The sequence below is a fragment of the Kribbella sp. NPDC104218 genome, assembly GCF_055584105.1.
The window spans coordinates 1,289,285-1,517,442 of the sequence record NZ_JBVJMQ010000002.1 but is presented as its reverse complement, the minus strand read 5'-3'; the positions used below and the strand labels follow the sequence as shown (position 1 = coordinate 1,517,442).

Genomic DNA, 228,158 nt, shown 5'->3' with positions numbered 1-228,158 from the left:
GAAACCGGCGTCAGCGCAGACCTGCTCGGCCTCTCTGGCCAGCTGTTCCGCCTCGTCCCATTCGCCGGTGAGGAAGTCGTCGAGACAGAGGTGCATGAGCGCCCCGAGCTGACGACGTGGTGCGCCGCCGGCGCGCCCTTGCCGGACGAGTCGCCAGGCCGACTCCCTGACCTCTCCGAGCCGATCGGCGTAGATCGCGGCGGTTCCGATGCGCATGGCCCGGGTGAGGTCGTCCTCGTCGGACAGCGTGGAGATCAGCGCGTCCAGGTCGGACTTCGCGTCCGCGCCGGTGCGGACCGGGTCGATGAAGGTCTTCCCCACCACCGCGAGGAGGTCCGACGGACCGGGAACCAGCCGTTCCATCGCGCGCTGGAACACCGCCCAGTACTCAGGAGTGCTTGCGTACCACGAGAGCAGCATCAGGGTGTGCATCGCCTCGTCGAGCGCGGGGTCGTCGCTGCGCCAGCCGTGCTGACCGGTCTCAATGGCGCCGGCGAGCAGCCGGTGGGCGGTGTGGACGTCACCGTCGCCGTTGAGGATCAGCAAGGCGGCGGCGTTGGCCGCGTTGAGCGCCGCGGACGGCTCGAGGTCGGCCGTGTGCGCATCGGCGAGCAAGGTGGGTAGATCAGCGCCGCCGCCGCCGGCCTCCGCGCCCAAGTAGGCCGCCTGCGCGAGCCGGCGCGCGCGGTTCTCCTCGGAGGCGCTCAGCTTCGCGGCGCGAACCAGCGTCGAAACAGCCCCGAGGACGTCGCCGCGCTGCATGACCCGCCGAGCGGTTTCGTCGAGCATGGCCGCGACCGTCTCGTCGGGATCGATCGCCGTGGCGGCCAGGTGCCATGCGCGGCGCTCCCAGTTGGCGGGGAGGGCGGCGGCGAGGTCGAGGTGGGCGTCTCGGCGCTCCTTGTGAGTGGACATCGCGACGATCGCCGACTGGATCAGCGGATGCCGAAAGGTGATCCGGCCGGTCGGCCCGTCGATGTGGACGAGTTGGGCCCGTTCGGCCGGCGCCAGATCGTCCAGGCCGGTGATCCCTCGCAGGGTGCGGATCTCGCCACTGCCCTCGAAGGTTGCGAGCAGCAACAACCGTCGGGTGGCGTCCGGCAGGCCGGCGACCCGCGCGGCGAAGACGGACTGCAATCGGCTGTTGAGCGGAACGATGTCGGAGGCAGGCGTGCCCGCGTCGGACAGGACGGCGGGGACGTCGGCCTCTGCCAAGGTGGCGGGCAACTCGACGAGTGCGAGCGGGTTGCCCTGGGCAAGGTTGAGCAGCCGTTGCCGAACCGGTCGCGGCAGCTCCGGGTGACGCGCGGCGACGAACCGGGCGGCGGCGTCCTCGCTGAGCGGCTGGACGACGACCTCGGTGAGGCCGCGGCGGTCGAGGAAGCCCTCGGCCCCGATGCGCGAGGACACGACCACCCCGATCGAGGTCCCCTGGACGCGGCGCGCGAGAAAGCCGAGGACGACGGCGCTCGGTCGATCGACCCACTGCACGTCGTCGACGATCACCAGCACGGCCGCCTGCCGCGCGGCCGTCGACAACAGTGACAGCGTGGCGTTGCAGACCAGCAAGGCGGGCGGCGGCGCCCCCGGCCCGAAACCCAAGGCGACGGTCAGTGCCTCGCGCACCCAGGGAGGCTGCTGCTCGATCTCGCTGTGGACAGGTAGCAGCAGCTGGTTCAGGACCGAGTAGCTGATATCGGCCTCGAACTCCGAGCCCGAGGCGCGCAACACCCGCATCCCGGCCGCGGCCGCGAGTTCCGCGGTGGCGGCGAAGAGCGTGGACTTCCCGATCCCCGGTTCGCCGCGAACGATCCGGACGTCGCCGCTGCGGCGCGCCGACTCGAGAAAGCGCGCGATCCCGGCGAGCTCCGCTTCGCGCCCGAACAGCTCCAAGCTCGCAACCTCCGGCTCACCCAACGCAACATGCAATATATTGCAAGCGTAGCCGACGATTGTCAACTGTGGCGATCAGACACCGGAGCCACAGCTGAACCGATTCCGGATGCCCGGCGCGAACGGCGCGCCGTGGCCCGGCACGATCAGGATCGGCTGCAGCGCCAGCACGCGCTCCCGGGATTCTCGGAGGACGTCGCGGTCGGCGGCGAACGGGTCGTCGACCGGGCCGAACTCCGACCACCAGAGGTGGGTACACGCCACGAGACCCTCCGCGGTATCGATCAGGGTCGTGACGTCCTGCGCGGTGTGGCCCGGCATCCGCAGCAGGCGCACCGCGCCGGACAGCTTGCTCACCCCCGGTCCGTCGCTGAACGTGCGAGGCACCCAGCGGTCGTGCTGGTACGTCGCCTGGAAGTCGTGGAAACGCGCATCCGGAAACAGGGCCGCGTTGAGCGTGTGATCCGGGTGGTGGTGGCTGAACACGACGTCCGTCACCGCATCGGGGGTGACGCCGGCCGCGGCGAGCGGGTCGAGGATCAGCGACCGGTCGGCGACCATGCCGGGATCGATCACGGCGATGAAATCGCCGTCGCGGACCAGGGAGACGGTTCCCGCGATCCGCTCGCCCAGGTAGCCGACCGACAGGACCTTCACTTCGGCGCTCACAGTGACCTCTTTCTGCCCACCAGTAATGCGCCTACTCTCGGCCGCGCCCAGCCCCCGGCGAATCAGTCATCCGTCTCTCCGGTCACTTTTCGCCGGCCGTTCTGAACCGGCGGGCCCTTCGTGCGTCTGGACCTACGAGTGACTCTCAGCCGAGAGCCCGATCAGCGGAGGCAGCATGACTCACACGACGCGGATCGTCGTCCGCAGCGACGACATCGACGCCAACGGCCACGTCCGCGGCGGCCAGTACCTCAACTACGCCGTCCACGCCCGCTGGACGGCGCTCGCCGAGGCCGGCCTCTCGCTCCGGGAGATCACCTCGGCCGGTTTCGGGCCGGTGGATCTCGACGTCTCGATCAAGTACCTGCGGGAGCTCACGCTGGGCGACGAGATCGACGTCGACACCCGGGTCGAGTTCCCCGCGCCGCGCTACGTGAAGGTGATCCAGTCGGCCACCCGCCGCTCCGACGGCGTCGTGGCGGCCGAGGTGGTCAGCACGACCGGGATCCTGGACCTGGCCGAGCGCAAACTCGTCGACGACGCCGCCCAGGTCTGGAGCCGCTTCCTGCGCGATCCCGGCCTGCTCGGCCTGCCCGACGCGGTCGGCTAGCCGCCCGGCGCCTGCTTGGTCAGGGCGTCCCGGAGCCCGGCACGCGACGTGATGCCGAGTTTCGGATAGATCCGATAGAGGTGGGCCCCGACTGTGCGGTGCGACAGGTAAAGGCGTTCGGCGATCTGTTTGTTGCTCAGCCCGCCGGCCGCCAGCTCCGCGATCTCGCGCTCCTGCGCGGTCAGCGGGGTCTGCTCGAGTTGGTCGGAGCCGTGCCGGTGTCCGGCGGCGCGGAGCTCCTGCAAGGTCCGGGCGAGCCACGGCTCGGCTCCCATGGCGGCGAAGCCGATCCGCGCGTTGAGGAGGTGGGGCCGGGCGGCCGCGGGGCCTCTGCGGCGCCGCAAACTTTTCGCGAAGGCGAGCCGGATGCGCGACGCCTCGAAGAGCCACCGCTCGGCGATGGGGTCCGCGAGCGCCTCCTCGAGCTGTCGGCCGGCGTCCTCGTCCTCGAGAACCAGCGCGTCGACCGCGCGCTGCAGGAGCGCCATCCGGGGCGAAAGCGCCGACACGTCAGCAGCCCGCATGGCGTCGGCATGCGCGCGGGCCTCCGCGGTCCGGCCGGTGCCGAGGGCCGCTTCCACCAGATCGAACATGACGAGCGTGGCCACCGGAACGTACGGCGCCAGCACACCGGCCGGGCTGATCGCGCTGGCGTTGCGGTACGCCGCCTCGTGGTCACCCTGGGCCGCGGCGGCCAGCACCCGCGGGTGATAAGCGGTGGTGACGACGAGACCAACCCCGCGTGGCACTGCCCACTGGGTCAGCTCGTCCGCCAGCGCGAGCGCCTCGTCGACGCGCCCGCGCCCGGCGGCCAGGAGCGCCCGGCTGTACTGGAAGTTGAACATCAGGAACTGCAGGCCTTTGGTTGCGCAGAGCAACTGTCCTTCCGCGGCCAGCTTCTCGGCCTCGTTCCAGCGGCCCGCGAGGTAGTCGTCCCGGCACAAGAAGATCAGCGCGCCGACCTGCAGGCGGGGTACGCCGCCCTCGTGGCCGTAGCGCACCGCACGCCACGCCGAGTCGCGGAGGTCGCCGAGCCGGTCGAGGTAGATCGCGGTCATCCCGATCCGCATGATCCGGGCGAAGTCCCGCTCGTCGGCGAGGGTGGCGAGCAGGGCATCGAGCGCGGGCCGCGCGGCCGCACCGGTGCGGACCGGATCGGGAACCGCGCCGACCGCTACCGCGAGCACATCTGTCGGGCTTGTCTCGAGCCGGTCCAGCAGCCGCTGGTAGCGCGCCCAGTTCTCGGGGACGCTTGTGTACCAGGCGAGCACCAGCAAGGTGTGCAAGGCCTCGTCGAGCACCGGATCGTCCCCGCGCCAGGCGTGCTCGCCGAGCTCGATCGCGCCGGCGAGCAACCGGAACGCAGTCTGGACGTCGCCGTCGCTCTCCAGCATCAGCAGCGCCGCCGCGGTTGCCGCCCGCAGCGACGAGCCAAGACTCGGGCGGACCGCCAGAGCATCGGCCAGCAGCTCGCTGGGATTGCTCCCGGCGCCACCGGCCGCGGCCCCGAGGTAGGCCGCCTCGACCAACCGGCGGGCCCGGTCGTCCTCGGTCGTGCTCAGCTCGGCTGCCCGTGCCAGCGCGGCGACCGCTCCGAGCACATCTCCGCGGCGCAAGATCCCTTGGGCCGCCTGCTCGAGCAACGCTGCCGTTGTCTCGTCCGGCCCGTCGGTCGCCGCGGCCAGGTGCCAGGTGCGCAGCTCCTCGTCATCGGCGACCGCGGCAGCGATGGCGAGGTGGGCCAGCCGGCGTTCCTCGTGTGTCGCCGACGCGACCACCGCCGACTTCATCAGCGGATGGCGGAACGTGACCTGCGCGGTCGAGTCGTCGACCGTCAGGATCTGGGCGCGCTCGGCGGCAGCGAGATCAGCGACGTCGGCGATGCCGCGCAGGAACCGCAGATCTCCGTGACCCTCGAACGTGGCGATCAGGAGCAGCCGGCGGGTGGCCGGCGGCAGCTCCGCAATGCGCGCGGAGTAGAGCTGCTCGAGCCGTTCGCTGAGCGGCGCAACCGCCGTCGGCTCCCAGCCGCGGGCGGACGCCGATCGCGTCAGCGTGCCCGGAAGCTCGACCAGGGCGAGCGGGTTGCCTTGGGCCAGCTCGAGCACGCGCTGCCGGACGTCCCTCGGCAGCTCCGGAAAGCGGGTGTCGACCAACCGCCTGGATGCCGCCATCGTGAGCGGCCGCGCCTCCACCTCGGCCAGGCCGCGCCAATCGAGATGACTGCCGGCGCCGCTGCGCGAGGACACCACAACGCCGACCGGCGCGCGCTCGATCCGCCGCGCGATGAATCCGAGGGCGACGGCACTCGGCCGGTCGGCCCACTGCATGTCGTCGACCAGTAGCAGAATCGGCGTCCGCTCGGCGGCGGCCGTCAGCAACGACAGAGCGGCATTGCAGACCAGCAGAACGGACGGCGGGGCGCCGGTATTGAGGCCTAGGGCAACCATTAGCGCCGCCCGCAGACCGGGTGGCAGCCCCTGGATCTCGGTCTGCAGCGGCGCCAGCAACTGATGGAGGACCGAGTAGCTGATGGCTGCCTCGAATTCCGAACCGGTGGCTCGCAGCACCCGCATACCCTGGCCGGCCGCGAGCTCCGCCGTGGCGGCCAGCAATGCGGACTTCCCCACGCCGGCGTCCCCACGCACCATGCGAATGTCGCCGCGGGAGCGCACCGACGCCAGAAACTGCTCGATTTGTGCGAGCTCGGCGTCCCGGCCGAACAGATCCCGCATGACACTGCCCCGATCGGTGACTTCCTGCGCTGCTGCACCTCGACGTACGAGCCTATTGCACGATCGGCACCGGAAGAGTGTCAAACCCGTACACCGCATCCCGCAGCGACCGCATCGCGTAGTGGGCGCGCGACTTGACCGTGCCGGCCGGGACGCCGAGCCGCCGGGCGGCCTCGTCCACCGAGTGTCCCTTCACATGCAGTTCGACGAGGACGGATCGATGTGGTGAGCTGAGCCGCGTGATGGCCTGATGCAGCGTCAGATGGGCGATCATCGCGTCGGGGGACTCGTCTCCGGAACCGGCTGGATCGACGCCGATCAGGCTGAGCTCCGGCGGCCGCGTCTGCCGTCTGCGGTACGCGTCGACGGCCAGTCGCCGGGCCACGGTGAACAGCCAGCGGCGCTGCGACTCCGGCTCGGTCGGTACGGCGTCCAGGCTCCGCCAGGCCCGCAACATGGTCTCCTGGAGCAGATCCTCCGCGGTGTGGCCTGCGCCCTGCGGCACCAGACTCCGGAGAAAACTGAGTAGTGCTCGTCTGTTGTGCAGGTGAATCTCCTGGAAGCGTCGCTCGGACGCCGGCAGGTGGTCGATCGTGATCGTCATCCTCAGCCCGTTGTCGATTCGGCACGTCGGGGCGCGAGCCTAGGCGCGGCCAGTGGAGCGCTACTGACCTTTCAGTGACCTCGTTGTGCGTCCGCCGGGCCAACATCTCAATCCGTGCTCGAACCTCCGGCTGAGGTTGTCAACAGCAACTACTGACAGGAGGATCGCCTGAGATGGCGGCGTCGCCCACGCCTGCCACGGGGAACGGGGTGAGCCATGGAGCTGGAGGCCGCGCAGCGACAGGTACTCGAGGCGGCCGCGGTGATCGGTTCCCTGGACTGGGACGTGCTGCTGCCCACTGCCGACGTCTCGGAAGGCGAAGCGCTCAGGGCGCTGACGGCGGCCGCCGACCTCGGCCTGCTGCCCGCGGACGGTAGCGCGGAGTGGCCGCTCGACGCCCGCGCGAAGCTGCTGAGCTCGATGGCGGCCTGGCGGCGGTCGGCGCTGACCAGGCGGGCCGCCGCGGTCATGCTGGAGCGCGCGGAGCAGGCGGCGGAGCCGCTCGCGATGGCCGCCTGGTGGGCCCGGACCGCGGAGTTGTACGAGTCCGGGGGCGAGCTGCCCTTGGCCGGTGAGCAGTACCTCCGGCTGGCCCATCTGATGGCCGATCAGGGCGATCGCCCGGCGGGGGAGGCCTATCTCGAAGCGGCTGGTCGCTGCGGGATGTCCCCGCTGCAGGTCATGGTCGGGCACGTCCGGCTGGCCGCCATGAGCGGAGATCACGACGCGGCGCTGACCCGGGGCGAGAAGTTGCTCGAGAACGCCGTCGGCAATCAGCATCACGAGCTGGCGTACGTCCTGGCGTGGTCGGCCCTCGGCGCCGCGGACGCCGAGCGCTGCCGGCTGCTCCTGCGGAACTTCGCGGCCGACGATCCGCTCGCGACCGCGATCCGATCGGGACTGGCCATGCTGATCGGTGACCAGGAGACGGCAGATCGGTACGCGCGGACCTTGGCCGCGTTCGCTGTGGAGTCGGCGCCGCCGAAGGTTCGCTTTCTCGCCGAGCTCACGACCGGTGTCTCCGACCTCGGTCGGGACCCGGTCCGGTCCGCCGAGGCGTTCGTCCGGGCGCGGCGCCTCGCGGCCGAGCACGGCCTGGTCACGTTGCGGATCCCTGCCCTGATCCAGCTCGGCGGCGCGGAGATGATGCTCGGCCCGGAGGCGCCGTCCTTGATCGCGGCGCGCGAGCTCGCGGCTGAGCGCGACCTGCCGGGCTATGTGCTCAGGGCTGACCTTTTGCTTGCCCAGCTAGAACTGCTCACGATCGGGCCTGCTGCGGCCGAGGAGCGCGCCGTCCAGGCTCGGGAGCTGGCCGAGGCCAGTGGGTATCGGCAGTTGGCAGCGCACGCCGAACTGGTGCGGAGTTGCGCTCTTGCCGTAGCGGGCGACCGGCAGCGGCTCGAGCGATCGCTCGCGACGGTGGCGCAGGATGGTTCGATTCCGCCGCAGCTGGCGCCGATGCCGGATCTGTTGCGCGCGGTCGGCCGAGTCGCCACCGGCTCTTTGGACGGGACCGTGGCCGCGCTCGAGTCCGGGCTGGCGAATCTGCGGATGCCGAGCGTGCTGGCCGGGCCATTGATCGGTCTGACGCACGTCGTGGCTGCGGTCACCAAGGAGTACGACGCCGTCGCCAGGCTGTTGTCCGCACGGCGCGGGCAGAAGTACCTGCACCCGCTGGCGGTGGCCGGGTCGGACTACGCCGAAGGCGTGCTCGCGGCGCGGGAGGGACGCGAGGACGACGCGTTGGCGCTGCTGCAGTGGGCGAATTCCGCCACCGAGTCGTACCCGGGGATCAGCGGGCTGCTCCGCCTACCCATGCTGATGTCGGCCAGCTCTGAGGGCTGGGGTAATCCGGCGCTGCGACTGCGGTTGGATCTCGCCAAGTACCAGGCGTCCGGCAGCGTCGGCCCGATCGAAGTGTGCCGGGTCCTGCTGCGCCAGGCCGGCGTACCGGTGCCACAGCCGGGCCGCGCGGACATGCCTGCCGAGCTCGTTCGGCTGGGGATCACCAACCGTGAGCTGGAGGTGCTGGCGCTGATCGGCGAGGCGGTCAGCAACGCCGAGATCGCCGACCGCCTGTGCCTGTCGGTCCGAACCGTCGAGACCCACGTGTCGAGCCTGCTGCGCAAGACCGGCAGCCGAAGCCGCCGCGAGCTCCGCACCGTCTGGCTGCGGCACACCCTCTGACCTGATCCGCGACCACCGAGCCGGCGCCCCCACAGGGCGCCGGCTCTTTCGCGTGCGCGCTTCTGCTGTTCACCTTCCGCCTCCGTGGTGACCACGGAGGCGAGCCCGCCCGGCGGCGGTGTGGCACGGAGCCGGACGCCGTCCGGACCGGCCGAATCACGTAGCCGGTACGGACGTGCTCGCCGCGGGCCCGGCGGCACGATGACAGGGCAGCGAAACCGAAAGGAAAAGTCCATGATGACCAGGAAGAAGGCCGCCGCCCAGGTAGCCGCGTTTCTCTCTGTGGCCGGCACCCTGGCCTTCGCCGGTACGCAATCCGCCCACGCCATCGACGCCTGCGACCTCAGCAAGAAGGTCGATGAACTCCGGCAGTGGGACGGCGAGAACAAGTACAACATCGTTGTCTGGAAGGAAGGCGCGATGCGCGACTCCCAGTTCAACGGCGTCATCCATCGCGGTGAGGAGAAGGAATTCGCCTGCGGTCAGTTCAGTGAGACCACCTTTCACTGGCGGGTCTTCCGGGACGGCCATTTCACCCGGCAGGGCGATGGCGGCTACCGGAACTGGGCCTTCTACGGCGTCTGGGAACGCAATGACACCCACGTCAAGTTCTTCCGCCGGTAACGCTTTTCCCGCTGTACATCCGCCCCGCTGAGTCCCCCCTTCCCGAAACCCTTGGAGTCCCACCATGCGCTCTTTCCGGGCCCGCCCACTCGCCGCGCTCGTCGGCGCCACCGCCCTGCTGGCGGTCGGTCTCCCCGCCGCCGCCCAGGCCGCCGCCGCCCCCGCCGCGCCGCCCGCGGCCGTCAGCAAGCAGCAGGCCATCTCGATCGACGTGACCGTCAACTTCATCGACATCACCGCGAAGCTGTACTCGATCATCAACGACGCGGTCGAGACGAACCAGAACCGCGGCGGCTACGTGAAGTCGCTGATGGAAGGCGCCTTCTACGACGCCGGCCAGCGCTACAACGTGATGGTGATCAAGGCCGACCACAGGTACGACAACCGGACCCGGGGCGTGATGTACGACGCCACCGCCAACGGCTACCACGGCGGCTTCCGGATCCTGGTCTTCCGCGACGGGGAGTTCACGAACCACGGCGACGGCGGCTTCATCAACTGGGCCTTCCGGGGCTGGTTCACCCGCGACGGCAACCGAGTCGTCTTCCGGCAGCCCTGATCCCACCACGAGAGGCAACTTCCATGTTTCGCAGAATCGTCCTGGCCGCCGCGGCCGTGTCCACCCTGCTGCTGACCGGCGCGGGCGCCACGACCGCCCAGGCCGCCGATCACCGGCCGGCCGCCGACAGCACGGCCAAGGTGCAGTCCGACCAGGTCCAGGTCCGGATCCACACCGACAAGATCGGCCGCGGCTTCGCGCTCGGCGAGGCCCTCGAAGGGCTGCCGCGGATGAACCGCGAGCCGTTCGTCCGGCGGGCCGTCGACGTCGCCTTCGAGCAGGCCGGCAGCCGCTACAACGTGATGCTGATGAACCTCAACAACAACTACACCGCGCGACCCGCCGGTGTTCAGATCTACGCGAGCGTGGCCTACGAACGGATCCACTACGGCTTGTGGATCTTCGATTCCGGCGAGTTCACCAACCACGGTGACGGCGGCTGGATCAACTGGGGCTTCAAGGGCTGGTTCGACCGTAACGGTCCGACCGTCAACTTCCGGCGGCCCTGACGTCCGCGTTCCTCGGGCCCGGTGAGCAGGGCCCGAGGATCCCGGATTGAACCGGCCGGGCGCTCGCGCGTCGACAACAGTATGGAGTCCGACATCAAGCAATCATCCGCCCAGGAAACCTTCCTGGGCTTCTTCCGTGGTGACGTCCATGGCGAGCTGGCCGAGTATCGCGAGCAGCGGCGGGTCGCGCCGCTCCGGCTGCCGGACGGACGGACCGGCTGGCTCGTGACCCGGTTCGACGACGTCCGCCAGGCGTTGACCGATCCCCGTCTCGTCAAGGACGGCCTGCTGTCTCCGCTCGGTTTCCGGCCGCAGCTGCCGCCGGACATCTACGCGGCGACGGCGCGGAACATGCTCAGCGTCGATCCGCCGGACCACACCCGCCTGCGGCGGCTGATTCAAGGAGCGTTCTCTGCGCGCCGGATGGCACGTCTGGAGCCCGCGATCACCGCTATCGCCGACGGCCTGATCGACGGCCTCGGGACGGCGGGCTCGCACGATCTCGTGACGGAGCTCGCGTTCCCGCTCCCGATCACCGTGATCTCCGAGCTGCTCGGCGTCCCCGCGGACGAGCGCGGCAACTTCGTGGAGTGGGCGAACATCATCGCCTCGGGCGCGAACCGCAGCGACGAGGTGCCCGGCGCCATGACCGCGATGGTCGGCTACATTCGCGAGCTGGTCGCCGCCAAACGCGCCGCGCCGGGCGACGACCTGATCTCCGAGCTGATCTCCGCGCGGGACAGCGACGATCAGCTCAGCGAGGACGAGCTCGTCTCGACCGTCTACCTGTTGCTGCTGGCCGGGTACGACACCACGGCGAACCTGATCGGGAACGGCGCCTGGCTACTACTCGAGGACCGCACGCGCTGGGATGACCTGTGCGCGCATCCCGAGCGACTGCCGCAGTTCGTCGAGGAGACCTTGCGCTACGAGAGCCCGGTGCAGCTGGCGACCCATCGCCTGGCCACCGAGGACCTCACGTACGGCGACGACGTCATCCCGGCCGGATCGACCGTGCTGCTCTCGATGCTGTCGGCCCATCGCGACGATCGCCAGTACGCCGAACCCGAGCGATTCGATCCGGTCCGGACGCCCGGTCCGCATCTCGCGTTCGGCCACGGTATTCATCACTGCCTCGGCGCGCCGCTGGCCCGGTTGGAGGCGCGTATCGCGTTCACCAGCTTGGTCACGCGCTTGCCTGAGCTGCGATTGGCCGACGGCTTCGTCCCACGCTGGCGGGCCAGCGCGCTGATGCACGGGCTCGACGAGCTGCGCGTCACGGCGGACTGAGCCCCGACGCCGACGTCCGGCCGACCTGTTGTCAGGGCAGCCGGTCGGGCGTCGTGGGAGCCGCGAGACCGACGACGGTCGGATCGCGTAACAGACCCGCCCAGAACTGGGCGGCGTCCTCGACCAGGCGGCGCGAGGCGAGATCCAGCAAGCCGGTCACACTCGTCACCACACCGGCCACCACCCCGTCGGATCGCCGTACCATCGACTGCACCAGCCGCACGATCTTCGGCGACGGATACTCGAAGCGGGTCATGACCTCGATCTCGTCGCCGAGGACCAGCTCCTGCAGGTACTCGATCGACACGTCCAGCTCTACCGGCCCGACGCCGGCCGCCGCCAGCTCCCGGATCGACAGACCGGCATCGGCGAGCGCGGCCCAGCGCGCCTGGATCGAGTAGTCGAGGTACTTCGAGCTCCGGACCTGGCCGTTGGTGCCGATGTCGTCGCTGCTGATGGTGAGCGTCATGGTGTGCGTGACGCCGTCGGCCTGCGGCCGAGAGTTCTCCGCCGGCTCGGGCGTCCGGCGTGGGGTGCTCGGACCGTGGAAGATTCGCCGATAGGCGGCATGGACCTCGGCGCCAGGGTCGACCCCGAGCTCCTCCGCGAGCCGGCGCCGCAACGACTGATGGACGGCGAGGGCTTCAGCTCGCTGGCCGGCCGCGGACAGAGCCAGCATCAGCCTGGCCTGCAGCGCTTCGTCGAACGGATGGTTCGCCGCCACGTGTCGCAGGAACGTGAGCGCCGAGCGACCGCCGTCCAGGCTCAGCGACAGGTCGGCCGCCTCGCAGGCCCGTCTGGCCAGCTCGTGATCGACCGCGGTGAACGCATCGGACTGCTCCGCTACCAGCTGGGGAGCGCCCGCACACGACCCCCGCCAGAGCTCGAGCGCCGCCACGTACGCCGTCATCGCCGCATCCGGCCGGGCGCGATCGAGCGCGGCGCGTGCGTCCAGGACGAGCCTTCGGAAGCGCAAGAGATCCAAGCTCTCGGCGGCGACCAGGATGCGATAGCCGACGGCGTTGGAAGCGATCCAGCGCCCGCGCATCCGCGGAACCAGATCCGGTTCGAGCACGCGGCGCAGGTTGCCGACGTACCGGTGCACGATGTTGACGGCACTCGGCGGCGGCTGACTGCCCCACAACATCGAGACGATCTCGGTGGTGCCCACGACGTCGCCGGCGCGGGCCAGCAGCAGGCCGAGGACCAGTCGTTGTTGCCGGGGACCCTGATCGAGTTCCTGCCCGTCGCGCCAGACCCGGACCGGGCCGAGCACCTCGAACCTCAACTGCGGAGATCCGGTAGCCGCTCGAGCCAGGGGTAGCTCTTCCACCGTCACCATGGGGGTCTCAGGTCCTTCCGTCGTACAGATCCGAGCCCACCTTGCCGACTCGGCCGGTAGGTGCACATCAGTCATGTCGCCACGCATCCGGTGACGCGGCGCACGCGCGGATGACAGGCCGCCGGATCGGCGTCCAGCGGCGACCACACCGTCGAGGAGCGCGCGGCTAAGTCATTTGACGCTAGACACCAGAACCTCGAGCGCTGTGGTCGCGCGATCGTGTCAACCGATTGCGGTCGGTGATCGTCTAGGGAGAGATCGGATGAATTTGGCAACGATGTGAGCGGAGTGGATCTTTGAGTCAGATCAGTCGCAGGACCTTGCTGAGCGTCGCGGGGGCGGTCGGAGCTACCGCTGTCACGGGGACCGTCGCGGTGACTTGGGGCAGCCGGCCTGCGGCCGCGGCGGGGGAGTCGTTCGACGAGATGTATCGGGGACGGCGGATCCAGGGGTCGGTGGCGCACAATCAGGCCGTCGGGCATCTGCCGATGTCGGCGGCTCAGATCGACGGACGCCCGTTGCACGTGATGCGGCGTCCGGACGGGTGTTACGCCAGCTCCGTCGTCCATTACGAGCCGGCGACCAGTCTTCACGATGTCGTTCGGCAGGCGGTCGATCGACTGCACGGCGCCCAGCTCACCGTCGTCCATCACCACCACGGCGGGTGAGGGGGGATGCCGACGTACGTCCGCAAGAACCATCGCGACTGCACGCCCGCCGAGCGGAACCGCTTCCTCGACGCGCTGCTGGAACTCAAGAAGAAGCCGTCCCCGAAACCGCATCCCGCCAACAGCCACGGCACCGTCTACGGCGACTTCGTCGCACTGCACTACGACGCGTTCTTCAGCGGGGTCGCGCACGGCTCGCCGAACTTTCTGCCGTGGCACCGCCAGTTCCTGATCGAGCTGGAGATCGCGCTCAACCGGACGACCGTTGCCCGCGGCAAGCCGTTCATCTCGGTGCCCTACTGGAACTGGATCGAGGACCAGGACCCGGCGTCCGGCCCCTGGGTGCCCGAGTGGCTCGGCGGCAACGGCACGGGTCTGCTCGGCCAGGTCCAGACCGGACGTTTCGGCGTCCCCGACTCCCGGCTGGCCGAACTGTTGTCCGAGGCATCGATGACCAAGCTGCGCGCGGCCGGCCGGATCCGGGACCTCCCGTACGAAGAGGGCGACGCCATCTGGGCCGAGCTCAAGACCAACCTCCGCGACCTGCCGCCGGCCCTCAAGGAGCTCTGGCTCGTCCACCAGGTGGTCGACGAGCGACCGTTCCTGATGCGCGAGTTCGACCTGCCCTTCAGCGCCAGCCTGCCCTTCCGTCATCGCGAGACCGAAGCCGAGAAGAACGCCCGCCGCGCCAAGGAAGGCGAATGGTTCCGCGACCGCGGCCTCGGCCTCCTCGACGTCCTCGACACCACCACCTACGACGTCTTCGCGTCCCGCTTCGAATCCGACCAGCACGGCATGCCCCACGTCGCCCTCGGCGGCCACATGGGCAGCGCCGGCTCCCCCAACGACCCGACCTTCTGGCTCCACCACGCCTACGTCGACAAAATCTGGGCCGACTGGCAACGCAAACAACGCCGCACCCACCCCACCGAACCCCCCTACCTCCCCCTCACCACCACCAACACCACCCCCGGCTACACCGACACCTTCGCCCCCTGGTCCACCCACTCCGCCAAATCCCTCATCAACACCACCAACATCCACCACCCCAAAGCCGGCCACCTCAGCTACACCTACCGCTGACCCGCCCGTGAGCTGGGCAGCGGTCAGTCGGGGAGGTTGGCGATGCGGGTGGCGATTTGTTCGAGGGTGGCGAGTTCTTGGGGGGTCAGGTGGTCGATGAAGCGGTCGCGGGCGGACTGGAGGTGGCCTGGTGCGACGGTGGCGAGGAGGTCGAATCCTTCGTCGGTGAGGTGGTAGATCGAGCCGCGTGCGTCGTCCGGGTCGGGTTCGCGCTCGATGAGGCCGCGTTGTTCCATTCGGGCCGCGTGGTGGGACAGGCGGCTGCGTGACCACTGCATTTTGCTGGCGAAGTCCTTCAGGCCCCAGCGCCGGTCCGGCTGTTCGGACAGCGTGCTGAGCACTTCGTAGTCGGCCGAGGACAGGCCGAGCCGGCCGAGGTCGCGGCCGAGGCGGCTCGGCAGGACGGTCAGCAACCGGCGGAACGCCCGCCAGGCGCGTTCCTCGTCGGGGCTCAGCCATTTGGTCCGGGTCACGGGGTGATCGTACGTCTTTGACATGTCAAAGAGAAGTCGGGCATGATCTGTGACATGTCAAAGAAAATTCTTGTTGTCGTCGCCAGTACTCGGCCCGGGCGGCTCGGACCGGCGGTGGCCGATTGGTTCCTCGAGGCCACCGCCCGGACCGCGGCCGAGTTGGGGGTGCAGGTCGAGATCGGCGACCTGGCGGTGCTGAACCTGCCGTTCTACGACGAGCCGGAACATCCGTCGAGCGAGGTGTACGTCCACGAACACACCCGGGACTGGAGTCGCCGGGTGGATGAGGCAGACGCCTTCGTCTTCGTGACGAACGAGTACAACCACGCGATGCCGGCCACCCTGAAGAACGCATTCGACTTCCTGTACCGCGAATGGGCGTTCAAACCGTGCTGGTTCATCGGCTACGGCAACACCTCGGCAGGCACGCGCGGCGTCCAGATGGCGCGCAGCGTGACGGCGTCCCTGCGGATGCTCGCCGTGGGCGGCGACATCTTCCTGCGCATCTCCGAGCAGATGGCCAACGGCTCCGTCGTCCAGGACGACGTACTGGCACAGCGCGCGCAGGCGGCGCTGCGACAACTCACCCGATCAGCCGACTTCCTGCGCCCGCTGCGATCCCCGCGCCAACAGCCCGACATCGTGCCCGCAACCGACGCGGACGTCGCCGAACTACTCGTTCTCCAGCGGTGCTGCTGGGTCGACGAGGCGATCGCCAACGACACCCTCGCCCTCCCCGCGCTCCACGAATCCGAAAGCGACGTCCGGTCTAGCCTCTCGACCTGGCAAACCTGGATCCTCCGCCGCGACGGCCGCCTGATCGCCGCCGTCCGCGCCAAAGCGGACGACGACCACTGGCACATCAGCCGCCTGATGGTCGCCCCCGACCAACGCGGCGCCGGCCTCGGTCGCACCCTCCTAGCCCACGCCGAACACCAAGCACCCCCCACCCTGACCACCGCACTACTCTTCACCGGCACCCAAAGCAAACAAAACCAACACCTCTACACCCACGCCGGCTACCACCAAACCCCCGGCCAAACCCCACCCACCGCCATCCGCCTAACCAAACCCCTCCCCACCCCCAACGCAGCCTGACCCCCAACCGCGACCGGCGCCGCCCTGTCGGAAGCCATCACCGAACGCCCTCGCCTTCCGTCGCCACCTCACCCTCGCCGTGCGCCGTTTACGTGTTTGGACATCGCTGCTCGGCTGTACCTGAACAGTGCACCGGCAGTAGCAAGACAGTGACCCTCGCGGGGCTAGATCGACGAAATGCATCGGGTTGCTATGGGCAATGATGCGACACGCCGGCGATGTTTTCATCTTCGTGCAATCCGCGTAACGCGATCGGGTCGCGTCGCGATGTTGCCGGTGCTGGCCACCACCGAGAGCCCGCCTGCTGTCGGTGGCTGTCCCTTCATGGCCGGCGTGAGGCTGGTGTATCGCCATGTTCGTCTTGGATCGTTCGCAGTCGACACGTGTGCAGTGGGCTCCTCGGGTTACGGCCGCGGTGGTGGCGTTCTCGCTACTGGTGACAGGCCTCGAGGGCCAGCAGTTGGCGCAGGCTGCGCCTGTGGCTGACCCGGCGCCGCCGGCTGTGAAGGTCGCGTCCCGACCGGATCTGGTGTCGGCGATGGTGACGGCGCGGTCGCAGGGATCGCGGGTCGAGGTGGAGGCGATGCGGTCGGAGACCGCGACTACGTGGGCGAACCCGGATGGCACGTTGACGACCGAGGCGCACATGGCGCCGGTGCGGTTCAAGAACGCTGCCGGGCAATGGCGTTCGGTCAACCTCGAACTCGCCAAGGCGGCGGATGGGACAGTCGCGCCGAAGGGTCACAAGCTCGGTTTGAAACTGGGCAAGCGCTCTGCGGCTGCGGGTGGAGTGTTTGCGTCGGCCGCCGCTGGGGCTGGCAAGTCGGTGGAGTGGCTGGCGCCGTGGAAGTTGCCTGAGCCGAGTCTCGATGGGACGACGGTGACGTACGGCGATGTGCAGGCCGGCGTTGACCTGACGATTGATGCGCGTCGCTCCGGGTTCGAATCCGACATGGTGGTGAAGACGCGACCGGCGGACGGCGTGGCGCCGGTGTGGCGCTTCCCATTACGTACCAAGGGCCTGACCGCGCGTGTGGGCAAGGGCGGGGTGATCGAGTTCGTCGATGCGAAGAGCGTGGTCCAGGGCCGGATCCCGGCGGCGTACATGTGGGATGCGGTGAAGGATCCGGCGACCGGTGATGTCGTGAACAAGGCGCTGGTGGATGTGTCGGTCGAGCAGATCTCGCCGGGCGAGGCGACGCTGGTGGTGGCTCCGGACAAAGACTGGTTCCTGGACCCGCAGCGAGTGTTCCCGGTAACGGTGGACCCGACGTACGTGGCCGCGACCGCCTCACCGTCGTTCGACACCTTCGTGCAGACCAGCGTCGGCACAGACCTCTCGTCGATGACGGAGCTGCGGGTCGGCAAGAACGGTACACATCAGGAACGCACGTTCTTCAACTTCGGGTCGGCATCGTTCCAGGGCAAGGACATCGTCTCGGCCTCCCTGTCGCTCTATCAGGACGGCTCCACGACCTGCACCGCCACCGCGGTCAACCTGTATGGCTCGTCGCCGGCGTCCACGTCGACGACCTGGGCGAATCAGCCGACGATCTCCAGCACGCTGTCCGGAACCGCGACGACAGCGAAGGGCTTCTCGAGCTCGTGCGCGGCGGGCCGGATCAGCATCCCGATGACCAGCCTCGCCCAGTACTGGTCGTCCACCCCGGCCGGCACTGTCGGCGTCGCACTCAAGGCATCCAGCGAATCGGACGCCGCATACTGGAAGCGGTTCAGGTCCAGCGAGTCCGCGACCGATCCGTTCGTGTCGTTCACCTGGAACCGGCCGCCGAACGCGCCGGCGACCGTCGAGCCCAGCGAAGCTGTCGCCTACGCCGCTCCTGGTGAGACCAGTTCGTCGTTGTACTCGGCGTCGTTGCGGCCGTGGGTTCGGACGAAGGCTACGGACCCGGATGGCAACACGGTCAAGTACGTCTTCGAGTTCTACACCGGCTCTGGCTCGACGCTGAGCGTGAAGGGCACCTGTACGTCGTCGGTGTATGCCTCCGGGACGACTGCGGGTTGTCGGCCCGCTACCGATCTGCCGGATAACACGCTGCTCTACATCCGCGCGAAAGCGAACGACGGCCGCCTCGACGGCCCGTGGGTCAGCTACAACCAGCGACTCCGCACCGGCGCAGCAACACCGGCACCGCCGACCGTGTCGTGCCCCGCTCCTTACGCGAACAACACCTGGCAAGACACCGCACCGACCGCCAACGTCACCTGCACGATCTCCGCGACTGGCACCGGCTACAACGCACCCGGATACCTGCGGGTGATCATCGACGGTAAGCGCCCGCCCGCAAGCCCGGCCGGTGGTGCTGAAGGGCAGATCAAGATCACTCCGTCGAGCGACCCTGCGGTCGCCAAGTGGACGGTGACGTTCCCGAAGGACAAGGCCGGTCTGCGCACGATCGTCACGCAAGCGGAGACTCCGGCGGGCAAGTTCTCCACCGGCGTCACCTACAAGTTCGGCTGGGGTGGAACCTCGCTCACATCACCGACCGCCAATCCGCTCACAACCACCGCAGACGCGGTCCGGATCACCGCCGCCGGCCCGCCCAAGGGCACTGCCTCGAGCGTCGAAGCTCGCGTGAAGTGGCGCGTCTCGGGGTACGGCGGCGCGGACGATCTGGTCGGCTGGAACGAGGACTCGACGCTGCTCCCGGTGACCGACAACGGTGCCGGCGGCGTCACGGTGAACACGCTGTGGGACAGCAACAACGCCAAGATCGACCAGCACCTGGATTCCGACCCGGCGACGGCTGGGATCCAGGCGACGACCTTGAACGAACGTGTCCCGGTCAAGCTCGATCTTCAGGTGTGCTTCAAGTACGGCGGCACCGAGCAATGCACCTGGTCCCAGACCTCCGACACCACGATCCAGCGACTGCCTCACGCCTTCGGCAACAACTACCCGACCTCGGACGCCGGCCCCGGCCAGGTGGCCCTGTGGACGGGTGAATTCAACATGTCGGCCAGCGACATTTCGGTCCCGGGCTATACCGGTGACCTGTCGATCTCGCGCTCCCACATGACGTACGAGTCGCCGGGTAACAGCATCACTGGTGTCTTCGGTGAAGGCTGGTCGGCACAGTTCGATGGCGCAGAAGCTGGTGCTGCGGGCCTGCAGGTCATCGACTCCACGCGCCTGGACGGCACGCTGGTCCTGACCGGCGACGACGGCTCGACGCTGGTCTACGAGGCGCCGAACGGGCAACGACGTACCGGTGCCGACCTTGCCCAGGGCACCTGGGTGCCAGTCGACGAGGAGACCGAGACCGAAGGGTCGAAGCTCACCGTCACCGGGACCGGCGCGAACGCCGTCCTGTCCTTCATCGAGGACGACGGAACGGTCACGACCTGGACCAGCCCGACCACCCCGTCGGCAGCCACGGACAAACTGTTCCGAGCTGTGGGGATCTCTGAGGTGGGTGTCGCTGGCAAGACGACTTTCTCGTACGACAGTGGTGGTCGCCCGACTCGCATTCTGGCTCCTCCGCCCCCTGGCGTCACCTGTGGCGCCTTCAATGTCAGTGACCCGCTGGCGGGGCTGAACCACGGATGCCGAGCGCTCCACTTCGACTACACCGTGATCGGCACGAAGTGGCGCCTGTCCGCGGCGTGGCTGGACATCTACAACCCCGACAAGTCCGGCGTCAACAAGATGGACTCGATCAAGGTCGCGGCCTACACCTACGACAGCAACGCGCGACTGATCAAGGTTACCGATCCGCGCTCGAATCTCGCGACGGACTACACCTACAACTCTGCGGGTGACATCGCGACCGTCAAGCCGCCGGGGCAGGTGCCGTTCCAGCTGAACTACGTCACCGTCGGCGACCGTCCCAAGCTCGACACGGTCACTCGCGAGCGACCGTCCGGCGGCACGGCGACACTCGGCAAGTACGTCTACGACGTGCCGCTGTCCGGTGACGGCCTGCCCGACCTGACCGCGGCGTCCGTCGGGCGATGGAACCAGAAGTCGGCACCCAGCCGCGGCGTCGCGGTCTTCGGCCCCGACCACCCTGTCACGGGCACCCCCGGTGCGGGGGACTGGCAGTACGCCGATCTGCAGTACGTCGACGCCGCCGGCTACACCGTCAACGACGCCCAGTACGGCGCCGGGGAGTGGCAGTACACGTCCGTCGACTACGACGACCAGGGCAACGAAGTGCGCGAGCTAGACGAGCGTGCGCTGCGCCGAGTCATCGACGACCCGACAGTCCGCGGTGCAGCAGTCGACCAGCTCGCCTCACTGACGGTCTACAACGCAGACATCAAGAACGCCGAGGGCACGGTAGTAACGCCGGCCGGCACTCTGGTCACCGACACCTTCGGCCCTGCTCGGTTCGCCGCGCTCAAGGACGGAACGGTCGCCTGGGTCCGTGCCCACGGGCACACCGACTTCGACCAGAACGCGCCGAACGCCGGCATCAACCCCGACACGACCCTGCCGTACCGGCTCACTACCGCTGAAACGACCTCAGTGTTCGATCCCGGCACGGGCACTGACCTCGAGGTCATGTCGCGAACGCTCAGCAACTACGGCCCGCCGGTATCAGGCGACGCGGATGGTTGGGCGAAGAGCCAGATCGGCAAGACCGTCGTTGACGTCAACCTCAACGGCGCGATCGACCCCGCAACCGACATCATTACGCTGGCGCGCTACGACGCCGAAGGGCGCGTGATCGAGACACGACAGCCGGAGTCGAACGGCGCCGACGCCGGAACTGCGAAGACGGTCTACTACACCGCCGGGTCGACGACCCCGGCCCACTGCGGCGGCAAGCCCGAATGGGCCGGCCAGGTCTGTTGGAGCGGCCCGGCGGCCGTCCCCAGCTCCAGCAGCGGGACGACACCGGGCTTGCCGTCTGCGACGAGCTCGGCCTACAGCTATCTGCTCGTCGCCAAGGCCTCGGTTGAGAGCTCCGGCACGGCGAGCAGGACCACCACGTACAGCTATCTGGCCGACGGTCGGCTCCAGACGTCTGAGGTCACCACCACAGGTCTCGCCGGTTCCACCCCGAACGGCTCGACCGGAATCACCTACGACGCCGCCACCGGCCTGCCCACGATTCAGACCGTCACCCAGCCCGGCGGAACCACGGCGAATGTGACCACCGGATACGACTCGTGGGGCCGGCCGGTCACCTACCAACCCTCGGGAGAGCAGCCGACCACCACGACCTACAACGCGGCCGGCGCCGTGGCCTCAGTCGTTGATGCGAACGGGGCAACGACGTACACCTACGACGGCGCCGACGCCGACGGCAAGACCGAGAGACGCGGCTTGGCCACCAAGGTCGACGTAACCACTGCCGGGTCCACGTGGACCTCGACCGGCGCCTACGACGCGGCCGAAGCAATGACTGTCCAGAAACTGCCGGGCGGCATCACCGAGATCAACCAGATCGACAACGCCGGCGAACTCATCGGCCTGCGCTACACCGGCCAAATCACCACCCAGAACGAAGACGGCAGCACCACGGTCGACCCCAACGGCAACTGGCTGTCCTGGTCCATCGACAACGACGCCAACGGCAACGTCGCCCGCGAATGGACACCCGACGGCGCCGCATTCACCGGACCGGCCGGCGCCGGCCCCGGAGACGCCATCCCCTACGACCGCGCCTACAGCTACGACATCGCCGGACGCCTGACCGAGGTCCGCGACCGCACCGCCGCTACCACCGGCATCGACGTCACCGACCCCGCACAGGCACCGGACTGCATCACCCGCCGCTACGGCTACGACCGCAACGACAACCGCCTCACCAAAACCACCACACCCGCCGACGCCAACGGCGCCTGCACCACCACCGGCGGCACGACCGCCACCCGAGCATTCGACACCGCCGACCGGCCAACCACCGGAGCCAACGGAGCCGGCAGCTACGCCTACGACCTCTTCGGCCGAACCACCACGCTCCCAGCAGCCGACACACCCAACCCGGCCGCCGGAAACGCGACCCTGGCCTACTACGACAACGACCTACCCCAATCCATCAGCCAAGGCCCCACAGCGACCTCGTTCACACTCGACGCGCTCCAGCGACGCGCCACCGAAACACGCACCGACGCCAGCGGATCAACACAGACCGTCCGGCACTACACCGACACCTCCGACAACCCCACCTGGACCACCACCGGCACCACCTCGCAGCGCTACACCGAACTCGTCGGATCCAGCCTGTCCCTCACCGTCGACCAAGACGGCAACGCCGACCTCACCCTGGCCAACAACCACAGCGACGTCGTCACCACCGTCAACCTGCCCTCACCCACAACACCCGCCACCTCCATCGCGGGCTGGAACAACTACGACGAATACGGCAACGCCAGCACCTCCAACAGCGCCACGACCGGCGACATCAAGTACGGCTGGCTCGGAGCAGAACAACGCGCCACCACCGACAATGGCCTCCTTCTGATGGGCGTCCGCCTCTACAACCCAGCCACCGGCCTCTTCACCTCACAAGACCCAGTCCCCGGCGGCAACACCAACGCCTACACCTACCCCACCGACCCGGTCAACGACCTCGACCTCGACGGCCGCATGAACGTGCGGAACTGGGCCGGACGAAGCACCGGCGGCAGTTACGGCTTCAGCAGCGGCATGAAACCCGTCATCACCTACGGGCCAAGTATCAGGATCGGCCAGAGTCGCCGGCCGGCCCAGACGTCAACCAAGTCCTCGAAGGCTGCCAAAAAGCCGAAGAAGAAGATCCACAAGAACAACAGGGACTACCCAGGGCCGGTCTGGGGCTACACCATCTACTACCACGCGAAGAACGGCCGTTTGCGTATCTGGAAGTATGGGATCACAGCTGTGGCCCCATGGCAGGCGCGCCCGAGATCACAGCTGGGTAAGTGTCGACGTCAGATGGTATCCGAGTGCATCGTTAGCAGTAGGGTGTATAGGTTCCGTGGCAGGAGGAAAGCTCTCGCCTGGGAGAAGAGAAGTTTTGCCGCCTACCGTGCCATCTGGGGCAAATGCCCACCGGGAGCTCGATCATGCAGATGAAAAAACCTTGGCTGGACGTGGGCACCATCGTGTCGTTGAACGACCAGATCCAGCATGTCTTCAGCCGCCAGGCCGGGAGCAGAGCCTATCGAGCTGCCGAAGCGCTCGCAGCGCGGCTTGAACCGAAGTTCGACGGAAGGGCGTGGCTCGGCCAAGGCGGGTTCAGCAAGATAAGTATCGGCATCGAGCTACGCCAGGTGACCAAGGAGCGGAAACTTCGATCGGTCGTCATCGAGGGATCGGTGCTCGGCGTGGATGTCTCGATGATCTACCCCGATCTGGAGACCGCGAGCCCGGAAGAGATCGAGGTCGCGCTCGAGCCGGTCGTGATGGAGGCATTTGCGGTGGCCGGCGACCGCAAGAAGCTCGGCCCGATCCCATCGGTCGGCGAGGGGACCAGCTTGCAGCAGGCTCCCGAACGTCCGCCGGGTGAGGAGTTGCTGTTCTATTACGAGGAGCCGGGGGACTGTTACATCATCGCCCGGCAGCTCCCGCAGGCTGGTCCGGCTGAAGTCGATGCGGCGATCGATCGGTATGAAGATGACCTTCGCTGGCTGTTGTCCGAAGAAGCCCTGAAGCGTGTCGACGTGGAAACGACAGAAACCCAGATCCGATGGATCGTCCCGCTGCCAGCCACGCTCGACGACAAGGACTCCTCGTAGCTTCCAGCGCGACAACAACAGCTACCACCGGCCCTGTCGGCGCGGGCTCACCGGCAACCAGTGAAAGGACCGGGCTGGCTCCGTGGCCCGGTCCTTGCATCTGTCGCGCTTCAGACCTCGGGGACACTGCCCCGTAGGGCGGGCGCGAGCTGACGCGACGACACCTCGCAACTTGGTTGTTCTCTACCTCGGAAGCCGATACGATCCTTTCGGCCAGTAGCGGACGGACTCCGGCACCCGCAGACGGCGCCGCGTGAGCCGCGCTGGCCGACAAGTGCAACGAGGTCGCGAGAGGCCGCGCCTGGGCGCCGTGAGCGGGCCCGACTGACCTTCGGGCGTCAGTCGTCGGTGTTGACCAACCGTTTTACTGCTTCGACGACTGCACAACGGCCGGCGGCTGTCGTCGGCAGTGCCTTCCGACCGGGCGGTGGCCATCGACACGATCAGGGTGATCAGTAGGCCTGGGGGCTGGGTCGCCTTCACTGTGCCTGCGGTCTGTGCCGCCGACAATGACTTGACCTTGGCGGCATTGGCGGCCGCGATTGCGGCGAGGTCGGAATTGGACACGCCGTACTGAGCGAACTCGTCGGTGGCGGCCTTGAATGGGGCGGCCTGCGTCAGCTTGATTCGCGGCTCGTGTCTCGATCCTAAAAGGTTGGTCCGGCAACGATCTTCGGACGGCGGATGCTTGGCCGGCGTGGGAAGCTCGTACGACTCTTTTATCTATCCAGTTAGTCTATTACCATCGTTGTATGGTTCGGGATGCTCAGGCGACCAGGCGGCGTTTGCTCGACGCGGCTGTCGACGAGTTCTCTGCTTATGGGATTGCTGGGGCGCGGGTCGATCGGATCGCCGCGGCGGCCTCGAGTAACAAGGCGCAGATCTATCACTACTTTGGCAGCAAAGAGAGCCTCTTCAGTGCCGTGATGGAGTTGATCGTCAGCCGTACGGCGAGTGACGTGCCCATCGACGTCCAGGATCTGCCGGGGTATGCCGGTCGGCTGTTCGACGTGTACGAGGACAGGCCGGCGGTGGCGCGGCTGGCTGTCTGGTATCGATTGGAGATGCCGGCGCAGGCCGCAGGGGTCGCGGTGCTGTCCGAGACGCTGCGGGATGAGTTGCAACAGATTCGCAGGGCGCAGCGGGAGGGGGTTCTGACTTCTCGTTATCGGCCGGCCGACCTGTTGAACTTGGTTCTTCATCTGACGTTTCTGTGGGCGTTCGTGTTTCCGGAACTGCAAAGCGAGTTCGCCGTCAGTTCTCGTCGGCACCGCCGGCGGGTGCTGGTCGAGTCGGTCCGTGCTGTGTTGGCGGATGGCGACGGCCGCCGACCGTCTCGCTGAAAGGCGAAGCCGAGCGCGAACTGAGCCCTGCCGAAAACGCGAAGTACCTCCGTGGTCGCCTGGCAGGCAATCGCGGAGGTACTTGGCTTGCAGTCGCCGATCGAGGGTGATGGTCAGGGGCGAAGGATCTTCGCGACCGCGTCGGCCGCTGCGGCGCCGTCACGAAGGCCGAGTTCGGCCGCTTGAGGTCGGACTTGGGATCGAGCGCCTGTTTGATGACGATGTCGGAGCCGGCTCCTCCGGTGATCCGGACGACCTTTAGGCCATTGGTCTCGAGCTTGGTGAGTTCGTCTTCCTCGATGGTGTTCGACAGGTTGGGTGTCGGCATCCCGATGTAGACGATGGCGTCCAGCTTCTTCTCCGCGACGAGTCCGGCGGAGAACGAGACGCGCGGGGCGTCGGTGTAGTGCTGGCCGTTGATCTGCACGGTGGGCAGGAAGCCGGGGACGGCGACCGACGATGCGACCGCGGCGGCGAGGGGGACGCCGTCGGTTTGCTTCCAGAGCACGGTCTTGCCGGTCTGGGCGTTGACTGATGTGGCGCGGAAGTCCAGGGCCGGCCATTGTGCGCTGGGGAGCATCGTGCCGACGTACTTGACGAAGTCCGCGCTGGAGATCGGGAGCTTGGTCTTCATGGCCAGTTGTCCGACGGTGCGGCCCCGTTCTTCCACGGTTCCCTGGGTCGAGGTCAGCGCCGCGATGATCTCCTTGGGGATGGCGCTCATCCCTTTCCCTGCGGGCAGAGGCGCGGTCGCGACGTCACCGGAGCGCTCCTTTTCGACGAGCTTGTCGAGGTCGAGTCGCGCGCTGAAGTAGCTGCCGGCCAGCGCTCCGGCCGATGTCCCGACCACGACGTCAACCGCGTCTGGGGTCAGCTTCGCTTCCTTCGCGAGAGCGGCCAGTACGCCGGTCTGCCACGCGACCCCGGTCTCTCCGCCACCGCCAAGGATGATGCCGACGCGCGGACGCTCAACGGCGGCCGGCTGCGGATCCGCCTTCGCCGACGAACAAGCGGCGACCATCGAGGCGGTCACGACCAGTGCGCCGGCAATGCCGATCAGGCGCCACCCGCGACGGCGTTTCGACATCACGTTACCCATCGAATTCCCTCACTTCTTACAGCGTGCTGACCACCGACCAAGATCGACAGAGCAGCACATATCTGACTAGTTAGTTAAATGATGTGAGCTGTACGCCGCCGTGTCAACCGTTTGGTTAGGACGCTGTCGGCTTTGCGGGACAGCTCGACGTACAGCTGGCTTGTCGGGGAGTCGGCAACGGTCGGATGCGGACGGGTGGTTCTCGGCACGAAGAACCTCTTCTGTAGCGAGATGGATTCGCCGGCGGACGGCTGTGCCGGCGCCCGTGAGTGCGGGTCAGGCGAGGAAGCCGCCGTCGACGGCCAGGTGTGCGCCGGTGATGTAGGAGGCTTCGTCGGAGAGTAGGAATGCGATCGCGTGGGCTACTTCTCGGGGGGTGCCGATTCGGCGGAGCGGGATTCCTTGCTCGACGACGGCCTGGGTGCCCTCGGGGTTGGCTTGGGTCATGCCGGTGTCGATGACGCCTGGCTGGAGCTCGTTGATGCGGATTCCTTGCGGGGCGTACTCGATCGCGAGTGATCGGGTGAGGCCGCGCAGGGCGTGCTTGGCGGTGGGGTAGTCGGCGGTGGGGCCGCCGCGGTCGGCGTAGACGCTGGAGATGTTGACGATGGAGCCTCCGTCGGAGGCCAGGATCGCCGGCAGCTCGTACTTGGTGCTGTAGAAGACTCCGTCGAGGTTGACGGCCATCACTTCGCGCCATTGCTGTTCGGTGAGGGTGTGACTGGGCTGGAATCGGCCGGTGATGCCGGCGTTGTTCACTCCGTAGTGCAGGGCGCCGTAGGTGTCGAGGCCGCGCTGGACGGCTTCCTCGATCTGGGGCGCCTGGCTCACGTCGGCTGCGATCGGTAAGGCGCGGCCGCCCTGCCGTGCGATGTCGGTGGCGACGCGAGCGAGCTGGTCGCCGTCGCGGTCGACCAGGACGACGCTTGCCCGCTGGCTGGCGAGCAGTGTCGCGGTCGCGGCTCCGATACCGCTGGCGGCGCCGGTGATAAAGGCGGTCTTGCCGCTGAAGTCGTGCATCGATCGTCTTTCCGGTCGCGCCTGGCAGGATGCGCGGCCGCACATCCTGCCAGGCTGTCTTTGGGGTCAGCAATCCAGGTAAGTGGGCCGCGGTTCAGCGGGTTGGTAAGTCGGTGTTGGCCAGGCGGACACGGCCACGCGCGACCAGGCGCCGGGATTCGTCGCCGATCTCGACCTCCCACAGCTGCAGCGTCCGGCCGATGTCGGCCGGCCAGGCGGTCACGGCGAGCCGGCCGGAGCGGACCGGGCGTAGGAAGTCGGTGACGTTGTTGATGCCCACGGCGAACTGGTTGCGGTCCTTGACCACCATCGAGGCGCCCAGGCTCGCGGCCGACTCGACCGCGGTGGCCCACAATCCACCGTGGACGACGCCCCAGGGCGTGTGATGCCGCTCGTCGACCTCCAAGGTTCCGCTGATCACGCTGTGGATGCCGTCGATGATCATCTCGACGCGGGTGACGCCGACGGCCTCGAGAAAGCTGCCGGGCGGGACCGGATAGGGGACGGCGCGGTCGGAAGGCAGCGTGGGCATGGGGGAGCTCCTGTTCACGAGCGAACCAGCCGACTGATCGCGGCCGCCACCGTCTGCGGGACTTCGTGGGCCAATCCGTGGCTGCCGTCGAGCAGGAGCAACTCGCTGCCGGTGACCGTGTCGGCGATGACCTGCGAGTGAGCTGGGTCGACGAAATTGTCTTGTGCGCCTGCGATGACCAGCGTCGGTACGTCGATGGCGGCCAGGTCGTCGCGGATGTCGAGCGACAGCGCGAGCGCCAGCTGCTCCCGCACTCCTGGCTGTGGGTCACTGCCGATCGTGGTGATCATGGCCTCGAGCGTCGCCTCCGGGAGTGATGCGGCCGTCGCGTCGGGCATGCCCAGGATCAATAGCAGCCTTCCGATCACCTCCGGGCCGGAGCCGATCAGCTGCTGCCAAAGCTGCAGACGCAGGCGCAGGCTCGGCCGCGCCGCCGCGTATCCGCACAGCGTGATGATGTGCGTGACATGTTCGGGATGCGCTGCTGCTGCCTTGAGTGCCAGCGGTCCGCCCAGTGAGGCTCCTGCGATCGCGAAGCGGTCGAACCCGGCGTCGAGCGCACATTCGACGAGCTGGTCGGCGACGTCCGCTGCGGTCAGATCTGAATGCGGTAACAAGCTCGAACCTGTACCGGGCAGACTCGGCAGCACCAGAGTGTGGCTCTCGGCAAGCATCTGCACGCTCGCACCCCACGTCTGTTCCGCCGTACTGTTGGTCCCCGCCACCAGCACGAGAGGTGGCCCTGAGCCGACCACCTCACAGCTGAGCTTGTGCATCGATGCCTCCGATCGGTTATTGACAGACCAGTTAGTTATAAGAATCCGGCTCCTCGCTGTCAATCGAATCGACCGGCGGGTGGCCGGAACTTGGCGTCACGGCAACGGAAATTCGCCGCCCGTCCGATCGCAGGATCAGCGTCGAGTGAGAAGGTCCAGCGCGCCGCGCAGGCCGAGGCCTCTGAGCATCGCGACGACGTCCTCCACGAACCAGCCATGGGCGATCTTGCCGTCGCGCACGGTGTAGACGCCGACCCCGTTCCAGGTCGCGTGCCGGCTGGTGAAAGGCAAGATGCGAAGCAGTCTGCCGGTGCGACGTCCGCTGTTCGTGAACTGAACCACGACGACGTCGTCCCGTTCGAAGACCTGCAGGACCGTCAGGTGAAGTCCGATCCAGCCGCCGTCCGCGCCTCCGAGGACCTTCCTGAACGCTGGCAGGCCGTGATGCTCGCCCAGACTGCCACCGGTCCAGACCAGGTCTTCGTGCCACAACTCGCCGAGCAGGTCGATCCGCCCGCCGTTCACCACTTCTTGCAGGAAACGCATGACCACTGCCACGGCGGGGCTGTCTGCCGACCGAGTGGGATCTTGTTCGGACTCGTTCATGCTGCACCTCTAAAGTTGATTAACTAGTTAGTTACAAGCTAGTTTAGTTGCCGCGGGCGTTCAACCGGCCGCCCCGCGAGGTGTGTCCTGGCGTTCGCGGCCAGTTCCCAGAGCGACGAGGTAAGTCGATGAGTCCAGAGCCGATGCGTAGATCCGATGTTCGCCGCGCCCGCCGGTTCCAACGGATCTTCCCCGTGATGATGCGGCTCTTGTGGTCCAGCCGGCAGCTCGAATTCGCCACTCAGCGGATTGCCCGGCCTACTCGGTTGACGATCTCAACCCGGCACGGCGATGTCCGTGCGCTCGTCTACGCGCCGACGGCGTCCCACTTGGCGGCCCTGGAACGGGCCGGACGCCGACCGCCCGTCCATCTGCTGATCCACGGCGGGGCCTTCATCATCCGCGCTCCGTGGCAGGACGGCAGCATCGCTAGGTACCTGGCCTCGGAGGTCGGCACGGTGGTCGTCGTCCCGGACTACGATACGGCTCCCGACGTACGCTGGCCGGTCGCCGAAGAACAGAACTACGACGTCTACCGGTGGATGCTCGACAACGGTCGCGCCTACGGCTGGGACCTGTCGCGGTTCACGATCGGCGGCGCCAGTGCCGGCAGCAAGTTCGCGATGAACGTTGTCGCCCAGGCCATTGAGGACGGCGTACCGGTACCGCTCGCGCTGACTTCGGAGTTCGGCTGCGCCGACCTGTCCCGCCCCGACCACACCCGAACCACAGCGATCAGCAACCCGATCGTGTCACAGCAGATGATCGGACTAGCCCGTCGTACCTACTTCCTGGGCGCGGACCCCCTGGATCCGAGCGTCTCGGTCGCCCTGCATCCGCGGCTCGCCGAGTTCCCGCCGACGCTCATCATGACCGGCGAGCACGACACCCTCCGGCACGAGATGGACGAGCTCGCCGGCAAGCTCACTCAGCTCGGCGTCCAGGTCACTCATCGGCAGTTCCCCGGCGTCGACCACGGCTTCACCCACAACAAACCGGTCGCCATCGCCCGGGAAGCGATCTTCTCGATCGGCGATCACCTCCGCGCCGCACACGCCCGAGTCACCAACTCCCGTAAGGAAACCTCATGAGCCGTACCACCAGCCAGACCAGCTGGAGCCCCCACACGATCGGCGATCTGAGCGGACGCACGGCATTCATCACCGGCGGAAACAGCGGCATCGGCTGGGAAACCGCACTCGTCCTGGTCGGACACGGCGCCCGCGTCATCCTGGCCGGCCGCAGTCGGCCCAAGCTCGACGAAGCCGCCCACGGCCTCCGCGCCGCCGTCCTCAACGCCCAGGTCGACACTTCGGTCGTCGATCTCGGATCCTTGACCTCGATCCGCGAGACCGCCGAACAGGTCGCCGCTACGGAGAGCCTGGACTGGCTGTTCAACAACGCCGGCGTCATGAACGTACCGGACCGGCGAACCACAGCTGACGGATTCGAGCTCACGTTCGGGACCAACCATCTCGGGCACTTCGCCCTCACCGCCGGACTCCTGCCCGCGCTGCGGCGTACCGGACCGGCCAGGGTGATCACCGTCAGCGCGATCGCGGGCACCTGGCGCACCGGCCGGCTGGTCGACCTGCAAAGCATCCAGCGGTACGGCGCGATGTCGGCCTACGCCAAGTCGAAGCGAGCCAACATTGTCTTCGCCCGCGAGCTTGCCCGCCGGGCTGAAGGTACCGGTCTCACGTCTGTCGTCGTCCACCCCGGATCCGCCCTGACCAACCTGCAGCGCCATAGCACCGGCGCCCTGTCGCGAGCGGTCATCGCCCTCACCCGGCGCTCGGTGATGGGATCGCCCGAAGGCGCCGCCTGGCCCTCGCTGTACGCCGCCACGAGTCCGGACGTCGTCAACGGCGGCTTCTACGGACCGGCCGGCAACGACCAGACCTCAGGCACACCGAAAGCCCTCGCGGTACCGAAAGACGCCGACTCACACGATGCCGGACGGCTGTGGGAAGACAGCGAACGCCTCACCGGCACCCGATTCGAGCTCTGACCTCGATGAGCAGTATCGACGCAGCCGCTGGCCGGTGGACCTACTACTGCCAGCTGCGGTGGGGCGACATGGACGCCTTCGGGCATGTCAACAATTCCCGCTACCTCAGCTACCTGCAGGAGGCCCGGCTCGACTTCTTCGCTCATGCACAGCCAGGCGCAAGCGCCGTCCAGGAGCTGGCGGTGGGAGGACACGAGATCACGTATCTTGCGCCGCTGGTCTTCCGGCCTGATCCCGTTCGAGTCGAGATCTGGATCGGTCAGCTCGGAAAGGAGTCAGTCACCATCGAGTACGAGCTGACCGATCAGCGCGGACGACGTACCTATGCTCGAGCACGCAGTCGCCTGATCAACCGAGACCCCCACGCGCCCCTGACCCCTCAGCAGTACGATCAGCTCTCCGCGCTGGTGGCCTCATGACAACCTTCAGATATCCGGTGACGGTACGCCGTACCGACCTCGACGACACCGGAAACGTCAGCGAAGACGCCTACTTCGACTACCTGCAGGAAGCCAGGATCGCCCTCATGGCGCAGGCATTCGGCATCGGCGCGAACGACTTCTTCCAACGCTCGCCCGTGGTCCTGGCCAGCCAGAAGATCGAATTCCTCGAGCCGATCGCCCGCAGCGACGAGCCCGCGGTAGACGTCTGGATCGACACGCTCGGGACGTCGTCGTGCGTCTTCGGATCATGCATCGCCACCTCCCACCCCAGCGGTGAGTCGATCCACGCCACCGCCTCGACAGTCCTCGTCGCCGTCAACCTCCAGACCCACAGCAAACGCGACCTGGACGCCGCCGAGCGCCGCATCCTCACCAACTACCTCATGCCGGGTCGAGACGCCTCGTGGCCCACCTGATCCGCGAATCGGTAGAGCGAGACCACATTCGCGATCTGCAGTATCGAAGGGTTCGCCGGCGTTCGTCAGCCCCGAATGGTCAGCACAATCAGTACGACGTTCAGCGCGGTGACGGCGGTTGCCACCAGACATGCGGCGAGAGTGGTCGCTCTGCGGTTGACCAGGTTGCCCATGATGCGCCGAGAGGCCGTCAATCGGACCAGCGGCCACAGGGCGCACGGGATACCGAAGCTCAAGACGACCTGTGACACGACCAGTGCCCGGGTGGGGTCGATGCCGATCGCCAGGATGGCCAGGGCCGGGATCAGAGTGATCAGCCGCCGTGCCCAGAGTGGGACTTTGCGCTGCCAGAAGCCGTCCAGGATGACAGAGCCGGCGTAGGTGCCGACCGAGGAGGAGGCGAAGCCGCTGGCCAGTAGGGCGAGTGCGAAGAGGAGCGCGGAGAAGTGGCCGAGCCGGTCGCCGATGGCGACGTGGGCCGCGTCGAGGGAGTCGGCGCCGCTCCCGTTCAGCGCTGCTGCCGCCAGGACAACCATGGCGAGGTTGACCGCGCCGGCCAGTGCCATGGCGATGGCTACGTCGGTGCGGGTGGCGCGCAGGACCCGGCTCTTGCCGGCGCTCGATCGGATGGTCTTGCCGTGCCGGTCGGTGACCAGTGCGCCGTGCAGCCAGATCGCGTGCGGCATGACGGTCGCTCCGAGCATTCCGGCGGCCAGAACCAGCGATTGGGTGCCGTCGAGGCGCGGTACGAGGCCGCCGATCACGCCGGAGGCGGAGGGCTGTGACTGGATCGTCGAAACCACGAAGCCGACCAGGACGACGGCCAGAAGTCCGATGATCGCTGCCTCGAATGGGCGCTGCCCGCGCTTGGACTGGTAGATCAGCAGTCCGAACGAGACGGCGCCGGTGATCACGCCGCCCAGGAGCAGCGGGATGCCGAACAGCAGGTTCAGTGCGATCGCGCCGCCGACGACCTCGGCCAGGTCGGTGGCGATGGCCACCAGCTCGGCCTGGGCCCACAGGCCGGTGGAGGTGGGCCGCTTGAAGTGGTCACGGCACAGCTGTGGCAGTGTGCGCCCGGTCGCGATACTCGCCTTTGCTGCCAGGTACTGCACCAGAACGGCCATCAGGTTCGCCCCGACGACCACCCAGCACAGCAGATACCCGTAGGTCGCTCCGGCCGCGATATTGGTCGCGAAGTTGCCCGGGTCGACGTACGCGACCGCCGCGACGAAGGCCGGACCGAGCAGCAACAGCCCGGACCGGTTCAACTGCCGCCGCAACGGCGCCGGTGCATACATGCCCAAGCTTCGGTGCCCGCGCCGGAGTGGATGGGTTCAGAGGTGACTGATCCGGAACGCCTACGGCTCCGAAGACCAGGTAACCACTCAAGACGGGATGGACTGTCGATGCTGACGCTGTTGAATATGCCGCAGGGCGGGGAATTGCTCGTGATCCTGGGGATCGTCGTACTGCTGTTCGGATCGGCCAAGCTGCCGCAGCTGGTTCGTCAGCTGGGCAAGTCGAAGAAGGTCTGGGAGGAGGAGGTCGGCCCGCGCAAGAAGGACGGCGAGCTGACCGACGAGACCACCGCGACGTCGAACCGCACCAGCGATTGAGTCACCGCACACCTGACGGTCGGGGAGTGGTCACGTGGCGTCAGGATCGAACGGCGGCCGCTGACCGGCAGGCAGGCGCGGTGAGTTGTCAGTCAGGACGGCGTCCGCGGCCGAGGGATCCTCGCCGGCCTCGAACAGGTGCTTGCGGACGAAGTTGCGCGGGTTCAGGTCCTGCAGCTCCAGGTCGGCGAACTCCGGTCCGAGCTCGTCGCGCAAGTCGTTCTGGGCCTTACCGACCAGCTGCCGCACCTGCCCCAGCAGCTGTCCCGCGGTCCGGACGAACTCCGGCAGCCGATCCGGGCCGAACACCACGATGGCAACGATCGCGATCACGACGAACTCGAGTGGCCCGATGCCGAACATGCCGGTACCTGCTTTCTGACGTCGAGGAGGTTGGTGGCCGGCCGAGTGAGGACGGCCGGCCACCGGGGTTACATCAGTTGGCGCGGCTGGTGTTGATCGCGCCGTTCACACCGGCCGGGAAGAAGCCGCCCTTGGTGGCCTTCTTCGGGGTCAGATAGACGACGTTCAGCACCTGGTCGGCGCCGCGGCTGAACGCGATGCCGTTCTCGTCGGTCGGCACGATGTTCGTCCGGCCCCGGTACGTCGTCCCCTGGTCGAGGTCGGTCTTGCCGTCCAGGCTGTCCCGGGCGTTCGAGATCGCCACCGACGGCGCCTCCAGGCCCTTCGCGACCAGCGAGGTGCGGATGTTGGCCGCGTGGTACGCCTCCACCGCGAGGATCCCGGCAGCAGCCTCGAGGTAGGTCTTGTTGCTGATCAACGGAGCAGCACCCTTGTACGCCGTCACGCCGACGTCCTCGAAGACGTAGGCGGCGAGCAGGAAGTTGTTCTCGTTGGCGTAGGCGTCGAACTTCTGGCCCGGCTTGATCAGCCCGGCGGCCGTCGCCGCCGCGGTGAACGCCGCGTCGATGTCGATCGCCGGCCGCGCGACCGCCGCCGTACCGAGCGCCTTGCGCAGGAACTTCACGTGCGCCAGCTCGTCGGCCGCGATCTCGTCGGCGTACGCCTTCACGGCCTTGGTCTGGAACTTCACCTTGCGGCCACCGCGCACGCCGCCCGGCTTGCCCTTGCCGTAGACCTCCGCGGCGGACAGGCCGTAGCCACGGACCGCGCGCAGGTAGAACTCCGCTTCCAGGTACTCCAGGTTCAGCGCGAAGTTCAGCACCGCGCCGTCGCTCGGCTGACCCGCCTTGTGCTCCTCGCCCAGGTTCAGGTCGAGATCGAGTCCCAACCCGTTGGTGTCGGCCGACGCGGCGTTGAAGGCGCCACCGGCGAGCAGACCGCCGCCGGCCAGGCCCGCACCAGCACCGACGACACCGGCCGCACGCAGGAACTTGCGCCGATCGACGCCGTTCTCGGCGCTGCGGTCGATCGCATTGCGAATGAACAGTTTGTCGAACATCTCATCTCCGAGATTCGAGTTCCGCCCGGCCAGACAGCCGCGGCGGTACGCCGACGCACGCCTACATCAGACGAACCGCCGACTCTCCGTCTTCGGCACCCGACACCGCCCAGATCGGTCAACTCACGATATTTACGCAATCGTCGAAATCGGCGCGTACTGTTCGCCCAGCAGATCGAGGACGTCGTACCGCTCACCCGGGGTCAGTTCGACGTCCCGGCCGTCAGGGTTGCGGCGCGGCTACGCGCAGTACGTCGCGACCTGGCGGCGACGGGCCTGTCGGTGTCGGCTGAGCTGCGTACTCACGAGGCGCTGCGGGGCGCGTACATGATGACGGCGACGCCGATCAGGCAGATCGCCGCGCCGGCGACGTCCCACCGGTCGGGACGGAAGCCGTCGACGAGCATGCCCCAGGCCAGGGAGCCGGCGACGAAGATGCCGCCGTACGCGGCCAGGATGCGGCCGAAATTCGGATCGGGCTGGAAGGTGGCGACGAAGCCGTAGGCGCCGAGCGCGAGGACGCCGGCTGCTATCCACCAGAGGCCCTTGTGTTCGCGCCAGCCCTGCCAGACCAGCCAGGCACCGCCGATCTCGGCGATCGCGGCGAGCACGAACAACGCGATGGACTTGACGACCGTCATGGACCGACGGTATCGCCTGGCTCAGTGTCGGTCCGGCGGGCATCTCCGGGCGGGACCGGAAGCCCGAGGTCGACCGGCCCGGCCGAAGTGACGCAGCTGGTACGCCGACGATGCCACATCGCCGCAGCGGCGACCACGGCCAATGCGGGCACCCAGGAGGCGCTGGCCAGCGATGCCACGGACAGGCCGCCGAATACAGCCAGCAATGGCCCGGCGCAGCACAGAGCGCACGCCCCGACCACGGCCGCACCCACGGCCGCGACGCGCCGCCATGACCGTCGTACTCCGGTCCTCGGTGGGATGCGGTCAGCAGCCATCGCGGTTTCCCGTTCGATCGGCCAGCGGGAGTACAGGGGGTGGGCCAGCTGCGAGATCAGCGAACGGCAGCGGGCAATGCGGCTGGTGGGCGCAGTCGATCAGGTCATCGCAACCGGCGGCCAAAGCAGTGCGCAGCGCCGCGGCGATGACGGTCAGGTCCGCGATCTTGGCCTCGACCTCAGCCAGCTTTACCTCGGCCCGGCCCTGCAACCCCGCATCCGGACGCCCACCGTGGCGATGCCGGCCCGCCTCCAGCAGGTCGGAAACCTCGTCCAAGGTGAACCCGAGGCGCTGCGCGGCCTTGATCACCCGCAGCACGGTGACCGCCTCCGGCGGATATAGCCGATGCCCGCCCGGGCTGCGCTCCGGAGCGGCCAGCAGTCCGCGCCGCTCGTAGTAGCGGACGGTCTGCAAATTGACCCCGGCCGCCTCAGCGACCTGGCCGCTGCGCAATCCGCCGGTCACGCTGCCAACCCCGCCGCTGCTGCGGCCCGGACCGCCAACGCGTCGAGCACCCCGACCTGGCCCTGTGGCACCGCGACCTCAAGAACCAACGTTCCCGGCGTTGCCGAGTAGGTGAACGTGAAGAAGGAGCAGCAGCTGGTCTCCCGGCCGGTCAGATCCCGTGCGATCGCCTCAGTCTCGGAGTCCAGAAGCAGCCGCAGCTCCGTCGGCGCGTCCCGCTCAAGACCGAGCAGCCCAGTGCGGAACAAGTCGTCGAACTCGGCGGTCCGCAATGGCTGCTCCGCAGTCGGCAACGTGCAGGCCTGCGGCACCCAGCCGGCCGGCTCAGTCAGATCGATCGGTTCGGTACTCATACCTCGACGGTAAACCCGTACCTAGGTATCAGATGCAAGTCTCATCGCAGACCCGATCGACGGACGACGAGAACTGCATATCAGCTCTCGTCGCTCTTGTTCGAGCGCCGGCGAGGGCCGCCCGCCGACCGGATCCCGAGGGCGATGCACGGACCGACGAGGACGCTGAAGATCACCGAGCCCCAGATCGACGACGGAAAGTACGACGGCAGAACCGCCCTGCCGATCAAACTCAGCACGAAGGACACTCCACTACCCCACAGCACGAGCAGCCACCAAGGAGACTCGGAGCTCAAGTAGTTGCGCATTGGGAGGTTATAGCCGACGTACAGGTCACCCCCGCCGACTCTTGCGGTAGTTCAGCAGGCAGCTGACAGAGGTCCCCAGCAGAGCAACCGTTCTCAGCCAGCCTTGCCACCCCGAGTCGAGAATCGCGACGACGAGCGAGACGAGAGCCAGTACGGCGGTGCTGACGCCGACGATCAACAGCAGCCGTAACCGGCGTCCCTCGTGGTTGTCCGTGCTTTCGGTGCGCATCCACCGAAAGCTACCGACGCTCGGGGTCTCACGCGCTCAGTACACTCGCGTCGTCGAACTGGCGCATGCGCACACCGAGGGGCGATCGTGGCGGATGATACGGAGCGGACGGGCGCAGCGCGGACGCGTGAAGTCGGAGACCGGAGGTCGCTGTTCGATCGGTTCGTCCAGGCCGCCTATCTAAGGGTCAGCCAAGCACCGTTCTTCTTCGTCTGCGTGGGCATCGTGGTCGCCTGGCTGGCCAGCCTCCCTTTGTGGGTGGATCTCAAGTCATGGCAGGTGGCGATCCACACCGTGGCAAGCGTAGTGACATTGCTCTTGTTGGTGCTCCTGGAGAACGCCTCGCGGCGCTCCGAGGAAGCTGCTCAGGAAAAGCTCAACGTCATTGCCGAGGCCCTCGGGGCGTTGATGACCTCACAGGCCCGCAACGATCCAGCGCTGCGAGACGCGACCCAGAAGCTCCACGACGCGATCGGCCTCGAGCAACGCCACTGAGAGAACGCTCGCTGGTCAAGAGTTTGCGAGCAGACGTAGGTGCTCGATCATGGTGTCGACCGCGGTCCGAAGAGGCTCGGGATCGCGGCGTACCCGGCTGAGGAGCAAGCCGCCTTGAAAGTCGAAGGGCTGACTGCGGCGGCACGGTCGACGTTCTACCTGGTAGCGGAGATCGCTCCGTTGATAGGTTCGCGTGGCTGCGGTGCGATCGTGAACCTGCTGTGCAGCTGTTGACCAAGGCGTGGGCCGCGGAGTTCGGTCCGGCAGGTCAGGCCTCGTAGGTGGGGTCGAGGTGGCGGGGGAGTAGGCAGCGGCGGCAGCGGGCGCCGTCGGTGAAGTCGTGGTCCCAGCCTTGCCATTGGACGTAGCCGCAGCGAATGCAGAGCTCGATCTCGGTGCAGGTGTGACGCTTGATCGCAGTTCTCGGTGTCGGTGCGGCCGGCAGTTGGTCGCCGGCGTATCTGTGGAAGTCGTGCTGGGTCGAACGTTCTTGTTCGCCGCAGGTTGTGCAGGTCTTGGTGCTGGCGCACGAGGCTGGGTCGGGGCGTTGCTCGGTCCAGTCGTGAATCAGCGCTGAGCGGAGCTCGTGACGGCAGCGCCGGCAACGCCGGACCCGGAGGCACGGGATCGCCTCGTCGGCGACGATCCAGCCGGGCTCCGGGCTGTGCAGGGTGAGGCGGCAGAGCAGCGGCGGGCGGTCGGCGGGCATTCCTGGAGTATCCCTGCGGGAATGCGGTGGGTCCAGTTCCGGTCGGCATCGCGGGGCCGAAAATTCGGGGCGCTGAAGAATTGTCCATGGACGTGACGGGAAATGCCATGCCGTCGGGCAGGTGCGGTCCGGGACGATGATTGTCGCAAAACTCCCCGATGAGGCATCGTGAAATGGAGCGTGATTTTGGGCCCCGAAGCGGACTATGCACGTCTGGCCGGTCGGATCGCGGACGACATTCGTGCTCGCGGCCTGCGGACGGGGGACGAGATCGAGTCTGTTCGGGCGCTGGCCGAGCGCTACGGGGTGAGCAAGCCGCTGGCGCGCGACGCGATCCGCTACCTGGTCGCGCGGGAGATTCTGGCCTCGACCCAGGGGCAGCGGGCGAAGGTCGCGACGCCGTCGGTCGCGGCCTTCCAGCAGATGCTGACGGCGGTCGCGAGCCGGCACGGGTGGTCGCCCGAGCAGGTCCGGCAAGTCCGGAAGATGCTCGAGCTGACGCTTGTCGACGCCGCGGCCACGCGGGTCGCCACCCGAGAGGCGACCGCCGACGAGCTGTCCTGGTCGGTGACCGAGCTTTCCGCCGGCGCCGTCAGCCGCTCGGACGTAGCGACCTACTTCCATCGCTGTATCGCGAACTTGGCTCGCGAACCGGTCGTCGCGCTGCTGCTGGCGATGCTGAGGCCGCTGGTGGCGACGCACCCACCGGTCGAGCTCGATACGCATTATCGGGTTGTACGGGCTGTGCTGGCGGGCGACCGCAGCGCGGCCGGCGTGGCGATGGCCGAGCAGCTTGCGGCGGAGCGGCCGATCGAATCGTCCATACCTGTTGTCGCCGCGGCTATACCTGCCGGTCGCGCCGCAAGAGACGATTGAAACGCCTGGCCGCTCGGCGGCCGAAGCCTGGTGCTCCCTGGCGGACCCGTCGCAGATCCCCCACCGCGACCGGTCCGCCAGGGTCTGTCTGCAGGCAGCTACGGAAATTCCGAAAGCAGCAAGAACAAGCAGTCCGGTAGCAGGCGCTGACTTTGCGAAAAGAATGTCTGCTGTGCGCAAAGTGACAGCCCAGAAGGCTTTCCCTTGTCGGCGCAGAATGACTCAGCGTCCTCTTGTGGTAGCCCTGGGTGGCGCTCAACGATTCTCGTCATGCGGCTTGTGAGGCAGGCCGCCCGAGCGGAATGAGATGTGACTGATGCGATTTCCGACCCGAATCCGCAAGTCTTTCCTCGGTGCGACGCTGGCCGGCGGTCTGGCGGCCGCCGCGCTGGTCCCGATGCCGGCGGCAACCAGTGCTCCGATCCCGGCGCCTGTCGACGGCGTGTACGACGTCCTCGGCAAGAGCTGGGGAGTCTCACCGGCCGAGGCCAAGGTCCGGCTCGACGGAGAGCATGCCAAGGCTGCCGCGTTCGAGACCGTGAAGGCCGGCCTGGATGGCGCCTTCTTCGACAAGGCCGGGCAGCTGGTGGTCAACGTGCACTCGGCCGAGGCCGCGCAGACAGCCCGTGAGCACGGCTTGACGCCGCGCGGCGTCGTGCGCGGCGAGAAGGCCCTGGCCAAGCTGCAGCGACAAGTGCAGGCGCTGGCCGACAAGTCCGGCTCGCTGCAGGTGCAGTCGATCGGCGCCGACCTGCCGACGGACCGCCTGCAGGTCGTGCTCCAGCCGGGTAAGCAGTCCGCGAAGACCGTTGCCCTGGTCAAGCAGCTGAGGGCGATCCCGGGCGTCGACGTCAGCACGAACAGCACCACGCTGTCGATGACCGCGGACGTGATCGGCGGCCAGATCATGGATCTGGTGCCCGGTACCTGGTGCTCGCTCGGATTCCCCGGCACGCGCAACGGCGGCGACAACGTGCTCCTCACCGCCGGTCACTGCGTCGAGGGCAACCCGATCGTGCAGAATCGCTCGGGCGTCCGTCTGGGCGTCGGTGTGGCGACCCGGTTCCGGACCGGTTCGCCGAGTGTCGACATGGGTCTGATGGACATCGACAGCAACAACGTCGGCCGCGGCTACATCGACAATCGCAACGGCCGGACCACCCGCATCACCGGCTCGAGCAAAGCTCCAGTCGGGTCCACGGTCTGCAAGGCCGGTAACACCACTGGCTGGACCTGCGGCTCGATCACGCAGTACAACCTCACCGTCAACTACAGCGGTACGGGCGGCAGTATCACCCGCACCAGCGGTCTGGCCCGCTCGACCGTCTGCACCGAAGGCGGCGACTCCGGCGGCGCCTACATCTCCGGCACCACCGCCCAGGGCATGACGTCGGGCGGTCCGAACGACGGCCACGACTGTGGCTTCAACCGGGGCGCCGCGGCTACCGGCTCCTACTCGTTCTACCAGCCGGTCGTCGACGCGGCTGCGTTCTACGGAGTCACGTTGACCCGAGGCTGACTCTGCAAGCAGCACGGCCCTCCGGCGTCCGGGCCGGAGGGCCGTGGCATTGTCCGAAACTAAGGAGAATCATCAGCGATGAGGCTGGATCACGACCCGCTGGCCCCTTCGGTCCGGCAGGTCTGCTACGCCGGCGCCGGCCGGCTTCTCGACCGGATCGCCACGATGCCACTGCTCGGCCCGGCGGAGGTCCGGGTGCGGGTGGCCTACGTCGGGCTCTGCGGCTTCGACCTCCGGATCCTGGACGGCGCCCTGGACGGCCGGATCTCGACGCCCTTGCCGCTCGGCCACGAGGCCTCCGGGGTGATCGCGGAGATCGGCGCGGAGGTCACCGGCTGGAGTGTGGGCGACCGGGTGACGGTCCTGCCGGTGAAGGCGTGCGGCGGGTGCGTGCCATGCCGGGTCGGTGGCGGGCGTCCTTGTCATCGGCCGATCGTGCTGGGAGCCGACGAGCCAGGCGCGATGCAGGACTCGTGGGTGGTGCCGGCTGATTGCCTGATTCGGCTGCCGGACGATCTCTCGCTGGACCACGGCGCATTGGTCGAGCCGGTGGCCGTCGCCGTCCACGACGTCCGCCGGGCCGCGGTCGGAGCGGGGGAGCGGGTCCTGGTGATCGGCGCCGGACCGGTGGGCTTGTCGATCGCCCTGGTCGCGCATGCGGCGGGCGCGGAGGTCCGGATCGTCGAGCCGGACGCATCTCGTCGTGGACTGGTCGAACTGCTGGGCTTCGGCGCCATCCCGGCCGACAGCCGGGCGCTGGCCGCGGCCGTCGACCGGTGGACGGGCGGCGCGGGGGCGGATGTGATCTTCGAGGCGAGCGGCGACCGCGCGGGGCTCGAGGCGGCGGTCGCGGCGCTCGCTCTGTACGGCCGGTTGTGCCTGGTGGCGGTCCATGCGAGTCCGCGATCGGTCGACCTGATCCGGATCCTCCGCCGCGAACTCGAGATCGTGGAGCCACGGGTGTACGGCCGCGACGATTTCCAGACCGCGATGCGGCTGGCCACCTCCGGCCTGGTGCCGGTCGGCGCGCTGATCAGCGGCATCCGCCCGCTCTCCGAGGCCTCCGCGGCGTTCGACAGGCTTCGGTCGGGCGGCGTCATGAAGTTGCTGCTCGACGCGTCACGCTGACTCCACCCGAGGGCGGCCCGATGGCCGCCTCTTTTTTAAGGCTTAATCCTATAGTATCTATGCTGCTGGATATCTGATCATCAGCGCGGGGAGGCGTCGTGCGGAGCGATCCGATCGTTCGTCCCGAGAAAGTTGTCAAGAGCAACCAGCGGGTGCGGTGCGGCCGGCTTGCGCGCGACCACCGGTACCGGATGACCAGGGCGGGCGGGACGGCTGACTGGCTGCTGCTCGTCACCGTCGACGGCGCGGGCCTGCTCCGCGATCAGGACCGCGAGGTGTTGACCGGGCCGCGGCTGGTCACTGTCGTCGAGCCGTCGGCACCCCACGACTACGGAACCGATCCGGCAGCGGGCCACTGGTCGTTGTGGTGGGCCCATATCGATCCGCGGCCGGAGTGGTTGCCGTTGCTGGACTGGCCGCTGGTCCTGCCCGGCGTCCGGCAGTTGCCGCTGGCCCCGATGGCGCGCACCCGCGCGGTGACTGCCCTAGAGCGCGCGATCTCCGTACAGGACAGCGGTTGCCGGCACAGCGCGCCGCTCGCGGCGAACGCTGTCGAGGAGGCCTTGCTGTGGTGCGACCAGCGGGACGCGAGCAACGCGCGACTGGACCCTCGGCTGCTGACTGTCGTCGAACACATCGAGAACGATCTGAGTCTTCCGCACAGCGTCGCTTCGCTCGCGCGGGTAGGCGGTCTGTCGGCCTCCAGGCTGGGCCAGTTGGCTCGTCTCCAGCTCGGGTGTGGGTTGATGGCGCATATCGAACGGCGGCGGATTACGGTCGCCGGCCAGTTGCTGGCCCACTCGGATCTGTCCGTGGCGCAGGTCGCCCGGCAAACTGGCTTCACCGATCCGCTCTACTTCTCCCGGCGGTTCCGGATGGCGACGTCGCGCTCGCCGAGCGAGTTTCGTCTCCAGGAGGTTGCCGTCGGCGACCGATGACGGAATCGTCCATGCCGACAGCGGTCGATTCCATGGCGACGGCGTCAGCCGTCGTCCACAGTGGAGCCGGCACTGCCGGCGAGACGGTCCGCGCGGCGCGGATCGTGTCGTCACCGGGGCCATGGGAGGCTGCTGGCGTGATCAGCCTGGTACAGCTCGAAGTGCTGCTGAAGGTCGTCGAGTCGCAAGGGTTCTCCGGTGCGGCGAAGACGCTGTACATGAGCCAGCCCGCGGTGTCGAACCACGTCCGGAACCTCGAGAGCGCACTCGGTGTGCAGTTGGTGCACCGGACCCGGCAGGGGGCTCGACCGACGCCGGCCGGCGAGCAGGTCGCGGAGTACGGACGACGGATGTTCGAGTTGCTCGACTCCCTCGAGCAGGCGGTAGCGGAGTACCGGGGGCTGGAAGCCGGGCAACTCGTGGTCGCTGGGACGACCACGCTGGGGACCTACCTGCTGCCCCGCCTGGTGAGCGACTTCTCGCACCGGGCCCCGCGGGTGGCGTGTCAGATCCGGGTCGGCAACGAGGAGACGGTCGAGGGCTGGCTGCTGCGCGGCGAGGTGGCCGTCGGGCTGTGCGTCGACAACCCCCGCGACGAACACCTGCTGGCCGAGCCGATGTTCGAGGAGGCGATGGTCCTGGTCGCCGCAGCGGCGTCGGAGCTGGTCGGGCGCGGGCTCAGCTCCGAAGATCTGGCCGGCGAACGGTTCCTGATGCGCGAGCGAGGTTCTGCGACGCGGCGGCTGCAGGAACGCGCACTGCGGGCCTGGGGACTCGAGACGGCCGAGCAGTGGGACCTCTGGGGCGCCGAAACAGTGAAAGAAGCTGTCTACAACGGTCTAGGGATAGCGGTCTTGTCCGAGCATGCCGCTCGGCGCGAGCTCGAGACCGGGGTACTGGCGCAGCTGACGGTCGAGCCGGCACCGCCGAGCCGCGAGGTGTCCTTGGTCCGGCGTGCCGATCGGGTGCTGACGCCGCCTGAGCAGGCTTTCGTCGCGATGGTCCAGAGCGTTGCGGCCTGGCCGCTCTGAAGCCGGCCAGGCCTGCTGGTCAGTACTTGATGCAGGCGGAGCGCAGATCGGTGTAGAAGTCCCACATCTCCGGTGAGCATTCCGGCGCGCCGAGCTGTGAGGCCTTGGTTCCCATGTGCGGCAGATGCGCATAGGCGCCGACGCCGGGCCGGTTCACGTGCAGCATGCCGGCCTCGAAGTCCTCCAGAGCCTGGAACATGGACGCCGGGCTCTGGGTGAAGATCGTGCCGGACATGCCGTAGCGGACGGAGTTCGAGATCCGCATGGCGTCGTCGTACCCGTCGCAGTCGATGACCGACAGGACCGGCCCGAAGACCTCCTCCTGGGCGATCTCGCTGTTCCACTCCACGTCGACGAGCACGGTCGGGGCGACGAAGTACCCCGGGGTGTCGAGGGTGACCTCGCCACCGCCGCAGGCGATCGTGGCGCCGGCCTCGACTGCGCTCCGGACGGCGTCAAGGCAGGCGCGCTGCCGTTCCAGGTTCACCACCGGCCCGATATCGGCCCACTCCTGGTCGCCGCGGCCGACGCGCATCTCCTGGACCCGGGGGATCAGGCGCTCCAGCAGAGCCGGGCGGATCGAACGGTCGACGACGATCCGGCTGGTCGCGCTGCACCGCTGTCCGCTCTGCCCGAACGCACCGTGCACGATGGCGTCGACGGCCGCGTCGAGGTCGGCGTCCGCGAGCACGATCAGGGCGTTCTTGCCACCGAGCTCGAGCTGGGTTCGCAGCAGTCGCCCGGCGCCCGCCAGATTGATCGCTCGCCCGACCGGGAGCGAGCCGGTGAAGGAGACCCCGGCCACCCGGGCGTCGCCGACGAGCGCTTCGCCTGCCTCGCGATCGCCCTGGATCAGGTTCAGGACGCCGTTCGGCACGCCGGCGTCGGCGAACGCCTGGACCAGCAGGGCCGACGTCCAGGGGGTGAAGGGCGACGGTTTGAGGACTGCCGCGCAGCCGGCCAGCAGCGCCGGCGCAACCTTCCACATCGGGATCGCGAGCGGAAAGTTCCACGGTGTGATGAGTCCGACCACCCCCAGCGGCCGCCGGAAGGTCATCGCCACCGTGCGCGGTTCCTCGGCCGGAGTGGTCACGCCATTCAGCCGCCGGGCCTCTCCGGCGGTGAACTCGAGGATCGCCAGGGCCCGCGAGACCTCGCCGTGCGCCTCGCGCGACCGCTTGCCCTGTTCGCGGGTGATCGCGAACGCGAACTCGTCGTGCCGCTCGGCGATCAGCCGCCCGGCCGCGGTCAGGTACTCGGCCCGCTTGATCGGGCCGAGCGCCGCCCAGTCGGCCTGCGACGCCGTCGCCGCGTCGACGGCCGACCACGCGTCCTTGCCGACGGACTCCGTGAATTCCCCGATCGTGTCGTCGGTATCGGCCGGGTTGAGGTTCGTCCGGACCTGCCCCGAGACCGATGGCAGCCAGGCGCCGTTGACGAAGTTCAGGAGGTGTTCGGATCTGGGCTGTAGCACGGACAGTCCTCCAGTCAGCTCGGTCGCACGGAAACGCGCGGGGCGATGCCGCTCCGCGCCGCGGCGACGGCATTGTCGATGTCGGTGAGGGCGAACGGCTCCGAGACCAGGCCGCGCAGGTGCTCGCGATACGGCGTCCGGACCAGGAACCCGATGGCTTCGGCGAGGTCGTCGACGCGGTAGTTGTGGCTGCCGACCACCGTGGTGAGGTTGCGGACGAACGAGTTCGGCTCGAAACTCACCTCTGGACCGGGCGAGACCGACCCGACCAGCGCCACTCGTCCGTTCATCCCGGCGATGCCGAGCGCGGTCTGGACGGCGCGAGCGGCGCCCGACAGCTCGAACACGACGTCGGCGCCGTGCCGGCCGGCCGCGTCGGTGAGGCTCTCCGGCGGGCACGCGAGGTCGGCGCCGAAGGCGAGTGCCAGCTCGCGGCGGTGCTCATCCACGTCGCACGCGATGATGTGCTCGGCGCCGCGGTCGCGGGCGTAGGCGACCGCGGTGAGTCCGAGCATCCCGCAGCCGATGACGACAACGGCGTCGCCCGGCTGCAGGTCGGCGCGCCGCGCGGCGCAGACCACGGTGGCGGTCGCGCAGTTCGCCGGCGCGGCGAGCTCGGCCGGCACCTCCTCCGGGACGCCGACCAATCCGGTGCCGCCGACCAGGTGACAGTGGGTCGCCAGACCGCCGTTGAGCTGCCAGTTACCGGTCATCGCCTCGTGACCGTACTTGCGGACCGAGGTGCATTTCTGCGGCAATCCGCGGATACAGCGGCGGCAGGTGCCGCACGAGGTGCCGATCGTCCAGGTGATCCGCTGGCCGATGCTCAGCGGCCGGCCGTCGAAGGTCGTGAGCTTCCCGGAGTATGCCGAGACGCGGCCGACCGCCTCGTGGCCGAGTACGGTCGGCACCGGCGTCGGGCGGTCCCCGGCCATAGTGTGCAGGTCGCTGCCGCAGATGGTCGCGAGCTCGATCTGCACCAGCGCCTCACCGTCGTCGAGGAAGGGATCGGGCTGGGCACGCAGCGAGAACCCGGTCCCGGGCCCGTTCCACACTGCCGCGGTCAAGGACATCGAGGGCTCCTAACGCCGGATCGTCAGCGCGGCGAGCGAGCTGCAGACGCACGCTCCGGCGACGAGCAGGAAGATGAGGCTGGTCTGGCCGGTGCGGTCCATCAGGTGACCGATGATCGGCTCCGACGCGCCGGCGAACAGGTAGGAGAAGAAGTTGACCGTGCCGGTCGCGGTGCCTGCCATCGCCTTGCCGGCCAGGTCCGGACACAGTGCCCAGAACGACGACTGCGGGCCGTAGACGAAGAAGCCGGTCAGGAACAGCAACGCGATCCCGGTCCCGATGCCGAGCGGTACGAGATACATGGCCAGCGCGAACAACGCGCCGAGCACCATGAACAGCACGATCGGCCGGTCCCGGCGGGATCCGAACAGCCGGTCGGAGATCTGCCCGTTGGTCAGCGCGCCGACCGCCATCCCGACCGGCAGCGCGACGGAGATCCAGATCGGGTTGATCGGGCTGTCGCCGGACTTCCAGTTGTCGCCGAGGAAGTACACCGGAACCCAGATCAGCAGGCCGTAACGCGCGGTGTTCTGGAATCCGATCGCGATCCCCGTCGACCAGATTCGCGGGTTGCTCAGCACCGCCTTGTACCGCTGGAACGAGCTGCCGACGGACTCCCTGCTCTCGGTGTCGTCGGTGTGCGACTTCGGCGGGACGATGCCGGCCTTGGCCGGGGTGTCCCGGGCGAGCACGTAGAACACGATGCCGCCGACCAGCATCAGCAGCACCGGGACGCGGAAGATCCACTGCCAGTCCAGGTGCAGGACGCCGACGACGATCGTCGAAGTGACGAAGGCGAGCACGGAGGCCATGCCGGCGGCGAACGTGTAGAACCCGAAGCTCTTGCCCCGCTCGTGCGGCGTCCACCAGTTCGAGATGACCCGGCCGCCGGCCGACCAGCCGAGTGACTGGGCGTAGCCGTTGGCGCCCCAGAAGAAGCCGAGGGACTTCGCGCCGACGCTGAAACTCGTGCACCAGTTGAGCACCGTGGACAAGACCGCGCCGGCCGCCATCAGCCGGCGACCGCCGAACTTGTCGGCGAGGTTGCCGTTGATCAGCTGGCCGGCCGCGTAGGACCAGAGCAGGATGCCGCTGATCGCGCCCAGGGTCGTCTTGCTGAGCCCGAGGTCGGCCTGCAGACCGGGGATCGCGAAGCCGAAGGTCTGGCGGCCGGTGTAGAAGAAGAGGTAGCAGAGCATGGCCGACAGGAGCATCCGCCACTTGAGGCGCTGGAAGGCCTCCTCCGTGACAGGATCACCGACGGCGGGTTTCGGTGTGGTCGACATGGCGGGCCTACCTGTCCTCGGGTCCGGAAACGAGTGTCGTGGCCACCCAGAACGCGTCGTAGTTGTGCACGCAGGCCTGCGGATCGAGCGGCGAGTCGAGCGGCTCGGGCCGGGGGAGTGGGCGGTTGACGATGAACGGGATCGCCAGCTCGCCCAGGGCGCCGTGTGAGCGCAGCGGCGCGTCGAGCGCGCTGAGGTCGTGCCACGCGGCGAAGCGGCCGAGCGCCGTCCCCGCCTCGGCCAGGACGACGAGGTCGCCGATCCGGTCGGACGGCAGCGAGAAGCGCACCGCGGCCTCGGCACGCGGACGGACCTCCTGGATGCCGGGGAGCTGCCGCAGCGCCTTCGCGACCTGCTCGTGGTCGGCGTCCTCGGACAGGTAGACGCTCGCGAACGAGCCCAGGGCGCCGTGGTGGACGGTGTAGGGATCGGTGATCGGGAGGACCACCCGCAGCTCGGCGGCCGCGCCGACGATCGCGCGGACCTCGTCCTCGACGTAGACGACTTTCGGGTGGCCCCCGGCGTCGGTTTTGGCGCTCATGCCGTGGTCGGCGGTGATCACGACGATCGCCCCCAGCGCATCGAGCGCGGCGGCGTACCGATCGATCATCGCGTAGAACGCGTTCGCGACTTCGGTCCCGGGCGCGTGTTTGTGTTGGATGTAGTCAGTGAGCGAGAGGTACATCAGGTCGATCGGCCGGCTCTCCAGCAGCCGCACCCCGGCCGCGAGCACGAACTCGCTCAAGTCGGCGCTGTAGACCTCAGGCGCCGCTCGGCCGACCAGGCTCAGGACGTCGGTGATCCCGTTGTCGGTTTCGGTCGCCTCGGCCGCCTTCTCTGCCGAGAAGCAGATACCGGCGCCCTGAGCGGGCTGAACGCCCTCGGCGCCGTCGAGGCGGGGGCCGGGCGCGACCAGACCGGCGCCGAGCAGCCGCCGGAGCTTGTCCTTCGCGGTGACGACCGCGACCCGCCACCCGGCGGCGGCCGCCCCGGCGAAGATCGTCGGAGCCCGCAGGAAGCGCGGATCGTTCATCAGGACCTCGTCGCCGGTCTCCGGGTCGTAGAGGTAGTTGCCGCTGATGCCGTGCACGGCCGGCGGCCGGCCGGTCGCGATCGAGAGATTGTTCGGGTTGGTCAGGGCCGGCATGGCGCAATGCGCCGGCCAGGAGGAGTTTCCGGCCGCGAGCGTCCTGGCCAGCCACGGCATGTGGCCCCCGGCCACCGCCAGCTCGTGGTACTCGGGCTCGCTGCCGTCGATGCAGATGACGACCACGGGGGCGGCCGGTACCGCGTAAAGCCTGCCGTTCACACTGAAACTCGTCGCCACGTTCGCGCCTCCGTCATTGCTGGAACACCTGGCGCATCGAGCATGCTGTGCCGCGGAACGGCGCGGGAATCCCCGTTTCGGTTATAACCGCCATAACCAGACGGACGGTTCCGGGCTGTTGCCCGCGGCCAGTACTCCTAGCTCTGCTCGCGGTACTGGGTCGGCGAGACGGACGTCGCCGCCCGGAAGCGCCGGGAAAAGTACAGCGGATCGGAGAACCCAGCTTGCCGGGCGACCTGGGCCACGGACAGGTCGGACAGCGTCAGCAGGTGCCGGGCGAGATCGATCCGCCGCTGCTCGATATGACTCATCAGCGTGCTGCCGAGCTGCGACTTGGCCAGCTGCGTGAGCCGGGAACTGGACAGGCCGCCGATCCGGGCGAGCGAGGCGATGCTGTGCGGGCGGTCGAGGTTCTGCTCGATATGCGCGACGACCGCATGCAGGCGCGGATCGAGGACGACGTCACGCGAGCCCGGCTGGTCGCACCACAGCAGCGCCTCCTCGACCGCGTTCGCGGTCAGCAGGCCCCCGTGCCGCAGGCCGTCCTGCTGCGCGGCGATCGCGCGATCCAGCGCGTCGACCACCCGCGTGCGCACCGCGCAAGTGACGGGCAGCTGCCGGACGCCGGGCCGGACCGACGGCCAGTCGAGCAGCGGCAGCCACTCGGGTCGCGGGTCGATGTGCGCCCACCAGAGTGACCAGCGGCCGGTCGTCGGATCGGTCCCGTAATCGTGCGGGGTTCGCGGCTCGACCAGGGTGATCTGGTCACGGTGCGTGGCGAGGTCGTGCTCGCCGTCCCAGCGGAAGTGCCCGGCGCCGTCGACGGTGACGAACAGCACCCAGTCCGTGGTGCCGCCGGGCCGGATGGTTCGCCACGGCGCGTGGCGGACGAACCGGCCGCAGAACACCCGATGATTGCGTTTGACAACCGTTTCGGCGGTGTCCGGGCGGATTGGGGTCATGACCGGATTATCCATACATGTAACGGATCATGCCATTGCGCACGCCGAATCGGCGCAGCCACCATGGACGTGGCTTCGCTCGTCCGGCGAGGCTCGCACCGTGCTGTTCGGAAGGGGTCCGGGAGTGTCGTTCAGAAGCCGACGGCCGCCGGAGGCGTGCCAAGGCAGACCCCGGTCGTGGCCGCGACGGCCTCGCGCAGCTCGCCGAGCGTCAGGCGGCGCAGCTTTGACCGCCAGGCAGGCAGCGGATTGTTGCCGTTGGCGGCCGCGACCGCCCGGACCGCCTGCCAGCAAGGCGCGCTGGAGTCGGTGTCGAAGACCTCGTCCGCCGTCGTCGCCGACACGCTGACCGAGCCGAACCCACGGCGGACAAGGGCTTTCCGGAGCTCCGCGGCCGGCCCCGGCGCGCCGACGTTCCGGGTCGAGTTGATGACGACGGGCAGCTCGCGCAACCGAGGCAGCGATCGGGCGGCGGCCTGCCCGAGGACGCCGTGAACGCGCTCCGTCGTGACGGCGATGGGATCGAGTTGTGAGTAGAGCAAGGGCAGCCGGCCGGTCCTGGTCTCCGCCACCGGATGTGACAGCAGGTGCGGATTCAGGCAGATCCCGGTGACGCGGACCTGGTTGACGCGGTAAAGCGCCGCTTGGAGGTGCGAGGCGAGATCGCACAGCGTCCGATGGGTCGGCGCGGTCAGTAGCGCGACGTCGACGGCGAGCGCCTGGAGGCCTCCGACGAGTCCTTCGACCTGCTCGTCGGACAACCCGAATTCCCAGTCGGCCAAGTAGCGCCGGTGGGGCTCGAGGTCCGTCGCTGCCAGGTCGCGGATCGTGTGATGCAACCAGACTCGGTCCCGCGAGCTCCCGCCGTCCGGCCAGGTGACGAACAGCTCGCCGGCATCGATCCGCGCGCCGGGCCGGCGATCACGCAGGACGCGCCGTCCGTACTGCGCTCCGAGCGCGCGGGCGCCGATCAGGATCACGGTGCGGACGGCGTGCCGGCGCAGGAAGTCCTGGTACTGCGGCGGCGGGGCGAGGAGTTTGACCCAGGCGACCGCGTGGCCGGGCATCGACTCCTCGTATCCGAGGGTGGCGTAGGCCCGCAGCCCGTCGTTGCCGGCCGCGCCCAGCACCTGGGCGGCAGCCCGGACCGAGTGCGTGCTCACCAGGAAATGTGCAGGCAGGAAAGGCGCGCCGAGCGCGTGCGCGACGTACGGTGCGGCCGCGACGCCGGTGCCCAGGACCACTGTGTCGAGCGCCGCGGCCGGCCCGAGCAGCCGGTCGTAGGCGGCGACGGTGGCCTCGAGCGAGTCGGTGAGGAACGACGGGCTGCCGAGCACCGGATTGGGGCCCAGTCCGGGGGCTTGCACCCGCCAGGTGTGCCCGACGCCGCCGGCCAGGCCGGCGAGCGCCTCCTGGACGGCGTACTCGGCGCTCAGTCCGCCGTCGAGGGCGAAGGTCGGGACGCCGAGCCTGGTCCTGGTGGTGATCTCGAAGACGTTCAGCAGCCTGTTCACCACGAAACCTCCGCCGTCGGCCGGCAATAAATCCAGTCCCAAAATAAAAGCGAATCATCAACAGGACAAGGGCTACGCGGCCTCAGCTGCCCGGTACACTTTGCGCAAAGTGGCTGGGTGAGAGGGCGGATCCATGACAGCGGAGAGCGGAGTGCCGCCGTCGTCACGACGAACGAACGCGGCGCTGGTGCTGCAGTGCCTGCGCGTGTCCGGCCGATCCCGGATCAGGGACGTCGCTGCCGCTACCGGGCTGTCCCGCGCGGCGACCGACGCGATCGCGGACGACCTGGCGCGGCTCGGCCTGATCGCCTTCCTGCACGACGGGCGCGGCGTCCGGCGTGGTCGTCCGGCGCGCCTGATCGAGTTACGCGCCGACGCGGGGCACGTGCTGGGCGTCGACATCGGCGTGGTCGAGGTCCGGGTGATCCTGGCCGACCTCGGCGGCGCCGTTCGGGCCGAGACCGTGGTTCCGGCCGCGCCCGCCGTACCGGCCGGCGCGCGGCTGGAGCTGGTCCGTGCTGCGGCGCGGTCCTGCCTGGCCGAGGCTGGGGTGGCCCGGCGCGCCCTGAGCGGAGCGACCGTGGCGGTGCCGGGTGTGGTGAATGCTCACAGTGGCGTCGTGACCTCGTGCGGCGCGCTTCCCGGGTGGGCGGGCCTGCGGCTGCGCGGCGCGCTCGGCAGCACTTTCCCGCGCGGTCTGGAGTTCGGCAACGACGCGAATCTGGCGGCGCTCGCCGAGGTCCGGCTCGGCGCGGCCCGGACATCGGCCGACGTGGTCTGCCTGCTCGTCCGCGGCCGCGCGGCCGCCGGGATCGTTGTCGGCGGCAACGTCGTACCCGGCCACGACGGCGCGGCGGGTGAGCCGACTGGCCAGGGCTGGCCCGGTGCCGGGCAGACGGGCTGGAGGGTTCCGCCGATCGTCCGGGCGATCGCGGCGTACGCCGGCGTCCTGAATCCGGAGCTGGTAGTGATCGGAGGCGCCGGGGCGGAGGCCGGCTTCCTGGACGCCGTGCGTTCCGGCGTCGCGAAGCTCATCGCTTTCCCGCCGCGGATCGAGCCGTCCTCGCTGGGCGACCGTGCGGTCGTGCTCGGCGCGGTCCGCTCGGCGCTGAGCCGGGTCGAGTCCGGCCTGCTGGAGTCGCTGGCCCGGTAGGTCTTTGCGCGAGGTTGGGACGTTCGGCGCGGCTCCGGTATGAACTACTCATGACCGACCGGTTGACAAGCGACGCCGCGCAATGGCAGGCGATGCGCGGCGGTGACACCACGGCGCTGGGAGTGCTGTTCGATCGGTACGCCGATCGCGTGCACCGCTACTGCCGCCGGACGGCGGTGTCCCCGGCCGATGCCGAGTACGTGGTGTCGGAGACATTTGTCGAGGTCTGGCGGTTGCGGCGTTCGTTCGTGGTGCGCCAGGATTCGGCGCTCCCGGTCGTGTTGGCGATCGCGAAACAAGTCATCCGCCGGCAAGGGCGGGTGGCCGAGCAGACGCGGCGCCTGCAGTTGCGGCCGATCGGCGTGGAGCCGATGGCGCGTCCACGTCTCGTGGACGGCGACGCGACCGCCGGTGATCTACAGCACCGGCGCGTCTGGCTGCGGTGGGAGGTCGCGAGAATGCCGTCGATGTATCGCAACGTGTACGACCTGTGCGTGTATGCCGAGCTGGAGCCGGAACAGGCCGCCGAGCTACTGGAGGTTTCGGTGGGGACGGTGCGGAACCGGCTGTCCCGGGTCCGTCGCCACATCGCCGACGCGGCCGAAAGCATGTTCCGCGAGCCGGTGATCGGAGAAGCGCCGTGATCGATTTCGAGAAGTCCGTGCTGACCGTCGAACGGTTCGATCGCGCGGCGAAGTCACGCGCTCGCGGGGCCGCGCTGGCCGGCGCCGCCAGGCTTCAGCGTCGCCATCGGCGCGCTCTGGCGGTTCGGAGCGTGGTCGCCGCGGTGACCGTCGGCGCCGCCGGGCTGGTCGCGCACGAGGTGCTGCGCCCGCCCTCGACGTACGCGTCGTGGACGGCGGTGCCACGAGCGGCGATGATTCCCGCGAGCAGTCCTGGGCTGGAACCGTGCCTATCGCCGAAGCCCGCCGCCCGCAACCAGGACGCCGACTTCAGCCGGTTCCGGCCGATTGTCGGTGAGGTGCGCGGCGACGCCACGGCGGCGCTCCTCGGTGACGGCGGCGCCCTCGTGGTCTGCATCTACGACCAGCGGCACCACACGACCGCGCGAGCGCCGGCCATCGAGCTCCCGTCGGGTAGCTCGATGGCGCTGGCCGCGAACGCGGGATCGGTCCAGAAAGGCGGCGCGCGGTACATGTTCGGCCCGGTGTCGGCCGGAGTCGCCGCCGTGACGGTCGAGACGGCCGACGGCACGGTGGTGACGGCATCGGTTGCCCACGGCTACTTCCTGGCCTGGTGGCCGGCACCCGCCGAGCCGGTGACGGTCACCGCGGTGGACCGGAGCGGCCGGGTGCTGGAGAAGCTGGCGTCCTGAGGGCGCCGGACACCGTGATGGGCCGGCACCCACCGAACGCCGGCCCATCACGGCAGTTCGTCAGGTGATGGGGATCCGGAAGGCGAGCAGGCCGCTGCCGATCGCGTTCGTGATCCAGGGTCCGGCACCATTGTGGCCTTGGTAGGTCAGCGTCGTGGCGCCGGTCGCGGGCCCCGACAGCGACAGCACCAGAGTGGCGGTGCCCGGCGGCTGCGTGATCGACGTGATCGTGACACCGGAGCCGGTGATCCGGAAGTCCGCGGCCGCGCCGGGATCGATCCTCAGCGGATCGGTCGAGCGCAGGTCGATCACGAGCTGGTTGCCGTTGGCACGCACCGTGGTGGGGTTGGGCGCGGCGACGCCGGCCGCGCTGCCGCCGTACAGATCCCGGGCGATGGTGGTGAAGTTGATGTCGCCGAGTTCCCGGTACCCGCCGGCATAGGCGAAGTGGCAGCCGTCATGGGCGTTGATCCCGTTCGTGGACAGCAGTGTGACTCCGGTCGTGTCGCCGAGCCGGCGCTGCGCCTCGCGAAGGGTCATCGCCGTGAGGAACGGGCACGGGGCGTTTCGCACCTGGTGCACGTAGTACCGGGAGCCGCCGGGGATCGCGGCGCCGAGATCGGATTTCCAGTCGGCCAGCAGTGCGGTGAAGCCCGCGACGTGGCCGGGGCCGTCGTCATTGTCGGACTCGCCTTGATACCAGAGCACGCCGCGGACGTGACCGACCAGGCCCGCCGTACGCAGCCTGCTGAGCAGCCGGCCGTAGTTGGTGGCGAGGTTCGGCGTGTTGGCGTCGTCGCGCTGGAAGTGACCGATCGCCTCGGCGCCGCGGGAACCGTTGATCATCGCGACCGGAACCTGGTAGGTGTCGACGATGCGGCGCGCGGTGCGGGTCGGCCACTGGCCGATCGCGCCGGACTCGAGCTGCGCATCGGCGGTCCCGTGGTGCCAGACCCGATCGGCGCCGGACAGCGCGGCGTCGCCGGTGGCGCTTCCGTAGCTGCGGACGAACGGCGATTCGTCGACGCCGTTGGTGTTGGTGATGAAGTTCGGCGCGGCCGCGTTGGACTGGCCCTGGACGACATAGATGTCGCCGGCAACGATCCCGGTCCGGAGCGCCACGACCCGGTCGATCCCGGTGCCGACGGCGCGGAGCTCGAAGGTGTACTCCTGGAGCGCCGCCTTGATCGTGGGACTGAACTGGAACGTCCGAGCCGACGAGGTGAAGGTCTGCGTCACGCCGTTGCTGGTGACGCGCAGCTGGACCTCGCTGACGGCGGGGTCGACGATCTGGCCGCGGACGGGAACGCTGGCCTGGTTGGCCGCGTCGCGCGGGTACAGCTGCAGATCCTGCGGCGCCTCGGTCAGCGAGACCAGCGCCGGGCGGACGTAGGCGGTGAGCCGCCGCTGCGTGTAGCTCGCGGCGTTGTCGGCGAAGGTCCAGTCGGGCTCGCCGGTCGGCCGGTTGCCGATCCCCAGCGTCATCGGGGCGTCCGCCGCCCGGTTGAAGCCGTTGATCGCGAGCACTGTCTTGGGCGCCGTGGTCGAGGGCCGGGTCGATCCGACCTGGGCGACCTGGAAGGAGCCGTAAACGCCCGGGCCTTCGGTCGGGCTGTCGTCCGCGTCGAACCGGGCGGACGACGCGTTCGCGACCTGCAGCGAGGACCCTGGGACGTAGCTGTTCGGCCACATCTCGAGGTAGCCGGTCTGCCCGCCGCCGACGGTCACGCCGGGCACGTTGGACTGTACCTCGAGGTCCTCGACGCGTTGCCGTACGACGTGTCCGGTACGGGTCGGCAGGCCGATCCCGGTCGCGGAGGCGGAGAACGGTTCCATCGCGGTCCACACCCACTGCGGACCGCTCGGGCCGTCGAGCTCGAGGCAGTAGCCGACCCGGTCGAAATTCGCCCCGATCTCGGCACGGCGGTCGAGCACGGCGGGCGGCTCCGTGCCGGACAGGCCCGCCGTGGCGGGCAGCTCGACCTGGAGGACCGGCGTCAGACCGGACGCCGCGGGATCGCAACTGGTGCCGGCGGCGCTCGGGGCGGCGCGCGCGGGGAGGCTTGCCGGAACGAGGAGAACAGCAGCCAGCACGATGGAAAGCGTGCTGCGCATGGGCCAACGAGACATCGAGTGACCTCCGGATGATGGGTGGCGCGAGCGGGACGTGACCCGCCGGATCGGACTCATCGTGAAGGCTCGGGCCGGACCGGAGACATGGGTTTTTGCTTGACGTGTATGGACGATCAGGTCGTTCGCGCCGACCCGGGCCGATGCCGGTTGCCGAGCCCGGAGCGACCTGGGCATGATCGCCGCACGGTCGTCGACCGGTGCCGTCGGCACCGACTGAACGGGGAGTCAGCATGCGGATGCCGCAGCAGGCCGGTGGATCCGGAGCTCCGTCGGAGTTGCGCGCCGCGTTGCGCTCCGCGCGGGTCGGCGCGGGGCTGACCGCGGTGGAGCTGGCGGTCCGGGTCGGGGTCAGCCAAGCGACGATCAGTCGCGTGGAGACGGGGATTTCCGTCCCCAGGGTCGAGCTCGTCCAGCGCTGGCTCGACAGTTGCGCCGTCGAAGGGCAGGAGCGCCGGCAGATCTTGGGCGCGCTGGACGCCGTCCACGCGCACCGGCAGGCCCAGCGTCCGCCGTCCTGCCGGACCCGCCGGTAGCGTCCCGACGCCGTCGTTGCGCAAGACAACTTGTTTGCGAAACAAAATCCGATTGGATGTCGGATCGTCCATGATCGTCGCCGATCACGCCATGCCCCTGTGCCGTGTGGGTTGCGCACTATTGGCCTCTGCGAAGCACTCGTCAGCGTGCTGGGGTACGAGAGGACTGGGACATGACTGCCAACGACGAGCCGGAGACCGGGACCGGCTGGGCGCAGATCCAGCAGCGGGTCGGCGTTCCGCAGTGGTTCGCCGAGGCGCGGCTCGGCATCTGGGTGCACTGGGGAGCGCAGTCCCAGCCGCCACAAGGCGGCGGCTGGTACGCGCGGCACCTCTATATGCCCGACACCGGCGCGGAGGACTGGGGCGCCGGCGCCTACAGCTATCACCAGAAGCAGTACGGACATCCCTCGACCCACGGTTTCAAGGACGTGATCAAGAGCTGGCGCGCGGAGCACCTGGACACCGACGCGCTGCTGGAGTACTTCGTGTCGATCGGCGCGCGGTACTTCGTCGCGATGGCCAACCATCACGACCACTTCGACAACTTCGACTCCAGCCATCACCCGTGGAACTCCGTTGCCGTCGGCCCGAATCGGGACCTGATCGGCGAATTCGCCGCGTCGAGCCGGAAGGCCGGGCTGCCGTTCGGCGTCAGCTCGCACGACGACCGGATGCTGATGTACTACGAGCACGCCTTCGACTCCGATGCCGACGGCCCGCTGGCCGGGGTTCCCTACGACGGCAACCTGACCGTGGCCGACGGGATCGGCACCTGGTGGGACGGCTTCGATCCGGCGGACCTGTACGGGCCGCCGCCGCAGCGCCGGACGCCGGAGTGGGAGGCCGCGATGAAGGCCAACTGGGAGCTGCGGCACAAAGAGCTCGTGGCCAAGTACCAGCCGGACCTGTTGTGGTTCGACGGGATCGGCTTCCCGTACGGCGACCACGGCGTCGAGGTCTGCCGGGACTTCTACGCGCGCGATCTGGCCGTCAACGAAACCAACGAGACCGTGATCGTGGCCAAGATCGACGACGAGCCGGCGATCGTCGACGACATCGAGAAGGGCGTCGCGCTGACCATCCGGCCGACGGTCTGGCAGGCCACGCTGACCTGTACGGACTGGTTCTACCGCGAGGACGTGACGAGCCGGCACGACGGCCGGACGATGATCGAGATCCTGGTCGACGCCGCGAGCAAGAACGGCAACCTGCTGCTCAACGTCGAGTTGCGCGGCGACGGCACGATCCCGCCCGAGCACAAGGCGTACCTCGACGATCTCGGCCGCTGGCTGACGATCAACAGCGCGGCCATCCACGGGAGCCGGCCGTGGCGGGTGTACGGCGACAACCTGTCGTCCGCGGCGCGAGGCCGGAACATCGACAACGCGGACCTGGACGCCGTCGCGGGAGCCGGGGAGGAGCAGTACAACGAGCGGACGCTGACCGATCCGCCATATCCCCACGACGAGGTGCGGTACACGACGGCGGACGGCCGGTTGTACGTCACCGTGCTGAACCCGGCGCCCGGTCCGGTGCGCTTGCCCGCCCTGGGCGAGTCCGCCGGCACCGAGCCGGGCCGGATCACCGGCGTCCGGCTGCTCGGCAGCGACGAGCCGATCGGGTTCGGGCAGGATCAGCTGGCCGCCGTCCTCGAGGTGCCGGCCGACCGGCCGACGCCGCACGCCGCCGTCTTCGAGTTGGACGGGGTACGGGTCTGATGTTCCAGGCGACCCGGCGCGATCGCCGGCCGGTGCCGCGCCAGATCGGGCGAACCCGGTCCGACGAGCTCGTCAACCTGGTCTCGGTGGTCGTCCTGGTCGCGATCGCGGCGTCGGTGATCTATCCGTTCGTCTACATCGCCAGCGCCTCGGTGAGTGATCCGGCCGCGGTCAACAGCGGTGAGGTCGTGGCGTGGCCGATCGGCTTCAACCTCGACGCCTACGACGCGATCCTGCACTACCCGGAGATCGTCCGGGGATTCCTGAACTCGCTGGTCTACTCGTTCGCGGTGATGGCGCTCGGGACGGCGATGGTGACGGCCGGCGGGTACGCGCTGTCCCGCAAGGACCTGCCCGGCCGGAACGTGTTCACGCTGCTGTTCGTGATCACGATGCTGTTCTCCGGCGGCATGATTCCGCTCTACCTGGTGATCCAGCAGCTGAACCTGCTGAACACGATGTGGGCGATGATCCTGCCGAGCTGTATGAGCGTCTGGCAGCTGATCGTGACCCGGACCTACTTCCAGGTCACCGTTCCCCAGGAGCTGCTGGAGAGCGCCCAGCTCGACGGCGCGACGGACTTCGGGTTCTTCTTCCGGATCGTGCTGCCGCTGGCCAAGCCGATCATCGCGGTGAACTGCCTGCTGTTCGCGGTGGCGACCTGGAACAGCTACTTCAACGCGCTGATCTACCTGAGCGATCCGCAGCTCTATCCGCTGCAGCTGGTGATGCGCAATCTGTTGCTGGAGAACACCTTCGACCCGGTCAAGATGACGAATGTCGACCCGGCCCGGATCGCCGCCGCTCAGGAGCTCGCGGCCAAGCTCAAGTACGCGCTGATCCTGATCGCCGCGATCCCGCCGCTGACCGCCTACCCGTTCGTGCAGAAGCACTTCGTCAAGGGAATGATGATCGGCTCCCTCAAGGGCTGAACCCGATCCGACCGGAAAGGAGAGACACCATGTCCTTGGGGCTGCGGATGGTACGCGCCTGGCGGCTCTACGTCCTGCTGGCGCCGGCGCTGCTGTGGGTCGCGATCTTCTGCTACTGGCCGATGTACGGCGTGCAGATCGCCTTCCGGGACTTCAGCCCGGTGAGCGGACTGAGCGGCGGTCAGTGGGTCGGCCTCGACCACTTCGTGCGGTTCGTCACGAGCTTCCAGTTCCCGGTGGTGCTGAAGAACACGATCGTGCTGCACCTGTACGAGCTCGCGCTGGCGTTCCCGGCGCCGATCGTGCTGGCGCTGTTCCTGAACGCCGTCCGGCAGGCCCGGTTCGCCAAGGTCGTCCAGCTGGTCACCTACGCGCCGAACTTCATCTCGGTGGTGGTGGTCGTCGGCATGATGTCGATGCTGCTCGACCCGCAGACCGGCGTCGTGAACCACCTGACCGGGCTCGCCGGGGCCGCACCGGTCAACTTCCTCGGCGAGCCGGACTGGTTCCGGCACCTGTTCGTCTTCTCCGGCGTCTGGCAGACGGCCGGCTTCTCCGCCATCGTCTACCTCGCGGCGCTCGCGTCGGTCCCGCCGGAGCTGCACGAGGCCGCCACGGTCGACGGCGCCGGCCGGTTGCGGCGGATCTGGCACATCGACCTGCCGGCCATCATGCCGATCGCGGTGATCCTGCTGGTGCTCAACATCGGCTCGATCCTGAACATCGGCTTCGAGAAGGTTCTGCTGATGCAGAACCCCCTGAACCTCGACGTCTCCCAGGTCATCGGCACCTACGTGTACCAGGTCGGGCTCGAGGCGCCGATCCCGCAGTACTCCTACGCCACGGCGATCGGCCTGTTCAACAGCGTCGTCGGAATCATCCTGCTGCTCGGTGTCAACGCGCTGGCGCGCCGGCTCACCAGGACCGGGCTGTTCTGAGCGCTTTCCCCTGAAAGGAACCACCCATGTACGGTCACCAGCAACTCACTCGGCGCCGGATGCTGCGCAACCTCGCAGCCGCCGGTCTGATCGGCGCCGCCGGACCTGCGGCGCTGGCGGGCTGCAGCGGCTCCGGGGCGGCGCAGAAGGCCGCGAACGGGGCCGGCTACACGCCTGGCAGCGCGAAGCTGAAAGTGCCGCTCGGCGCGGAGCTGACCGGAGTGAACTATCCCGTCCCGTGGGATGCGCCGAAGTTCCGGTCGATCGAGAAGTTCGGTGACGGCAAGAAGGTGTTCCGCGCCGTCGGTCCGAGCTACCCCGGGCTGGACTACAAGGCGAACGCCTACAGCCGGTGGCTGGAGCAGACCACCGGCGTCCGGGTCGAGTACGAGGTGGTTCCGGCCGGCGCGGAGGGTCGGCCGAAGATCAACGCGATGATCAGCTCCGGCGATCTGCCGGACGTGTTCCTGAACGGGCTCAACCAGTACTTCAGCCGCTCCGAGGTGGCGCTCTACGGCCAGCAAGGGCTTTTCCAGGCCACGGATCAGTTGATCGACGAGTACTGCCCGGAGCACCTGGATCTGTTCGGCATGCGGCCGGAGTTCCGCCCCTACCTGACCGCGCCGAACGGCGCGATGTACGGGATGGGCTGGCTGAACGAGTGCTACCACTGCAACAGCGCGACGGTCCGGATGTGGGTCAACCAGCGCTGGCTGGACGCCGTCGGTCTGGGGCAGCCGAAGACCTCGGACGACCTGCGCGCGATGCTGGTCGCGTTCCGGGATCGCAACCCGTCGGGGTTGCCCGGCTCGTTCCCGATGAGCGACGTCCGCAAGGCCGACGGCGGCGGCGGCATGCTGAACTACCTGCTGCAGTCCTTCTGCTATCCCGGTGGCAGCACCTCGAATATCGAGAAGCGCGGCGACGAGCTGATCTTCTCGCCGGCCGAGGACGCCTACCGCGAGGGACTGAAGTTCATCCGCGGGCTGTTCGCCGATCGGCTGATCGACCCGAACTCGTTCACCCAGACCCGGGAGCAGTTCGACCGGCGGCTGAAGAACTCCCGCGGCCCGCTGTACGGCGCGATCTACGCCTACGGCAACGTCGACGTGCCGTCGGCCGATCGGGACGCGCTCTACAACCGGTACGTGTCACTCGCGCCGGTCACCGGCCCGGACGGCAAGTGCCACGTGCCGTGGGAGTGGCAGCCCTACACCGCGCACGGCCTGGTGATTACCAAGAAGTGCACGGATCCGGTCACGATGGCGCGCTGGGGAGACGCGCAGATCAGCCTGCTGTCCAGCCTGTCGTGCTGGCAGGGCCCGCAGGGCACCGAGACCAACACCTTCGGCTGGGCCAAGCCCGGAGCGAAGGGCGTCGACGGCCGGCAGGCCGTCTGGGAGACGGTCACGAAGAAGGCCGACGACAAGAACGTCAGTTGGTGGAACTGGGGGCCGATCTGCAACGTCAAGGACTTCCGGCACTCCCAGGCCGCCGACGACAAGCAGACCGGCGAGCCCCGGTTGTTTGCCGCCGGCAAGCTTTACGAGCAGTACGCCGTCCCGAAGGACCGGTACTTCGCCGAGCCGGTCTACACGGCCGACCAGGCCGCGCAGCTGGGCGAGATCGAGACCAACCTGACCAACCACCTCGACCAGTCGGTCGCGGAGTTCTGCCTCGGCAAGCAGGACATCGGCGACGACGGGGTCTGGAAGGCCTACAAGGACAAACTCGAGCAGATCGGCGTCCGCAGCTACCTGAAGATCCAGACGGACGCGATGAAGGCCACCCGCTGAACCACCGCCCGAAGGAGAAGCGACCATGCAGCACAACGACGATTCCCCCGTTCGTCCGCCGGACTCGGCAGCGCCCCGTTCCGGCGTCAGCCGGCGGACGCTCCTGGCCGGCGCGGCCACCTCATTGGCCGCGCCGGCCCTGCTCCAGGCGACCGGCGGGACGGCGGCCTGGGCCTGCAGCCCCGGCGTCTTGTCCCGGGCCGACGCGGCCTTCCTGAACCACGGCCTGCAGTTCGGCGCCTGGATCGACTCCGAGACCGCGTGGGTGCCGAGCGCCGCCGAGTTCCTGGGCTCCGGCATGACGATGCCGACGTTCTACGATCCGCCGCAGTGGAACCCGAACCTGATGGCGTCGCTCCCAGCGGGGAGCCGCTGGGCACTCGCCAAGTCGCCACGGGCCGATCAGCTGACGCGGCCCCCGAGCCCCGGTGAGAAGTTCTTCAGTGCCGACCAGACCGCGAACCTGGGAACGCTGTTCTCGGTCTGTCTGGGCGACGAGGAGTACTACTCGCCGGACGTGCAGGCCTGGGCTGCCAGTTGGACGGCGCTGGCCCGCACCGAGGCGCCGAACGCGCTGCTGCACAACAACCAGTTCGCGGACCAATGGTCGGACGCGCAGTACCGGTCCTACGTAGCCGCAGCACACCCGGACCTGCTGACCTACGACGCCTACTACTTCGGCACGGCGGGTAGCGGGCACTACCACGCCGGCAGCGTCACGCCGCTCTACAACGACACCTGGCGGATCCGCCGGCTGGCGCTGGAGGGGCAGGACGGTATCGGCGGCTCACCGCTGAACTTCGGCCAGTACGCCCTGGGGTACCGGACCGGTCCCAATCCGGCAGGCACCGGACTGCGAGTGGTCTCGGAGACCGAGCTGTTCATGCCCACGTTCGTCACCCTCTGCCTGGGCGGCAAATGGCTCAACCTGTTCAGGTACCACTGGAACCCGGGCCAGAACATCTGGTTGCTGCGGGACGAGAACGGCAACCTCACGCCGCAGTACCAGCAGTACTCGAAGCTGAGCGCGATGGTCCGCAACCTGAGCCCGTACCTGGTCAGGTTGCGGACGAAGAACGCCGCGCTGATCAACGGCGAGTACCTGACCAACACGTGGGTCTCCACCGCTAGAACCAACATCCCGGTGTTCGGTGCGGGCACTGATCCGGGGACGCAATTGACCGGGCTGGAGGTACTGCCGGCCGCTGACATCAACGGCGGTCACCGCACCGACGTCCTGCTCGGCACCTATCGGCCGATCCCGGAGCTGACCGCGGCCCAGCGCGGCTCCTTCGTCCCTGCGGCCGACACGCCCTTCTTCATGGTGATGAACGCGGTGGGCTGGCCGAAGAACGACAAGCTCAGCCGGACGTCACCCGGCGGCGAGTCGGCCAGCATGCGGCAGACGATCAGGCTGACCTTCGATCTGGCCGGCAGCGGCCGCACGCCAGGCGCGCTACGGCGGGTCGATCCGGCGGACGGCGCGGTGACGACACCGGCGCTGACCTCGCTCGGGAACAACCGCTACCAGCTCGATCAGCCGATCGACGGCGCCGTCGGGATGCTCTTCTACTGGGCCTGACGATCACGCCGTCGCACGACGGCCTCGCCGGCAGGGTGGTTCATCCGCTGCCCACAGATGAACCGCAGTCACGCGTTTCGGGGCGGAACGCAACGACTGTCGCGATGACCTGCCGGCGAGGTCCACGCCCACCTGTCCGGTCGACCTTCGAGAAAGGCGGTTCCTGTGAGGGTTCCGATGAAGTCGCTGGTGTTGTTCATCGGCCTGTGTTTGGCGTCGGTCGTTCACGTCGCTCCGGCGTCCGCCGTAGTGGCGCCCGAGGAGCGGAGTACAAGCGTGGCGCCGACCGGTCAACTGCCCCCGGACCTGGAGATCTATCCGTCCGGGGACTCGATCACCTACGGCGGTTCGGCCACGGCCGGCTACCGCGGCCCGCTGGCGAACCTGCTGGCCGGCTCGGCGTCCGGGTTCCGGTTCGTCGGCGACTCCCAGCAGAACTCCGGCGTCCTGCCGGCAGCTCAGCGGGGGCACGGCGGACACGCGTCGTACACCGCACTGGATATCGACCGGAATCTGGACGGTCTGAACACCGAGACGTTCGCGCAGTTCGGCGAGGGTTGGGCGCGCGATCCGCACGGTGGGCACTGGCTGACCGGGATCACGACGCCGTTCAGCTACACCGTTCCAGGCCGTGGGACCTTCACGGCCCAGCCTCGCCCGGCACTGGCGCCGGACGTCGTCCTGCTGCTGGTCGGGGCCAACGACGTCGACCGGCTCGGGTGGGACCAGCAGACCGATGCCCAGGGCAACGTCGGCCGCCGGCACTACCGGAATCTGCTGAACAAGTACACGACGATGCTGCCGAACGCGGACATCTTCGTCGCGCAGATCACGCCGTACAGCGGCCCAGACACGACTCCTGGGAACGTGCGGATCGACGCGTACAACGCGATGATCGCCGAAGAGGTCGCGGCATTGCGGGCCCTCTGCAAGAAAGTCCATCTGGTCGATTTGAACACCGGCTACGGCGGCGGCTTCACCGACGGGCTGCACCCGGACACCGCGGGGTACCAGTGGATGGCGCAACGCTGGCACGCTGCGCTCGTCGCCGCGCTTGGTAGCTAGCGCTCCCCATCGGCGCGGGCCGCGACGAAGAAGTCGCGGACCAGCCCCGGGCCGCCCAGGGCGTCGTCGATATGGTGCGGGTGGTGGTCTGCTCCCGGGCGGACCACCACTGTCGCCTGACCGCCGAGCTGGGCGTACTTCGCCACCAGCAGCTCGGAGTTCTCCGGCGAGGGGACGAACCGGTCGCGGTCTCCGTACGCGACCAGCAGGGGGATCCGGGCCGCGGCCAGCGGGCCGAGGTTGTGCAGCGGACTCAGCGCATCGATGGCGGCCCGATCGTCGCCGGTGAGACCGTGGACGTCGAGGAACTCGGCCCACTGTTCGGGAGCACCCGTCCCGGTGCCGAAACCGCCAGGCCAGCTCCGGGCGTCGCAGACCGCGTTGTCGAGGTAGATGGAGCTGACGGCGTCCGGGTGCCGCGCTGCCCAGGCAGTCGCGTACATCGCTCCGCGGCTGAGCGCGATCAGGCTCGGCCGCGGGTCGAACCCGGCCTCGCCGACCAGGACGCGGTACGCCGATGCCCAGGCGGCCATCGCGACCGGATCGCCGTACCGGTCGGGGATCTCCACATACGCCAACGGCCAGCCGGCGTCGAGCATCAACCGGTCGACGGCGTCGAAGGCCCCGAGGAACTCCGCGCGCCAGACCCAGGGCAGCCCTTCGGCCACCGCGACGCCCGCCGGCGGCAGCACGACCCGCACCGAAGCCGTCTCGGCGGTGAAGCCGTACATCGGGTAGCGCCCCTGGTAGTCGGCGACCCGATCGCCGAGCTCTGCTTCGATCACGAACCTCATCGTACGGCAATCAAGGTGCCGGGAAACCCTTGCTGTACAGGGATTCCAGGCCCGTCTGCGAACCAGCTTCCCAGTGAAAGGATCTCCGTGCCGACCGTGCGCCGCGTCGTCCACGACCTGCTGAGCCGACACGGGCTCCTGACGATCTTCGGCGTCCGGGGTTTCGGCGAACTACCGATTCTGGCCGAGCTGCCGGAGCCGTTCCGCTACGTGACGGGCCTGCGCGCGGACACAGTCGTCGCAATGGCCGACGGATACTCCCAGGCCACGGGCCGGCCCGCCCTGGTCAACCTGACCGCGGCGGCCGGCATCGCCTGCGAAATGGGGGCCGTGGGCAACGCGATGGCGGCCCGGACGCCGCTGGTCGTGCTGTCCGGGCAATCCGATCGATCGGCCGGCGCTCGAGACGTCCCGCTCCAGCTCGCGCGAGCGATCTTCGAGGCACGGCTGCAACGGCGGCCGACGTACCTGTCGGTGCCGTCTGAAGACTGGGGGACGGAGATCGGGCCGGATGTAGCGGCGGTGGCCGACCGGCGGCTCTATCGCTCGGCCGGGCTTGGCGACGACCAGCGTCGCTGGTTGATCGATCAGGCCAGATCCGCGCGGCGTCCCCTGCTGGTGCTCGGCGGCGACATCGGCAGCCCGGGGTCGTTCGGCAAGGCGGTCGTGCTGGCCGAGCGGCTCGGCGCGCCGGTGTATGCGGCTCCCGTGCCGCTCAGGTTGCCGTTCCCGAATCGGCATCCGCTGTTTCGCGGCGTTCTGGAGGACGGGACACCGGCCACCGTGGAAGCCTTCGACGGCCACGACTTGGTGCTGGTTCTCGGGGCCGCGGTGTTTCGCGATCACGACCCGCGGATCGGCGGCTGCCTGCGGGCCGGGACCAGGGTTGTCCAGATCACCGACGATCTGGCCGCGGCCGTCGGCGGACCGGCGCGGGACGTGATCGTCGCGGATCCGCGGGCCGCGGTCGATGCGCTGCTCACTGCGATCTGGGCACCGCCGATGACGTTCCCGCAGCGGCCGGTGCCGACGCCGGCTCGTGGCTCGCGGGGCCGGCTGCATCCGGAGGAGGTCTTCGCCTTGCTGCGCGAGACGCAGCCCGCGGCCACGGCGTACGTCCTCGAGTCCACCCCGGCGGACGCGGCGTGGCGGCGGCAACTGGATCTTTGCCGCCCAGGTGCGGGCTACGTTTCCGCGTCTGGCGGCTCAGGGTTGCCGACTGCCGTCGGGGTCGCGCTCGGGCAGCCGGGTCGGCCGGTCGTCGGCGTGACCGGTGAAGCCTCCGCGAGCCTCGACATCACCGCGCTGTGGACCGCGGCTCGGCACCGGTTGCCGATCACCGTGATGCTGCTGCGCGACGGCACGCAGGGCGCCGCGGGCATGGGCTTCACCCGGATCGCTTCGGCGTACGGCGTCGAGGCGGTGCGCACCGGGTCGGCGGACGAGTTGCGCGCGTACCTCGCCGTTGCGCCGGCGGGTCCCCGGCTCGTCCAGGTCGACGTCGTTGCGGGTGGCCGGCCCGGAGCCGGCAGCGACCGGATTGTCCATGCGGGCAAGGGATCAAGCCATGGCGGCGGCCTTCGCGGTCGCCCACGATGAGGGCTGCTTCTGGGTCCGACCCCGATCGAATCCCTTGGAGAAACTTCATGACCGACAACGATCCCCGCCCGTCCGGAACCGTCGGCCGCCGCCTGCTGCTGGGTGGTGGCGCCGCCGCTGCGGTGAGTCTGGCCACGACGTCCCAGGCAGCCGCCCTGGCGGAGGACTCGCCGGCCGTCCCGGGCACCGAGATGGCGACCGGCCCGCTGGTCGGACATGTGGACACCTCCAGGGCCCGGATCTGGGTCCGTCCTGGGAGCGACCACCACGGACTTGGCACCTGGCAGTGCACGGTTCGCTCGGGGCGCGGGAGCAAGGTGGTCAGGGCCAAGCTGTCCGCGGATAACGACGACACGGTCGTGTTCGACGTCAGCGGGCTGCGATCCGGTACGGCGTACACGTTCGCGATCGTTCCGTGCCAGGCGGGAGTGCCGTTCACGCCGCTGACCGGCTCGTTCACCACCGCGCCCCGCAACGGCGCGCCCGCGGTGGTCACGATGGGATTGGGGTCCTGTGCGCCGGACGGCGCGAACAGCATCTGGTCCCGGATCGTCTCCGAGGGCTGCGACAGCTTCGTGATGCTCGGGGACACGCCGTACATCGACTCGGGTGAGCTGACGATTGCCCGGGACAAGCAACGGGCGTTCTTGCAGGCGCCGGAGCTGGCGGCGCTGATCAGCTCCCGTCCGGTCTGGGCGACCTGGGACGACCACGATTTCGGCGGCAACGACAAGCACGGCGACTTCGCCGCGAAGGCGAACACCCGGCAGGCGTTCGTCGACTACCGCGCCAACGCGACCTTCGGTCACGACGCCGACGGCCGGCTCCGCACCTCACGTGAGCCCGGCCAGGGCATCTACACGTCGTTCCGGCGTGGGCCGATCGAGGTGTTCCTGGTCGACCCCCGCTGGTTCAGCCGGACCGAGCCCAGCTGGGCCGACCCGAGCCAGACCACGTGTATCGGCGGGCGGCAATGGGAATGGCTGAAAGCCGGCCTGAAGGCGAGTACCGCGACGTTCAAGGCGATCGCGACCGGCATGATCTGGGACGACAAGGGCAACCGCGAGTCCGACGACTGGGGCACCTACTCCTACGAACGCGAGGCGATCTTCGACTTCATCAGGAGCGAGAACATCAAGGGCTGCTTCCTGCTCGGCGGGGACATCCACTGCTCCCGGATCCTGAACTACGGACCGCGCGTCGGCTACGACCTCGTGCAGTTCATCGTCAGCCCCCTGCACAACCGCACGATCCCGTCGCTGAACATCCCGCACCCGGCTCTGGTGAACAGCGTCGTCGAACCTCACACCTTCCTCAAACTGGTCGCCGACACCACCGTCTGCCCCGCGACCCTGACCGCCACCTGGATGAACCGCGACGGTGCCACCCTCATGCACTACCGGCGCAACGCCACCCAGCTCGGCTACTGACCCTTTCTCATGCGCTCCGATCGACTTGGGGGCGCCGCGTCTCTCGCCAAGGCCGCATCGCTCCGGCAGACTGTCTCTGCTTACCGACGAGGGGACCTCGATGGGCTACCTGGAACACCGCCACTTCCTCGATCTGGCGCTTCGCGATTGCGCGGCGACCCTGGTCCGTATTCGCGCCGCCCGTGCCGAACTGACCCCATTGGCCATGCAACTCGACGCATCGAACCTTCTCGACGAAGTGAACCGCGCCCGCGTCGAAGCCACCCTGGTACTGGTGGCCGCCGGCGACGATCTCGCCACCGCCTACGAGACCCACCTGGCTGGTCTGCTGAACGCGAAGCCCGCGGGACCACTGACGCGCGTGCGACAACGTCGCGCCATCAGCAAGGACCTCCAGCGAATCAACACCAATGCCGCCACGGTCGAAGGCGCCCTGGAACGCTTCCGAAAGCTGGCCGACCAACCGTGAACCACCGGGAGTTCCTGCAGAGAGCACAAGACGACTGCCGCTGGGAGCTCGTCCGCATCCGAACCGTGATCGAAGACCTCACCGCCCTGACCACCCGACTCGAGGCCAACCAAGCACCCCCACCGGATTTCCACGCCGTAGAAAACGCCCTCAAAACGGCCGCACTCACCGCAAACCTGGCCCTGGCCGACGTCAACTACATCGCCAGCATCCGCGACCGAACCGACGGCCCCCTCGGCCGTGCCCTGGCCCGTCGCGCCATCCGAAAGACCCTTAAACACCTCGCGAAAAGCCGAGCCCACTGCGAACTGACCCTCCTGGACCTCATCCCCTTGGCTCCCGAATAGCCAAGCACCCCCAATAACCGGGCCGGTCGACGACGACGAGCGTTGTTGTGACATGGCGCACAGTTACGATCAGATCAAGACCGACCCGGCCGACACGACCACTTGAGTGTGCAGCAGACACGAAGAAGCCCAGGCCACCGAGGTGACCTGGGCTTTTGTGCGCCGCCAGGGACTCGAACCCCGAACCCGCTGTTTTCCGCGTGAGAGCTCGCGTTAGTTGTCTTTGGTGCATGGAATCGCTTGCTGGTATAGCTTCTCGCGGTCTTCGGGTGCTCATGGGTTCTCACCGTCGACCATCCTCTCGCGCTGATTGAGGTGCGTAAAGAGGTGCGTTGCGGAGCTTTGAACGGGCGTCCTTGCCGTCGAGGTCGATGGTGCGGAGCCTGGAGGGGGCCGTGGAAGCTTGGCTTGCTTGAGCTCTCAGTGTGCCAAGCGCTATTCGTTCACGCCTGAGTTCAAAGCCGAATCGTTGAGCGACCGGACTGTTGGTCAGATCGCGAAGGATTTCGATCTGACCGAGACCGCGATCCGGGCCTGGGTGAAGCAAGCCGAACTCGACGCTGTCGAGATACTCAAGCGGGCCAGGGCCTTCTTCGTGAAGGAGACCCGGTGAATATCTATCCGTCCATCGAGGCAGAGAAACAAGGCAGCCACAACGTCCGGCGTGCGTGTGAGTTGCTGCAGCTCTCTCGTTCCGCCTACTACGCCGACCGGGCCGCCGGCGCATAGGAGAGTGCTGCCTAGGGGCTGGTGCCGAGGCTCTTGGCCGGTGGCGTCACAGCCGACCAGAGCGGCAGCTCTACAGCCTTCAGCTGCGGATCAGCTGGTGAAGTTCACGAGGGTCGTCTGGGCCGAGATAGCGGAAGCTCTGTGGTGGGTGGAACGTGCCCGATCTACGTAGCGCCTGCAGCGTCAGGGGGGCGGTGAGTTCCTTGACGTCATCCAGCCGCAGCAGGTGTGCGTGATCGGTGCCGTCGAGATACGCGACAAATTCGGCCCAGGTCAGGCCGAGCGTGCTGCGGTAGCGACGCCAGGCTGTGTGTGGGCGCAGTACTTCCACGTCGGAGAGTCTCGCGGTGCCGACGACTGCCATTGTCGGCGAGCTCTCGTAGAGGATTACGGTTGTGCCGGCGCCGCCTTGATCGGCCTGCGGCGAAGCTCGACAGTCTTGGACCCGTCGATGATTGCCCGTGCGAAGCGGTGGCGGAGTGAGAGCACCAGGGCTCGGTCGGTCACGGGGTAAATCCTTCGCGGTAGATCGCGGCGAACAACTCGGATGATATGGCGCGGGGGCTCTGCGGCGGCTCACCGGACTGGCCCAAGCTGGCAGCGAGTTCGCGCAGGCGGCGCAGCGGAACTTGTCGGGTGAAGATCTCGGTCGCGGTGAACTGCAGTGCTTGCGTAAGGCCGCGACGCGCTGCCTGATCGACGTCTGTCAGGCGCCAGACGCCAAGGTGTCGGAAGCGGTCGTACAGTGCCTCGGGTACATCGACATGAACGGCATCGAGCTGGGAGCAGGCAATGACGGCGGAGGGCTGTGCGACCGACTTGCCGCCGGCGCTCATGTACCAAAGAATTCTTGCCGGTGTCTCCAGACGTTGAGTGCCGGGGCTTCGGTAGTAGACATGTTCGCGGTTCAGTCCCAGCGCATCGTCACGCCGCAGCAGCCCGGGAGGTACGCGGAGGAGGCTCGAGGAGAAGGCTTGCCGAATCGGGACAAAGGTACGTCGGAAGCTCCGAGTCGATGAGCTTCGCGGGCCACCAGTTGTGCTCCACTTCAGCAGCCGGGATGGCGAGCATCCTCGATTTATCCAGGAGGGCGCCTCGAGGCCCGCAATACGCGCCGATGCTGTAGCTGCTTGTCCGATCGATCGCGCGTCACCGACGGCGTCGAGGACGAAGGCCACCAAGCGTCCGGCGTGCCCGCGGAATCCGTCGTGTACGGCCGCCGCTCGAACTTTCGGCTGGAGATACTCGCCGTCGATGCTGAGGACTCGTACTCCTCGTGCCCTGGCCGTTCTGCGAAGATCGAACTCGCGCAGGCCGTAATACGCGGTGAGGTCTCCGTTCGGGCCGAACATGCCGACGCGCTCACCGCCGTCAACGGCAATCCGGCGCGCGGCGCTCAGGATCGTCTTGGGACGTTCGCCGCCTGCGCGGTTGGCGAGTGACTCGACGAGGTGATCTTCGCCGACGCCGAGGAGGCGCTGTGTGTACTGCGTGTCCTCGAGCTCGCTCGGACGGTAGGCCTCGGCCCTGGCGAGTTCATCGATTCGCACGATGACGTCGGTCGGGTGCAGGATGGACATCCCGTGGCGAGCAGCCTCCGGTCCGAGAATCGTGACGAGTTACGCGTCGAGCGTGACGAAGACGTTGAGTCCTCCGGCGATCGCCGACGCGACGTGCCTGAGATCGAGCGAGTCCTGGGTGCTCAAGGGGTACCCGGGAACAGCCTGGTCTGCGTCGGCCCGCAGCAGCTCGTGAACCTCTGCATAGCGGACTACGTCGCGCCGCGCGGTGCTCAGCGGTTGCACCTTCTCCAGGCAAGCCTTCCTGAGGGGACCCTGGATGGCATCGATCTCAGCGTCCAGGGCCTGCGTCCTGACAGCTGGAGCCGATCAGCGAGATGATCCTCGAGCAGAGCAATGGATCCAGGTGACGCGGTCGACCCGACTCGATCCAGTTGCGCAGGATGTTCGTGTCGATCGCGGCTTTGACCAGAACCGAGTCGACGTCGGCGGCGTAAAGGTCGACGTGACCGTGATCGAGCCGCCAGCCGGTCAGGGGCTCTGCGTCCTTGCCCCGGCCTGGACGCTCGCCCCGCTGCCGGAAACCGAGGTTGATCCACATCGGGCCGAGACCGTAATCGCGTCGGCAGAGCGCACGTATTCCCGAGTAGTTGGCGTTCGACCGAGAGATTTCCGTAACGAGCAGGCGAGCGATCCCTCGCCCTCGCGCACCCGGATCGACGCAGAGATGTGTGAGTAACGGCAGGTGCCCGAGGGTCGTTCGCGCTGCGTTCCCCAGCTCGATGGCCGCGTCGATGAGCTGATGGTCGTGGGGATGCACAGTGACGAGCTCGATCTCCGGCGCCAATGGTGAGTCATCACCTGACATGTCCAGAGGTTTACCCTCCGTTACGCCGTACCGCGTCTGGAGCCGCGTGTCGGATCTTGAACAGCTTGTGGACCATTGGGTCATGCCGCCGCGGTCTGGCCGGTCCATGCACTAAGCGTTCGGGCTGGGCCGAAAGCGGTCGCCGGGCGGCGAGCGGCAATCGAGGCTGGGGGGATGAAGAGACTCATTGGTGTTGCAGTTCTGGCGATCATGGTGACCGGCACGACGACCGCGGCCGCGCATCCGCGGCATGAGTCGCATCGACCGTCGACGTACGTCGTGTCGCAGACGCCAGGGGATACGCCGGAAGGGATCGAGGTGACGCGCGACGGGATCATGTACGTCACGAGTGTCGGCACCGGCGCGGTCTACCGCGGTTCCGTGCGGAGCGCGCGGCTTCAACTGTTTCTGCCCGCCGGTTCCGACGGCCGCACGCAGGCGACCGGCGTACACGTGGATCGGTGGGGCCGGGTCCTGGTTGCCGGCGCGAGCACCGGGAAGCTTTTCCGGTACGACGCTCGCGGCCGGTTGCTGGCATCACGGTCGGCGGCACAAGGCTCGTTCCTGAACGACTTCGCCTTCACCAGGGACGCGGTCTACGTCACCGATTCGGCGCACAACCAGATCTGGCGTGCGTCGATCACTCGCGATGGGCTGGGAGAACTCGAGCCCTGGATCACGCGTGACCGGATCAGCCCTAAGCCGTATTTCCTCAACGGGATCGTGGCTACGCCCGATGGTCGGACCTTGCTCGTCGGCGAACAAGGCCAGGACCTCACCTACCGTGTCGACATCGCGTCCCGCGCGGTGCGACCGGTCGAGTCCGATGGGACTCTCTCGGGTGACGGGTACCTGCTCGAGGGACACCGCCTGTACGTCGTTCACAACGCGGGCAACGGGCGATACATCACCCGGATGGCCCGGCTCGACCGGACCTGGTCCAAGGCCAGCATCCTCGCCGATTCGGCCCCGGGCGACGCCGGGGCGACGCCGACGACGATCGCGCGGGATCGCGGGCGGCTGCTCTGGGTCAACAGTCAGCTCGACCGAGCGCCGGGCACCCCGCCGTACACGGTGAGCGTCGTACCGGATCTCAACTAGCGAAGGAGTTGGACGGCTGTCGGGGTGAGCGAGTGGTGGGTGGCGCCGCGAGATCGGTCGGTGGTCAGGAGACCGGCGGCGCGGAGGACGCGGGCGTGCTCGGAGGCTGAGGCGTTGGAGATGTTGAGACGGCGCGCCAGCTGGCTGGTGCCGGCGGGGGAGACGAGGCTTCGCAGCACAGCAGCGCGAGTACGTCCGAGGAGCTCGGCCAGGCCATCGGCCGAGTCTCGCTCGGCCGGGTCCACCACCGGCAGGTCGACAGCTGGGTACACGAGCAAGGGTGTCTGGCCGGGCTCGTCGAAGGTCACGCAGTCCGCGACGAAGGGTGACGGGCAGAGCCGCAGGCCGCGGCCGGCCAGCCGCACGTCGTACTCCCAGGGCGTCGCGATCGTGAGGATGTCGTCCTGCCAGCTGACTTTCGGATGCAGAGTCGCCAGCAGCTCTTCGCCACCCGCTGCAAGGACCGTCCGCGAGCGGATCGCCAGATCGGCCGCATGAAGGCGTCCGAGTTCGATCGCGGACGGTCCGAGTACGTGCCGGTGGAAGTCGCGGACGGCGCCGCCCAGCGCTCGGCGCGCCTCGGCCCGGCCACCCAGCAGCGCGCGCATGTAGGGATGAATCTCGGACGGTAGATGCGGTCCGAGCTCGGCTCGGATCAGGTCCGCTGGTGTCTCCAGTAGGCGCTCGATCGCCGGTTCCAGCCCCGCTCTGTCCACCGTCGGTGTCAGGAAGCCGGGGAACTGCCCGGTAGGCGAGATCAGCTTCAGCAGGGGCCCCATCGTCGGCCGAACCCGGCTCCCGGCCATTCGCCGCCACCGCCGGGTCGCCGTGGAGGTTTGGCTGGGGCTGAGCGCGCGAGCAGCCAACGCCACCTGGCGAAGCGGCTCGGGTTCGGGCAGGAACGTCACCCGCCCGAGGTCCGCCGTACTGAAATGAATCCGGAGCACGGCTCGATTCTCACGCCTCAACCGTCTCCGAACCACCCCTCGGCCAACCGCCGTCAACCTGAGTCGTACCCAGCGGGCGTGCCGGGTCCTGGGTGCTGACCCGGCACGCCTGAGTGGTCAGCCGAGGGTCACTCGGAGAATGCTGTTGTTGGTTTCACTGACCACCCACAGCGAGCCGTCGGCGGCGTTGGCCACCGTGCGGAGGCGGCCCTGCTGGTTGGTGAAGCTGGCGACCGCGTTTCCGTCGCGGACGCCGCCGTTGACCGGGATGGCCCACAGGCGCTGGCCGCGGAGAGCGGCCATCCACATGGTGTTACGAGCGAAGGCGAGACCGGACGGCGATGCCTGGGCGGTCGTCCAGGTGGCCTGGGGGTTGATGAAGCGGCTGTCGGTGCAACTGCCTTCGCAGGTCGGCCAGCCGTAGTTGCCGCCGGCCCGGATCTGGTTGAGTTCGTCCGTGGTGTTCTGGCCGAGCTCGCTGGCCCAGAGCCGGTTTCCTTCGTCCCAGGCGAGGCCCTGGACGTTACGGTGCCCGAGGCTGTAGACGCGGGTACCGCTCGGGTTGCCGGGGGCGGGGTTGCCGGTCGGGGTGACCCGGAGAATCTTGCCGCCGAGCGAGCTCGGGTTCTGCGCGTTGGCGGTGTTCGCGGCGTCACCGGTGCTGATGTAGAGGAAGCCGTCGGGCCCGAAGGCGAGCCGGCCGCCGTTGTGGATATTGGCCCGCGGGATCCCGGTGACGACGGTCTGCGGAGCGCCGAGAGTCGTGCCGTCGTAGGTCATCCGGACGACCCGGTTGTCGCCGGATGCGGTGTGGTAGGCGTAGAGCAGTCGATCGGTACCGAAGGTCGGCGCGATCGCGATCCCGAGCAGGCCGCCTTCGCCGCCGTGCCGGACATTGGGAACGCGGCCGATCTGGCGGACCACGCCGGCCGCCGTGACATGTTTGATCAGTGCGGTGTCCCGCTCCGAAAGCAGCGCCGAGCCGTCCGGCAGGACGGCGAGACCCCACGGGGACTGGAACCCACTTGCCACCGTCCCGGTGATCCGGGGCGTCGGTGGCACGGCGGCAACCGCGGACGGCGCGGCTGTCACCAGGAGCAGAGCGGTTACGGAGGCCAGGGCGGAGAGTTGTTTACGCATGAACTCAGGTCCTCACTTGTCGATCCCCCACTTCGACAGCAAGCGTGCCGCACTTCCGCCGCCCGGACCACCCACGGTGATGGGAGGATCACTTTGAGTGTTCCATCCTCGCCGGTGTCAGTCGTTGGGGGTGGGGCCTTGGGCGGTGCGGGAGCGGGCGGTGCTGTCGGTTTCGGCGGGGGAGGCGTCCTGCTGGTCGAGTTTGCGCTGGTAGAAGTCGTACGCCGCTTGTTTGCTGGTGCCCATGGCGCCGCCGACCTGGCTCCAGCTGGAGCCTTCTTCGCGGACCTGGCGGATCATGTGACAGCGGGCGCCGGTCAGGAGTTCGACCACGCGGCGGCTGGCGCGGAGTGCTTCGAGCCCCGGCCCGCTGACGGAGTCCCCCTGGCGACCGGCACCGGAACAGTCGGCATTCTCGGGCTCTACGCGGTCCGGCAAGACGCCTTCGACCTCGACGACGATCGCGCGTTCGCCGTCCTCAAGCGCTACTCGCAGAACTCCAACCGCAAACTCCGCGACGTCGCCCAAGAACTGATCGAGACCCGCAAGCTCCCCAGCTGACCGCGGTCGCCTCAGCCGCCGATGATCGCGGCGACCGCAAGGAACTCGCTCTGCCAGTTCTGGAACGACTCGAACCAGAACTGCGAGGTTTGTGCAGAAAGACGAGGCCAAAGGCGACAGCCAGCGAGTTCTCCTAGAGCTTGAGCAGCAGCTCGGAACCGTGCCGGACCGGCCAGGGAGCTTTCGGGTCGTCACGATGATCGCGAGAATCCTCGTCCTGGGGCGTCGTCTCGCCGAAGGACGACGAACCGGCGTACTCGACGAGCGTCTGCGCCGGCTGACCGTGCTCGCGGAGCTCGTCGTTCTCGTGGGCGTGCCCGGTGAGCGCTCTGCCAGCCAGCTGTCGCCTACGCCGTCGTTTTCGGGCTGTTCGGCGCGCTACTCGATCTCCCCGCGGCGTTCAACGAGCTTTCACCGTTCGGCATGTCACCGCGATGCCGCTGTCCGGCATCGACCCGTGGCCCGTCGCCGCCCTGACCATCGAGCGCCGCGACGAGGTTCGCGTCGAGTGTCACGAATACGTTCAGCCCGCCGGCGATTGCGGACGCGACGTGCCGGAGATCGAGCACGTCCTGGGTACTCAGCGGGTACCCAGGAACCCGCCGAGCTGCGTCGATCTGCAGGACCTCGTGAACCTCGGCGTAGCGCTGAGCATCGCGCTGTGCGGGGCTGAGCGACTGGATCTTCTCCAAGCAAGCGGGCCGTGGTCGAGCCACCAGTCAATGAGGGGTGCTGCGTCTTTGCCACGACCCGGCCGCTTGCCCCGCTGCCGGAAGCCGAGATTGATCCACAGTTCGCCGAGGCCGTAGTCGTGTCGGCAGAGCGCGCGGATACCAAGATAGTTGGCGTTGGAGCGGGAGATCTATCGGGCCGGTATGGCGTTGGATACAAGGCGGTCCGCGATCATTTCACCGAGGAGCCCGGCAGTCGGCATCTCGTCAGAGATCGCTTTGGAGAATCCGGCGCCGAGTCCACAGCGCGAGCAGCGGCTATTCGACACACGGCGTTCAGGCGCCGTCGGAGCGTCTACGTTTCGTCCTGCTGGAGGGTGAGGCCGGTTCGGTAGAGCTCGATGAGGAGGGGGCGGAGGGCTTGGCCGCGGGTGGTTAGGCGGTAGGTGGTTCGGGTGGGGAAGCTGGGGGTGGCGAGGCGTTCGACGAGGTTTGCTTCGATGAGGTGGCGTAGGCGGTCGGTGAGGACTTTGTCGCTGAGTTGGGGTAGGGAGTGGGCGAGTTCGGTGTAGGAGTGGGACTCGGCGGACATCAGGTTGCGGAGGACGAGCGTGGTCCAGCGGCCGGAGATGGCGGCGAGGGAGACTTCCACGGGGCACTGGGGGGAGGGTGCCTGGGTTTGGCCGCTGGGGGTTGGTACCAGCTCTTCGTCCCACCGGGGGCTTACCGGTTGGTGAGTCACTGGGCGTCCTGCTTCGCTGTAGGGATGAACGAAGAGATTGTCCCACCTGAATTCGCGTTGGCCGTCCGGCCCGAGGATCAGCCACACGTGTTCGCGGCGGCGTTCAACACCGGTGATGCTGATGCGATCGAGCGGGTCTACGAGCCGGGCGGAGTGTTCGTCCGTGAACCGGGCAGTGGCGTCACCGGCACGGAGCGGAGGGCGGCCAATGCCCGGATGGCGGCGCTCGGATTGCCGATCGAGGTGCGGCCGCGCCATACCTACGTAGCCGGCGACATCGCCTTGCTGATCGTTGACTGGAGCATCTCTGGGGAGACGCCTGACGGTGCGGTGGTCGACATCGCGGGAACCGCCACCGACGTCGCGCGGCGCGGTGAGGACGGCGTCTGGCGTTACGTGATCGACAACCCGTTCGGTGTTGCGCCCGCGTCTCCGAATGACTCGCCACCGGCGCCGCCTTCCGCATGAGGCGGCCGGTTCCTCAACCTGCGAACTGAAACTTCAATTGATGTGATGTGTCGCACAATCACGATCACGTGAAGATCGGGCCACGGAAAGGCATGGGGACATGGTGCGCGGCAGACACGAAGAAGCCCAGGGTACGTTGGTGACCTGGGCTTTTGTGCGCCGCCAGGGACTCGAACCCCGAACCCGCTGATTTCCACTCGAGACTGACCGCTAGTTCTCAACGGCGCGCGATTTCCCTTACTGGTAACGGAATTGTCGAGAAGGTCCGGCTCATGAGTTGTCATTGCTGACCATCTTCTCGCGCTGATTGAGGTGCGTAAAGAGGTGTGCGGTGATGATCAGCGCCCGGTCGGGGAAGGTTTCGCCTGGGTGCCGCGATGCTGGTTGGCGATAGGCCATCGAGCCGGCACGACCGGCGTCGCCGATATGACCCCGGTGGTGATGCTGTTCAGTGCCGCATAGCGACATGCGCGGTGGCGCGCCGAGGAGCCGGTCTGTTGTTGCAAACCTCAACGCCGCCCCGCATGCCGCGGTGCGGTACCGAACAGTCACTGCGATCACAGGTCCTGACGGCCCGCTCTGATGACCCGGGCATCGACAGAAGCGACCACCCATCGACAGAGACAGCTACCTGTGCGAAGTTACAGACCTGTGGTTCGGTCGGTCGTCGACAGCTGGGCGGTGCGCCTAGTGTCCAGCAGGCCGTTAGTGAGGGACTGCAGAGTGCAGCTTGGTGACTATCTATACAAACTGTGATGATCTGCGTGGCGGTTGTGACGTGCGGTCAACCGCCGCCGTGACCGTCGGGGCCGTAAGATTGAGATGGCGTACGGAGTCAGCAACCAGGAGGAGACCGGTGGCCGGGCTGGGGGAGCACATCACCGCGATGGTGCGCAGCCACGCCTCGGGGGATGACTCTGTGTTCTATTCGATCGCGCTGCAGATCGCGGCTCGTGAGGCGCGACAGGGGCATCACACTCTCGCGGCAGACATCAAGAAGGCTGTCGATGCATCGCGGCAGGCGACGCCACGCAGTAACGTCACGAGGCTCGCGCCGCCGCGGGGTGACCTGGCAGATCTCATTATCACATCCCACCCCGAGATCGGCCTGCGCGAGATGGTCGCCGCGCCTGAGTTGACGGCACAGCTTAAGCAGGTCATCGCAGAACAGAGGCAGCGCAAGCGTCTGCTTGATAGTGGATTTTCGCCGGTGCACAGGCTTCTGCTGGAAGGCCCGCCAGGCACAGGGAAGACCATGACGGCCTCGGTGCTTGCTCACGAGCTGGCTCTGCCGTTGTACACCGTCCGACTGGATTCGCTCTTGAGTAAGTACATGGGCGAGACTGCCGGCAAGCTGCGAATGGTCTTCGATGAGGTCGCAACTCGACGCGGGGTCTATCTGTTCGACGAGTTCGATGCTCTGGGCGCGGATCGCGCAGGCAACGACGTCGGTGAGGCTCGGCGCATCCTGAACTCCTTCCTCGTCTTCCTGGAGAACGCCAGCCCAGAATCGTTGGTCGTGGCCGCCACGAACCACCGCGCCATCCTTGATCACGCCCTGTTTCGCCGGTTCGATGTGGTCCTGACTTACGCTCGCCCGGACGCGAAACAGGCGGTGGCGGTGATCCGGTCTCGCCTCGGGTCGCTGGCCAAGGGCACCAGCCTGGCCAAGCTGGGTGAGTACTGTGCCGGTCTCAGCCATGCTGATCTGGTCAAGGCCGCCGAGGCGGCGGCGAAGGCCGTGCTGATGCGCGATGAGACCCATGTGACCAGAGACGATCTCATCGCGGCGTTGGCCGCCCGACGCTCCTCGAGCGTTGGCTGAGGACCTGCGGCACCTCGATCACCTTCTCGTCATCGAGCACGCCGCTGACGAGGACTTCTACCGCCGAGGCGGGGGAAATCCGCGGATCCGTCCAGTCGAACGGCGAGCACATGGTCTCGCGTTGTACGGCGAGCTCGACGTGGTTCTGCGCGAGGAACTCGAAATGCGGCGCGACGCCGCGCTCGATCTTGAGGAGTTGCGGGCGGTCGGAACGATCATCGTGCTCGAGGGAGCGGATGTCTCCTATCCGCTCAAGGTCGACTCGTTGACGTCGATGAGCACGCACCGAAAGACGGCCAAACGTCCCAAGTGGTTGCTGTTATCGGTCCATCCCGCGACGGAGGATCAGCCCGAGCGGGCCACGGTCTGGGTGTCCGACGATTACCGGCTCCAGTTCCTCAAACTCTTTGACGACTACCTGGAGAAGAACGGCAACGGAGGTAATCCACGCAATCAAGAGCTGGTCGCCAACATCGCCCGGATCCGCCGGGTCTTCCTCGACGACCTGTGGACGTCCGAGGGTGAACCGCCGCGTGCTGGAAAGCAATGGTGGGAGCTGTGGCTGGATACAACGCGCCCGAATCACGAGACTATCGAAGTCTTCATCCGTACCTACGAGCTGCGGTCGGTCCCGCGTGCCATCGTCCTGCGTGACCGGCGTGTGCTTTGGGTCGAGTCGACCTGGGCCGAGCTTGAGCTCCTGCCCGTGACCAACATTCCGGTCGCGGAGATCCGACGCCCCGAATTCGTCGACACGATCGAAGATCTGTCCGCCGTCGAGCAGGGCGAGTACGTCGACGATCTTGCTGACCGGCTTATGCCGGCCCCCGAGCACGCTCCGGCTGTCTGTCACCTCGACACCGGCGTCTATCGAGATCATCGTCTACTGGCAGATTCACTTGACGCGGCTGACCATCACACCATCATCGGTGCGTCTGGCAATGACCTTCAGGGACACGGCACCATGATGGCGGGCTTGGCGCTGTTTGGTGCGAACCTCGACGAGCTGCTGATCAGCAATGAAGTTGTCCAGCTCAGCCACCGACTCGAATCAGTCAAGATGATGCCCGGCCAGAACGAACCGCAGCATGATCCGCGTGATTACGGTACCGCGACGGTGGAGGCGGTGACGCTCCCAGAGATTACAGCCAAGCGTCGGCGCGTTTTTTGTATGCCGATCAGTACTCGACCGGATCGCGCTGGCGAACCGACTCTTTGGTCTGCCACCACTGATGCGTTGGCGGTCGGTACGGTTGTGACCCGGGACGGGGACGACCTTGAGCTGATCACCACTCCCGATGCCGCAGCGGCCCGCCTAGTCCTTGTTGCTGCCGGCAACGTCAACAACTTCGCGGCCGACTATCGCACCGAGTCGGACACCTCGGCGATCGACGATCCAGCGCAGGCTTGGAACGTGCTGACCGTCGGCGCGCATACCGACATGGTCGATGTGCCGATCGACCCGCAGTACAAGGGATGGACGCCGCTTGCAGAATCAGGGGAGCTCTCGCCACATAGCCGTACGTCGCTCCTGTTTGACCACCGCAAGTGGCCCATCAAGCCTGACATCTGTATGGAGGGCGGAAACGTCCTGACCGACGGTACGACTGGCTTCGAACCTCGCCATCCGCTCCTGTCGCTGCGCAGCATCGGCGCCACGAACGACCTTGCGCTCACCTCGGCAAATGCCACGAGTGCTGCGACCGCGCAGGCGGCGGGATTGGCCGCGAAGGCCATGGTGCGCTACCCGGACTACTGGCCTGAAACCGTGCGCGCCCTCCTGGTACATGCCGCCGACTGGACCCCGAGAATGCGTGGTGAGCTCGATGCCGCCAATCTCAAGCGGGAGAAGTTGCATCGGCTCCGACGCTTCGGATGGGGTGTGCCGTCCGAGCAGGCCGTGCTGAACTCGAGCGGCCGGGCCGTCACGATGGTCAGCCAGGACGAGTTCGTGCCCTTCGAAGGCGATGAGTTCCGGGTGCGGCGTTTCCGTCTCCACACACTGCCCTGGCCGAGTGACGTACTCCGTTCGCTCGAAGAGGAAGAGGTCCGGCTCCGCGTTACCCTCTCCTACTTCGTCGAACCGTCCGCCTCGCGGCGTGGCTGGCGGCAGCGGTACGCCTACGCCTCACATGGGCTGAGGTTCGACCTCCAGGGGACGCTCGAGACACAGCAGGCCTTTGTTCAGCGGGTTAACCGCGACGCCCAAGCTGAGGAGGGCAGCGGCGCCGGTGCAGCTACCACCTCGGACCGCTGGCTGGTAGGCGCTAACCAGCGACACCTTGGTTCGCTACACCAGGACGACTGGTATGGAACCGGCGCGGAGCTTGCCGCCTGCAATTCTATCGCCGTCTTCCCGGTCGGTGGATGGTGGAAGAACAACCGGCGGAAAGATCGCTCCGATCTCCCGATTCGATATGCGCTGCTGGTGTCGCTGCGCACCGCGGCGCAAGGCATCGACCTGTACACCCCCATCGCGAACGAACTCTCGATCCCAGTCCCGATCCAGGTCGACACGACCTGAGGCAGTTCTGTGATGGATCGCTGGGGCTCCCACTGGGCTGGTCGTCTGCAAAGGGGACACTGTGGCCAAAGGTGTCGACGCCGTCGGCCGTGAGTGCTGCACGTGGAGGAAATCTCAAGACGACGAAATTTCAGCCGGATGCTGGCGCTGGTCATCATGCCTACCTGGTTGCACGGCTCGGCTATCCGTCGAGGAAGGTAAAGAATCTCGCGTCGTGACGCGCCGACGCGATTCGAGTCGCTTGAGCGCAGGTGGAATCGGTATCGTTGAGTTCGGCTGCTTCGCGTCGGCTGAAGTCGGATCCGCGGGTCGCTGCGGTCTGCCTCAGCCGTGATGGCGGCGATGGCTGGGACGAGTTGCACAACTACTTCGACCAGTTGCTTCGCCAACACACCGCGTTGTGTGTCGGAACCGCACGGCAGGACGCGATCGCTTTCGGGACGGACGACGACCGCCAGGTACGCTCGGCGGCTGCCCAGCTCCTTGAGGACAGTCCGGGGCAATGTCGTTGCAACGCGGCGAATGATCCCGATCTCTCGCCGTGGACGAGCGTTAGGGTGCTCGTTGCCCTCGACGACCGGTTCTCGAGGGCACTAATGCAATCATGGATTTCGTGTGGCGCCTGTTCGATGCCCTGGGCATATACTGCGGCGATTTCGCCCCGTGGGAGCCTATGCAGGTCGATGGCACAGGCCTCTCGTACCTCAGCCTCAGACAGCTTGCCGTCAACGTTACGGATCCAGTCGCGGGGCGGCCGGCGAAACTTCACGAGGAGCGGCTCGACGAGGTCGCGGCGGAAGGCGTTGTGCGATCTGTGCTCGAGCAGGTGGGACTCGATCCGGAGACCGCGACGGTGGAATCATCGCGAATCGTTCTTTCTGAGATCGAGTGCCCAATGCTCTGAGCGATGCGCCTTCGGTGTGTGGTGGAACTTCGTCAGGCACCGAAGGATCACCAGTCGGACGGGCTTCTGCTGGTGTCCGCAAGTGCAGCATCTGGAGTGTTCACCAAATAGATCATGCCCGCGAGGCCGCGCCCAGCGTCGTACTCCAGTCATCCCGAGGTCGTCGTACACGAGGAGGAATCGGTCTCGATTGGCGACGCCGTCCGGACACTCGATCGCATGGGTGCTGACCGGAGCCCGGGGACTGCCCCGAGTACAGTCTACTAGCGGCGTTTGGTGGTTCCGGCCGCGAGTACGACGGGTTGGATTATCTCAAACTCGATGGGTGTGAGCTTGCCGAGGCGGCATTGCCGGCGTCGTCGGTGGTAGGTGGTTTCGATCCAGGACACGATGGCGAGGCGTCGTTGGTGCCGGTTGGTCCAGGGTTGCCGGTCCAGGACGTTCATTTGGAGCAGGGCGAGGCGAAGTCGTAGATGGCCTACTCGGTCCGAAGATCGGTCAGCTCACCGTGCTCGTCGTGCGGGCGATAGGCGATGCTGACGGCCCGGTGGCCCCGGAACAACTCGGCCGGGACTGCCCGGGTCTAGTTGACTCGAGGGATCGCGCGGTGGCCGCGTCCTCGTCCGCGACGAGCTCGGCGACCGCGCTTCACTATCGGGACTCAATCTGTGGGGAGAGCCAGGTCTCCGCCGTATGCATACCTGGTATCGCGAAACACGCGCTTCTGAGCTTGGGGGTGGTGTCACTACAGATCGGCGGTGCCTGGCAGGGCTGGCGCGAACACAAGGGCTGCTGTGGATGGCGGGTGGCGTCCTTGCGCTCGGTGCCTACGGCTTCATCGCCACCTTCCAGCCCGATCCCAACTTCGGCCGGATCCTGGCCGCCTACGGCGGTATCTTCGTCGCCGGCTCCCTCGCCGGGGGCATGCTCGTCGACGGCTTCCGCTCCGACCGCTGGGACGTCGCCGGCGCCGCGGTCTGCCTCGTCGGCGTCGCCGTCATCATCTACGCACCCCGAACTCCAGCCTGAGAGCCGCGGCGCGACGCGCCAGGGAGCCGTCGTAATGCCCTGGCCGAATCGTTCGCGAGTCAGCTTCTGACAGCGTGGAACTTCATGACTGTGCAATCTGTGGGCAATGTCGGGTGGGGATCCTGTCGGCATGGAGTCTCTCGGTACGACCCTGGCCGCCGGGACGGCGTGTGACGTCTGTGGCCGCTTTCCGCGTCCTCGGCGATTTCGGCTGACGGTTGCGAAGCTGCTGGCGATCGCTCCTGTCGAGTTGGCTCTGCATGCGGTCGTGCTCGCGATCCATCCGCCGTACCTGATCTCGGTTGCCGTGCTGACGACTGTGACGACGGTACTGGTGATCTGGGTGGTCGAGCCGTCAACGATGCATCTCTTGCGTTCTTGGCTGCACAAGCCGAGTCATCGTTTGGCCGCTGGTCGTGACACTCTCTGGCGGATCCGTGTCACGCTCGAGGACCGCGCCGGCGCGCTGGAGGCGCTCACCGGTGGGCTGGCCGAGGTCGGTGCCAACATCCTCGGTCTGCATGTTCACCCCGTGGAAGACGGCGTCCGGGACGAGCTGGTCGTCTCGACGCCGGACTTCATCGACGCGGATGCGTTGCGGGCGGCAGTCGAGCGGGCCGGCGGTCGCGGCACGCGCATCTGGCCGACGACCGCGCTGGCGCTGGTCGACGGCCAGACGAAGGCTCTGAGTCTGTCTGCGCGGGTGGTCGCCGATCCGGCTGAGCTCCCGCACGCCGTCGCCGAACTGCTCGGCGCTCAGCTGGTCACGGATCGCGCGGTGCTGTCCAATCCAATTCCGAGCGACCGGACTGTGCTGAAGATCCCGTCGCCGTGGACCGGCTTCTTCGCTTTCGCCCGGCCCGGCGAGCCGTTCACGCCCGCCGAGTCGGCCCGAGCGCACCGCCTGGCTCAACTCGCCGAAGTAGCTCACCTTCGCGCGGGCAAACCCTAGGGCTGGCACCCGGCTGCTGTCGCAATCAGAGGAACTTGGGGACCAGGCGGTCGGCGGCGCGAAGCACCACCGCGAGCGGCTGGGTCAGGATGGCTGCGACCGCGCCGAGCAGGGGGCCGCGCAGCCGTGTGGAGACGCGGGGTGGAAGGGTCGCGAACAAGGTGGCGAGCGCGGGGAGTGGCCGGACGAAGATCGTCATCTCGGTGATCTGGCCTTGCGGATCGCAGGTCACCAGATTGACGGCGTCGAGTTCGACGCCGCGGACGGTGGCGTGAAAGGTGAACGATCGCCGCAGGCCCGATGCCAGCGGTTCGGTGGTGCGCACGTCGTCGAGGACGGCGAAGATGTCGCGGTGCAAGGCCGTGACGTCTTCGCGGCCGGTGAACGCGACCCGCGAGGTCATCGGGGAGTGGAACACCACATCGGGCGCGAGTAGTTCGGCGACGGCATCGCCGTCGCCGCGCTCAGCTGCGGCGCGCAGCGCGGTGACCGTCGCGGTGGCTGGGGGTGGGTCTGATTCAGAGACAGCCATAGCACGCCAATCTAGCGGTCCACGGAGGCATCTGCGCGCGCACGGTCACGCGCCGAGCGGCGCGGCGAGGTCCTCGAAATCGCGCACCACCAGATCGGGCGTGGTCAACAAGTGGGGATACTGTGTACGGTGCCGTTCGTGATCGGCCGTCCCTCGCTGTCGATCCGGCCCCGCTACCGTCTAAGCGGGTTTGCCGGCTCGGCCGGCGATCAAGCGCGTCGTTGCTGTGACAATGGTTGTGCCGATCGCGAGCCCGACGAGCAGCATCAGCGCACCGGCAGCCCATAGCCCCGAGTCGTCGGACGGCGCCGCCCACAGCGACCATACGACGGTGAAGACGATCGAGACGACGCTGATCACGACAGGCGCCTTCAATCGCAGCGAGGCGATGACTGTCACGGCGAGCAGCGTGATGCCGCAGCCAACGATCTGCCATGGCTCGAGGAGACTGTTGCCGTCGGCGCGGTTCGGCTCGTTGTCCCAGCCAAGCCAGCCGTACCAGGTCGTGACCGTGGCGACTGCCAGTGCTGCGGCACCCGTGATTTGTGGCCTCTTGTTCATTTGTCGAGCATCGCACTACCGCCAGAAGCGTGTCCTGAGTGACACTACTCAGTTCTGTTGCCGGCCTCCTGAGCCGGTGATGCGACGGCCGGCCCGGGACTGCCGGTCAGTCCGGGTCCGGGGTGTCGAGCAGGCCGGCCTCGTGGGCGACGATGGCGGCTTGGACGCGGTTGCTGCTGCCGAGTTTGGTGAGGATCCGTCCGATGTGGGTCTTGACGGTTCCGACGCCCATGAAGAGGGACTCGGCGATCTCCGCGTTCGAGGCGCCGGTGCCGAGGGCGCGCAGGACGTCGTGCTCGGTGCTGGTCAGGGTCGCGACCTGTGCGGCGGCGGCCTCGGACCGGTCCTTGGCGAGGTGCTGCTGCAGCAGTTTTCGCAAGATCGTTGGCGCCAGCACGGGCTCGCCACGGGAGGCGACTCGGATTGCGTGGATGAGGTCCGGGGGAGCGGTGTCCTTGAGCAGGAATCCGGAGGCTCCGGCGGCCAGCGCCTCGGCGACGTACCGGTCCTCGCCAAAGGTCGTCAGGACCAGCACGTTCGTCTTGGGGTGGTACCGGGCGATCTCGGCGGCCGCTGTCAGGCCGTCGCCGCCGGGCATCCGGATGTCGAGCAGCGCCACGTCGATGTCGTGGTCCCGGCACGCTGCAACTGCGGCCGGTCCGTCGGCGACCTCGGCCACCACCTCGATGTCGTCGGCATGACCGAGGATCAGACGTACGCCGGTCCGCAGCAACGCCTCGTCGTCGGCAAGCAAGACTGTGATCACCCGGTCATCTTAGAAGTAGTGCCGCGATCAACACCCCTAGCGCGGCGAGCGCCGGGACCACCAGCAGCGTGAGCAGGCATCCCGCGATGGCGATCCGGCGCCAGGACAGCACCTCGGAGCCGATTACCAGTGGAGGTTCGACGGTCGAGACGACCGGCAGAGGAACGGGCGGGACAGGTTCCGGTGCCAGCGGCAACATCATCGCCAGCCGGAATCCGCCGTCCGGTGTGGGGCCGGCGATGACGGACCCGCCGAGCAGCCGGGCGCGCTCGTCCAGACCGGCCAGCCCTCGCTGAGTTCCAGTGCCTCCGGCTTGGGTGGAGCGTGCGTTGGCGATCGACACCTGTATCTCTCGGCCGCTGTCGACGGCAACGGAGACCGGCGCGTCGGGAGCGTGGCGCAGGGCGTTGGTCAGACCTTCCCGGACTACCCGATGCACGGCGTAGCGGACGCGTGGATCGGCCCCGGCAAGATCGGGTCCGGTCCAGTCGAACGCGATCCGCGCCCCGGCGGTCCGGGAGTCGTCGACGAGCACGGCGAGGTCGGACCGAGTGCCGGTTGTGGGGCCGAGCTCGCCGGACGTGTCGTCCCCGCCGACATCGGAGACGCGCAGCATGCCGAGAACCTGACGCAGTTCTGTCATTGCCTGACCGGCGATGACGCGGACGAGTTCAGCCTGGTCAGCGAGCTCAGGCGCCTGCTTTCGGGCGTCCAGCTCAAGGGCTCCGGAGTGTACGGCGATCAGGCTGAGTCGGTGGCCGAGCAAGTCGTGCATCTCCTCCGCGATCCGGGTGCGTTCGGCTGCCCTGGCCTGCAGGCCGGTCGCGTACCGGCTACGTTCCAGGTAGTCGTTGCGCCGCCGCAGCATCGACAACTCGGGCCGCCGTCGGCCCAGCAGGACGCCGGCCAGCGCCGGGACGCCGACCAGCAGCAGCTTCGAGATCGCTGCCGTCGCCAAGAATCCCGGCGATGCCTGGGCGGCCTCGGGATCCAGCGCCAGCGATCCGGCCAGCCCGGCAATGGCGGTCACGGCAAGCACAGTCCACACCCGCCACAGCGGCCGCGACCGCCTGCCTGCCTCGAAGGCGATGATCGGCGTGGCCACCAGCGGAGCGAACGTCGGCAGCAGTTCGAGCAACGCTGACCCGGCCAGACAACTGAGCGGGGCACGAGATCTGGCCAGCACCAGCGCTACCGCCGCCAACGCGCTGACCGCGGCCAGGACCTGATGGGGGCCGCCAGCAACAATCTGTACCGCGGCGGTCGCCAGCACCAGCAACGCGAGAACCGACTCCCGCAGGACGACGGATCGGGGCAACGTCATGGACATGCTCCCATCGTGAGGCATCCACCAGGTTGTCGGTGCGATCGCTAGGCCCGGCCGCACCCTCCGACCGGCTTGGTCCGGAAGCCGATCGGCTGTTGGATCGAGCCGATCGGCAGACTCGGCCGGACCGCGAAGAATTCTAGGCTGTTGCCATGACCAGCGATCTCCTTACTCCCGCCGTCCGATTGTTGTCCCAGGCACTGAGTCGTGCGGTCCGTCTCGATCAGCAGGTGACGGGTACCGACCACTTGCTGTTCGTGCTGCTGGCGGCTGACGTCTCCGCAACCAAGTTCATCGCGCCCCGAGCGACGTCCACGGGGACCTTGCAGGGGATTCTCGCCGCGCACGACCCGCAGGACTGGGCAGCCCGGGACGACGACGTCCCGGGGTCGCCGGAGTCCGAGCAGGCGGTGACAGCCCTGCTCCGGGAAGCCGAGTGGCGGGCCGGTCGCCGTCGCTGGCCGGCTCGACCGGTCACCCCCGCCTTGCGGGGCTGTGTCCGCAGGGCGCTGGATCTGACCGGCGGCGACGAGGACGCCGTCACCGCCGATCATCTCCTGGCCGGTCTGCTCGATCAGCCGGTTTGCCGCGCCGTCGAGGCTCTGCGGCTGCACCGGGTCGACATCGTCGCGGCCGCGGCTCACCTCGATCTCACGCCGGGCACCGCACCCGACCGTACTGCGGTTGGCGCCGACGGTCTTCTCGGACGGCTGTTGCGCCGCAACCCGATCGACACCCGGGAGATCGTGCTCTTGACCACGGAAGCCCGCAGGCAGGCGGTCCGGCACGGCCGAGCCGCAGTCGTCCCGGCCGATCTTCTGCTCGCCGCGATCTCGCTGGGCTTCCACGACGCGGACGGCGCCAGCGCCCCGATCGCCGTACCCGCCGAGCCGCTGGTCGATCCGATTCCGCTGACCGCGGACGCGACCCGGCGAATCGCCCGGGCCCGCCTGATCGCCGCCGACCAGCAGGCCGCCCGAACCGCACCCGCCCACCTGATAACCGCACTCCAAGAGGTCAACAACTGATCGCGTTCCAAAGGCCGCGGCACAACCAGACAAGCACGGAATCGTTGATGTCTTGTTGACGACTCGTTGCGGCAAAACGGCCCGGGCATGCTCGATACGGCAGAATTATGGGGTGGCGGGTTGGTGGCGGTCCTCGGTGGCGGGTGTGTTGGGCTGCCTGTTAGTGCTGCTGGGTGCAGGGGCGTTGGGCTTCTTGTGGCTCCGCCGCGACGCACTAGATCCGGTCGACTCTGCACAGATACTCGGAACCATCGTGGCGGTTGTTGCCCTGGTTTCGGGTGGCTGCACTGTGTTGGTGCGCTGGGTGCGGTCGAAGCGGGTGCAGATGCGGTTGGTTGCGAGCCAGCTCTCGGTTGGGAGTAACCGGGGAGAGCTGCCTGAGCTCGGGCAGGTCGACCTGGGTGTTCTTGGGGTGCGGGTGCCACGCCGGGGCGCGAGCGCGTCGCTTGAGCAGTTGCCGTATGCGCCGCGGCACGAGATGGATCCGCGGTTGCGCGATGCGTTACAGCAGAGCCGGTTCTTGCTTGTGCACGGACCGTCTGCTTCGGGAAAGTCTCGTTCGGTCGCGGAGGCGGCGCGGGCGCTCTATGGCGATCGGGTGGTAGTGGTGCCAGCGGTTCGGCCTGGGGCTTTGAGTGAGCTGCTGGCTGCGGAGGTGGTTCGAGCAGGCACGATTGTGTGGCTCGACGAGTTGGAGCGTCACATCGGCGTTGGCGTCGATATGGGCTTGCTCAGGTCGTTGATCTCGCTGGATCGGGTCATCGTGGTGGCTACGATTCGCGCGGCCGCTTATGAAGGGCTCAAGCCGCAGGGGAAACTGCGGTCGGAGGGCACCGATGTCCTCGACCTCGCTCGAGCACAAGGTGGCCTCATCGAGTTCGCGAGCTGGGACGACGCTGATCGGACGCAGGCTGTCGAGCGGTACACGGATCGGCCCGAGGTCGTGACGGCACTCAGGAAGGGAATGGGACTCGGCGAATACCTAGTCGCGGGGCCGGAGCTTGTCGAGCGAGTCGATGGAGGCGATCCGCCGCCAGATGGTGTGGCGGTCGTGCGGGCCGTTGCTGACTGGTTCAGCGTTGGGATGACTCGTCCGGCGCCCACTGATCTCATCCGGCGTCTGTTCCCGCTATATCTCCCTCCTGACGATGCTTCGCTGCTGGATTCCTTCGACAGTGGTCTGCACTGGGCCTGCGTGCCGATGTCAGGAGCGCGCGTGGTGACACGGCTTACTGATGGCAGCGGCCTGATTGTTCACGACTACTACCTCGATCACAGTGCGGAGCTCGCGCTGGACAAGATCCCTGTGCCGGTCTGGGACCTGCTCGCGGACGAGCTGTCCGGGTCGCCCGCAGAGCAGGCAATGCTCGGGCGGGCCGCCTACGAGTGCGGTGTGGTCGAAAGGGCCGAGCCGCTCTATCGCGCTGCCGCCGCTGCGGGTGACATCAGAGCGATGAATAACCTCGGCTACTTGTTGGCGATGCGAGGGGACGCCGACGAAGCTGGACGCTGGTACCGCGCGGCAGCGGAGCGCGGGAGCGCAATGGGTATGTACAACCTCGGCGTCGCACTGGGGCAGAGGGGTGAGGATACCGAGGCTGCACGCTGGTACCGGGCCTCAGCCCGCGCAGGCTATGCCGATGCGATGAACAACCTTGCCGTCCTGCTGGGAGAGAACGGGGAGGTGGCCGAGGCGGCGCGGTGGTTCCGTCGCGCGGCTGAGGAAGGCATAGAAGATGCGATGTACAACCTCGCGGTGCTGCTCTATCAGGTGGGCGACAATGCAGAGGCGGAAACCTGGTTCCGTAGGGTCGCTGAGACCGGTCATCTCGATGCGATGTACAACTTGGGCACGTTGCTGCGCGAACGCGGCGATGATGCCGGGGCCGAACGTTGGTATCGACCGGCGGCCGAAGCCGGCCACGTCGAGGCGATGGCCAATCTCGGCGTCCTGCTCTATCAGACGGGATCTGTGGACGAGGCCGAGCGATGGTATCGGGCCGCGGCTGACGCCGGCTTCCTCCCCGCGCTGACCAACTTGGGAAACCTCTTGAGGGTTCGGGGCGACGCGGACGATGCCGAGAGCTGCTATCGACAGGCTGCCCATCGCGGAGATTCGAAGGCGATGAGCAATCTGGGATCGATGCTGCATCAACGCGATCAGATACCTGAGGCCGAATCCTGGTATCGGCTGGCGGCCGCTGCCGGGGAGCCGCCCGCGATGCACAATTTGGCTGTTTTGCTGGAGGAGCAGACCGATCTTGAGCAATCGGAGCATTGGTACCGAGCGGCAGTGGCCGCGGGGGCCAAACACGCCGAAGACCACCTCCATGACCTGCTGCGCAGGCGGAACGACCTGCAGGAGTAGGTCTCGTCAGAACGGGCCGTAGGGTCGGCTCATCGGGATGACGCGCAGGTTGCGTCGCAGCGTTGTTGCTTGTACGCCGAGCCGGCGGGCGACCCAGATGCGGAAGACAAGCCGGCTCTCGCGGACGGTGTTGGCCAGTGTCAGCGTGTCGTGGTCCGGTCGATCGGGGTGCTTGATGCTGTGCGAGGCGCAGGCGCCAGTCCTCGAGGCCGGAGTCGACGGCACCGTCGATCTCGGCGGCGATCCGGCTGAGGTGGTCGCGCAGCCTCTGCCCAGGCAGGATCCCGGACTCTGTGGCGATCGTGTCCTGCAGATCGATCCAGAAGCACGAGGGCGGCTCACCTACGCAGTGTCTACGGGGATCTCCGCTTCGGTGCAGGAGGCGTTGTTCGGTGCACTGGTCAGGTGGGAAGCGGCTCAAGATGAGCTGACTGTTGACGATCTCGTGGATCGGTGGGCGAGAACGACGGCGCTCCTGACGCAGCCGAACGTCGTGTTGGCTGCTCTCACCTCTGCGCCTGTGCGTTTGATCGGTTCATGATCGGCGAGTCGGTCAGCCCTGGGGCGCCGAAGGAGCTTCGTCACCGCTGTCTTCGCCGAGTGCGGCGGCACGGAGGTCGCTGAGAAGCTGCTCTGCCGCCCGACTCCGAGCCTCCTTCTTGGTTCGTCCGGTGCCGACGGTCATCTTGATCGTGCTGGATCCGGTGAGAACGGCCGACGCAACGCAGTGGAATTTTGGCTGGTGTGGTGCGCCCACCATGTCCTCCTGCCAGTCGATGTTCTCGATGATCCCTACCTGCTCGAGCTCGTTGAGCGCGCTGATCGGATTGTCGGCGGTGAGCGAAGCGAAAGCACGGATTACTCGACGGTCTGGACGAGCGGCGCCGGGTGCGGCGGGCTTGTCCAAGCGGCCGTCCGCGGACAGACAGACGCCGACGGAATCGAGCCAGTGACGCAGATGTCGTGGGGAGACCCCGACGGACGAGGCGACGTCCTTGAGAGTCAGCCCCTCGGCGAGCAACTGAAACACTTCCTTTGTACGTCGATGCAGTGTTGCCGTGTCGTCCTCCCAGTCCAGGAGCAGAGCATGTTTCGCACCCTCGGTCTGGATGCGTGATTGCGCTCGTTCCAGACAGCGGCCGGTGCAATAGAGACCGAGCTGTCGATGGGGAAGGCGGTGGCCGAGCGATCGCTCGATCAGATACCAGCCTTCCGGGACACCTGCCTGTCGCTCGGTCTTGCCGCACGAACGGCAGAAGTAGTGGAAGACATCTGTCAGATCCGGCATGTCACACTCCGAGTTTGCTACATGACGCTCGGTAGCATACGACCTCGTTCGTGCCCAGCGTTGGGCGGTCAGAAATGGGGTTTGCGGTGGCCGACGGGCCGGATTGGTTGAGAGAGCTGGATCGCACTGGTGTGGTGACTGACCGGATCCGCGAGCAAGTGGCAGCCGCGGCCGGGGCGAGTACGTTGTCGCTGGGTGCTCTGCGCACCCTGCTGCTGAGCTCGTTAAAAGGTGAGGTCGCGGACCTCAAGGCAGTTGCTCTTGCGGTCGTCCGGCGAGACCCGTGCCACGCGACCAGTCTTCTCCACAGCTATTGCCTCAAGCAACGACTTCCCCGCCCGACCCTGACCGAGGGCCTCGGCGAGGGCCCGCTGCCGTTCTGGGCAAGAGCTGCGTTGCTGACCCCCAATGGCCAAGTCGCCGGCTCTCAGCGGAGCGCCGAGACGAAAGCACGAGCGTTGCATCAGGCGAACTTGAGCCTGGTGACGAAGCTTGCCGGTCTGACGGAGTCGATCTCGCAGTCTGCGGACTCGCGACCAGATGTAGCCCCACTCCGTTCGCTGGATGCGGTGCCGTCGGAGGCGATGATCGAGCGGGCACGGTTGCGGGCGTTGAGCGGCTTGGCCGATGCGCGAGAGATCGTTGGGATCCTTGAGCAGCGTGCACCGGTATGGCGGTCGGCGAGGTGTGCCGCCATGTCAGCGCTTCAGCGGAGTGCGAGTCTGAGGATTCGAACGTTGGCCCAGATCGAGCTGGCCAAGATCGAGCTGGCGCGGAAGGGAGCAGCCGATGGGGAGCGCGGTCCTGGAAGCTCGTTTACCGCGCAGGCAGACGTCACGTCACAGCTCCAGAGGGTGGCATCTGCTTTCGAAGTTTCGGAGCTGGAACTGGCCGAGTTGGAGGCGCCTGACGGGCTGATCGTCTGCGGCGAAGAGCGCAGTGCCCTGCGAGCGCTGCTGCGGGCAGAGCAAGGTTCAGGTCAGTTGTCCCTGGGTGAGCCGGAGTACCTGCAGGGGTCGATGGGGGCCTGGTCGTGCGCGCTGACCGTCGAGGTTGACGGCAAATCGATCTCAGCGGAGGGTTGCGGACCCGGGAAAGGGGGAGCCCGCGAGGCGGCTGCCGAAGCGCTTCTGCTGGCGATCAACGCGGCGACGGTGGCGGCTCAGGCTGCTACTACTCCTGACGCACTCGTCGTGGCCCCCGCGCGGACCGCGGCTGCCGTGTCGTCGCTGCCGATCAATGCTTCGATTCCCGAGAGCCGGCGCGTACCCGTCGTGCGGCCTGCTGGACTCGTCTCCTACACGCCGCCTGACTTGCTCGCGCCACGGCTCGTCGAACGTGCACTCGGCGCTGGGGCGCACGTGCTGTTCGATCCGAAGGACGGACCGGTTGGTGGCTTCGTGGGTGCCATCGGTCCGGTCGGCTCCAAGTGCTTGGATCTGCCTGGCGTTCCTCGGACCCTCCTGGTAGATGGAGGCGAACTCGTGGACTTCATGACCTGGCGGATCGACGTGCTCGATCTTTTGCAGCTCATGATCTCGGGCGAGACCGAGGGATGGTCGTCATCCGCCGCTACTTGGGCGGGCGTGAGTCGGATGGCAGCTGAGCTCGTCAAGGCCGGCGACGTCCTGCCGGCCCTCGAACGTCCTGGTCGCGGGCAAGCTGCCGTCCTGAGTTGGCGGCCTCTGCGACGTCAATCCGTGACGTGGGAGGCAAGGGCCGACCTCCTTCAGCAACTCCGGTCGGCGCCGGTGTGTGTGCCAGAATCCGGCGAGGTCCCGACGCCGGAGGATCTGCTGGATGGTGGTCTGGATCTGGCTGTCAACTGCCTGATGACATCGCCGGCGAGGCAGGCCATCCACGGTAGCGTCCCGCTGGTTGCCCCCGCCACCGTGACGGATCCGGTCGAGCCGTTTCAGCACTGGCTCGATGCACTGGAGATGGCTGCGGACCCGGACCCGAATCTCGCCCTCACACTGAGAATTCACCCGCCTGATGATGCGACGAGCACGGTCCGGGCGAACCTTCTGTGGACTGACTCATCCGGGGCGACCGCGGACATCACGCTTGCCTACGGCAAGGGGCCGGTGGCAGGCGACGAAAGACGCTTCGCGCAGCGAAGCCAGCGCACCCTGCGGATGGCGGCGAAGGCATTCGCTCCGCTCACCCGCCTGGCCGACCAAGCGTGTCCGGACTCGATCTTGATGAGCTTCGCTGAGATTGCCACCCTCCGTGGTTCCACCGAGTCGCCCTTGGTGGGGAAGATCCGACTGGAATGGGCCCCTGGCTGGGGTACGAAGATCACATACAGCGTCGAGGCATCTCTGCCGCCGGCGGCGATGACATCAGCGGGGCGCCTAGGCCTCAGCGAAGCCTTGGACCGGCGTTGGCGAGTGCAGCTCGACGACGTTGTGTTGAGCGAGGCGCAGTTGGCCATGCTGGCGTCGTCCGTCCTGCCGGTGGTGCGTCTCAATCATTCGTGGATCATCGTGACGGACGAGCTGCGTGAGCGAGCTCGTCATCGCGGCATTCCGGATGATCAGCTGATCGATCAATCACTCCTCCCTGCCCTGAGCGGCACGATTACGATCGGCGATCACTGCTACGCCTGTACTCCCGGCGGCGGTTTGGCCGTGCTGATCGAGCAGCTGCGCTCGGCCATCGCCAAACCTCCGAAGATGGACAATCATCCTCTGCGCGACGTGCTGAGGCCGCATCAGCTGCAGGCCGTCGCCTGGCTGCAAGTTCTCGACGCGATCGGGCTCGGAGGGATCCTCGCTGACGACGTCGGTGTCGGAAAGACACTGACGGCGCTCGGATTCCATCTGTCCGAGGAGCGGCGAGGGCGCAGTCGCCCGACACTGGTCTTCTGCACGAACCAGAAGCTGGTCGACCAATGGCAGCAGGAAGTGGCTTGGGCGGTGCCCGGACAGCGAATGTGGCAGCATCGCATCGGCGATCGCTCGGTCGACTTCGCGAGTGTCGATGCACCCGACCTCGTTTTCGTGACTTACTCGGCCTTTCGTGGAGATTCCGATCATCTGACCAAGGTCGACTGGGGGCTGGTGATCGCAGATGAGGCGCAGACGATCAAGAACCGTGACTCACAGATTGGCAAGGCGGTGCGACGCCTCCGCTCCGGCTCGCGGCTGCCCGTGTCCGGTACACCCATGGAGAACGGGCCCCACGAGCTCTGGGCGCTCTTCGACTGGTGCAGTCCTGGTCTGATGGGTTCCTATCGCGCCTTCAGAAGTGTGGTTGTCGAGCAGCTCTCGGACGACCAGGCCGGCCTCGACACTGTCCGCCCGTTCATCCTGCGCCGCCGCCGTGACGATCCGGCAGTGGGACTAGAGCTTCCGCCGATCACTCACACGAATCATGAAGTCCCGATTTCGCTGCTGCAGACGAGTCTTTACGAAGGTGTTTATCGCGACGTCCAGGACGACATCAGGCTGAACCCGGGTGGCGCCTCGGGGCGGACACTGGTTCTGGTGACGGAAGAGCGCAAAATTGCCAACACCCCGCTCCAATTCGAGTCGCCGCCGCCGTACGATGCGTTCGAGGACGGGGACCGGGCCGCAGCTGAGGCGCCGAAGCTGCAGCTCCTCCTCGACATCCTGACGCCGCTTCAGGGGACGGACGAACGTGCCTTGGTCTACACGAACTTCGCCAAGGCAGCCGTGATCATCTCGCGCTACTTGAACGGAAGGGGCCTGACCTCGGACATCTATCACGGTGGTATGTCAGCCGCGGCTCAGACTCGGGCTCTCGGTGAGCTTGAGTCAGGAACAATCCTGGCACTCGTGATGACCAGCAAGAGTGGCGGTGTGGGGCTCAACATCACCCGGCCCAACCACGTGATTCACTTCGATCCACACCCGAACCCGGCGGTCGAGATCCAGGCGACTGGACGCGTGACACGCCCCGGCCAGCGGAGGCCGGTGTACGTGCATCGGTTCATCTCGCCGCAGAGTATCGAAGGACATATTAACGGGATGAACATCAGGAAGCTGGCGACGGCCGAACAGCTCGTTCCGTTCGGACAGCACCAGTGGGCAACCAGCCTGCGGTCCGAGCCCTACGTGCGCCTGCAGGAGCTGTCTGGAGCCGGCCGAGTATGAATCCCTCTCAAGTGGCCACGCCGCGGGCGGCACTGGCCGATTCGCAGCTTCCTGACATCCCTTGGCCTGGGATGACCAATCACGATATCGCCAACATGATCTCTGAGGCATCCGAGCGGGCTGCGGCCCTCCTCGCGGGCGAACCGCCAGTGGAACCACTGGTCTTGTTGGTGAAGTTACTCGGGACGAAGATGCCGCCGTTGAGTGACGTGGCAGAGCGCGCTGACCTGAGTGTCGGCCAGCTGCGCGACCTCATGCAGGCGTTTAGGTACGGCGGCGACGAAGGCGCCTATGTGAGCCTCCGCCCGTTCACGCCAGACGAGCGTGAGAAGGCCGCGATCGATGCCGTGGTCGCTGGGTCGCGGCGATCCGCGTCCTGCGAGCAGAACCGCGTGACCTTCGAGGGTCTGGGCATCCAGCTTCGACTCGGGCGAGACGGCCGATGGTATCCCTACACCGCACGTCCTGCCGGATGGGCGGCCGCCGCAGGTGTTGATGCTGACGCAGATGCGGCGTACCGCGCGGCAGAGACAGCAGCCAAGGCCCGACGTCCGGGTTGGTGAAGAATCGCGAAGGACTCTTTTGCGCGTCGACAATACGTTGCCATCAGTTCCGCTTCCGCAGCGCTGAACGGACGGCCCGTTGTCTCGGAGGCGACGCGGCGGCGGGTGGTGGCGGTCGCTCGTGAGCTCGGGGCACGTCGCGTCGTTGTGGGGCCGGAAGCCTGTCGACCAACCGGCGTTCCTGGCCGGGCTGATCGTCGAGTGGGACTTCGACGTCATGGACGCGGATCCGTTTTCGGGGCGTTTATCGGCGGTGCCGAGGAGACGCTCGAGCCGCGGGGCTACGTGCTGTCGCTGCAGATCGCCCAGGATTCCGCGATGGCCAAGGCCCGGCACGTCGAGTTGCTCAAGAATCGCCGGGTGGACGGGATGTCGCCATCACGAACGTCGGTCTGGTGATTGGTCTGGTCGGATGGCTCGTTAGGAAGTAGCTCGGCAGCGCCGCGCTTGCCTGCGGGCCTCATCAGAGGTCACGACCGAGGGCAGCACTCGGGACCTCTACCCAGCGATAGAGAAGGCGATCATCCTTCGGGCTGAGGCGATTCCAGCGGCTTCTGACGATCCTTGAGTCATCGTCCATGCCGCATTTGTCGGCACCTGTCTTGGCCTGCCGACTGTTGGGCCGGTCGGCGTGAAGGAGACCCGCTCACGATGAACACCTTGCTCGCATTGCAATCTCTTTTGCAGGACGTACACAGCACGTTCCAGCACCCGCTGCCGATGGCCGGTCCGTCCGAAGGTGACCGATGGTCCAGCAATCTCCGGTGGCTGAAATGGGGGTTCTTCGGGGTGGCCATCGCTGTAACTTTCTTCCTGACCAGACGGAAGGACTCTGATTCCACAGAGCAGCGCGCTCGGGACCAGGAGGAAGACTGAGTCATCCGCCTCATCCACGCCGAAGGGACCACAGCGGCATGAGCAGAGTCGACGCGCATCACCACGTCTGGGATCTGAGCGTTCGCGACCAGACCTGGTTGGGCGGCGCGGAGTTCGCCCCGATCCGGCGCAGGTTCGGGATCGACGAGCTGGCGCCACTCGTGGCCGCGGCCGGGATCACCGCGACCGTGCTGGTGCAGACGGTCGGCGTCCTCGACGAGACCCGCGAGTTCCTTGAAGTTGCCAACAGCAACGACTTGGTCGCGGGCGTGGTCGGCTGGGTCGATCTGACCGCGCCCGATGTCGCCGACGTCCTGGCCGAGCTGCAGGCCCGGCCGGACGGCGGCTATCTGAAGGCCGTTCGTCACCAGGTTCAAGGTGAGCCTGACCCGGAGTGGCTCCTCCGCCCCGACGTCCAACGCGGCCTGGCAGCGGTGGCTGAGGCCGGGCTGGTCTACGACCTGCTCACCAGGACCCCGCACCTGCCGGCCGCCATCCGGGCGGCACAGGCCCTGCCCCAGCTCACCTTCGTCCTGGACCACCTCTCCAAACCGGTCATTGGCGGCCCGCTTGATCCCTGGGCCACCCACCTCCGGGACTTCGCTGCCCTCCCGAACACGACCTGCAAACTCTCCGGCCTGGTCACCGAGGCCGATTGGTTGAGCTGGACCGTCGCCGACCTCAAGCCGTACGCCCAGACGGTCCTCGAAGCCTTCACACCGGAGCGAGTGATGTTCGGCTCCGACTGGCCCGTCTGCCTACTCGCCGCGGACTACCCGGCCGTCGTTGCCGCGGCCGAGGCCCTGACCGCCCAGCTGACGCCAGCCGAGCAATCGGCTGTCTTTACCACCACGGCCACCAACACCTACGACCTCAGCTGAGGCCTTGGTTTGGCGAGCCGGGTGATGCGGCTTGTAGTCATCGAGGTACTCTCTGCTGCCTAGTGGCTCTCAGGCGCTCCTCACTCGACAACAAGAAATCGAGGGACCTGCAAGGTGGGCTGCGCAAAGGAGTCAGGGCTCATGCTCACAGTGCGGGTACGGCGCGATGTACGTCCAGGCGCCACCACCGATGACCAGATCGATGCGGTGCCGGAGGCTGTCAACGTTTGCGCTGAACACGGCGGAGCCATGGTCGCGCTGGCGAAGGTGATGTTGTCTGACCAAGTGGCTGCTGAGGCGGCCGTGGTCGAGGTGATCTCGACAGCCTTTCCGAGGGCGGCGATGGCGGTGCCGATGCCTGCGCCGCAGATGCGACGCGAACTTGCCCGTAGAGTGCATCGATCATGCTCGCGCAGGGAGCACACCTCGATGCGGCATCAGCAGGCGGTCGCTGTGGCTTTGGCGCAGTGCGGGCAGCTGGACTATCGACAGATTGCAGATGTCCTGCGGCTACCTGCCGCGGACGCGGCAGAACTCCTTTGCTCGGGACTGCGCGCGCACGCCACCGGCGTCCAGGTCTATTCCAATCTTGCTGGAGAGCTTGTCTAGGGCGTCGCCAGAGTGACCGTGAGCGGGGGAAGTTCTTCCGGCCCGCCTCGTGGCGCTGCGGCTACCGGGTCGACGAGCGTCTTCTCTCCGGCGACGTCGACCACCTTGCGAGGGAAGCTGAACGGTGCTGCCGACTGACCTTCGCCGGCAACGATCTCGAAGTTCACGATGCCGTCCGGTCCAGTCACGGGTGCGAGGACCGACCAGTCGGTCATTCTGAGCTGGAACGAGCCGTCCGGGCCGGCGGTGGTCTCCGTCAGTTGCTGCAGCTTCCCCTCGTCGCCGACCTTTGGTGATTCGCTCGTGTCGTTGCTCGGCCACGCGTACAGGACCACCGAGACCCTCGCTGCAGCCTTCCCCTCGGCAGTCTTGACCGTGCCGTGGGCGACCACGGACTCATCCAGCACGGCGGTACCACTGTCCGCGGAACACGCGGACGCCACCGTGATGCTGCAGATCACCAAGCCCGCGGTGACGGCTATGGTCGTCAACTGTCGCCGCACGGGTTTCTCCTTGGCCCTCGGTTCCGGACAAAGTACCTCATCGGAAAACAGTGGTGTCCAGTGAGTTGCATCATCCTGCAACAAGCGGTTCGGTTCATTTGGGAGTGGCGGGGCTCGTGTCGCATTTGAGCCAGGGTGATTTGAGAATGGTGTTGGCCACCGGCTAATTTCGCATCTGTGAATGCGATCGATTCGCCGGGGCGTGAGGCTCGAGCGGCGCTGGCCGGGGAGTTGCGGCGGCTGCGCCAAGCCTTTGGGATCACTGGGCGGCAATTGGCGGCGCGGCTGGGAATCAGTCCGTCCGAGGTCAGTCGGATCGAAACCACGACGGTGATCCCGGATCCCCGACTGGTCGGGGCTTGGATGCGGGCGTTGGAGGCCGAATCTCGTGCGATCGAAAGGGTTCTCGCGATGGTGGATTCGGCGCATCGAGAGGCCAGGAGTAGCCGGCGTTGAGGTCTCGACCGGCGCTGGTTGGAGGTCGGCGACCGTCGGGAGACTGGCCGCCGACCTCACGTTGGCTCAGGTCTCTGCGTTGAGGTGCAGCGATGCCGAGCCCGGGGTTGGGAATCCGCCCACAGCTAACTCCCATAGCGGAATGTTCTGGGTGCCGTCCGCGCTTGTCAAGTAAAATCTGATGGCACCTGTCAATGAAATTCTGTTGTCCAGATTGGCTCAATTGTGCACCGTCTCCAATGCGCCATAAGAGGATCATTGAATCGCTGGGTGAGATGTTGTAAATGAAGTCTTGACATCGGAATTGCGGCTGAAGATGATCCTTGAAACTCGGCTCGGCTGATGCGGAGCGCCCCCGCGGAAGGTAGTTGCCATGCAGCCGGGCCTCGGCCGATCCATCGATAAGAGCGTCGGCAGAGCTCGGGGAGTGGCGAGCTGATGTCCGTGCGGCCCGCCCCGCCGTCTGTGCGGCTTCAGAAGGTCCGGATGACAGATGCCGTGGGAACGGTGCGGGAGTGCCTGATCGCGGATCCGGGAGGCGGCGTTCAGGAGCTTCACGTGCTGTTCCATCCCTTCGCATCGACGCCTGAGGCGGTGCTGTTCGGAGAGGACGCCGGCGCCTACTTCATCAAGCCTCTGGAGGGCATGGTGGAGGCGGTGCGCGGGGCCGGCATGGCGGTTGTCGCTCCGCGTGCCCGTGGACGCGTGCTACCGGGTGTGTCACTGGCCTGGGCTGCTCATCTGGACGCGGTCAGGGCCTGTATCGACGAGGCCTGCCGGTTGACCGGCGCCAGCGTTGTCACGGCCGGTGGATTGTCGATGGGCGGGCTCGATGCGCTCGTCTTCGCCGGGCGGAATCCAGAGGTCGTCCGAGCTGTCTGGGCGGCCAACCCGATCATCGACGTCCAGGAATGGGGTCGAGACATCGAGGCCGGACGGACCGAGGACAACCTGTTCGAGACGCGCGTACACAAGCTGATCGAGCAGGAGGTCGGCGCGGGCTTACGCCCGGCGGTCGAGGCCTATGCAATGCGGTCGCCGTTGCACTACGTCGAAGCGCTGGCGACTGTCCACGTGCGCCTGGTGTGGTCGCCGGCGGACACCGTCGTTCCTGGCCAGGCGTCTCGGCATGCGCATCGGTTGGCGACCAGACTTCGTGCCATGGGCGGCAGCGTCGATGAGCAGATCGTCACTCATGCGCCTTTGGACTGCACTCTTTCCTCGGGGCGGTTCGCACATGAGGCCTGCGACGTCCGGGAGAACGTCGGCTGGCTCCAGCGGGTACGAGCGGTGTAAGTCTTTCCGGGGTCAACGAGAGGGTCATTGGTGCATGACCGACAGGCCGGCGGCCGTCGCCTATGTCAATGCGGGTCTGTTCGTGACCGGTTCCGCGCTGGAGCAGGCCTGCAGAGGTCTGAGCCGCTTCGCGGATGAGCAGGGCTACAACCTGATACACACTCATATCGAGGGGCACGCGCTCGACCTGGACGCCTTCGGCAGCTTGGTGCAGCGGGTCACCAGGCTCGGCGTCGTTGCGGTCCTGGTTCCAAGCCTCCATCACTTCGCCCCCGTCGGCGGCCCGTCCGACGTCAAGCGCTGGTTGGAGCACCTGATCGAGGGGAAGGTGATCTCCGTTGCCCTCCGCTGATGGGTCGAGTCGGCGCGCGCCGTTGCCAATCCGGCCCGAGACGTATGGCGCGGAGGTGTCAACGACACCAGACTTGTTTGCTTCCGAAGCGCGTTAACGCAAACATAGCTGCGTGACGATTGCGACGAGTGGTGAGCGGAGGGTCCAGGAGCCGTGTCCGATGAGCCCGTAGTCCGTGACAAGTTGCCACGCCCGCCGGGTGGCCGTCGTCGCAGTCCGTCGATGACTGACGTCGCGAAGCTGGCCGGTGTCTCGTCGCAGACCGTCTCGCGGGTTTCGAACGGTTTTCCTGGGGTGGTCGACACCACGCGCGAGCAGGTTCTGGCTGCGATGAAGCAGCTGGGATACAGGCCGAATGGAGCCGCCCGGGCACTGAAAAGCGGTGAGTACCGCACTCTCGGAGTGGTGGTCTTCACGCTCTTGAGCGTCGGGAACAACCGGACTCTGGACGCCATTGCGGTTGAGGCCGCGCGCGAGGGCTACGCCATCACGCTGATCCCGGTGAACGCCCAGGAGGCCGTTGAAGGCGCCTTTGGCAGGTTGGCCGATCTGGCGGTCGATGGGGTCATCCTGGTCTTGGAGACCCAGCTGTTGCAGCAGATCTCGGTCTCCTTGCCACCAGGTCTTCCGGTGGTCGTTGTCGATGCAGACGCCGGAGCCGACTACGCCGCGATCGATATGGACCAAAGCGGCGGTACCCAGCAGGCCGTCGATCATCTCCTCGAGCTCGGCCATCGGACGGTATGGCACGTAGCAGGCCCCGCAGGCGCGGCATCCAGCCGGCGCCGGACCGATGCCTGGCGGACGGCGTTGGAGAAGCACGGTTGCGTAGTTCCCGAGTTGGTTCGCGGTGATTGGTCTGCGGAGTCGGGCTATCGGGCCGGCTTGGAGTTGCCTGACGACTCGTCGTGTACGGCGATTTTCGCGGCCAACGACCAGATGGCCCTCGGGGTGCTGCTTGCTCTCTACGAGAAGGGCCGAAGCGTTCCGCGAGAAGTCAGCGTCGTGGGCTTCGACGCAGTACCGGACGGCGTTGCGTTCATTCCTCCACTGACCACGGTCTATCAAGACTTCGCCGAACTCGGACGACTTTGCGTCGCGGAGCTTCTTCGCCAGATCACTACCGGGGTTCCGGCGGAACCGGGCGTACAACTGGTGCCGACTCGATTGCTCCAGCGGGCAAGTACGGCGCCACCTCCGGAGACCGAAATACCGTAAATGACCACGACAGGCCGGCGTCCGTATGGGGGGATGGGACGCCGGCCTGTCGGGTCATGGTGATCCCGGCTCACACCTGAAGTCGGGATCAGCGACGGAATCGGACTGGACTCAGGTGCAGTCCGACTCCTTGCTGAAATGATCTTGGAGACCCTATCCAGCTGTCAAGTAATACGTTTGAATATTCGACAGATGACGCAATTGAGCAAGGTAAAGCAAAAGTGACTCGTTCTCATTCTTTATTGCTTCGGCCCCCTGCCCCGTGGTCAGGAGACCGATTTGAGTCGAAAGTACCGACGTCGATCACACTGTGTCCACGGTCGGGTGCGGATTGTCACCTATTGGTCAGTTCGGTTGTTGTCACTTCTGGGAAGTGGCGCGGTCAGATCCAGCCGCGGTGAGCCGCCTGCACTCCGGCCTGGAATCTGGTCGACGCGCCGAGACGGGTGATCAGTAGGCTGACCCGGCGAACGACTGTGCGGCGCGACAGTCCGAGTTGTGCGGCGATCTTCTCGTCGGTCACGCCCGTAGCCATCAGTGTGAGAATCTCCCGATCCCTGCCGTCGACCTGGTCGGTGCTGGTACTGGCCGGCGCGGCCACCTGCCAGAGGGTTTCGAACACGCCTCCCAGGGTCGTCAGGAGGGCGGACCTGCTGATCATGAGAGTGGTCGATGCGGCAGGTTCGACTTGGTCGGCGAGTACCAAGAAGCCGACATGCTCGTCGATGAGAGTGAGTGCGAGCGGAGGGTTCGGGAGGACGCGTGCCCGTTCGCCCGACCTCGTCGAGCTGAGCAACGCACTCGAGGCCCAGGTGGTTGTCAGCTGATTCTGCTGGTAGATCGATCGGTAGCGAACGCCCCTGGCGATGCGATCCTGCCGGATCCGTTCGCGGACATGCCGGTGGCCAACGGTGGCGCAAGGCGCCTTCTCGATGGTCCGGACCTCGAACTCGGCGCGGGTGTGGAACTGTTGAACCGGTCGGCAGGCATCTTCGGTCGCGGTCAGAACCTCGAGCCCGTGGTAGCTGCCCTGGTGATGGCGAGCGGTACGGAAGATTTCGATCAGCTCGGCCTCAGCCTCGCGAATCTGAGTCTGCCGGCGGTGTTCTGACGTCAGAATCTTCGTCGTCAGCCGGTCCGGCCGCTCGGCCTCCCAGTGGCTGTCGGAGCGGCTGGCGGCCTCGCTCTCGGCCAGCTCGGCCAGTGCGTCGCGAACGGCAGCAGGCGCCAATCCGGTAGCCAGTGCGATCGCGCTCTCGGTCATGCCGGGCGTGGCGACCAGGGCTCGGTACACGCGTCCGGCTGCCGTCGTCGCGAACAGCAGGTCCGCGGCCGGCAACCGGTCCTTCGGTGTGGAGGCGGCGAAGGGCATCCCGAGCTCCCTTCAGTTCTCGTCGGGATCAGGCGCAATGTTTGCGCAAACAGATAGTATGACCTTTGCTGCGATTCGTCAGCCCGCCGGGCTCGATTGATCCTGGCCGCGCGGGCTCGGAGGCCGAGCTCGACAGGTTGCGTGTCGTCAATGCCGGTTGAGGCGGCACCGGTCGCGACTTGACCATCGAGCGCGAGCGGAACCGGGCGTGCTGAGGCCGATCCGTGATGTCTGGCGGTGCGGCCGGTCGATGCCGAATGGTCGAGCGGCCCGGCCGAAAGCGCCCCAGGTGTTGTGCGGCCGACGGCATCCGGGGTGGTTGTTGCCAGACTCCGCGTACATTCCGTCTCCGAGATCTGTGGGCCTCAGATCGTTCCGCAGCGTGGCCGGCTCGTGCCCGCAACGGCCTCCGGCCGCCGCCGGAGAGAGGTCCGGCGGCGATGGGCCCCGGAGGGAACGGCCTCCGGGGAGCCGTAAAGCTATTCCGGACCGACAATCCGGTCAACCGAATGTCTCGGATGAGTCGTGTCGCGAAGGTGACTAAATGGCCCGCGGGAAGCGGATTTTCAGCGTCGCCGGGATAAGTTTCGTCGATGCAGCGCAGCACTCGCCTGCGCGTCGACACGCAAAGGGCGTCCTTTGTCCTGAGGAGGCAAGTTCATGCTTAGTCTCGTCCAGCTGGGAATGCTGGTCAGAGTGGTGGACGAAGGTGGGTTCTCCGCTGCGGCCAAGGCGTTGTACATGAGTCAACCGACCGTTTCGAATCACATTCGTCAACTCGAGCGCGCGTTAGGTGTCAGTCTGCTCCAGCGCGGCCCTCATGGTGCGCAACCCACCCCGGCAGGCAAGGTGGTGGTCGACCATGCGCGAGAGGTCTTCCGTGTCCTGGAACTCCTGCAGCATGCGGCGGCTGGATATCGTGACTTGGAGTCCGGCTTGCTCGCTGTGGCTGGTACGACGACGCTGGGAACCTATTTGCTGCCCCGTCTCATGAGTGAGTTCACGGCCCTGGCTCCGAAAGTGACCTGCCAGCTCCGAGTCGGCAACGGTGACACCGTCGAGGCCTGGATGCTGAACAGTGAGGTCGGCTTGGCACTGTGCGCCGGTCGTCCGGTCGCGGAATCTCTGGTCAGTGAGCTGCTACTGAGCGAGGACATGGTTCTGGTCGCGCCGGCTGAGCATCCGCTGGCCGGACGAGCTGTGGAGGTCGCCGATCTCGTCTCCAGCCGGTTCCTGTTTCGCGAGCGAGGTTCGGGTACGCGGCGGTTGCAGGAGCAGACCCTTCGTAGCTGGGATCTTCGTGGTGCTGAGACCTGGGAGGTCTGGGGTTCCGACACCGTCAAAGAAGCGGTGCAGCTTGGCCTGGGGCTCACGGTGTTGTCCGAGCACACGGTTCGTCGAGAGATCGAGACCGGGGTCTTGACCCGGCTGGACATCGAGCCGCGGCCGCCAAGTCGTGAAGTGACTTTGGTACGCCGAGCTGACCGCCTCCTGACGCCGCCCGAGGAAGCCTTTGCGTTGTTGGTGCGCGCCACTGCCGCATGGCCTCGGTGACTTCGGCGTCCCAACGCTATAGCCCCTATAAGGCAAAAGCTTCTTCCTGTCGGTCGGGTGTCCCGCCAGTCTGAGGGTGTCCGCCACCGCCGACCTTCAGGAGACCAGGTGCCTTCGACGATGTTCGACGTCAACGGTCGCAGCTACATCACGCCGGGGAGCCCGGTCGTGGTGATCTGCGTCGACGGCAGTGAGCCCGAATACCACGAGCTGGCGATGCAGGCCGGCCGGATGCCCTGGCTCACGGAGACGTTGCGTGATCGGGGATCGTCCTGGGCGGCCGAATGCGCGATGCCGGCCCTGACCAATCCGAACAACGTATCGATCGTCACGGGCCGGCCGCCGGCGGTGCACGGCATCTGCGGAAACTACATCTTCGACGCCGCGACCGGTGAGGAGGTGCTGATGAACGACAAGCGCTTCCTTCGGGCCCCGTCCTTGTTGGCGGCCGCGAATGATGCCGGACTCGACGTCGTCGTGGTGACGGCCAAGGACAAGCTGCGCCGGCTGCTGGGAGCCGGAGTGGTCGAGGATGGTCCGAGCCTTGCCGGCCGACCGGAGTTCGAGGCGCCGCGCCGGCGGGGGATCTGTTTCTCGGCGGAGAAGGCCGACCAGGCAACGGTCGAGGAGAACGGCATCGGCGAGGTGCTCGCGTTGGTCGGTCGTCCCCTTCCTGAGGTCTACAGTGCAGACCTCAGCGAGTTCGTCCTCGCTGCCGGTGTGGAGATCCTCCGCACGAGCGGGGCCGACCTGATGTACCTGTCGCTCACGGACTACATCCAGCACAAACACGCGCCCGGTACCGAGACGGCGACCGCTTTCTACGAAATGATCGACCGGTACGCCCGGGAACTCGATGAGCTCGGGGCGGTTGTGGTCATCACCGCCGATCATGGGATGAGCGCGAAGTCGGACGGCGACGGACAGCCTCGAGTCGTGTACGTCGAGGACGAGGTCCGTTCCCTGCTCGACGGTCAGCCGGGGGATCCGGCCGACGACGTCAGAGTGGTGCTGCCGATCACTGATCCCTACACGGTTCATCACGGCGCGCTCGGTTCGTTCGCCAGCGTGTACCTGCCGCCGGACGCCGATCAGTTGTCGGTGATCGAGGGATTGGCCGCGATCGATGGAATCGAGGCCGTCTACAACCGGGGCGACGCTGCTCGCAAGTTCCAGCTTCCTGTCGACCGCATCGGCGACATCGTCGTCCTCGCCGAAGCCGGTACCGCGCTCGGCCGATTCGTTGCTTGGCACGATCTGAGCCAGCTCGACGCGCCGCTGAGGTCACACGGCGCGCTCGGCGAGACCTCGGTGCCGTTCCTGATCAACCGGGTACTTCCGCAGCCCGACCTGGCCGGCGAGTGCGTCAGCGGGGCAGCCCGGCTCCACAACTACGACGCGTTCTGGGTCGCGACGACGCTTGTCGCCCAGGTCGAGGCGTCGTCATCCCTTCCAGCGATTGGTTGACCGACATGTCAGTGACAGGACCCGCGCCGAAATCCGCTGTCGAGCTGGAGTCCGTCTCCGAGGATCGATTCCGACGCCTCAAGCATCGGATGCTCCTCGCCGCGATGTTCTGCTACCTGTTCTTCTACACCGGCCGGCAGACCTTCGGATTCGCCATCCCCGGCATCCAGGAGGATCTCGGCCTGAGCAAGACGACCCTCGGCGCGATCGGTGGTCTGCTGCTGTGGTCCTACGCCGCCGGGCAGCTGATCAACGGCAACCTCGCCGACAAGTTCGGCGGCCGCCGCATCATGACGCTGGGCGCCATCTTGTCCACGATCCTCAACTGGTGCACGAGTTTCGCGATCGGCACCAAGAGTCTGGCCGTGGCCTGGAGCGCCAACGGGTTCGTTCAGGCGATGGGATGGCCGTCCGGCGGCCGCGTGATCGCGAACTGGTGGACACCGCGCGAGCGCGGGAAGAGTCTCGGGTTCTACACGTTCGCCGCCGGCTCGGCGTCCGTCCTGGCCTTCGTCACCTCGACGCTGGTCGTCGACACCTTCGATCTCGACTGGCAGTGGATCTTCCGGATTCCGGTGCTGCTGATGCTGGTCGGCGGCATCACCTTCTACTTCATCGCCCGGGAGAACCCCGAACAGGCCGGTGTCAAAGCACCGCAGAGTTTCGTCGACGCCCAGGCCGCCGGCTCGATCTCAGGCCCGGAACTCGTGGCCGGAGAGCGGTCGATCGACCGCTACCGCGCGGTGCTGGCCAGCCCCAAGATCTGGTCGACCGGGATTGCCATCGGGTTCCAGAATGCCGCTCGTTACGGTCTGCTGATCTGGGTTCCGGTCTACTTCCTCGGCGACAACTGGAAGTCCGGCGGCGGTGCGATCAGTCCGATCTGGATCTCCGTGGCGCTTCCGGTCGGGATGGCGGTAGGTGCGTTGACCAACGGCCAGATCTCCGACCGGCTCTTCGGGTCTCGACGGGATCGACCGATCGCGGTGTTCATGGTTCTCGGCGCGCTCTTCGCGATGATCATGTACCTCGCTCCGCTGGGAATCATCGGTGGGATCGTTATTCTCTTCCTGACCGGCTTCTTCGTCTACGGGCCGCAGTCCTCGTTCTGGGCGCTCTGTCCGGATATTGCCGGACGGCGGATGGCCGGCACCGCGACCGGGGTAGTGAACTTCTTCTCGTACCTCTTCGCTGGAGCCGCCGAGCCGCTGGTCGGCTACGTCATGGACAGCACCGGACAGACCGGCTACATCTTTCCGATCGTCGCGGGCAGCTGCCTCATCAGCGCGCTCGTGGCCTTGACGATTCGTCGATGAGGACGCTGATGACCGACACGATGGGCCTGGAGCCGGGCACCGCGACAGCCGCTGTGTGGAACGGCGTCGACAAAGGATTCGAGGTAGTGGTCGAGAGCCTGCCGAACCTACGGGCGGGAGAAGTTCTGGTCGAGATCGAGCTGGCGACGATCTGCGGCAGTGATCTGCATACTCTCTCGGGAGACAGGCCGACGCCGCTGCCGACCGTCCTCGGGCACGAAGCCGTCGGGCGGGTCGTCGGGATCGGAGGGGTGGCCACGTTCTTCGACGGGTCGGCGGTTGCGATCGGTGACCGTCTGACCTGGACGATCGGAACTTCCTGCGGAACCTGCCGTCGGTGTACTCGAGGGGTTCCGCAGAAGTGCACAGACGTCCGGAAGTACGGGCACGAGGCGATGGACGCGCATTGGCGGCTGAACGGCGGCATGGCCAGCCATATCCATCTGCTCGCCGGAACCGGGCTCGTGCGGCTTCCGGACAGCCTGGCCGCCGAAGTCGCGGCACCGGCCAATTGCGCGACGGCAACCGTCGTGTGCGCGATCCGGCGATCAAGTTTCAGGCCGGGAGACACCGTGATCGTGATGGGGTGCGGCATGCTCGGCCTGACCGCGGTCGACTACGCCCGATCCCGCGGCGCCGGCAAGATCATTGCCTGCGACCCCGATGGCAGTAGGCGTGCGTTCGCTGTCGCCTTCGGTGCTGACGTCGCTTGCGGTCCGGCCTACCTGGCCAAAGCGGTCGACCAACACGGCGCCGATGTCATCCTCGAGCTGTCCGGCAACAATCTGGCTGTCCAAACGGCGATCGATCTCGTCGATCTGGATGGCACGGTCGCGCTGGTGGGATCCGTCTCACCGGCGCCGTCGGTGTCGTTCGAGCCCAGCGGCTTCGTACGTAATCTCAGCAGGATCGTCGGCTGTCACAACTACCGAGTCGATGATCTGGCCGAGGCCATCCGCTTCCTGGACGAGACGCCGTCGCAGCACTCGTACCGGGATCTGATCCCGCATCCCTTTCCCCTGGCCGAGATCGACGCCGCCGTCGCCGAAGCCAAGCGAGGGTTGTCCCCGCGCATCGCCCTCTCGATGACCTGAATTGCATTCCTGGGTATTGGCGCAGTTGCGTCGATACCCAGAAGTGCAATTCACGTTCAGCATTGTTAAATACAAGTCAAAGATCAGGAATTGGCGCCGGAAAAGGGTTCCCCGGGCGCTGCGGCCCGCTACTGTCCGATCGGCCGGAAGTAGTTGTATCGGCTGCTCAGAAGACAGACAAGGACCGGAGAGCATGCGGGATCTCAACCCCTACTACGTATCGTTCATTCGCCGGTGGGGCGGGCCGGTACTGGTCTTGATCATGGTGCTGAGCGGCGCCGGCGGCGTCGCTTGGGCCGTGCTGCGCGACGACACGGCAATGGCAGGTCCGGTACCTCCCTCGCCTTCCTCGGACGACGGGCCGTTCCAGGTGGACGAGGGACAGGACGAGGAGTATCTGCCGGTCGAGGACGAGCCCTCGCCGGTGACGCCGAGTGTGCCGCCTGCGAGCAGTACCCCCACCATGCTCCCGACTGTCGCGCCAACCGCGCGTGACGAGGGGACAACCGAAGCCGAGCCCGAACCTGGTACACGTCGAGACCCGAGGTGGACGTCCCCGTCGATTGGCACGCCCGGATCTCCGGTGACGACGCAGCCAACGCGGCCGACAGATCCCACCGCGCCCACGATCAGGCCGCCGGCGACGCCATCGCGGACGCCGAGCACGAAACCACCGACCGGCATGACCGGCGTGGAGCTCGAGGTCCTGGCGCTGACCAACAAGGAGCGGGCCAAGGCCGGCTGCGGGCCGCTGGAGCAGAACCCCGCGCTGGTCCGTGCCGCCGAACGCCACGCAGCCGATATGGTTGCCAACGGCTACTTCGGTCACACCGGGAAGGACGGCCGCAGTCCGTATCGGCGAATGAAGGACGCCGGTTATGCCGGCGAGGTCACCGCCGAGAACATCGCCAAGGGGCAGGAATCACCCGAGCAGGTTGTCCGGTACTGGATGGACAACCTCGGGTACCGCCTCAACCTCTTGAACTGTCAGTTCCGGGTGGTCGGTATCGGTGAGGTGTCCAAGCACTGGGTGCAGAACTTCGGGGCTTGACCAACGATCCGGGCGGGTCGTGAAGGGACGGACTTCCCTTCGCGGCCCGCCTTTGTGCGCACCTCGGGCATAGCAGATTCCGACCGATTTCTCACCTGTCGTGCACGGGGATCCCCGACAATCCGGTCCGGCGGGTGGGTGATCGCCGCGGGTTTTCCCGTCGCTCTGCACCGCCCGGTAGGCGATGGCGCGAATGACCTGCAAGGTTGGAAGCAGTGAGCATGTGCCCACTGCTTCCTGGTAATGTCGAGCAGAGAAGAGACGCCCATGAAACCTCTCCGCTTTCTCGCGCCGCTGGCAGTTCTGACGGCTCTCGCGGTCGGTGCTCCGGTCTCCGTCGCTGCGACGGAGAGGTCCGTCGCAGCCCCGAGCCCGGTCGCCGCCTACACGGGAACCGATCACGATGCCGAGGCCGCGGACGCGTTCCGGGCCGCGGTGATGCAGTCCGTCCGCGCCAAGCAGGCCAAGGAGCTCAAGGCCGGCCGCAAGCTTGCGGCGGTCACCGTGATCACCTACGCCAACTTTGCGCCGACGTACGCCGCCAACGTGAACCGCGCCGTGCAGAACTGGAACGCCTCCGTCCGCAACGTCCGGCTGGTTGCTGGAAGCAACTATGACTTCTACCTGATCGAAGGTAACGGTCAAGGCTCGTTCGCGGCCGTCGGCGGTAACGGGACGGGGTACATCTTCATCGATCACGCCCAGGCCCGGCAGTTCGACCGGACCCGAATCGTCGCCCACGAGATGGGGCACATCCTGGGCCTGCCGGACCGTCGGACCGGGCGCTGCGCGGATCTGATGTCGGGAGGCAACGCGCCGCTGTCCTGTGCCATCGCAACGCCGAACAGCAACGAGAGCGCGGAGATCGATCAGCTCTGGGCCGACGGCTCCAACTTCGCGCCGCGCGCGAAGGCGGCCTCCGTTCGCTGATCTCGGGTGTCGTCGAGGAGCCCCTCGAGAGCGATTCCGCTCGAGGGGCTTTCGGCGTCCGCGCGGACAGTCTGTTTGGTTATGGCGCATATAGCCAGATAGTGCTCGGTTGACAGTTACCTGGCGGGGCCGGCAGCTGTATCTCTTGTGTTGCGGGGATCGATCTCCCAGAGCACGCCCGTACACACTCAGAGGAGCCACGCATGAAACTTCGAAAGACAGCTGCCGTCGGTTCGATGTTGCTGTTGGTAGCCGCCTTCGTGCCATCGCTACCGGCGGCGACAGCGGTGCCGACGAAGGCTGATCTGCAGCTCGGGTTGCAGAAGGTCTTGTTCATCGACTTCGACGGGGTGCGGTACGACAAGCTGGTCGCGGCCGACACGCCCAATCTTGACGCGCTGGCGGCCACTGGCCAGTTCGGGCCGTCGAACCTTCACGACGACACCAGCGTCCCAACGATGTCGGGCCCGGGACACTCGAACCTGCTGACCGGTGTCTGGCCGGCCAAGCATCGGGTCACCGGGAACACCTTCGGTGGTCACAACCTTTCGCGCTACCCGGCTCTGTTCACGCGGCTGGAGCAGCTGCGTCCGGCCCTGAACACCTTCTCCACCGCTGACTGGAACCCGCTGAACACGTTCCTCCTCGGCGGCGCCGACGTGAACCTCGATCCGGATGGAGGACCTGCTCGCGACAGCAACAGCGTTGACTCCGTGGTCTCCGCGCTCCGCAACGACGATCCTGACGTCATCTACATCTACCAGCACCGCGCCGACGAGATCGGGCATTCGCGCGGGTCCGATTCGGCCGCCTACACCGACACGATCGAAGCGCTCGACCGCAACGTCGGTCGGTTGGTCGCGGCAGTGCGGGCGCGTCCGGCTGCCGAGAACTGGCTGATCCTCGCGTCGACCGACCACGGGTTCACCGGCGGCAACCACGGTGGGCACCAGCCGACGACCAGGACTGTCTGGACGTTGGCGACCGGTGGCGCCGTTCCGGCCGGACGGCCGGCCCGCCCAGCGCGTCAAGTCGACATCGTCCCCACGATCTTCCGTCACCTCAACATCGCGGTCGACCCGGCCTGGGGTCTGGACGGCGTGCCGATCGGTACTCGGTAAACAAGTAGCCATGGGCAACCAGTCGTCCTGACTCGTGCGCCCCTGGCGGGACTCGCCGGTCCGGTGATCCATCGGGCCGGCAGGTTTTCGGACCGATATGGCGCAACTGGGTAATGTCGTGAACGAGCCAGTTTCTTTTCATTTGAAATGGCTGCTTGACGGCGCGGTGCTTTTGTCATGAATATCCTCTCGGGATCTTCTCACCGCCCGAGATGAGGCCACATGCCAGTTGATGATCCGGAAACCCCCGCCCCCGGAATCGCTGAAGAATTCACAGTTGCTCGTGCCGCCCGACGCATCGGCGTGCCGCCGCAAGAGGTTCGGCGGCTGATCGGCGCCGGCGCGCTGAAGGCCGAGCGCGCCGAGTGCTACGGCGGCTGGTCGATCGATGGGGATTCACTCAGCCAACTGGTTGCCGAACGATTCGGCCGGCGGACGATCTGGCCTTCCCGGGTGGCCTGGGCCGCTTTGTGGACCTTGTCCGGGCTGCCCGTCCGTTGGACCCGAAGCGAGAACGTCCGCCGGGTCCGTACGGAGATGTCGCGTATCGATGCGACGGCCTTGTCCGCAGCGGTCCGCGGCCGGGCAATCGTCGAGTCGGGTGCGGTCCCGGCCTCGCTGGTCAGGCGGTTGCTGTCCGTCCGGGGAGTCGTTCTCAGCGGTGGGAGCGCGTTACGTCAGGACCCATTCAGCTTGGGAATCATCGACATCTACTGCCCCTACCGAAGTCGTGCCGCGTTGCTGCGCCGTTTCTCCATCGACGTCGCCAGCACCAGGCCCAACGTATTCCTGCGGTCGCCCACGACCGACATGGAGAACTTCGTCCTGGCCGGAAGGGAGGTGATGCCTACCGCAGTCGCTGCGCTGGATCTCACGGATTACTCGAAACCGCACTTGACCCGAGCCGGTCACGACCTGACCGCTCGGCTGCTTCGAGATCTCAGATCGTGATCCGACCCAATCTCGTCCCCCTAGTGAGGAGCTCCCTAGTGAGTTTGCCAAAACACCGCCTCAGTCGCCGGGCCATCCGGCTGACGGCTGCTACCGGACTGACCGCCGCCTTGGTCGCCGGAACTCTGACCAGCAACAGCTTCAGCGCGGTTGCTGCCACTCCGGCTACGCCCCCGGACGCCACTTCCGTTGCGATTGCCGCCGCGGATCGCGCTGTCGGCGCCGGTCTCGGCGCACTGCGTAAAGGCGCAGACGAGACCTTCATTCGTGAAGGTGTGTTCGAGGGTGGCGACGCGGACACCCAGGACCTGTTCTACATCTCGTACAACAAGTCCTACCAAGGACTGCGGGTGATCGGTGGTGACGCAGTCGTCGCGACCGACGCCGAGGGCAACATCCTCACCACGCTGGCTGCCTCGGAGAAGACGATCTCCGTGGCCACGAAACCCAAGCTGACCGCCGCGAGCGCGGATCGCTCGGCCCGCAAGGCCTTCACCACCGTGTCCGAATCGGGCGCTGGACAACTCGTCGTGCTGGTCATCGGACAGCCGAAGCCCGTGCTGGCGTGGGAAGTCCCGGTGGTCGGCAAGGCCAAGCACGCTGACCACGACCACGGCGACCGGCTGACTCGGGAGCTCGTGTACGTCGATGCATCCAGCGGCAAGGTCGCGCACACCGCGGAGCAGACCGCCGCAGGTACTGGCCGAGGTATCTGGAACGGTGCCGGCCTGACCTTCGGTACCACGCGCTCGGGCAGCACGTTCCGGATGAGCGACCCCGCACGTCCCGGGTTGTCCTGCGCCGACTACAGCAACAGCACCGTGTACACCGACGCCGACGACGTTTGGGGCAGCACGAGTCGGACCGATCGGGTCTCCGGCTGTGTCGATGTCATGTACGCCGCCGCCGGCCAGTGGAACGTCCTCAGGGACTGGTACGGACGCAACGGTCTGGACGGCCGCGGTAACTGGGCAGACGCCGAGGTCGGGCTGCCGGACAACAACGCGTACTGGGACGGTCCGGGTAACCCCGGTGGTGTGGCCTTCGGCTACAACGTCAACAACCAGTGGATCACGACGTCGGACGTGATCGCTCACGAGTACGGGCACGGTCTCGACGCCAATACGCCGAGCGGCATCTCCCGATACCCCAGCCAGGAAGCCGTCGCCGACATCTTCGGCACGATCACCGAGCACTTCCTGAACAACCCGAACGACCGGCCCGACTACGAGATCGGCGAACTCGCCAACGTCGCGGGCAGCGGTGCGATTCGCTACATGTACAACCCGTCGAGGGCCGGTCACCCGAACTGCTTCTCGACCACCCTGCCGGGGTCGGTGCACTCGGCAGCCGGGCCGATGAACCACTGGTTCTACCTGCTGGCAGAGGGCAGCAACCCGACCAACGGCCAGCCGGCGAGCCCGACCTGCGACAACAGCCGACCGACCGGGATCGGGATCCAGGAAGCCGGCCGCGTGATGTACAACGCGATGCTGCTCAAGACGTCGGGCATGAGCTACCAGAAGTGGCGGATCGCCACGCTGAACTCGGCCCGGAACCTGGACCGGACGTGTGGCACGTTCAACAAGGTCCGGGCTGCCTGGAATGCGGTCAGCCTGGGCGCCCAGCCCGGTGAGCCCACCTGCACCCCGGCGGCCGGCGACGGCCCGGCTGGGCCGGTCGTCGCGGCCGCGCCGGACATCAGCGTCGACAACATCCGGGCGCACCTTGCCCAGTTCAGCACCATCGCCAACAACAATGGCGGTAACCGCCGCGCCGGGACTGCTGGGTACAACGCCTCGCTCGCCTACGTGAAGCAGCGGCTTCAGGCGGCTGGATTCATCGTCACCGAGCAGCGCTGTACGAGTGGATGCAGCACCACCCAGACGAACAATCTGATCGCCGACTGGCCAGGCGGCCCGGCCAATCAGGTGATCATGTTTGGTGCCCATCTGGACGGCGTCAGCGCCGGTCCCGGTATCAACGACAACGCGTCCGGATCGGCGGCGCTGCTCGAGAACGCCCTCGCGTTCGCTGCCGCGCGGCCCAGCCTGACGAAGCATGTGCGCTTCGCCTGGTGGACCGACGAGGAGCAAGGACTCAACGGATCCGAGTTCTACATCAACACCTTGAGCTCCTCGGCCCGCGCTGCCATCCAGGCCTACTACAACTTCGACATGATCGGCTCGACCAACGGCGGGTACTTCATCAACAACATCACCACCCCCGCCGCCGCGCCGCTCAAGGAGTACTGGGACTCACTCGGACTGAACCCGGAGGAGAACCGTGAGGGCGCCGGGCGCTCCGACGACGCTCCGTTCCGCCTGGCAGGTATCCCGACCAGCGGGTACGCCGCTGGTGCCAGTGCTCGCAAGACCGCGACCCAGGCCGCGAAGTGGGGCGGTACGGCGAATGGGTCGTACGACCCCTGCTACCACCGGTCCTGTGACACGACGGCCAACATCAGCCCGACCATGCTCAACCGGGCCGCTGATGGCATTGCCCACACCCTCTGGAAGACCGCGGTAACCCCGTAGTCATCCCCGTTGGCAGGCCCTCCCGACTACGGGAGGGCCTGCCTGCCCGTAGTTGATCAGCTGGGCGACGTCCGGCCGATGAGACGCGGTGCTGTACAGGAATCGCTCGGAACCCCGTCTCGAGGTCCGCCGACGATAGCCCGACTGAGAGGAACACCCGTGAAACCCATCAAATGGTTGGCCGGCCTGGCTGCCGGCGCAGTCGCACTCACCCTGACAGTGCCAGGGCACGCGGGCCGCGACGCTGCCGCTCAGCAGCCGTCCGCCGTCCCGCAGTTGAGGACGCTCGTGACGCCGATCGCCGGACCGCCAGGCCTGGTCGCCAAGAGAGATGCGGCGGGTCGCGCGAAATCAGTCCGCCCGACGGTTCCGCTGCAGCCGCCGACCGCGGTGAGCTCGAAGGCCGGCCGCTCTGCGGTCAGCAAGCCGGACGCGGCAGCGGTGGCAACGGCGCAGATGGCAGAGCTTGCACCGTACTTCGGCGCTCGCAGTTCCGACCTCGTTGTGGGCAAGAGCATCCTCGGTCCGCAAGGCGCGCAAGTCCGGTTCCAACAGGTGGTGGACGGCGTCCCTGTCTTCGGCGGCGAACTTGTCAGCCACCTGGATCGGTCCGGGGCGCTGGAGTCGGCCAATGGCGAGGTCGCGCTGGCAACGTACGGCGTGTTTCCGCCGGCCGGTGAAGCTGAGCCCAAGCGAGCAGATGCAGAACGGGCCGCGCTGAAAGCCGTGCTCGATCGCAGCGAGCAGAAGGACGCCGTGCTGTCGGCCGAGCTGGTCGGGCCGCGGTGGTTCGACCCGAGCCTGATCAGCCGGCAGCGCGACTCGATCGCCGTACCGACCTACGTGTACGAGGTCACCGGCGCCGAGCATCTTCGCTGGCAGGTGGTCGTGCACGCGCCCACCGGGCAGGTGCTGCTGGCCTGGAATCTGAACAATCACCTGAATCGCGCGATTTGTGACGCCAACGGGGGAGTCTTCCGCGAAGGCGGCGAAGACGTGCGGTGCGGCAGGGCCTTTGCGGTGACCAGGTCCGAGGGGCAGCCGGCGTCAGGAGTCGCGGAAGTCGACCAGATCTACGACTACTTCGGCGACACGTCGTCCATGTTCGATCAGCTCGGCACAGATCTGACCGAGCTGATCGGGGTTGACTACGGCGACGGCAAAGGGAAGGCGCTCCGGGCCACCGTACGGGTCTGTCTGGTTGTCTGCCCGTTCCAGAACGCGTTCTGGAACGGAGAGCAGATGGCTTTCGGTGACGGTTTCGGCACCGATGACATCACTGCCCACGAGCTGCTGCACGGTGTCACCCAGAACACCGCGAACTTGGCCTACGTCTGGGAGTCCGGAGCGATCAACGAGGCGATGTCGGACATCCTCGGTGAGTTCGTGGACCTGGGCAACGGATCCGCCGACGACACCCCGGCCAACCGCTGGCAGATCGGTGAAGGCTCCATCATCGGCGCCTTGCGAAGTATGTCGGACCCCACCAAGTTCGGTGACCCGGACCGGATGCGGAGCCCCAACTGGGCCGAAGACAGAGACTTCACCGACAACGGCGGCGTGCACTTCAATTCCGGGGTCGCGAACAAGGCTGCGTACCTGATAGCGGACGGCGGGACGTTCAACGGGCAGACTCTCACCGGTATCGGTCTGCCTCGTTCCGAAGCGTTGTGGCACGGTGCGCAGAAGAGCCTGACAACCGGCTCCGACTACGGCGACCTTGCGCAGGCGCTCAGAGCCACCTGCGGCAAACTGGCAGGTGCCTCCGTCCGGGGAACCACCGCTGCCGACTGTGCGCAGGTGGAGGTAGCGCTCAAGGCCACAGAGATGGACCTGGAACCTGCGGTCGGCAAACCGGCACAGTCTCCGGTCTGCGACACGGCGGGCGGCCGGACCGCCGAGCTCTTCCACACCAGCTTCGCGAAGTACCCGGACGGCAAGATCAAGCGTGGTCCCGGCTGGGTGCTCGGCAAAGCGGAGAGCCTCGCGGACTCGGTGGTACCGACCGCGTACTCGCGCGACGGTGACGACTCGATGATGGGCCGAGTCAGCGACTCGGACGACTCCATCAGTCTGCAGACCGCGAAAGCCGTCCGAATTGCCGCCCCCAGGACCTACCTCCGCTTCACCCATGCCTACAACTTCTCGGGCTTCTTCGGGATCGGTCTCCGCACCGGGCTGGGGACCATGGAGTACTCGGTCAACGGCGGCAAGACGTGGAAGGACGCCGCCGGTCTGCCGTGGACCAATGGCCCGACCGTCGAATCGCCGCTCGGCAATCCGGCTCCGGGATGGCATCGCAATTCCGGTGGCTGGGAGACCAGTCGAGTGGATCTGTCGTCACTGGCTGGAAAGCAGGTGATGTTGCGGTGGAGCGAACACGGCGAGGTCGCTGCCGGTGAGACATCTGCTCACTGGTGGCTCGACAACGCCACTATCTACACCTGCTCGAGGTGATTGCCGTGGAGGCACGCATGTTACGTGTTCGAAGGGATGTCAGAAGGATCGCGGCTGTCACAGCTGCCATCGCATTGTCGAGTGTAGGCCTGCCTGCAGTGTCAGCAGGACCAGTAGCGGACTCGCCGAAGCTCCCGGTGCCGTTCGGCGGATCCTATGCACAGCAGACGCTGGTCTGGACTCCGTGCCTGATCGACGACCAGTTGCCGGCTGGACGACCCAAGACCGAGTGCGCTCAGGTCACTGCCCCACGAGACTGGGCCGATCCAGCAGCGGGAACCGATCTGAAGTTCGGCATCGCGCGGGTCAAGGCCGCGAACAGCGCACGGCGGATCGGCGCCGTTCTCACCAACCCAGGCGGACCAGGATCCAGCGGCAGAGGCGTGAGCGCTCAGTTGGCCATCGGGCTGCCTGCGCTGGGTGAACTCTTCGACCTCATCGACATGGACCCACGAGGTACGGTCCAGGCCGAACACTTCGAAGCGGCCGGGAGCAACGACCCGAAGAATACGTTCATCTGCTCGATCGATGTCGATCGGTTTCCCACCGGCGTCCTGGACGCTCGGGATCGGTCCGCGGAGAGCATCGTCGAACAGCAGACGACCGGCAAGGTCATCGCCGAGAGCTGCCAGAAGAATCCTCTGCACCGCTACATCACGACGTGGCAGACGGCCCACGACATGGAGTTGGTGCGTGTCCTGCTCGGCGAGAAGAAGCTCAACTTCGTCGGGTTCTCCTACGGCAGCTGGCTGGGTGCGAAGTACGCGGCGCTGTTCCCGACTTCGGCCGGGCGAATGGTGCTCGACTCGTCCACGAACTGGCAGGGGCGGCTGCAGGCCTCGTTCGAGGACTTCCCGCGGATCGTCCAGCGCAACTTCGACGAGATTCTGCTGCCGTACCTCGTCCGGGAGCTTCCCGAACTCTTCGGTACGGTCAGGGAAGGCAAGCTGAGTTACGAGTTGGCTCGCGCCCGGGTGCAGGCTGCGGGCCGGTCGCCTGACAATCTCGACAGCCTGATGATGCTTCAGCTCGCGGAACCCGGCTCGTGGAAGGTCCTCGGTGGCATTCTGTCCGAGCTCCGCGAGGCAACTCGGCCGGCACAGCGGCCTTCGCAGAGCCTGCTGACGCCGGCCGAGCGCGCAAAAGTTGCCGCGGGCATCCGCGAGGCCACGGCCGAGAGCGAGACCGGCGCCGCCGAGACATTGGTTGACTTCCCGTTGTACTCGCGCTTCGCGATTGCCTGTAACGACCAAGTCCATCCCGACGCGCAGGAGCTGAAGGGACTGAGCGATGTCCAGGGGCCGAAGTGGCCGATCATCGGCTGGCGCTACGGGCTCTCGGAGGTCTGTGGCTTCTGGAACGAACCACCCACTCAGGTACTGCCCAAGGTTCCTGCCTCGGTCGCTTCCCGGCTCCTGGTCGTACAAGGTGAGTTCGACTCGCAGACGTCGTACGAGTTGGCTGCGGCCGCGGTGGCCGAGACTCCGGGCGTCGGCATGATTTCGATCGATGGCCAGGTGGGGCACGGACAGTTCGCGGCCCAGCCGAACAGTTGCGTGAACAATCTGACCCTGACCTTTCTGACTACCGGGAAAAATCCCGGCAAGGTGGTTTGCCGCGGTCTGCCGTTGCCGGGCGAGGACCGGATCTATCCGGTTGACGGCCCGGTGAAGTCCGGCCGGTTCGCGCAGCCCACCACAGCCCACGAAACACCCGCCCAGGCAGCAGCCCGCGCCAAGTTGCGTGGTCTGATTGCCAAGGCGAATGGCACGTCGATCTTCGCGCAATAAACAGCTGCTTGTTTCACGCGCCATGCGGGGTAGTGGTTTCCATCGGGAATCCACTGCCCCGCTGTCGTTCGGTGAGCAGATACCTTGAGCGTCGTCATCGGATCCCGGAGTATGTAAGAACACGTGACGTATGCTGGCCGCATGTCGCTGACCAAGTCGACCTTGCCCTGGCCGCCGCGGCCACAACGGCTAGCCGTCGCAGTGATCGAAGACCTGGTCGACCGTTTGGTGGCCGGAGAGATCCCGGTGGGGGAGAGTCTTCCGGTCGAGGCTGTGCTGTGTGAGACCTTCGGCGTGAGCCGGACCGTGATCCGGGAGGCGTCCAAAGCCCTCGAGCGGATGCGGTTGATCAGGGTCCAACAGGGGCACGGGACGACGGTTCAGCCGTTTCATCAGTGGGACCTGCTCGACCCGACTGTGTTGGCCGCGCTCCTCAAGCAGGACGCGGCCAACGAGATTCTCGAGGATCTCGTCGACGTCCGGAGATGCCTCGAGTCACAAATGGCCGGCCAGGCAGCTGAGCGCGCGACCGTCGAGGAGAGAGAGCTGATCGCGCAGCGATTGGCTGACCTGGAGGCCGCGGAGGACGACGCCGCGAGGTATCAGCAGGCAGATATTGCATTCCACGACGCAATCATGGCTGCCTCCGGGAATCGACTCGGCCGGGCGATAATCCATAATCTGACCATCGAGGCGTATCGCAGTTTTCGTTATATCGGTGATTCCGGGATCAGGGACCGCAAACTCTCGACCAAGGCTCATCGGGCGGTCTGCGCGGCGGTCACGGCGGGTGAGCCGGAAAAGGCTGCTGCCGCCATGGATGCGCATATCGTCGACTCTTGGCATCGCCGGAGACTGCGGCCCGCAAAGGGCTCGGCAACCCCAGCGGCCGGAAAGCTCCGGCAGAGTCGTTGAGGGAGAGGCCGGCCGTGGACAAGCGGTCCCGTGCCGGCTCCTCCACGGCCGGGTTTTCTCCGGCATGTGGTGTAACGGCTGCCGTTGCAGCCGAGTTACGCGTTCCCTTCTGAAATCGTCCTGATTGCGCTCACTGGCAGCTCAGCTGCTTGGCGAACTCGGTCTCGAGCTCCTTGGTCTTCGCCTTGCGCTCGTCGTCGTACGTGTCCACGTTGTCCTTGGTGACGACGAACGAACCGGAGTCGACGATCACGCCCGGAGTCTTCATCGTGCACTGCTTGGCGAACTCGGTCTCGAGCTCCTTGGTCTTCGCCTTGCGCTCGTCGTCGTACGTGTCCACATTGTCCTTGGTGACGACGAACGAGCCGGAGTCGACGATCACGCCCGGGGTCTTCATCGTGCACTGCTTGGACTGCAGCAACGCGAGCAGCCAGCCGCCGACGTACGCCTGACCGACCGGGTTCTGCGTGACGGTCGCGGCGACGCCGCCGGACTTGATCCCGGACAGGATCTTCGCGTCGTCGTCGATCGCGACCACCTTGATCGGAAGCTTGCTCGAGGCAACGCCGTCGGCCGCGGCCACCGCGGGGTTGTACGCGGTCGTGACGATGCCCTTGATGTCCTTGCCCTTGGATGCCAGCAGGTCGGCGACTGCCTTCTGCGCGGTGGACAGGTCCTTGTCGATATCGGTGATCACCGGCAGCTCGGTGACCTTGCCGTTGGTCTCGGCGACGGCCTTCTTCACACCGGCGATCCGGCGCTGGGTGTTGGAGTCGACGTTGTTCCCGGTCAGGTGCACGATCGCGCCTTCGCCGCCGATCGCCTCGATCGTCGCCTTGGCCGCCTTGTACGCCGCCGCCTCGACATCCGTGGACAGGCAGAAGTCGGCCGAGTTCGTGTCACCGGCCGGGCAGGAGGCCAGTGAGCCGACGGCGAACCCCTTGGCCTTCAGGTCCTCGAAGGTGGAGTTGATATCGGTCGGCGACACGCCGAAGATGCCGAACGCGTTGTAGCCCTGGGCGGCCAGTGAGTTGATCACGTTGTTCTGTTTGCCCTGGTCCCACTCGCCGGTTTCGTTGAACGTGACGTCGCCGAGTTTGAAGTCGGCCTTGTCGACGTCCGCGGTGGCTTTCCAGGGCTGGAAATAGGGGTGTGCGCCGCCCGGGATCAGCGCTAGCTTGACCTGGGAACCGTCTTTCAGCGTGACCGGTCCCGAGCTGGAACCGGTGGAGGCGTCGTCCTTCGGGCCGCCGGCAGAGCCGGAGTCGGCGGGTTTCGTCGTACAGCCGGTCGCCACGAGAGCGACGGTGGCAAGCCCGGCAATCATCGTGGAGGCTGTCGGCAAACGCATGGCCATTACACGAACTCCCTAATATCCTATAGGATAATTTGTCCCTGATACTTCCGAGAGGCCATGACGGGGTCAAGGTCATACGTATAACGATGCGCCGGCTGGGAGTTGTCATTGCCCGTCAGGCGCGGATCCAGAACTCGATGGAGCGCGGCGGGACGTTGATGGTGAGTACCGGGCCGGTCTTGGCGGCCACGTTTTGGTTGTTGGTCGCCGGCCCGTAGCGGCGGCCCTGGAATGAACCGGCGGTCTGGGTGTCGACTGTGTAGGTGAAGCTCTCGGTGGCCGATCGGTTGGTGATGACGAAGCCGGGTTTGCCGTCCGGAGCCTTCCAGGCCATGATGCGCTGATTCTGCAGCACGGTGGACTCGTCCACTTCGTAGCGGACCGAGTCCCACGGCATGTAGCGGACGAATCCGGCGATGGCGTTCCAGTTCTGGGGGTTCCAGGTCCAGTGCCGGGCCGGTAGGTCGGGGAATCGGGAGAAGTCCCGATCGCTCGGCGGGCGCCAGAAGCCGAGCGAGAACCCGCGGGCCTCCGAGTTGGTCGTCGGCTTGAGTGCGTGCAGCCAGAACCAGGAGGGAGAGTCCTGGAAGGTCATCCAGTTCATGATCGACTGCGCTGTGTTGAGTGTGCGGTCGTCGGTCGTGTTGCGGTCGAGGTACTCGAACTCGTTGTTGAAGACCGGCCTGTTGCGGGCCCCGGAGGTGAAGTCGGTGTTGATCTGCTCGTTGCTGCTGGCACCGACCCGGTGGAAGGTCCAGGCGTCGACGTACCGGAGTGCGGCCGGGTCGTTGGCGACGGCGCGCCCGAGTGCCCCCTTCCAGCCGTCCCAGCTGTTGGCGTGGATGAGGACATCGGGATACTTGGCCCGGACCTTCGGCGCGACGGCTGCAAAGGTCTTGAGGTATTGGTCTGCCGTATAGCTGCAGGACGAATACTTCTGGGGCCCGAGCGGGGGCTCGTTCTGCAGTCCCCACATCGAGATCGGGGCGCCTTGACTGGTCAGATAGTCGAGGTCGCTGACGACCGCATCGCCGAAATCGGACAGGAAGGCCGGCTGGGACGATCTGAGTCGACCGCCGATGAAGGCATCGTTGCTCTTCCAGGCGGGTGCCGGCGACCAGTACTCGACGGCCATACCTTCGACGCCACCTCGTCGAAGCATGTCGGCGAGCAGTGCGGCCTGGCCCGGGTACCGGTCCCGCATCAACCTGCGAGTCGGGTCAAGTCCGCGATAGTAGAGGCCCATCGCCAACCGGCAGTAGCGGAATCCACGGTTCGGTCCGCCGCCCTTGAGCATTTGCTGGTAGAAGCGGGTGCGTTCGGCCTCGGTCAGGTCGTAGGGCACGCCGGAGACCTCGTCAGGCAGTCCGACGTTGCCGGAGCCGATCGAGTCCGACTGGATCTCGAAACCCAGACCGAGGATCGTCTGTTTACGGGCTTTGTCGAATCGCAGTGTGTACTCGCCGGCGACGGCGGCACGGGCCTCCAGGAGGCCGGCGAAGGGCATGACGCTGGACGCGGCACCGGCGGCGGCGCTACCGAGGAGCACTCTGCGGCTGGGGCGAGGATTTCTGCTGGTCGGAGTCATGGAGGGGCGTCTCCTTTGAGCTGGCGACTTCCAGGGATAGTCCCAGAATATCCGATATACGAAAATTCGGATACGGCAGACTCCGCGATCCTGGCGCAGAAAAGTCAGGGTGTCGGACGCCGCGCTTCGCGTCCGGCCTGAGACAGGACGTGGTAGCCGCAGGCCGCCGCCGCGCCATCGGGATCGCCGGCACGCAATGCGCCGAGAATGGTCTCGTGTTCGTCGACGACCGAGCGCCAGTTCCGCTCGACAGGCGTTGTCACGCGGTATCGGCGGACCGTCATCAGTAGTTGTTCGGCGAGATCTGTGAGGATTCGGTAGCCGGTCGCGGCGGCCAGCGCCCGATGGAAGTCCGCATTCAGCTCCGGCAGCAGGTCGATGTCTCCGTTGTCGACTGCAGTGCGCATGCCGGCCTGGAGCTCCTCGAGCTCCTCGATGGTCTGGCCTTCGCTTCGCTCCGCTGCCAGTCGGCCGACCAAACTCTCGATGGCCTGCCGGGCCAGGAAGACGCCCCGCATCTCCGTCTCGTCGACTTCGGCGACGACCACGCCGGCGTGGATTCGCGCCGACAGCAGGCCTTCGGACTCGAGTCGCTTGATGGCTTCCCGGATCGGAATCTTGCTGATTCCCATGGTGCGAGCCAGATCGTCCATGTTGATCCGCTCGCCCGGGCGGAGCTCGCCGGAGCCGATTGCCGACCGCAGGGCGTCGTAGGCCAGTTCTGCTTTGCTCTTCGGCGGCTGCACCCTGCTTGCCCAATCACCCGAACTCATGGGCCGATCGTAGGCGATGCTCCGCACTTCGCAGTCCGACCGCAGCCGCTCGTGGTCAGGTCGGGTGGGTCCTGAAGGCATCGACCCGGTCCCAGTCGAGTTCGATGCCGAGGCCTGGGTCTTGAGGAACCGGTAGACAGCCGCCGAACAACTGGAAGGGCTTCGAGGTGATGGTGTCCCGGAGCGGGTTCGGCAGCTGATTGAACTCGTAGATCCGGAAGTTCGGAATCGCCGCGCACAGGTGCAGGCCGGCGGCCACACCGATGGCAGAGCCGACTCCATGGGGAGCGATGTCGACATGGAAGGTCTCGGCCAATGCAGCGATCTTCATCGACTCCGAGATGCCCCCGGCTCGTGCCACGTTGGGCATGATCACGTCGACGGCATCGGCGGTCAGAAAGTCCCGGAAGTCGAACCGGCTGAACAGCGTCTCTCCGTTGACCAGACTCATCGGCAGCTGCCGACGCAGTCGACGGTAGCCGGCGAGATCGGCCACCGCGACGGGTTCCTCGAACCAGGTGATCCCGAGCTCGGCCAGCGCCAGTCCCACGCGCAGGGCGACGTCGGCTGAATAGGCGCAGTTGAGATCGACCAGGAGATCGACGTCCGGCCCGATGGCTTCGCGCACCGCGGTGGCGTGGGTCAGATCGGTCCGAAGACCGCGACCGAGCTTGAGTTTCAGCGCCCGGAAGCCGCCTTGTACGAAGAATTCCGCCATCTCCGCCGATTCTGCCGGCTCGGTCCGCAGGGGGACCGGGCTGGCATAGACGGGGATCAGCGTTCGGTGCGGACCACCCAGCAGCCGGTGGATCGGGAGGCCGAGCAACTTGCCGCGTAGGTCCCACAGGGCGATGTCGACACCACTCATCGCCTCCAGGTAGAAGCCGCGCAGGTGGCCGCCGCCGCTCATGGCGCCGAATGCCGTCGTCCAGGCTGAGTCCACCCCGATCGGATCGGCGCCGATGATCAGGGGAGCGATGATCTCGGTCACGATGGTCGCGGTGACGGCCGGGCTCGGCAGGCCGTAGCACTCGCCGATCCCTTGGGTCCCGTCCTCGGCTGTCACGACGACCAAGGTGCTGAACTGGCCGGTACGTTGCAGGGTCCGGTGGCTCGCGGCGGGATGGACCAGCCACTCCGGAACTGCGCCGGTCGGATACGACCTCGCAAACGAGGCAACGAGTGGGATCGCCTCCACCCTGACCACGCGTGGCAGGTCACCTTGCCCCGGTACTTCCCTCACCTGTTCGCCTCCGAACTCTGCAGTGAAGAAATACGATATACGAAAAGCCGAATGCATCAAACATCTGGTCGGACCTCGCTGCTAGCCGGCGAAAGGTGTCGGGGGGAGCCCGGTAGCACCTGGCGCGACGTGGAAGATGCTGCCTGCTCGCGGCTGCGCCGCGAGTTCGCCGGCGTTGAGGCCGTGCCGTGCAGTCGTGATGAACAAGGTGTCCAGGGCGTTGCCGCCGAAAGCACAGCTGGTCGGACGCCGTACCGGAAGCTGGATCTCGGTGTCGAGGCGCCCGTCCGGGGTGTATCGGCGAACGGCCCAGCCGTCCCAGATCGCAACCCAGATGCCGCCCTCGGCATCCACGGTGAGGCCGTCAGGTCGGCCGCCATCGATGTCGATCAGGCGGCGTCGGTGGCCGATCTCTCCCGAGCACAGCTCGAACTCGAAGACATCCACACCGCCGGTTGGGGTGTCGGCGTAGTACATCGACCTACGATCCGGGGACCAGTCGATCCCGTTCGAGGTCGACACGCCTTCAAGAGCCACGGTGACGGTGCGATCGGGGTTGAGGCGGAACAGGCGCCCAGTACCACGCCTCCCGTTGCCGGCGGCTGTACCGGCCCAGAAACGGCCGGCTGGGTCGCAGCGCCCGTCGTTCATCCGCAGCTCTGCATCCGGCACCACCTCGGCGATCGTTGTGAGGCGCTCGCCGTCTGGACCGGACTCGGCGAACCCTGCTCGGACTGCGAGAATCAGTCCACCGCCTGCCCTGGTAGCGACCGAGCCGACCGGTGTACCCACGGTGAATGCCTGCTCGGTCCCGGTGGACGGATCGAAGCGATGTACTCGGCCGTGTGGGATATCCACCCACAACAGCCGGCCGGACCAGCTGTCCCAGAGCGGACATTCTCCCAAGGTTGCGTCGATGTCGAGGGCAACCTCTGCCGGGAGCAGCCGGGGCGCACTCATCTCGGATCAACGAGGTACTGCCGCAGGGCATCGAGCCCGGGATCGAGTGCCGGGTCGTGATCCCAACGGGTACCGGTGCGTTCCATCGCTGCCTTGATCACCAGACGCGCCCGAAGACTGCGCCGTAGGTCTTTCTCGATGGCGTCCAGGTCGAACCGTTCGTGAATCGCCGCCTTCATCTCGGGCTCGACCGCCGCATGACTCGGATGGCCGGCGAGGTTGTTCCACTCGCCGGGATCGGCATCGAGGTCGAACAGTTGGGCGTCCACTCCGTGAATGTGAATGTACTTGTAACGCCCGCGACGGACCATGACGCACGGAACGGCGACGTCTTCCACGTGCTCTTCCGAGAAGGTGGTTCTCGGCTCGCCGTTACTGCCGTCGATGAGCGGCAACAGGCTGACTCCGTCGCAGGGCGTCCGCTGATGCTCGGGTACCCCTGCGATATCCAGCATGGTGGGCAGGAGATCGACCAGGTTCGCCGGCTCGGAGACTGTTGTTCCGGCTTGCTGGTCACCCGGGAGGCGGATGATCAGCGGCACCCGGCTGGCGAACTCGTAGAAGATCCGTTTCTGCACCATGCCCTTCTCGCCGAGCATGTCGCCGTGGTCACTGGTGAAAATCACCGCGGTGTTGTCCCACAGCCCGGTCTCTTCGAGCGCTGCGATGATCTCACCGACTTTGTGATCGGCGTAGCTGACTTGGGCGTAGTAGGCCCGGCGGACGGTCCGCAGGCTGTCCGGGTCGGTGAGCTCCGGATGGCGATGCACCCCGTGACTGGCGTTGAGCCATCGATCCATCGCCGAGTAGCGCTGCGCAAGATCGGGTGGCAGCTCGGGGAGCTCCACGGGAGCGTCGGCGTACGCATCCCAGAATTCACGGGGCGGCCAGAATGGCTCATGAGGATGGTGGTACGACACGGTGAGCTGAAAGGGGTCGGTCGCTCCTGAGGCAGCGCGGGCGCGGATGTACTGCAAGGCATGGTGATGTGCTTGCTCGTCGTAGGCGAGATGATGATGCCAACGGCCGACCTGGACATTGTCGGACACGTACCAGCGAGCATGATCTCCGGCGCCGCCCTCGGCCGGGTCGAACCGCTCTGGTTCGCGAGCCAGCGTCCAGGGCGGCCGATTGTCGAGATTGCCGAACTCTTCGTTGTAGATGTCGGTGGTGAAACGGGTCCGGAATCCATGCAGCTGGTCGGCCCCCACGAAATGCATCTTGCCGCTGAGCACACAGTCGTAACCGGCGTTGGTGAGGTGGTGCGCGAAGGTCGGAACATCCGACCCGAGTGGCGCGGAGTTGTCGAACACCCGGTTGGTCGACGTGTACATACCGGTCATCAGACTGGCTCGGGCAGGTGCGCACAGTGGCGCTGGAGTGTAGGCAGCGTCGAAGCGGACACCACTCCTCGCCAGTCGGTCCAGAGCCGGCGTCCGGACGACGGGATGACCGTAGGCGCCGGTCAGCATGGGGATGAGCTGGTCGGTCATGATCACGACGATGTTTGGCGGGGTGGTCGCTCGAGCAGCGGCGACGGTAGCGGCAGGCAACTGTTTCTCCATGGCAATCCTGTTGTCGATGCCGGCTATTTCCGGCGGAGCACGTGAACCCCTGCGATGAGGGTGGATCCGCCGTCGATGACGAGCTCGGCGCCGTTGACGAGGCTGCTTTCCGGCGCCGTCAAGTAGGCGACGGCGCCGGCGACGTCGTCCGGTAGTCCAAGTCGGGTGGCGGCGTGTCCGGCCAGCAAGGCAGCCTCGTCACCAGCAGCGAGGCGACTCTGAGTGGACGGCGTGCGGATCCATCCGGGTGAGACGACATTGCAGCGAATGCCCATAGGGCCGTACTCGACGGCCAGCTGTTTGGTCAGGGCGACTATGGCGCCTTTGGCGGCGGTGTACGCGGCGAGTCCGGGCCTGGCGACCCGCTGATGGACCGAAGCGATGTTGACGATCGCTCCGTCCCCCTGGTGCAAGAGGTCCGGCAGCACTGCACGCGTGCACAGGAAAACGGGGGTCAGGCAGGCCGACAGGCCCGCCGTCCATTCGGCTTCGGACAGCTCATGGAGCGGCGACATCGAGGTGGTACCGGCGTTGTTCACCAGCACACTGATCGGACCGAGATCTCGCGCGCAGGCGAAGACTCTGTCGACGTCCGACGCCGATGTGACGTCTGCGCCGACTCCGACCGCAGTGAGATGCTGTGCAGTCAGTTCGTCGGCCACCTGCAGGGCGGCGGTCCGGTCGCGGTCGGCCAGGACGACCGGTCCGCGCTGTGCCAGCTTTCGGGCAATCGCCGCGCCGATCCCACCGCCCGCACCGGTGACTACCGCTACGGTCACGACGGGCTCGGGGTGAAAGAGAACATGTCAGCTGCTCCCCTTCAATCCGCAATTGGTGGTCGACCGGCAGCTTCCCAGGTCCGGTATTCGGCGGTGCCGACGTCGTCCAACGGGTAGTAGCGCCGCAACGCGCCGCCGCGCGCCAGCTTCTGCCGAGAGAACTCCTCCCACGCTTCGTGATGGCTACCGGCTTCTGCCACTGCGCCGGCCCTGCCGATCGGTATCACCACTGCGCCATCGTCATCTGCCACGATCACGTCGCCGGGAAGGACAAGGGTTCCGGCAACAGCCACCGGAACGTGATAACCCCAGGGCAGCAACTCACCTTGTGACGCGTAGTGCGGCGTCGGGCCCAGCGACCAGATCGGCAGATTCAGCTGCCGAAGGCGCCCGCTGTCGCGAACGCCGCCGTCGATCACCGCTGCGACGCCTCCTCGGTTCCGCAGATGCTGCCCGAGCATCTCGCCGATGACACCACTGCGTAGCGATCCGTGGGCCTGTGCGACCAGAATGTCGCCAGGCTGAATGGCGTCGAGGACCGCCCACAAGGCAGTCGATCGCTCGATGTACTCCTGAGTTACGCCGGCATCGCTGTAGATGTCTTCGCGCATCGGCATGAACTGCAGGGTCACCGCGCGGCCGACGACTCGATGTCCGGGCAGACTGCTGCGCAGCCCTTGCAGGTACGTCTTCCTCACCCCCATCCGATGCAGGGTTCCCGAAGCGGTCGCCGCACTGACGTCGGCGAGAGCTTCGACCAGCCCTTCCGGAAGAGGCGGAATCTCGGGGCCGCGGACCGGCAGGGGCCACGGCCCTTCGATGCGGTAGTCGGGAATGCCGGCATCGGGACCGGGCTTCTCCGGCAGGCTCATCTGACGACCTCGATGCCGTAGTGACCCTCGACGTAAGGGTAGATCTCGTCGAGGCCGGCCCGGTGCGAGATTCCGAGACCGGCCACGCCGGCGACTGAGACCCGGCCGTCGACCACCTGGTTTCCTTCTTTCAGTGCTTCCCACTTGAGTGGTCCCTGCACCATGCATTCCTCCACCATCGGAGCGTTCGGCAGGGCCGCGACCGCGTGTGCGTTGGCCATCAGCATCGGGCCGTTGTGCCAGGAGTGGGGGATCAGCTGCAATCCGGACTCGGCGGCGAGACGCCCGATCCGTAGCACCTCGGTGATGCCGCAGACGCCGGCGTCAGGCTGCACGATGTCGAAACAGCCGGCGTCGATCCACGGCCGGAACTGCTCGATCGTGCTGAATGACTCGCCGCCGCTGATCTTGAGGCCGACAGCCGGCGTCAGGTTGGCGTATCCCTCGAGATCGTCCTTCGGAAGCGGCTCCTCCAGCCAGCAGGCGCCGCGCTCTTCGAGCCCTTCTGCCAGTTCGCGTGCTTCGGGCCGAGTCAGCCGGCTGTTTGCGTCGACCGCCAGTCCGAATTCGCTTCCGACCGCGTCACGGACCTCGTCGTACAGCGCGAGAAAGCGCCCGGGTGTGACGCCGTCCCAACGCCAGGCCGTTCCCAGCCGGATCTTCGCGAAGCGATAGCCCGCATCGGCGTAGCCCTTCACCTCTGTGACGAGGGTCTGCGGATCGCTCGACCAGTCGTACCGCACCCCGCCGGACGCATAGACCTCGACAGTGGAAACGCCGGCTCCAGGGCTCAGCAGATCGGCCACCGAACGGCCGGTTGCCTTTCCGCGGACGTCCCAGAGCGCACAGTCGATACCCGCGACGGCGAAGTCGTGGGCCGACCGAGTGGGCTGTCGCCGAACTGTGCCGGTCGGCCGCGGTACGACGCTGTAGTCGAAGATGTCGGCGCCGAGCAGAAAGAGGCGGTAGCACTCCACCCAGTCCGCGATCTGCAGCGGATTGCCGTAAGGGGAGGCTTCGCCGACGCCGACCAGGCCGTCGCTGGTTTCGACCACGACCAAGGTCACGTCGGCTTTGACGGTGCGATATCGGTCCGTGAACCACTGCTCCTCGCGGTCGTGCAGTCGGCTGGCGCAGATCGTGCGAAGATCAGTGATCACCGATAGTTCTCCAATGTCTTGAGCAAGAGTGCTGATCATCGCGGGTGAAATCCGAGGCGTCAACCCAGTTGAGAGTGAAGTCATGGGAGAACTTTGCGGATCAGCTGTACGTGCCGAGGCCGCCGCCCCCGAGGGGCGACGGCGTCGGCTCGGGATGAGGGATCAGGGTTCCCGGAAGCCCGCGGTCCAGGTCGGAGCGCCGAACTCGTAGGCGCCGATGTCGGGTACGCCGACCGCGTTGGTGGTGATGCCAGGAATGGCCTGGCCGGTGTTCCGCGCCGGCGATCCGCTCGTCAGTTGGTAGTTGTTGGCCGACTCATTGACGAATTGCGCGTCCGTTCCCGGTCTGAGGTTGTTCTCGTCGACCTGCGAGTCCGCTGTCCAGCGGCCGGCGGCGGCGATGTTGTTGATGTAGCTGTTCGATCTGTTGGGGCCACCGAACGAGACCAGTTGGCCGCCCCCGACGGTGTTGTTGAGGAAGCGGTTGTTTCCGCCGCCGTTGGCGAAGAAGGCCATGTGCTTCACGTCGTACACCACATTGTGGTTGACGGTGAAGTGATGGCTGCCGTTGTCGAGGTAGACGCCCTTGGCCGTGTTGTCCGGGTGCAGGATGGTGGGGGTGGTGAGTGCGGTGTGGAAGACGTTGTGGTGGATGCTGGTGCCGCGCCCGTTGATGGAGCAGCACACGTAGATCCCGCCGAGATCGGTGTTCTGGATGCCGAAGTTGTAGACCCGGTTGTAGGAGATCTCGTTGTCGACGAACTGGAAGCCGCCATAGGTGTCCTTGACCAGGATCCCGTCGCGGGCGACGTTGTAGATGGTGTTGTTGCGGACCCGCTGGTTGCTGCCCTGAATGTAGATACCCGCGGTGTAGGCGCCGAAGTAGTTCACATCGTGGATCAGGTTGTTGTCGGCCAGGTTGTTGGAGCCCTGGAGCGAGATCCCGTTACCGGCGCTGAAGGTGACCTTGCTGTTGCGGATCACGTTCGAGGAGCCGTTCACGATGATGCCGGTATCGGTGGTGTGTGCCCCGTAAGGTCCGACGATGCCGCGCTGGCCCGGGACGTGCGGCAGGGTCATGAAGTGGGAGACGTACCTCGCATCGATACCGTCGATGATGGTGTTCGTGGTGTTCTCGTTCGTCTGGATCGTCGCCGAGAAGATGCCGAGGCCCTTGACCGTGATCCACGAACGTCCACTGAGGTCGAAGGCGAAGACTCGCTGCTTCGCCAGGACGTTGGTCGGAGCGCCGCCTCCGGGGGCCCAGAGATAGAGCCGCCGGGCGGCGCCGTCGTAGTGCCACTCGGAGGCGGTGTCCAGAAGGCCGAGTTTGCCGCTGAAGGCGAACCGGGATTGACCGCCGCCCTGCAGACAGTTGCCCGGACATCCGTAGTCCGCACCGACAACGTCGATCTGACCGGGTCTGGATGCGGTCACGTCTCCGGACTGAGCGATCCATCGTCCCCGGGAGATGTGCCACAGTGTCGCGCCCGCCCAGTCTCCTGACGGCATCGTCGACTTGAAGACCCTGTCCTTCGTCGTGTTGTCGTCGGCGAACGCGACGACCGGCCTCGACAGATCGCTGCCGGCGTTGGGCCAGCGTGCTTGGGTCTGCATCACCTTGTTGACGAACACCTGGTTGGCCATGAAGCCACTCGGATTGTGTTTGTCGGTAGGGAGCCGGACGTCGGCGCGGTAGATGTTGCCGGAGTGCTGCGTCCACCCGGTGACAGGATCGGCGCCGCTGATCGTCACGTTCTCGTTGTTGTAGGGCTGGAAGGTGATCCTGCCGCTCTGGCTTCCGCTTCGCGGCGGTCGCACCGTTTCGTAGTAAGTGCCGGAGCGAATGTTGCAGGTGTCGCCGGCGACGGCCACACTCGCGCATTTCTGAACGGTTCGGAACGGTCCCTGGCTGCCGGAGCCTCTCGTTGCAGCTGTTCCGTTCCAGTTGTCGTCTCCATTTGTCGCGACGTAGTAGCTCACGGCGGCGACACCCGCGGAGGCGGTCGGCGCCGAACCCATGACCGCCAACGGCGCTGCCAGGAGTACAAAACTGCTCGCCCAGACCGATGGTCTCAGCATCTTCATCTCGTAGCCTTTCCTCGTCGGCCCAGAAACGGACCGGAAACCGGATCTGACTCGCGTGTGTGCACGCGCTGATCCGCCCCAGGACCGGATGGCAAGCCACAGGCAAGTGCAGGTCTGACCTGTCGTGGCGGGAGCAGGCCGACCGGCGAGAAGAGGTATCCGGAGCGGGAGGGAGCTAGGAGGTCTCCATCGGCCCAACTGCGGGACTTGATAAGTCCTCCGATATCTTGATGCTCGGTTATCATTCACACACGCTGAGTTGGCGTCAAGGCTTCGATAATGTTCATAGTCATGGGATGACTGAGATGGCACATATGGGATGACATGATGGAGACAACCGCACAGCCTCGGAGGTCGACCAGATGCCAGTCATGGACAACGCTGTCACTCGGATCCGCCAGCTGATCATCGACGGCAAGCTGCAGCCGAACGAGCGGTTGCCGCAGGAGTCCGAGCTCGCCGTTCTCCTGGGAATCTCCCGTAACTCCCTGCGTGAGGCCGTCCGGGTGCTCGAGCAGATGCGAGTGCTGACTGTCCGGCACGGGTCAGGGACGTACGTGACCAGCCTGCAGCCCGACCAGTTGCTGGCCGGGATCTCGCTGGCGGTCGAAATGATGCGGGACGAGACGTTGCGCGAGGTTCTGGAGGTACGCCAGCTGCTCGAGCCGTCGGCGGCCCGGATCGCGGCGATGCGGATGACACCCGAGAAAATGGCCAGGATCCGCGCCGCGCACGAAAGTCACAAGCACCAGGGCACGATCGAAGATCTGGTGCACAACGATCTCGACTTCCATGCCGAGATCGTCCGGGCCACTGACAATCAGACGTTGATCACGCTGCTCGACGGGTTGTCGAGCAAGACGGTCCGGCTCCGCGTCTGGGGTGGGATGGTCAGTGACAATGCCACCGAATTGACCATCGAACATCACCAGAACATCCTGCTGGCGTTGCAGGATGGCGATCCGCATGCCGCGGAGGCCGCGGCCTTCGTCCACGTGACCACGGCGCGACGATGGCTTGACGATTACCTGGCCAATCGACCGGCCGGCGCTACCCAGGGTGGGTCTGTGGCCTGAACCTCTCACTTGTCCGGTGCCGGCGAACCGCTGCTGTCGCGGGCGCAGCGAAAGCCGATGTTCGCCGACGACGAGTCGGGACTGTTGCTGGAGCGAGCGGACACCCGATAGCGGTTGCAGTAGGAGTCGTGGCACAGATATGAGCCGCCGCGCATCACCCGGCCCAGGCCGAAGGCCGGGCCACGCGGGTCCTGGGTGGTGGAGCGCTTGTAGTAGTACGGCGAGTACCAGTCGGCACACCACTCCCAGACGTTGCCGGACATGTTCCACAGTCCGAAGTCGTTGGGCTGATAGCTGCGGGCCGGCGCGGTCGTCAGGTAGCCGTCATCGAGGGTGTTCTCGAAAGGGAAAGGCCCTTGCCAGATGTTGCACCTGTGCTGTCCGTCCGGGGTGAGGCGATCGCCCCAGATGTATCTGCGCCCAGGTGTGCCGGCGCGGGCCGCGTACTCCCATTCGGCTTCGCTCAGTAGGCGTTTCGAGGCCCACGTGCAGTAAGCGATCGCGTCGTGGTGGGACACGTGGACGACGGGATGATCGATCCGGCCGTCGAGGTCGGACCGCGGCCCTTCCGGATGTGCCCAGGTGGCGCCTCGAACGGTTCTCCACCACGAGGTCCCCGCGGTCCCTCCGATGACGGCCGGGTCCGCGGCGTCGATCGCAAGGTGGAACACGGCCGACGTCCCGTACCGCTCGGCGTCGGTGACATGCCCTGTTGCGTCGATGAACGCGGCGAACTCCTCGTTCGTGACCGCGGTCGGGTCGACGGCGAACCCGGCCAAACTGACCCGGTGGACGGGTATCTCGCCATCGTCGACGTGGCCTTCGCCGAACGCATCACCCATCAAGAACTCACCTGCCGGTACCTCGATCGGTTGCTGCAAGGCCTTCTCCCCGAGTCTTCGCGATCTGAACGGTCCACTCTGCGGCATGGACACCAAAGGTCAAACGTATTATGTTTTCGCCAACATTTCCGCTTGAGTAACGAGCTACGGAAGGTAGTGGCCTATGTTCTCGAAGAATCGGGCACGTCTTGGGCGCGTGCGCAGGAGCAGTGTCGTGCTGGCGGCGCTGATGGTTGCCGGTCTGTTGAGCGCGCCGAGTCAGGCCGCGGTCGCAGTCGAGATCGACTTGGACAGCGTGGCGCAACCCAATGTCGCTCTCGGATCGCCGGCGGCCGCGCGGGCGCATGTGCGGAACAACCCCCGCGGCATGATGATGCATTACGGCATGGGCACCATGGTGGGCAAGCAATGGGCTGACCCCGGGACGCCGGTGGCGCGGTTCAATCCGTCCACCGTTGATCCCGCGCAGTGGGCCCGCTCGGCGAAGGCGTTCGGCGCGACCTTCGCCGTGCTGACAGCCAAGCATCACGACGGGTTCGCGCTGTGGGACACCGCGGCCAACAACTACGACGTCGCCGCCAGTCCGTACCGGCGCGACATCATCAAGCAGTACGTCGACGCCTTCCGGGCCGAAGGAATCAAAGTCGGCTTCTACTTCTCCATCTGGGACCGCACCAACGCCCCACTCGACCCCCCGACCCCGGACCGCACCCAAGAGTTCCGCAAGCGGGCCCGCGATCTGGTCGTCTTCCAGCTCCGCGAGCTGCTCACGAAGTACGGCCAGATCGACACCATCTGGCTCGACGGCTGGTTCATGAACACCGGCATCGACAAGGGCGCCACCTATGAGCAGATCCCCTACGAGCCCGTTCGCGATCTGATCATGTCGGTGTCGCCCAGCACGATCATCGTCAACAACGACAAGGACTACACCCTCGAAACCACCGAGATCGTTGCCCACGAGAACGGCGTGAAGTTCCCCGAAGCAGGTCTGACCTACCCTGTGCAGTTCGCCGGGACGAACGGCGCCGGCTGGTTCCAGGGCCCGGGTATGGGTGGTCCGAAGCCGCTCGCGACCATGTTGCACGAGCGTAACCGGTTGCGTGACCGCGGCTACCAGTGGCTGCTCAACGTGCCGCCAAGCCGCAACGGCATCATCGAGAAGAAGTACGTCGACCGATTGATCGACATCGCCGACGCCCCGTGATCCCGGCCATCGGGGTGGTCGCCCAAACGACCACCCCGATGGCTGCCGCATCACGACCACGCTCCGCAATCGCCACTGCAACAAGTCGCATGGTGACTAGATAATGCTGCGAGGGTAACGCTCTTGTCCAGTTTTCCTGCTGGCAGGCGTCCTAACCAGTCGGCTGGCGACTGGATTCAGGGCGCATCTGATGTAATCAGAATTAAAAGTATTTTATGAATTATCTTGACTCGGTTAGCTCCGGCCGCCAGCATCGGGTGATCGCCGGTGCGGTGGCTGACTAGCTGCCGAGACCGGTGCCTTGTCGATCCCCGCGTCGGCCGCCTCGGCGGCCCGTGCGTCCGCTCAGGGAGGCTTTGTGCACCTATCCGTGCCCCGCCGGACCTCATTTCCCACTCGACTCGGCCGCCTGCTGGCGGCCTTCGCCCTCCTGCTGCCGACCTCGACTGTCCTGGTGACGGCGCCGGCTCAGGCGGCGGTCAGCACCACGATCACAGTTGACGGCAGCCAGCTGGGTCGGACCTTCGACGGCATCGGTGCTCTCAGCGCCGGTGCCAGTAGCCGGATGCTGATCGACTATCCGGAACCACAACGCAGCCAGATCCTCGACTACCTCTTCAAGCCCGGATACGGCGCGTCGCTGCAGATGCTCAAAGTCGAGATCGGCGGTGACACGAACAGCACCGATGGCGCTGAGACCAGCCACATGCACACCGCGACGGACGAGAACTACGAGCGCGGGTACGAGTGGTGGTTGATGAAGGAGGCGAAGGCTCGCAATCCTGGGATCAAGCTCGCCGCGCTGGCCTGGGGCGGTCCGAACTGGGCCACCGATGGCGGCCGGAACTTCTGGACCGATGCCATGGTCGACTACCACCTGAAGTGGTTGCAGGGTGCGCGGCGGGTGCACGGCCTGACCATCGACTATGTCGGCGGCTGGAACGAGCACGGCTACGACAAGGCTTGGTACGTGAAGTACAAGCAGGCCCTGCGCCAGGCCGGATTCGGGAACGTAAAGATCGTTGCCGACGACTCCTTCAATCAGGAAGCCATCGCCAACGACATGGCCAGCGATCCCGCCTTTCGCGATGCTGTCGACGTGATCGGTACGCACTACGTCTGCGGATACCTGACCGCGGCGAGTAACTGCGGTGCCGGCCCCGCGGCGATCGCCTCCGGCAAACCGATCTGGGAGAGCGAAGGCGGATCGCAGGAGAACAACGGCGGATCGTTCGCCATGGCCCGGAACCTGAACCGGATCTACATCGACGCCAAGATGACGTCCTTCACGAACTGGGCTCTGCTCAGCGCCTTTCAGCAGAACCAGCACTTCTCCTTCGACGGACTGTTGGTCGCGAATCAGCCGTGGTCCGGCGAATACAGCGTGGGGAAGTCTGCTTGGGTCGTGGCCCACACTGCCCGGTTCAGCGAACCTGGCTGGCAGCACGTCGACTCCGCGGTCGGTTACCTCGGCGGCGATCGCCTCAACGGAAGTTACGTGACTCGTAAGTCGCCCAACAATGGCAACTACAGCACCGTCGTCGAGACTGTCGATGCCACGGCCGACCAGGACGCGACATTCAGGCTCGCCGGGGTGTCGCAGGGGACGGTGCAAGTCTGGACCACCGATTTGCGGTCGGCTGATCCGGCCAGGCAGCTGGCTCGCCAAGCCGATGTCGCCCCGTCGGGCGGAGCGTTCACGGTGACGCTGAAGCCCGGACATGTCTACACGTTCACCACGACGTCCGGACAGGGCAAGGGCACGGCCGTTGGGCCCTTGCGGTCGCAGCTGACCCTGCCCTACGCAGACAACTTCGAGAGCTACCCGAACGATCGGGAGGCGAAGTACTTCGTCGGAATGAACGGCGCCTTCGAGACCTCGCCCTGCGCGGTCGGCCGAGCGGGTCGTTGCTTGCGGCAAACGGCCGTCGGCTCTCCACGGGCTTGGACCAGCGAGGCCTACCGGGCGCCGTATTCGATGGTCGGCGATCTGGGCTGGGCCGACTACCGAGTCAGTAGCGATTTCTTGCTGGAGCGGGCAGGGTTTGCCGAGGTGCTGGCCAGGGTCGGGCAGGTTGGCAGGAACAACTCGGCCCTGGATGCCTATCGGCTGAGGGTCAGCGACTCCGGTTCCTGGTCGCTGCTCCGCAGTGTCAATTCCTGGCAGTTCACCACTCTGGCGAGCGGAACCGTCGCTGCTCCTGGAATCAACACTTGGCACCGCATGTCGCTGGCGGTCAACGGATCGACGCTGACAGCTCAGGTCGACGGCGTTCAGGTGGCCAGCGTGACCGATTCCGCGCTCGGTCAGGGGCAGGCAGGGATTGCGGTGGACGGCTACCACGGAGCCCAGTTCGACAACTTCCGGGTCGACCGGTTGACCGACCGCTACGAGGGGACGACGTACGAAGTCGCGAACCGGGTCACCAACGAACGGGTGCCCGCCGACGCCGCGGGCAGAGCCCTGGTGGACCGCCCCGACGACGACTGGTGGTACGTCCCCGTGAGTGGGACCTTCGTCCTGTCGAACGGGGCCAACAACCTGGTACCCAACGTTGCGGGCGGGTCGACTGCAAACAGCGCAGCGGTGATCTCCTATCAACGGTCGTACGTCAATTGGGAGCAGTGGCGTCTGGTCAAGATGCCGGACGGCTACGTCAAACTCATCAGCGTGCAGAGCGGAAAGGCGCTGACTGTCCCAGGGATGTCCACGGCTGAGGGTGCGGAGCTCGATCAGTGGACGGACGTCAATGGCACGAACCAGCAATGGCGGCTCGTTCCAGGCCCGGACGGCCGGTTCTCGATGGTGAGCCGGCACAGCGGTAAGAGCGTCGATCTGGGCCGTGGATCGCTCGCGTCCGGGATCCCGCTGGCGCAGACGACGAGCGCCCAGGTGTCGTCGCAACGCTGGGCCTTCAACAGCGTCCTGTGAGGCGGCCGGTTCCCGCCTCTCGCGAAGAGGCGGGAACCGCGCGTCGGCCTGAGAAGCCAGATGTATCAAGACTTGCCAGTCAGGCAGTCGAAGTGTCGCGGCCACGGTCGCAGAGCAAGGAGAAACAGAGATGGCGTTGGATCGTCGAGGCCGGCTGCGGATGGCCGGGTGCGGCATCGCTCTGGTGCTGACCGTCACGAGTTGTTCGTCGGGCAAGGAGCAGAAGGCCTCGCCCGCGGACAAGGCGGCCGACGGCAAGATCAGCATCGTCTATGCCCAGAAGCAGGGCGACCAGGAGTACTTCATCGGAGAGGCGAAAGGGGCTCAGGCCAAGGCCGCTGAGCTCGGCGTCGACCTCAAGGTGGTGAACCTGGGCAACGACGCCAACAAGGCGGTCACCGAGGTGCAGAACGCGATCAACCAGAAGGTGTCCGGAGTGATCGTCGTCGTACCGGATCCTTCGGTGGGTCCGCAGGTGGCGCAGCTCACCAAAGCAGCCGGCGTACCGCTGCTCACCTCGGATGACCAGATTTGCGCGAACGGACCGGACCCGACCGTCTGCCCGAAGGAGCAGTTGGTGCCGAGGGTCGGCTTCAGCGGTGAGCAGATGGGCACCGAAGTCGGCAAGCGGGCGGGCGAGGATTTCAAGAAGCTGGGCTGGCAGGCCGCCGACTCCGCGATCATCAGTGCCCTCAAGCAAGATGTGACAGTCTGCCGCGACCGGGTCGAGGCTGCCCAGGCGGCCTTCAAGGCTGCCAGCGGAGTCGACCTGAAGTCGATCGAGGTCGGCACCGACAACACTCCTTCGGATGCCCAGAACCGGATCGGCGCGACCGTCGCCGGCAACCGAGCGGTGAAGAACTGGGTTGTGGTCGGATGTAACGACGAGAACGTCAGCGGCGGAGTGACTGCGATCCAGAACGCGGGCTACGGTGCGGACAAGATCCTCGGCGTGGGACTCGGCGCCTACCTTGCGTGCAAGGAATGGCGTGGAGGTAAGGCGACCGGTTTCAAGGCCGCCTTGTTCATCGACGGCGAAGACGTCGGGGCGCTGTCGGTGCAAACGCTGTACGACAACATCAAGAACGGGAAGGCGATGCCGGCCGAGGCGTTCGCGCCGACCGAGATGGTCGATCCGGACACTTGGCAGCAGGCCGGGCTGAAGTGCGGCTGATCGGAGCTGTCGGCACCGGCCTGCAGGCGGAGGCGCTGGCGAAGAACTTCGCCGGTGTCCCCGCCCTGCGGGACGTGACGGTCGACTTCTCGGCTGGACAGGTGACCGCTCTCATGGGGGAGAACGGGGCGGGTAAGTCCACCTTGCTGAAGATCCTCGGCGGTGACCACCAGGCGGACGGCGGCAAGCTCACGCTGGCCGGAGCACCGTTTGCGCCGTCCGATCCGGCGGCCGCCCGCAAGGCCGGTGTCCGGGTGATCGCTCAGGAACCTGAGATCGTCCCGCACGTGTCCGTGGCCGAGAACGTCTATCTCGGCGGGCTGCCCCGACTCTCGGGGCGGCGGCTCGACCGATCAGGTCTGCACCAGCGGGTGCGCGCCGACCTGGCCCGGCTCGGTTTCGAGGGTGCTATCGACCCCGACGTCCTTGGATCGAGACTTACGCCGGCGCAGCGTCAGTTGGTCGAGATCATGAGAGCTCTCACCACCGATGCCAAACTGATCGCATTCGACGAGCCGACCTCGTCCTTGTCCGATCACGAGGCGGAGGCGCTGTTCGCGCTGATCGGAAGGCTGCGGGATCTCGGTCTGGCCGTCGTGTACGTCTCGCACCGGATGCGTGAGATCCGTCGGCTGGCCGATCGGGTGGTGGTACTCCGGGACGGAGCGCTGGTCGGGGATCGCTCGATGGCCGAGGTCACGGATGACGAGATCCTCCGGATGATGGTCGGCCGTGACCTGTCCACGTTGTTCGCCCGCACCCATGAAGTACCGGGGGACGTCGTCCTCGAGGTCGAGTCGGTGTGCACCGACGACGTCACCGACATCAGTCTTACTGTCCGTGCGGGCGAGGTTGTCGCGCTGGCAGGGCTGGTCGGAGCCGGGCGGTCGGAGCTCGCCGCGGCACTGGTCGGCGACGTACCGATCCGTAGTGGGCAGGTGCGTGTCGACGGCCGGCCCCTGCGGATGCGTCGGCCGCAAGACGCGGTACGGGCAGGTTTCGGCTATACGCCGGAGGAGCGCAAGGCGCAGGCGCTGCTACTGCACCGCGGGGTCCGTGACAATCTGACGCTCGCGACCTTGCCCCTGTTGCGCCGGTTTCGAATCGTTCGGCGGGCCGAAGAGCGACAGCTCGCTCAGTCGTACGTCGACAAGCTTCGGATCCGCGCGCGGCATCTGGAGCAGGAGATTCGGCAACTGTCCGGTGGGAATCAGCAGAAGGTCGTGCTGGCTCGTTGGTTGGCGCGCAAGCCGAAGATCTTGGTGCTGGACGAACCGACTCGAGGAGTCGACGTCGGCGCCAAGGCGGAGATTTACCGGATCATCGACGGACTCGCCGCGGAGGGCGTCGCCGTCCTGATGATCTCGTCGGAGCTGCCCGAGGTACTTGGGCTGGCAGACCGGATCGTCGTCATGCAGAGCGGTCGGGTCACCGGTGAGCTACTGCGTGCCGACGCCAGTGAAGCAAGAATCCTGTCCCTCGCGATGGCCGAGGATCTGATCACAGAGGACGACCGATGACGCAGGTGGACGACGCACGACCCAGAACCCGACCTGAGCAGCTGCGGAGCCGGAGACCGATCGACTACATCGGTGGGACGGGGAACCTCAGCTTGATCGGCGCCTTGGTCGTGGTGGTCGGTCTGTTCGGCGCGCTCAATCCCGGGTACCTCGACCTCGCGAACCTGGCCGGAATCGGCGAGGCGGTGACAGTGTTCGGATTGCTGGCCGTCGTCCAGACCGTCGTCATCATCTGCGGCGGTCTCGACATCTCCGTCGGCTCCCAGGCCGGAATCGCCTCGGTGATTTCCGCGATGGCCTTCGTGGCGACCGGACAGAATGCGTTGCTGGGTATCTTCGCTGCGATCGGTGTGGGTCTGCTGGCGGGGTTGCTGAACGGTGTGGTCATCGTCTACGGCCGGATCAACCCGGTGATCGCGACGCTGGCCACGTTGGCTGCCTACAAAGGCGTCGCGCAGCTGATCTCCGGTGGACGGGCCCAGGGTTTCGTGCTCGACAACGATCTGTTCATCTTCATCGCGCGGGGCAGGCTCTTCGGGCTCCCGGTTCCGGTAGTGGTGCTCGTGCTGGTGTCGCTGGCACTGCATTTCCTGCTGAAGTACACAGACATCGGTCGCAACATCTACGCGATCGGTGGCAATGACACCGCCGCGCGGCTGGCCGGGATCAACATCAACAGGTACCTCATCGCGGTGTTCGTGCTGACCGGCGCGGTGGCAGCGGTCGCCGGAGTGATTCTCACAGCACGGACCGGCTCCGGACAGCCGGTGTCGGGCAGTGAGGGTCTGGAGTTGAAGGCGATCACAGCTGCCGCTCTCGGAGGTTGTGCTCTGAAGGGCGGAAAGGGCACGATCGGCGGAACTTTGCTGGCGGTCCTTCTGCTGGGGGCGTTGGACAACGGCTTGAACGTCGTCGGGGTCAATACGTTCTGGCAGAACGTTGCGCAGGGCACTCTCCTGGTGGCCGCCGTCGTGATTCAGCAGCGACGAAGCGGCGAGCGGGCCGTCGGCCTTCCGACCTGACCGAGATGTCCTACAGATGAAGACCGACGTCCGCACACGTGGCTACCACGGCCGGGGGATTCAGGGGCAAGTGGTCGAGGAGATCGGTCTACGGATTGTCTCCGGCGCTTTCCGCCCGGGCGAGATTCTCGACCTGGACGGTCTGGTGACCGAGCTCAAGGTGAGTCGGACGGTCCTGCGCGAGTCGCTGCGAGTACTGAAGGTCAAGGGGCTGATCGATGCCCGACAGAAACTGGGGACGTACGTCCAGTCGCGCAGGGACTGGAGACTGCTCGACCCCGATGTCGTCCGCTGGCGGTCGAGCGGTGCCGGCTGGCCGGCATTCCAGGCGGACCTGGCCGAAGTCCGCGAGATCGTCGAGCCGTCCTGGGCGCGGCTGGCCGCTTTGCGACGTGATGTGAACGACCTTACCGAACTGGAGACCGCGACGGCGCGGATCGCGTCGGCGGCAGCAGACGAGGCCGAGGCCGCCGATCTGGCCTTTCATCGTGCCCTCGTGACGGCCGCCCACAACGAGTTGCTGGTCAGGATCGAGGCACTCCTTCAGGTCGGGCCGGTTGCTCATGATCGGCGGGGCGTGCAGGCAGTGGACCCTGACGATCCGGCAGCGGCCTATGCAGCGATCGTTGATGCCGTTCGGAACCGCGACCCCGATCGTGCTGCCCTGGCGACCAGGGCCCTTCTCGCCGAGAAGGGCCCAGTAGGTACGATTGAGAACGTAGCTGCTAAGTGGTGAATCCAGGTGCGGTACCGACGGCTCGGCGTCCCGGCGGAGTCCACCAGCAGACGGTCCAACTGCTGGCGGCCCGCATTCTTTCCGGGGAGCTGCCCGTCGGTACGACGATCGACCTGGTGGCCCTCCGGGGTGAGCTCGGCCTCAGCCTGGCGGCGCTCCGCGAGGTGCTGATCGTCCTGAACGCCAAGGGGCTGATCGGCGCGCGACCGAAGCGCGGGACCTTTGTCCGGGCGAGATCCGACTGGGACCTGCTGGACCACGACCTACTGCGCTGGATGACGGCCCGCGGGGATGTTGCTCTGCTCGCTCGCCTACATGAAGTCAGGATCATCATCGAACCGGCCGCTGCCCGACTGACGGCATTGCGCCGAACGCAGGAGGACCTGGACCAGCTCCGGACGCACCTTGACGACATGGCTTTCGGGGACGACGAGCGTACCCGCCGAAGAGCCGAGCTGGGATTCCACTGCCAGTTGCTGCAGGCAACACGGAACGAGGTGCTCGGCAGGATGGCAGTTGTCTCGCGCACAGCCCTGATGCAGCCGGGACATGTCAGCTGCCGGAGCAGCGCTCATGGCGCTGCCGCCCATCATCGCGTGATCTTTGCGGCAATCCGGGACAAAGACCCGAACGGCGCGTTCGTCAGCGTTCTCAACCTGCTCGATTGCACGCGATCCGCAGGTGCCGGGTGAGCTCGAATCTGTTGTAGCAGCCGAGGTGCCGATGAGATTGCCGGGGACGGGAGATACGTTTGGATCTCGCGACCAGCGAAGGGGAGGACCGGTGCCGACGGAGACCTTCGGACCTGGCATGCCGTCCTCACGGGCGGCGCGTCCCGCGACCGACGCTCTGGTTCTCGACCTGTTCATCCGCCATCGGAGGCTCACCCGTCCTCAGGTCCGGGAACTGACCGGGCTCGGGCAAGCAACCGTGATCGATCTGTTCGGCAAGTTGGAACGCGCGAATCTGATTGCGGCCGACGGTGTGGAACCCGGAATCAGAACGGGCCCGAATCCGGTCGGCTACCGGCTGGCGCCCCGGCGGCACCTGGTCGTTGGCGCCCACCTGCTGGCCGACTCGATTCACCTGCGAGTCGAAGACTTCGCCGATCCGGACACCGCCGTCACGTTGTCTCACCGCGTGCGGCGCGGCAGTCGCGGTGAGGATGTCGTTGCCGCGGTGCGGACCACGGTGGATCGGCTCGACGGCCGGCCGAGCGCGGTGGTGCTGGGACTCCCGGGACCGGAAGAGACGGGCGACGCGCCCCCTGACGCCGGTCAGCGCCTTGCAGAGTGGCAGCAGGCCCTCGCCGCAGTTCTCGGTGAGCGCCGGACCGAACTGCGCATCATGCAAACTCCCGAGCTGATCGCGACCGCCGAGCGAGCGGCCGGCGCCGCGCACGGTTTGGATGAGTTCGCCCTGCTCTGGATCGGCAAAGGAGTGGGGCTTACCGTCACCCGCAATGCGGGCACACCCACCGTCGCTACGAGTCGCACTGCCGGCGACATCGGCCGGATGCCGATCATTGGAACGCCAGGGAAGCCGGGCGGACGGCGATTCCAGACCTTGGCAGAGCTCATCGGGGCGGCCGGCCTTCGTCAGTACGGCGTCGAGAGCGGACTGGAGTCGGCGCCTGTGGTGTCGATGACCGCAGAGGCGGTAGTAGGCGAGTCGGCAAGCGCCCGTCGGTACGCCGAGGGGTTCGTGCAGCGGGTCGCACTGGGGATCGCTGCCGTCGCCGCAATAGCAGACCCGGGGACCGTTGTCCTGCACGGCCCGACCGGGTTGGCGGCTGGGCCGGCGGTGGCCCGGATGATAGAGGACAGAGTCGGGAGCATCTCACCGGTTCGGACCCGAGTCGTTGCCGGTCAGCTCACCTTGCGGCGCGCGGGAATCAATGGTGCGCTCGACTTCGGCCGTCGGATGACCCGCGATCGGCTGATCGAGCAGCTGGCACCAAGGCGATAGGAAATCGGATCACTGCTCGGCGCTCGGTTTGCCGCCCCAGACAGAACGCCGGCCGTTGGTCTGCGCGATCGACAGCGCACCGACGAGCGCGGCGTCCAGGCCGTCGGTGAACCGCGGTGGCCGGATGCGGGTAGTCGGCACCATCGAAGCGAGATGACGCTCGACCCGTTCGGAGAGCTCGGGTCCGCCGGTCACGCCAGTTTCGCCGTGTAGTACGACCAGGCCTGGATCTGCGACCGCGACGATACTTGCGATGCCGAGCGCGACCCGATAGGAGACCTCGTCCAGGAAACACTCGGCCGGTTCGGTGCGGAGCTGGACCGCGCGCGAGATCATGGCTTTGATCGTCGGGTCGGCGAAGCCGTGGGCGTGCCCGAGTTTCATCAGCGCGCCGGCTCCGGCCGACGACTGGAAGCCCCCACCGAAGCCGGCCGGATCGGTTTTGCCGGGATCGAACGTAACGACAGGTGCACCGGGGACCGGCAGGTAGCCGATCTGGCCCGCGCCGCCACCGGCGCCGAAGACCGGTACGCCGTCCTCGATCACGGTCAGGCCGACCCCGACTCCGAGCCAGACCAAGCAATACCGCGCACGGTCGGCGGGTTCGAGGTACTTGCCTTCGGCAAGACCCACCAGATGTACGCCGTTGATGAGCTCGACCGGTCCGCCGAGGAGGTCCTGGGTCACCGACCGGATCTTCGCCTGCCATTGCGGCAGGTCCCAGGTGAATCCCAGCTCGCCGGTCGTCCTCTCGACGATGCCGGGTACACCGACGACGGTGTACGCCGACGCGCCCCGAAAGCCTGCCTCGGTGGCGACGGCGCTGATCATCTGGACGAGTTGGGCCGGCACGTCGTCCCCCTGCGCCGGTCTGACGATCGTATGGTGCGGTCCGCCGATGAGGTCACACACAGTGGCAGACAGTTCGTTGTCAAGGAACTGCGCAGCTGCTACGTAGTTCCGTCGAGGTCGCAGCGCGTACACCAGCGGTCGGGGCCCGCGGCGGACAGTGGTTGCCTGACCCGCGGGGTAGAGCAGCTCGGCGGACGTCAGCCGAGAGATCAGGTCGATGGCCGTCGGCTGTGCTATCCCCATCAGCTCCCGCAGCTGCGTCCGGGTCAGTTCTCCGTGCTCGGCGAACAGCTCCAGAGCAATCTGATCGTTGGCCCGGCGGGTCGCCCTGTGGTCGCGATGACCGGAGTCGCCGGTCGTCCTACCCTCCCCGGGCATTCGTCTGCTCCGATCCCGATCAGCCGCTGCGAGTTCGATGCGACAGTACACCGATGGTCGAGCACCGGTGGTCAGGGTGGCTCGGGAGGCGTCGAGCCACCCTGGGACACGGTCCGGCCGGTGTGGGGAGGACCGGCCGGACCGTGGGCTCAGTACTTGATGCAGGCGGAGCGGAGGTCGGTGTAAAAGTCCCAGACGTCCGGAGAGCACTCGGGCGCGCCGAGCTGGGAGGCTTTGGCCCCCATGTGCGGCAGGTGGGCGTACGCGCCGACGCCGGGGCGGTTCACGTGCAGCATGCCGGCCTCGAAGTCCTGCAATGCCTGGAACATGTACGCCGGGTTCTGGGTGAAGATGGTTCCCGACATGCCGTACCGGACCGAGTTCGAGATCCGCATGGCATCGTCGTACCCGCCGCAGTCGATCACCGACAGCACCGGGCCGAATACCTCCTCCTGTGCGATCTCGCTGTCCCAGGCGACATCGACGAGAACAGTCGGCGCGACGAAGTAGCCGGGGGTGTCAAGCAGGACCTCATCCCCGCCGCACGCCACCTTCGCACCGTCCTCGATCGCCGTCCGGACCGCACTGAGACAGGCGCGTTGCCGGTCGAGGTTGACCACCGGACCGATATCTGCCCAGTCCTGGTCCCCCCGGCCGACTCGCATCGCCTGCACACGCGGGACCAGTCGCTCGAGCAGCGCTTCGCGGATCGAGCGATCGACCACGATCCGGCTGGTCGCGCTGCAACGTTGCCCACTCTGGCCGAAGGCGCCGTGCACGATCGCATCGACAGCGGCATCCAGGTCGGCGTCGGCGAGCACGATCAGAGCGTTCTTCCCACCGAGCTCGAGTTGTGTCCGCAGGAGCCGCTCCGCACCGGCCTGATTGATCGCCTGGCCGACCGGCAGCGAGCCGGTGAACGAGATGCCGGCGACTCGGTGGTCCTCGACCAGGCTCTCTCCGGGCTCGCGATCACCCTGGACCAGGTTGAGCACACCGTTCGGCACGCCGGCATCGGCGAACGCCTGCACGAGCAACGCAGCCGTCCACGGGGTGAACGGCGAGGGTTTCAGTATGGCTGAGCACCCGGCCAGCAGCGCCGGCGCAACCTTCCACATCGGGATCGCGACCGGAAAGTTCCACGGTGTGATGAGCCCGACGACCCCCAACGGCCGAGGAAAAGTCATCGCGATGGTTCGACGTTCCTCGGCCGGCGTGGTCACCCCGTTCAGGCGCCTGCCCTCACCGGCGGTGAACTCGAGGATCGCCAGCGAACGTGACACCTCGCCGCGCGCCTCGGCGAGCCGCTTGCCCTGCTCGCGGGTGATCGCGATCGCGAATTCTTCCTGCCGCTCGGCGATCAGTCGCCCCGCCGTGGTCAGGAACCGCGCTCGTTCGATCGGTCCGATCGATGCCCAGGCGGGCTGAGCCCGGGCGGCGGCGTCGACCGCCGCGACCGCATCCTTGCCGACCGACTCGGTGAAATCTCCGATGGCGTCGTCGGTGTTCGCCGGGTTCAGGTTCGGCCGTGTCGCACCTGATGTCGACGGCAACCATTCGCCGTCGACGAAGTTGAGCAGGTGATCGGAGTTGGGTTCGAGCACAGGGTCCTCCAGTCGGCTTGGCCTCACCGTCGGCGGAGGCCCAGCGTGTCGATCATCCTGCGCGCGGACCGGCCGGAGTATCCCCCTTTCGCTTATGGCGGGTATAGCCAGACGAGCTGGGGCGCCGCCAGTGGCGCTCATCGTGATGCGCACAACCAGGGCCGGGAGCCTTTGCCGTTCGTCCAATCGTGCGGGGTCAGCGCTCTCCGTACGGTGCTCCTATGGATTGTGAAGCCGAATTCCGCGCTCGACGGGAAGGCTGACGACGTGGCCTCGGTCGTGGCGGTGACGGACCTTCGCGTCGACACGGCCCGAGGTCTGCCCATCATCGAGGACGTGTCGATCGCCTTGGAGCCGGGAGAGATCCTCGGCGTGGTCGGCGAGTCCGGCTCCGGCAAGACCACGATGGCCCTGGCGCTTCTTGGCGCCACGGCGATCAACGCCCGGATCGTCTCGGGCCGGATGGCCGTTCCGGGCAAGGTCATCGAGATGGACGACGAGCCAGCGATGCGCGAGCGTCGCGGCCGAGTCATCTCCTACGTTCCGCAGAATCCGGGGACCTCGCTCAATCCCGCTGTCCGCATCGGCGACGCCGTCCGAAGCATGTTGCGCGAGCACCGCGCCGGTTCGGCCACGGACAGCGCCGTAGTCGAGGCGCTGGTCGGCGTCGGCCTGGACGATTCCGCGGGATTCCGTCGGCGCTTCCCGCATCAGCTCTCCGGAGGACAGCAACAGCGGGTGTGCATCGCGATCTCATTGGTCGGCGGCGCTCCGGTGGTGGTGCTCGACGAGCCGACCACGGGACTCGATGTCGTGACTCAGGCAATGGTGCTCGAAGAGCTCGAGCGTCTCCGCCGCGAGTGCGAAGTGGCGATGGTTTATGTCAGCCACGATCTCGCGGTGGTCGGTCAGCTCGCCGATCGGATCGCGGTGATGTACGCCGGACGTGTCGTGGAGGAAGGGCCGGCGGGGGAGGTCCTGCGCCATCCTCGACACCCCTATACCCGTGGTCTGATCAGCACCATCCCGGATCACCGCGTCGTGCGGCCGCTGCGGCCGATGCCCGGTACCGCGGCGGGCGTGGAGGAACGTCCGTCAGGTTGTGCTTTCGCGCCTCGCTGCCCGCTGCGCGTCGACGAATGCGACCAGGGAATTCCTGCCTTCCGAGCCGCCGGCGAGCGGCACGTCGCGCGGTGCCTACGGGTTGCCGACATCCCGCCCCGCGAGCTGCCGAGTGAGGTTGCGGCTCGTCCTGAGCTCCGGTCGGCGGAATCGGTGTTGAGCGTCAGCAACCTGCGGATCGAGTACGCGGGCTCCGTCGTCGCAGTCGACGATGTCAGCCTGTCCGTTCCGAAGGGCGGCTGTGTGGCGCTCGTCGGGGGCTCGGGGAGCGGTAAGACGTCGATCGCGAGTGCCGTCGCGGGCCTGCAGCCATTCAGTGCAGGAACGATCCGACTTGCCGGGGAGGTGCTGGCACCGTCCGCCCGGCGACGGACAGCTGACCAGCGGCGGCGACTGCAGATGATCTTCCAGAATCCGTCGGATGCCTTGAACCCTCGGATGCCGATCGGCGCGATCGTCGGACGACCGCTGCGATCGTTGCTGGGAATGCCTCGGTCGGAGGCCGACTCCGAAGTCGGTCGGCTGCTCGAACTGGTACGGCTCCCAGCGGCGACGGCGCGACGTTATCCGGCTGAGTTGTCGGGTGGTGAACGACAGCGAGTCGGTATCGCTCGTGCCCTGGCGGCCAAACCCGAAGTGCTGATCTGCGACGAGATCACGTCGGCACTCGATGTCTCGGTACAAGCTGTGATCTTGTCGCTGCTCGATGGGCTGCGAGCCGATCTGGGCGTCGCTGTCCTGTTCATCACCCACGAACTCGGTGTCGTCGCCTCGATTGCCGAGGAAGTCGTCGTGCTGGAGCACGGCCGGATTCAGGAGTCCGGCCGTGTCGTCGACGTACTGCGAAAGCCGGCCGCGCCGTACACGCAGAAGTTGATCGCGGCCGCGCCCAGTATCAGCCGGGTACTGGCCGCCGGGTCGGGAGGTGATTCCAATGCCCGCCACGGAGACGGCTGAACCGTTGCACAGCGGAACAGGCATGCCGCTGCAGCGTTCCCGGCGGTATCCCCTCGTGGTGATGCTCGCTCGCCGGCTGGCTGCCGCCGTCCTGACTCTCTTCGTCTCGTCGGTGATGATCTTCGGCGCGGTCAACGTGCTGCCCGGTGACGTCGCGAAGGTGTTGCTGCAGCAACATGCCACGCCCGCGGCCGCCGAACGCCTTCGGGCTGATCTCCAGCTGGATGATCCGCTGGTCGTGCGTTACGCCCGCTGGATGGAGGGGATGGTCACCGGCGATCTCGGCAACTCGACTGTCGGGGTGGCCCAGAACAGCCCTGATCCCTCGGTCCAGCGAATCATCGGTCCGGAGCTCGTCAACAGCGCGACTCTGGCGCTGATCGCGATGCTCGTTCTCGTGCCGGTGGCGATTGCACTGGGGGTGCTGGCCGCGGTCCGAGCGGGTCGCGCCACCGATCACGCGCTGTCGACCAGTTCGGTCGTGCTGAGCTCCATGCCGGAGTTCCTGACCGCCACGCTGCTGATCGTCGTGTTCTTCGGGTGGTTGCGGGTACTCCCCCCGACTTCGCCCGTACCACTGGGATCGACACCGTTCAGCAATCCACAAGTTCTCGTTCTGCCGGTGCTCACACTTCTGCTCGTCAACGTCGCCTACACAGCCCGGCAGATTCGGGCTGCGATGATCGACACCTTGCGGCAGGACTACGTCGCGATGGCCCGGCTCAACGGCTACAAGGAATCCCGGGTCGTGTGGCGTTACGGGCTGCGCAACGCGCTCGCGCCGAGTGTGCAAGTACTCGCGCTCACGATGCAGTACATGCTCGGAGGGATCATCGTCGTGGAGAGCGTCTTCAGCTATCCGGGGATCGGCAGCCAGCTGGTGATCGCGGTGGCGACCCGCGACGTACAACTGGTCGCAGTGATCTCGCTGATCCTGGCTGCTGCCTACACCGCCATCAACATCCTCGCCGATCTACTCATCGTCCTCCTCGTTCCCAAGCTGAGGACACAGAGCGCATGAATCCCTCCGTGAAGGTGCCGCGATTTCTCAAGGTCCGAGCCGGCCAGGTGGGCTTGGCGCTGCTCCTGGCGGTGCTGGCGATCGTCATCCTGGGGCCGCTGCTGGCACCGCACGATCCGGCGATCCCGGTTGGCCGGCCGGGCGCCGGACCGGGCGGGCAGTCGCCTCTCGGACTCGACTTCCTCGGGCGTGACGTACTCTCCCGAGTGCTCCACGGCGGGCTGAGCGTGATCGTGCTGGGCACGGTCGCGACCATTGGCGCCTACGCGGTCGGTGTGGGTATCGGTCTCGTCGCCGGCTTCTCTCGCAGTTTCCTCGATTCGATTCTGATGCGCTCCGTCGACGTATTGCTGACCTTTCCGGCCCTGCTTCTGCTGCTCCTGCTGATTGCGGGGCTCGGAACCGGGTCCGGAACTCTGTTGCTCGGCGTCATTCTGGTCCAGGTGCCAGGTGTGGCTCGGTTGGTCCACACCGCGACTCGGGAGGTGTCGACCCGTGGATTCGTCCGGGCAGCCATCGGGCGAGGTGAACGGACCAGCAGCATCTTGCTCCGAGAGATTCTTCCCAATATCGCAGCGAACGTACTGGCGAGCGCCGGTCTCGGATACGCGTACTCGGTCCTGATCATCGCGTCGGTGAACTATCTGGGGCTCGGGCTGGCTCCGCCGGCCGCGGACTGGGGGCTGATGCTGTCGGAGAACCGGGTGGTGATCGGTATCAACCCGGCCGCGGTGGTGGCGCCCGCGATCCTGCTCGCCTTGCTGATGATCTCGGTGAACCTCATCGCCGACGCCTACTGGCAAAGCCTCGGCCCGGACAGTGATCGAGGTCCTCGGCCCCTCCGACGACGGCGCGCGACCGCACAGCCGGACCCATCGGACGCTCAGCAAGCTGCTGGAGGACATGTCTCATGAATCTCGCCCCCGCCGATGGACCGGTCTTCGACCACTGGGCCGCCACGGCAGCCGATCACGGTGCCTTCGTCGTCGACAACCCGGCGACAGGCGAGTCGCTGGGCCGGTTCCGTCTTGCCGGCGCGAACGAAGTGGATGACGTGGTTGCCCGCGCTGCGGCCGCATTCCCCGCGTGGGGACGCACCACACCGGCCGAGCGCGCGTCGTTGCTGTTGGCAATAGCCGATCAGCTGGAAGCTGCCGGGGCGACCTTCGCCCGGCTGGACAGCGAGGACGTCGGGAAGCCGTTGTCGCTGGCGCGGGAGGAGATCGCAGGCAACGCCGACGTCCTGCGATTCATGGCCGGTGCGGCCCGGATCTCACCCGGCAGTACGGCCGGTGAGTACGTCGCCGGCAGTACGTCGTTCATTCGCCGGGATCCGGTCGGAGTAGTTGGCCTTATCGCTCCGTGGAACTACCCGTTGATGACCGCGATCTGGAAGATCGCGCCCGCCCTGGCGGCTGGGAACACGGTCGTGATCAAGCCCTCCGAACTGACTCCTCGATCGACCATGTTGTTGGTCCAGCTCGCCCAGGAGATTCTTCCGGAAGGCGTCCTCAACCTGGTCCTCGGAGCCGCTTCGACGGGTCAGGCCCTGGTCGAACACCCGCAGATCAACCTGATTTCGCTGACGGGTGATGTCGCCACCGGTCAGAGAGTCGCCGCGGCTGCTGCCGCGTCGCTCAAGCGGGTACATCTCGAGCTCGGGGGCAAAGCGCCGGCGCTGGTGTTTGCCGACGCGCCGCTGGGCGCGGTCGCAGCCGAGCTGGCAGCCGTGGCTTTCCTCAACGCCGGTCAGGATTGTACGGCGCCGTGCCGGATCCTGGTCGAAGACAGCGTTTACGACGAGTTCGTGGAGCTCTTCTGTCAGGAGGCCTCGGCCTTGGTCTGCGGTGATCCCGGCGACGAATCGGCCCATTTCGGCCCGGTGATCTCCGAACGCCAACTGGAACGCGTCAGCGGATTCGTCGAGCGGGCCTGTGTCGCCGGCGGCCAGGTGCGGATCGGCGGCCGACGAGCGGATCGACCAGGGTGGTTCTACGAGGCCACTGTGATCACCGATGTTCGGCAGGACGACGAGATCGTTCAGCAGGAGGTCTTCGGACCTGTTGTGACCATCCAGCGCGCGGGGTCGGACGACGAGTTGCTCGCGCTTGCCAACGGTGTTCGGTACGGTCTGGCCGCGAGTCTGTGGACGAACGACGTGAATCGGAGCCTTCGGCTGACCCGGGAACTCGCCTTCGGCACAGTTTGGCTCAATCAGCATCTGGTGCTGGCCAATGAGATGCCGTTCGGCGGCTTCGGCCGCTCGGGCTACGGCAAGGAACTGTCCGCGCACGCGATCGACGAGTACTCGCAGATCAAGCATGTCATGCTCAAGGTTGCCGAGGCGGGTTCGCGATGACCGATCAGTACGCAGTCCTGTTCGAGCCGGTCCGGATCGGACCGAAGACCGCGCCGAACCGGTTCTGGCTCACGCCGCACGCCAGTGGCTACGGGTCCGAGTTCCCTGACATGCATGCCGCCTATCGCGGCACCAAGGCCGACGGCGGCTGGGGCGTGGTGTTCACCGAGGCAACCTCGGTGGCTCCCGAGACCGACAAGGTGCCGTACGTGCTGGGCCGGCTCTGGGACGAAGGCGACGTGCGCAACTCGCGCCGCGTGGTGGAGCGAATTCATGCAGGTGGGGCGCTTGCCGGGGTGGAGCTCGAGTACCACGCCTCGATGTCGGTCGCCCCCGAGGGGCGGCTCGTCGCGCGCAGTGTGGACGCAGTGGCGGGGGAGGGCTCCCTGCCGCTGGCCTACGCCGGGACCGCCGCGCTGCTGGAGACAGCTGATATCGACCGCATCCAGGAGCTTCACGTGCAGGCGGCGTTGCGCGCCGTGGCGGCCGGGTTCGATCTGATCACGTTGCACTGCGGGCACGCCGCCTCGCTGATGGCGCACTTCTTGATCCCTTACTACAACACACGCACCGACCAGTACGGCGGCAGCTTCGCCAACCGGGTCCGGTTCGCGGAAGAGACTCTGTTGCGCGTCCGGGCTGCCGTCGGGGATCGGGCCGCGGTGGGGCTGCGGCTGGGCGTCGACACGCTGAGTGAACCACTCGGCCTGGGCGAGCGCGGGATCCGAGCGCACGACGAGGCTGTCCAAGTGGTCCGGCATCTCGACGATCTCGTCGACTACTGGGATCTCATCATCGGCGGCGTCGACTGGGGGCAGGATGCCCAGTCGTCGCGAACTGCCGGCGAGAACCACGAGGCGCCGTACACCGGAGACTTCCGGCGCCACACCAACAAGCCGGTGGTCAATGTCGGTCGGCTGAACAGTCCGGACACGATGGTCAAAGTCGTCACGTCCGGGCAGGCCGACTTCATCGGTGCGGCCCGGGCAGGGATCGCCGACCCCTTTCTGCCGGCGAAGATCCGGACCGGGATGATCGAGGACATCCGGGAATGTATCGGCTGCAACCTGTGTGTCTCGCGAGCGAACACCGGCAACGGCCGCATCATCTGCACGCAGAACCCGACGATCGGGGAAGAGTTCCGTCGAGGATGGCACCCGGAGGAGGTAGGCCACGCGCTGAACCCGGACCAGGCAGTTCTGGTGGTCGGCGCCGGGCCGGCCGGCCTCGAGTGCGCCATGATCCTCGGCAAACGGGGCTTCGAAGCTGTCCACCTGGTGGACCAGGACGGCGAACTCGGTGGGAGCCTGAACTGGATCACGAAGCTGCCGGGCCGCCGAGAGTGGCGTCATCTCCTGGAGTACCGCGAGTTCCAGCTGTCCAAGCTGGACAACGTGACCACCATCCTCAATACCAGGCTCACAGCGGACGACGTCCTCGACTACGGCGCCGGGATCGTGGTGATCGCGACCGGATCCCGCTACGACGCTCAGGCAGTCTCGCCGTACAACAGATTGCCGTTGGACCTGCAGTCCTTCACTGGTTCCGTCCTGACGCCGGAGCAGGTGCTCGCCGGCGAGGCTGAAATTGGGCACCGGGTGCTGGTCTGGGACACCGACGGCTACTTTGTCGGACCGGGCATCGCCGAGTACCTGGCCGACCGCGGACACCAGGTCGTTGCTGCTACGCCGGGAGCGTCCTTCGGTGGATTTCTTCAGTACACGATGGAGTCCGTGCGTACCACTCTCGATCTGCGTGCACGCGATGTCCGGATCTACCCGAGCAGTGCTGTGAGCGGCGTTGCCGGTAGCCAGTTTGTGCTGGAGACCCAGGCGGGTCCGGTCGACGTGGCGGCCGACACCATCGTGGTCGTGGGGCAGCGAGTGGCGGTCGACGGGTTGTACCGAGAGCTCCGGCGGCGGCACGCGGAGTGGGCTGATGCGGGACTGTCCGAGGTCTTCCAGATCGGTGACTCACTGCGTCCGGGCTTCTTGGCCGACGCGGTCTTCTCAGGTCACCGCCTGGCGCGTGAAATCGACGGTCCTAACCCGGAGCAGCCCCTTCCGTACATCCGGGAACGCCGTCTGATCGATGCCACGGAGGCCGACTACACGATCTCCGGGTCGGCTCAGTCACGGCTGCTGTGACGGCGGTCGGCGGCCAGCTCCGGGTAGAGGTCCAGCCGACGCAGTGCCAGACCCGGCGTCTCCGGTTGGTCGCGCGATGCCATCAACAGCTCATGATCGAGGTCAGCGAAGAGCACCTGCTCCTGGAAGGTGTTGCTGACCTCGAGCACACCGTCGTTGACGCCGATCAGCTTGTCGACCGGCCCGGTCACGATCGCACGGCCGCGAGTTCGCAGCGGAGCATCGGTCGGCAGTCCGTTATGGCCGATCAGCGGGGACATCACGACGTACAGCTGGTTCTCCATCGCCCTGGCCTGGCAGCCCAGCCGGACTCGGTGAACTCCACGACTGTTCCAGGTCAACGACGGACAGATGATGAGGTCGACTCCGCGCTCGACCAGATGACGTGAAAGCTCGGGGTACTGGATGTCGGCGCAGATGAGCAGGCCGACGGTGAACGGACCCAGTGAGACCACCAACAGCTCGTCGCCGCCGAGGGATCCCATTGCATGCTCGGGCGGGGTGAGATGGATCTTGTCCTGCGTTCGGACGCGTCCATCCGGCCAGACGACGTACGCGGTGTTACGCAGGCTGCCGTCGCCGGCAATGCGATTGTGACTACCGCCGAAGATCAGGATCTCATGGGTGCGCGCGAGCTCCGTCAACCCGCTGATGATTGCCGGCGTCTGCTGAGCCAGCCGACGATAGGCCTCCGCCGCGGTGGCTGCGGTCACGGGTGGCCCGGGCAAGCCGGCCAGTAGACCTGTGCTGACCAGTTCAGGGAGCACGATCGCCTCGGCGCCTCCGGCTGACGCCTCGCTGACGAGAGATCCCAGATGATCCAGAAAGCCGTCCAAGGTGAGCTCTGCTCTCAGCTCGACCTGCGTGGTCGCGATTCGGCGTCGACTCATGTCGCGATCCAGCCGCCGTCCACGTGGAGTACCTCACCGTTGATATAGGCGGCTCCGGCGCTTGCCAAGAAGTACACCGCTGCCGCCACTTCGCCAGGTTCACCGCTGCGACGTGCGGGGATCAAGAGGTTCATCAGTTCACCGTTGGTGCCGACGCCGACGTTCGTGTCCGGAACTGCGTCGCCCAGGATCTCCTGCGAGGTAGCGCGGATTCCGGTGCGGACGACGCCGGGTGCCACTACGTTCGCAGTGATTCCAAAGCTGCCGAGATCGAATGCGAGGCGGCGGACGAACCCTTCGAGCGCGGCCTTGGAAGCGCAGTAGGCAATGCCGTCCGGCATCGAGCGCTGCGCCGCGATCGAGCCGATGCTGATGATCCGGCCGTGCCCCTGTGCGAGCATCGGCTCGGTCACGGCCTTGACGACGGTGAACGATCCGGTGAGGTTGATGGCGATCACCTTGTCCCACAGTTCCGGGGTGGTGTCGCGGATGCCGGCGCAGCCGTCGAAGACGCCTGCATTGCTCACCAGGATGTCGACCGTGCCATGCTCAGCTACGACCTCGCCGACGAGTGCCTCGACGGCGGTCCGGTCGGTGACATCGACCTGATGGGTGCTGAAATTGCCGCTGCCCAGCGCGGCCGAGGTGTCGGCGAGCCGCTCGGTCGAGCGGTCGGCCAGGTAGACGCGGTCGCCGGCAGCGACGAAGGTTTGAGCTACTGCAGCACCGATTCCGCTGCCGGCTCCGGTGATGACGACACTTCTGGGCTTGGTCACCGTGTGGCTCGCATTCTCTATCGATCGGGGGTCGGTACGTACACAGGGCCACGCCGCAAGACCGGCGCCACCAGGTCGTCGGAACAGACCTCGTCGGCGGTGGCCTTGGCTATCGGTCGGCGGGTCTGCCCCGGATAGCCGAGGCCGGCCATGACCTGTGGAGACATGTAGTACGCCGAATGCAGCGCGAAGATCACCGTCTCGACCTGTCCGCCCGACCACGCTTCCAAGTCTTCCAACGAGCAGGACTCCGACTGCGCGGCGTGGTTTCCGGCAGTTGCTATCGGCAACGTCAGCTGCGGGTTGGCCTCGAGTACCAGATCCAGCAGATCCAGGTGGGCACCGACGCTCCGCCCCGACGGAAGCGCTGATGAGCCGGGGAGAACCAGGTCCAGAATCGTCGCGAGGCCTTGGCGGGTGAACTCCTCGAGAGGCGCCGGACTCTGCTCCGCCGACGTCATGCCGGGACCGCTTGGTCGCCGGCGTGATCCATCAGGTGTTCGACCGCGCGCGCTGCGAAGGCGACGACTGTCGCGGTCGGATTCACTGACGAGGAGGTCACGAAGACACTGCCGTCGAGGACGAAGAGGTTCGGCACGTCATGGGCCCTCCCGAATTCGTCGACGACCGATGTCGCCGGGTCGTTTCCGCAGCGCGCGGTGCCGAGCATGTGCCAGCCGACCGCAGGTAGCCATGGGACGACGGTGGTCTCGACGGCCCCCGCCGCTTCGTGTGCCTCTTTCATCCGCGCCACGTTCCACTCGAGGTTCCGAATACTGTCGTCCGACAGCCGATAATTGATCTTCGGCGCCGGCAGACCGGAGCCGTCGGCGAGTCGAGAGCTGAGGGTGACGGAGTTGTGCTCGTCCGGCAGGTCCTCGATCGAGGCCGCCCATTCGAACGCCCGGCCGAGACCACGTTCCACGAGAGCCAGCCCCGCGGTTCCGGTGCGCTCGGCCAGTGGAAGCTCCGCGTACCGTGCGAGCAACTCCATCGGTCCGGGAATCGCCATCGCGGACCACTTCGCGCCGCGGGCAAATCCGCGGCTCAGGTCGGTCTCGGCGAACTGTAACGAGTACAAGTTGGCCCCGAACGGGCCGAGCCAGCTCTCCAGTTTCTCCTCGTAGACCCCCATCACGCCGACGAACGGGTGCATCATCAGCCGCTTTCCAACCAGTCCCGACGAGTTGGCGAGACCGTCGGGGAACAGGCCCGAGGTCGACAGCTGCAGAAGTCGCGGAGTGCCGACGCCGTTCGCGCACACGATGACTGCCGATGCTCGGGTGTGGTGTTCGGAACCGTCGGCGGCCATCCAGGTGGCTCCGTTGGCTCGGCCGGCCTTGTCGATCGTGACTTCGAGTACCCGAGCCTCGGTGACCAGAGTGACGCCGGCCGCCAGCGCGGCCGGCCACATCGCGACATCGAAGGATGCCTTCGCGCCCTCCGGACAGCCTGACATGCAGGTTCCCCAGCGTGCGCAGGCGCCGCGGTCGCCGTGGCTGCTCGTCGCGATCGCTAGGGTCGCGGGCCACCAGTGCCAGCCGAGCTTGTTCATCCCCTCAGCGGCCTTGACGCCGACCCGTCCGATCGGCACACCTGGCATCGGGGGCTCGACCCCGACCGGGTAAGCGGGATCACCGGCCAGCCCGGAGACGCCGATCGTCTCGTCGAGCAGACCGTAGTACGGCTCGAGGTCCTCGTAGGTCAGCGGCCAGTCGTCCGCGAATCCGTACAGGCTTCGGACGCGGAAGTCGGAGGGGAGAAATCTGGGCCATTCGGCGCCGTAGAGGATGCTGCTCCCGCCGACCCCGTTGAAGTTCAGCGGGTGGACGTCGGCATCCGTGACGTCGCAGGGGTAGTCCCAGCGGCTTTGGCGAACGTTCGGGTTCGCAGACCAGGTGCTTGCCAGCAGCACGTCACGCTCGCGCCGGTCACTCGGATAGTCAGCGCGGTTGACCCAGCCGCCCTGTTCGAGAACCGTGACTCGGAAGCCGCCTTCGGCCAGCATGCGCGCGGCCGTCACGCCCGAAGGCCCGGCGCCCACGATCAGGACGTCGGCGGCCTCGTCCGAGGACCGCCCCGGCGAGCTCATCCGAGCTCCTCGGGCAGGTCGTCCGGTCCAGCGGGATCGACGGCGTCCTGGTCGGCCGAGGCTTCCCGCGGCTCGGCGGCGGCGCGGTCCGCCGCTTCCTGCTCTGCCTTCATCTGGAACTTCTCGTACAGCCAACCGTGAAACATCATCACATCTCCTTGAAGACGCGAAAATCGTTGCCGTCGTATCCGGCGACCGCCGGAGGCAGAACCCTGATCCGAACCCCGGTCGCCAGTTCTTCGACAATATGCGCAATGACACCGGGCATCGTGGACATGACGACCAGCCCGGTCATCTCCACGGGGGTGAAGCCGAGCTCCGCGAGAACGGCCGCCATCATTCCGACGTCGTTGATCGGCATGGCGGCCGTCTTGGCCGACCGCGTCGCAAAGACCGAATGGATTGCTTCGTACAACCGCGCCTGAGCGCCCCAGACGCCTGCCTCGACAGCAACTGTCTTGATCTTCTGAGCACGGGGGTCGACGCACCGGAACACCGGGTGTCCGAATCCGGGAATACGGACGCGCTGAGAGGTGCACTCGGCAACTATTCGTGCTGCGGCTTGCTCCAGTGACTCACCCGCCGCTGTCATCGACCGATGGGCGTCGATGATGAACTGACCGGCCTCCTCGGGAGCCAAGGTGTACGAGCCGGCCGAGAGCACGGCGGCCGCCATACCCGCCACCATCGACGGATTCCCGGAGACGGCGTAGCGCGCGGCAACGGTCCCCGGCTTCGCGAGCGAGTAGTCGAGAACCCCGTTGAGCACCGCGTCGAGGGCACACACCTGCGCCGCGGTCGGGTTCTCGCCGCGGAGCAGGAGATAGCAGGATGCGGAGAACGACTGTCCGCCGATGATGTCCTCGAGGTCGTAGCCGCGGATGAGGACGCGGCTGTCCTCCACCTTGCTGACCTTCGTCGTCAGATATCGCTGACTCTCGTCGCTCGTCGTCATCGCCGTTCGCTCCGTCATTCCGGCCTGCTCAACAGCAGAACCGTCCACTTGCCTTCTTGGCAGACCACGTTGTCCTGATTGAGGATCTGGACCCGCGTGGTGACGACGCCACGGCCGGGCTTGCTGGTCGGCCGAAGGTCGGTGACCTTCTCCTGAACATGGATGGTGTCGCCGATCCGGATCGGCTGCGTCATGACCCAATCGGCCAGGCCGAGAAAGGCGATCGCCGACCCGTTCTTCCAGCCGAGCCCGATCTCGAGCCCGAAGGCGATGGCAAGGGCCCCCGGCCCGTGGAAGATGCGGCCGCCGAACTGAGTTTGCCGGGCGTACTCCTCGTTCATGTGCAACGGGTGCATGTCGCCGGACCAGGTGGCGAAGGTGACGATGTCGGTCTCGGTGATGGTCCGCCCCGGCGAAGTCCACAGATCGCCCACTCGAAGGTCGTCGAAGTAACGCACGGTACTGCCGTACGCCGCAGTCGTTCCAGCCATGGAGAATCTCCAGTCGGTTGCAAGGGTCCGCGCGGGCCAGTGGCTGCGCGATTCGGACAATGCCGCACGCGGGCGGGTCCTCAGAGACGGGTCAGCGCATCGGCCAGCTTCCCTATCCGGCTCGGGCGCCCGGTTCGTGCTTCCCGGCGGTCGGCTGTGTACATCAGGGACTCGACCAATCGGACGCCGACGAAACGTACCGGCTCCAGCTCCCAGCGGCGGCCCATCGGCTGAACCCACGGCAGCCGGGTCAGCTCCGTGTCCTCTCCGAGAACGAGATCTCGGAGAGTGCGGCCGGCGAGGTTGGTCGCGGCGACCCCTTGCCCGAAGTATCCGCCGGCCCATGCGAACCCGGTGCGCTGGTCGAGGCCGACCGTCGGGGTCGAGTCGCGGCTGGCGCCGAGGACGCCTTCCCAGGACGCGGTGATCCTCAGGTCCCCGAGGGCCGGAAAGGCCGCTCGCAACTCGCTGCGTAGCTCGCGGACGAGCGGCTCCGGGATACCTGCGTCGAGATCGATCCGCGATCCCAGCTGGTACGGCCGGCCACGGCCACCGAAGGCGATCCGGTCGTCAGCAGTGCGCTGAGCGTAGAAGTGACCCCGGCGAGCGTCGACCAGGGTTTCCCGGCCGGCCCAGCCGATCTCGGCCCAGATCGAGGCGGGAAGCGGCTCTGTCACGATCATCCCACTGCTCACCGGCAGGATGTCGCGCTTGGCACCGGTGATTGTCGACGTGTAGCCCTCGGTCGCGCGGACCACGTAGCGGGCGTCGATCCGGACTCCACCGGCGACGGTCACCCGCCCAGGAGCAATGGTGACAACTCGGGTACCTTCGTGGATCCGCACACCGGCACGTTCGGCGGCCACGGCAAGCCCGGCCACGAGTTGCGCGGGCTGCACCCGGGCGGAGTCCGGTGTGAAATGGCCGCCGACAGCTCCGGCGACCGCGACTCGGGCGCTGGTCTGCTCCGCGTCCAGCAGCTCGTCGCGGTCGATGCCCCAGGCAAGGTCTTCGGCGAAGTGTTCTCGCAGACTCCGCATCTCCAGCGGCGTTCGAGCGACCGTGAGATTACCGGCTTTCACGAAGCCGCAGTCGATCCCTTCCCGGGTGACGACGGAGCCGATCTCGTCGATCGTGGCTCGCATCTCCCGCCCCAGAGCGACCACGGAGTCATGGCCCGAGGCCGCAGCCCAGGCGTCTCTGGAACCGTCGAGGGCGGCCATCACGAATCCGCCGTTGCGGCTGGAAGCGCCGAAACCGACAGTCTCGGCCTCCAGCACGACCACCTTGAGGTGCGGTGCACTTCGTTTGAGCTCGTAGGCGGTCCACAAACCCGTGAAGCCGGCTCCGACGACACAGACATCGGTCTGGAGACTTTCCGTCAGTGGCGGACGTTCGGGTGCGTCGGTGACTTGCGTTGCCCAGAAGGCCGGGCTGCGACGCACGGTCTCACGGGGTCGGTCGCCCATGGCACTGCCCTTCGAAAGTGATGGAGATACGGATTCCTGGCACAGTCAACGTATTCGACCTTCGCGCGCGATCGGCTTGGAATATTCGAGAAGGTTCCGGACCGGGTCTGTGCAATGGACGGTCCTCACCGATTCCGTGCCGCGTCAAACTGTGGCCATGACAACCCACGGAGCGACAACCCACGGTGCTGCACGGGCCGCGACCGGGCAGACGCTGCTGATGAACTTCACCCCGCTGTCGGCCAACTCGGACGTCCCCATGATCGTTCGCGGCGAGGGCTGGTACGTCTTCGACGACGCCAGCCGCCGATACATCGACGGTCTGTCCGGGCTGTTCTGTTCGAATCTGGGGCACGGCCGAACGGAGATCGCCGCCGCGGCGTCGCGTCAGATCGCGGAGCTGGGCTACTTTCCGCTCTGGTCGCACACGCACCCGCGGGCAGCGGAGCTCGCCGAGCGGATCGTGGGTTTCGCCCCTGAGGGATTCGGCCGGGTCTTCTTCACGTCGGGCGGATCCGAGTCGGTCGACGCCGCCATGAAGCTGGCGCGGCAGTACCACCGGCTGCGGGGAAACCCGACCAAGTCCAAGATCGTGGCCCGTGAAACCTCCTACCACGGGGCAACGTTCGGCCCGCTCAGCGCAACCGGGATCCCGGGCCTGCGGACGCCGTTCGAGCCGCTGCTCGCCGGCGGCTGCCATGTGCCGAACACGGACGTCTACCGGCTTCCCGCGGGTCACGACCCGGCGGACTTCGCCGAGGCGATCGCGCGCCGGATCGAGTTCGAAGGCCCGGAGACCGTCGCGGCGGTGATCCTGGAGCCTGTTCAGAACGCCGGTGGCTGTATCGTCGCGCCGCCCGGCTACTTCGCGCGGGTTCGCGAGATCTGCGACCAGTACGACGTACTGCTGATCGCGGACGAAGTGATCACTGCCTGGGGGCGGCTCGGCCACTGGTTCGGCAGCGAGCGCTACGGGCTCCGCCCCGACTTGATTACGACTGCCAAGGCGCTCTCCAGCGCGTACGCCCCGATCGGCGCCCTGCTCGTGTCAGATCGGGTGAGCGCGGAGTTCAAAGGGGAGGAGGTCTTCCTGCACGGCCTGACGTTCGGTGGGCATCCGGTCGCTTGTGCGGTGGCGTTGGCCGCTCTCGCACTGTTCGAGAGCGAGGACCTGCCGGGCCGCGTCCGCGAGCACGAAGGGTACTTCGAACAGCAACTGAACGGGCTTCGGGACATTCCGATCGTTGGCGATGTGCGCGGAGCAGGCTACTTCTGGGCCCTCGAACTGGTCCGAGACCAGGAGCTCAAGACGCGGCTGACAACAGCAGAGGCCGACCGGCTGTTGCGTGGATTCCTGTCTCCGAAGCTCTTCGAGGACGGATTGATCTGCCGGATGGACGATCGAGGGGAGCCCGTCCTCCAACTCGCTCCGCCGCTGATCGGCGGCCGCGACATGATCGACGAGATCGTCGCGATCCTGCGGCCGGCCCTTGAGGCGACGAGCGCATTGATGTTGGCAGCCGCTCCTGCCGATTCCCGTTGATCAGAAGGAGTTCCAGGCGTCATGAAGATCGTTGTCTGCGCGAAGTTCGTACCGGACGCGACGGCGGATCGTCGGTTCCATCCCGAGGACCACACGGTGGATCGGGCCGGAGTCGATGGGCTGCTGTCCGAACTGGACGAGTACGCCGTCGAGACTGCGTTGACCCTCAAAGAGACGATCGGTGACGGTTCGGAGGTCACCCTGCTCACGGTCGGTCCCGAGCAGGCTGCCGAGGCGATCAAGAAGGGTCTCCAGATGGGCGCCGACAACGGCGTCCACATCAATGACAGCTCGTTGCGCGGGTCCGATGCGCCGGCCACCTCGTTGGTCCTGGCGACGGCGTTGCGCAAGCTCGCGCCGGATCTCGTGGTGTTCGGCATGGGGTCGACCGACGGCTCTATGGGGGTGATCCCGGCGATGGTGTCCGAGCGGCTCGGCATGCCCGGGGTCACGCTGGGCTCGTCGGTGACGCTCGACGGCAACACAATCACCATTCGTCGCGACGGCGACGCTGCCAGCGACACCGTTGTCGGCGAGCTGCCGCTGGTACTGAGCGTCAGCGACCAGTCCGGCGAACCGCGGTACCCGTCTTTCAAAGGCATCATGGCGGCCAAGAAGAAGCCGGTCGCGACCTGGTCGTTGGCCGATCTGGAACTCTCGCCGAACCAGGTCGGCGGCCAGGCCGCGTGGTCCGAGGTCGTTGCGGTGACGGCTCGCCCGGCGCGCGTCGCCGGCACGATCGTCATGGACGAGGACGGCAGCGGTGCCGCAAAGCTCGTCGAGTTCCTGTCAACCAACAAGTTCCTCTGAGGGGTCAGCACAAGCATGGCGAACGTACTTGTTCTCGTCGACCACGCCGACGGCATGGTCCGCAAGACGACCGCGGAACTCCTCACCATCGCCCGCCGGCTGGGAGAGCCGGTCGCGGTCTACATCGGCGACGGGGTGCACAAGGCCTTGCCTGCACTGGGGCAGTACGGTGCGCTCCGGGTGATTGCGCTGACCGACCCCGAACTGGCGCAGTATCTCGTGGCGCCCAAGGCTGAGGCGCTGGCGCAGATCGCGACACGGGTGGAGGCGTCGACGATCCTGATCACATCCAACGCCGAAGGCAAGGAGATCGCCGCGCGCCTGGCCGTGAAGCTCGACTCCGGGCTGATCACCGACGCTGTCGACGTCGTCGAGGGTCCGGTGACCACCCAATCCGTCTTCGCCGGCAACTACTCGGTCCAGGCCAGGGTCACTCACGGAACGCCGATCATCACGGTCAAACCGAACGCGGCGACGCCGCAGGTTGCAGAAACTGCCCCTGAGATCGAAGAGTTGGCCGTGACGATCTCTGCGGCCGCCAAGGCGGCTCGAATCATCGACTCCAGTCCCCGGGCAGCTACCGGACGCCCGGAGCTCACCGAGGCTTCGATAGTGGTCTCCGGTGGCCGTGGTACCGGCGGCGACTTCAGCCCGATCGAGTCTTTCGCCGATGCGCTGGGCGCGGCAGTCGGTGCCTCCCGGGCAGCGGTCGACTCCGGCTGGTACCCGCACGCCTATCAAGTAGGTCAGACGGGCAAGACCGTTTCTCCGCAGCTCTACATCGCGGCCGGCATCTCCGGTGCGATCCAGCACCGCGCCGGCATGCAGACCTCGAAGACGATCGTTGCCGTCAACAAGGACGAAGAGGCCCCGATCTTCGAACTTGTCGACTTCGGTGTGGTCGGAGACCTTCACCGCGTCCTCCCTGCGGCGACCACCGCGCTAGCCTGACATCCGAGTCGGGAGGTGACGATGTGATGAAAGCGTTGGTCCTCAGAGGAGGACGGGCGGTGCTGGAGCGGAGGCCGATTCCGGCGGCAGGGCCGTTGGACGTGGTCGTTCGGATGATCGCGGCTTCGTTGTGCTCGGGTGACGTCGCCTGCGTCCGTGGCGACTTCTCGGTAGCGGACGGGACCGTGCTCGGGCACGAGGCCGTCGGAGTTGTGCACGACATCGGAGCCCTCGTGACTGGCTTCGCCTTGGGGCAGCGAGTGGCGGTTTCGTCCTCGACCTCCTGCGGCCAGTGCGCCAATTGCCAGCGGGGCTACAACGGCCACTGCAGTGGTGAGATGTGGGGCAGCTACTCCTCCGGGAAGTCCCGGGACGGCAGCATGGCGGAGTACTTCACGGTTCCGGATGCGCGCCACAACCTGGTTGCCATCCCCGACGGTGTGAGCGATGTCGCAGCGGTGTGTGTCACCGACACCTTGGCTTCGGGTACGACCGGGGCCGAGGCGGCCAGGATCCCATTGGGCGGTACGGTCGTGGTCTTCGGACAGGGCCATATCGGCTTGGCCGCGATGGCCGGCTCTCGATCCTTGGGAGCCGCGCTCGTCGTTGGGGTGAAGGCCCGCCCGGGTGGCGAAGAAGTGGCCTTGGCGATGGGCGCCGACCATGTCATCAATCTCCAGCAGCACGATGTCGAGGCGGAGATCACTCGCCTGACGGGTGGTGTCGGCGCCGACAGCTCGATCGAGGCTTCGGGCGTGACGAGTTCGTTCCCGGCTGCCGTCACCGTCGTTCGCGAAGGTGGCACCGTCGTGGTGCTGAGCTCCTATTCGGGACCGCCCGACGCGAGCTTGCCGATTCCGTTGGCCGATTGGGGCTGGGGCGTTGGCGACAAGACGCTGGTGGGTACCTTCCAGCAGTCGGGGAACGAACGTATCGGCCGACTGTTGCGGATGATCGAGACCGGACGTATCGATCCGTCCCCACTGGTGAGCCGCACCTATCGGCTCGACGAAGCGCCGCTGGCGCTCGATGCGGTCGCGGGGCGAGAGCCAGGTTTCGTCAAGCCCGTCATCATCGGCTGATCCCCTCCGCAGGCGGTTCGTCGCTGCGCAAGGCCGCGGCGATGTCGACCGGCAGGACGCGGGCCTTCCCTGAGTCCGGATCGACATTGACGTACGTGTTGACGATCGACGCGAGGACAGTTTCACCCCGCTTGACGATCATCTCGAGAACGAAACTCGAACGTCCGACCTTGGCACAGCTGACCGTCAGTTCGATCTCTTCATCGAATCGGGCCGGCTCGTGGAAGTTCAGGGTGCAGGCCACCACCGAAGGGTCGGTGCCGCCGGCAATCAACTGGGCATACGGCCGGCCGAGATACCTGAAGTACTCGGTCATCGCCACGTCGGCGAACTCGAGGTAGCGGCTGTTAAAGGTGATTCCTTGAGCGTCGGTTTCGTGGTACCGAACGCGGTGGTGGTAGGTGAAGGTCACTCGGAATCAGCGCCCTTGGTATCTCCTGAGCGCAGCAACTGCGCCGCGAGAGCACGCCGATCGAGTTTGCCGGTCGTCGGGCTGATCGGTAGGGACTCGACGGGAACGAACTCGGCGGGCACCTTGTAGGCAGCGAGCAGTTCGCGGCTGAAACTGTCGAGGTTCGCAGCGTCGAAGGTGCCCGCATCGGCCGGAACGATCGCGGCGACGACTCGCTGGCCGTAGATCGCGTCGGGGAGTCCCGAGACCGCCGCCTGGGCGACGTCGGGGTGTTGCCGCAGTACCGACTCGACCTCGGCGGGGGAGATGTTGGCGCCGCCGCGGATGATCAGATCGCTAAGTCTGCCCTCGACGAACACGTAGCCATCGCGGTCAACCCGCAGCAGGTCCCTGGTCCGGAACCAGCCGTCCGCGGTCAGGGCCTGGGCGGTCTGCTCGGGGTCTTTCCAATAGCCGACCATCATCGCCGGTGATCGCCAGTATCCTTCGCCTTGCCGGCCGGGAGCGACCTCGTGGCCGGCGGCATCGAGAATCTTCATCTCGACGCCGGGGACCAGCCGCCCCGCGGCCCCTGGAATCGGGACCGGGTCTTGTCGCGGGTCGTAAGTGACGGCAGGAAAGCACTCGGTCGCGGCGTAGACATCGTGGACAGGGCAGCCGGTACGACGATGCCAGTCGGCGAACGCTGCTTCGTTGCGAGGCTCGCCCCCCGAAATGCACAGCCGCAGGCTGGACAGGTCCGGCGGTTCGGGGAGGGCCTCCAGCCTGTCGACGAGCTTCACGAACATGGTGGTCACGCCTGGAAGGAAGGTTGCCCGGCCGTCGGCGATGGCGTCGAGGAGCAGGTCAGGACGAGAACGCCGCAGCGGCAGGACGCAGCCGCCCCCGAGGAGGGTTGCCATCGAGGCTGTGACCAGCCCGAATGCCCAGGCCATCGGGAGTGCCACGATCGTGCGGTCCTCGGCTCCGAGGTGCCAGACGTCCCGGTAAGCCTCTGCCGCCAGGGTCAACCGGCGCCCGGTGTGCATGACGGCTTTGGGGGTGCTGGTGGTACCGGAAGTGAAGCAGATCAGCGCGAGATCCTCGACCGCGCTGTCCGGCGTACCAGATCTGGCCTTGAGCCCGGAAAACGACTCCGACATCAGAGCAACGGGAAGGCCGAGGTTCTCGGCGACGGCAACCGCAGGATGGCTTCGGTCGCCGACCACGACGATGGCCGGCTCGCTGCTGGTGAGGCAATGGGTGAGATCGCGAGCGCTGGTGGACGGGTACATCGTGGCGACGGCGGCGCCGACGTGCCACGCCGCGAAGCAGGTCAGCAAGTAGTGGCTGGAGTTTTCCGCCACCACTGCGATTCGGTCTCCGGCTCGGAGACCTGCCTGGCTCAGCTCGGCGCCTCGCCGATCGATCAGCTCGATCAGTTGCTCGTAGGAGATGGGGCCTGCGGCGTCGTCGATCGCCACGGCTGTGCCGTCCCGGCGACACACCGCCTGGAGAGCGCGAAGAAACCCTTCAGAGGTGGAAGGCAACGAAGTACTCCTCAGCAGCTAGGTCTGCACGCCAGTATCGGGCCAGGTGAGCGTGGCGTCGGCTGTGCCTTTCTCAGCGGCAATGAGGCTCGGTCGGAATGTCTCCAATCGGTGGCCCGATCCCGAGCGCCTAGGCTCGGATGGCCGGACCTGCGCCGGCGGATTCGGTCCGGAGCTCCTGTGGAGAGGGTGCCATGCCGCTGACCTTGCCACCCGGCAAACGTCTTGCCGTCTCGATGGGCGCCGATTTCGATGCTCAGAGTGTCTGGCTCGGAACGTTCGGGTCCGCGTCCCAGAGCCACCTCTCCCGAGGCGAGTTCGGTGCGGTGGTCGGCGTTCCGCGCTTGCTCGACACCTTTCGGTCGTTCGGGGTCACGACCACGTGGTGCGTGCCCACCCACACCATCCAGACCTTCCGGCCGGCTGTCGACCAGATCTTGGACGCGGGTCATGAGGTGGCTGCGCACGGCGTCTGGCACGAGCCGGTCCACGAACTCGATCTGCCCGAGGAACGACGGCTGCTGGAACTGCAGCTGGAGTTGCACACGAGTCTGCTCGGGCGGACGCCCCGCGGATATCGGTCGCCGGCCTTCGACGTCACGGACAACACGCTCGGGCTGCTGGAAGAGTACGGCTTCGACTGGGACTCGTCGTTGATGGGGCGTGACTTCGAGGCCTACCGGCCCCGCCTCGTGACCCGCATCGACCGGGAACGCGGAAACACGTTCGGCCCGCCGAGTGGAGTACTGGAGATTCCGGTGTCGTGGTATCTCGACGACTTTCCGGAGGTGGAGATGCTGCCCCGGCATCCGGCGATGCAATCGACCGAGGTGTTGTACCAGCGCTGGAAAGACATTTTCGACTTCGCCTATGCACGGTGCCCCGGCGGCGTCGTCGCGTGGACACTTCATCCGCAGTCGATCGGCCGGGCGCACCACCTGATGATGCTCGAGCGACTGCTGGACCATCTGTGCGGTCACGACGGTGTCTGGTTCGCGACGCTGTCGGAGATTCACGATTGTTGGACCGACGAATGACGCCGGCCGCCGGCACCGAAACCGAAGTCAAGGAGCAACAGTGAGCGTGCTGGGACTGGCCGAGGAGCAGCTGGCCTACCGCGACGTCGTACGACGCTTTGTCGACGCCCGCATCGTGCCGACCGCCGCCGCCCGGGAGGCTGCCGCTGAGTATCCGGCCGACCTGCTTCCGGAGCTCGCGCAACTCGGCATCATGGGGATGTCGATTCCCGAGGCGTACGGCGGTTCCGCGGTCGACATGGTGACCTTCGCGCTCGTGTTCGAGGAGCTGGCCCGCGGCTGGATGGGCCTCGCCAGTGTGGTCGGCAGCTCGTCGACCGGAGCAGGCTTGATCGCTCAGTTCGGAACCGACGAGCAGCGCCGACGGTACCTTCCCGACCTGGCCTCCGGCCGGACGACCAGCGGTATCGCCATGACCGAGCCCTCGACCGGCAGCAACCTCAAGGGCATCCGGATGACGGCTCTGCGTGATGGCGACCACTACTTGGTCAACGGCACCAAGACGATGATCACGCATGCCCGGCACGCGGAACCGCTGGTGCTTCTCGTCCGGACCGATCCGACGGCGAGTCCGGTCCATCACGGGATGAGTCTGCTGCTGGTCGAGCAGCAAACCGAGGGGTACTCCGTGAGTCGTGACATCGGGAAGCTGGGCCATCGCGGAGTGGAGTTGTGCGAACTCACGTTCGAGGATGCCCGAGTCCCGGTAGGGCAACTGCTCGGCGGTCGGGAAGGCCGAGGCCTTCACCAGATGCTGTCGGGCCTGGACAAAGGGCGCATCTACATGGCCGGCGCCGCGACCGGTATTGCCCGAGCCTCGCTTGAGGCTGCGCGCAGGTACGCGACCGAAAGAGAGGCCTTCGGCCGCCCGATCGCGGATTTTCAGGCGATCAAACTCAAGATCGCGACGATGGCAACCGCCGTCGAAGCGTCGAGGTTGCTGACCCTGAACGCGGCGGGCTTGATCGAAGCAACCGGTCAGGGGGTCCGGGAGGCGGCGATGGCCAAGGTCTTCGCCTCCGAGACGGCGATCGAGTGTTCGCTGCAGGCGATGCGCATTCTCGGGGGCTACGGATACACCACGGAGTTTGCCGTCGAGCGGTACTACCGGGACGCGCCGCTGATGGCGATCGGCGAGGGGACCAACGAGATCTTGTCGATGCTGATTGCCGACATCGAGCTCGGGCTGAGATGACCGGCGGCGCTACTGGTCGGGACCGCCGACGGCGCCGAAATCGGGATTCCGGCCGCTCGCCGGATTCGTCAGCGAGCTGGGTGCGTCGACGACGTGAACCTGCCGACCGGCCGAGGCTCGCGGCCGGGACGGGCGGATCCCGCCTGGGGAGCGGGGTGAGCCGGTGCGTTCGGCCACCATGTCGAGAGCCGTGAGGCCCAGGAACAGGGAGGAGATCGCGGCCGGGTCGTGCAGGCTGACGGCGAGCAACTCCTCCACCTTGGCCAGGCGGTAGCGGAGCGAGTTGGGATGGATCGTCAGTGCTTCGGCGGCGGTGTTCGTGTTGAGTCCGTGCTCGAAGTAGCTACGGAGCCCTTCCATCAGGATGGGCTGCTCCTCCAAGGGGCGCAGGAACTTGACCGCCCAGGCGCCCATCCGGTCGAGCCCGACGTCGGAGAACAGGCGGGTCGCGAAGTTGAACTGTTCGTAGCTCGTCACCGTCACGTGCTTCCGCGACCGGCCGGTGATCCGGATGGCCAGCACGCCGTCGTTGAAGGAGTCCACGACCTGGCCGACCGCAGCGACGTCGCGACCGATCCCGGCCTGGACGCTGGGTGACTTCTCCGCGTGGGCCTGTACCCAGCTGCTCAGGGCGGGTACCGAAGCCTGGATCAATCCGATCAGCATCTTGTCGCGGATGGCGAGGAGATGTGGCACGTCCTTGGTGGCAAGCTCGTTCTGCAGACGCCGGAAGATCTCCGCGACCACGGCCGAGTGCTGAGAAGTGGGCACCGAGCGTGCCGGCGACACCACGAGCACCCTGAGCTCCTCCTGAAAAGACAGGCCGAGGTCCGCGATGCGGCCGCTGAGCTCGGAGTTGTTGCTCTCGGCGCGGAGGGCGATCGCCTGCTCCAGCACGGAGCTGCGGACCGCCAACTCCTGCCGACGAGCCACCAGGTCGATCTGGAAGCTCGTCTCGGCCAGGGAAGCAGCCACGTGCACGGCGGCTGTCGAATAGGGATCGGGGAACGTCGTCCGTCGGCTTGCGGCGACCAACCAGCCCGTCCGGTCGTCATCTGGTGACGCGAGGGTGACCATGGCGGCGACTACCTGCCATCCATCGACCGAGAAACTTTGTGACGGCGCCGAGGTGCGGGAGATCTCTGCGTGGAGCAGGGCGAGCGGGAGCACGCCGGTGCCGTGCTCCGAGCGGCCGGCGTTGTCGATCATGGCGACAACCGCATTACAGGTCTTGGCGGTTCGGGCCAGCAGGTCGTCCAGCGGTTCGGGGGCGGCGAGCGCCTGGGTCAGCGACCGCTGCAACGAGGTGAGGCGGAGCGCGAGACCGGAGTCGGCGAGGCCTGTCGCCTCGCCGACCGCTTGGATGATGTCGTTGGGGTCCGTTGAGTCCGAGTAGGCCAAGAAGTCGTGACGACCCGAAGAGTCCACGTCGTAGTCACCCGACCGGACCAGCACAACGAGAGCCGGAGCGGCATCGAGCAGCTCACTGAAGGCTGCGCGCTCAGGCTGGGCCGTCAGCTGGCCGGGCAGGACCAGCAGCGCGCTGTTCCCGTCGGCGACCCGCACCTGCGGGCTCCAGACCGACAACCGCGCGATCCGAATGGTCGTGGCCTGAGCAGGCGCCGGCGAGACGAAGTCGAGCCGGCTGTCTGCGAACAGGTCGGCCAGACTCAGCGTCCTGAACACTTGTGGCGTCCCACCATCGGAGTCCCACCGTCCTTGCTCTGGACCGGGCGACATGACAGACCCGATCAGGCCTTCGGAACTTCTTTCCGTGAGGCTACTGCGGGCAGGCGGGCGGCTCCTTGGGGAAAGTCTAGAGCTGCGCGGCGGATCTTTGGAGTATTTACATTGGCCGGCTCTTCCGAGTCCCCCTAACGTGAACACAGCGGCAGATCCCGACCTGGAGGCCACATGACTGGCAAGGATGTCCTGGACACCGCAGACCTTGTGGTGGTCGGTGGCGGCATTGCCGGGCTGTCTTCGGCCTTCGAACTGAGCAAACGAGGATTCGACGTCGTCGTGCTGGAGCAGCGCTTCCTCGCCTTCGGAGCGTCGGGCCGCAACCCGGGTGCGGTGTGGATCCAGACCAGACGGCGCGGACCCGAGCTGGACCTGGCGCGTCGCGGCGCCGAGCTCCTCGCCGCCTACGAATCGGAGCTGGGCACCGGGTTCGATCATCGCCGCAACGGCGGGCTGTTCTTCTACGAGAACGACGACCAGCGGTCGGTCCTCGAGGACTACGTGGCCGACCGGCGCGATGCGGGGATCGAAGTCGACCTGATCACCCGGCGGCAGGCGGCCAAGAAGTCCGTGATCTTCCCTGATACCGCTGCCGGAGCCGTATTCTCTCCGGAGGACGCCCAGATCGACAGCCAGGCCTTCGCGCGCGCCCTCGGCGCGGCCTGTGTGCGTCGAGGAGTGCGCATCATCGAGAACACCGCTGTGATCGGCAGTATCAGGCGCGGCGACAGCGTGACCGGAGTCCGCACCGTCCGCGGCGAGGTTCACGCCGGTGGAGTGGTCTGGGCCACCGGCGCCTGGTCGGTCAATCTGGGCGCGGAGGGCGTCGAGCTGCCCGTGTCCACGATGCGCACAGGTCTCCTGCGCACCGAGCGCGTCACCTATCAGCCCGGCCCGATCTTGCACGGGCCCGCCGGTGTGGACCGGTGCGGAGCGATCACCGATCTGCCGTCGTACCGGCCCGAGGTGTTCGCGCGCCCGTCTGGTTTGGACGGCTATGACGACGTCATGACCCAGAACGCCGAAGGCGCCTTGTTCTTCGGCAACAGCATCGACGGACTCGGTTCGCTGAACCCGCACATCAGCATCTCGGCGACCTTGGCCATGGTGGGCAGCGCTCAAGCGCGCTTGTCCCGGCTCGGCGAACTCGGGGTCGTCGGTCTGTGGGCCGGCCTTGATTGCACAACCGCCGATGGCCTCCCGGTTGTCGGCCTGGTCGACGGGATTTACGTGAACGCCGGTCATCCCTCCGGCGTCGCCTCCGGGCCCGCAGCCGGGGAACTGATTGCCCAGGTAGTGCTGGGAGAGACCAACGATTTCGCAGCGGCGCTGGCGCCCGGCCGGCCGTCGCTCGCTGCTAGGCCGACCAGCGGCAGGTAGTTGCCGCGATCCTCGGACCACCGGCCGTCGTCGCGGTCGGCGTCAGCAAGGAGTTCGTCATGTCAGGTCCCGTCTACCGAGCGGTCGACCCGTCGACCGGTCAGGTGCTCCGATCCTACGACCAGATGTCTGACGAGGAGCTTGCCGTAGCGTTGTCCGCCTCGGCTCAGGCCTACCGGTCCTGGCGAGACGTGCCGATCGCCGAACGAGCAGTCTTCGTTCGGCGAGCTGGGGTGCTGTTCGCCGAACGTGCCGATGAGCTGGCGGCGATCGCAGCCCAGGAAATGGGCAAGCCTCTTGCCCAAGGCAAGGAAGAGGCCGAGCTGTGCCGGGCAATCTTCGAGTACTTTGCCGACGAGGGCCCGGCCCTGGTCGCGGAGCAGCAGTTGAAGTCACCGTCAGGGCGCGCGGTGGTCCAGCGGCTCCCCATCGGGCCTGTGCTGGGAGTCATGCCCTGGAACTACCCCTACTACCAGATCGCCCGGTTCGCTGCGCCAAACCTGATGCTGGGGAATACGATTCTGCTCAAGCACGCGGAGTCGGTACCGGGGGCGGCGTTGGCAGTCGAGCGGCTGATGGTGGACGCAGGTGTGCCGACCGGCGCGTATCTCAATCTGTTCGCGTCACACGAACAGATCGAGACAGTGATCGCGGACCCGCGCGTCCAAGGGGTGTCGCTGACAGGCTCGGAGCGGGCAGGTTCCGTCATCGCCTCCCTGGCGGGTAAGTACTTGAAGAAGTGTGTGCTGGAACTCGGTGGTTCGGACCCGATGATCGTGCTCGACGCGAGTGACCTGGACCCGGTGGCCGACCTGGCATGGGAGTTCCGGATGGAGAATGCCGGCCAGGCCTGTACGTCCAACAAACGCATCATCGTGATGGCGGACTTGTTCGACGACTTCGTGGCCAAGCTCGCGGCCAAGGCGCGCGCGCTCGAGGAGTTTCCCCCGCTGTCGTCGCGAGCCGCGGCAGAACACCTGGCTGCGCAAGTCGACGACGCTGTCTCCAAGGGCGCGGTGCTGCACGCCGGGGGCGTACTGAGCGGAGCGCCCAGCGCTTTCTACTCGCCGGCCGTGCTTTCCGGTGTAAGGAAGGGAATGCGCGCCTACAGCGAAGAACTGTTCGGACCGGTCGCCGTCGTCTACCAGGTCAACTCGGACGAGGAAGCGCTGCTCTTGGCGAACGACTCCCAGTACGGATTGGGAGGGTCGGTGTTCAGCACGGACGCGGATCGGGCCCAGAAGGTTGCCGACCAACTGGAAGTCGGCATGGCCAATGTCAATGCGCCGGCCGCCGACGGGGTCGGGATTCCGTTCGGCGGGATCAAGGGTTCGGGCTTCGGTCGTGAACTCGGGCCGCTCGGAATGGACGAGTTCGCCAACAAACGGATCTTCTTCGTGGCTGATTGAGCCGACGCGCACGGGAGGAAGCGGACCGGATCGTGTTTCCTCCAATGGACCCGCCCGAACCGGCAGCCTAGATTCCTGGCGTTGCATCGTGGCCCAGACAAGAGATGGGAAGAGTCAATGGGTTTTGTCATGTCGACAGAAGATGTCGCGACCTTGCGTGCGCGGGTGGTCCGTGGTGAAAGCCTCGGGCTGCAGCAGCTCTCGGTCGACTTCCTGACCACCCCGGAGTTCGTCCGGTCGGTCCTGCCGCCCTCGGTGGAACCGCTCGACGAGCCGGTGGCGCACGCCATCGTGGGGAGCTACTGGACTCTTGATTTCGACGGTAACCCGATCGCGGGCACGGAGGACGGATTCGGCGAGGTGGTCGTCGGAGCCAGGGTCGCGGATCCCGAGGGCGGTTACCGCGTCGGCACTTACGCGCTTGCCGTCTTCAAGGAGCACGACATCGCGTCGTTGGTGACCCGGGACTGGGTTTTCGAGGCCTGCAAGATCGGGACCTGTCAGCTGCATCTGGCCGGCAAACGAGCCTTCGGTTTCGTCGAACGGCGGAACCACCGCGTCATATCGCTGGCGGCGGACTTCGAGGAAGGATTCCGTCCGGGCGGTAAGGAGACCTGGGACCTGATCGTGCTGCGAAACCGGATCAACCACGATTTCCAGCTCGACGGCGAGCCGGCTGTCGGCGTCCACACGTTGCAGGCCGACTACAGCGAGGTGCGGGTCGGCAAGGGGTCGCTGCAGCTTGCGTCCGGCCCCAACGATCCGCTGGGCGACATCCCGGTGGTGAGTGTCGGGGATGCCACCTACTCGGCCGGCTGGGTCGGTGGGAAGAGCGACTGGGTCAAGGCCACTCCCGAGGTGGACCCGGAGACGCAGCTTCGGCATATCGCGGCGCGCTTCTACGACCTGTCCGGCATCCGGCCCAACCCTCAGATCAGCTGAGCCTGATTGCCGTGTCGAACACATGGGCCGATGCCAAACAGGAGCTCCGCGATCGCCTGCACGGAGAGCTGCTGGAGCCGGCATCGGCGGCATACGACGAGGCTAGGACTGTCTTCAACTGCACATCAGGCCTGCGCCCTGCGCTGATCGTGCGGTGCGCAGATGTGCACGACGTGCAGGCCGCAGTGCGATTCGCACGCGCCCACGGATTGGAGATCTCCGTCCGTTCCGGTGGGCATCATGGCTCGGCGCTTGCCCTGACCGACGGCGGACTGACCATCGATCTGTCGGAGCTTCGGCAGGTCGAGGTCGACCCGCTGACATTCACGGCGCGAGGTCAAGGGGGAGCGCGCAACCTGGATTGGGTCTCCGCGGTGACGCCGTTCGGACTCAGCGCGGTGACCGGCAACATGCCGGATATCGGCGCCGGACTGCTGCTGGGCGGCGGTATCGGCTACTTCACCAGCACCGATGGCCTCAGCTGTGACCAGATCCTCGCGGCGGAGCTGGTCACCGCGGAGGGGGAGCTCATCCACGTCGACCAGGACAGCGACCCTGAGCTGCTCTGGGCACTCAGAGGCGCCGGAGCGAACTTCGGTGTCGTGACCGAACTGCAGATCCGGTTGCGGCCCGACCCGGGCCTCGTCGAGGCCGGCGAGTTGATCTGGGCCGGCGAACAGGCCAGAGAAGCCCTTTACCTGTTGCGCGATCTGTCGCTCAACGCTTCCGACGAGTTCGGCTCGTTCTTCGCATTGCTGACGACCGGCACACCGAAGAACACGCTGCTGCCCGCCGAGCTGCACGGGCAGCTGATTCTCCAGGTGAGTTTCTGTCACCTCGGCGACGTGGTGACAGCGCGGTCCGACCTGGGCGCGCTGCGAAAGATTCCGACGGTCGCGGATACGGTGACCACCTGCCGGTACAGCAGCTTGTTCGGGGTGGACCACAGCTTCGCCGCCGGGCAGCGGACCGGCGGACCACGCGGAAACGAGGAGATCGTCTCCGACCTCACCGACGGCCTGATCGAAAGCATCATGGACTTGGCCATGGAGCTACCGGCGCTGGCCGCGAGCCACCCGGTCGACATTCCCCGGCTGCTTGCGCTGTGGCCGTATCGCGGTGTGGCTGCCAGACAGCTCGAGGGCGAGGGCGTCTTCGGGGGACGCGGCGCCGGCTGGGGCGTCCATCCGCACTCTTATGCCGCCGAGGCGGACGACGCCTACGAGCGGGCGTGGGCCAGGCGAGTGAACGAGCAGGTGCGGCGGACGCAGACGCGCCCGACGTACCGGATCCCGAACACTGCGGTGGACGTCGACGGCGATCACCCGCGGCAGATCTACGGCGCCGCTTACGAGCGGCTCGTTCGGGTCAAGCAACGGCTCGACCCGAACAACATCTTCCACCGGAACGTGAATGTGAAGCCCTGAGCTGTGACACTTCGACCAACGAGAAGGCTGTGGGACATGAACGACTACTACGACGCCGACCGCGTGCTGCCGGGAATGCAACAGGTTCTCGACTCCTACCGCGAGGGGGACGTCGACCTTGTCATGGGAGCCTTGACCCCTGATGCGGAGGTGATCGAGAGCTCGTCGGGTATCCGCCGCACCCTGGCCGAGCTGCACGCTGCCGATGCCAAGTTCTTCGAGCACTTCCGCGATTTCACGCCGACGTTCCGCACCGTCCGCGAAGGTGACGCCCAAGCCGTCGAGATCGAGGTCGAGGCGACTCGCGTCAGTGACGGCGAACGGGTGGTCATTCGCTACTGCATGTTCGCGGAGGGTGAGGGCGACAAGCTGCGCAGTATGCGGATGTACCTGGATCGTGCCTCGTTCAACGCCGCTTACGGAACGAAGTAGGCGAGCTCGAGCGGCGTGGTTCAGACCGCGGTGTAGCCACCGTCGATGACGATGTCCTGGGCGGTGAGGTACGCCGACGCATCGGAGGCGAGAAACGTCACGAGGCCGGTCAGGTCGTCGGGATCGGCCATCCGTCCCTGCGGGATCCGGGCGACCCAGTCGTCGTGCAGCGCGGGTTCCTTGTCGAGGATCGCCCGGGTCAGGTCGGTGAGCACGTATCCGGGGGAGATCGAGTTGACCCGGATGCCGGCGGGGGCCCACTCGACGGCCAGCGACTTGCCCAGGTGCGCGACGGCAGCCTTGGATGCGTTGTACGACGCTGCCCACTGCGGAACGTTGACGATCGATCCCGACATCGATGCGATGAAAATTGCACTGCCCGAGATTCCTGCGGTGAGCAGACCGTCGCCGAACGCCTGGGCAGCGAAGAAGGTTCCAGTGAGGTTGACGTCGATGACCTTGCGCCATTGCTCCGCAGTGACCCGCACCGAGTCGCCATTGATCTCGATGCCGGCCGCGGTGACCAGCACTCGCGGTACGCCGAGCTTCTCCCGGACGACGCGGAAGGCGTCGGCCACGGCGGCCTGGTCGGTGACATCCAGCCGCTTGCCGAGGGCAGCGACGCCGTACTCCTCGGCGATTGACTGCGCTTGGTCCTCAACGGAGTCGAGGAGGTCGAAGAGGGCAACGCTCACGCCGGCGGCGGCGAGCGAGCGGGCGAGCGTCAGGCCGATGCCGCGGGCGCCCCCGGTGACGACCGCCGTGCGGCCGCTCAGCTTGCTGTTCATTGTCTGCTCCCTGTTGTCGTGCTGGTACGAATGCGAAGGAAGATCGTCAGCTGTGCTCGAGGCCGGGACGACGTGCGGCGTCCCACCCGGCTCTGGTAGCAGCGATGAAGCTGCGTGCCGCGGTTGCCGGAACCTGGGCCGACAGCACTCCGCTTGTCGACCCAGTGCCGTCGGCCCCGGCGGCCATCACTGCCGTGGCGATCGCAGGCGTCGAGATGCCTCCGGCATGCATGGCGAGGACGCTGTGCCCCGCCCGGTGAATCGCCGCTGTTGATCCGGTGATCCAGCTGCGCTCTCCGGCCGCGCTGCTGCCGATGAGCTCGGGCGGTTCGAACAGCACCGCAGCGGGCTCCAGAGCAGCGAACCGGACCGCCTCTTCCTGGGTGCCTGCGCACACAATGGTCGCGATGCCGACCTCTCGTGCTCGCTGGGTTGCGAGTTCGAGATCGACGGCGCTGAGAGGATCAGCGTCGTGGTTCAGCATCACGCCCCAAGCGCCGGCGTCGGCCAGCGACTCAGCGGTGACCCGGTTCATCGAGGCGCCCGGTGGCTCGATGTCCATGCCTTGGCTCAGCACGAGCACACCGGCATTGAGCTCGTGAACCGGAGCGACCAGGGCCGTCGGTACGGTGAGCAGCACCGTCACACCGTGTTCTGCCCCGGCCTCTCCGGCAGCCACCGCGAGGGCCTCGATCTCGCGGCGGCGGAGCAGGTTCTTCGGGCCGATCTCGAAGAACGGCGCAGTGATCGGTACGGTCATGCGTCGATCAGCTCGCGCAGGCGCACGGCAGTTGCGGGCAGAGTGCGGGCCGGATCGCCCTCGGTGGAGCATTCGAGATTGACCGCGCCGTTGAATCCGATCTCGCGGAGGGCGCCGAAAATGGACTTCCAGTCGAGCCTTCCATGCCCCGGCAACAGGCGGTTGTTGTCGCCGAGGTGGACATGGGCGACCTGGTCCCCGGCGGCTCGCAGGGCCGCGGCCGGATCTGCCTCCTCGATCGACATGTGGAAGGTGTCCGGCAGCAACGCGGCGTTCGGGTGGTCGACGGCCGCGATGATCTCCAGATTGTCGGCCACGAGATTCAGGTACCGGCACTCGTAGCGGTTGATCGGTTCGAGCAGCACCCGTCCCTCGGACCCCTCGACCACTGCCAGGACGTCGCGGTAGAAGTCGATGAACTCGTCCTTCTGCCGGGGCTCGAGTTGTTGGAAGGGTTCGAAAAGCGGCAGCGGGTTTCGGGCGCCGTACTCGAACTCGATCTCGGTCACCGCGCCGATCTCCGCGCAGACCGACGCCGCGTCCAGGTACATTGCGCGGCAGCGCGTCCGAAGCTCTGCGTCCTGGGACATCGCCTGGCCGTAGATGTCGTCGATCAGTACGAACTCCACCGGACGTACCCCGGTTCGGCGCTCCAGCGCTACGAGCTCACGCCGGACGCCGTCGTTCCAATCCCTGAGAGGCTGGAACACTGCGAGGGCGTCGTACCCCCACTGCTTTGCGAGTTCGGCCTTCGTGGTGAGCGACTCTCCCGGGATCATCGGGGAGGAGCAGGCGAGTAACATCGTGGATCTCCTTTGCGGTCAGGTGAACAGGCGCTGCAAGTACTCGCCGAACAAGCGGTACCTGAGGTCTCGCTCGCTGGAGGGCCGCGGCCGGTAGCAGACGGTCAACGGCTGGTTCAGGTACTTGGAGTCGTCAAGCCCGCCGATCTCTCCGGCGGCGACGAGCGCAAGGGCTGCTGTCCCTCGACAGGTGGCCTCGTGCTCGTCCGGGACGAGTACGTCGACGCCGCAGACATCCGCCTTCAGCTGATTCCAGAACGCCGAGGAGGCCCCACCGCCGGTCGACACGATCTCGCGCACGGGCTCGGGAGTGAGACCGTCGACGTTACGGCGCAGGAGGTGGGCTACGCCCTCCTCCACGGCGTAGGCCAGGTCGATCCGGTCGTGGGCCAGGTCGAGGCCGAGGAAGGCGCCGCGGGCATCGGCGAAGTAGTCGGGCGGGTTCACGCCGGTGAGGTAGGGGAGAAAGATCGGAGCATCGCTGTTGGTCCGTGCCCGCAGCCGGGTTTCGAGCTCCTCGAACGCCATGTCGGCCAGGCCTTCACGACGAAACCACTCCAGTGACACCCCGCCGCTGTCGACTCCGTTGAACAGCAGGATCTCGCCGGGGCGCAGTCCGGCGTGGAACGACACTTTGCGCGCGGCGTCGAACGACCAATCAGTCGGCAGCAGCGAAAGGGAGAGCACTGTTCCGGCAGACTCACTGACGATACCGGGAGCGTACGAGCCAGTTCCGACCATCGCACAGAAGTGGTCGAGCGCCCCGGCGTTGACCCGGTACGACGCCGCAGGTGGCAGGCGGTCGGCGACCTCCTGCAGGACGTCTCCGAGGTCGGTTCCGGCCGGGACGACGGGGGCGAGCGAGTCTGCTGCCACGGAAACGAACTCGAGCATCTCGTCCCAGTAGCTGCCGCGGCGTACGTCGTACAGGTAAGTGAAGCCGCGCGTGGTGATCTCGCCGGCCGTGATTCCGGTGAAGCGGCGAAGCACGTCGTCCTTCACCATCAGGACGGCCGCCGCCTGCTCGAGCGTCCGCGGCTCATGAGCCGCGAGCCAGCGCAGCTTGGCGGCCGGCCAGGCCGCCGAGGGGCTGGGCTGACCGGTGACGGCGAAGGCGTCGTCCACCCCGAAGCGTTCCCCGAGCTCAATCGCCTCGGCCGCGGCGCGATCGTCGAGCCAGGAGAGCGCGGGGCGGACCGCGTCACCTCTGCGATCGTTGAGAACCAGCGACTCGGCCTGACCGGTGAGCGAGATTATCGCGTGGTGGGAATGCGTGTTCGCGACCGAGCTTGCCGACCGATCGATCAGCTCTATGACGAGCTCGAAGAGCTGCGCGGACGAGAACTCGACGCGGCCGCCGTCGCGCTGGTAACCGAACGGCGCGGTGGCCACGGACAGCCGGCGCAGGTTCTCGTCGAACAGGACCACCTTGACGTTGGTGGTGCCGAGATCGACTGCGTAGATCAGCACGATCAGGTGCCCATGACTTGGAAGTGAACGGTGCGGGTCCGGGCGCGGACCGAGTCGAGGTCACCGAAGTAGACACGACCGAACTCACCGAGGACGAGCTCGCCGGCGACGAGCGGGATCGTCTCGGAGCGGCCGAGGATCGAGGAGATGATGTGTCCGTCGGTGTTCAGGCCCCATTCCGGCAGCTCGCTGCGCAGCTCACCTGCGTTGCGGATGTGGATCGGTCCGGGGTGCAAGTACTGTCCCTCGTGGCGGGTCGGCGGCGCGATCGTCGCCAGCACGTTGAGGGTGTCCTGTAGGAGCAGTTGGGTGCCGTAGTAGGTCACATCCTCGGACTCCTCTTGAAGGACGACACAGCAGCTCGTGTGCGCCGAATACGCGACGACCATGCCGTCGCGGACACCCGAGCCGGCGACGAACTCCTGGAGGTTTGCCGTCACATCGAAGAACTCCTGCCGCGCAGGGGTCTCGATCACAACAGATCCGAAATGGGCGGACATGGCTTCCTCTCGTCGACCGGTGGAATCGGCTCCATCAGATTGCCGACGCGACGACGCAGAGGGAAGCGAAGATTTGCGATGATGAGATAGGCAACGGTTATGACGAGTCCGCGGAGGTACGGTGCGTCCTGACGTGAGTCTTCGGCTTTTGAGGTACTACGAAGCTCTGGCCGTCGAGCTGAATTACCGAAAGGCGGCCGAGCGTCTGTACATCTCGCAGCCCGCGCTGTCGGCAGCGATCCGCCAGCTCGAGGGGCAGGTCGGGGATCGCCTGTTCGACCGTGACACCCACTCCGTCGCGCTCACCTCGCTGGGACGTGAATGGCTGCCGTACGTGCGCGGCGCCTTGCGCGAAGTCGACTCCGCGATCGACGCGGTGGCGAAGCTCATGGGGCAGGCGCAGGTCCGGGTCGGCTACCTCACCGGTATGGGCGCCGATCTGTTGTTCCAGCTGCTCGACGGCGTTGAGCAGAGCTTCCCCGACCTGTCCATCGAGACCACCGAATACGACTTCTCCGACCCCACGGCCGGTCTGCAGTCGGGCGCCTCCGATATCGCTCTGCTGCGCCCTCCGGTGGATGTGGCGGATCTGGAGATGGTGGTCGTCGCCGAGGAGGCGTGGATTGCGTGCCTTCCCCGTACTCACCGGCTGGCCGATCGCGCCGAGTTGCGCATCGACGAACTGCTCGACGAGCCGATCGTCGTCGCGCCGGCCTCAGCAGGGCGCTGGCGCGACTACTGGATGGCGACCGATGCACGGAAGGGGCGACCGGCGAACATCGCCGCCGAAGCGGCCAACTACGAGGCGGAGACGACGCTTGTCGCGCGCGGGGTCGGCATCAGCTTCACGACCTCGTCCCTGATGCGGTTGTACGACCGGCCGGGGATCCGGTTCGTTCCCATCGTGGATCGCCCGGTCAGCTACACCTCCCTCGCCTGGCGCGCAGGACGTCTTTCGCCCTCCAGACGGGAACTCGTGCAGTACATGCTCGGGCGCCTGCCCGAGCGGACGCAGCCGTCGTCATAACCTTCGCTTAAGGGCAGATAAAACCTCGGTATTTCCTGTCGACCGGCGCGAGACGCTTCACTGCTCGGCAACCCCTTCGGTGCAAGTCCGAGTCCGTCAGCACAGGGAGTGCCCGTGAGCGACAAGGTATTACCCACCGGTCCCGACCCGTCCTCGCCGGCAGGTGCAGACGCTGCCGACGAAGACGCGCGGCTGGCCGAGTTCGGATACGAGCAGAAGCTCGACCGCTCGGTCGGCAAGATCGCTTCGTTCGCGATCGGCTTCGCCACGATCAGCGCGACGACCGCCGTCTTCTCCGGATTCGGCGCCGGCTACTCGAACGCCGGTCCGCCGTTCATCTGGACCCTTCTCCTGGCCGTCCCGGTGTTTCTGCTGTGGACGCTGATCGCGGCCGATCTTGCTGCCAAGATTCCGCTCGCCGGGTACGCCTACCAGTGGACCAGCCGGCTCAACGGGCCCAGTTACGGGTGGTTCACCGGATGCGCGGCGTTGGTCGGCTGGGTCAGCGGAATGACCAGCCTCGGTTACATCTTCGCCGGCTATCTGGGCAGCGTCCTCGGCTGGGAGCTGACCCAACCGAAACAGATCTTCCTCGCGATCGGCGTGGTCACCCTCTGTGTTCTGATCAACGCCTATCGCGTTCGCCTCGCGACGATGATCAACAACATCGGAGTCGCTCTCGAGCTGGTGGTCACGGTCGGCGTCACTCTCGTCGTAGCGGTCGTTGCCTTCGCCGTTCCCGGCAACGCCCAACCGTTCGGATCTCTCTTCGAGGGGACCGGCGCGGACAGCCAGACGCCGTACATTCTGGCCTGGCTCGCTGCCTCGCTCGGTCCGTTCTTCGGCCTGGTCGGCGTCGAGGCGGTCGCGGACGTCGCCGAGGAGACCAAGAGCGCACGCCGGGTGATCCCGCGAACGATGTTCTACGCTTTCGCGACCTCCTGCGTGATCGAGTTCCTGATGTACCTCGTGTACGTCCTCGCCATCAAGGACCCGAGCGCACTGGCGAACTCGCCCGCTCCGATCGAGGAGATAATCACCCAGCAGCTCGGTCCGGTGTTCTCCCGCATCGTCATCGCCATCGCACTGACCAACATTCTCGTCTGCCTGCTCGCCAACGTCCTGGTCGGGACACGGCTGCTGTACTCCTTGTCCCGCGACAACATGATGCCGTTCTCGCGCGCCCTTCGACACGTCTCACCTGTCCGCAAGACGCCGTCGACCGCCATCCTCACTCTTGGAGCGGTTTCGGTACTGATGCTGCTGTCGGCACTGGTCAACGAGCAGGCCTTCACCTACTTCCTCGGCATCGCGACACTCGCCTTCTTCACGACTTACCTACTCCAGACGATCGGCCTGCTGATCGCCGGCCGCAGGGGACGGATCCCCGCGGCGGAGCCGGGGACCTTCGACCTGGGCAGGGCGCGGACGCCGGTGCTGTGCATCGGTCTGGTCGCCTTCCTCGTGGTCGAGGCCGCACTGCTCTTCCTACCTGTCTTCGCCGGCAACGGCTTCGTCTTCGCGGGCCTGCTCGGGCTCGCTGTGCTGTGGTGGTTGTTGGTCCTGCGGCGCAGGATCCAGCTCGGAAGCGCGGGGCCGCGGTACGCCTCGGAGAACCCCGACGAGAATCTCCCCAGTGCTCCGGCACCGAAGAGATAGCGCATTCATGTCCGCGCGGATGTTCGTTGCTCGAGCCATCGCACAGCGCGAGCTGCGGTTGTTGCCGCTGTGCGCTCTGCTCAGGTCATCGTGGAACCGGCTGAGGAAGGACCGAGATGTGTAGGCGCGCTCCTCGGCTGCCGCCCACCAGCACTGTTTGCGTCGACTTGTTCGTCGTTGCGGCAAGGAAACGGTTTTCGGATGTGCCTGGACTGGCGACGTATTCGGGCGAATCGCTACTGGCCAGGTGCACCCGGAGCTGGTGCCCCACGCGAAGGCGGTACCCGAGATCCGTGAGCGTGACCTCGGCAGGAGTGAGCTCGTCCGCTACCGCCACGCAGATCTGGCCCCGCGCGATCAGGTGCGCGGATCCGTCCGGAGCGACGTCCAGCAACCGGACGAACAGATCTACTTCGGGAGCTGAGGAACCGATCGTGGCCTGCAGGAGTGCAGTGCCGCACAGGTCCCATGCCTCTGCTGCGGGACGGCTGGTGAACGTGAGTACGTCGGCGCGCGAGGCTGCGGCCTGTTCATCCGGGAACTCCACCAGAAAGGCAAAGGTGTTCAGGAGCGGAGACGGGACGAGGTCATCGGGATCGTGGGTCCATGTCATCGCTTGCTCGGCGCCGTCGAGCTCGACGTCCAGCCGACCGTCCGCGCCGAGGTGGAGCGTTCGCGCCGATACGTTGGGTGGGGGCCACTGATCGGCTTCGTACCAGGTGTCGTGGACCTGCTCCCAGCAGACGCGAGGCGGGACCGTCGCCCCTGGGCGCTCGCGGAGGTAGGCGTCGAAGAACTCGAGGGCCGATTCGGCGGCACGGGTCAGCACCCGGTCCATCGCGGCGTCGTTGCGAAGCGGCAGCGTTGCCTCGGTGATCGGCAGATCGTCGACGTGATTTCCCTCGTGATCGATCGCCTCGATCCGGAGATGGTGAGTCCGGGCCCAGCCGTGCAGCGCGGCGAGGCGCCGCTGATCGCGCCACTGGTAGCCGGCGCAATTGTCGAACCAGCCGATCACCGACAGCGTCGGAACCGGCGGTGCATCGAAGGGGTGACCGTTCGGGAAGCAGCGCAGGACGATCGGATGGGGAACCTCCAGATCGAAGGCGGCGGACCGATGGCCGATCTTCTCGAAGAAACGATCGAACTCGTCGATGTACGGGCGTTGCCATTGCGGCTCCCACTCGAAGGTGTCCGCCTCGGCGAAGTAGGTGGCCCGGTAGTGCGGATGGAATGCCCAGGGCGGTTCGCCGGCGACGTCACGGTCCAGCTCCGTCCCGGTCACGCGGGGAACGATGGCCTTCAGAGCGGGGTGCCTGCTGGAGACAGCTGCCCATTGGGTGAAGCCGAAGTAGGAGTCGCCGAACATGCCGACGCGGCCGTCCGACCATGGCTGATGAGTGATCCACTCGATCGTGTCGTAGCCGTCCCAGACCTCGTTGACCCAGGGCAGGGTCTCGCCCTCGGAGCGGAACTTGCCGCGAATGTCCTGAACCACCACGGCGTAGCCGTCGTCGGTGAAATAGGAGGCCACCTTCCACATGACTGTGTACGGACCGACCTTGTCGTAGGGCAGCCGAATGAGAACGGTCTGGGTCGGCGTGCCGGCGTACGGCAGATAGACATCGGTCGCCAACCTGATCCCATCGCGCATCGCCACCAGGTACTCGGTCGCCTCGGGTACGTGCCGTCCCGCGGTCACCCGGGTGAAGTCGATACCTTCGCCATCCATCCAGCGTTCTCCTTCGGCGGCGCCTTCGAGGTTCGCCACGAGTAGGTTTGCTACGACTCGATCGGTCGTTCCGAGGTTTCCGTACCGGTCAACAGGCTGAGAGCCAGGCGCCCTTGAGATCGCCGCCGCCGACCCATCCCGAGGTCGACGAGGGAATACCTTGCACGTTGCGCGCAAGTCCGTCCACGAACGGGAAGGTCGCGGGAATGATGTAGCCGCCCTCGGTGAACTGCTGGCGCTGCAGCGCATTCCACTTGTCCTGGGCTTTTGCCTCGTCGAGTTCACCGATCGCGTCGATGATCAGCGCATCGGACTGTTTCGATCCGAACTTCGTCTCGTTGTACGGCGAGTTGGTCATCAGCGTGGCCGCGTAGAACGGAGCCTGTGTCGGCACCGACCACCACTGAGACTGGCCGAGCGGATAGTTGAGGTAGCTGGTGAAGTAGTCGGACGGGTCACGCCGTTCGAGTTTGACGTTGACTCCGGCCGCGTTCGCGTTCTGCTGGAACAAGGTGGCGGCCTCGAGCATCCCCGCATAGGCGGTCGAGGTGGTCAGCGTGACCGCCAGGTCCGAGCGTCCGGCCGACCGTAGCAAGGAGCGCGCCTGGTCGAGATCTTGCGTACGCTCGAGACTCTGGTTCGAGTAGCCGGTGAGCGGCATCGGCGCGTCGTTCGTGATGGTGCCGAGACCCGAGTACACGCTGTTGAGCCATGCCTGCCGGTCGATCAGCATCCGCAACGCCTGTCGCACTCGCACGTCATCGAACGGCGCCTTGTCCATCTGCATGTACAGCGGCTGGATCGCGCTTGCCTGCTTTACGACTTGCACCTTGAAGTTGTTGCCCGCCGGATTGGCCCCGAGCAGATTGGGGATCTGCGGAGCGAGATCCAGCGTCTGCGACGAGAGCGCGTTCATGCGCGCGGTGTCGTCGGTGTAGCTCGAATCGATCTCGATCACGTCCAGATAGGGCCGTCCCTCGACGTGAAAGTTGGGGTTGGCAACGAATCGGCTGAACTTGCCGGGCACGAACGACTCGTACTTGAACGGGCCGGTTCCGATCGGATTCCGGGCCAGCTGTGCTTGTGTCATTCCGTCCGGCACGACGTTCGTCCAGCCGAGCACCAGGAAGGAGGCAAGGTCCGCGACCGGTAGCCGAAGCGAGAGTTCGACCGTCAGGTTGTCGCGCTTCCGGACGCGCTGCGGGTCGATGACTCGAGTGAGGTTGGCGCTACCGAAGTTGTCCGGTTGGCACCACGAGCGCACCGAGTAGAGGAGGTCGGTAGCCGTCACCGGCTTGCCGTTGTGGAACTGCAGCCCGTCCTTGAGGCGAAGCGTCCAGACGGCCCCGTTCGCGCTACGTTCGGTCTCGCTGAGCAGGTCGAGCTCGGCAACGTTCTTGTCCGAGAGCGTGATGGGGCCGTTGAACAGCGCCGCGGCCCGGAGAAAGTCGACGAATTGATTCAGCTGCCCCGGAGCGAGCGTCTCCGCTGGACCGCCGGTGATCGTTCCGACCCGTAGCGTCCCGCCGCGCCGCACTTGGCCGGCCGCCGCGGATTCGCCGCAATCCTGCTGACCACACGCACTGAGGAGCCCGCCGGCCCCTAGCACCAATGCGGCGCCACCGGTGCGCTGAAGAAGCTGCCGCCGTGTCAGCCGGCTGGACAAGACCGGCCCCGGATCGCCGTTGCGCATGACATTCTCCTTCACCGGCAGATTCTTGGCTCTGCACCCACGCGGAACGTACCGCGCTCCCCGCCGCGACCGCAGTTGGAAAAAACGTGACGTGGACGAGCTCGAGTAGTGCAACGAACGAACGCCGGAGCACCGTCACGACGGTGCTCCGGCGCGGCCGAGGCGACTGAGTCCGCAATCGCCTCGAAGGGATGGGCGCTACGGTGCCGCGTTGACCGCGATCAGCTTGTCGACGTACTTCTTCTCGATGATGCCGCTACTGCCCGGGGGGACGTTGAGCAGCCACTGGTAGCCGCGCTCACGAAGTGTGTTTCGCTCGGCAACCAGGGTGGCTACCGGCTTGCCGTCACGCGAGGTGCCGCTCCGGAACCAGCCGGCGCCGTTGTCGCCGGTGTACTGGGTCGGGTAGGTCAAGCCCGCCTCGGGGAATTTCACACCGTTCTCGTAGGTGACGATTTCGGTGGTTTCGAGGGTGTAGTCCTTGTCGTTGTTGACGATGATCGTGTTCGGCGAGACGGACAGGATCAGGTCCCGGATCGGTCCGTAGGGGATCTGCTCGTAGGTGGCGCCCTTGTCGACGCCGGTGTTCATGAACCAGCCGTCGAGCCAGATGGTGTCGATCTGGCCGTACTTCGTGAGCAGCTCGCGGAGCTGGAAGACGACCAGATCGCGGGCCCGCTTGCGGAACTCCTCGGTCCGGGCTGGGGTCGGCGGATCCAAGGGCGCGTTGGTCCGGTCCCAGATCGAGAAGTAGAGCCCGACCTTCAAACCTTCGGCCCGGAAGGCATCGGCGTACTGTTTGATGATGTCGCGCCGGTAGGGGCTGGCTGCGACGTCGTAGTTGTTGGCTGCGGTGTCCCACAGCGCGAATCCGTCGTGGTGCTTGGCCGTCAACACTCCGAACGTCGCGCCGAACGCTTTCGCGGTTCGAGCCCATTGTGCCGGGTCGACCCTGGACGGGTTGAACCGCGACACCGGGGTGCCGGGGGTCGCCCACTGCTGCTGGGTCATCGTGCCCATGCCGTAGTGCATCATCATGCCGCGGGGGTTGTTCCGCACGTGTGCTCGCGCGGCCGCCGGTGATCCTGCCGCCACGCCAGGAGCACCTGATGCGGCCACTTCGTGCTGATCGCTGTCAACCGTTGTCGCCGCTTGCGCCGGTGCGCTGAGCACGCCGGCGATCAGGATCGCCGACAGCAGCGCGGTGATTGGACGTCCTCGAGACCTCAGGTACATCTGGGCACCTTCCATCCTTCTTCTCAGGAGCGGGATGTGGCCGTAAACATAATACGTAAGATCTCCAATGTCTACATCATACAGAGATGGTCGAAGTGGCCTTACCTGGAGGTGCGCCGTGAACAGATCGTGGCTGCCACGATCCGGTGCCTAGCGGAGGCAGGGGTTTCGGTCGGCGTCTTATGCCCGGATCGCCGACCAGGCCCGGGCTGAGTAGTACCCGGCTGATCTCCTACCACTTTGCCGGGAAGGACGATCTGATGCGGGCGATCGTGGAGCACGTGATCGACCGGGCGAAGGCGGCGATCTGGCCGCGGACGGCCGCGGTGGCGGTCCCTTCGGAGAAGATCTCGACGTTCATTCGAGCCAGCCTCGACTGGTACGCCGAGGATCGGCCCGAGCTGCAGGCTCTGCAGGAGATCTGGAGCAACTTTCGTGATGCCGACGGCAAGCTGGTGCTGGGTGCCGCGGTTCACGAGCCGGAGTACGAGGAGGTGGCCGGGATCTTCCGGGCGGGTCAGGCGACCGGCGAGCTTCGTGACTTCGATCCCCGGGTGATGGCCGTTGCGTTGCGCTCGGTGCTGGATGGAGCCCAGCAGCAGATCTACACCCACCAACTCGTCGACGTCGCTGCCTACGCCGACGAGTTGGTTGCCCTGTTCGACGCGGCGACCAGGAAGGGGGCGTTATTAGTCTCTTGCGACGTTATCCCGCGCTGGTCTTGTTGCTGCTGGCACCATTGGTCGGCGAGTTCCTGCTCGGCAACATCCCGCTGTCCGAACCCAGCAGCGCGGCGGTCCTTTTATGTCGACACGTCATCCCCTGACAGGGGCGGAGCGCCGCGGCCTGCGGCGCTCCGGCTCCGGTCAGGGGGTCGCGTTGACCTCGATCAGGGGGTCGACGTACTTCTGCTCGATGATGCCGCTGCGGCCTGGCGGGACGTTGAGCAGCCATTGGTAACCGCGCTGGCGCAAAATGTTGCGCTCGGCAATCAGTTCCGACGCCGGCTTGCTGTCTCGGCGGGTGGTGCTCCGGAACCAGCCGGCCCCGTTGCCGCCGGTGAACTGCGTGGGGTAGGTCAAGCCGGCTTCGGGGAACGCCACGTTGTTCTCGTAAGTGACGATCTCCGTGGTTTCGAGGCTGTAGTCCTTGTCGTTGTTGACGATGATCGTGTTCGGTGAAACCGACATGATGACGTCACGGACTGGGCCGTAGGGGATCTGTTCGTAGGTGGCGCCCAGGTCGCGGCCGGTTCGCATGAACCAGCCGTCCAGCCAGATCGTGTCGATCTGGCCGTACTGGGTCAGTAGTTCGCGGAGTTGTACGGCGATCAGGTCGCGGGCCCGTTTGCGGAACTCTTGGGTGCGGTCCGGGGTCGGGGGGTCGAGTGGGGCGTTGGTGCGGTCCCAGATAGAGAAGTAGAAGCCGACTTTGATTCCTTCGGCCCGGAAGGCGTCGACGTACTGTTTGATGATGTCGCGCCGGTACGGGCTGGCGGCGACGTCGTAGTTGTTGGCCGCGGTGTCCCACAGCGCGAACCCGTCGTGATGCTTGGCTGTCAGCACGGCGAAGGTCGCGCCGAACGCTTTCGCGGTTCGGGCCCATTGCGCCGGATCGACCCTCGACGGATTGAAACGTGAGACCGGCGTCCCGGGCGTCGCCCACCCTTGCCCGGTCATGGTGCCCATGCCGTAATGCATCATCATGCCGCGGGGATTGTTCCGAATGTGTGCTCGCGCCGCGGCCGGCGATCCGGCGACCACACCCGGAGCAGGGGCTACAGCCGCGCGATGCTGGTCGATGTCAGCCGCTGTTGCTGTCTGCGTCGGTGCGCTGAGTGCGCCGGCAACCAGGATCGCCCCGAGCAGGGCGGTGATTGGGCGTGCGCGATACCTGAGATGCATCTGGCCACCTTCTATCTTTCTCCATGAGGCGGAATGGTGGCGCAAACATAATACGTTAGACCTTTGCTGTCCATGTGTGGAACCCGGACAGGCAAGACCGGGCGGGTCGCATGGGAATGGGTCGACGGCCGCGTAGGGGATTTACGGGCCGCCGACCGAACGGATGCCTGACGCCCGGTGTGAGGTGCCGGTATGAATCAGGTCAAACAGGGTGCCGCCCAGGTACCCCATCCCCGTTCTCAGATTGTGTGATCGTCCTGATTTGTGTGTCAAGACAAGTGCTTGATTATCTGGAATTGGCGCAATGGAGACATGGCGTGAACGAGCGTAAGCGCTCGTCCGGAGTGGATTGCGAGGCTCCGACGAGTAGCATCGCTCGACATCACCTTGGTGAATTGTTGCGAGGAGGGATTGAAGTTGAGGAAACTTGACAAGCCCATCCTGGTCGCCGTTGCGCTGGTAGCAGCTGGGATCGTTGCTCTACTCGGTTGGGGAATGAGCACCGCAGGCGACCTCCGCATTCCGCGCCTAGTGGATGTTGTCCCGGTGGTCGACGGCAAGGGGGTGACGGGAACGTCGATGTTCTTCTCGCCGATGGGGCTGTTGGTGGCCGTGGCTGTGCTCAGTCTGGTCGGCTGGGCTGTGCAGGCCGCGTGGTCGCGCCGTCTTCCGGCCGGCCGTGGTGCTCGACTTTGAGGTCAGAGAGAGATCTCGTACAGGTCGCCGCGGAAGATGGACACGGTGTGCTCGAATGGTTCGCCGTCGCCGGTTTCGGAGGTGACGATCGTCTGTAGGCAGGGCGCCGTCGGTTCGATGTTGAGGTGCGTGGCCTCGTCGGGGCGTGGGAGGCGGGTCGAGACTACGATGCCGGTCCGCACGATGGTGATGCCGTACTGCGTGGTGAGCGTGTCGTAGAGCGAATTCTCGAGATTCGCCGCGAGCAGCCCTGGGAACAGCGGTGCGTAGAGAGTTGTGACCTCGAATCCCATCGGCACGCCATCTCCCAGCCGCACTCGCTTGACCGAGTAGACCTGCGCGCGCTCGTGAGCATCGAACCGCTGGATCTCCTCGGCGGTGGCCCGTCGCAGGGCGGCTTCCACGAGCAGGCTGCTCGGCCGGCGGCCCGAGGTGCGCATCGCGTCGGTGAACGATGCGGTGCTGCCCATCATCTTGGTGACCCGCGGGTGCGCGACGAACGTGCCCCGCCCCGGAACTCCGCGTAGTTGGCCGTTCTGGATCAGGATTTGCAACGCGCGTCGCACGGTCATGGTCGACGCGCCGAACTCGGCTGCGAGCTCCTTCTCAGTGGCGATCCGCGTCCCCGCCTCGAGTGTGGCGATCTGCCCGGACAGGCTTTGCAGGATCTCTTCGTACTTGTGTGCCACTGGCGCTGTCCCCTCAGTCGAACTCCGGAGTCCAACCCTAGTGCAATCGAGGGCCCTGAGCCTCTTGGCTTGGCCAGCTGGGCTCTGCTACGGTCTAGCAACCCTAGGGTAATCCGAACACCCTAGGGATATTGACTTCGGAGGTCGTCATGCGTGGAAGAAGGGTTCGGTGGCTTGCGGCGGTCACGGCGGCTGCAGTCGTCGGAGTGCTTGCTGCCGCGGGGTGCTCCGGTGGCGACGGCGACGGGCCTGATGGCGGCGGCACGAAGGTCCGCGTTCTGATGGAGGACATCTCCTACACGGACAACATCAAGTCGATGCTGCCTCAGTTCGAGAAAGAGACCGGTGTCGAGGTCACCGTCGAGACGGTGCCGTACAGCGATATGTCAGCCAAGATTCTGCAGAACTTCGCACAACAGTCCTCGTACTACGACGCCGTCTTCACCGACAACGTTTTTGGCAGCGGCTACTTCGCCTCGGGCTATGTCGTCGACCTCAAGCGCTTCGCCGGACAGGATGCGCGGTACGGGACGCTCGACGCCTTCTACCAGCCGTACGTCAAGCCGATGACGTCGTCCGATGGCGCCGTCTTCGGTCTTCCGGTGTACGGCGAGAGCACGTTCCTCATGTTTCGCAAGGATCTGTTCCAGACGCACGGCATCAAGCAGATACCGCAGACGACGGAGCAGCTCGAGGCTGCGGCAAAGAAGATCTCGGAGGGGACGAACGGGCAGATTGCCGGGATCACGATGCGCGGTGCGCCGGGGATCCAGAGCGTGTATCCGTGGGCCGGCCTGCTGCGCTCCTTTGGTGGCAACTTCTTCGATGCCTCGGGCAAGATCGCCATCAACTCGCCGGAGTCGGTCAGGGCGACGGAGTTTTGGGCCAGGCTGCTGCGCAACTACGGTCCGAAGGGCGCGGCGAACTTCGACTGGGAGCAGAATCGCATCGCGTTCACCCAAGGCAAGGCCGCAATGACCATCGATGCAACCGCAAATGGCCCCTTCAACGAAGACCCCAAGAGTTCGATCGTCGCAGGCAAGGTCGGTTATGCCCCGGTTCCTTACGCGGCCGGCACGATTCCTGCTCCGGCGTCCAACACCAGCAACTCCCTGAACGTGCACGCGCTGTACCTGTCCAAGTTCAGCAAGAATCCGGAGGCGACCTACAAGTTCATGTCGTGGGCCACCGGAGAGGCGGTCCAGTCGAACGCCGTCAAGACTGTCGAGTCCGTCGGGGTGACCCTGGACAAGGTTCTCAAGGGTGAGGCCTACGCGGCGAGGTACGGCACGTTTCAGAAGGCCGTGCTCGCGCAGGTTTCGACCGGCAACGTGAACTACCTGCCCAGCGGCAAGGACAGCAACAAGATCATCGTCGAGACCGGACAGGCGCTCTCATCGGTGTTGTCCGGCCAGTCCGAAGCCAAAGTTGTACTCGACGCCGCGGCGAAGAGTCTCGACGGCGTCAAAGCCGGCTAGGGAGACAGTCCCGTGTTCGTCCGCCGACTTCAGCGGTTGACGTTGGCTTTGCCGGCCGCGCTGCTGCTCGTCCCGTTCGTTCTCGTGGTCGCCTTGGGCGGCCTGTGGATCGCGCTGCACGGTGAGAGCCTGCTGGAGCCCGGCTCGAGCAAGGCCTTCACAGGTGGTGACAACTTCCGGCACGCCATCACTGATCCGGCACTGCGTGCCTCGATCAAGGTCACCGTGCTCTATGTCGTCACCGCGGTGGTGTGTGAGACGGTTCTGGGCGTCGGCGTGGCATTGCTGATGTGGAAGCACTTCTGGGGCAAGGGGATCGTCAGATCACTGGTCCTTATCCCGATGGTGCTCACTCCGGTGGTTGCCGGGCTGACCTGGCGCCTGCTGATGGATCCGACGGCCGGCACGGCCAACTATCTACTCGGGCTAGTCGGCCTGGGCTCCGACCATGCGTTCCTGGCTGATCCGTCAACGGCGCTGGCCGCGGTCATTCTGGTCGACGTCTGGCAGAACACGCCGTACGTCGTGATCATCGTGCTGGCCGGTCTGGAGTCGCTGCCTCCGGAGCCGTTCGAGGCCGCGCAGCTCGACGGCGCCACGGGATGGCGGCTTCTTCAGAACATTACGCTCCCGCTACTTGGCCCAGTGCTCTCGATCGTGGTTCTGCTCCGCACGATTGATGCGGTCAAGACCTTCGCACTGACCCAGACGATGACCAAGGGCGGCCCTGGAACGTCGACACTTGCCATTAGCAACTATATCTACCGGGTCGGCTTCGAGACGTTCGACATCGGCTACTCGTCAGCACTCGGACTGGTCACGTCGATCGCCCTGGTCCTGCTGATCTTCCCGTTCGCCCGCCGGCTGATGGTCGGCGGCCGACCGGGACAACTTCGGGGACGACGGTTGTGAACCCCGTACGAGGGGCGATTCGCCCAGTGCTCGTCTACCTCTTCCTTGCCTGGTGCCTAGCCCCGATCCTGTGGCTGATCAGTACCTCGCTCAAATCGGATGTGCAGGCTTTCAGTCCGGAACCGGTGTGGTTCTTCACTCCGCAGTGGGAGAACTATCTGAGCGCCTGGCAGGAAGGTGGTATGTCACAGGCGATGCTGGTCAGCGCGACGGTCGCAACCGCGAGCAGCATCGCGGGGGTGATCTGCGGTGTGCCGTTGGCCTACCTGGTCACACAGGTCTGGCCGACCGAGTCGAGGGCAGCCGACCGGGTTACGCTGCTCGTGCTGTTGCTGACCACACTTCCCCCGATCCTCGGTCTGACGCCGATGTTCCGGACATTCTACGCGATCCATCTGTCGCAGAGCATCGTCGGGATCACGCTGATTCACGCCTTCTACGCAGTGCTCCTCGCATTCCTGATCTTCCGCTCCTTTCTGGTCGGCTTCCCCCGCGAGATTCGTGAGGCCGGTCTGGTCGACGGGATCGGGGAGTGGCGGATCCTCGGTCGCTGTGTGATCCCGAACCTCGTCGGCCCGGTCTTCGCCACTCTCGTCCTGGCACTGATCCAGTCCTGGAACGAGTTTCTCTACGCGCTGATCCTGACCAACGGAGAGACCCAGACGGTGCCTGTTCGCGTATCGGGCTTCCTCAGCTTCGTCGGGACCAACTGGTCGAACCTCACCGCCGCGGGCGTCATCGGCACTTTGCCGATCGTCGCGTTCGCTCTGCTGACTCGCAAGTACATGGCTCGCGGCCTGACATTCGGCGGCGTCAAGTGATCGCCGTCCCCAATACTCACCAGGAGCATCACATCCCATGACCAGCCTCAACGTGGCCGTCGCCGGGCTCGGCGCCATCGGCCGGGAGCACTGCGACATCTACAGCACGCTGCCCGGCGTCTCCCTCACCGCGGTCGTCGATCCCGCCGCGAAACCCGATGACGTCAGATGTTGGCCCGGCGCGAAACTCATGGACTCACTCGACGAGGTCCTTGCCGATGACAGCATCCACGCCGTCAGTCTCTGCACCCCGGACCATGTCCACTTCGAGGACGCCAAGAAGGTCATCGAGGCAGGTCGACACCTGCTGCTCGAGAAGCCGATTGCGACGTTGCCGGAGCAGGCAGAGGCGCTCATGGCCCTCGCCGAAGGTTCCCCGCTGGTGGCGATGCCGGGGCACACCCTCCGCTTCGAGCCGCGCTACCACCACGCTCGTCAACTCGTGAGCAGAGGCGAAGTCGGACAGCTCGTGCACGGCTATCTCAGGCGAAACAACAAAGTGTCGGTCGCCGCCCGGGCCGGCGGGAGGGTGAGTGTCGGATACTTCCTCGGAGTTCATGACATCGACGCCCTCCAGTGGATCGCAGCGGCCAACGTGGTGAACGTCCAGGCGCGGGAAAGCCGGATCCGCGATGCGTCCGGCCGGCAGGCGGCGGCGATCATGGCCACCCTGGAGTTCGAGTCCGGCGCACTGATCCAACTCGAGGCCGCCTGGGCCCTGCCCGAGAACAACCCCACCGATCTGGACGCGCGGTTCAGGTTGGTCGGCACGCTCGGTGAGCTGTCCATCGACTCCTACGACAGTGGTATTCACATCGCTTCCGGTCAGTTCGCACTCCCGATGCCTGCGGGAGCCCCGATGTACGGCCGGGCCCAAGGGCCGCTGCGGGAAGAGCTCGCCTCCTTCGTGCAGTGCTGCCTGGACGGCGCGCCGCTGCCCATCACGATGCGCGAGGCCGCGCAGTCGGTGATGGTGGTCGATGCGATCGAGACGTCCGTCCGGAACCAGCGGATCACCGCTGTCCGCCAGCTGTGAGCCGGCACGCGGCCTGATCATTCGTGCACGCAAGAATTTGATACCTGGTTGGAGCTGAAGATGAGAACCCGAGCTACAAGTTCGTTCATTGCCCTCGCCACAGGGATAGCGCTGGTCGGATGTGCGCCAAGCACCGGATCGAGCGGAGACGACGTCGGCGGTGGGCAGGGGAGTGGCAACGGCACAGTGAAGATGGTGTTGTGGCCCGGCCCAGAAGGTGACGCCATGGGCAAGGTGATCGAGGCCTACAACGCCGGCCAGGGAGCCAAAGACGACATCAAGGTCGAGATGACTCTGTTGTCGCGCCAGGACACCTTCTCCAAAGAGGCAACTCTGATGGCGGCGAAGTCGAGCCAGCAAGACATCTACTTTGTTGCCAGCTACAACGTGGGCCAGTTCGCGAACTCGCTGGAACCGCTGACCGCGGTCGACGCCGGCAACTACTTCCCGGTGGCGGTCGACGGACTGAAGTACCAGGACAAGCAGTACGCGCTCCCGTTGGACGTGTCGAACCACTTCCTGCTGTACCGCAAGGATCTGATCGACGCCCTTCTCGGCTCTCGGGACTTGTGGCCGGCCTACGAGGCGGTCGCGCAGAAAGCGATCGGTGAGAAACGTAGCCCCAAGCCCGCCGACGACTGGGACTGGGACGATTACATCGCCATGTCGGCCTGGTTCAGCAAGTCCGCGAACTCGGCGTCGCCGACCCAGTACGGCACGGTCCTGCAGGCCAAGAATCTGCTCTACAACACCATGATCTGGGACAACGTCCTGTGGGGCCAAGGCGGGTCCTGGACCACGGCGGACGGCAAAGCCAACCTGGACACGCCGGCGGCCGCCGAGGCGGTCCGGGTGTACAGCACGATCTACCAGAACGGCTGGACCTCCAAGGACAGCTCACAGGCCGAGTTCCCTGAAACGCAGGCTGCGTTGAAAGCCGGCAAGACCGCCTTCGCAGTCCAGTGGTCGGCCGGATTCGCCGAACTCGACGACAAGGCGAAGTCACCTCTGGTGGCCGGAAAGATCGCCATCGCACCCGTGCCAGGTCACAAGACTCATGTCCACGCACTTGCTGTGGCGCTGAACAAGTACTCGGAGAACAAGGCTGCGGCGACCAAGGTGCTCTCCTACCTGGCGACGCCGGAGGCGATGACCGATTACGCCAAAGCCGGTGGCATTCCGGCGATGCCCGCCGTCCTCGAGGCGAACACCTCGATCAACCCGGCGTTCGGCAAGATCGCGGAATCGATCGACAAGTACGGCTACTCGGTTCCGGTGTTCCCGGGCACCTTCGAGGCGTACAGCAAGCTCGCCGAATCCCTCAGCAGTGCATGGGTCGGAGAAGGGGACGCCACCACTGCGTTGAAGACGGCCAACGCGGCTCTGCAGAAGCTTCTCGGCTGACCGTCGGATCAACGCAGTTCGGCGCCGAACCCGAACGATTCACGACCACTTCCAGAGGAACGACATGAGTACATCACCCGCGGCGCGCGTGCCAAGGTGGGTTCTGGGTTCTCCGCTCATCATCTTCACCCTGATCTTCGTGGCGTACCCGGTCTACCAGGGGATCCAGACGGGCTTCTACGGGCTGTCGCTGCAGAGCCCGGTGGCCCTGTTCACCGGATTCGACAACTTTGCCACCGTGCTGGCCGATCCCGGGTTCCGCGCCGCAGCCCGATTCACCGTGATCTTCGCCGTGGCGGTCACCGCCGTCGAGACGGTCCTGGGGTTCGGCCTCGCGCTGCTGGTCAACCGCGAGTTCCCCGGCAAGAGAGTCCTCTTCACCATGCTGCTGATGCCGATCATGATCGCCCCTGCGCTGTTGGGAGTCATGTTCCGGCTGCTGCTCAACGGCGACATCGGGCTGGTTCCCGCGATCCTGCACAGCGTGGGACTGGACATCTCGCTGTTCGCGCCGGGCACGGTGATCCCGCTCCTGGCCCTGCTGGACCTGCTCCAGTGGACGCCGTTCGTCTTTCTCATCATGTACGCCGGTTTGCAATCCTTCCCGACCGAGGTCTTGGAGGCGGCGCAGGTCGATGGCGCCGGGCCCTTGCGGACCCTACGCTCGATCGTCGTCCCGATCATGAAGCCGATCATCTTCGCGGCGGTGTTTCTCCGGCTCATCGATGCGGTGCGAACGTTCGACGTGATCTACGTGCTCACGGCCGGCGGGCCGGGGACGAAGACGACCACGATGAGCATCTACATCTACAAGACCGCGTTCGAATCGGGGCAGTTCGGCGTCGCGGCGGCCGCTTCGACGATTGTCATGATCGTCTTGCTCCCGTTCGTTCCGGTCTTCGTCAAGCGGATCGCCGACCCCGGGGGAGCACGTCGATGAACGGCCGGAGGAAACGTCTGTGGGGGACGACGATCGCAGTGGGACTGATCGCTGTCGGCGTGAACATCCCGTGGTTCAACACGCTGTTCGTCAGCATCAGATCCGATGGCGACATCTCCCGCGGCGCCGTCGTCATCGACAGCCCCACGGCTGACCACTACGCGAATGCCATGGGCGCGGCGGGTTACGATTTCCCGCGCTTCTTCCTCAATTCGGGTCTCATCGCGCTCGGCGCCGTGGCGCTCGTCCTGCTGATCGCGATCCCGAGCACCTACGCCGCGACCCGGCTCGGCTTCGGTGGCCGTTTCATCATGAACGCCTCCAGTGGATTGCGATTGCTTCCGGCCATCTTCTTCGCCGTTCCCTACTTCCTGCTGATGTCGAACCTCGGCCTGCTGGACACAGTGCCAGGCCTGATCTTGGCCAACACCTTCCTCAACTTGCCACTGGCAATCATCTTGCTGGCAGCAGGATTCCGCGATGTTCCGATCGAGGTCGAAGAGGCAGCCAAGGTCGACGGCGCGAGCACGTACCGCATCCTCTATGCGGTGCTGCTGCCGATCCTTGCCCCATCGGTGGTCGCGGTGGCGGTGCTGGTCTTCATCTTCTCGTGGAACGACTACCTGTTCGCGCTCATCTTGTCGTCATCGAACGCGACGCCGATCACGCTCGGCGCCGCGAACTTCGTCACCAGCACAGGTATCCGCTGGGGTGACATCTCGGCGACCACGGTTTTGTCCACACTGCCGCCGGTGCTGTTCGCGATCTTCGCGCAGCGGTACTTGGTCAGTGGGTTGTCGGCGGGAGCGGTGAAGGGATGATCATGTGCTATGTCAACGCTTGCGACGCACAGCCGCGCGTCCGATCGTCGGGGGCGACACGATGATCCTCGTCGCCGACATCGGCGGAACCAAGATCGCTGCGACCCGCTTCGACCAGGACGGCGCTCGCTGTGCCGACGTCTGTCACCGACCCACTCCGGCCCGGCAAGGAGCATCCGACGTCGTCGATGCGACCGTCGCGTTGCTCACCTCTCTTCGAGAGCCCGAGGACGTCGTCGTCGCCGTCTCGACAGCTGGAGTGGTCGACACCGCGACCGGAACCGTGATCTCCGCGACCAGCAGCATCCCGGGCTGGGGCGGTACGCGCCTGGCTGCCCTGATATCCGACCGACTCGACCTGCCGAGCTGGGTCCTCGGCGACGGGAACGCCTTCGGCCTTGGCCTGTCGCTCGAGTTCAGGGCGACCGGCCTGATCGCCCTCGTCGCAGGCACGGGTATCGGCGGAAGCCTGATCCTCGGGGGCGACCCGGTCCTCGGCGTCCATCATGCCGGCGGGCACTTCGGTCACTTGGTTTCAGTCGAGGCGGCTGACCTCCCGTGCCCCTGCGGCCGCACCGGTCATCTCGAGGCTGTCGCCAGCGGATACGGGATCCTCGCCTGGTATCACGCCCACGGTGGTGATCCGGCAGTAACGACCGCGCGCGAGCTGATCGGCCGACCTGCGGACCAGGTGGCTCATGCAGCGCTGGTCACCGGTGGCAAGGCGCTCGGTGCGGCCGCCGGTGGACTGGTGAACGCCATCGATCCCGGACTGGTCGTCATTGCCGGAAGTGTGGCGGACGCCGGCGAACCGTGGGAGTCGGCTGTCCGGGCGTCGTATCAGAGCCACCTGATTCCCTCTGTCTCGATGACGCGACTCGAGATCTCGAACGCCGGCGCCGAGACGGCGATGCGCGGCGCAGCCCACTACGTCATGAGGAGGACGAGCGCATGATCGCGCCTACCGACCGGTCGCGACTCGCCTCGATCAGAGGCCGACTTGTCGTGTCTTGCCAGGCCTATCCCGGAGAGCCGTTGCGGTCGCCAACCATAATGGCCGCTGTCGCGCAAGCTGTCGTCGAGGGCGGCGCCGGAGGTATCAGGGCCCAGGGCGTCGAAGACCTCAAGGTCATCCGCCCACTCGTCGACGTCTGCTTGATCGGACTGGTCAAACGCGGGTCGGACGGAGTCTTCATCACGCCGACCGTCGCCGATGCCGTGGACTGTGCTGCAGCCGGCGCGGATATCGTCGCCGTTGACGGCACCCGCCGCGACCGGCCTGACGGGCGGTCGCTCGCCACAACTGTCGCCGCTGTCCATGCGGTGGGTGCCCTGGTGATGGCGGACTGCGGCAGCCTTGAGGACGCCCTTCACAGTGTGGCTGCTGGTGCCGACTGCGTCGGGACCACACTGTCCGGCTACACCGGTGAACGCCCACTGACCCTTGGGCCCGATCTCGACCTACTGGATCAACTTGTCGCACGTGTCGCCGTCCCGGTCATCGCCGAGGGCCGGATCCGCGATCCCGACGACGCTCTCGCCTGCCTCAACGCCGGCGCCTACGCGGTCGCCGTCGGGACCGCAATAACCCACCCGACCAGCATCACCCGATCCTTCGCCGACCAATTGGCACAGGCCTCCCCGCGGTCAGAGGACCCCCACTAACGCCTACGACTGCCGCCGAAGTCGCGGACGTTGAACCCAACGGCCGCATTGGCTGCCCCCGTCCGTGAGTCCAATGTCCCGTGTGTTCTTCGAGTTGGATCTGTAGTCCGTGGCTGGTGTGGCTCTGACCTCGGTCAGTCCGCTTGGGTGAGCAGCTGCTGAATATATGCGCGGCCGCCGGGCAGCATCTGACGGAGGGATTGGTCAAGGATGGCGCCGGCCGCTATGCCGTCAACGTCGAGTAACGCAGCGATCTTGATCCTTGCGTCATCTTCGTTCTCGGCGTAGTAGATCAGGTCTACGAGCTCGTGACGTCGCTCCGACGAGAACAGCAAGAGCCGCGGGTACGACGGACCACGCGGCGCACCGGCCGACGACAACGGTGCCGAGGGGGCGGACGAGAGCGAGAAGACAGCCGGCGACCACGCTCGCAGCGACAGTTCGGTGTACCGCGCTCGCGAAGCCGCGGATCTCGTACCTATCCGGCACCTGTTCGGTTCCGAATGCCAGTCAGGTGTGGTTGTGATCCAGGTCACAACAGATGCGACTGTTTCGCATTTGTGCAGGAGCGCGCTCCGGCTGCGGGCGGGGCGCCCACACGATCCCGGACAGTGGGAAGGAACGGTTATGAGTGACGCAACACGTCGCGGTTTCCTGGTCTTTGCGGGGGCCGGAACCGCGGCCGCGGTCGGTGCGGTCGCGGTGCCGAAGATGTTTGGCGATCAGTCCGTCGACGCGGCAACCCAGCTGGAGGCGGTAGATCTGGTGGGTGCCGAGTCGTTCGTGGTGCACGTCAAGGACGTGCAGAAGGGCGAGATGGCAATCATGGTCGGGGAGCGCGAGGTGCTGATCACCGACCGCGATCTCGCCGCCCGTCTGGCTGGTGTGACGGCCGTCTGACCATTCGGTTCTCGGCAGGACCGCCTTCCGGCGGCCTGTGTCGTTGTGAGCTCGACCCTCGACTGCATTAGCTGGAGGAACTTTCATGTCTTCGCACCGCGAAGCACCGGAGATCTCGAAGGACCCGGTCGCCGACAACACCGACGTGTACGCGTTCGTGTCCCCGGACAAGCCGGACACCGTCACGCTGATCGCCAACTTCATCCCGTTCCAGAACCCGTACGGCGGCCCGAACTTCTACGAGTTCGGCGACGACGTGCTCTACCAGATCCACATCTCCAACGGTGGTGACGGCAAGGCCGACATCTCCTACCAGTTCCGGTTCCGTGCCGAGATCCGGAACAAGAAGACGTTCCTGTACAACACCGGGCCGATCTCCTCGATCAAGGACCCGACCTGGAATCGGCCGCAGTTCTACTCGGTCACCCGGGTCGAGAACGGCCGCTCCCGGATTCTGGCCCGCGACCTGGCCGCGCCGCCGGTGAACGTCGGTGTCCGCAGTACGCCGAACTACGCCAAGCTGGCCGGGGAGGCGATCCATACGTTCGGCCCGAACCGCAAGGTGTTCGCCGGGCAGCGCGCGGACGGCTTCTTCGCCGACCTCGGCTCGATCTTCGACCTCGGGACGCTGCGTCCGTTCCAGGCCGCGCACCTGATCCCGTCGGCCGCGGCGATGGGCGTGAACGGTCTGCAGGGCTCGAACGTGCACACGATCGCGATCCAGGTCCCGATCAGTGACCTCACCCGCGATGGCAAGACGCCCAGAGACGTGATGGACGCCAAGTCCGTCATCGGGGTGTACGCCTCCGCGAGTCGGCAGTCGTCGAAGCTCTTCGACGACCTGCTCGGTATCCCGATCTGGCACGGCTCGTACAAGCAGGTCTCTCGGCTCGGCAACCCGCTGTTCAACGAGGTCATCGTGCCGATGGCCGAGAAGGACAAGTGGAACAGCCGGCCGCCGCACGAGGACAAGCGGTTCGCGCAGTACGTGACCAAGCCGGAGCTCGCCGGGTTGCTCCCTGTCCTCTACCCGGGCGTGTTCCCGAACCTGGCCGCGTACAAGAAGCCGCGTGCCGACCTGGCCGCGATCCTGCTGACCGGTATCCCGAAGGGCGTTGTACCGGGCTTCCAGAACTACACCGGCCCGGTCCAGGCCGACATGCTGCGGCTCAACGTCGCCGTCCCGCCGGCCAAGACGCCGAACCCACTGGGGCTGGTCGCCGGCGACGCCGCCGGTTTCCCCAACGGCCGCCGGGTCTTTGACGATGTGGTTACCGTCGAGGTCCGGGCCGTCGCCGGCCTCACGATCCCGCTCATCGATTCGGCCTACACACCCGACGCCGCCGCTTCCGCGGTCAAGGACGGCACGTCGAACACCAACTCCGACTACCTCAAGACGTTCCCCTACCTCGGCACGCCCGCAGGCGGATATTCCTCCACGCCGGGCATTCCGGCCGTCTCATGACCCGGCAATCAGCCGAGCCGGCAGCGGCCAGGCGCCTCACCAACGCCGAGGAGAACCCGCATGCGGGCAAAGGCTCCTCGGTCCTGCTCGACATCGGCGACGGCGTCGGCGCCATCGTCGTCACGATGCCGGCCGACCTGGAAGACGCCGAGATCGAGCGCCGCCCGGCCGGCTGGACCGCCGAAGAACCAGTCGGCACCGACCACAACCACGTGCATGAACACCATCACGCGCATGGTCATGGCCATGGGCACGGTCACGGTCATGGCCACGGGGCAGCGTTCCCGCACGTGGCGGTCGTGGCACGGACTTCGCCGGAAGGCCGGCAGATCAACTCGGCGGTGTTCTTCGACGTCCCCGAAGGCCGCTACGAGCTGTATCTGATGCCGGACGGCCCGGTCCAGCTGACGCTCGACGTCGTCAGCGGGCGCGTCACTGAGGCCGAATGGCCCCAGCCGTAGGCAACCCACACCCACGAAGCGGACGGTCGAGTAAGGCAATCCAATGACCTTCACTCGACCGTCCGGACGAGGACGGCGGAGACGGCGTCACCCTCGTCCGATCAGGTGGGGCGCGCGGTTTCGCGGCCTTCGTAGAGATCCAGGTAGAAGTTGTTGATCTTGTCGGTACGCGGACCCAGGTTCGGTCGGCCAAGGATCGCATGCTCGAATCCGAAAGCGGCTGGGAACTCGTGCTCTCGCACTGTCACCCCATTGGCGGCAGCGATCCTCTGACTCACCTTGTAGGCCTGGTCAAGGTCGATCAGCGGATCGTTGGCGGAGCGGACGACGGCGATTCCTGCCAGCTTGCTGTTGACCGGCCGTTCCGGGTAGTTGCGGACGATCCTCAGGTACTGCGCCAGGGCTGCGAACGAGAAGCCACGCTCATTGATTCGATCCGGCACGAGATGAAATCCGAAGAGCACTGTGATCGGCCGGACGGCGATGGCCGGCGCCTGCGCGGGGCCGGGCTGGTAGAAGGGCGACAGGGCCAGCAGACGCGAGACCGAATCCGTGCGGTACTGCGCCAGCCAAGTGGCGAGAACCGCTCCACCGGAGATGCCGACGACGCCGGCCTCCCCGCCGAGGCCGGCCGCGATGTCCATCGCGCCATCGGCGTAGTCGAGTAACCCGTGGACGGTGAGGTCCGCCGTCGCTTGCTTGTCGTTGAGCCCGTGCCGCGGCTCGCGTGGCACGTACACGTTGTACCCGCGGTCGAAGAACGACTGGGCGAGCTCGTCGTAATCCTTCGGGCAACTCGTGTAACCGTGCAACATCAGCACCGACTTGGCGGTTCGGCCAGGATGGGTGAGGAGCTTGGTCCTGCAGTCCGCCAGGACCGACCGGTCGGCCGTATCCTGCTGCACCGCTGCCTCGGCGGCCGCGCGGGCCTCTGCGAACGACATGGACCGGGCCCTCGGCTCGCGGGCTCGATCCGATCCCAGTGGAATGACGAACAGTGCGGTCACGAGCAGAGCCAGTACGAGAACCAAGACACCGAGGCCCGCAAGGACTCGTCTGAACACCCTACGCATCGTCGCTCCTTGAGTCGCACTGCCGAGCAATCACCCGGAAGCAGGAGCACTATCGCAGGTTTCACCCGGCCGGCCCTCCGATGGCATGAACGTGCCAACGGCAACGAAAGCGGACCCCTGAGTCAGGCGGGGACGTGATCCCGAAGGCTCGCTACGAGGAGAGTGGCGACCTCCACTGGTTGCAGGTCTGTCAGTTCGGCGACCATCCGGTAGGAGAGACCGCCACACTGTACGAGGTCTCGTACGATCTCGCGTCGCTTGCTGTCAGTACACCTCCGGACAGTCTCGGTTCCGCCGCACCGTTCGAAGATCTGGCGTACGAGGTCCGAGCGGGTGGGATCGGTCTGGATTCTCGAGTGTGCGCTGGCCTCGTGGATCACGTCGACGACAACTCGCCGCGCCCGATCCGAGTCGGCAGACATCACACCTGCCAGCGACAAGAGCGCAGTTCCGTGCTGATCGCACATCCTGACGGCGAAAGCATCTGCGGCAGGTCGGCGGTCGCGCATCTGTTGCATGGAGTCCGACTCTCTCAGCTCAACATCTCTGCGCCGTCCGGGACTGGAGCGTCGCTGTCATTGGTCTGTCCGGTGCCCGACAGCAAACCTGAACTGCCGGCGCTGATCTGCACCGGCCCGGATCGTCAAGCCGTGCGCTCTGGCTCCGGCATCAGCGTGGCCGGCTCCTCCAGGTCGATACTGATCACGGCATAGGGGCCGGCGTGCTCCGCAGGCTTGATCTGGAGATGGAGCGATCCGACGCCCACAGTCCAGCTCACCGATCGTCCTGCGGGAACGGTGACGTCGACCGCGGTCCCCGGAACGCTGATTGTCGCCTGGTCGTCATCGAACTTGTCGAGTGGGACGAAAGCGTGAATCGTCAGTCCGTCGGGACTGGCCGTGTAGAACACGTCGCCGAGCTCCGAGACGGTCAAGGCTCTGGTTCCGTAGATCGCCGAGCCGTTGACGTCCAGCCAGGCGCCGATCTGCCGAAGAGCGTCGCGCACGTCAGGTACCAGCTCGCCGGCGGCAGTCGGCCCGATTCCCAGCAGGAGGTTTCCGCCGCGAGCGACGACAGTGACCAGGAGAGTGACGATCTCCTTGGCGCTCTTGTAGACGGCGCCCGGTGTCGAGTGCCATCTGGGCCCGAGCGTGATGCAACTTTCCCACGGCGCCGCGAGTGCTGTCCGGGGCACACCCTGCTCAGGTGTCAGATAGTTCTCGTAGGGTCCTGGCACCATCCGGTCCACCACGAGCATGTCGGGACAGCGTCTGCGGGCAATGGCGGCGACGCCGTCCATGTCGATGTCCTGGTCGACCGAGCCGGCGAAGTTCGCGAGCTCACCGGCCAGCTCGTCGACGACCTCCAGGTTGTCGGCCTGCGGCCGCACCCAGCCGCCGTCGAGCCAGAGGATGTCGATCTCCCCGTAGTTGCCGGTGATCTCGGCGATCTGGCGGTGAGTGAAGTTGACGAAACGGTCCCACCGCTCAGGGTATCGGGACGGCGCATAGTTGACGTTGCGGTCGGGGGTCGGGAAGTAGCGCCACCAGTAGTCGTCGCTGTGCCAGTCGGGCTTGGAGAAGTAGGCGCCGACGGCCAGGCCGTCCGCACGCAACGCGTTCGTGAAGGCGCCGAAGATGTCCGGGGTGGCCGAAGTGCTGTAGGCGCATTGCGGACCGGTCACCTTGTAGTCGGTTTCTGCCGTGTCCCACATGCAGAAACCGTCGTGGTGTTTCGTCGGAACAATCGCGTACTGCATACCGGCTGCCCGGATCGCACCGGACCACTCGCCGGCATCGAAGGCCTGGGGGTCGAAGGTCGCCGGCAGCTGTTCGTAGGCCGCTTTGTATCGCGCATAGTCATCGGCGAACGGTCCGGTACGGCGGTTCCAGCGGTGATCCTCGCCGCAGAGACTCCATGATTCGCTTCCCTGCCATTGGCTGCCGGCGGAGAAGTGCACCAGCGCACCGAACTTGAGATCGCGCCACCAGGTCAGGCGGGCGCGGACCTCCGCCTCTGGAGGTATCACCCAGGCTGTCGGGAGCGCCACTTCAGGGATTTCTGCCATCGCTGCCTCCGACTCGTTCACGGGGTGACTCCGGCCTGGAGCAGATCGTGCGGACATCGATGATCAACGAGAACCTTCCGATTGCCGACGGCAGTTCGACCTGGCGACGGACGGGGAGTCGTCCGATCTCTTCCGAGTGGCGAGATCATCTGCCGCCGCAATCGGGATGTCAAGCGTTCGATTTCCCGAAGTCCTTGGATGACTTTTGGGGATTCTCCGATCGATGCCGGTTCAGGTGTATGCCAGTTGCGCGGTGGCCGTGCCGGGGCTGTCCGAGGTCAGCCGGAGCCAGTGCGCGGAGAAGCCCGGCGGGAAGGTGTGGTTCACGTAGCCACCTCCGCCGGGGACGGTCAATGTGGTGTAACGATGAAACTCGCCGGTGCCCTTGAAGTCGACCTCGACTTCGACCGACGCCCCGGCATCGAAGGTCAGGTGCAGGCACTTGTGCTCGAATCCGGTCATCAGGAAGGGATCCGATGGTTGCCCAGCCCGCACTGCGGTGTCCCACCAGGGGCCGCCCCAGCCCTGCGGCTTGCCCCAGGACCACAGATCGTCAGTCTTTCCGAACCACAGGCCGGCCTGCGGCTGCCCGGCATGCGGATTGGCGTCACCGATCGGTGTCGTCTGGTCGCCGGCCATGACGAGCAGCCCGTTCCACGAGCAGAAGTCGCCGATGATGCGCAGATGTGAGGCGATCGGTCGAATTCCCCAGACCGCATCGGCATAGGTGAGCGACGGCAGTTCGTAGAACATGCCGCTCGCGTCGAGCAACAGTCGTTCGGACTCCACCTCGCGAACCCGTGGCCACTCGGTGGTGTAGGCGTGATCCTGGGTATGTGTCGACTTCGGCAACCGGTAGACCTTCCAGCCGGTGTTCGGAAGGTGGACCCACAGTACGGCGGACGCGCGGTCCTGGCCGACGGCGTACAGGGCGTTGCCCATCCCGTTGGCGCTGCCGAGAGTGTTGAACTGCGTCTTCGCCAGGATGCGCCACTCGTCGCCGTCCCACTCCGCGAGTCGCCCGTTGCTCTGTCCGGTCGGGAAATCCTGCTCGAAGTACGAGTTGTTGGCGACCACCACTCTGCCGTTTCGGGTGAAGCAGTCCTTGAAGTGCGGGAAACCCTGGACGTCCAGCACGTCGATCAGGTCGAAGAGTTGAGTGACCTGAAGGGTCTCCACGTCGATCTCGAAGAACTCGCCTTCCATTCCGAGCGCGTAGACCATGTGCTCCGGATCGACCAGATGCCGAGCGGTGGCGGTCAGCCGGACGTCGATCAGGGGTTCGATGGTCCGCACGTTCCCTGCGGTGTCGATCACGTGTGGGCCGATGAAGAGCTGATCGGACTCGTGATGCACCAAGCGGTTCGCGTACGTCCCGACAACGCTCGCCGGATGCTTGTGCAGCCGCAGGCTGTCGTCGATGAAGAACAGTCCGGTTCCGCCGCCGGACGTCTTGGTATGCGCCACGTAGGTCACGAACCAGAGCCGCTCCGCCCAAGGCATCAGAGCGCCGATGCCGGTCTCGGTCCGGGGCGAGTGCTCCGCCTTGACGGCCAGGTGCGGTAGTACGCCGCTGATGGCGATCGGCGCAGGGTGCGAATCGGTCATGGCAGGTCCTCACGGTCGGTGGGGAGGTCGGTTGGCAGCGGTCGTGAGCTCAAGACTCGCTCCAGCTCACGGCGGGTGCTGTGCAGTTGAAGGCGGATGGACTCGATGTCCGAAACGCCGGCCGCGCCGGCCAGCGACAACGCCGCCGATCGTTGATCGGGCAGCTCGACGCGGATCGCGGCCGATAGTTGCCCTGGCGCCTGCCAATTCTCCAGGATCAGGCAATCGTGACTAATGTTCTGTCTCGCTCGCGCAAGAGCTTCGTGCGGTGTGGTCGGAGCGTCGTGGCCGGGAATCGCCCACCCGAAGCGGTGGCGGGAGTGGTCGAGGAGCGCGAGCGCCTCTGCTTCCGGAAGCTCGGCGAGCAGCCGAAGTCCGGGAGCGGACAGATGCAGCGGCCAGCCGTCAGCGTCGTACACACGCGGTTCTTGACCGTAGGTGCTTCGCAGGAAGTAGATGATCTGCCCGCGCCAGAGAACCGACAGCGATGCGACCAGGCCGGGCAATGCGTCCGCGGCCTGTTGAAGGGCGGCGCGGGGGCGGTGCGCAAGGAAGAACTTGTCAACTGCTGCCGCGCCCAGCGAGAGCACCCCGTAGTCGGGCAGGAACCCGCGCCGCCCGCGGCGTACGGCGAATCCCTCGTCCAGCAAGGTCTTGAGGATCCGCGAAACCGAACTCTGGTGAAGTCCCATCCGGCGAGCTATCTCGGTGGCTGTCAGCGGCGAGTCCGCCTCGACGAGCAGGTGTAGGACGGTGAGGCCGTTCTTGAGTGCTCCGCTGTCGTTCGGCGCAGCGGGTTCTCGAATGGACATGAACGGAGTGTAAGCATGCGCTGAACGCATGACCAGAGCAGACAATGCAACTTGCGCATGAAAGCCGTGTCTCATATGCGCCCGAAATCATTTGCACGATCTCTTGCTGCGACTGCTTGACGTGGATAATCTTTTGCGACACCACGGGGATGAGCCAAGCGAGAGGGCGGAGACTGTGGGTAGAGACGTGCCGCGGAGGAGGTTTCTGGCCGGTTTGGGGGCGGCCGGCGCCACGGCGTTCGTGCCGGGCTGTTCGGGTAGCGAACGCAGATCGGACTCAAATGTGTTGGAAGTATGGGGTGGCGTACCGGCGGCTTCGGGGCCGGCCAAGGTCGTCGAAGCGTTCCAGCGCAAGTTCCCCCAGTACAAGGTGAACTACACGAGGTTCATCAACGATGCCCGAGGCAACCTGAAGGTGGACACCGCCCTCCAGGGCGGCCTCGGGATCGACGTCTATTTCACCTACTCCCCGGCGGCGCTGGAGTTGCGCGCGGGTTCGGGTCTGGCCGCGGACCTGACTGATCGCGTGGCTGCCGATCCGGACCTGCAGGTGTTCCTCGACACCGACCAACCTCGAGCGCATATCGACCGCGGCCGGATCAAGGCTCTCGCAACGGCGCGCGAACCGTACTTCGTCCTGTTCAACGAGAAGCTGCGCAGCCGCGCCGGTGTCGACCTGCCCGATCGGTGGACAGCGGACGAGTTCCGATCGGTGGCTCGCAAGCTCACCAGCGATCGCACGGTGGGCACCTTCATCGTGCCCGACTACGCCAGGATCGCCCTCGGCCCGAACTACTGGTACCGCGCGGACGGGCGGTCGAACTTCGACCATCCGGTGTTCGAGAGCACCTTGGCGATCGGACGCGAGATGATCGAGGACGGCAGCGCGTTTCGCTGGTCCGAGGTGCTCGCCCGCCGCTTGCTCGCGTATCCGCAGAACCTGTTCCTGAAAGAGGAGTTCCACCTGTGGACGACGGCGTCCTTCAGCTTGCGGTACCTGCGCGACGCGGTGAAGTACCCACATGACTTCACGGTGGACTTCGCGCCGGCCCCGACAGTGCCGGGTGGCGGCGACTGGAACCTCGGCGCCTACAACAACTTCATCATGATGAATCCGAAATCCGCCAAGACCGAGGCGTCCTGGCAGTTCGTCAAGTTCTGGCTCACCGAAGGTGCGGCGCCGATGCTCAGCGGTGGCAAGCTCCCGGCGCTCGGAACCTTCCCCGAGGACAAGCTCATCACCGGTTTGCTGGGTGACGAGCCGGACAGGTACTTCGACCTGGACTCGTTTCGCCGCGTGGTCCTTGCCGACGAAGCGAAGCTCTCGACCGACACCCTGCTGACCGGAACACCCGAGATCAGTCTGTCCTACGGTCAGCAGCGCGACCTCTGCTGGATCGGCGAGAAGTCCCCGAGGTCGGCGATTCGCGAGGTTCACCGCCTTGCCGACGCCGCGATCGCCCGCAACCGAGGGAGTGCCTGATGGCCATCTCAGCCTCACCCGTACCGGCGCCGACCACCGCTGGGCAGCCGGCCCGGAGCGCGGGGTCGGCCGACTCCGGCATCCGGCCCCGCGGCTGGACCGGATTGGCGTTCATCGCGCCCAATCTGCTCGGGGTTCTGGCCTTCACCTTGATCCCCCTGGTCAGCGTCATCGCGCTGGCCTTCACCGAGTGGAACCTGGTCTCGGGCCTGCGCGGCATTCGCTTCGCGGGTCTGAGTAACTTCCTCGCCATCGCGCGCGATCCTGGCTTCTGGAACTCCGTCGGCCTGACTGTCCTGTACGTCGGTGTCAGTGTTCCGGTGACCGTCGGGCTCGGCCTGGCGTTGGCGATCGCACTGAACCGGCCGCTGCCCGGCAGGGCGATCCTGCGCGCGATCTTCTTCGTTCCGTACATCGTGAACACGGTCGCGATCGGAATGACCTGGCTGATGCTGATGAATCCGAAGTCCGGGTTGGTCAATCAGACGCTGAGCATTTTCGGCCTCCAGCCAGGCTGGTTCGCGTCCTCGTACTGGGCGTTGCCGGCGCTGATCCTGATGGCGGTCTGGGGTGGCGTGGGGTACTGCTCGCTGATCTACCTCTCCGCACTTCAGGATGCTCCGAGTCAGCTCTACGAAGCGGCGTCCATCGACGGCGCCGGAGCGTGGGCGAGATTTCACACGATCACCTGGCCGTCGGTGTTACCGACGACGGTGTTCCTGATGGTGACGCTGATCATCGGGACCTCGCAGGGCTTCGGGTTGATCGCGCTGATCACCGCCGGGGGGCCAGGTGACTCGACCACCACGGTGTCGTACTACATGTATCAAACAGGATTCCAGTTCTACCGCTTCGGCTACGCCTCCGCGATCGGTCTGGTGACCTTCGCCGGCGTCCTGCTGCTGACCTTGGTGACCTGGCGAGTACAGCGAGGAAGGGCCCTCAATGACTAGGACCGTGAGTCAGACTCGGGCGGCGACGGCCCGGTGGTATTGGGGCATCCCGCTGTGGATCCTCGCGCTGGCGTTCCTGGCGCCCTTCGCCTGGATGCTGTCGACATCGCTGAAACAGGATGTGGATGCCTTTCGGGTACCCATGCAGTGGATCCCGGACGACGCCCAATGGGAGAACTACAAGGCGGTACTGACCGGAGCGACGTCCGTGCTCCCGGCGTTCGGTCGCTCGGTGCTGGTGGCCCTGGTGCGAGTGTCGGGTGAACTCGTCACCGCAACGATGGCAGGTTATGCCTTCGCCAGAATGAGCTTCCGCGGCAGGGACCGGGTCTTCCTGATCTATCTGGCCACCGCGATCATCCCGGTCCAGCTGCTGCTGGTGCCAAGGTTCATTTACTTCCAGAAGGTGGGACTCTACGACACGCTGTGGGCCCTCATCCTGCCCGGCATGTTCACCGTGCTCGGCACCTTCCTGATGCGTCAGTTCTTCGTCAGTCAGCCGAACGAGTTTGCCGAATCGGCCCGGATCGACGGCGCGAACGAGTGGCAGGTGTTCTACCGGGTCTACCTGCCGTTGGCCACCCCCGTGATCAGCGCCCTGGGAATCCTCGCGTTCGTCTGGTCCTGGAACGACTACGAGACGCCTCTGGTATTGCTCAGCACTCCCGAGCGGTTCACCTTGCCGCTCAGCCTGACTGCCTTCATCGACGAGCAGGGCGCGCCCGCGCCGGGCCTGACGATGGCGGCGTCCGTCGTGTCGATCGTGCCGGTTCTGCTGGTCTTCGTGGTTCTGCAACGCAGATTCATCGCGGCGATGACGCATACCGGCATCAAGTGAGAAGGGAGACCTGAGTGCTGATGACCACGGGCAGTGGCCGAGGTGTTAGGACTCAGGTCACCCATGGGTGAAGATCGCGAGATGGGACCAGAGATTCAACGAGCGGATACCCCGAGCCCGCTGCAGACGGTCAGGCAGGCTCTCCCACAGCTGAACGACGCCATGCACCGGGTGGCGGAGCAGATCCTGTCGGATCCGGACAGCGTTGCCCGGGGATCCATCACCAAGCTGGCCCAGGCGGCACAGACGTCCCCGGCGACCGTGACCAGATTGTCGACCCAGTTGGGTTTCGCCGGCTATCCGGCGTTCCGGGCGGCACTCGCCGTCGAGGTCGGTCGCGATCTGCAATCCGGGTGGACCAACGACATAGGTCTCGCCATCGGTCCGGACGATCCGCCGGAACAGGTGCTCGGCGTCCTGGCGAGTACCCAGGCAAATGCACTTCGGAACGCGCTGGCAGCGGTCGATCTCCCCGCGGCGGCACGAGTGGCCGAGGCGATCGCGAACTCACGGCGTACTCACATCTACGGGGAATGGGGGGATGCGGTTCCGGCTCGCGAGCTCTACATCCGCCTCCTCCGGATCGGTATCCCCGTCTGGTTCTTCGATGGACCGCAGGCGGCCCGCATGGGGGCGGGCCTGCTCGACGAGCGGGACGTCGCGCTCGTGATCTCGCGGGCCGGAAACGACGAGTCGACACTCGAGTTCGTTCGCCGTGCTCGAGCTGAAGGTGCGCTGACCGTAGCCATCACCGGTGTGACGGACTCATCGATCGGGACTGCCGTCGACACCTGTTTCGACACCGGGACGCCGGTCGGTAGCACCTGGACAGAATTCTTCGGGGGCCGGGCCAGCGACACCCTGGTCGCAGCCTTGTTGTTCGTACTGGTCGCGCAGAAGGTCCCCGACCATCTCACAGCGAACCATCCGGACGGACCGGCACAGCCGGTCGTCCGTCCGGACACTCCATCGCGAAGGTGACCCATGCAACAGCTTCACGTCCAGTCCGATCTGACTGTTGTCGGCGGGGGCCTGGCCGGCGTTTGCGCGGCGATCGGCGCCGCCCGGCAGGGCAGTACGGTCGCGTTGATCCAGAATCGGCCTGTCCTCGGCGGCAACTCGTCCAGTGAGGTCCGGGTCTGGGTGTGCGGTGCGACCGCGCACGGCGTCCAGCATTTCGCTCGGGAGACCGGGATCATGGGCGAACTGCTGGTCGAGAACCAGTTCCGCAACCCGGACGGCAACCCGTACTACTGGGACCTGGTGGTACTCGAGGCGGTGCGCGCCGAGCCGAATATCGCGCTCTATCTGAACACCGATGTCCGCATCGTCAATGCCGCCGAAGGCGCCATCATCTCCGTGGTGGGCTGGCAGATGGGCGCGGAGAAGGAGATCACCTTCGCCGGCCCGATGTTCGTGGACTGCACCGGCGACGGTTTGGTGGGTTTCCTGGCAGGGGCGGACCATGCGACCGGGCGAGAGCCGCGGACGAAGTACGGCGAGAGCTGGGCGCCCGAAGTGCCGGATGACAGCACGCTCGGCAGCACGATCCTGTTCTACACCAAGGACGCCGGTCGTCCGGTCAAGTTCGTGCCACCTTCGTTCGCGAGAGACATCACCAAGACCTCGATCCCGGAGCGGCGAGTGATTCGAGCCGATCATTACGGCTGCGCGTACTGGTGGATCGAGTGGGGCGGCGAACTAGACGTCGTCCAGGACAACGAGCTCATCCGTGACGAGTTGCAGGCGGCGGTCTACGGGATCTGGGATCACCTCAAGAACTCCGGCGAGTACGACACCGAGAATCTCACGCTGGAGTGGATCGGGTCGGTGCCGGGTAAACGAGAGTACCGGCGTTTCCTGGGCGACCACGTTCTCACTCAGCAGGACATCCTCGGCCAGGAGCTGTTCGAGGACCGGGTTGCCTTCGGTGGCTGGTCGATCGACCTGCACCCGCCCGGTGGAATGTACGCCACCGAGAGCGGCTCGAAGCACTGGCACCCGGCCGGCGTTTATCACATTCCGTTGCGGACGCTGTACTCCCGCAATGTCGAGAACATGTGGATGGCGGGCAGGAACATCAGCGCGAGCCATGTCGCTTTCGGCTCGACTCGGGTGATGGCGACCTGTGCGGTGCTCGGCGAAGCGGCCGGCATCGCCGCGGCTGTTGCTGTGCAGGCCGGACTGACGCCGCGGGATCTGGCAACGCGGCATTATGGACTGGTCAAGAAGGCGCTTTGTCGTGCTGACGCCGCTGTGATGGGCCTGGCCGATGAAGATCCCGAGAATCTGGCGCTGTCGGCAGCCGCGACTGCGAGCTCGACGCTGCGCGATCTCGAGGTCAGCATGTCCGCCGGCACCTGGCGTCTTGAGACCGATCTGGCCGTAGTCGTACCTGTTGACCCCGCGTTGGAGGGCCTCGAGTTCCTGGTCGACGCTGCAGCGGCGACGACCTTCTCTGTGGAGCTGCATGATCCGGTCGCGCCACAGAACTATCTGCCGCTGCGGAAGCTCGCTGAGTGGACCGTCACAGTCGAGTCCGGTGAGAAGCAGTGGGTGAAGACGCAGGTCGAATGGCGCCCGGAGCATCCTCAGAACGCGGTCGTCGTCCTGAAGGCCAATCAACAGCTCACAGTGCACGTTGCGGAGCAGAGAATGCCGGGGACTGTCTGCTATGCACGCCGTAACCCGGCGCCGGACGAGGAGTACGTCGAGCAGTTTCTGGAATGGAAGCACATCCTGCCGCGAGGCGGGCTCTGCTTCCGTGCTGCGCCGGAGTCCCATGCCTACTCGCCGGACAAGGTGGTCGGAGGGTTCGCGCGCCCGTACGGCGGTCCGCAAATGTGGGTCTCCGACGATCTCGTGCGGGATGCGGCTCCCTGTATCGAGCTTGCCTGGGCTCGGCCGATCGAGGTGGCTGAGGTGGTGGTCCTGTTCGATGACGACGTCGACGAGGATCTGATCAACCTCCATCACCATCGCACCCCTTTCGACGTCCTCCCGACCCTGGTTGGAGACTACGAAGTCCAGATCACGGCCGGCGACGGCAGCTGGCGGACCGTCGCTGTCGTGACAGGTAACAGACAGCGCCGCCGGACGCACGGTTTCGAGACCCCGCTCAGTCTTTCCGGCATTCGGGTCCGGGTGACGGCAACCAATGGGGCTTCGCGCGCGCATCTGGTCTCCATACGCGTCTATGGCCCCGAGCAGGCAACGCAGTCCGATGGCAAGACCCAGAGGCGCCGCCACCCCCGCTCGTGGTGACGGCGCCGGCCTGGATTGACTTAGGGCTCGCGGAACCCAGCGGTCCAAGGAGTGGCGCCGAATTCGTAGGCGCCGACGTCGGGGGTGCCGACTGCGTTCGTGGTGATGTTCGGGATGGCCTGGCCCGCATCTCGCGCCGCGGATCCGCTGGTGAGTTGGTAGTTGTGCGCGCCCGCATTCACGAAGCCCGGGTTGGTGCCCGGTTTGATGTTGTTCTGGTCGACCGAGCCGGTGGCGGTGAAGTTGCCGGTGGTCGCGAGGTTGTTGATGAAGCTGTTGGTTCGATCGCCGCCGGCGAACGTCGTCGCCTGTCCGCCGCCGACCGTGTTGTTGTAGAAGCGGTTTCCGCCACCGCCGTTGGCGAAGAAGGCGGCCTGCTTCACGGTGTGGACCACGTTGTGGTGGACGGTGAAATTCGAGGAGCCGTTGTCGAGGTAGACACCCTTGGCGGTGTTGTTCGGGTGCAGCTTCGGCCCGGTGGTGAGGGCGTTGTAGAAGATGTTGTGGTGGATGCTGCTTCCGCGGCCGTTGATGTGGCAGCACACATAGGTTCCGCCGAGATCGGTGTTCTGGATGCCGAAGTTGTAGACCCGGTTGTAGGAGATCTCGTTGTCGAAGAACTGTTCGCCGCCGTAGGTGTCCTTGACCAGGATGCCGTCGCGGGCGACGTCGTAGATGGTGTTGTTCTTGACCAGCTGATTGCTGCCCTGGATGTAGATGCCCGCGGTGTAGGCGCCGAAGTAGTTCACGTCGTGGATCAGGTTGTTCTCGGCGACGTTGTTGTTGCCCTGCACCGAGATCCCGTTGCCGGCGCTGTAGGTGATCTTGCTGTTCTTGAGCACGTTCCGGGAGCCGTTCAGGATGATGCCGGTGTCGGTGGTGTGTGCTCCGTAGGGCCCGACGATGCCGCGTTGTCCGGGGACGTGCGGGAGGGTCATGAAGTGCGACACGTATCTCGCATCGATGCCGTCGATGACCAGATTCGACGAGCTCCCGTTGGTCTGGATCGTTGCGGCGAAGACATCGATGCCCTTGACGGTGATCCACGACCTCCCGCTGAGATCGAACGCGAAGCTCCGCTGTTTCGCCAGTACGTTGGTCGGCGAACCGCCGCCGGGCGCCCAGAGGTAAAGCCGCCGGGCGGCGCCGTCGTAGTGCCACTCGGAGGCGGTGTCGAGGAGTCCGAGCTTCCCGCTGATGGCGAACTTGGATTGCTCATCACCCTGCAGACAGTTCCCGGGGCAACCGTAGTCGGCGCCGGTCACGTCGAGCTGGCCCGCTCGCGAAGCGGTGACGGTCCCGGACTGAGCGATCCACCGGCCTCTGGAGATGTGCCACAGAGTCGCCCCGGTCCAGTCTCCGGACGGAAGGGTGGACTCGAAGACCTTGTTCTGGGTGGTGCTGTTGTCGGCAATCGCGCCGGTAGGTCTCGACGGGTCGGATCCGGCGTTGGGCCAGCGAGCCTGCGTCTGCATGTTTCGGTTGACGAACACCTGATTGGCCAAGAAGCCACTGGGGTTGTGCTTGTCGGTGGGAAGCTCTACATCGGCGCGGTAGATGTTCCCGGAATGTTGCGTCCATCCGGTGACCGCATCGGCCCCGCTAACTGTGACGGACTCGCCGTTGTAGGGCTGGAAGGTGATCCGGCCGCTCTGACTGCCGCTCCTCGGTGGTTTGACTGTCTCGTAGTAGGAGCCGGCGCGAATGTTGCAGGTGTCACCAGCCACCGCGACACTTGCGCATTTCTGAATCGACCGGAACGGACCTTGGTTGCCGGACCCTCTGCTGGCAGCAGTGCCGCTCCAGCTGTCGTCGCCCGAGGTCGCCACGTAGTAGCTGACTGCCGTGACACCCGCTACCGCTGGGGATGCCGACCCGGCAACTACTACAGGTGCCACCAACAGCAAGAAGCCGCTGGCCCAGACCGACGATCTCAACATCTTCATCTCGTAGCCCTTCCTCGTCAGCCCACGCCGGACTGAGAAGCAGATGAGGTCACCAGCACCGCGTCACAGCGCGGGTGGTGGACGAGGGAGGACTTGTCAGGCCAAGTTCTCCAATGTCTTTGCGTGAAGTCATCATGAAGTTGACCCACCTAGGCGTCAAGGGCTCATGTCGAACGTAAAGTTATAGGAGAACTATTCACATCCCGCGGGCACTGTTCCTTCGCGGAGCCGATGGAATTCGCCTGACCCCGCTCGGCGCCGACTTCGTCCAGGAAGCGCGCGGCGTAGGACGGTCAAAGAAGCCGAGACCTTGCTCTCGCTGCTCGACTCCGGGGAAAACGACCTGGCGGTTCTGTGACAATTCCCAGGTGCGCCACTGGCTTTACGTCCGGTGTCGGTTGATCCGGGATCCGTTCTTCATCGGTCTCCCGGTCGCCGGATCGAGGACCTGATCGCCGTGGTTGCTGCCGGCTACCTCGATCTGGCCCCGTTGGTGTAGCGAGCAGGCCGTCCAGCGCGGCGGCTAACGGCTGATCGTAGTTGGTCGGAAATGGAGTTGCTCCGAGGTCTCGATACGAGACACTGTGCTGATGAAGTCAACGTTCAGGGGCACAGATGAGTTACATGAAGCCCCCGGTGTTGCGGTCGTGATCGACGTGATGCGTGCCTTCACCGTGACAGCCTGGGCGTTCGCGAAAGGTGCTGAGCGCATCGTCTTCGCTGAAAGCCTCGATGACGCACGCGAGCTGAAATCACTGCATCCGGAGTGGCTCACCCTGCAGGACGGCGCGCCCCTGCCGGGGTTCGATCTGGTCAACTCGCCTGCGGTGATCAGGGCGGCGGAGCTGGGCGGCCGGACCATAGTTCAAAAGTCGACAGCCGGTACTGTCGGTGCTTTGGCCGCCTCCGACGCGGACGTCCTCCTCTGCGCGAGCTTCGTCGTCGCCGGTGCAACCGCGGACTACCTACTGGAGCGAGGGCACCGGGCTGCAACATTCGTCATCACCGGTGACGGTGGCCGTGCGGATGAAGACCTAGCCTGCGCCGAGTACATCGCCGAACGGTTGCTGAAGACAGAGCCGGCACCAGACCTGTACCTCAGGAAGGGGCGTGAATCCATCGCCGCGCAAAAGCTGACTGCGCGGGCGCTGCGTGGCGGAGCGGGCGTAGATCCCGATGACGTTGACCTGTGCGTCGAGTTGGATCGCTTCGCCTTCGCCATGCTCGCGACCACGGAGGACTCGCGCCTCGTCCTGAGGCCCGTTTGCTCTCCGGCAACCCAAGGTCGCGGCGCGCTCATCTGACCTTCGGCGGAAGCTTGTTCGTCGACTCGCAGGTAGGTGGTTACCGTGGCGTAGTCGGTAAGATGGAGGACTCTGCTGAGTGCCGTGTTGGTAAGCGTTTGGGGTGGATATGCGTCGTCGCCTGGTGGTCGGAGTTGCTGTTCTTGCGGCGATTGGCGGAGGGGTCGGGTATGTGGTGTTGAAGCCTGAGCCGCTAGAGCTGAGCGACTTCCAGCGGATGTGTCAGGCGCCGGAGCCGTTCCCGGATGCGGCCGCCTACGGTGGGCCGCCGCCGCATCCCATCGAGAACGTGGGCGGGTTGATGTCTTATGACCGCGACGACCAGGTCTGGTTTCCGGCGCGAGCCGAGAGCGTGCAGTTGGTGAGCTGCGCGAAGCGGGTCGGTCGGGGCGGGTTCGTGAAGCAATGTGAGTACGTACGGGAAGACGACCCGACGAAGACTGTTGCACACGTGATCAGTCTGTACCGGGGCTTGCACGAGATCTCGGTCTACGAGGCTCGAACAGGCCGGAAGATTGCTTCGTCGCAGGTCGAGGGGACGTCGTTCGTCGGGAACTCCGTGAAGCCCGACGATGATCCCTGCAAGTCTGTAGTTGGCGAACTGGAACAGCAGAGCGTCACCGAGCACGAGAGTCAGCCGTCGGAAGCGCAGATGCGCGCTGCTCTGGAGCCGTACGTCAACAAAGCCGGGTAGTAGCCGGCGAAGTGCTTGCCATCGCGTGAATCAGCGATGGACGACCAGGCCGACATCGTCAGGCGGGATTGCGCCCGAAGATGCTCCCTCGATCAGCGTGCAGGGGAAACGACGGACGGAGCTCGGCCTGGCCGTGGGGGAGCTGTCCAGGAGGGCTTCGGCCGCTGCGTGCCCCAGGTCGCTCAGCAACGGGTCGACGGAGGTCAGGTAACGATCAGGGCTGCCGCTGTACTTGGCAGAGTTGTCGTAGCCGACCAGGGCGACGTCGTCGGGCACGCGGACGCCGGATTTCTCGAACGCGCGCGCTATCCCGAGCGCGATGTAGTCGTTGCCGCAGACAACGGCGTCCAGTTCGCCGAGTCGGTCGAGTAGCTGCTGTCCGGCGCGGTACCCCCAAGGGATCGTCCAGTCGCCGTACATGGGTTCGAACGCTGCCTGCAAGCCGACTGCCGCCAGGGCCTGAGCGACTCCTCTGCCACGCTGTTGCACAGCCCGTGAATGTTCCATCGCTGTCACATAGGCGATTCGTTGCCGTCCGGTGCTGATTAAATGCTCGCACGCGAGCCGGCCGGCCTGCTCGTCGTCCGGCAGGAAGCAGGTATCGGTGGGATTGTCCGAGATCCCGAAGACGTGGACCACCGGCGTGGTGAACTGATCGGAGATCGATGGGAAGGGGACGTCGGTGCCGTCGCCGACCACGATGACGCCGTCGACTTTCCTGGCCTGGAGGCTGCGTAGGTTCCCGGGCCTGGCGCTCGGATCGTCGCTGTCGTCGTAGACCAGGGAGGCTACGTTGTGCCGACTGAGCGCCGAGATGATGCCGGTGATCACCGGGGTGGAGAAGTTGCCGCTGGCCTTCTGGGCCAGTATGCCGGCGGTGAAACTGCGGCCGAGGGCGAATGACTTGGCCAACGCGTTGGGCCTGAAGTCGAGTTTCTCGGCTTCGGCGAGGATCCGGCGCCGAGTGCTCTCCGACACCGTCCCGTTGCCGTTGAGTACTCGCGATGCCGTCGAGACCGAGACGTTGCTCGCCTTGGCGACGTCGCGCAGGGTCGTCGCCGACCCTGCGCGATCGCCGGATGCCTCGCGTTTGCCACTCACTGCTCGCCAGTCTCCTCTATGAGCTTGATCAGGTCGACCGTGGACGACCACTGCGGATCCACCTGTAGGGGAGACGCACCGGCCGCGGCGCGAACTCTGTCAGCCACCATTGTCCTCGCGAGGGCAGCGGCGGCGATCTGGCGCTGTCTGGCGTCCGTCAGCTTCAGACCGGTGACCGCGCGAGGATGGTCGGCGACGGCCTTCGCGAAGGAGGAACGGTCATCGATGAGGTCTTCGGCCAGGGCTGCCTCGGCGACTGTTGCGGCGTTGGCAGTTTCCAGCGCTTCGAACTGCACAAGTGACCTGTTGACGGGACCGTAGAGGACGTCGCCACGTTCGGACGCCGCCGCCCGCGTGGACCGGTCGGTCTGCCACCGCTCTACCAAGCTGCTGAACGTCGGGTCCGGCAGGATGCCACGTCGCACGGCGGCGAGCCGTTGCACGATTCCCTCCGCACAGCGTTTGCCTCCGACTTGCACGAGCCGCATCTCGACGAGATCGTCCACACCCGGGCCGTGTGCCGTGCTGACCCGCACTCCCTCTTTGGCCAACTGGTCGAGGGCAGCAGCGCGCACTTGCTGGATGCAATACACGAGTTCGGCTTCGCTGACGTCCACACCCGCAATCTTCGCAGCAGTGATCTCCATCCGCGCGCGTTGCTCGGTACGACCCTCCGGGGCGCGCTCGGAGGAGCACGCCGCCGGAGTGATCGCCAGCAGGCCGATCGCCGGAAGAGCGAACAGTCTTCGGAGCAGCCTGGTCCTCATCTGTGCTGTCAGCTCGTCCTGCGCAGGCTCAGGGTGTCACAGAAGCCGACATCGAGACCGGTCTCCTTCAGGCAGAAAACTTTCGCGCTGGTTGAGGTGCTCCCCAGCGTGAACGGCACGGAAACGCGTGTCCAGGCACCGGCCGTCACCGCGGAGTACCGTTCCGCGCCGCCGAAGTTGTAGACACCGATCCGGACCTCCTCGCCCGGTGTCACCACCCGTGCCCAGCCCGTCAGCTCGTAGCTCGCGCCGGCGACGAGCCCGCTGACCGTCTGCTCCAGGCCGCGATGGCCGTTGGGGCTGGTCTGCAGTGCGAATCGCCCGCTCTGAGATCCCTGGGCGACGACGAAGTTGTCATCCCAGTCGGCTGCCGTTCGAATGTGCTCCCAGGGGCTCAACCGACCGCTCTCGAAGCCACCGTTGCGGAGCAGCGGCTCGACCGAGATGTCGTCGCAGGAAGCTCCGGCGCCCGACGGTTGGTAACAGTAGATGAGCGCGCTCGTCGAGGACGGCCCGGTGGTGAACGCGACGCTGCGTTCGGCGTACGTGGTGTTGGCGAACTGGGTGAAGGTCTCGGGGCCGCCGAAGGATTTGACTCCCAGATAGGGACCGTTGGCGGCAACGTTGGCTCGTGCCCAGCCGGTCAACGTGTACGTCGTATTCGGCTGTAGTCCGGCGACAGTCTGCTCCACCGCGCCCGGACCCACACTCGCGCCGCTGCCACCTGTGCGCGCGGCACCTGCAGAGGTAGCTGCGGTTCCGGCCGCGGACCATCCGGCCAGGCCGCTCTCGAACCCACCATTGGTGACCAGCGGGCCAGGTGCGGGGGTGGCCGTTACGGCCGGACCGTTGTAGGCGCCGATGTTCGGGTTGGAGGTCGCCGAAACGGCGTTGCCCCAGTAGTCCCGGCCTCCGTTGTCGCTGATCAGGCGGCCGGTCGACAGCGCCGGGGAACCTGTCGCCAGCCGATATCCGTTGACGGTTCCAAGGCCGTCGGCCCCGGTGCCGGGATCGGATAGCCGCGGATCCGCGTTGATTGCGTTCCGATCGGCAGCGGGTCCGTTGAATCCGCTGTACACGTTGCGGTCGACCACGATGCCACGGCCGGTGTCGAACCGGGTCAGCCCTGATCCGACGAAGATGTTGTTGGCGATCAGCGAGTTCGCGGGGAAGTGCAGGTCGAACGGCCGGCCTTCGTTGTACAGCGTGTTGTTGTACATCTCGAGCCGCACGTTGCCACCGGCCGAGTTGATGAGGCCCTCGCCTTGCGCCACGTTGTAGCGGATGATCAGCTTCGGTACGTCGGTCTGTCCTGGCCCGAAGCAGGTCAGGCACTCGAGGTAGAAGCCGCCGGTGTTCTCATGGCTGTAGTTGTACTGGTAGGTGCACGAACCGGTGATGCCCCAGTCGCAGTCCCATCCCATCGAGTCGAGCGACGGATAGGTGCGGGCGGACTCGTTGAACTGAAAGAGGGGATTGGCGCTGGTGTAGGCCCAGATCCCTGCGATTGCCCCGCGGAACACTGCCGCATAGCCGGCATCGAAGCTGGTGTTGCGCTCGACGAGTGGATTCTCGGACACTCCGACGAGGATGGAGTCGGCGGCCGCGCGGGTCACGCTGTTGCCGCGGATCAACACATTGCGGTTGTGGTTGATCGTGTCGTCTCCGTTGGGCGCGCCGACGATGGCGATCCCCATGGCTTTCACGTCCCGAACGGTGTTGTTCTCGATGGTGACACCGTCGAAGTATCCGGTGAGCCCGGATGCCTTGGCCGGTAGCCGAACTTGAATTCCGGCCGTGACGTAGCGGTCCGGTGCGTTGCGGTCGGAGCGCCCGGTGACGTCGTGAACGGTGAGGTTGGTGATACGGATCCCGTTGTGAACCGAGTTGCCGGTGTTCTCGACCAGGAGCCCGCTGCGCTTGCCCTCGGTGGCCGCGATGTTGGTGAGTTCGAGCCCGTCGACGGTCCAGTGGCTGACGTTTCGGAGCAGCACCGCTGCTTCGGTGGTTCCGCCGCCATTGATGATCGGCTTGGCGCCGGTGCCGTAGGCGCCGAGGACGATCGGAGAGCCGGCGGTGCCGCTGCCTGTCGCGGTGAACGTGCCGGAGCAGACGGTGCCCGCCCTCAGGCGCAGCGAGTCAGCCGGCCCGAAGGCGCCGCCTGGCGGGGCGACAGCCGCGAGCGTTGACCATGGACTGTTCTGGGTGCCGTTTCCGTTGGCGCCTGCGGAGCAGTCGACGTAGTACGCGGTGGATGCGGCCGTCGCCGGCGATGCTCCTGCCAAGACGGCGACTGTTCCGAAGACGACCGCAGCGGCGGCCGTTGTGGCAATGGCTCGAAGTGACCTTCGATGGTGTTCCGGCATGGTGACTCCTTCGACGTGCTGGAGTGGCTCCTTCGTTGACCTGCTCATGACTTGACGGCGCCGGCGGACATCCC

Annotated in this window: 208 protein-coding genes, 1 tRNA gene and 3 pseudogenes (2 of these 212 running past the window's edge); 118 read left to right on the top strand and 94 right to left on the bottom strand. The window is 66.4% G+C overall.

Going from position 1 to position 228,158, the window contains the following annotated elements; all coding sequences use genetic code 11:
• Both ACZ6ZD_RS22960 and ACZ6ZD_RS22955 read right to left on the bottom strand, forming a co-directional pair.
• Positions 1-1,893 carry the 5' portion of an ATP-binding protein gene (locus ACZ6ZD_RS22960; RefSeq protein ID WP_465675260.1) on the bottom strand. It extends 858 nt beyond the left edge of the window, so only the first 1,893 of its 2,751 coding nucleotides appear in the window; it begins with the start codon at positions 1,891-1,893; its stop codon lies off the left edge, out of view.
• 75 nt (positions 1,894-1,968) lie between these two features.
• On the bottom strand, positions 1,969-2,562 hold the full coding sequence (locus ACZ6ZD_RS22955; protein ID WP_465675258.1) for an MBL fold metallo-hydrolase: 594 nt from the start codon (positions 2,560-2,562) through the stop codon (positions 1,969-1,971).
• 175 nt (positions 2,563-2,737) lie between these two features.
• Here ACZ6ZD_RS22955 and ACZ6ZD_RS22950 point away from each other — a divergent pair, with 175 nt between their 5' ends.
• Entirely contained in the window at positions 2,738-3,172 is a 435-nt protein-coding gene (locus ACZ6ZD_RS22950; protein ID WP_465675256.1) for an acyl-CoA thioesterase, read from the top strand.
• Here the strand turns inward: ACZ6ZD_RS22950 and ACZ6ZD_RS22945 are convergent.
• A complete protein-coding gene (locus tag ACZ6ZD_RS22945; protein ID WP_465675254.1) occupies positions 3,169-5,907 on the bottom strand; it encodes an AAA family ATPase in 2,739 nt (912 codons plus the stop codon). The two genes, ACZ6ZD_RS22950 and ACZ6ZD_RS22945, sit on opposite strands and share 4 nt — an antisense overlap.
• 52 nt (positions 5,908-5,959) lie before the next feature.
• Positions 5,960-6,511 (bottom strand): sigma-70 family RNA polymerase sigma factor, encoded by a 552-nt coding sequence (locus ACZ6ZD_RS22940; RefSeq protein WP_465675252.1) that lies wholly within the window; start codon positions 6,509-6,511, stop codon positions 5,960-5,962.
• 216 nt (positions 6,512-6,727) lie between these two features.
• Here ACZ6ZD_RS22940 and ACZ6ZD_RS22935 point away from each other — a divergent pair, with 216 nt between their 5' ends.
• The 5 genes from ACZ6ZD_RS22935 (at position 6,728) to ACZ6ZD_RS22915 (ending at position 11,680) form a co-directional block, all read left to right on the top strand.
• Entirely contained in the window at positions 6,728-8,698 is a 1,971-nt protein-coding gene (locus tag ACZ6ZD_RS22935) for a LuxR C-terminal-related transcriptional regulator (protein ID WP_465675250.1), read from the top strand.
• 234 nt (positions 8,699-8,932) lie between these two features.
• Positions 8,933-9,322 carry a hypothetical protein gene (locus ACZ6ZD_RS22930; protein WP_465675248.1) on the top strand — a complete coding sequence of 130 codons (390 nt, stop codon included), beginning with the start codon at positions 8,933-8,935 and terminating at the stop codon, positions 9,320-9,322.
• A 64-nt stretch (positions 9,323-9,386) separates the two neighbouring features.
• A complete protein-coding gene (locus ACZ6ZD_RS22925; RefSeq protein WP_465675246.1) occupies positions 9,387-9,881 on the top strand; it encodes a hypothetical protein in 495 nt (164 codons plus the stop codon).
• A 23-nt stretch (positions 9,882-9,904) separates the two neighbouring features.
• Positions 9,905-10,390, top strand: a complete 486-nt coding sequence (locus ACZ6ZD_RS22920) for a hypothetical protein (RefSeq protein WP_465675244.1) — start codon at positions 9,905-9,907, stop codon at positions 10,388-10,390.
• A gap of 81 nt (positions 10,391-10,471) precedes the next feature.
• Complete coding sequence (locus ACZ6ZD_RS22915; protein ID WP_465675242.1) at positions 10,472-11,680, top strand: cytochrome P450 family protein; 1,209 nt, start codon at positions 10,472-10,474, stop codon at positions 11,678-11,680.
• A 31-nt stretch (positions 11,681-11,711) separates the two neighbouring features.
• Here the strand turns inward: ACZ6ZD_RS22915 and ACZ6ZD_RS22910 are convergent, their stop codons facing one another.
• Positions 11,712-12,968, bottom strand: coding sequence for a BTAD domain-containing putative transcriptional regulator (locus ACZ6ZD_RS22910; protein WP_465675240.1), 1,257 nt, complete (start codon positions 12,966-12,968; stop codon positions 11,712-11,714).
• A 350-nt stretch (positions 12,969-13,318) separates the two neighbouring features.
• Between ACZ6ZD_RS22910 and ACZ6ZD_RS22905 the strand changes: the two genes are divergently transcribed.
• Positions 13,319-13,690: a tyrosinase family oxidase copper chaperone gene (locus tag ACZ6ZD_RS22905; protein WP_465675238.1), complete on the top strand. Its 372-nt coding sequence runs from the start codon at positions 13,319-13,321 to the stop codon at positions 13,688-13,690.
• A gap of 6 nt (positions 13,691-13,696) precedes the next feature.
• On the top strand, positions 13,697-14,773 hold the full coding sequence (locus ACZ6ZD_RS22900) for a tyrosinase family protein (protein WP_465675236.1): 1,077 nt from the start codon (positions 13,697-13,699) through the stop codon (positions 14,771-14,773).
• A 23-nt stretch (positions 14,774-14,796) separates the two neighbouring features.
• On the opposite strand, the gene ACZ6ZD_RS22895 is transcribed toward ACZ6ZD_RS22900, so the two are convergent.
• A complete protein-coding gene (locus ACZ6ZD_RS22895; RefSeq protein ID WP_465675234.1) occupies positions 14,797-15,246 on the bottom strand; it encodes a MarR family winged helix-turn-helix transcriptional regulator in 450 nt (149 codons plus the stop codon).
• 54 nt (positions 15,247-15,300) lie between these two features.
• Here ACZ6ZD_RS22895 and ACZ6ZD_RS22890 point away from each other — a divergent pair, with 54 nt between their 5' ends.
• The 3 genes from ACZ6ZD_RS22890 to ACZ6ZD_RS22880 all read left to right on the top strand — a co-directional run bounded on the left by ACZ6ZD_RS22890 (position 15,301) and on the right by ACZ6ZD_RS22880 (position 24,036).
• On the top strand, positions 15,301-16,344 hold the full coding sequence (locus ACZ6ZD_RS22890) for a GNAT family N-acetyltransferase (RefSeq protein ID WP_465675232.1): 1,044 nt from the start codon (positions 15,301-15,303) through the stop codon (positions 16,342-16,344).
• Between the two features lie 478 nt (positions 16,345-16,822).
• Positions 16,823-23,374, top strand: coding sequence for an RHS repeat-associated core domain-containing protein (locus ACZ6ZD_RS22885; RefSeq protein WP_465675230.1), 6,552 nt, complete (start codon positions 16,823-16,825; stop codon positions 23,372-23,374).
• Positions 23,365-24,036, top strand: a complete 672-nt coding sequence (locus ACZ6ZD_RS22880) for a hypothetical protein (protein ID WP_465675228.1) — start codon at positions 23,365-23,367, stop codon at positions 24,034-24,036. The genes ACZ6ZD_RS22885 and ACZ6ZD_RS22880 overlap by 10 nt, the downstream gene beginning before the upstream one ends.
• A 183-nt stretch (positions 24,037-24,219) precedes the next feature.
• On the opposite strand, the gene ACZ6ZD_RS22875 is transcribed toward ACZ6ZD_RS22880, so the two are convergent.
• On the bottom strand, positions 24,220-24,603 hold the full coding sequence (locus tag ACZ6ZD_RS22875) for a hypothetical protein (protein ID WP_465675226.1): 384 nt from the start codon (positions 24,601-24,603) through the stop codon (positions 24,220-24,222).
• Between the two features lie 185 nt (positions 24,604-24,788).
• Here ACZ6ZD_RS22875 and ACZ6ZD_RS22870 point away from each other — a divergent pair, with 185 nt between their 5' ends.
• Positions 24,789-25,379 carry a TetR/AcrR family transcriptional regulator gene (locus ACZ6ZD_RS22870; RefSeq protein ID WP_465675224.1) on the top strand — a complete coding sequence of 197 codons (591 nt, stop codon included), beginning with the start codon at positions 24,789-24,791 and terminating at the stop codon, positions 25,377-25,379.
• On the opposite strand, the gene ACZ6ZD_RS22865 is transcribed toward ACZ6ZD_RS22870, so the two are convergent.
• The 5 genes from ACZ6ZD_RS22865 to ACZ6ZD_RS22845 all read right to left on the bottom strand — a co-directional run bounded on the left by ACZ6ZD_RS22865 (position 25,291) and on the right by ACZ6ZD_RS22845 (position 29,352).
• Positions 25,291-26,478 (bottom strand): patatin-like phospholipase family protein, encoded by a 1,188-nt coding sequence (locus ACZ6ZD_RS22865; RefSeq protein ID WP_465675222.1) that lies wholly within the window; start codon positions 26,476-26,478, stop codon positions 25,291-25,293. The two genes, ACZ6ZD_RS22870 and ACZ6ZD_RS22865, sit on opposite strands and share 89 nt — an antisense overlap.
• A gap of 276 nt (positions 26,479-26,754) precedes the next feature.
• Positions 26,755-27,498 (bottom strand): SDR family NAD(P)-dependent oxidoreductase, encoded by a 744-nt coding sequence (locus tag ACZ6ZD_RS22860; RefSeq protein ID WP_465675220.1) that lies wholly within the window; start codon positions 27,496-27,498, stop codon positions 26,755-26,757.
• A gap of 94 nt (positions 27,499-27,592) precedes the next feature.
• Complete coding sequence (locus ACZ6ZD_RS22855; protein ID WP_465675218.1) at positions 27,593-28,030, bottom strand: PaaI family thioesterase; 438 nt, start codon at positions 28,028-28,030, stop codon at positions 27,593-27,595.
• A gap of 14 nt (positions 28,031-28,044) precedes the next feature.
• Positions 28,045-28,806 carry an alpha/beta fold hydrolase gene (locus ACZ6ZD_RS22850; RefSeq protein WP_465675217.1) on the bottom strand — a complete coding sequence of 254 codons (762 nt, stop codon included), beginning with the start codon at positions 28,804-28,806 and terminating at the stop codon, positions 28,045-28,047.
• A 135-nt stretch (positions 28,807-28,941) separates the two neighbouring features.
• Positions 28,942-29,352: an ester cyclase gene (locus tag ACZ6ZD_RS22845; RefSeq protein WP_465675215.1), complete on the bottom strand. Its 411-nt coding sequence runs from the start codon at positions 29,350-29,352 to the stop codon at positions 28,942-28,944.
• 257 nt (positions 29,353-29,609) lie between these two features.
• Between ACZ6ZD_RS22845 and ACZ6ZD_RS22840 the strand changes: the two genes are divergently transcribed.
• From ACZ6ZD_RS22840 to ACZ6ZD_RS22825, 4 genes are read left to right on the top strand one after another with little or no spacing between them, the layout of a single operon-like run.
• Complete coding sequence (locus ACZ6ZD_RS22840) at positions 29,610-30,503, top strand: alpha/beta hydrolase (RefSeq protein ID WP_465675213.1); 894 nt, start codon at positions 29,610-29,612, stop codon at positions 30,501-30,503.
• Positions 30,500-31,423 (top strand): SDR family oxidoreductase, encoded by a 924-nt coding sequence (locus ACZ6ZD_RS22835; RefSeq protein ID WP_465675211.1) that lies wholly within the window; start codon positions 30,500-30,502, stop codon positions 31,421-31,423. The genes ACZ6ZD_RS22840 and ACZ6ZD_RS22835 overlap by 4 nt, the downstream gene beginning before the upstream one ends.
• 5 nt (positions 31,424-31,428) lie before the next feature.
• Positions 31,429-31,842, top strand: a complete 414-nt coding sequence (locus tag ACZ6ZD_RS22830; protein WP_465675209.1) for an acyl-CoA thioesterase — start codon at positions 31,429-31,431, stop codon at positions 31,840-31,842.
• Positions 31,839-32,282: an acyl-CoA thioesterase gene (locus tag ACZ6ZD_RS22825; protein WP_465675207.1), complete on the top strand. Its 444-nt coding sequence runs from the start codon at positions 31,839-31,841 to the stop codon at positions 32,280-32,282. Before ACZ6ZD_RS22830 ends, ACZ6ZD_RS22825 begins: the two co-directional genes overlap by 4 nt.
• A gap of 65 nt (positions 32,283-32,347) precedes the next feature.
• Here ACZ6ZD_RS22825 and ACZ6ZD_RS22820 read toward each other — a convergent pair whose 3' ends face one another.
• Complete coding sequence (locus tag ACZ6ZD_RS22820) at positions 32,348-33,583, bottom strand: Nramp family divalent metal transporter (protein ID WP_465675205.1); 1,236 nt, start codon at positions 33,581-33,583, stop codon at positions 32,348-32,350.
• 108 nt (positions 33,584-33,691) lie between these two features.
• Here ACZ6ZD_RS22820 and ACZ6ZD_RS22815 point away from each other — a divergent pair, with 108 nt between their 5' ends.
• Positions 33,692-33,901, top strand: a complete 210-nt coding sequence (locus ACZ6ZD_RS22815) for a twin-arginine translocase TatA/TatE family subunit (RefSeq protein WP_465675203.1) — start codon at positions 33,692-33,694, stop codon at positions 33,899-33,901.
• A 30-nt stretch (positions 33,902-33,931) separates the two neighbouring features.
• Here ACZ6ZD_RS22815 and ACZ6ZD_RS22810 read toward each other — a convergent pair whose 3' ends face one another.
• The 7 genes from ACZ6ZD_RS22810 to ACZ6ZD_RS22780 all read right to left on the bottom strand — a co-directional run bounded on the left by ACZ6ZD_RS22810 (position 33,932) and on the right by ACZ6ZD_RS22780 (position 37,638).
• Positions 33,932-34,264 (bottom strand): sec-independent translocase, encoded by a 333-nt coding sequence (locus tag ACZ6ZD_RS22810; RefSeq protein ID WP_465675201.1) that lies wholly within the window; start codon positions 34,262-34,264, stop codon positions 33,932-33,934.
• Positions 34,265-34,337: 73 nt separating this feature from the next.
• Entirely contained in the window at positions 34,338-35,324 is a 987-nt protein-coding gene (locus ACZ6ZD_RS22805) for a ferritin-like domain-containing protein (protein WP_465675199.1), read from the bottom strand.
• A gap of 302 nt (positions 35,325-35,626) precedes the next feature.
• Positions 35,627-35,965 carry a YnfA family protein gene (locus ACZ6ZD_RS22800; RefSeq protein ID WP_465675197.1) on the bottom strand — a complete coding sequence of 113 codons (339 nt, stop codon included), beginning with the start codon at positions 35,963-35,965 and terminating at the stop codon, positions 35,627-35,629.
• A gap of 306 nt (positions 35,966-36,271) precedes the next feature.
• Positions 36,272-36,748 carry a MerR family transcriptional regulator gene (locus ACZ6ZD_RS22795; protein WP_465675195.1) on the bottom strand — a complete coding sequence of 159 codons (477 nt, stop codon included), beginning with the start codon at positions 36,746-36,748 and terminating at the stop codon, positions 36,272-36,274.
• Positions 36,745-37,101: a hypothetical protein gene (locus tag ACZ6ZD_RS22790; protein WP_465675193.1), complete on the bottom strand. Its 357-nt coding sequence runs from the start codon at positions 37,099-37,101 to the stop codon at positions 36,745-36,747. The genes ACZ6ZD_RS22795 and ACZ6ZD_RS22790 overlap by 4 nt, the downstream gene beginning before the upstream one ends.
• Positions 37,102-37,181: 80 nt before the next feature.
• Entirely contained in the window at positions 37,182-37,409 is a 228-nt protein-coding gene (locus ACZ6ZD_RS22785) for a hypothetical protein (protein WP_465675191.1), read from the bottom strand.
• A gap of 25 nt (positions 37,410-37,434) precedes the next feature.
• On the bottom strand, positions 37,435-37,638 hold the full coding sequence (locus tag ACZ6ZD_RS22780; RefSeq protein WP_465675189.1) for a hypothetical protein: 204 nt from the start codon (positions 37,636-37,638) through the stop codon (positions 37,435-37,437).
• Positions 37,639-37,725: 87 nt separating this feature from the next.
• Here ACZ6ZD_RS22780 and ACZ6ZD_RS22775 point away from each other — a divergent pair, with 87 nt between their 5' ends.
• Complete coding sequence (locus ACZ6ZD_RS22775; protein ID WP_465675187.1) at positions 37,726-38,133, top strand: low affinity iron permease family protein; 408 nt, start codon at positions 37,726-37,728, stop codon at positions 38,131-38,133.
• A 268-nt stretch (positions 38,134-38,401) separates the two neighbouring features.
• On the opposite strand, the gene ACZ6ZD_RS22770 is transcribed toward ACZ6ZD_RS22775, so the two are convergent.
• Positions 38,402-38,842 (bottom strand): hypothetical protein, encoded by a 441-nt coding sequence (locus ACZ6ZD_RS22770; RefSeq protein ID WP_465675185.1) that lies wholly within the window; start codon positions 38,840-38,842, stop codon positions 38,402-38,404.
• Positions 38,843-39,010: 168 nt separating this feature from the next.
• Here ACZ6ZD_RS22770 and ACZ6ZD_RS22765 point away from each other — a divergent pair, with 168 nt between their 5' ends.
• The 5 genes from ACZ6ZD_RS22765 to ACZ6ZD_RS22745 all read left to right on the top strand — a co-directional run bounded on the left by ACZ6ZD_RS22765 (position 39,011) and on the right by ACZ6ZD_RS22745 (position 44,334).
• Entirely contained in the window at positions 39,011-39,718 is a 708-nt protein-coding gene (locus ACZ6ZD_RS22765) for a FadR/GntR family transcriptional regulator (RefSeq protein ID WP_465675183.1), read from the top strand.
• 316 nt (positions 39,719-40,034) lie between these two features.
• Complete coding sequence (locus ACZ6ZD_RS22760) at positions 40,035-41,237, top strand: S1 family peptidase (protein WP_465675181.1); 1,203 nt, start codon at positions 40,035-40,037, stop codon at positions 41,235-41,237.
• Positions 41,238-41,315: 78 nt separating this feature from the next.
• The gene (locus ACZ6ZD_RS22755; RefSeq protein WP_465675179.1) at positions 41,316-42,365 is read left to right on the top strand and encodes a zinc-dependent alcohol dehydrogenase; all 1,050 of its coding nucleotides are present in this window, start codon (positions 41,316-41,318) and stop codon (positions 42,363-42,365) included.
• A 98-nt stretch (positions 42,366-42,463) separates the two neighbouring features.
• Positions 42,464-43,303, top strand: a complete 840-nt coding sequence (locus ACZ6ZD_RS22750; protein WP_465675177.1) for a helix-turn-helix domain-containing protein — start codon at positions 42,464-42,466, stop codon at positions 43,301-43,303.
• Between the two features lie 11 nt (positions 43,304-43,314).
• Positions 43,315-44,334, top strand: coding sequence for a LysR substrate-binding domain-containing protein (locus ACZ6ZD_RS22745; protein ID WP_465675175.1), 1,020 nt, complete (start codon positions 43,315-43,317; stop codon positions 44,332-44,334).
• A gap of 19 nt (positions 44,335-44,353) precedes the next feature.
• Here ACZ6ZD_RS22745 and ACZ6ZD_RS22740 read toward each other — a convergent pair whose 3' ends face one another.
• The 6 genes from ACZ6ZD_RS22740 to ACZ6ZD_RS22715 form a co-directional block, all read right to left on the bottom strand.
• Complete coding sequence (locus tag ACZ6ZD_RS22740) at positions 44,354-45,808, bottom strand: aldehyde dehydrogenase family protein (RefSeq protein ID WP_465675173.1); 1,455 nt, start codon at positions 45,806-45,808, stop codon at positions 44,354-44,356.
• A gap of 14 nt (positions 45,809-45,822) precedes the next feature.
• Positions 45,823-46,881, bottom strand: a complete 1,059-nt coding sequence (locus ACZ6ZD_RS22735) for a zinc-binding dehydrogenase (RefSeq protein WP_465675171.1) — start codon at positions 46,879-46,881, stop codon at positions 45,823-45,825.
• 9 nt (positions 46,882-46,890) lie between these two features.
• Positions 46,891-48,168 (bottom strand): MFS transporter, encoded by a 1,278-nt coding sequence (locus ACZ6ZD_RS22730; RefSeq protein WP_465675169.1) that lies wholly within the window; start codon positions 48,166-48,168, stop codon positions 46,891-46,893.
• A gap of 7 nt (positions 48,169-48,175) precedes the next feature.
• Positions 48,176-49,477 carry a phosphonoacetate hydrolase gene (gene phnA, locus ACZ6ZD_RS22725; RefSeq protein WP_465675167.1) on the bottom strand — a complete coding sequence of 434 codons (1,302 nt, stop codon included), beginning with the start codon at positions 49,475-49,477 and terminating at the stop codon, positions 48,176-48,178.
• A 155-nt stretch (positions 49,478-49,632) separates the two neighbouring features.
• Positions 49,633-50,457 carry a helix-turn-helix domain-containing protein gene (locus ACZ6ZD_RS22720; RefSeq protein ID WP_465675165.1) on the bottom strand — a complete coding sequence of 275 codons (825 nt, stop codon included), beginning with the start codon at positions 50,455-50,457 and terminating at the stop codon, positions 49,633-49,635.
• Between the two features lie 131 nt (positions 50,458-50,588).
• Positions 50,589-51,971 carry a hypothetical protein gene (locus tag ACZ6ZD_RS22715; RefSeq protein WP_465675163.1) on the bottom strand — a complete coding sequence of 461 codons (1,383 nt, stop codon included), beginning with the start codon at positions 51,969-51,971 and terminating at the stop codon, positions 50,589-50,591.
• A gap of 133 nt (positions 51,972-52,104) precedes the next feature.
• Between ACZ6ZD_RS22715 and ACZ6ZD_RS22710 the strand changes: the two genes are divergently transcribed.
• Genes ACZ6ZD_RS22710 through ACZ6ZD_RS22700 form a run of 3 tightly spaced genes read left to right on the top strand, consistent with a single transcriptional unit; the run spans position 52,105 to position 54,460 of the window.
• Positions 52,105-53,124 (top strand): ROK family protein, encoded by a 1,020-nt coding sequence (locus ACZ6ZD_RS22710; protein ID WP_465675162.1) that lies wholly within the window; start codon positions 52,105-52,107, stop codon positions 53,122-53,124.
• Between the two features lie 50 nt (positions 53,125-53,174).
• Complete coding sequence (locus tag ACZ6ZD_RS22705) at positions 53,175-53,768, top strand: RNA polymerase sigma factor (RefSeq protein ID WP_465675160.1); 594 nt, start codon at positions 53,175-53,177, stop codon at positions 53,766-53,768.
• Entirely contained in the window at positions 53,765-54,460 is a 696-nt protein-coding gene (locus ACZ6ZD_RS22700) for a hypothetical protein (RefSeq protein ID WP_465675158.1), read from the top strand. Before ACZ6ZD_RS22705 ends, ACZ6ZD_RS22700 begins: the two co-directional genes overlap by 4 nt.
• A gap of 60 nt (positions 54,461-54,520) precedes the next feature.
• Here ACZ6ZD_RS22700 and ACZ6ZD_RS22695 read toward each other — a convergent pair whose 3' ends face one another.
• Entirely contained in the window at positions 54,521-56,575 is a 2,055-nt protein-coding gene (locus tag ACZ6ZD_RS22695) for a sialate O-acetylesterase (protein ID WP_465675156.1), read from the bottom strand.
• A 248-nt stretch (positions 56,576-56,823) separates the two neighbouring features.
• Here ACZ6ZD_RS22695 and ACZ6ZD_RS22690 point away from each other — a divergent pair, with 248 nt between their 5' ends.
• From ACZ6ZD_RS22690 to ACZ6ZD_RS22660, 7 genes are all read left to right on the top strand, one after another.
• Positions 56,824-57,126, top strand: a complete 303-nt coding sequence (locus ACZ6ZD_RS22690) for a helix-turn-helix transcriptional regulator (RefSeq protein ID WP_465675154.1) — start codon at positions 56,824-56,826, stop codon at positions 57,124-57,126.
• A 173-nt stretch (positions 57,127-57,299) separates the two neighbouring features.
• Positions 57,300-58,847: an alpha-L-fucosidase gene (locus tag ACZ6ZD_RS22685; RefSeq protein ID WP_465675152.1), complete on the top strand. Its 1,548-nt coding sequence runs from the start codon at positions 57,300-57,302 to the stop codon at positions 58,845-58,847.
• Positions 58,847-59,779: a carbohydrate ABC transporter permease gene (locus tag ACZ6ZD_RS22680; protein WP_465675150.1), complete on the top strand. Its 933-nt coding sequence runs from the start codon at positions 58,847-58,849 to the stop codon at positions 59,777-59,779. Before ACZ6ZD_RS22685 ends, ACZ6ZD_RS22680 begins: the two co-directional genes overlap by 1 nt.
• A gap of 29 nt (positions 59,780-59,808) precedes the next feature.
• The gene (locus ACZ6ZD_RS22675; RefSeq protein WP_465675148.1) at positions 59,809-60,717 is read left to right on the top strand and encodes an ABC transporter permease; all 909 of its coding nucleotides are present in this window, start codon (positions 59,809-59,811) and stop codon (positions 60,715-60,717) included.
• A gap of 26 nt (positions 60,718-60,743) precedes the next feature.
• Positions 60,744-62,513 carry a type 2 periplasmic-binding domain-containing protein gene (locus ACZ6ZD_RS22670; protein WP_465675146.1) on the top strand — a complete coding sequence of 590 codons (1,770 nt, stop codon included), beginning with the start codon at positions 60,744-60,746 and terminating at the stop codon, positions 62,511-62,513.
• A 25-nt stretch (positions 62,514-62,538) separates the two neighbouring features.
• Entirely contained in the window at positions 62,539-64,095 is a 1,557-nt protein-coding gene (locus ACZ6ZD_RS22665) for a hypothetical protein (protein ID WP_465675144.1), read from the top strand.
• Between the two features lie 165 nt (positions 64,096-64,260).
• Positions 64,261-65,160 (top strand): GDSL-type esterase/lipase family protein, encoded by a 900-nt coding sequence (locus ACZ6ZD_RS22660; protein WP_465675142.1) that lies wholly within the window; start codon positions 64,261-64,263, stop codon positions 65,158-65,160.
• On the opposite strand, the gene ACZ6ZD_RS22655 is transcribed toward ACZ6ZD_RS22660, so the two are convergent.
• Entirely contained in the window at positions 65,157-65,945 is a 789-nt protein-coding gene (locus tag ACZ6ZD_RS22655; RefSeq protein ID WP_465675140.1) for an alpha/beta fold hydrolase, read from the bottom strand. The genes ACZ6ZD_RS22660 and ACZ6ZD_RS22655 overlap by 4 nt on opposite strands.
• Before the next feature lie 96 nt (positions 65,946-66,041).
• Here ACZ6ZD_RS22655 and ACZ6ZD_RS22650 point away from each other — a divergent pair, with 96 nt between their 5' ends.
• From ACZ6ZD_RS22650 to ACZ6ZD_RS22630, 5 genes are all read left to right on the top strand, one after another.
• Positions 66,042-67,553: a thiamine pyrophosphate-binding protein gene (locus ACZ6ZD_RS22650; protein WP_465675138.1), complete on the top strand. Its 1,512-nt coding sequence runs from the start codon at positions 66,042-66,044 to the stop codon at positions 67,551-67,553.
• 47 nt (positions 67,554-67,600) lie between these two features.
• A complete protein-coding gene (locus ACZ6ZD_RS22645) occupies positions 67,601-68,983 on the top strand; it encodes an alkaline phosphatase D family protein (protein ID WP_465675136.1) in 1,383 nt (460 codons plus the stop codon).
• Between the two features lie 100 nt (positions 68,984-69,083).
• Positions 69,084-69,452, top strand: coding sequence for a hypothetical protein (locus ACZ6ZD_RS22640; protein WP_465675134.1), 369 nt, complete (start codon positions 69,084-69,086; stop codon positions 69,450-69,452).
• A complete protein-coding gene (locus ACZ6ZD_RS22635; RefSeq protein WP_465675132.1) occupies positions 69,449-69,799 on the top strand; it encodes a hypothetical protein in 351 nt (116 codons plus the stop codon). Before ACZ6ZD_RS22640 ends, ACZ6ZD_RS22635 begins: the two co-directional genes overlap by 4 nt.
• A 412-nt stretch (positions 69,800-70,211) precedes the next feature.
• Positions 70,212-70,412 (top strand): transposase, encoded by a 201-nt coding sequence (locus tag ACZ6ZD_RS22630; RefSeq protein ID WP_465675130.1) that lies wholly within the window; start codon positions 70,212-70,214, stop codon positions 70,410-70,412.
• 195 nt (positions 70,413-70,607) lie between these two features.
• On the opposite strand, the gene ACZ6ZD_RS22625 is transcribed toward ACZ6ZD_RS22630, so the two are convergent.
• From ACZ6ZD_RS22625 to ACZ6ZD_RS22610, 4 genes are all read right to left on the bottom strand, one after another.
• Positions 70,608-70,859: a hypothetical protein gene (locus ACZ6ZD_RS22625; RefSeq protein WP_465675128.1), complete on the bottom strand. Its 252-nt coding sequence runs from the start codon at positions 70,857-70,859 to the stop codon at positions 70,608-70,610.
• Positions 70,860-71,031: 172 nt separating this feature from the next.
• Complete coding sequence (locus tag ACZ6ZD_RS22620; RefSeq protein WP_465675126.1) at positions 71,032-72,108, bottom strand: hypothetical protein; 1,077 nt, start codon at positions 72,106-72,108, stop codon at positions 71,032-71,034.
• 39 nt (positions 72,109-72,147) lie between these two features.
• Positions 72,148-72,333, bottom strand: a complete 186-nt coding sequence (locus ACZ6ZD_RS22615; RefSeq protein ID WP_465675124.1) for a hypothetical protein — start codon at positions 72,331-72,333, stop codon at positions 72,148-72,150.
• A 46-nt stretch (positions 72,334-72,379) separates the two neighbouring features.
• The gene (locus ACZ6ZD_RS22610; protein WP_465675122.1) at positions 72,380-73,024 is read right to left on the bottom strand and encodes a GNAT family N-acetyltransferase; all 645 of its coding nucleotides are present in this window, start codon (positions 73,022-73,024) and stop codon (positions 72,380-72,382) included.
• A 66-nt stretch (positions 73,025-73,090) separates the two neighbouring features.
• On the opposite strand from ACZ6ZD_RS22610, the gene ACZ6ZD_RS22605 reads away from it, so the two are divergent.
• Positions 73,091-74,017, top strand: coding sequence for an SMP-30/gluconolactonase/LRE family protein (locus ACZ6ZD_RS22605; protein ID WP_465675120.1), 927 nt, complete (start codon positions 73,091-73,093; stop codon positions 74,015-74,017).
• Here the strand turns inward: ACZ6ZD_RS22605 and ACZ6ZD_RS22600 are convergent.
• The 3 genes from ACZ6ZD_RS22600 to ACZ6ZD_RS22590 all read right to left on the bottom strand — a co-directional run bounded on the left by ACZ6ZD_RS22600 (position 74,014) and on the right by ACZ6ZD_RS22590 (position 76,404).
• Entirely contained in the window at positions 74,014-74,964 is a 951-nt protein-coding gene (locus tag ACZ6ZD_RS22600; protein WP_465675118.1) for an ArsR/SmtB family transcription factor, read from the bottom strand. The genes ACZ6ZD_RS22605 and ACZ6ZD_RS22600 overlap by 4 nt on opposite strands.
• 117 nt (positions 74,965-75,081) lie before the next feature.
• Positions 75,082-76,104 (bottom strand): PQQ-dependent sugar dehydrogenase, encoded by a 1,023-nt coding sequence (locus ACZ6ZD_RS22595; protein WP_465675116.1) that lies wholly within the window; start codon positions 76,102-76,104, stop codon positions 75,082-75,084.
• A 117-nt stretch (positions 76,105-76,221) separates the two neighbouring features.
• Positions 76,222-76,404, bottom strand: a complete 183-nt coding sequence (locus ACZ6ZD_RS22590; protein ID WP_465675114.1) for a hypothetical protein — start codon at positions 76,402-76,404, stop codon at positions 76,222-76,224.
• 144 nt (positions 76,405-76,548) lie between these two features.
• Here ACZ6ZD_RS22590 and ACZ6ZD_RS22585 point away from each other — a divergent pair.
• Positions 76,549-76,665 (top strand): annotated as a pseudogene (locus ACZ6ZD_RS22585) (ANTAR domain-containing protein); the annotation flags it as partial.
• Between the two features lie 11 nt (positions 76,666-76,676).
• Here ACZ6ZD_RS22585 and ACZ6ZD_RS22580 read toward each other — a convergent pair.
• The 3 genes from ACZ6ZD_RS22580 to ACZ6ZD_RS22570 all read right to left on the bottom strand — a co-directional run bounded on the left by ACZ6ZD_RS22580 (position 76,677) and on the right by ACZ6ZD_RS22570 (position 77,988).
• Positions 76,677-76,841 carry a DUF6766 family protein gene (locus ACZ6ZD_RS22580; protein ID WP_465676083.1) on the bottom strand — a complete coding sequence of 55 codons (165 nt, stop codon included), beginning with the start codon at positions 76,839-76,841 and terminating at the stop codon, positions 76,677-76,679.
• Positions 76,842-77,012: 171 nt separating this feature from the next.
• A complete protein-coding gene (locus tag ACZ6ZD_RS22575; RefSeq protein ID WP_465675112.1) occupies positions 77,013-77,357 on the bottom strand; it encodes a hypothetical protein in 345 nt (114 codons plus the stop codon).
• A 334-nt stretch (positions 77,358-77,691) separates the two neighbouring features.
• Positions 77,692-77,988, bottom strand: coding sequence for a winged helix-turn-helix transcriptional regulator (locus tag ACZ6ZD_RS22570; protein WP_337796512.1), 297 nt, complete (start codon positions 77,986-77,988; stop codon positions 77,692-77,694).
• 114 nt (positions 77,989-78,102) lie between these two features.
• Here ACZ6ZD_RS22570 and ACZ6ZD_RS22565 point away from each other — a divergent pair, with 114 nt between their 5' ends.
• Positions 78,103-78,546, top strand: coding sequence for a YybH family protein (locus ACZ6ZD_RS22565; protein ID WP_465675110.1), 444 nt, complete (start codon positions 78,103-78,105; stop codon positions 78,544-78,546).
• Positions 78,547-78,701: 155 nt separating this feature from the next.
• Here ACZ6ZD_RS22565 and ACZ6ZD_RS22560 read toward each other — a convergent pair.
• Together ACZ6ZD_RS22560 and ACZ6ZD_RS22555 are read right to left on the bottom strand one after the other, a co-directional pair.
• Positions 78,702-78,773 (bottom strand) — tRNA-OTHER (locus tag ACZ6ZD_RS22560).
• 43 nt (positions 78,774-78,816) lie between these two features.
• Positions 78,817-79,107 (bottom strand): hypothetical protein, encoded by a 291-nt coding sequence (locus ACZ6ZD_RS22555; protein WP_465675108.1) that lies wholly within the window; start codon positions 79,105-79,107, stop codon positions 78,817-78,819.
• Between the two features lie 295 nt (positions 79,108-79,402).
• Here ACZ6ZD_RS22555 and ACZ6ZD_RS22550 point away from each other — a divergent pair, with 295 nt between their 5' ends.
• From ACZ6ZD_RS22550 to ACZ6ZD_RS22540, 3 genes are all read left to right on the top strand, one after another.
• Positions 79,403-80,371 carry an AAA family ATPase gene (locus tag ACZ6ZD_RS22550; protein WP_465675106.1) on the top strand — a complete coding sequence of 323 codons (969 nt, stop codon included), beginning with the start codon at positions 79,403-79,405 and terminating at the stop codon, positions 80,369-80,371.
• Complete coding sequence (locus ACZ6ZD_RS22545; protein ID WP_465675104.1) at positions 80,364-82,895, top strand: S8 family peptidase; 2,532 nt, start codon at positions 80,364-80,366, stop codon at positions 82,893-82,895. The genes ACZ6ZD_RS22550 and ACZ6ZD_RS22545 overlap by 8 nt, the downstream gene beginning before the upstream one ends.
• 604 nt (positions 82,896-83,499) lie before the next feature.
• Entirely contained in the window at positions 83,500-83,799 is a 300-nt protein-coding gene (locus ACZ6ZD_RS22540; protein WP_465675102.1) for a hypothetical protein, read from the top strand.
• Positions 83,800-84,062: 263 nt separating this feature from the next.
• Here the strand turns inward: ACZ6ZD_RS22540 and ACZ6ZD_RS22535 are convergent.
• Positions 84,063-84,257, bottom strand: a pseudogene (locus tag ACZ6ZD_RS22535) (IS3 family transposase); the annotation flags it as partial.
• 248 nt (positions 84,258-84,505) lie between these two features.
• On the opposite strand from ACZ6ZD_RS22535, the pseudogene ACZ6ZD_RS22530 reads away from it, so the two are divergent.
• Together ACZ6ZD_RS22530 and ACZ6ZD_RS22525 are read left to right on the top strand one after the other, a co-directional pair.
• A pseudogene (locus ACZ6ZD_RS22530) lies at positions 84,506-84,828 on the top strand (YnfA family protein).
• 130 nt (positions 84,829-84,958) lie between these two features.
• On the top strand, positions 84,959-85,780 hold the full coding sequence (locus tag ACZ6ZD_RS22525) for an ACT domain-containing protein (protein WP_465675100.1): 822 nt from the start codon (positions 84,959-84,961) through the stop codon (positions 85,778-85,780).
• A gap of 25 nt (positions 85,781-85,805) precedes the next feature.
• On the opposite strand, the gene ACZ6ZD_RS22520 is transcribed toward ACZ6ZD_RS22525, so the two are convergent.
• From ACZ6ZD_RS22520 to ACZ6ZD_RS22505, 4 genes are all read right to left on the bottom strand, one after another.
• Positions 85,806-86,312 carry a nuclear transport factor 2 family protein gene (locus ACZ6ZD_RS22520; protein WP_465675098.1) on the bottom strand — a complete coding sequence of 169 codons (507 nt, stop codon included), beginning with the start codon at positions 86,310-86,312 and terminating at the stop codon, positions 85,806-85,808.
• A 180-nt stretch (positions 86,313-86,492) separates the two neighbouring features.
• Positions 86,493-86,873 carry a hypothetical protein gene (locus ACZ6ZD_RS22515; protein WP_465675096.1) on the bottom strand — a complete coding sequence of 127 codons (381 nt, stop codon included), beginning with the start codon at positions 86,871-86,873 and terminating at the stop codon, positions 86,493-86,495.
• Between the two features lie 106 nt (positions 86,874-86,979).
• Positions 86,980-87,639, bottom strand: coding sequence for a response regulator (locus ACZ6ZD_RS22510; protein ID WP_465675094.1), 660 nt, complete (start codon positions 87,637-87,639; stop codon positions 86,980-86,982).
• A 4-nt stretch (positions 87,640-87,643) separates the two neighbouring features.
• Positions 87,644-88,969 (bottom strand): sensor histidine kinase, encoded by a 1,326-nt coding sequence (locus ACZ6ZD_RS22505; RefSeq protein ID WP_465675092.1) that lies wholly within the window; start codon positions 88,967-88,969, stop codon positions 87,644-87,646.
• Positions 88,970-89,118: 149 nt separating this feature from the next.
• Here ACZ6ZD_RS22505 and ACZ6ZD_RS22500 point away from each other — a divergent pair, with 149 nt between their 5' ends.
• The 3 genes from ACZ6ZD_RS22500 (at position 89,119) to ACZ6ZD_RS22490 (ending at position 92,903) form a co-directional block, all read left to right on the top strand.
• Complete coding sequence (locus ACZ6ZD_RS22500; RefSeq protein ID WP_465675090.1) at positions 89,119-89,994, top strand: hypothetical protein; 876 nt, start codon at positions 89,119-89,121, stop codon at positions 89,992-89,994.
• Positions 89,995-90,106: 112 nt separating this feature from the next.
• Positions 90,107-92,362 carry an SEL1-like repeat protein gene (locus tag ACZ6ZD_RS22495; RefSeq protein ID WP_465675088.1) on the top strand — a complete coding sequence of 752 codons (2,256 nt, stop codon included), beginning with the start codon at positions 90,107-90,109 and terminating at the stop codon, positions 92,360-92,362.
• Positions 92,363-92,537: 175 nt separating this feature from the next.
• Positions 92,538-92,903, top strand: coding sequence for a hypothetical protein (locus ACZ6ZD_RS22490; protein WP_465675086.1), 366 nt, complete (start codon positions 92,538-92,540; stop codon positions 92,901-92,903).
• Between the two features lie 12 nt (positions 92,904-92,915).
• On the opposite strand, the gene ACZ6ZD_RS22485 is transcribed toward ACZ6ZD_RS22490, so the two are convergent.
• Complete coding sequence (locus ACZ6ZD_RS22485) at positions 92,916-93,650, bottom strand: putative dsRNA-binding protein (RefSeq protein WP_465675084.1); 735 nt, start codon at positions 93,648-93,650, stop codon at positions 92,916-92,918.
• 86 nt (positions 93,651-93,736) lie between these two features.
• On the opposite strand from ACZ6ZD_RS22485, the gene ACZ6ZD_RS22480 reads away from it, so the two are divergent.
• From ACZ6ZD_RS22480 to ACZ6ZD_RS22455, 6 genes are all read left to right on the top strand, one after another.
• A complete protein-coding gene (locus tag ACZ6ZD_RS22480; RefSeq protein ID WP_465675082.1) occupies positions 93,737-97,771 on the top strand; it encodes a DEAD/DEAH box helicase in 4,035 nt (1,344 codons plus the stop codon).
• A gap of 71 nt (positions 97,772-97,842) precedes the next feature.
• Positions 97,843-98,334, top strand: coding sequence for a hypothetical protein (locus tag ACZ6ZD_RS22475; RefSeq protein ID WP_465675080.1), 492 nt, complete (start codon positions 97,843-97,845; stop codon positions 98,332-98,334).
• 201 nt (positions 98,335-98,535) lie between these two features.
• Positions 98,536-98,733 (top strand): hypothetical protein, encoded by a 198-nt coding sequence (locus ACZ6ZD_RS22470; RefSeq protein WP_465675078.1) that lies wholly within the window; start codon positions 98,536-98,538, stop codon positions 98,731-98,733.
• A 252-nt stretch (positions 98,734-98,985) separates the two neighbouring features.
• Complete coding sequence (locus tag ACZ6ZD_RS22465; RefSeq protein ID WP_465675076.1) at positions 98,986-99,210, top strand: hypothetical protein; 225 nt, start codon at positions 98,986-98,988, stop codon at positions 99,208-99,210.
• A 38-nt stretch (positions 99,211-99,248) separates the two neighbouring features.
• The gene (locus tag ACZ6ZD_RS22460) at positions 99,249-100,091 is read left to right on the top strand and encodes an amidohydrolase family protein (protein WP_465675074.1); all 843 of its coding nucleotides are present in this window, start codon (positions 99,249-99,251) and stop codon (positions 100,089-100,091) included.
• A gap of 141 nt (positions 100,092-100,232) precedes the next feature.
• On the top strand, positions 100,233-100,700 hold the full coding sequence (locus ACZ6ZD_RS22455) for a hypothetical protein (RefSeq protein ID WP_465675072.1): 468 nt from the start codon (positions 100,233-100,235) through the stop codon (positions 100,698-100,700).
• On the opposite strand, the gene ACZ6ZD_RS22450 is transcribed toward ACZ6ZD_RS22455, so the two are convergent.
• Positions 100,697-101,203 (bottom strand): hypothetical protein, encoded by a 507-nt coding sequence (locus ACZ6ZD_RS22450; protein ID WP_465675070.1) that lies wholly within the window; start codon positions 101,201-101,203, stop codon positions 100,697-100,699. The genes ACZ6ZD_RS22455 and ACZ6ZD_RS22450 overlap by 4 nt on opposite strands.
• A gap of 177 nt (positions 101,204-101,380) precedes the next feature.
• Here ACZ6ZD_RS22450 and ACZ6ZD_RS22445 point away from each other — a divergent pair, with 177 nt between their 5' ends.
• The 4 genes from ACZ6ZD_RS22445 to ACZ6ZD_RS22430 all read left to right on the top strand — a co-directional run bounded on the left by ACZ6ZD_RS22445 (position 101,381) and on the right by ACZ6ZD_RS22430 (position 104,525).
• The gene (locus ACZ6ZD_RS22445; protein WP_465675068.1) at positions 101,381-101,659 is read left to right on the top strand and encodes a helix-turn-helix domain-containing protein; all 279 of its coding nucleotides are present in this window, start codon (positions 101,381-101,383) and stop codon (positions 101,657-101,659) included.
• Between the two features lie 486 nt (positions 101,660-102,145).
• A complete protein-coding gene (locus ACZ6ZD_RS22440) occupies positions 102,146-102,955 on the top strand; it encodes a prolyl oligopeptidase family serine peptidase (RefSeq protein ID WP_465675066.1) in 810 nt (269 codons plus the stop codon).
• Positions 102,956-102,989: 34 nt separating this feature from the next.
• Positions 102,990-103,307: a hypothetical protein gene (locus ACZ6ZD_RS22435; RefSeq protein WP_465675064.1), complete on the top strand. Its 318-nt coding sequence runs from the start codon at positions 102,990-102,992 to the stop codon at positions 103,305-103,307.
• Positions 103,308-103,529: 222 nt separating this feature from the next.
• On the top strand, positions 103,530-104,525 hold the full coding sequence (locus tag ACZ6ZD_RS22430; RefSeq protein WP_465675062.1) for a LacI family DNA-binding transcriptional regulator: 996 nt from the start codon (positions 103,530-103,532) through the stop codon (positions 104,523-104,525).
• Between the two features lie 382 nt (positions 104,526-104,907).
• Here the strand turns inward: ACZ6ZD_RS22430 and ACZ6ZD_RS22425 are convergent, their stop codons facing one another.
• Positions 104,908-105,897, bottom strand: a complete 990-nt coding sequence (locus tag ACZ6ZD_RS22425) for a LuxR C-terminal-related transcriptional regulator (protein ID WP_465675060.1) — start codon at positions 105,895-105,897, stop codon at positions 104,908-104,910.
• A gap of 660 nt (positions 105,898-106,557) precedes the next feature.
• On the opposite strand from ACZ6ZD_RS22425, the gene ACZ6ZD_RS22420 reads away from it, so the two are divergent.
• The 12 genes from ACZ6ZD_RS22420 to ACZ6ZD_RS22365 all read left to right on the top strand — a co-directional run bounded on the left by ACZ6ZD_RS22420 (position 106,558) and on the right by ACZ6ZD_RS22365 (position 123,080).
• Positions 106,558-107,451 carry a LysR family transcriptional regulator gene (locus ACZ6ZD_RS22420; RefSeq protein WP_465675058.1) on the top strand — a complete coding sequence of 298 codons (894 nt, stop codon included), beginning with the start codon at positions 106,558-106,560 and terminating at the stop codon, positions 107,449-107,451.
• 108 nt (positions 107,452-107,559) lie between these two features.
• Positions 107,560-108,918: a phosphonoacetate hydrolase gene (phnA, locus tag ACZ6ZD_RS22415; RefSeq protein ID WP_465675056.1), complete on the top strand. Its 1,359-nt coding sequence runs from the start codon at positions 107,560-107,562 to the stop codon at positions 108,916-108,918.
• 5 nt (positions 108,919-108,923) lie between these two features.
• Positions 108,924-110,234: an MFS transporter gene (locus ACZ6ZD_RS22410; protein ID WP_465675054.1), complete on the top strand. Its 1,311-nt coding sequence runs from the start codon at positions 108,924-108,926 to the stop codon at positions 110,232-110,234.
• 20 nt (positions 110,235-110,254) lie between these two features.
• Complete coding sequence (locus ACZ6ZD_RS22405; RefSeq protein ID WP_465675052.1) at positions 110,255-111,328, top strand: zinc-binding dehydrogenase; 1,074 nt, start codon at positions 110,255-110,257, stop codon at positions 111,326-111,328.
• Between the two features lie 682 nt (positions 111,329-112,010).
• The gene (locus tag ACZ6ZD_RS22400) at positions 112,011-112,379 is read left to right on the top strand and encodes a CAP domain-containing protein (RefSeq protein ID WP_465675050.1); all 369 of its coding nucleotides are present in this window, start codon (positions 112,011-112,013) and stop codon (positions 112,377-112,379) included.
• A 267-nt stretch (positions 112,380-112,646) separates the two neighbouring features.
• On the top strand, positions 112,647-113,309 hold the full coding sequence (locus ACZ6ZD_RS22395) for a snapalysin family zinc-dependent metalloprotease (protein ID WP_465675048.1): 663 nt from the start codon (positions 112,647-112,649) through the stop codon (positions 113,307-113,309).
• Positions 113,310-113,512: 203 nt separating this feature from the next.
• Positions 113,513-114,430, top strand: a complete 918-nt coding sequence (locus ACZ6ZD_RS22390; protein ID WP_465675046.1) for an alkaline phosphatase family protein — start codon at positions 113,513-113,515, stop codon at positions 114,428-114,430.
• Positions 114,431-114,652: 222 nt separating this feature from the next.
• Positions 114,653-115,381: a hypothetical protein gene (locus ACZ6ZD_RS22385; protein WP_465675044.1), complete on the top strand. Its 729-nt coding sequence runs from the start codon at positions 114,653-114,655 to the stop codon at positions 115,379-115,381.
• A gap of 38 nt (positions 115,382-115,419) precedes the next feature.
• Positions 115,420-117,918: a M28 family peptidase gene (locus tag ACZ6ZD_RS22380; RefSeq protein ID WP_465675042.1), complete on the top strand. Its 2,499-nt coding sequence runs from the start codon at positions 115,420-115,422 to the stop codon at positions 117,916-117,918.
• Positions 117,919-118,077: 159 nt separating this feature from the next.
• Positions 118,078-120,375 (top strand): M4 family metallopeptidase, encoded by a 2,298-nt coding sequence (locus tag ACZ6ZD_RS22375; RefSeq protein ID WP_465675040.1) that lies wholly within the window; start codon positions 118,078-118,080, stop codon positions 120,373-120,375.
• Between the two features lie 5 nt (positions 120,376-120,380).
• Complete coding sequence (locus ACZ6ZD_RS22370) at positions 120,381-122,165, top strand: alpha/beta fold hydrolase (protein WP_465675038.1); 1,785 nt, start codon at positions 120,381-120,383, stop codon at positions 122,163-122,165.
• A gap of 141 nt (positions 122,166-122,306) precedes the next feature.
• Complete coding sequence (locus ACZ6ZD_RS22365; RefSeq protein ID WP_465675036.1) at positions 122,307-123,080, top strand: FadR/GntR family transcriptional regulator; 774 nt, start codon at positions 122,307-122,309, stop codon at positions 123,078-123,080.
• Between the two features lie 130 nt (positions 123,081-123,210).
• Here the strand turns inward: ACZ6ZD_RS22365 and ACZ6ZD_RS22360 are convergent, their stop codons facing one another.
• From ACZ6ZD_RS22360 to ACZ6ZD_RS22315, 10 genes are all read right to left on the bottom strand, one after another.
• Complete coding sequence (locus ACZ6ZD_RS22360) at positions 123,211-124,431, bottom strand: sugar ABC transporter substrate-binding protein (protein ID WP_465675034.1); 1,221 nt, start codon at positions 124,429-124,431, stop codon at positions 123,211-123,213.
• A gap of 121 nt (positions 124,432-124,552) precedes the next feature.
• A complete protein-coding gene (locus ACZ6ZD_RS22355; protein WP_465675032.1) occupies positions 124,553-126,025 on the bottom strand; it encodes a glycoside hydrolase in 1,473 nt (490 codons plus the stop codon).
• A 104-nt stretch (positions 126,026-126,129) separates the two neighbouring features.
• Entirely contained in the window at positions 126,130-126,771 is a 642-nt protein-coding gene (locus ACZ6ZD_RS22350) for a GntR family transcriptional regulator (RefSeq protein WP_465675030.1), read from the bottom strand.
• Between the two features lie 82 nt (positions 126,772-126,853).
• On the bottom strand, positions 126,854-128,098 hold the full coding sequence (locus tag ACZ6ZD_RS22345) for a mandelate racemase/muconate lactonizing enzyme family protein (RefSeq protein WP_465675028.1): 1,245 nt from the start codon (positions 128,096-128,098) through the stop codon (positions 126,854-126,856).
• Between the two features lie 24 nt (positions 128,099-128,122).
• Positions 128,123-129,001 (bottom strand): SMP-30/gluconolactonase/LRE family protein, encoded by an 879-nt coding sequence (locus ACZ6ZD_RS22340; RefSeq protein ID WP_465675026.1) that lies wholly within the window; start codon positions 128,999-129,001, stop codon positions 128,123-128,125.
• The gene (betC, locus tag ACZ6ZD_RS22335) at positions 128,998-130,566 is read right to left on the bottom strand and encodes a choline-sulfatase (RefSeq protein ID WP_465675024.1); all 1,569 of its coding nucleotides are present in this window, start codon (positions 130,564-130,566) and stop codon (positions 128,998-129,000) included. Before betC ends, ACZ6ZD_RS22340 begins: the two co-directional genes overlap by 4 nt.
• 23 nt (positions 130,567-130,589) lie before the next feature.
• Entirely contained in the window at positions 130,590-131,345 is a 756-nt protein-coding gene (locus ACZ6ZD_RS22330; protein WP_465675022.1) for an SDR family NAD(P)-dependent oxidoreductase, read from the bottom strand.
• Between the two features lie 41 nt (positions 131,346-131,386).
• Positions 131,387-132,217 carry an RraA family protein gene (locus ACZ6ZD_RS22325; protein WP_465675020.1) on the bottom strand — a complete coding sequence of 277 codons (831 nt, stop codon included), beginning with the start codon at positions 132,215-132,217 and terminating at the stop codon, positions 131,387-131,389.
• Positions 132,214-133,377 carry a mandelate racemase/muconate lactonizing enzyme family protein gene (locus ACZ6ZD_RS22320; protein ID WP_465675018.1) on the bottom strand — a complete coding sequence of 388 codons (1,164 nt, stop codon included), beginning with the start codon at positions 133,375-133,377 and terminating at the stop codon, positions 132,214-132,216. The genes ACZ6ZD_RS22325 and ACZ6ZD_RS22320 overlap by 4 nt, the downstream gene beginning before the upstream one ends.
• A 162-nt stretch (positions 133,378-133,539) precedes the next feature.
• Positions 133,540-135,198 (bottom strand): right-handed parallel beta-helix repeat-containing protein, encoded by a 1,659-nt coding sequence (locus tag ACZ6ZD_RS22315; RefSeq protein WP_465675016.1) that lies wholly within the window; start codon positions 135,196-135,198, stop codon positions 133,540-133,542.
• Between the two features lie 638 nt (positions 135,199-135,836).
• Here ACZ6ZD_RS22315 and ACZ6ZD_RS22310 point away from each other — a divergent pair.
• On the top strand, positions 135,837-136,541 hold the full coding sequence (locus ACZ6ZD_RS22310) for a FadR/GntR family transcriptional regulator (RefSeq protein ID WP_465675014.1): 705 nt from the start codon (positions 135,837-135,839) through the stop codon (positions 136,539-136,541).
• Between the two features lie 5 nt (positions 136,542-136,546).
• Here ACZ6ZD_RS22310 and ACZ6ZD_RS22305 read toward each other — a convergent pair whose 3' ends face one another.
• The gene (locus ACZ6ZD_RS22305; RefSeq protein WP_465675012.1) at positions 136,547-137,470 is read right to left on the bottom strand and encodes a formylglycine-generating enzyme family protein; all 924 of its coding nucleotides are present in this window, start codon (positions 137,468-137,470) and stop codon (positions 136,547-136,549) included.
• Positions 137,471-137,579: 109 nt separating this feature from the next.
• Here ACZ6ZD_RS22305 and ACZ6ZD_RS22300 point away from each other — a divergent pair, with 109 nt between their 5' ends.
• The 8 genes from ACZ6ZD_RS22300 to ACZ6ZD_RS22265 all read left to right on the top strand — a co-directional run bounded on the left by ACZ6ZD_RS22300 (position 137,580) and on the right by ACZ6ZD_RS22265 (position 147,942).
• Positions 137,580-138,590, top strand: a complete 1,011-nt coding sequence (locus ACZ6ZD_RS22300) for an alpha-L-fucosidase (protein WP_465675010.1) — start codon at positions 137,580-137,582, stop codon at positions 138,588-138,590.
• A 358-nt stretch (positions 138,591-138,948) separates the two neighbouring features.
• Positions 138,949-141,522 carry an RICIN domain-containing protein gene (locus ACZ6ZD_RS22295; RefSeq protein WP_465675008.1) on the top strand — a complete coding sequence of 858 codons (2,574 nt, stop codon included), beginning with the start codon at positions 138,949-138,951 and terminating at the stop codon, positions 141,520-141,522.
• A 130-nt stretch (positions 141,523-141,652) separates the two neighbouring features.
• Entirely contained in the window at positions 141,653-142,696 is a 1,044-nt protein-coding gene (locus ACZ6ZD_RS22290; protein WP_465675006.1) for a substrate-binding domain-containing protein, read from the top strand.
• Positions 142,687-144,216: a sugar ABC transporter ATP-binding protein gene (locus ACZ6ZD_RS22285; RefSeq protein ID WP_465675004.1), complete on the top strand. Its 1,530-nt coding sequence runs from the start codon at positions 142,687-142,689 to the stop codon at positions 144,214-144,216. Before ACZ6ZD_RS22290 ends, ACZ6ZD_RS22285 begins: the two co-directional genes overlap by 10 nt.
• Positions 144,213-145,238, top strand: coding sequence for an ABC transporter permease (locus tag ACZ6ZD_RS22280; protein ID WP_465675002.1), 1,026 nt, complete (start codon positions 144,213-144,215; stop codon positions 145,236-145,238). The genes ACZ6ZD_RS22285 and ACZ6ZD_RS22280 overlap by 4 nt, the downstream gene beginning before the upstream one ends.
• Before the next feature lie 16 nt (positions 145,239-145,254).
• The gene (locus ACZ6ZD_RS22275; protein WP_465675000.1) at positions 145,255-145,974 is read left to right on the top strand and encodes a FadR/GntR family transcriptional regulator; all 720 of its coding nucleotides are present in this window, start codon (positions 145,255-145,257) and stop codon (positions 145,972-145,974) included.
• Complete coding sequence (locus ACZ6ZD_RS22270) at positions 145,968-146,666, top strand: FadR/GntR family transcriptional regulator (RefSeq protein WP_465674998.1); 699 nt, start codon at positions 145,968-145,970, stop codon at positions 146,664-146,666. The genes ACZ6ZD_RS22275 and ACZ6ZD_RS22270 overlap by 7 nt, the downstream gene beginning before the upstream one ends.
• Complete coding sequence (locus tag ACZ6ZD_RS22265) at positions 146,656-147,942, top strand: hypothetical protein (protein ID WP_465674996.1); 1,287 nt, start codon at positions 146,656-146,658, stop codon at positions 147,940-147,942. The genes ACZ6ZD_RS22270 and ACZ6ZD_RS22265 overlap by 11 nt, the downstream gene beginning before the upstream one ends.
• A 9-nt stretch (positions 147,943-147,951) precedes the next feature.
• Here ACZ6ZD_RS22265 and ACZ6ZD_RS22260 read toward each other — a convergent pair whose 3' ends face one another.
• Complete coding sequence (locus tag ACZ6ZD_RS22260; RefSeq protein ID WP_465674994.1) at positions 147,952-149,172, bottom strand: ROK family protein; 1,221 nt, start codon at positions 149,170-149,172, stop codon at positions 147,952-147,954.
• A 149-nt stretch (positions 149,173-149,321) separates the two neighbouring features.
• On the bottom strand, positions 149,322-150,776 hold the full coding sequence (locus ACZ6ZD_RS22255; protein WP_465674992.1) for an aldehyde dehydrogenase family protein: 1,455 nt from the start codon (positions 150,774-150,776) through the stop codon (positions 149,322-149,324).
• Between the two features lie 45 nt (positions 150,777-150,821).
• Between ACZ6ZD_RS22255 and ACZ6ZD_RS22250 the strand changes: the two genes are divergently transcribed.
• The 5 genes from ACZ6ZD_RS22250 to ACZ6ZD_RS22230 are packed head-to-tail and all read left to right on the top strand — an operon-like array spanning position 150,822 to position 158,382.
• Positions 150,822-152,855 carry an ABC transporter ATP-binding protein gene (locus tag ACZ6ZD_RS22250; RefSeq protein WP_465674990.1) on the top strand — a complete coding sequence of 678 codons (2,034 nt, stop codon included), beginning with the start codon at positions 150,822-150,824 and terminating at the stop codon, positions 152,853-152,855.
• Between the two features lie 22 nt (positions 152,856-152,877).
• Positions 152,878-153,876, top strand: coding sequence for an ABC transporter permease (locus ACZ6ZD_RS22245; protein ID WP_465674988.1), 999 nt, complete (start codon positions 152,878-152,880; stop codon positions 153,874-153,876).
• Positions 153,873-154,790, top strand: coding sequence for an ABC transporter permease (locus ACZ6ZD_RS22240; RefSeq protein ID WP_465674986.1), 918 nt, complete (start codon positions 153,873-153,875; stop codon positions 154,788-154,790). Before ACZ6ZD_RS22245 ends, ACZ6ZD_RS22240 begins: the two co-directional genes overlap by 4 nt.
• On the top strand, positions 154,787-156,235 hold the full coding sequence (locus tag ACZ6ZD_RS22235) for an aminobutyraldehyde dehydrogenase (RefSeq protein ID WP_465674984.1): 1,449 nt from the start codon (positions 154,787-154,789) through the stop codon (positions 156,233-156,235). The genes ACZ6ZD_RS22240 and ACZ6ZD_RS22235 overlap by 4 nt, the downstream gene beginning before the upstream one ends.
• Positions 156,232-158,382, top strand: coding sequence for an oxidoreductase (locus ACZ6ZD_RS22230; RefSeq protein WP_465674982.1), 2,151 nt, complete (start codon positions 156,232-156,234; stop codon positions 158,380-158,382). Before ACZ6ZD_RS22235 ends, ACZ6ZD_RS22230 begins: the two co-directional genes overlap by 4 nt.
• Here the strand turns inward: ACZ6ZD_RS22230 and ACZ6ZD_RS22225 are convergent.
• The 8 genes from ACZ6ZD_RS22225 to ACZ6ZD_RS22190 all read right to left on the bottom strand — a co-directional run bounded on the left by ACZ6ZD_RS22225 (position 158,364) and on the right by ACZ6ZD_RS22190 (position 165,055).
• Positions 158,364-159,272: a nitrilase-related carbon-nitrogen hydrolase gene (locus tag ACZ6ZD_RS22225; protein WP_465674980.1), complete on the bottom strand. Its 909-nt coding sequence runs from the start codon at positions 159,270-159,272 to the stop codon at positions 158,364-158,366. The two genes, ACZ6ZD_RS22230 and ACZ6ZD_RS22225, sit on opposite strands and share 19 nt — an antisense overlap.
• The gene (locus ACZ6ZD_RS22220; protein WP_465674978.1) at positions 159,269-160,048 is read right to left on the bottom strand and encodes an SDR family NAD(P)-dependent oxidoreductase; all 780 of its coding nucleotides are present in this window, start codon (positions 160,046-160,048) and stop codon (positions 159,269-159,271) included. The genes ACZ6ZD_RS22225 and ACZ6ZD_RS22220 overlap by 4 nt, the downstream gene beginning before the upstream one ends.
• A 17-nt stretch (positions 160,049-160,065) precedes the next feature.
• Entirely contained in the window at positions 160,066-160,509 is a 444-nt protein-coding gene (locus ACZ6ZD_RS22215; protein WP_465674976.1) for a hypothetical protein, read from the bottom strand.
• On the bottom strand, positions 160,506-162,140 hold the full coding sequence (locus ACZ6ZD_RS22210; RefSeq protein WP_465674975.1) for a GMC family oxidoreductase: 1,635 nt from the start codon (positions 162,138-162,140) through the stop codon (positions 160,506-160,508). Before ACZ6ZD_RS22210 ends, ACZ6ZD_RS22215 begins: the two co-directional genes overlap by 4 nt.
• Positions 162,137-162,289, bottom strand: a complete 153-nt coding sequence (locus ACZ6ZD_RS22205) for a hypothetical protein (RefSeq protein WP_465674973.1) — start codon at positions 162,287-162,289, stop codon at positions 162,137-162,139. The genes ACZ6ZD_RS22210 and ACZ6ZD_RS22205 overlap by 4 nt, the downstream gene beginning before the upstream one ends.
• Complete coding sequence (locus ACZ6ZD_RS22200) at positions 162,289-163,113, bottom strand: citryl-CoA lyase (RefSeq protein ID WP_465674971.1); 825 nt, start codon at positions 163,111-163,113, stop codon at positions 162,289-162,291. Before ACZ6ZD_RS22200 ends, ACZ6ZD_RS22205 begins: the two co-directional genes overlap by 1 nt.
• A complete protein-coding gene (locus ACZ6ZD_RS22195) occupies positions 163,110-163,586 on the bottom strand; it encodes a MaoC/PaaZ C-terminal domain-containing protein (protein ID WP_465674969.1) in 477 nt (158 codons plus the stop codon). The genes ACZ6ZD_RS22200 and ACZ6ZD_RS22195 overlap by 4 nt, the downstream gene beginning before the upstream one ends.
• An 80-nt stretch (positions 163,587-163,666) precedes the next feature.
• Positions 163,667-165,055: an NAD(P)/FAD-dependent oxidoreductase gene (locus ACZ6ZD_RS22190; RefSeq protein WP_465674967.1), complete on the bottom strand. Its 1,389-nt coding sequence runs from the start codon at positions 165,053-165,055 to the stop codon at positions 163,667-163,669.
• Here ACZ6ZD_RS22190 and ACZ6ZD_RS22185 point away from each other — a divergent pair.
• From ACZ6ZD_RS22185 to ACZ6ZD_RS22170, 4 genes are read left to right on the top strand one after another with little or no spacing between them, the layout of a single operon-like run.
• Entirely contained in the window at positions 165,054-166,598 is a 1,545-nt protein-coding gene (locus tag ACZ6ZD_RS22185) for an aspartate aminotransferase family protein (protein WP_465674965.1), read from the top strand. The two genes, ACZ6ZD_RS22190 and ACZ6ZD_RS22185, sit on opposite strands and share 2 nt — an antisense overlap.
• A gap of 21 nt (positions 166,599-166,619) precedes the next feature.
• On the top strand, positions 166,620-167,408 hold the full coding sequence (locus ACZ6ZD_RS22180; protein WP_465674963.1) for an electron transfer flavoprotein subunit beta/FixA family protein: 789 nt from the start codon (positions 166,620-166,622) through the stop codon (positions 167,406-167,408).
• 15 nt (positions 167,409-167,423) lie between these two features.
• Complete coding sequence (locus ACZ6ZD_RS22175; protein ID WP_465674961.1) at positions 167,424-168,359, top strand: electron transfer flavoprotein subunit alpha/FixB family protein; 936 nt, start codon at positions 167,424-167,426, stop codon at positions 168,357-168,359.
• Positions 168,360-168,385: 26 nt separating this feature from the next.
• Positions 168,386-169,441, top strand: coding sequence for an alcohol dehydrogenase catalytic domain-containing protein (locus tag ACZ6ZD_RS22170; protein WP_465674959.1), 1,056 nt, complete (start codon positions 168,386-168,388; stop codon positions 169,439-169,441).
• On the opposite strand, the gene ACZ6ZD_RS22165 is transcribed toward ACZ6ZD_RS22170, so the two are convergent.
• Positions 169,431-169,853: an acyl-CoA thioesterase gene (locus ACZ6ZD_RS22165; RefSeq protein ID WP_465674958.1), complete on the bottom strand. Its 423-nt coding sequence runs from the start codon at positions 169,851-169,853 to the stop codon at positions 169,431-169,433. The genes ACZ6ZD_RS22170 and ACZ6ZD_RS22165 overlap by 11 nt on opposite strands.
• Positions 169,850-171,340, bottom strand: coding sequence for a class I adenylate-forming enzyme family protein (locus tag ACZ6ZD_RS22160; RefSeq protein ID WP_465676081.1), 1,491 nt, complete (start codon positions 171,338-171,340; stop codon positions 169,850-169,852). Before ACZ6ZD_RS22160 ends, ACZ6ZD_RS22165 begins: the two co-directional genes overlap by 4 nt.
• Before the next feature lie 236 nt (positions 171,341-171,576).
• Between ACZ6ZD_RS22160 and ACZ6ZD_RS22155 the strand changes: the two genes are divergently transcribed.
• Both ACZ6ZD_RS22155 and ACZ6ZD_RS22150 read left to right on the top strand, forming a co-directional pair.
• Positions 171,577-172,419, top strand: coding sequence for a polysaccharide deacetylase family protein (locus ACZ6ZD_RS22155; protein ID WP_465674956.1), 843 nt, complete (start codon positions 171,577-171,579; stop codon positions 172,417-172,419).
• Between the two features lie 40 nt (positions 172,420-172,459).
• Positions 172,460-173,614 (top strand): acyl-CoA dehydrogenase family protein, encoded by a 1,155-nt coding sequence (locus ACZ6ZD_RS22150; protein ID WP_465674954.1) that lies wholly within the window; start codon positions 172,460-172,462, stop codon positions 173,612-173,614.
• Positions 173,615-173,623: 9 nt separating this feature from the next.
• Here ACZ6ZD_RS22150 and ACZ6ZD_RS22145 read toward each other — a convergent pair whose 3' ends face one another.
• Entirely contained in the window at positions 173,624-175,300 is a 1,677-nt protein-coding gene (locus ACZ6ZD_RS22145) for a PucR family transcriptional regulator (RefSeq protein WP_465674952.1), read from the bottom strand.
• 228 nt (positions 175,301-175,528) lie between these two features.
• On the opposite strand from ACZ6ZD_RS22145, the gene ACZ6ZD_RS22140 reads away from it, so the two are divergent.
• The 5 genes from ACZ6ZD_RS22140 to ACZ6ZD_RS22120 all read left to right on the top strand — a co-directional run bounded on the left by ACZ6ZD_RS22140 (position 175,529) and on the right by ACZ6ZD_RS22120 (position 180,947).
• A complete protein-coding gene (locus tag ACZ6ZD_RS22140; RefSeq protein WP_465674950.1) occupies positions 175,529-176,737 on the top strand; it encodes an NAD(P)/FAD-dependent oxidoreductase in 1,209 nt (402 codons plus the stop codon).
• Positions 176,738-176,796: 59 nt separating this feature from the next.
• Positions 176,797-178,146 carry an NAD-dependent succinate-semialdehyde dehydrogenase gene (locus ACZ6ZD_RS22135; RefSeq protein ID WP_465674948.1) on the top strand — a complete coding sequence of 450 codons (1,350 nt, stop codon included), beginning with the start codon at positions 176,797-176,799 and terminating at the stop codon, positions 178,144-178,146.
• A 129-nt stretch (positions 178,147-178,275) separates the two neighbouring features.
• Positions 178,276-179,088 (top strand): acetoacetate decarboxylase family protein, encoded by an 813-nt coding sequence (locus ACZ6ZD_RS22130; RefSeq protein WP_465674946.1) that lies wholly within the window; start codon positions 178,276-178,278, stop codon positions 179,086-179,088.
• 11 nt (positions 179,089-179,099) lie between these two features.
• A complete protein-coding gene (locus ACZ6ZD_RS22125) occupies positions 179,100-180,515 on the top strand; it encodes an FAD-binding oxidoreductase (protein ID WP_465674944.1) in 1,416 nt (471 codons plus the stop codon).
• 36 nt (positions 180,516-180,551) lie between these two features.
• The gene (locus ACZ6ZD_RS22120) at positions 180,552-180,947 is read left to right on the top strand and encodes a nuclear transport factor 2 family protein (RefSeq protein ID WP_465674942.1); all 396 of its coding nucleotides are present in this window, start codon (positions 180,552-180,554) and stop codon (positions 180,945-180,947) included.
• A gap of 20 nt (positions 180,948-180,967) precedes the next feature.
• Here ACZ6ZD_RS22120 and ACZ6ZD_RS22115 read toward each other — a convergent pair whose 3' ends face one another.
• Genes ACZ6ZD_RS22115 through ACZ6ZD_RS22095 form a run of 5 tightly spaced genes read right to left on the bottom strand, consistent with a single transcriptional unit; the run spans position 180,968 to position 185,244 of the window.
• Positions 180,968-181,735, bottom strand: a complete 768-nt coding sequence (locus tag ACZ6ZD_RS22115; protein ID WP_465674940.1) for an SDR family oxidoreductase — start codon at positions 181,733-181,735, stop codon at positions 180,968-180,970.
• A gap of 46 nt (positions 181,736-181,781) precedes the next feature.
• Positions 181,782-182,495, bottom strand: a complete 714-nt coding sequence (locus ACZ6ZD_RS22110) for a triose-phosphate isomerase (RefSeq protein WP_465674938.1) — start codon at positions 182,493-182,495, stop codon at positions 181,782-181,784.
• A complete protein-coding gene (locus tag ACZ6ZD_RS22105) occupies positions 182,492-183,298 on the bottom strand; it encodes a TIM barrel protein (protein ID WP_465674936.1) in 807 nt (268 codons plus the stop codon). Before ACZ6ZD_RS22105 ends, ACZ6ZD_RS22110 begins: the two co-directional genes overlap by 4 nt.
• A gap of 18 nt (positions 183,299-183,316) precedes the next feature.
• Positions 183,317-184,768 (bottom strand): FGGY-family carbohydrate kinase, encoded by a 1,452-nt coding sequence (locus ACZ6ZD_RS22100; RefSeq protein WP_465674934.1) that lies wholly within the window; start codon positions 184,766-184,768, stop codon positions 183,317-183,319.
• 2 nt (positions 184,769-184,770) lie between these two features.
• Positions 184,771-185,244 (bottom strand): YjbQ family protein, encoded by a 474-nt coding sequence (locus tag ACZ6ZD_RS22095; RefSeq protein WP_465674932.1) that lies wholly within the window; start codon positions 185,242-185,244, stop codon positions 184,771-184,773.
• A gap of 145 nt (positions 185,245-185,389) precedes the next feature.
• Here ACZ6ZD_RS22095 and ACZ6ZD_RS22090 point away from each other — a divergent pair, with 145 nt between their 5' ends.
• Positions 185,390-186,295 (top strand): LysR family transcriptional regulator, encoded by a 906-nt coding sequence (locus ACZ6ZD_RS22090; protein WP_465674930.1) that lies wholly within the window; start codon positions 185,390-185,392, stop codon positions 186,293-186,295.
• Positions 186,296-186,409: 114 nt separating this feature from the next.
• The gene (locus ACZ6ZD_RS22085) at positions 186,410-187,954 is read left to right on the top strand and encodes an APC family permease (RefSeq protein ID WP_465674928.1); all 1,545 of its coding nucleotides are present in this window, start codon (positions 186,410-186,412) and stop codon (positions 187,952-187,954) included.
• Positions 187,955-188,039: 85 nt separating this feature from the next.
• Here ACZ6ZD_RS22085 and ACZ6ZD_RS22080 read toward each other — a convergent pair whose 3' ends face one another.
• The 5 genes from ACZ6ZD_RS22080 to ACZ6ZD_RS22060 form a co-directional block, all read right to left on the bottom strand.
• Complete coding sequence (locus ACZ6ZD_RS22080) at positions 188,040-189,686, bottom strand: CocE/NonD family hydrolase (RefSeq protein WP_465674926.1); 1,647 nt, start codon at positions 189,684-189,686, stop codon at positions 188,040-188,042.
• A gap of 88 nt (positions 189,687-189,774) precedes the next feature.
• The gene (locus tag ACZ6ZD_RS22075; RefSeq protein WP_465674924.1) at positions 189,775-191,394 is read right to left on the bottom strand and encodes an ABC transporter substrate-binding protein; all 1,620 of its coding nucleotides are present in this window, start codon (positions 191,392-191,394) and stop codon (positions 189,775-189,777) included.
• Positions 191,395-191,577: 183 nt separating this feature from the next.
• Complete coding sequence (locus ACZ6ZD_RS22070) at positions 191,578-192,615, bottom strand: alpha-L-fucosidase (RefSeq protein WP_465674922.1); 1,038 nt, start codon at positions 192,613-192,615, stop codon at positions 191,578-191,580.
• A 232-nt stretch (positions 192,616-192,847) separates the two neighbouring features.
• Complete coding sequence (locus tag ACZ6ZD_RS22065) at positions 192,848-192,976, bottom strand: hypothetical protein (RefSeq protein WP_465674920.1); 129 nt, start codon at positions 192,974-192,976, stop codon at positions 192,848-192,850.
• 505 nt (positions 192,977-193,481) lie between these two features.
• The gene (locus ACZ6ZD_RS22060) at positions 193,482-194,564 is read right to left on the bottom strand and encodes an alpha-L-fucosidase (protein ID WP_465674918.1); all 1,083 of its coding nucleotides are present in this window, start codon (positions 194,562-194,564) and stop codon (positions 193,482-193,484) included.
• Positions 194,565-195,014: 450 nt separating this feature from the next.
• Between ACZ6ZD_RS22060 and ACZ6ZD_RS22055 the strand changes: the two genes are divergently transcribed.
• Entirely contained in the window at positions 195,015-195,215 is a 201-nt protein-coding gene (locus ACZ6ZD_RS22055; protein ID WP_465674916.1) for a hypothetical protein, read from the top strand.
• A 2-nt stretch (positions 195,216-195,217) separates the two neighbouring features.
• Here ACZ6ZD_RS22055 and ACZ6ZD_RS22050 read toward each other — a convergent pair whose 3' ends face one another.
• Complete coding sequence (locus ACZ6ZD_RS22050; RefSeq protein WP_465674914.1) at positions 195,218-195,904, bottom strand: GntR family transcriptional regulator; 687 nt, start codon at positions 195,902-195,904, stop codon at positions 195,218-195,220.
• Positions 195,905-196,110: 206 nt separating this feature from the next.
• Here ACZ6ZD_RS22050 and ACZ6ZD_RS22045 point away from each other — a divergent pair, with 206 nt between their 5' ends.
• The 9 genes from ACZ6ZD_RS22045 (at position 196,111) to ACZ6ZD_RS22005 (ending at position 204,981) form a co-directional block, all read left to right on the top strand.
• Entirely contained in the window at positions 196,111-197,382 is a 1,272-nt protein-coding gene (locus tag ACZ6ZD_RS22045; RefSeq protein WP_465674912.1) for an ABC transporter substrate-binding protein, read from the top strand.
• A gap of 48 nt (positions 197,383-197,430) precedes the next feature.
• Positions 197,431-198,294 (top strand): carbohydrate ABC transporter permease, encoded by an 864-nt coding sequence (locus ACZ6ZD_RS22040; protein WP_465674910.1) that lies wholly within the window; start codon positions 197,431-197,433, stop codon positions 198,292-198,294.
• Positions 198,291-199,115 (top strand): carbohydrate ABC transporter permease, encoded by an 825-nt coding sequence (locus ACZ6ZD_RS22035; protein WP_465674908.1) that lies wholly within the window; start codon positions 198,291-198,293, stop codon positions 199,113-199,115. Before ACZ6ZD_RS22040 ends, ACZ6ZD_RS22035 begins: the two co-directional genes overlap by 4 nt.
• Before the next feature lie 37 nt (positions 199,116-199,152).
• Positions 199,153-200,151, top strand: a complete 999-nt coding sequence (locus tag ACZ6ZD_RS22030) for a Gfo/Idh/MocA family protein (protein WP_465674906.1) — start codon at positions 199,153-199,155, stop codon at positions 200,149-200,151.
• A 225-nt stretch (positions 200,152-200,376) separates the two neighbouring features.
• Positions 200,377-201,555, top strand: coding sequence for an extracellular solute-binding protein (locus tag ACZ6ZD_RS22025; RefSeq protein WP_465674904.1), 1,179 nt, complete (start codon positions 200,377-200,379; stop codon positions 201,553-201,555).
• A 64-nt stretch (positions 201,556-201,619) separates the two neighbouring features.
• Positions 201,620-202,495 (top strand): carbohydrate ABC transporter permease, encoded by an 876-nt coding sequence (locus tag ACZ6ZD_RS22020; RefSeq protein ID WP_465674902.1) that lies wholly within the window; start codon positions 201,620-201,622, stop codon positions 202,493-202,495.
• Positions 202,492-203,316 (top strand): carbohydrate ABC transporter permease, encoded by an 825-nt coding sequence (locus ACZ6ZD_RS22015; RefSeq protein ID WP_465674900.1) that lies wholly within the window; start codon positions 202,492-202,494, stop codon positions 203,314-203,316. The genes ACZ6ZD_RS22020 and ACZ6ZD_RS22015 overlap by 4 nt, the downstream gene beginning before the upstream one ends.
• Before the next feature lie 61 nt (positions 203,317-203,377).
• Positions 203,378-204,271, top strand: a complete 894-nt coding sequence (locus ACZ6ZD_RS22010) for an ROK family protein (protein WP_465674898.1) — start codon at positions 203,378-203,380, stop codon at positions 204,269-204,271.
• The gene (locus ACZ6ZD_RS22005) at positions 204,268-204,981 is read left to right on the top strand and encodes an N-acetylmannosamine-6-phosphate 2-epimerase (RefSeq protein ID WP_465674896.1); all 714 of its coding nucleotides are present in this window, start codon (positions 204,268-204,270) and stop codon (positions 204,979-204,981) included. Before ACZ6ZD_RS22010 ends, ACZ6ZD_RS22005 begins: the two co-directional genes overlap by 4 nt.
• A gap of 134 nt (positions 204,982-205,115) precedes the next feature.
• Here the strand turns inward: ACZ6ZD_RS22005 and ACZ6ZD_RS22000 are convergent, their stop codons facing one another.
• Positions 205,116-205,316, bottom strand: coding sequence for a hypothetical protein (locus ACZ6ZD_RS22000; protein WP_465674894.1), 201 nt, complete (start codon positions 205,314-205,316; stop codon positions 205,116-205,118).
• Between the two features lie 292 nt (positions 205,317-205,608).
• On the opposite strand from ACZ6ZD_RS22000, the gene ACZ6ZD_RS21995 reads away from it, so the two are divergent.
• From ACZ6ZD_RS21995 to ACZ6ZD_RS21985, 3 genes are all read left to right on the top strand, one after another.
• Positions 205,609-205,881: a twin-arginine translocation signal domain-containing protein gene (locus tag ACZ6ZD_RS21995; protein WP_465674892.1), complete on the top strand. Its 273-nt coding sequence runs from the start codon at positions 205,609-205,611 to the stop codon at positions 205,879-205,881.
• 85 nt (positions 205,882-205,966) lie between these two features.
• The gene (locus ACZ6ZD_RS21990; protein ID WP_465674890.1) at positions 205,967-207,346 is read left to right on the top strand and encodes a DUF4331 domain-containing protein; all 1,380 of its coding nucleotides are present in this window, start codon (positions 205,967-205,969) and stop codon (positions 207,344-207,346) included.
• The gene (locus ACZ6ZD_RS21985; protein ID WP_465674888.1) at positions 207,343-207,807 is read left to right on the top strand and encodes a hypothetical protein; all 465 of its coding nucleotides are present in this window, start codon (positions 207,343-207,345) and stop codon (positions 207,805-207,807) included. The genes ACZ6ZD_RS21990 and ACZ6ZD_RS21985 overlap by 4 nt, the downstream gene beginning before the upstream one ends.
• A 101-nt stretch (positions 207,808-207,908) precedes the next feature.
• Here ACZ6ZD_RS21985 and ACZ6ZD_RS21980 read toward each other — a convergent pair whose 3' ends face one another.
• From ACZ6ZD_RS21980 to ACZ6ZD_RS21965, 4 genes are all read right to left on the bottom strand, one after another.
• Complete coding sequence (locus ACZ6ZD_RS21980; protein ID WP_465674886.1) at positions 207,909-208,751, bottom strand: alpha/beta hydrolase; 843 nt, start codon at positions 208,749-208,751, stop codon at positions 207,909-207,911.
• A 772-nt stretch (positions 208,752-209,523) separates the two neighbouring features.
• Positions 209,524-210,948 carry an alpha-L-fucosidase gene (locus tag ACZ6ZD_RS21975; RefSeq protein ID WP_465674884.1) on the bottom strand — a complete coding sequence of 475 codons (1,425 nt, stop codon included), beginning with the start codon at positions 210,946-210,948 and terminating at the stop codon, positions 209,524-209,526.
• Positions 210,949-211,179: 231 nt separating this feature from the next.
• Positions 211,180-212,556, bottom strand: a complete 1,377-nt coding sequence (locus tag ACZ6ZD_RS21970) for a hypothetical protein (RefSeq protein WP_465674882.1) — start codon at positions 212,554-212,556, stop codon at positions 211,180-211,182.
• On the bottom strand, positions 212,553-213,443 hold the full coding sequence (locus ACZ6ZD_RS21965) for a helix-turn-helix domain-containing protein (RefSeq protein WP_465674880.1): 891 nt from the start codon (positions 213,441-213,443) through the stop codon (positions 212,553-212,555). Before ACZ6ZD_RS21965 ends, ACZ6ZD_RS21970 begins: the two co-directional genes overlap by 4 nt.
• 100 nt (positions 213,444-213,543) lie before the next feature.
• On the opposite strand from ACZ6ZD_RS21965, the gene ACZ6ZD_RS21960 reads away from it, so the two are divergent.
• From ACZ6ZD_RS21960 to ACZ6ZD_RS21940, 5 genes are all read left to right on the top strand, one after another.
• Complete coding sequence (locus ACZ6ZD_RS21960) at positions 213,544-214,851, top strand: ABC transporter substrate-binding protein (RefSeq protein ID WP_465674878.1); 1,308 nt, start codon at positions 213,544-213,546, stop codon at positions 214,849-214,851.
• Positions 214,851-215,804, top strand: coding sequence for a carbohydrate ABC transporter permease (locus ACZ6ZD_RS21955; protein WP_465674876.1), 954 nt, complete (start codon positions 214,851-214,853; stop codon positions 215,802-215,804). Before ACZ6ZD_RS21960 ends, ACZ6ZD_RS21955 begins: the two co-directional genes overlap by 1 nt.
• Positions 215,805-215,808: 4 nt before the next feature.
• Positions 215,809-216,642, top strand: coding sequence for a carbohydrate ABC transporter permease (locus ACZ6ZD_RS21950; RefSeq protein ID WP_465674874.1), 834 nt, complete (start codon positions 215,809-215,811; stop codon positions 216,640-216,642).
• A gap of 81 nt (positions 216,643-216,723) precedes the next feature.
• Positions 216,724-217,623 (top strand): MurR/RpiR family transcriptional regulator, encoded by a 900-nt coding sequence (locus ACZ6ZD_RS21945; RefSeq protein WP_465674872.1) that lies wholly within the window; start codon positions 216,724-216,726, stop codon positions 217,621-217,623.
• Between the two features lie 3 nt (positions 217,624-217,626).
• Positions 217,627-219,906, top strand: a complete 2,280-nt coding sequence (locus ACZ6ZD_RS21940; protein WP_465674870.1) for an FAD-dependent oxidoreductase — start codon at positions 217,627-217,629, stop codon at positions 219,904-219,906.
• A gap of 20 nt (positions 219,907-219,926) precedes the next feature.
• Here the strand turns inward: ACZ6ZD_RS21940 and ACZ6ZD_RS21935 are convergent, their stop codons facing one another.
• Positions 219,927-221,633 carry a right-handed parallel beta-helix repeat-containing protein gene (locus tag ACZ6ZD_RS21935; protein ID WP_465674868.1) on the bottom strand — a complete coding sequence of 569 codons (1,707 nt, stop codon included), beginning with the start codon at positions 221,631-221,633 and terminating at the stop codon, positions 219,927-219,929.
• An 809-nt stretch (positions 221,634-222,442) separates the two neighbouring features.
• Here ACZ6ZD_RS21935 and ACZ6ZD_RS21930 point away from each other — a divergent pair.
• Together ACZ6ZD_RS21930 and ACZ6ZD_RS21925 are read left to right on the top strand one after the other, a co-directional pair.
• Positions 222,443-223,156, top strand: a complete 714-nt coding sequence (locus ACZ6ZD_RS21930) for a 2-phosphosulfolactate phosphatase (protein ID WP_465674866.1) — start codon at positions 222,443-222,445, stop codon at positions 223,154-223,156.
• Between the two features lie 109 nt (positions 223,157-223,265).
• Complete coding sequence (locus ACZ6ZD_RS21925) at positions 223,266-223,850, top strand: hypothetical protein (RefSeq protein WP_465674865.1); 585 nt, start codon at positions 223,266-223,268, stop codon at positions 223,848-223,850.
• Positions 223,851-223,880: 30 nt separating this feature from the next.
• On the opposite strand, the gene ACZ6ZD_RS21920 is transcribed toward ACZ6ZD_RS21925, so the two are convergent.
• From ACZ6ZD_RS21920 to ACZ6ZD_RS21905, 4 genes are all read right to left on the bottom strand, one after another.
• Entirely contained in the window at positions 223,881-224,951 is a 1,071-nt protein-coding gene (locus ACZ6ZD_RS21920; protein ID WP_465674863.1) for a LacI family DNA-binding transcriptional regulator, read from the bottom strand.
• Positions 224,948-225,718, bottom strand: a complete 771-nt coding sequence (locus ACZ6ZD_RS21915; RefSeq protein ID WP_465674861.1) for a hypothetical protein — start codon at positions 225,716-225,718, stop codon at positions 224,948-224,950. Before ACZ6ZD_RS21915 ends, ACZ6ZD_RS21920 begins: the two co-directional genes overlap by 4 nt.
• A gap of 8 nt (positions 225,719-225,726) precedes the next feature.
• Positions 225,727-228,003: a carbohydrate binding domain-containing protein gene (locus ACZ6ZD_RS21910; RefSeq protein WP_465674860.1), complete on the bottom strand. Its 2,277-nt coding sequence runs from the start codon at positions 228,001-228,003 to the stop codon at positions 225,727-225,729.
• Between the two features lie 125 nt (positions 228,004-228,128).
• Positions 228,129-228,158, bottom strand: the 3' portion of a protein-coding gene (locus ACZ6ZD_RS21905; RefSeq protein WP_465674858.1) for a carbohydrate ABC transporter permease. The gene runs 801 nt beyond the window's last position; the window shows 30 of its 831 coding nt (coding positions 802-831); the start codon falls outside the window, past its right edge; the stop codon is at positions 228,129-228,131.

Bases quoted from the DNA above. Each gene is read 5' to 3' on its own strand.
- ACZ6ZD_RS22710 (WP_465675162.1), top strand. From the start codon at position 52,105: ATGACAGCGGAGAGCGGAGTGCCGCCGTCGTCACGACGAACGAACGCG.
- ACZ6ZD_RS22900 (WP_465675236.1), top strand. From the start codon at position 13,697: ATGCCGACGTACGTCCGCAAGAACCATCGCGACTGCACGCCCGCCGAG.
- ACZ6ZD_RS22620 (WP_465675126.1), bottom strand. From the start codon at position 72,108: ATGTCCATCCTGCACCCGACCGACGTCATCGTGCGAATCGATGAACTC.
- ACZ6ZD_RS22925 (WP_465675246.1), top strand. From the start codon at position 9,387: ATGCGCTCTTTCCGGGCCCGCCCACTCGCCGCGCTCGTCGGCGCCACC.
- ACZ6ZD_RS21965 (WP_465674880.1), bottom strand. From the start codon at position 213,443: ATGAGACACGGCTTTCATGCGCAAGTTGCATTGTCTGCTCTGGTCATG.
- ACZ6ZD_RS22395 (WP_465675048.1), top strand. From the start codon at position 112,647: ATGAAACCTCTCCGCTTTCTCGCGCCGCTGGCAGTTCTGACGGCTCTC.
- ACZ6ZD_RS22190 (WP_465674967.1), bottom strand. From the start codon at position 165,055: ATGGGCGACCGACCCCGTGAGACCGTGCGTCGCAGCCCGGCCTTCTGG.
- ACZ6ZD_RS22455 (WP_465675072.1), top strand. From the start codon at position 100,233: ATGCTCACAGTGCGGGTACGGCGCGATGTACGTCCAGGCGCCACCACC.
- ACZ6ZD_RS22435 (WP_465675064.1), top strand. From the start codon at position 102,990: ATGACCGACAGGCCGGCGGCCGTCGCCTATGTCAATGCGGGTCTGTTC.
- ACZ6ZD_RS22770 (WP_465675185.1), bottom strand. From the start codon at position 38,842: ATGCCCGCCGACCGCCCGCCGCTGCTCTGCCGCCTCACCCTGCACAGC.
- ACZ6ZD_RS22235 (WP_465674984.1), top strand. From the start codon at position 154,787: ATGAATCTCGCCCCCGCCGATGGACCGGTCTTCGACCACTGGGCCGCC.
- ACZ6ZD_RS22540 (WP_465675102.1), top strand. From the start codon at position 83,500: ATGGATTTCGTGTGGCGCCTGTTCGATGCCCTGGGCATATACTGCGGC.
- ACZ6ZD_RS22290 (WP_465675006.1), top strand. From the start codon at position 141,653: ATGGCGTTGGATCGTCGAGGCCGGCTGCGGATGGCCGGGTGCGGCATC.
- ACZ6ZD_RS22855 (WP_465675218.1), bottom strand. From the start codon at position 28,030: ATGCCCACGCTGCCTTCCGACCGCGCCGTCCCCTATCCGGTCCCGCCC.
- ACZ6ZD_RS22205 (WP_465674973.1), bottom strand. From the start codon at position 162,289: ATGATGTTTCACGGTTGGCTGTACGAGAAGTTCCAGATGAAGGCAGAG.
- ACZ6ZD_RS22070 (WP_465674922.1), bottom strand. From the start codon at position 192,615: ATGTACCTGAGGTCTCGAGGACGTCCAATCACCGCGCTGCTGTCGGCG.
- ACZ6ZD_RS22605 (WP_465675120.1), top strand. From the start codon at position 73,091: ATGAAGAGACTCATTGGTGTTGCAGTTCTGGCGATCATGGTGACCGGC.
- ACZ6ZD_RS22025 (WP_465674904.1), top strand. From the start codon at position 200,377: ATGGGCAAGGTGATCGAGGCCTACAACGCCGGCCAGGGAGCCAAAGAC.
- ACZ6ZD_RS22610 (WP_465675122.1), bottom strand. From the start codon at position 73,024: ATGGACCGGCCAGACCGCGGCGGCATGACCCAATGGTCCACAAGCTGT.
- ACZ6ZD_RS21930 (WP_465674866.1), top strand. From the start codon at position 222,443: ATGAAGTCAACGTTCAGGGGCACAGATGAGTTACATGAAGCCCCCGGT.
- ACZ6ZD_RS21985 (WP_465674888.1), top strand. From the start codon at position 207,343: ATGACCCGGCAATCAGCCGAGCCGGCAGCGGCCAGGCGCCTCACCAAC.
- ACZ6ZD_RS22940 (WP_465675252.1), bottom strand. From the start codon at position 6,511: ATGACGATCACGATCGACCACCTGCCGGCGTCCGAGCGACGCTTCCAG.
- ACZ6ZD_RS22105 (WP_465674936.1), bottom strand. From the start codon at position 183,298: ATGTTACTCGCCTGCTCCTCCCCGATGATCCCGGGAGAGTCGCTCACC.
- ACZ6ZD_RS22240 (WP_465674986.1), top strand. From the start codon at position 153,873: ATGAATCCCTCCGTGAAGGTGCCGCGATTTCTCAAGGTCCGAGCCGGC.
- ACZ6ZD_RS22595 (WP_465675116.1), bottom strand. From the start codon at position 76,104: ATGCGTAAACAACTCTCCGCCCTGGCCTCCGTAACCGCTCTGCTCCTG.
- ACZ6ZD_RS21955 (WP_465674876.1), top strand. From the start codon at position 214,851: ATGGCCATCTCAGCCTCACCCGTACCGGCGCCGACCACCGCTGGGCAG.
- ACZ6ZD_RS22475 (WP_465675080.1), top strand. From the start codon at position 97,843: ATGACCAATCACGATATCGCCAACATGATCTCTGAGGCATCCGAGCGG.
- ACZ6ZD_RS22920 (WP_465675244.1), top strand. From the start codon at position 9,905: ATGTTTCGCAGAATCGTCCTGGCCGCCGCGGCCGTGTCCACCCTGCTG.
- ACZ6ZD_RS22675 (WP_465675148.1), top strand. From the start codon at position 59,809: ATGTCCTTGGGGCTGCGGATGGTACGCGCCTGGCGGCTCTACGTCCTG.
- ACZ6ZD_RS22505 (WP_465675092.1), bottom strand. From the start codon at position 88,969: ATGTCCATGACGTTGCCCCGATCCGTCGTCCTGCGGGAGTCGGTTCTC.
- ACZ6ZD_RS22825 (WP_465675207.1), top strand. From the start codon at position 31,839: ATGACAACCTTCAGATATCCGGTGACGGTACGCCGTACCGACCTCGAC.
- ACZ6ZD_RS22890 (WP_465675232.1), top strand. From the start codon at position 15,301: ATGTCAAAGAAAATTCTTGTTGTCGTCGCCAGTACTCGGCCCGGGCGG.
- ACZ6ZD_RS21975 (WP_465674884.1), bottom strand. From the start codon at position 210,948: ATGGCAGAAATCCCTGAAGTGGCGCTCCCGACAGCCTGGGTGATACCT.
- ACZ6ZD_RS22140 (WP_465674950.1), top strand. From the start codon at position 175,529: ATGACTGGCAAGGATGTCCTGGACACCGCAGACCTTGTGGTGGTCGGT.
- ACZ6ZD_RS22745 (WP_465675175.1), top strand. From the start codon at position 43,315: ATGCCGACAGCGGTCGATTCCATGGCGACGGCGTCAGCCGTCGTCCAC.
- ACZ6ZD_RS22645 (WP_465675136.1), top strand. From the start codon at position 67,601: ATGACCGACAACGATCCCCGCCCGTCCGGAACCGTCGGCCGCCGCCTG.
- ACZ6ZD_RS22760 (WP_465675181.1), top strand. From the start codon at position 40,035: ATGCGATTTCCGACCCGAATCCGCAAGTCTTTCCTCGGTGCGACGCTG.
- ACZ6ZD_RS22490 (WP_465675086.1), top strand. From the start codon at position 92,538: ATGCTGTGCGAGGCGCAGGCGCCAGTCCTCGAGGCCGGAGTCGACGGC.
- ACZ6ZD_RS22180 (WP_465674963.1), top strand. From the start codon at position 166,620: ATGAAGATCGTTGTCTGCGCGAAGTTCGTACCGGACGCGACGGCGGAT.
- ACZ6ZD_RS22135 (WP_465674948.1), top strand. From the start codon at position 176,797: ATGTCAGGTCCCGTCTACCGAGCGGTCGACCCGTCGACCGGTCAGGTG.
- ACZ6ZD_RS22780 (WP_465675189.1), bottom strand. From the start codon at position 37,638: ATGCGCACCGAAAGCACGGACAACCACGAGGGACGCCGGTTACGGCTG.
- ACZ6ZD_RS22310 (WP_465675014.1), top strand. From the start codon at position 135,837: ATGGACAACGCTGTCACTCGGATCCGCCAGCTGATCATCGACGGCAAG.
- ACZ6ZD_RS22820 (WP_465675205.1), bottom strand. From the start codon at position 33,583: ATGTATGCACCGGCGCCGTTGCGGCGGCAGTTGAACCGGTCCGGGCTG.
- ACZ6ZD_RS22010 (WP_465674898.1), top strand. From the start codon at position 203,378: ATGATCCTCGTCGCCGACATCGGCGGAACCAAGATCGCTGCGACCCGC.
- ACZ6ZD_RS22200 (WP_465674971.1), bottom strand. From the start codon at position 163,113: ATGACGGAGCGAACGGCGATGACGACGAGCGACGAGAGTCAGCGATAT.
- ACZ6ZD_RS21990 (WP_465674890.1), top strand. From the start codon at position 205,967: ATGTCTTCGCACCGCGAAGCACCGGAGATCTCGAAGGACCCGGTCGCC.
- ACZ6ZD_RS22720 (WP_465675165.1), bottom strand. From the start codon at position 50,457: ATGACCCCAATCCGCCCGGACACCGCCGAAACGGTTGTCAAACGCAAT.
- ACZ6ZD_RS22420 (WP_465675058.1), top strand. From the start codon at position 106,558: ATGCTTAGTCTCGTCCAGCTGGGAATGCTGGTCAGAGTGGTGGACGAA.
- ACZ6ZD_RS22260 (WP_465674994.1), bottom strand. From the start codon at position 149,172: ATGCCCGGGGAGGGTAGGACGACCGGCGACTCCGGTCATCGCGACCAC.
- ACZ6ZD_RS22870 (WP_465675224.1), top strand. From the start codon at position 24,789: ATGGTTCGGGATGCTCAGGCGACCAGGCGGCGTTTGCTCGACGCGGCT.
- ACZ6ZD_RS22785 (WP_465675191.1), bottom strand. From the start codon at position 37,409: ATGCGCAACTACTTGAGCTCCGAGTCTCCTTGGTGGCTGCTCGTGCTG.
- ACZ6ZD_RS22400 (WP_465675050.1), top strand. From the start codon at position 112,011: ATGACCGGCGTGGAGCTCGAGGTCCTGGCGCTGACCAACAAGGAGCGG.
- ACZ6ZD_RS22210 (WP_465674975.1), bottom strand. From the start codon at position 162,140: ATGAGCTCGCCGGGGCGGTCCTCGGACGAGGCCGCCGACGTCCTGATC.
- ACZ6ZD_RS22805 (WP_465675199.1), bottom strand. From the start codon at position 35,324: ATGTTCGACAAACTGTTCATTCGCAATGCGATCGACCGCAGCGCCGAG.
- ACZ6ZD_RS22945 (WP_465675254.1), bottom strand. From the start codon at position 5,907: ATGCGGGATCTGTTCGGCCGGGACGCCGAGCTCGCACAAATCGAGCAG.
- ACZ6ZD_RS21970 (WP_465674882.1), bottom strand. From the start codon at position 212,556: ATGACCGATTCGCACCCTGCGCCGATCGCCATCAGCGGCGTACTACCG.
- ACZ6ZD_RS22915 (WP_465675242.1), top strand. From the start codon at position 10,472: ATGGAGTCCGACATCAAGCAATCATCCGCCCAGGAAACCTTCCTGGGC.
- ACZ6ZD_RS22175 (WP_465674961.1), top strand. From the start codon at position 167,424: ATGGCGAACGTACTTGTTCTCGTCGACCACGCCGACGGCATGGTCCGC.
- ACZ6ZD_RS22950 (WP_465675256.1), top strand. From the start codon at position 2,738: ATGACTCACACGACGCGGATCGTCGTCCGCAGCGACGACATCGACGCC.
- ACZ6ZD_RS22440 (WP_465675066.1), top strand. From the start codon at position 102,146: ATGACAGATGCCGTGGGAACGGTGCGGGAGTGCCTGATCGCGGATCCG.
- ACZ6ZD_RS22830 (WP_465675209.1), top strand. From the start codon at position 31,429: ATGAGCAGTATCGACGCAGCCGCTGGCCGGTGGACCTACTACTGCCAG.
- ACZ6ZD_RS22840 (WP_465675213.1), top strand. From the start codon at position 29,610: ATGATGCGGCTCTTGTGGTCCAGCCGGCAGCTCGAATTCGCCACTCAG.
- ACZ6ZD_RS22195 (WP_465674969.1), bottom strand. From the start codon at position 163,586: ATGGCTGGAACGACTGCGGCGTACGGCAGTACCGTGCGTTACTTCGAC.
- ACZ6ZD_RS22500 (WP_465675090.1), top strand. From the start codon at position 89,119: ATGACCAGCGATCTCCTTACTCCCGCCGTCCGATTGTTGTCCCAGGCA.
- ACZ6ZD_RS22390 (WP_465675046.1), top strand. From the start codon at position 113,513: ATGAAACTTCGAAAGACAGCTGCCGTCGGTTCGATGTTGCTGTTGGTA.
- ACZ6ZD_RS22695 (WP_465675156.1), bottom strand. From the start codon at position 56,575: ATGCGCAGCACGCTTTCCATCGTGCTGGCTGCTGTTCTCCTCGTTCCG.
- ACZ6ZD_RS22015 (WP_465674900.1), top strand. From the start codon at position 202,492: ATGAACGGCCGGAGGAAACGTCTGTGGGGGACGACGATCGCAGTGGGA.
- ACZ6ZD_RS21945 (WP_465674872.1), top strand. From the start codon at position 216,724: ATGGGACCAGAGATTCAACGAGCGGATACCCCGAGCCCGCTGCAGACG.
- ACZ6ZD_RS22155 (WP_465674956.1), top strand. From the start codon at position 171,577: ATGCCGCTGACCTTGCCACCCGGCAAACGTCTTGCCGTCTCGATGGGC.
- betC (WP_465675024.1), bottom strand. From the start codon at position 130,566: ATGGAGAAACAGTTGCCTGCCGCTACCGTCGCCGCTGCTCGAGCGACC.
- ACZ6ZD_RS22860 (WP_465675220.1), bottom strand. From the start codon at position 27,498: ATGCACGACTTCAGCGGCAAGACCGCCTTTATCACCGGCGCCGCCAGC.
- ACZ6ZD_RS22730 (WP_465675169.1), bottom strand. From the start codon at position 48,168: ATGTCGACCACACCGAAACCCGCCGTCGGTGATCCTGTCACGGAGGAG.
- ACZ6ZD_RS22215 (WP_465674976.1), bottom strand. From the start codon at position 160,509: ATGACGTCGGCGGAGCAGAGTCCGGCGCCTCTCGAGGAGTTCACCCGC.
- ACZ6ZD_RS22425 (WP_465675060.1), bottom strand. From the start codon at position 105,897: ATGCCCTTCGCCGCCTCCACACCGAAGGACCGGTTGCCGGCCGCGGAC.
- ACZ6ZD_RS22460 (WP_465675074.1), top strand. From the start codon at position 99,249: ATGAGCAGAGTCGACGCGCATCACCACGTCTGGGATCTGAGCGTTCGC.
- ACZ6ZD_RS22020 (WP_465674902.1), top strand. From the start codon at position 201,620: ATGAGTACATCACCCGCGGCGCGCGTGCCAAGGTGGGTTCTGGGTTCT.
- ACZ6ZD_RS22705 (WP_465675160.1), top strand. From the start codon at position 53,175: ATGACCGACCGGTTGACAAGCGACGCCGCGCAATGGCAGGCGATGCGC.
- ACZ6ZD_RS22360 (WP_465675034.1), bottom strand. From the start codon at position 124,431: ATGCGTTTGCCGACAGCCTCCACGATGATTGCCGGGCTTGCCACCGTC.
- ACZ6ZD_RS21980 (WP_465674886.1), bottom strand. From the start codon at position 208,751: ATGTCGTTCGCAGAGGCCCGCGCGGCCGCCGAGGCAGCGGTGCAGCAG.
- ACZ6ZD_RS22880 (WP_465675228.1), top strand. From the start codon at position 23,365: ATGCAGATGAAAAAACCTTGGCTGGACGTGGGCACCATCGTGTCGTTG.
- ACZ6ZD_RS22835 (WP_465675211.1), top strand. From the start codon at position 30,500: ATGAGCCGTACCACCAGCCAGACCAGCTGGAGCCCCCACACGATCGGC.
- ACZ6ZD_RS22130 (WP_465674946.1), top strand. From the start codon at position 178,276: ATGTCGACAGAAGATGTCGCGACCTTGCGTGCGCGGGTGGTCCGTGGT.
- ACZ6ZD_RS22275 (WP_465675000.1), top strand. From the start codon at position 145,255: ATGAAGACCGACGTCCGCACACGTGGCTACCACGGCCGGGGGATTCAG.
- ACZ6ZD_RS22305 (WP_465675012.1), bottom strand. From the start codon at position 137,470: ATGCCGCAGAGTGGACCGTTCAGATCGCGAAGACTCGGGGAGAAGGCC.
- ACZ6ZD_RS22030 (WP_465674906.1), top strand. From the start codon at position 199,153: ATGACCAGCCTCAACGTGGCCGTCGCCGGGCTCGGCGCCATCGGCCGG.
- ACZ6ZD_RS22110 (WP_465674938.1), bottom strand. From the start codon at position 182,495: ATGACCGTACCGATCACTGCGCCGTTCTTCGAGATCGGCCCGAAGAAC.
- ACZ6ZD_RS22515 (WP_465675096.1), bottom strand. From the start codon at position 86,873: ATGAACAAGAGGCCACAAATCACGGGTGCCGCAGCACTGGCAGTCGCC.
- ACZ6ZD_RS22735 (WP_465675171.1), bottom strand. From the start codon at position 46,881: ATGTCCTTGACCGCGGCAGTGTGGAACGGGCCCGGGACCGGGTTCTCG.
- ACZ6ZD_RS22525 (WP_465675100.1), top strand. From the start codon at position 84,959: ATGGAGTCTCTCGGTACGACCCTGGCCGCCGGGACGGCGTGTGACGTC.
- ACZ6ZD_RS22080 (WP_465674926.1), bottom strand. From the start codon at position 189,686: ATGGATGGCGAAGGTATCGACTTCACCCGGGTGACCGCGGGACGGCAC.
- ACZ6ZD_RS22565 (WP_465675110.1), top strand. From the start codon at position 78,103: ATGAACGAAGAGATTGTCCCACCTGAATTCGCGTTGGCCGTCCGGCCC.
- ACZ6ZD_RS22340 (WP_465675026.1), bottom strand. From the start codon at position 129,001: ATGAGTGCGCCCCGGCTGCTCCCGGCAGAGGTTGCCCTCGACATCGAC.
- ACZ6ZD_RS22065 (WP_465674920.1), bottom strand. From the start codon at position 192,976: ATGAACGTCGAGATCTTCTCCGAAGGGACCGCCACCGCGGCCGTCCGC.
- ACZ6ZD_RS21940 (WP_465674870.1), top strand. From the start codon at position 217,627: ATGCAACAGCTTCACGTCCAGTCCGATCTGACTGTTGTCGGCGGGGGC.
- ACZ6ZD_RS22800 (WP_465675197.1), bottom strand. From the start codon at position 35,965: ATGACGGTCGTCAAGTCCATCGCGTTGTTCGTGCTCGCCGCGATCGCC.
- ACZ6ZD_RS22055 (WP_465674916.1), top strand. From the start codon at position 195,015: ATGAGCACCGCAGGCGACCTCCGCATTCCGCGCCTAGTGGATGTTGTC.
- ACZ6ZD_RS22755 (WP_465675179.1), top strand. From the start codon at position 41,316: ATGAGGCTGGATCACGACCCGCTGGCCCCTTCGGTCCGGCAGGTCTGC.
- ACZ6ZD_RS22385 (WP_465675044.1), top strand. From the start codon at position 114,653: ATGCCAGTTGATGATCCGGAAACCCCCGCCCCCGGAATCGCTGAAGAA.
- ACZ6ZD_RS22410 (WP_465675054.1), top strand. From the start codon at position 108,924: ATGTCAGTGACAGGACCCGCGCCGAAATCCGCTGTCGAGCTGGAGTCC.
- ACZ6ZD_RS22590 (WP_465675114.1), bottom strand. From the start codon at position 76,404: ATGATCCGCCAGGTCCGCGAAGAAGGCTCCAGCTGGAGCCAGGTCGGC.
- ACZ6ZD_RS22670 (WP_465675146.1), top strand. From the start codon at position 60,744: ATGTACGGTCACCAGCAACTCACTCGGCGCCGGATGCTGCGCAACCTC.
- ACZ6ZD_RS22665 (WP_465675144.1), top strand. From the start codon at position 62,539: ATGCAGCACAACGACGATTCCCCCGTTCGTCCGCCGGACTCGGCAGCG.
- ACZ6ZD_RS22365 (WP_465675036.1), top strand. From the start codon at position 122,307: ATGTCGCTGACCAAGTCGACCTTGCCCTGGCCGCCGCGGCCACAACGG.
- ACZ6ZD_RS22485 (WP_465675084.1), bottom strand. From the start codon at position 93,650: ATGCCGGATCTGACAGATGTCTTCCACTACTTCTGCCGTTCGTGCGGC.
- ACZ6ZD_RS22690 (WP_465675154.1), top strand. From the start codon at position 56,824: ATGCGGATGCCGCAGCAGGCCGGTGGATCCGGAGCTCCGTCGGAGTTG.
- ACZ6ZD_RS22355 (WP_465675032.1), bottom strand. From the start codon at position 126,025: ATGACTCCGACCAGCAGAAATCCTCGCCCCAGCCGCAGAGTGCTCCTC.
- ACZ6ZD_RS22185 (WP_465674965.1), top strand. From the start codon at position 165,054: ATGGCACTGCCCTTCGAAAGTGATGGAGATACGGATTCCTGGCACAGT.
- ACZ6ZD_RS22640 (WP_465675134.1), top strand. From the start codon at position 69,084: ATGGGCTACCTGGAACACCGCCACTTCCTCGATCTGGCGCTTCGCGAT.
- ACZ6ZD_RS22430 (WP_465675062.1), top strand. From the start codon at position 103,530: ATGACTGACGTCGCGAAGCTGGCCGGTGTCTCGTCGCAGACCGTCTCG.
- ACZ6ZD_RS21925 (WP_465674865.1), top strand. From the start codon at position 223,266: ATGCGTCGTCGCCTGGTGGTCGGAGTTGCTGTTCTTGCGGCGATTGGC.
- ACZ6ZD_RS22865 (WP_465675222.1), bottom strand. From the start codon at position 26,478: ATGGGTAACGTGATGTCGAAACGCCGTCGCGGGTGGCGCCTGATCGGC.
- ACZ6ZD_RS22280 (WP_465675002.1), top strand. From the start codon at position 144,213: ATGACGCAGGTGGACGACGCACGACCCAGAACCCGACCTGAGCAGCTG.
- ACZ6ZD_RS22790 (WP_465675193.1), bottom strand. From the start codon at position 37,101: ATGAGTACCGAACCGATCGATCTGACTGAGCCGGCCGGCTGGGTGCCG.
- ACZ6ZD_RS22120 (WP_465674942.1), top strand. From the start codon at position 180,552: ATGAACGACTACTACGACGCCGACCGCGTGCTGCCGGGAATGCAACAG.
- ACZ6ZD_RS22345 (WP_465675028.1), bottom strand. From the start codon at position 128,098: ATGCATTCGGCTTTTCGTATATCGTATTTCTTCACTGCAGAGTTCGGA.
- ACZ6ZD_RS22935 (WP_465675250.1), top strand. From the start codon at position 6,728: ATGGAGCTGGAGGCCGCGCAGCGACAGGTACTCGAGGCGGCCGCGGTG.
- ACZ6ZD_RS22115 (WP_465674940.1), bottom strand. From the start codon at position 181,735: ATGAACAGCAAGCTGAGCGGCCGCACGGCGGTCGTCACCGGGGGCGCC.
- ACZ6ZD_RS22325 (WP_465675020.1), bottom strand. From the start codon at position 132,217: ATGAGCCTGCCGGAGAAGCCCGGTCCCGATGCCGGCATTCCCGACTAC.
- ACZ6ZD_RS22680 (WP_465675150.1), top strand. From the start codon at position 58,847: ATGTTCCAGGCGACCCGGCGCGATCGCCGGCCGGTGCCGCGCCAGATC.
- ACZ6ZD_RS22230 (WP_465674982.1), top strand. From the start codon at position 156,232: ATGACCGATCAGTACGCAGTCCTGTTCGAGCCGGTCCGGATCGGACCG.
- ACZ6ZD_RS22405 (WP_465675052.1), top strand. From the start codon at position 110,255: ATGGGCCTGGAGCCGGGCACCGCGACAGCCGCTGTGTGGAACGGCGTC.
- ACZ6ZD_RS22005 (WP_465674896.1), top strand. From the start codon at position 204,268: ATGATCGCGCCTACCGACCGGTCGCGACTCGCCTCGATCAGAGGCCGA.
- ACZ6ZD_RS22170 (WP_465674959.1), top strand. From the start codon at position 168,386: ATGAAAGCGTTGGTCCTCAGAGGAGGACGGGCGGTGCTGGAGCGGAGG.
- ACZ6ZD_RS22245 (WP_465674988.1), top strand. From the start codon at position 152,878: ATGCCGCTGCAGCGTTCCCGGCGGTATCCCCTCGTGGTGATGCTCGCT.
- ACZ6ZD_RS22850 (WP_465675217.1), bottom strand. From the start codon at position 28,806: ATGCACAAGCTCAGCTGTGAGGTGGTCGGCTCAGGGCCACCTCTCGTG.
- ACZ6ZD_RS21915 (WP_465674861.1), bottom strand. From the start codon at position 225,718: ATGAGGACCAGGCTGCTCCGAAGACTGTTCGCTCTTCCGGCGATCGGC.
- ACZ6ZD_RS22465 (WP_465675076.1), top strand. From the start codon at position 98,986: ATGAACACCTTGCTCGCATTGCAATCTCTTTTGCAGGACGTACACAGC.
- ACZ6ZD_RS22520 (WP_465675098.1), bottom strand. From the start codon at position 86,312: ATGGCTGTCTCTGAATCAGACCCACCCCCAGCCACCGCGACGGTCACC.
- ACZ6ZD_RS22810 (WP_465675201.1), bottom strand. From the start codon at position 34,264: ATGTTCGGCATCGGGCCACTCGAGTTCGTCGTGATCGCGATCGTTGCC.
- ACZ6ZD_RS22815 (WP_465675203.1), top strand. From the start codon at position 33,692: ATGCTGACGCTGTTGAATATGCCGCAGGGCGGGGAATTGCTCGTGATC.
- ACZ6ZD_RS22845 (WP_465675215.1), bottom strand. From the start codon at position 29,352: ATGCGTTTCCTGCAAGAAGTGGTGAACGGCGGGCGGATCGACCTGCTC.
- ACZ6ZD_RS22930 (WP_465675248.1), top strand. From the start codon at position 8,933: ATGATGACCAGGAAGAAGGCCGCCGCCCAGGTAGCCGCGTTTCTCTCT.
- ACZ6ZD_RS22225 (WP_465674980.1), bottom strand. From the start codon at position 159,272: ATGAGTCGACGCCGAATCGCGACCACGCAGGTCGAGCTGAGAGCAGAG.
- ACZ6ZD_RS22685 (WP_465675152.1), top strand. From the start codon at position 57,300: ATGACTGCCAACGACGAGCCGGAGACCGGGACCGGCTGGGCGCAGATC.
- ACZ6ZD_RS21995 (WP_465674892.1), top strand. From the start codon at position 205,609: ATGAGTGACGCAACACGTCGCGGTTTCCTGGTCTTTGCGGGGGCCGGA.